Raw genomic sequence first — 228,407 nt, 5'->3', positions numbered from 1 at the left:
ATAGGCTTCGTCGATGAACAGCACGCCGCCCATCGCCTTCTTCAAGATCTCCTTCGTCTTCGGCGCGGTGTGCCCGATATACTGGCCGACGAGGTCGTCTCGCGTCACCGAGATCACCTGACCGCGCCGCACGAAACCGAGTCCGTGCAGGATCTTCGCCATGCGCAGCGCCACGGTGGTCTTGCCGGTGCCGGGATTGCCGGTGAACGACATGTGCAGCGTCGGCGGTGCGGAGGCGAGGCCCGCACGCTGCCGGATGCGCTCGATCAGCAGAAGCGAAGCGATCTGGCGCACACGGTTCTTGACCGGCCGGAGGCCGACCAGCTCCTGCTCGAGCTGCTGCAGCGTATCCGTGATCCCGGCCGCTTCGGCTTCCTTGCGGAGATCGAAATTGGTCTCGCCGCCTTCGGCGGCCGTCGCATGGGGCACGTCAAGCATCGGCACCTCGAAGAAAAGAGCTTCGCCGCGGGGAGGCGGCGAAGCAGTGGTCCGCCAAGGAAACGGAGCAGGGAGAGCTCCGCGCGGAAACGGATGATCAGGACAAGTGTGCGGGCGCCTTTCGCACGGTGGTGTAGCGGATCGCGCGTCCCCCCACTTCCTGGCGCACCAGCTCGAATTCGGCTTCCTGCGGCGGCCGGTTGACGAGGAAGGAGATTCGCACCGACTCCCAGCCAGGGCTGGAATCGAAGCCGCTGATGCGGATGTAGCGGTCGCCATACACCCTGCGGCACTCCGCGAGCTCCATCATCACGCCGGCGGCGTCCTGGAGGTCGAACATCGGCAGGCCCCACATCTCCCAATAGGTGTTGCGGGGATGCGGATCGTCAGTGAACTCGATGTTCACCGCCCAGCCCTTGGCGAGGCAATACTGCACCTGCTTATAGATCTGGTCGTCGGTCAGATCGGGCAGGAACGAGAAGCAGCCCTGGGTCAGTTTCATTTCTCATCTCCTCAAACGGTTTCCAGCGCCGTCGGCACGAAGTCCGGCGTGTCGGTGGACTGGTAGTTGAAGGTCACGTCCTTCCAGACCTCGAGCGCGGACTTGAGCGGCGTGCAGGTCTGGGCTGCCCTGGCCAGGATCTCCGGGCCTTCGTGGACGTAGTCGCGCCCCTCGTTGCGGGCGAGGATCATCGCTTCCAGCGCCACGCGGTTGGCGATCGCGCCGGCCGCAATCCCCATGGGATGGCCGATCGTGCCACCGCCGAATTGCAGCACGACGTCTTCGCCCAACAGATCGAGCAGCTGGTGCATCTGGCCGGCATGGATGCCGCCGGAGGCCACCGGCATCATCTTGTTCAGGCTCGCCCAGGACTGGTCGAAGAACAGGCCGTGCTCGAGCTTGGTCGGGTTGAAATCCTCGCGGCAGACATCGTAGTAGCCACGCGTGGTGTTGGGATCGCCTTCGAGCTTGCCGACCACCGTGCCGGCATGGATGTGATCGACGCCGGCGAGCCGCATCCATTTGGCGATGACACGGAACGACACGCCATGGCTCTTCTGCCGCGTATAGGTCGAGTGGCCGGCGCGATGCAGATGCAGGATCATGTCGTTGCGCCGGGCCCACTTGGCCATCGACTGGATCGCGGTGTAGCCGATCACGAGGTCGATCATGACGATGCAGGAGCCGAGCTCCTTGGCGAACTCTGCGCGCTCGTACATGTCCTCCATCGTCCCTGCGGTGATGTTCAGGTAGGTGCCTTTCACCTCGCCGGAAGCGGCCTGCGCACGATTCACCGCCTCCATGCAATAGAGGAAGCGATCGCGCCAATGCATGAAGGGCTGCGAGTTGATGTTCTCGTCGTCCTTGGTGAAGTCGAGCCCGCCCTTCAGCGCCTCGTAGACCACGCGGCCATAGTTGCGCCCCGAAAGCCCGAGCTTCGGCTTCACGGTTGCGCCGAGCAGCGGCCGGCCGAACTTGTCGAGTCGCTCGCGCTCGACCACGATGCCGGTCGCCGGCCCCTGGAACGTCTTCACATAGGCGACGGGGAAACGCATGTCCTCGAGCCGCAGCGCCTTCAACGGCTTGAAGCCGAACACGTTGCCGATGATCGAGGCCGAGAGGTTGGCGATCGAGCCCGGCTCGAACAGGTCGAGGTCGTAGGCGATGTAGGCGAAATACGAGCCCGGCGTGCCCGGCACCGGATCGACGCGATAGCATTTCGCGCGATATTTCTCCGCGGCCGTCAGGCGATCCGTCCACACCACCGTCCAGGTCGCGGTCGAGGACTCGCCGGCAACCGCAGCGGACGCCTCGATCGGATCGACGCCCTCCTGCGGCGTGACGCGGAACAGCGCGATGACGTCGGTGTCCTTTGGCGTGTAGTCGGGCTCCCAATAGCCCATGCGCTTGTATTCCATGACGCCCGAGCGATAACGCTCCTTGCCGCGAACCGTGCCGGTATGTGCGTTCATGACTCTCTCCTGTTCTTCTCTCTCTGAATGACTAGGCGGCGACTGACTCTCGGGCATCGACGCGCGGATCGAGCTCGCCGGCGCGATAACGCCGCGCCATCTCGCTCAAGGGAACGACCTTGATCCTGCCGGCGTGGCCCGCGGTGCCGAACTGCTCGAAGCGCTCGCGACAGAGGTCGCGCATCGCGTCCATCGCGGGTTTGAGGAATTTTCGCGGATCGAACTCATTGCGACTTTGCGCCGCGACCTTGCGGAACACGGCAGTCATCGCCAGGCGGCAGTCGGTGTCGATATTGACCTTGCGCACACCGCTCTTGATGCCGCGCACGATCTCCTCGACCGGCACGCCCCAGGTCTGCGGCATCTCGCCGCCGAACTGGTTGAACATGTCCTGGAGCGGCTGCGGCACCGAGGACGAGCCGTGCATGACGAGATGCGTGTTCGGCAGCCGGCGGTGAATCTCCTCGACCACCCGCATCGCCAGGATATCGCCATCGGGCTTGCGGCTGAACTTGTAGGCGCCGTGCGAGGTACCCATCGCGATGGCGAGCGCGTCCACTTTGGTGGCGCGGACGAAATCGACGGCCTGGTCGGGATCGGTCAGCAACTGGTCGTGGCTGACCTTGCCCTCGACGCCGTGACCATCCTCCTGCTCGCCGCCGCCATGCTCGAGCGAGCCGAGCACGCCGAGCTCGCCTTCGACCGAGGCGCCGACCCAATGGGCCAGATCGACGACGCGGCGGGTGATCGCGACATTGTAGTCGTAGTCGGCCGCGGTCTTGGCGTCGGCTTTCAGCGAACCGTCCATCATCACCGAGGTGAAGCCGTGCGCGATGGCGGACGCGCAGGTCGCCTCGTCATTGCCGTGGTCCTGGTGCATGCAGAGCGGGATGTCCGGGTAGGTCCGCTCCAGCGCGTCGATCATGTGCGAAAGCATGAGATCGCCGGCATAGCTGCGCGCGCCGCGCGAGGCCTGGATGATCACGGGCGCATCGACCTCGGCGGCCGCCTGCATGATCGCGATGCCCTGCTCCATGTTGTTGATGTTGAACGCCGGCACCGCGTAGCCGTGGCTGGCGGCGTGATCGAGCAGTTGGCGAAGGGTGATACGGGCCAAGGGTCGTCCTCCTTATTGGCTCTTGCGGGCGATCGCCCGGCGGGCCGCTTCCGCAATGCTTTGCGGGGTGATGCCGAATTCGCGATACAGCACCGGCGCCGGCGCCGAAGCGCCGAAGCCGCGCATGCCGACGAATTCACCGTCGGCGCCGATCCAGCGCGGCCAGTCGCCGAGCACGGCCGCCTCGATCCCGACGCGCGGCGCGGTGCCGAGCACGGTGGCGCGATAATCCTCCGGCTGCTCCTCGAACAGCGCGAGGCAGGGCGCCGAGACGACGGCCGCGCGAATGTGCTCGGTCGCGAGCAGGCGGGCGGCTTCCAGCGCGATCGAGACTTCCGAGCCGGTCGCCATCAGCGTCACATCGCGGCCGCCGTCCGGCGAGACCACGAGATAGGCACCGCGCGCGACTCGGTTTCTGCCGCGCGCATCGCTGCGGAACGTCGGCAAGGCTTGCCGCGACAGGCAGAGCACGGAGGGACGATGCTCCGCCGCTAGGGCGCAGTCCCAGGCCTCGAGCGTCTCCACCGCGTCGGCCGGGCGGAACACCAGGAGGTTCGGGATCACGCGCAGCGCGGCGAGATGCTCGACCGGCTGGTGCGTCGGGCCGTCCTCTCCGAGACCGATGGAGTCGTGCGTCATCACGTGGATGACGCGCAGCCGCATCAAGGCGGCAAGGCGGATCGCCGGCCGGCTATAGTCGGAGAACGCCAGGAACGTGCCGCCATAGGGAATGAAGCCGCCGTGCAGCGCGAGGCCGTTCATCGCGGCCGCCATGCCGTGCTCGCGGATGCCATAGTGGATATAGTCGCCGGCGAAGGCGCCGCGCGTGACCGGAGTCTGCGGCTTGGCATGGGTCAGGTTCGAATGGGTCAGGTCCGCCGAGCCGCCGACGAGGCCCGGAATTGTCCCGGCGATGCCGTCGAGCACCTGTTGCGAGGCCTGCCGCGTCGCGAGCTTCGGCCGCTCGCTCGCAAAGCGTTCGCGTAACTTCGCCGCGGCCAGCGCATAGGCGGCCGGCAGAGCGACGACTTTGCCTTCGACGAACAAATCGCGCTGCTCGGGCGTCGCACTCTCGTAACGATCGAGCCAGGCGAGACGTTCGACCTGCCCGCGCTGTCCGATCATGCGCCACGCCTTGAGGATCGGGATCGGCACCACGAACGGCTGATAATCCCAGCCGAGCGTTCGGCGCGCCGCCGCCGTCTGCTCGGTGCCGAGCGGCGCGCCATGGGCCTTCTCGGTGCCCTGCCGGTCCGGGGCGCCATAACCGATGACGGTGCGGCAGGCGATCAGCGACGGTTTTGCGGTCTCGCGCTCTTCGGCGATCGCCTGCGCAACGGCTTCGGGATCGTGCCCATCGACGCGGCGCACCGACCAGCCGGAGGCGGCGAAGCGCGCGAGCTGGTCGTCCGATGTCGCAAGCGACGTCGGCCCGTCGATGGAGATGCCGTTGTCGTCGAACAGCACGATCAGGCGGCCAAGCTGGAGATGGCCGGCAAGCGAGATCGCCTCCTGGCTGATGCCTTCCATCAGGCAGCCGTCACCTGCGATGACATAGGTGAAGTGGTCAACGAGCCCATCGCCATACCGCGCATTGGCCATGCGCTCGGCGAGCGCCATGCCGACGGCAGTGGCAATGCCCTGCCCCAGCGGCCCCGTCGTGGTCTCGACGCCCGGCGTGTGGCCATACTCGGGATGGCCCGGCGTCTTCGAACCCCATTGCCGGAACGCTTTGATGTCATCGAGGCTGACAGCGCCGCCGGTGAGATGGAGCAGCGCATAAAGCAGCATCGAGCCGTGGCCCGCCGACAGCACGAAGCGATCGCGGTCCGGCCAGCTCGGGTGCGCCGAGTCGAACTTCAGGAAACGCGAGAACAACACGGTCGCGACATCGGCCATGCCCATTGGCAGGCCGGGATGGCCGGACTGCGATGTCTCGATGGCATCGATCGCGAGGAAGCGGACGGCGTTGGCGAGATCGTTATGCGCGACAGCCGTAACGTCGGCTTCGGCATGGACGGAGATGTTCATCGAATTCTCCCCTTGTTCACTTCAGGTTTCGCTTGCGCTCGATCAGCTGCATGATCAGCGGCGTCAGGATCAGCTGCATCGCGAGATCAAGCTTGGCGCCGGGACACACGATCGAATTCGCGCGCGACATCCAGCTGTGCGGCAGCATCGAGAGCAGATAGGGAAAGTCGATGCCGCGCGGGTTCTTGAAGCGGATCACGACCATCGATTCGTCCGGCGTCGGAATCCAGCGCGCGACGAACGGATTGGAGGTGTCCACGGTCGGCACGCGCTGGAAATTGATGTCGGTCTCGGTGAATTGCGGACAGATGTAGTGGATGTAATCCGGCATCCGCCGCAGGATGGTGTCGGTGACGGCCTCGGTCGAATAGCCCCGCGCGCTGCGATCGCGGTGCAGCTTCTGGATCCATTCGAGATTGATGACCGGCACGACGCCGATCTTGAGGTCGGCATAACGCGCGACGTTGACCTTGTCGGTGACGACGGCGCCGTGCAGGCCTTCGTAGAACAGCAGGTCCGAATTCTCCGGCAGCCGCTCCCATTCCGTGAAGGTGCCGGGAGGCGTGCCGTGCAGCGCAGATTCCTCGGCATCGTGCACATAGTGTCGCGTCACCGCCGTGCCGGTCTCGCCGTAGTCGCGGAAGGCACGCTCCAGCTCCTCGAACAGATTGGTCTCGGGGCTGAAATGGCTGAAATGCCTGTTGCCGCGCTCGGCCTCCTTCGCCATCTGCGTGCGCATCTCGGCGCGGTCGTAGCGATGGAAGGCGTCGCCCTCGATGTAGACGGCATTGACCTTCTCGCGGAAGAATATCTGCTCGAAGGTCTTCTTGACCGAGGTGGTGCCCGCGCCGGAGGAGCCGGTGATGGAGATGATCGGATGCTTCCTGGACATGGGACGCCTCGCTTACAGCCGGAAGAAGCCGCGCCGCGCGAACAGCGGCGCTGAGATGCTGGCAACCAGCAGCGGATCGCAATGCAGCTCCTCGACTCGCCGCACCTCGTTGCTCGAGCCCATAATCAGCGGCACGCGCTGGTGCAGGCTTTGCGCTGACAGGTCGAGGATGCGCTCGCGCCCGGTCGTGGCCGAGCCGCCGGCCTGCTCGATGATGTAGGCCATCGGATGCGCCTCGTAGGTGAGGCGCAGGCGGCCGTCGCCATAGCCGGGCCGCGCGTCCGAGGGATAGAGGAACACGCCGCCGCGGGTGAGGATGCGATAGGCCTCCGCGACCAGCGAACCGACCCAGCGCATGTTGAAATCGTGATTGGCGGGGCCTTCGACGCCGGCGAGGCATTCGTCGATGAAGGCACGCACCGGAGGATCCCAATGCCGGCGATTCGACGCGTTGATCGCGAACTCCTCGCCCGCCTCGGAGATCTGGATGGCGCTGCGCGCGAGGCGAAAGCAGCCGGCCTTGCGGTCGAGCGTGAAGATGTCGACGCCGTCGCCGAGCGTCAGCACCAGCGAGGTCTGCGGACCGTAGGTGACGAAGCCCGCCGCGAGCTGCGCCGAGCCGCGCTGATGGAAGGCGAGCGCGAGATCGTCGGGCGCGGGCAGGATCGAGAAGATCGTGCCCACGGTCATGTTGATGTCGATGTTGGAGGAGCCGTCGAGCGGATCGATCGCGACGCAGATCCTGGCCGCGCGGTCGCCGATCTGCGGCTCGCGCATCTCCTCCGACGCCAGCGCTGCGATCGGCAGCTTGCCGAGACAGCGGCGCAGGATCGCGTCCGCCTGCACGTCGAGATCGCGCTGGACGTCGCCGTCGCTGTTGCGGCCCGTGGTCAGGCCCGAGGCGTCCGCAAGATCGCCGGCGCCGATGAGGTCGGCGATCTCGATCGCCGCCGCCGCGATGGCATCGACCGCGGTCGCCACCGCCAGCGCGTGGAGTGCGGTCTCCGAGTACCGTTGAAGGTGGTCGTCCAGCCTGAGTTGCCCGGTCATCTGCGTCCATCCCCTGGCCGGCGCCGCATCCATTTCCCTCCCCGGTGGAGGTCGATGCGGTCGGTCCCGGCATGAGGAGATTGACAGGGGAGGCTTAATAAGGAAAATTTCTATTCATAATGAGCGCCAAAGAATTTTCTTATAATGGCCCCAGCCATGCGGCGGCCCAGCTCCGGCATCTGACGATCCGGCAGCTTCGCTCGCTCGCGGCGCTTTCGGCCAAGGGCAGCGTGACGGCGGCCTCCGGCCATCTCGGCCTGACGCAGCCGGCTGTGACCCAGCAGTTGCGCCAGCTTCAGGACCTCGCCGGCCTGCCTTTGGTGCAGCGGACCGGCGACGGCATGCTGCTGACGGAAGCCGGCAAGGAGGTTCTGGCGCTCGCCGAGCGCGTCGAGGCCGCGATCATGGACTGCCAGGGCGCGCTCGACCTGCTCGCGGGGCGAACCGGCGGCACCGTGCATCTCGGCGCGGTCTCGACCGCGAAGTATTTCGTCCCGCATGCGATCGCGGCTTTCACCAAGCGGTACCCGAAGATCGAGATCAGGCTCACCATCGGCAATCGCGAGGAGATCCGCGAGGCCATGCACGGCTACGACCTCGATTTCGCGGTGATGGGTCGGCCACCGGCCGACGTCAGCGTCGACGTCCGTCAGCTCGGACGCAATCCGCACATCATCGTCGCTCGCAAGGGGCACTGGCTGGAGAAGGATTCCGGCCTCAGCCTGACCGACCTCGTGCACGAGACCTTCCTGACCCGCGAGCCGGGTTCGGGCACGCGCACGCTCATGGAGGGCATGTTCCAGAAGTCGGATCTCGAGCCGGTCATCGGCATGGAGATGAGCAGCAACGAGACCATCAAGCAGGCGGTGATCGCCGGGCTCGGCATCGCCTTCATCTCGGCCCACACCGTGGCGCACGAGCTTGCCGAGGGCCGCTTGATCGTGCTCGACGTCGCCGGCCTGCCGATCGTGCGGCAATGGTACGTGATCCGCCGCAGCGACAAGGTGCTGCTGCCGCCGGCACAGGCGATGTTCGACTTTCTGGGCTCGGAAGGGTCGAACTATCTGCCCGACGTGCCCGAGTTCGGCGAGCGCTAGCTCGCCGATGCTCAGCCCATCAGCTTCATTGCGATCGTCGCCGCGAGGATGACGATGATCTGAAGCAGGCGCTCTGTCGTGAAGATACGGTTGAAGGTGGTCATCGCTCGCCCCCGGCCGACGTGAAGGAGATCCGGGCGACTGGCTATCATGTGCGGGCGCCGGGGTAACCCCGTAGTCGCCACGGGTTCCGCTGCCGAATGAAGCCAGCGATCGCCGATGTTCGTCGCCGGTCTGCTTGCGGCGATGGTTAACGATCAGGCCGCGCGCGGAGCGGCGTGATCCATGTGCGTGGCGAAATAGGCTTCCAGCTCCGACAGCGCCCGCGCTTCCCAATCCCTCGCCTGCTCCAGCAGCGACCAGCTCTGGCCCGGGCGGAATGCAGCAGTCTGGCGATAGAGCGATGCGATGCCGCGATAGCGGCGCACGTTCTCCAAGATGGCGTTCCCGTTGATCTGGCCGTTCATGTCCGAAAACTCCCTCGTCATTCCCGGGGGAGAAATTGCGGCCAAATCTTTTTCGAAAAGTTAGCGGCGCGCGGCAAGCTGGCGAATGGTTGCCGGACTGTTGCGCGCGCGCAACGTGGGCGCGAGCGCATCGCCGATTTATTGCGAATTCGTTGCCGCGCTCTCGCCCGAACGCTTCAGCCCGCCGCGGTTGACGATCGTCATCGTCTCCCGGCAGAGATCGGCAAGGCCGATCAGGAGCACGGCGAGGAGGCAGAACAGGTTGATGGAATCGGTGTTTGCGCTGGTCAGCGCATTGAACTCGAAGAAGGGCGGCATGAACGCCCACCACACCAGCGGAATGGTGAGCAACGCGGCGAACGCCGCCGCCGGCGCGCCCGCGACAAGTCCGAGCACGAACAGGCCAGGCAGGAACGCCGCGAAATAGAGTTTTGCGCCGAGCGCGACGCAGATGCCCTGAAACACCGCCGATAGTCCGACGACGACCAATCCCAGCAGAAACGCCTGCCACGACCATGGCCGTACCCACGGTACGCCAAACAGCCCCGCACGCCTCATCAGCCTCCCCCTGCCGCCCGTTAACCGGGCCCGCTTGCGACCAAAGTACTACAGCGGCAGGGAAATCGCGAGGCGGAAAACGCATGCCCGGGCGTTTGGTAAACGCCGCATCGCACCATCCCGCCGCTACTCCGTGGCCGCATAGAGCAGGCCCGCGACGGGCAGAGCGAGGCCGATTCCCGATGCGAGCGCCCAGCCGCCTTGCGCGAAGGCCCAGGCGCCGACCGCGGAGCCGGCCGCGCCGGCCGCGAAGAACGTCGCCATGTAGAGGCCGTTGAGGCGGCTGCGATGCTCGTGCCCGAGCGCGAAGATGGCGCGGAAGCCGAGCACCACGTTGCCCTGGACGCCGATATCGATGGCGATCGCGGCCACGACCAGGCAGGCGAGGTTCAGCATCGAGCCGGCCGCGCCGATATAGGTCACCAGGAAGCCCGCGGCCGCCAGCAACATCGCAATCAGCGTCGCGATGCGGCTATGGCCGCGATCGGCGAGCCTCCCCGCGATTGGCGCGGCGAACACGCCGGCGACACCGGCCAGCGCGAACAGCGCGATGCCGCGCTGGGAGAAGCCGAACTCGGAGGCGAGCTGGAGTGGCGCGACCGTCCAGAACAGGGTGAAGCAACCGAACAGGCTCGCCTGGTAGAGTGCGCGCCGCCGGAGCAGCGGCATGGTGCGCACCAGATGCGGCATCGACAGCAGCAGCGTGCCGTAATGCATGCGCGCCACCGGCTTGCGCGTCGGCAGCACCATCCAGAGCACGGCTGCGAGCACGATCATCAGCGCCGCGGAGGCGAAGAACACCGCATGCCATGACGAGGCCGCCGTGACGAAGCTCGACACCGGGCGCGCCAGCATGATGCCGAGCATCAGGCCGGTCGAGACGTTGCCGACGACGCGGCCGCGGATGGCCTCCGGCGCCAGATGCGCCGCATAAGGAATGATGATCTGCACCGCGACCGAGCCGAGCCCGATGAACAGCGCGGCGATCAGGAACGGCAGGGCGTGCGTCGCGAACGCGGCTGCGAGCAGCGCCACGGCGCCGAGCGTGATGACGGAGCAAATCAACGTACGGTTCTCGACGAGATCGCCGAGCGGCACGATGAAGAGCAGCCCGGTGCCGTAGCCGATCTGCGTCATGGTGACGATCAGCCCGGCGGCGGCGTGCGACAGGCCCAGCGCGGCGCTGATCGGGGCGATCAGCGGCTGGGCATAGTAGATGTTGGCGGCGACCATGCCACAGGCCGCGGCAAGCACGAAGGTCAGGCGCTGCGACACCGCATCCGGTTCGGGCGCGGTCTCGATGGTGGCATTCATCGTCATTTACACGGTCTCCAGAGATTGGGAACGATCATTCCCTAATATGACAAGAATTCAGGCGAGCAGCTTCATCGCGACGCCGACGAGGCGCGTCCCGTCGAGCGGCAGGCGCGCCTTGCCGACGACGCGCATTCCTTGCGTGATGCAGATCATCAGCCGCGCGGTGTCGTCGGCCGCTACATGGCGGGGAATCGAGCCGTCGGCCTGCCCCTCGCGAATGAGGCCGGCGATGAAGTTCTCGTTGGTCGCGAGCTGCGCATTGACGCGGGCGCGGACCGTAGGATCGACCGCGGAGAGCTCGACCGCGCTGCCGACCACGATGCAGCCGCGGCGCCCCTCGCTGCCCTGGGAGTGCTCGACATAGGACAGCAGCACATGGCGCAGCCGCTCGCGGCCGTTCGCACCGCGCGCGGCTGCGGTGCGGGTCTGCTCCCGGCGCACCGTGGCGTAGCGCTCGAAGGCGGCAAGGAACACGGCGTGCTTGTCGCGAAACGCCTTGTAGACGCTGCCGGTGGCAAGCCGCATGGCGGCAGTGAGGTCACCGATCGAGGTGGCATGATAGCCGCGCTCGCAAAACACCCGCACCGCCCCGTCCAGGGCGGTGTCCATGTCAAACTCCCGGGGACGACCGGGTGGTTGAGCAATGGCTTGCGATCGGCGGGCGGATTTTTGCATTGCGGGATAATAGGGAATGATTGTTTCCTAATCAAGACACCTGGTTGTGATTGCTGGGGTGAGGCGTGGGCTGGCCGGTTTGCAGGGACTGCGCTGCTGGTCCCGTCATCCCCGCGCAACGGCGAAGCCGTTGTCGCCGGAGGTGCGAGCGACGGGACGCGGCGCGTCCCATGGGGAGCCTCGAAGGATGAGCGGCCACAATGCAGCCGGGCCGTCGCCCTTCGAGGCTTGCTCTGCAGCGCTGCGCGCAGCAGCGCGCGCACCTCAGGGTGACGGTCATAAATTTGAGCCCGCATCATCGATTTTGAGATTCTCAAACAGAGGACACAGCTCCGCATCCTCGCGGCTTAATTCGCCCGAGCTTTGCTTGATCGCTCCACCCTCTCAATCGAGAGGGCGCAGGGAAGGCCGGGTGCCCGACGGCACCCGCGGTCTTCTGCGCGAAAGCACGCGCAGAGAAACCGCACAGTAGCATACAGGTGTAGCCAATCACTCGGCCTTCCCTGCGTAGTGGTTGGACGGCTTATGCCGTGCTCTCCCGGGAGCCGAGTTCGTTCTGGCCTCCCTCACCCCAGCGAAATTCACCGGCGCCGCGCCGGTTGACGCGACTGCCGCATCCGCCAAGGCTTGACCGTAGCAACGACGGCCAGGACCACACGGTTTTGCCGTACGCACGGCCCGCCATTTCGCCGCAGTTTTCCCAGCCCTGTCGACGGAGCCGGAAACTTACAGACGAGACGAACCTGACAGCGCCGCTCATCCAGCACGAAGTTCTGGGCTCACGGAGAGCAATCCGCCCTGCCCTTGGCCTCGCACCCGACGCTGCCGCGTCCACCGCAAGCCCGGCTCGCGAAACGTGACGACACAAGATCGCCCCTCAAGGATGAGCCGGGATGGGCGACACGTACGCCATTTCCGAATTTCGGTAAAGTGGAATATTTTAGCGAAGGCGGGTTGACAGCCCATGCAGGTGTTTTGCCCGTCGAACGACTGGGCTGTGGGCATATTGGGAATGGGCTTTCACGTCAGCCGTCGTCCTGGCGAAAGCCAGGACCCATACCGCGAGGTTTATCGATTTTAGGCAGTATTAGTCCCGCCCAACCAGTCTTCGCCAAACTTCTCCCTGTGGTAATGGGTCCTGGCTTTCGCCAGGACGACGCGGAAGAGACGGAAACGCAAGACAACGGGCGGGAGCATCACCCCTTCGTCGGCACTTGTGTCCCATCCGCCATTGTCGTCACGCCCCTGCGTTCGACGATCATCCCGTAGGCGCGGGGCTGGCGGTGGACGTCGAAATTGAAGGTGGTGCGCTTGTAGGAGTTGCAGAGATCGAGGTCGCAGCGCGCCAGCGCGATTTCGTCGCCCTTGGTCGTGCACGCCGCGACGATCTCACCCGAAGGTGCGATGATGCAGCTGCCGCCGATGTGGTCGACGCCCTCCTCGATGCCGGCCTTGGCGACGCCGACCACGAAGGTGCCGTTCTGGTAGGCGCCGGCCTGCATGACGAGGTGATTGTGGAACAGCGAGAGATCGTCGTGCTCGGGCGCAGGCGGATTGTGCACCGGCGTGTTGTAGCCGATCATCACCATCTCGACGCCCTGCAGGCCCATCACGCGATAGGTCTCGCTCCAGCGGCGGTCGTTGCAGATCGCCATTCCCATCACGCCGCCGAAGGCATTGGTCACGCCAAAGCCGCTGCCGGGCTCGAAGTAACGCTTTTCCAGATGCTGAAATTCACGCCATGGCTCGTGCTCGGCATGGCCGGGCAAATGAACCTTGCGGTATTTCGCGACGATCGCACCGCTCTTGTCCACCAGAATGGAGGTGTTGTAGCGCCTGGTGACGCCGGCCTCGACCGTCAGCTCGGCATAGCCGAGGCAAAACCCGATGCCGATCTCGCGGGCGAGGTCGAACAGCGCTCGCGTCTGCGCTCCCGGCATTTCGCGCTCGAAGAAGGCGTCGATCTCCGCCTGGTCCTCGAAATACCAGCGCGGAAAGAACGTGGTCAGGGCGAGCTCGGGATAGACGATCAGGTCGCAGCCGTTGGCCCGCGCCTGGCGCATCAACGCCATCAGCCGCGCCACGACCTCGGTCCTGGTCTCAGCTCGGGCAATCGGGCCAAGCTGGCCGGCCGCGATAGTCACAAATCTCGCCACGCGTCGTTCCTTTGTTCTCTTTCGGAATCACGTCGAGGCAGACCCTAACGCGCGATGCGTCACGCGCACAGCCTCGCTGTCCGGCACGATGCCCAACGACAAGGCAGGCCTTCGCCCTCGGCCGGCGCGCTGGCACTCTCCTTGCTGCTCTTCCGCCAATCCCTCAGACCCGCAGTGGGCCTGTTTCATAGTGAGGCGATCATATGCAGCCGACGTCCCGTTTCGAAGCGACTATCCCGACACAGCTCCACGCCCTGATCTCCGATCTGCGTTGGCGCGCGCAATTGCTCGACGCCGACATTCTGGAGGAAGAGCGGAAGGCCGGAATCTCCGATCCAAAGAATCTCGCCTACCCGATACTCGCGCAGAACCTGAGAGCCCGGCGCGACAACCTTCAGGTGAGCATCGCGATCCTGGAAAGCCGCATTGAAAAGCGATCAACCGACTGGCCGCACGCCGCCTGACGCGAACAGTGCCGGGCCCGACCAGGCACGCGACGGCATATGCAGGAGGGCGCGGGCTATGGGCGGTAGCACTGTCCGCGCCGGTCGACGAGCAGGAACGCGCGTTGCCCTTTTGCAACGGTTCCCCACGGTCTGAAGCTGGACAAAAGAAACTCCCATTCCAGCCACGAACCCCGCTCACAACGCCGTGAGACTACAGGGGAACTACGATGCGTGCACAACGCGTTTGGAAAGTGAACGGGGCCGCCAGCATCGGGCAGCTCCAATCCAGACTGGACGATCTGAACAAGCGTCTCAGTCAGCTCGAAAGCCAGCATCCTGAGAGCTGGAAGGTCGAAGAGCTGAGATCAAGCGCACTCAGCCTGTCGCGCGAGATCGACGACATCCGCTGCGCCGAGGCGACGGCGGCATTGAGCGAATTGCTGCGGAAGTAGGCGGGATGGCGGCGATTCGCGGCGGGGCGTTGGGAACCAACATCCGCCGCCGCCATTGCCATGCAGAGCATGGAGCAAAATCATGACCAGGCACCTGACGCGAGCCCATCTCGCGCGCGGCGTGGCCGGCGCGGTTTCCACGCTGGTCCTGTGCGCGACGATGGTATTCACCATCGCGCACCACTTCGCGCTGTGAGGGCTTTCGCATGACGTCCGAGCCCGAGGAGTCGGTGCGGTTGCAAGGTTTTGGCGAGATGACGTTGCGCACGGCGATCGCGACGCTGATGGCGCTCGCGCCGCGCGAGCGATCGGAGGCCGCCATCTTCCGCGTCCGCGACGGTTCGCGTCTGGCCGCGAGCGAGATCGCCGACCTCGCGTCGGATTGGGGCATGACGCCGATAGCCGAAGTCAGGTCTCCAAGGCTGGTCCCGGAGCAGCACTGGCCGGACATCGTCCGCAGCATGGTGCGCGAGGCGCCGCTGCCGTCGCTGATGGTGGCGTTCCTGGTGGGCGTGCTGGTGGCGCGGCGGTAGCGAGCATCATCGAGAAGTGCTGTGCGTCGACAGCCTGCTCCAGATCCCGATTGCCTCGAGCGTGTAGCTGTCCTTTATCTCGCGCGACAGGATTTTCGACCAGATCATATCGGCCGACATCAACAGAGTTCGGGTAATGACCTCGCGGATCTCGGGAGATCGCTCCCGGCGGCCGACGACCGAGGCGTGCACGATGTGGACCTCGTTGTCCATCAGGCCGGTATCCGTCAAGACGGTTCCGATCAGCCGCGGCTCGGCACCGAGATAGCCGGTCTCCTCCTCCAACTCCTTCAAGGCATTGGCCTCCAACCCGATCCCCGGCTCGGCAAATCCGCGCGGCAGCTCCAGCATGAGCCGTCCGAGTGCATGACGCTCCTGCTCGACCATCACGATGTCGCCGACATTCCCAAGCTTCGGGTCGGCAACCGTGGCCACCACCACGACATTGTGCCCACCCAGCAGTTGACCGCGCGAGACGATCCGAAAATAAGGATGGACGATCGTGGCCGGGCCTTCGCCCACCTCGACCAGATCGACAAGCACGAGCACGTAGTCGTTGGAGAAGGTAAGCCCGAGCGCGACACCATGCTCGCGCGCGTAGCTCTCCAGGCGGGCACGGTCGAGCACGAGCCGCCGATATCGGCGCGGCTCGAAGAGCCGGGGGTATTCGGCGAGCGCCTCGAAATAGGCCTCGATGCCGGCTGCTGGATCGAGCATCATTTCCCCTGGTCAGCGATAAAGATTGATACGGGCCTGCCGCTGCCACCAGCTGGCCAGTGAACCACATCACGGTCGAGCCGCTTCTTGTCGTTTTGGCGGCAATGCCTTGCCCGCCGCCCGCCTTCCCGCGCGTCGCGCCGCAATTCAATCGTCCCGATCCTTGACCTCAAGTCCGCCGCCCTGCTGGTCGGGACGCAATTGATCGCCCGTCGGCGCAATCTCGGTCCCCTCGAACGACAGCCGGCTACGAACCTCCCGAGCGATCTTTGCGGCGGTTTCCGCCCAGATTTTACCCTGAAAGACCGGCTGCTTGATTTCATACTTCAACCCGCCTCCCTCGAGATAGACGACCGCGTGAGCGACGAGAGGCACCATCCCTCGCGACAGCGAGTGTTCGCTGACCGGATCCTCGGGCAGATGAGGCAAGCCAAACGCGTGGCCGGCTTCCGAGGCGACCATTTCGAAAATGCCCAACGCACTCAGTCGAACCTCCCAACGCTCAGTGGCTTCGCGGAGGCGACTGTCGCGCTGGATCTGGCCTAAACGCTCGACGACGTTGCCCAGCGAGCCGGAGACGCGCCGAATGGACTCCAGGGGATCCTGAACAAACTTCTGCTCCGACATCGGCCGCTTGTTGTCCGGCAGATTCTCGACAGCGATCTGATGATGCAACGCCCATATCGGATCGTTCCGGACTGCCACGATGTCGTCCAGGCTCACCGAACCAATGTCGGTCAATTGAACGGCTTTACTGGCGATGTCCAGACCGACCCCGGCGACAGCCATCATGAGATCCTGCAACTCCTTCTCGTCCACCTCCTTGATACCCTCCGTGAGCTCCTTGATCTCCTGCAAACACTCACGGCTGGTCGACCCCTGGGACGTAACAACATAGCGGTTGAGAACATCCGGCAAATTGACGTTGTACTTGAGGTCCGCGAGCGCCTTGATCTGCATGGCCAGCGGCTTCTTGAGATCAAAAACCAGGTGGTCCTTGTGCAGGCCGCCGACGCAGACGAACTCGTGATAGATTTCCTTGCGTTTGACCGGGCGGCCGGTCTCGTCCTGCACCCGATTGGCAAAGTCGCGCATATTCTTGAGCATCTGCCTGATGCTCTCGTCATCGAATGTCGAAAGCGAGAAGTCGTTGCGAAGCAGATCAGGCCTGAGATCGTCGATCGTCTTGAAGAAACCTCCAAAGCGCTTGGAAATGTGATCGGTGATCAGGGTCCCGTTTCGCTTGTCGTCCCAACTCAATCGCAGCTTGTTGGTACCCTTCGCCTCGGCCTTGACCCAGTAGTCCTCGACATCGCGGGACAGGTCCGTGCCCTTGAAGTCCGAGAGCTGCCGCTCGTCGTAGAGGAATGGGATGATTGCGCGTTCCTGCACGAGTCTTTCGAACGACTCCGCCTCCGAATCTCCGCCGAGATAGAGCTCCTTGACCGCCTCATTGTGGAGAAGGTACGCGCGATTGACCACCACCGAACGCAGCGTGAGCAGCGCCTTGAAGAACTCCATCTTCATCGCCGGCTGTATCCGCTTGGCGTAGTCGGAAAGCGGCTTTTCACTTTCTGCAGCTTCCTGGGCGATATCCGGCGGGGCACACTGATCGTCAAGGCATTGGGCAATGCCGGAAAGCTGGTCCAAATTGTTGGGGGTCAATTCCATGGCGCAATGCCTTAAGAAGAAAAAAAACAATGCGTAATGTGTATTACAAAATGAATGCGAGCTTAAGTTGAACTTTTCGGCAGCCGAAGAAGCCGGAGCGAACCCTGCTCCAACGACACCATTCGCGTTCGTGAACCTTGCGACGCGCTTCACGCCATCAAGGCGCTGGCCGGCGGGACGAGCTTTGCGAGCCATGCCGCGCGCACAGACGGCCCTGCTTGGGCCAAATCGGCCGTGGACCCGCCCCGAAAATCGTTGCAAAAAGGCGCTCCCGAGGCGCCGGCAGCCGGTCCGCCAAGCCTCTGGAAAACGGTAACTTTTGAAAGAATGGTCGGAGTGGCAGGATTCGAACCTGCGACCCCTGCGTCCCGAACGCAGTGCTCTACCGGGCTGAGCCACACTCCGACAAGAGGCCGGCTTATAGCGTCGGGTTTGGCGCACCGCAAGCGGCCGAGTTGAGGAATTTTATCCCTGTGAAAACGGGTCTTGAAACGCTGATTTTACCGGCTGGCGATGCCGCCGCCAGGGCCGCCGCCCGGACGCTTGCCGCCGGGGGGCTGGTCGCGTTTCCGACCGAGACGGTCTACGGGCTCGGCGCGGACGCCGCCAATGCCACCGCGATCGCCCATCTCTATGCCGCCAAGGGGCGGCCGGCCTTCAATCCACTGATCGCCCATGTCGCCGACATTACCGCCGCGCAGTCCATTGGCCGGTTCGACGCGCGCGCCTTGAAGCTGGCGGAGGCGTTCTGGCCGGGGCCGCTGACGCTGGTGGTGCCGAAGACGGACGGCTGCCCGGTGGCGGATCTCGCCACCGCGGGCCTCGACACCGTCGCGATCCGGATTCCCGCCCACCCGGTGGCGCAGGCGATCCTGCGCGCTTTTGGCGGGGCCGTGGTGGCGCCGTCCGCCAACATCTCCGGCCACGTCTCGCCGACGCTGGCCGCCCATGTCGAGAGCGACCTTTCCGGGCGAATCGACCTGATCGTCGACGGCGGGCCGGTCGCGGTCGGCGTCGAATCCACCATTGTCGGCTGCCTCAATGCGCCGATGCTGCTCCGGCCCGGCGGACTGTCGCGCGAGCGGATCGAGGCCGTGCTCGGCGCGGCCCTGGCGCGGCCGCCGGCCGAGGCCGGGAGCGACGACAGCCAGCCGCTGGCGCCGGGCATGCTGGCCTCGCATTACGCGCCGCGCGCCAATGTGCGGCTCAATGCGCGCGAGGTGGCGCCGGGCGAGGCGCTGCTGGCGTTCGGGCCTTCACGCCTGCCCGGCCTTGACGCCGCAGCGGCCGTCATGAATTTGTCGCCCACCGCTGATCTCGATGAAGCCGCCGCCAATCTGTTCGGCTATCTTCGGGCGCTCGATGCGAAGGGGCCACGGGTGATCGCGGTGATGACGATCCCCGAAGACGATCTGGGCGAAGCGATCAATGACCGGCTGCGCCGGGCTGCGGTGGCGAGATAGCGCATGATCCGGAAAAGTGTGAAGCGGTTTTCCGATAAGATCATGTGCAAGAGATAAGAGCGAAGTAGAGACGAGACAATGAATATCAACAAGCCTGCCACTCCTCCGCTTGCGCCCGAGCTGATCGAACAATTCCGCAAGATCGTCGGCGAGCGCCACGCGATCACGGATGCGGCCGACATCGAGGCCTATGTCACCGAGGAGCGCAATCTGTTCCACGGCCGCTCGCCGCTGGTGCTGCGTCCGGGCTCGACCGCTGAAGTCTCCGAAATCTGCAAGCTCGCCTCCGTGCACAAAATCGCGCTGGTGCCGCAGGGCGGCAACACCGGGCTCGTCGGCGGCCAGACCCCGCACAATGGCGAGGTCGTGGTGTCGCTGCGTCGGCTGGACAAGATCCGCGAGGTCGATACCGCCTCCAACACCATGACTTGCGAGGCCGGCGTGGTGCTGCAGATCGCGCAGCAGAAGGCATCCGACGTGGACCGACTGTTTCCGCTCTCGCTCGGCGCGGAAGGAAGCTGCACCATCGGCGGCAATCTCTCGACCAATGCCGGCGGCACCGCCGCGCTCGCCTATGGCGTCGCGCGCGAGATGGCGCTGGGGCTGGAGGTCGTGCTCGCGGACGGGCGCGTGCTCAACGTGCTGTCGAAGCTGAAGAAGGACAACACCGGCTACAATCTGCACAACCTCTTCATCGGTGCGGAAGGCACGCTCGGCATCATCACGGCGGCGACGCTGAAGCTGTTTCCGAAGCCGCGGGCGGTCGAGACCGCCTTCGTCGGGCTGAAGTCGCCGGCCGCGGCGCTCAAGCTGCTGACGATCGCGCAGGGCGAAGCCGCCAATGCGCTGACGAGCTTCGAGCTGCTGTCGGAGATGGCGGTCGACTTCTCGGTCCGCCACGGCATCGACGTGCGCGATCCGCTTGCAGAGAAGCATCCCTGGTACGTGCTGATGGAATTGTCTTCGCCGGGCGACGATGCCCGCACGCCGCTGGAAACGATCCTGACCCGCGCGATGGAGGAGGAGATCGTCGACGACGCCGTGATCGCGGCCAACCTCAGCCAGCGCAACGGCTTCTGGAAGCTGCGGGAGGAGATGTCGTCGGCGCAGAAGCCGGAGGGCGGCTCGATCAAGCACGACATCTCGGTGCCCGTCGCCGCAGTGCCCGCCTTCATCGACGAAGCCAATGCCGCGGTGGTGAAGCTGATCCCCGGCGCGCGGCCGGTGCCGTTCGGCCATCTCGGCGACGGCAACCTGCACTACAATATCAGCCAGCCGATCGGCGCCGACACCGCGGACTACCTGGCGCGCTGGCACGAGATGAACGCGGTGGTGTTCGAGATCGTGCTGCGCATGGGCGGCTCGATCTCGGCCGAGCACGGCATCGGCGTGCTCAAGCGCGACGAGCTGCCCGAGGTGAAGGACAAGACCGCGATCGAGCTGATGCGCGCCATCAAGGCGATGCTCGACCCGCTCGGCATCATGAATCCGGGGAAGGTGCTGTGAGCGTGTCCCTCACGATCGATGCGATCAGCGACGCCGACGTCGAGCCGGTCGTCGCGCTGTGGCAGCGCTGCGGCCTGACGCGGCCCTGGAACGACCCGCATGCCGACATCGCGCTGGCGCGGCGGCGCGACAACTCGACCGTGCTGATCGGCCGTGAGTCCGGCGCGATCGTCGCCACCGTGATGGTCGGCCATGACGGCCACCGCGGCTGGGTCTATTACGTCGCCGTCGACCCCGATGGCCGCAAGCGCGGTTTTGGCCGGGTGATCATGGCGGCGGCCGAGGACTGGCTGCGCCAGGCCGGCATCGCCAAGCTCCAGCTCCTGGTCCGCCGCGAGAACGCGCAGGCCAACGCGTTCTACCAGTCGCTGGGCTTCGAGGAATCCACCTCGTTGATGTTCCAGAAGTGGCTCGACGACCGCGCTTCGACTCCCTAGCTCCCGGAAAACAGCCATGACCATTTCCGACCGCGTCCGCATCAAGGACGTTCGTGTGCTCTCGGACAACTGGACTCCCCTGAAGAGCACGACGTTCGAGTATCGGCGCGCCAACGGCGAATGGCAGACGCAGCACCGGGAAACCTATGAGCGCGACAACGCCGCCGCCGTGCTGCCCTACAATCGCGCGCGGCGCACCGTGATCCTGGTGCGCCAGTTCCGCCTGCCGGTGTTCATCCGCGGCTACGACGATCTCCTGATCGAGACCGCAGCCGGCGTGCTGGACGATGCCTCTCCCGAGGTACGCATCCGCGCCGAGGCCGAGGAGGAAACCGGCTATCGCCTGCACCACGTCCACAAGGTGTTCGAGGCTTTCATGAGCCCGGGCGCGGTGACTGAGAAGCTGCACTTCTTCGTCGCCGAATACGAACCGGAGATGCGCGTCAGCGACGGCGGGGGCCTCGAGCACGAGGGCGAGGACATCGAGGTGCTGGAGCTCGGCATCGACGAGGCGCTGGCGATGATCGCCGACGGACGCATCATCGACGCCAAGGCGATCATGCTGCTGCAATATGCGGCGCTGCATGTCTTTAGATAATTCGCGAGCCGTCTTCTTCCCTTCTCCCCTTGTGGGAGAAGGTGGCGCGAAGCGCCGGATGAGGGGTTTGCCTCCGCAAATTCGAATGAGAGTTGGACTCGCGGAGAGAACCCCTCACCCGTCTCGCCGCTATCGCGGCGAGCCACCCTCTCCCACAAGGGGAGAGGGGAGACGGCGCAAGCGGCTCTCCTATGCAAGCAATTCTGGCCTGCGCCGCCCCTCCCCCTGTTGAGCTCACAGCCGACTATCTCTAGTCTGGCTCTCAACAAGAACCAGGAGACGCGCCCATGTCCGCTTCGCGCGACGACGAATTCGGCTTTGCGCCCGACTACGACTCCCCCGTCCCCTACATGCAGGGCACCCGCGACTATTACGCGGCGATCGGCTACACCACGCCGTACCGCTGGGCACATCATGTCGAGGCGCCGTTCCAGCCGCTGAAGAAACCGCTTTCACAATCGCGCGTCACCATCATCACCACGGCTGCGCCGTACGATCCCACCAAGGGCGACCAGGGGCCGGGCGCAGCGTACAATGGCAGCGCGAAATTCTACCAGGTCTATGACGGCGACACGTCGAAAGCGCACGATTTGCGCATCTCGCACATCGGCTACGACCGCAAGCACACCTCGGCGACCGACAGCGGCACCTGGTTTCCGCTGCCGCAGCTGTTGAAGGCATCCGCCGCGGGCCGGATCGGTGAAGTGGCCCCGCGCTTCTTCGGCGCACCGACCAACCGCAGCCATCGCGTCACGCTCGACACCGACGCGCCGGAGATTCTGGCGCGCTGCCTTGCCGACAAGGTCGATGTCGCGGTGCTGGTGCCGAACTGCCCGGTCTGCCACCAGACCACCGCGCTGGTGGCGCGGCATCTGGAGCGGAACGGCATTCCGACCGTGATCATGGGCTGCGCCAAGGACATCATCGAGCACGCCGCCGTGCCGCGCTTCCTGTTCTCCGACTTCCCGCTCGGCAATTCCGCCGGCAAGCCGCACGACATCACCTCGCAGGCGCAAACGCTCGAGCTCGCACTCAGGCTGCTCGAGACCGCGAGCGGTCCGCAGACGACGATGCAGTCGCCGCTGCGCTGGAGCGAGGACGCCTCCTGGAAGCTCGACTACAACAATGTCGCGCAGCTCTCGCCTGAAGAGCTTGCGCGCCGCCGCGCCGAATTCGACAAGCAGAAGGAGATCGCGCGCGGCAACCGCGCCGCCTGACGTCCTCCGACAACCAAAACAAAAAGGGAGAGCGACGTGACGCGACCGTTCGAGGGCGTAAAGATCCTGGATTTCACGCAAGTGCTGGCCGGCCCCTATGCGAGCTACCAGCTCGCGCTGCTGGGGGCCGACGTCATCAAGGTCGAGCGGCGCGAGGGTGAGGACATGCGCCGCACGCCGCTCAGCCGCGAATGGGCCGAGCGCGGGCTGGCGCCGGCGTTCCAGGCCATCAACGGCAACAAGCGCAGCCTGACGCTCGATTTGCAGAAGCCAGATGCGATCGCCATCGTGAAGAAGCTTGCCGCCCAGGTCGACGTCGTCATGGAAAACTTTCGCCCGGGCGTGATGGACAAGCTCGGCATCGGCTATGAGGCGCTGTCCGCGATCAATCCAAAGCTGATCTATTGCGCCGTCTCAGGCTTCGGCCAGACCGGCCCGGACCGCCTGCGGCCCGGCTATGACGGCAAGATGCAGGCGCTGTCAGGCATCATGGCGATCACCGGCCACCCTGAAACGGGGCCGACGCGCGCGGGCTTTGCGGTCTGCGACGTGCTCTCGGGCGCCACGGCCGCGTTCGGCGTATCGAGCGCGCTGTACCAGCGCGACCGCACCGGCAAGGGGCAGCTCATCGACGTCTCCATGCTGGAAGCGACGCTGGCGTTTCTCTCGGGGCAGATCGCGGACTGGTCGGTCGCCGGCCATCGCCAGCAGCTCTCGGGCAACCAGGCGGTGAGCCGCCGGACCACCGCGAACCTGTTCAAATGCGGCGACGGCCACATCCTGCTCGCCGTCAACAACGAGAAACAGTACCGCGCGCTGATGAGCACGCTCGGCCGCGAGGATACGCTGTCCGATCCGCGCTTCGCCGACTGGTTCGCACGCAACGAGAACGAGCCGGCCCTGCGCGCCATCATCGAAGAGGCGCTCGCGAAAAAGCCGGCGCGCGAGTGGGAGACAATTCTCGAAGACGCCGGCGCGCCCTGCGCCAGCATCTGGAAGGTCGAGGAAGTGATCGATCATCCGCAAGTGAAGGCACGCGCTGCGATCCAGGAGCTGGATACGCCCTATGGCCGCCTGCGTTTTGCCGGCAGCGGATTCAAGCTCGCGCATGGCGGCGGCAAGCTGGACCGGATGGCGCCGGAGCTGGGCGCGGATACCGACGCGGTGCTCGGCGAGCTGGGCTTCGATGCGGCGGAGATCGCGACGCTGCGGGCGCGGGAGATTGTGTGACTCTCCAGCAAAAAACTCCGCTGTCGTCCCGGACAAGCGTCAGCGCAGATCCGGGACGACAACGGAGTGAATGGCGCCAGCTTGGCTAAAACAACGACCCCTGCCCGTCATCGGATGACGCGGCCGCCGCCTTCCGCGCGACCCTCTTCGGCTTCGACGCCTCCAGCTCCGCCTCCATCTCCTCCGCGCTGATCGGCAAGAGCAGTTGCTCGTCGTCATTGGCGACGCGATTGACGCGGGTGGAGACCGGGTGCCAGGCGAATTCGCCGATGCGCGGGGCGATCATCAGCGGCAGGATCGCGTCAACCTCGTCGCCGCGAACGTCGAGCCAGCGCTCGAAATCGCGCGGGCTGATGGTGACGGGCACGCGGTCATGCAGCGCGGCGAGATCCTTGCTGGCCGCCGCGGTGACGATCGCGACCGTGTCGAGCTCCTCGCCGTTCGGCCCGGCCCAGGTCTCGAACACCGCGGCAAAGCCGAGCGGCGCGCCGTCGGCCCGATGGATGAAGAACGGCTGCTTGCGGCCATCCACCGCCTTCCATTCGTAGTACCCGTCGGCCGGGATCAGGCCGCGCCGCCGGCGAATCGCGCGTTTGAAGGCGGGCTTTTCCAGCACCGTCTCCGAGCGGGCGTTGATCAGGAGCGTAAAGCCTTTGGGATCCTTGACCCAGCCCGGCAGCAGCCCCCAGCGCATCAGGCGGAAATGGCGCGCGCCGTTCTCGACCAGCACGACCGGAATCGGTTGCGTCGGGGCGACATTGTACCGGGGCGGGAAATTCGGCTGCTCGACATAGCCGAACAGTTGCCGCAAAGCCGCGGGGGCCGAAGTTATGACGAAGCGTCCACACATCCTTGGGCGTCTATATAGGGTCCGTTCAGGTCCTTTTAACCCCGAACGTTAACACTGCGGCGAATGAGCTCAATGGCCTCCCAACCCGCGCGGACGCATGTACAGACGGGCCCCGAGGCAGCGGCCTGGGCCGAACGGCTGCGCGTGGCCAACATCAACCCGCGGACCGGGCTTGCCACCGACTATCTCAACCATTTCAATGAAGCGGTGATGCTGCTCGAAATGGTCCCGGATATGCCGGAATGCGCCGAAGACTTTCTGACCTGGTCGCCGCTGTCCTATGCCGAGCATTTCACGGCGTCGAACTTCAAGGCACGCGACCTCGCCGTCGAAGCCTATGAGAAGGCCGATCCCAACGTGCGCGCCCAGTTCGACCACCTCACCGACACGATGACCTCGATTCTCACCGCGGTCGGCTCGGCCATGCGCGAGGTCGAGAAGGACACCACCCGCGTCCGCCTGGCCGAGCAGGCCACCCTCTGGGTCAAGCCGCTGATCGCTGCCTGCGGCGGCATCATCAATGGCGGGGCGGAAGCCGACGTCGACACCATCATGGCAAACTGAGCCGTGTCTGCGGTCGTCCAGCCCACCCATCCCCAGATTGCGGTCAGCGCCGCGATTTTTCGTGATGGCAAGGTGCTTCTCACCCGCCGCGCCCGCTCGCCCGCCAAGGGGTTCTATTCGCTGCCCGGCGGCCGGGTCGAGTTCGGCGAATCGCTGCACCAGGCCCTGGTGCGCGAGGTGAACGAGGAGACCGGGCTCGCCATCGAGATCATTGGCCTTGCCGGCTGGCGCGAGGTGCTGCCGGCCACGGCCGGCGCCGGCCACTACCTGATCATGTCCTTTGCCGCCCGCTGGGCGGCCCGGGAGCCGGTTTTGAACGACGAGCTCGACGACTACCGCTGGATCGCCCCCGATGCCCTGGCGAGCCTCGGCGACCTCAAGCTGACCGGGGGGCTGGAGGAGGTCATTCAGTCCGCCCACCGGTTGATCGGGACATAGTCGGCGCGGCAAACGCCGCTGCACCTCTCCCGCTTGCGGGAGAGGTCGGAGCGAAGCGACGGGTGAGGGATCTTTCCTCTTGGGGATTATCGCCCGCGGAGACACCCCCTCCCCACCCCTCCCCCGCAAGCGGGAGAGGGAGCGCACGTTCGCTGCGCCCCTAACGTTGCCTTGCGCCCGCCGCCCTGAGGGGGCATACACCCCGCCGATGTCCACGCGATTTCTGGCCATTTTTGCCCTGATCCTCGCCTGCGCCTCGGTGCCCACGAGGGCCCAGGACGTGGCGGCGCCGTTTGACGCCGATTTGCAGCGGCTGGCGGAGATCCTCGGCGGCCTGCACTATCTGCGCGGCATTTGCGGGTCCAACGAGGGCAACAAATGGCGCAGCGAGATGCAGGCGCTGATCGATGCCGAAACCCCCTCCGGAGAGCGCCGCACCCGCATGATCGCCGCCTTCAACCGCGGCTATAACGGCTTCCAGCAGACCTACCGGAGCTGCACGCCGGCCGCCACCGTCGCGATCCGCCGCTACATCGAGGAAGGCTCGAAGATCTCGCGCGATCTCACGGCGCGCTACGCGAACTGATCTCGCCGTCATTCCGGGGCGCGCGTAGCGCGAGCCCGGAATGACGGCGACGGGAACCCTGTCATCGTCTTTGTTCACAGCCATTAACCGTTCTTAAAGATGTGGCCTAGCGGGCGTTAATGCGCGTGCTACACCACTCGCACAGCGCATCGCCGTGGATCGCGCCCCAGCCCTGATCGAGTTTCATGAGCCAGCCGATTTCCTACGCCCCCGCCCGCGCGCCGCTGCCCGACCACGAGCAGAAACAGGCCGCACTGAGCTATCTCAACGAGGCCTGGGCCGAGGCGCGCCATGACGGCGTCGACGGCGACTGCCTGGCGCAGGCGAGCCTGTTTGCGGCCTTTGCCGAGCTCGTCGGCACCTATGGCGAGGACGCGGTAGCGAAGTTCGTCGAGGGCTTTCCCGGCCGGATCCGCAACGGCGAATTCTCCGTCGACATCTCCCGGCAGTAAGCGCCTTTTCGAAAATGACCCCGCCACGCGGGCGGGGCCAGTTGACGGATGAATGACTTGGCGAACGGGATCTGGTGAACAGGTTCGCGAAGTCTGCTGCGTTTATCGCACGGAAGCCCGCTCCCCCGGACAAGCATTAGTCTCGCGATGACCGGGAGATATTCCCGCCACGATTGGGAATGCACTCCCGCCTCCCTCACGGCTCGACCTTGAGCGTCGCTTTCATGTTGGGATGATAGCGGCAGTAATAGTCGACCGCTCCCACCTTCTTCAGAACGAACGTCGCCGATTTCTCGGGCTGCAACGTCACGTCGAAATCGCCGTTCTTCGCGGTGGCGGTGTGGGCGAAGACGTCCTTGTTGACCCACCTGATGGTGTCCCCGACCTTCGCCGACACCTCAGTCGGTGAGATCACGAGATTCTCCATCGTGATCTCGATGGTCGCCGCGTGCGCCGGGACGGCCATCGGCAGGAAGATGATCGCAAGCGCGATCGAAGCGAGGCGTCCCGGCTTCATCCCACGCTCCCTATTTCAGCTCGGCCGCGACGTGCTCGGCGTGCTGCTGATGGCCCTGGAAAATCTTCAGGCCGGTCTGCAACAGGCTCTTCAGCTCCGCATTGTTCGCCGACGGAATCAGCTGGGTCTCCAGCGCACCATTGACCGCCTTGTGGTAGGCGACCTCGTTGACGACATAGGCCTTGTCGAAGGCCGCGCCGCTCAGCTTGTCGAGCTCAGCCAGCTTGTCACTCGCCTGCTTCGACAGCGCCTTGCTGGTGTCGTTGTCCTCGGGCGTGACGTTCAGCTTCTTGACCAGCGCGAGCGCCTGCTTGTTGACGGCCTCGTGGTCGCGCAGCATGTCCTCGGCAAACGCCTTGACGTCCTTGTTCTGCGCCTTTTTCTGCGCCTGCTTGGCGGCGTTGATGTCGATCACGCCCGCGGTATAGGCGATATGGGCGATCTGCGGATCGGTCGGCTTGTCGGCTGCGCCGGCGCCTTGCAGCAGCGCGGGGCTCGACAACAAGATTGCTGCGGCGAAAGCCGCGCTCCGTCGAATGAACATGGTTTGACACTCCTGTGCTGCCGGACGGGGTCCGCCGGCGCGTTGCTTCACAGGTGTTGGATGGGAATTTCGCGCAAGCGTTCCCGAAAAACTTCAGCCGCCGACGCCGAGCCGCTTCAGCACCGACACGGTCAGGCGCTCGCAGCGCCAGCCCGCGAACGGGAACGCATCCATCATCACCGGACCGATCTCCTTCTCGACGTTCTCACGCAGCATGGTGCGGGCGCGGTGCAACCGCGTCTTCACGGTTTCGGGCTTCACGCCGAGCAGATCGGCGGTCTCCTCGATGTTCATGCCCTCCATGACGCGTGCGACGAAGACCATGCGGAAGACATCCGGCAACTCGTCGATTGCGCGTTCGACGACGCGCTGGATTTCACGTTGGGCCATGGTCCTTTCCGGATCGCCTGCGGGTGAGACGGGAAATTTGATGATCTGCGCCTCGAGCGCGGCTTCGGGCACCGAGCCGAGCTCGACATGGGGCCTGGCACTTCGCGCCCGGCCGAGCGCTTCGTTGATGGCGATGCGCGACAGCCAGGTCGACAACCCGGATTCCCCGCGAAAGCCATCGAGATGGGTAAAGGCGCGGACATAGGTTTCCTGCACCACATCTTCGGCTTCGCTGTCGCTGCGCAGAATGCCGCGCGCGAGGCGGTAGAGCCTGCGGTTGTTGGCCTGCATGATCTCGCGGAGCGCGGACTCGTCGCGGCCTCGCGCACGATCGACCAGTTCCGCCTCCGAGGCCCTGAATTCTGAAGTCTTGGCGCCGGCGGACAGGCCGGCTGCGGTCCGTTGCATTGCGGTCACCTGCTTGTCTCCATTGGTTCCAGACATTGGATGCTGGCCCAAGGGAAAGGTTCCCAACTTTCTTACCTTCCCCTAGTCGGTCTCGATCGGCAGCGACGGATCCCTCGCCCATTCGCCCATCGAGGCGTCGTAAAGCGTCAGCTTGTCGAAGCCGAGCTGCGTCAGCAGCAACAGGTCGATCGTCGCCGAGATGCCACCGCCGCAATAACAGATCACGCTCTTGTCACGCGTAACGCCCTGGGCGGCGAATTTCGCTTCGGCATCCGCAAGGCTCGTCAGCGTCTTGTCCGCATTAGTGAGCGTTGCGGCTGATACGTTGACGCTGCCGGGAACTCGGCCGGGCCGGCCGTAGCGGCTCGGCTCGAGGCCGCGATGAAACTGCGGCCCGAGCGCATTGACGATCACGGTCGCGGGATCGCCGATCCGCGCCTTCACGACATTCTTGTCGACGAAGAAGCCCGCGCGCGGTGTGGCCTTGAAGGTCGTGGCGGGGTAGCCCTGCGGTGTGCCGGTCTCGACCGGTCGCCCCTCTTCCTTCCATTTGTCGAAACCGCCGTCGAGCACAAGCGCGTCGACGCCGAGCGAGCGCAGCATCCACCAGAACCGCGTCGCCCACATCATCGTGCCGATGCTGTAGAGCACGATGGTCTTGGACGCATCGAGGCCGTGGCGGCCGAAGGCGGCTTCGAGTTGGGCCACACCGGGCATCATGAAGAACTGCTGCGCGGAGGCGTCGGAGAACTCGCCCTGAAGATCGAGGAAATCGGCGCCGGGGATGTGGCCCGCCGCGAAGGTCTTGTCGCCGGGCACCGCGCGATACGGCACGTCGCTGCCTGGCGGCACCGGTTCGTTGTAGGTCGTGCAGTCGTAGAGGTGTAAGGCGGGATCGCCGAGGATGGCGGCGAGTTGTTCGGTGGAGATGAGGGGTGCCGGTTGGGGCATGCGATGACCTCTCCAACGTCGTCCTGGCGAAAGCCAGGACCCATTACCACAGCACTATATGGCTGCGGGCAGATCTGGCCACCAGTCTTCGCAACAATATCCGGTCGGGGTTATGGGTCCTGGCTTTCGCCAGGACGACACCGAGTCTGAGGCACGCACCGTGCCGCGGCGCGCCAAGGCCTACGCCTTCAGCGTCTCCAGAAACCGCACCGGCTCGCCTTGCGATGGCGTCACCAGCTCGCCCTGCCACATCACGCGGCGGCCGCGGATGAAGGTGCCGACGGGCCAACCCGTGACGCGAACGCCGTCGTAAGGGGTCCAGCCGGCCTTGGATGCCACCCATTTGTTGGTGATGGTTTCGCTGCGCTTCAAGTCGACGACGGTGAAATCGGCGTCGTAACCGGCCGCGATGCGGCCCTTGCAGGCCATGTTGTAGAGGCGCGCGGGGCCGGCGCTGGTGAGATCGACAAACCGCGCCAGCGACAGGCGGCCGGCGTTGACGTGATCGAGCATGAGCGGCACCAGCGTCTGCACGCCGGTCATGCCCGAGGGCGAAGCGGGATAGGTCTTCTGCTTTTCTTCCAGCGTATGCGGGGCGTGATCGGAGCCGAGCACGTCGATGATGCCCTGCTCGATGCCGCGCCAGATGCCGGCGCGGTGATCGGCCCCGCGCACCGGCGGGTTCATCTGCGCCAGCGTGCCGAGCCGCTCGTAGCATTCGGGCGCGACCAGCGTGAGATGATGCGGCGTCGCCTCGCAGGATGCGACGTCCTTGTGGTCGCGCAAGAACTCGATCTCTTCCTTGGTCGAGATGTGCAGCACGTGGATGCGCTTGCCCGTCTCATGCGCGAGCTTGACCAGGCGCTGCGTCGCCATCAGCGCCGCGGTCTCGTCGCGCCAGACCGGATGCGAGCGCGGATCGCCCTCGATGCGCAGCGGCTTGCGCTCGTTGAGGCGGTATTCGTCCTCGGCGTGGAACGCGGCGCGGCGGCGGATCACCTGGAAGATGCGGCGCAGGCTCTCGTCGTCCTCCACCAGCAGCGCGCCGGTCGAGGAGCCGATGAACACTTTGACGCCCGCGCAGCCGGGCGCGCGCTCCAGCACCGGCAGGTCCTGCACGTTCTCGCGGGTGCCGCCGATGAAGAAGGCGAAGTCGCAGTGCATACGATGATGGGCGCGCTTCACCTTGTCGGTGAAGCTGGCCTCGGTCACGGTCAAGGGCGACGTGTTCGGCATCTCGAACACGGCGGTGACGCCGCCCATCACGGCGCTGCGCGAGCCGGTCTCGAGGTCTTCCTTCTGCTCCAGCCCGGGCTCGCGAAAATGCACCTGCGTGTCCATCACGCCGGGCAGGATGTGCAGGCCCTTGCAGTCGATCACCTCGGCGGCGGAGGCTTGCGACAGCGCGCCGATCTCGGCGATGCGGCCGCCCGCAATGCCGATGTCGCGCAGGCCTTCGCCGTCCTGGTTGACGACAGTGCCGCCCCTGAGGATCACATCGAAACGCTGGGTCATGGCTGAAGGCCCCTCTCATCCCCAAGCGCAGGGCTCGAGGTCTTGTCGTTTATGCGCTGCGGGCTTACGTTCCGGAGCAACATGTCGCAAGAGATTTTCTCATGAAATCAGCGTTTCTTCCCGACCGGGGCGTGGTCAAGGTCGCGGGCGAGGATGCGCGCAACTTCCTCAACGGCCTCGTCACGACCGACCTCGACAGGCTGAAGCCGGGCCTGGGGCGATTCGGCGCGCTGCTGACGCCGCAGGGCAAGATCATCGTCGATTTCCTGATCACGGAGGTGCCGGCCGGCCATGGCGGCGGGTTCCTGATCGACTGCCCCAAAGCGCTGGCCGAGGGCCTCGCGACCAAGCTGAAATTCTACAAGCTGCGCGCCAAGGTCACCGTGGAAAACCTCTCCGACGATCTCGGCGTGCTCGCCGCCTGGGACGGCGCGCTCGCGGCCCAGCCGGACCTTGCCTTCGCCGATCCGCGCCATGACGGGCTCGGCTACCGCATCCTGATCCCCGAGGATCTCAAGCAGAAGCTGTCCGACCTCATCGGCGCCGAGCTGGTCGACGCGGCCGCCTATGAGGCACATCGCATCGCGCTTGGCGTGCCGCGCGGCGGGCTCGACTTCATGTACAGCGATGCGTTCCCGCACGAGACCAATATGGACCGCCTCGCCGGCGTCGATTTCGACAAGGGTTGCTATGTCGGCCAGGAGGTCGTCTCGCGCATGCAGCATCGCGGCACCGCGCGCACCCGCAGCGTCAAGGTGCTGCTCGATGGACCCTCGCCCGAGATTGGTGCTGCCATTCTCGCCGGCGACAAGCCGGTCGGCACCATTGGCTCTTCTGCCGACGGCAAGGGCATCGCGCTGGTGCGCATCGACCGCGTCGCCGACGCGCTCGATGCCGGCCAGCCGCTCACGGCCGGCGGACTTGCCTTGACGCTCGCCGAACCTGAAGTCGTACGCATTCCAGCCAAGCAGCCCACCGCATGAGCCGCGCCCCTCGCCTGCATCCCGACGGCCTGACCCGCTGCCCCTGGCCCGGCGAAGATCCGCTCTATGTCGCCTATCACGACACCGAGTGGGGCGTGCCTGAATATGACGACCGCGCACTGTACGAGAAGCTGATCCTCGATGGCTTCCAGGCCGGCCTGTCCTGGATCACGATTTTGCGCAAGCGCGACAATTTCCGCAAGGCCTTCGACGATTTCCAGCCGGAGAAGATCGCGCGCTACAATGCCAAGAAGGTGCACGCGCTGATGAACGATGCCGGCATCGTGCGCAACCGCGCCAAGATCGACGGCGCGATCCTGAGTGCGAAGTCCTATCTGGACATCATGGAGAAGGGGCCGGGCTTCTCGAAGCTGCTGTGGGACTTCATGGACGGAAGGCCCAAGGTCAACAACTTCAAGACCACGGCGAGCGTGCCGGCCTCCACGCCGCTGTCGGTGCAGATCTCCAAGGAGCTGTCCTCGCGCGGCTTCAAGTTCGTCGGCCCGACCATCGTCTACGCCTTCATGCAGGCGACCGGCATGGTCAACGACCATCTCGTCGACTGCCATTGTCACGCAAGCTGCGGCAAGACGCAGCGCAAGCCGCGCCTCAAGGTCAAATGAGCGCGAAGAAGTCGGCACGCGGCGCGGAGTCCCGCGCCTGGCAGCGCATGCTGTCGGGCCGGCGGCTCGATCTGCTCGATCCCTCTCCGCTCGACATCGAGATCGCCGACATCGCGCATGGGCTGGCGCGCGTGGCGCGCTGGAACGGGCAGACGACAGGCGCGCACATCTTCTCGGTCGCGCAGCACACGCTGCTGGTGGAGACCGTGATGCGGCACGAAACGCCGCGCGTGGACCAGCGCGTGCGGCTCGCAGCCCTGCTGCACGACGCGCCCGAATACGTGATCGGCGACATGATCTCGCCGTTCAAGGCCGTGCTCGACGGCCACTACAAGGCGGTCGAGAAGCGCCTGCTCGGCGCCATCCACATCCGCTTCGGCCTGCCGCCGGTGCTGCCCGACGAGATCACGCTGGCCATCAAGGCCGCCGATCGCGGCGCGGCTTATCTGGAAGCGACCGAGCTTGCCGGCTTCAGCGATGCCGAGGCGAGGCGCCTGTTCGGCAAGGATCCCGGCCTGCCCGACAGCGTCCGGCGCGACTATCTCACGCCCTGGACGGCGGCGCGGGCCGAGAAGCAGTTCCTGGAGCGGTTTGGCGCGGTGTTTGCGTAGCATCATCCCTTCGTAGGGTGGGCAAAGCGAAACGTGCCCACCAAACAAGGCGAGATGAGCGCAGTTGCGAAATGGAGGGCACAGCGCGATGCGCCTTTGCCCACCCTACAGCCGCGGCTATAATCAACGAAAAGGTCCGCCATGATCCACGTCTGTTCCCTCGCCGCGCTTCCCGAAACCGTCCGCCTCACCGGGGCCAGCCACGTGCTGACCGTGATGGCCAATGTCGAGCAGGTGGCGCGGCCGGTGTCGGTGCTGCCGGCCAACCATCTCAAGGTGTCGATGGACGACATCACCGAGGAGATGGACGGCTTTGTCGCGCCGTCGGAGGCCCATATCGACCAGGTGCTGAACTTCGTGCGCCGCTGGGAACGCAGCGCGCCGCTGGTGGTGCATTGCTACGCCGGCATCAGCCGCTCCACCGCGAGCGCCTTCGCCGCGGCCTGCGCCCTCAATCCGCATCGCGACGAGATCGAGATCGCGAAGAAGATCCGCGCGGCCTCGCCGATCGCATCGCCGAACCGGCGCATCGTCGGCCTCGCCGACCGCGCGCTGGGACGCGAGGGCCGCATGCTGCGCGCGCTCGACGAGATGGGCCCGGGCGCGATGATGGTCGAAGGTCGCCCCTTCGTGATCGAGCTCGAATGACAGCAGCGAAGTCAGCCGCATGAGCGAGACGCTGCTGACGCCGATCGAGATCGGCCTGACCGCCGCGATCGTCGCGATCGAAGACCATGAACCACTGATCCTCACCGCGCGCGGCAGCGACGGCCTGGCGGGCCTGCCGTTCGGCCCGTTCGATGCGCTGAGCCATCGGACCTTCGAGATCGGCCTGCGCGCCTGGGTCGAGGAGCAGGCGGGCTTGCGGCTCGGCTATGTCGAGCAGCTCTATACGTTCGGCGATCGCGGCCGTCATGCGGAGGCCGGCGACACCGGCGCGCATATGGTGTCGATCGGATATCTCGCACTCACCCGCGCCGTCGACGGCGAACTCGCAGCAACCGGGGCGAGCTTCGAGCCGTGGTATCGCTTTCTCCCCTGGGAGGACTGGCGCGAGGAGCCGCCGGCGATCATCGCCCGCGACATCATCCCGGCGCTGACGACATGGGCGGAACAGGAGACGCCGGAGACGACGCGCGCATTGCCGCGCAGGGACCGCGTGCGGTTCTATTTCGGCCTCGATGGCGCGCCCTGGGACGAGGAGCGCGTGCTCGACCGCTACGAGCTGCTCTATGAGGCCGGGCTGATCGAGGAGGCGCGGCGCGACGGCCGACCTGCGGCATTAGCACGCAAGGCGCTTCCCGCACTCGGCACCTCCATGCGGTTCGATCATCGCCGGATCCTCGCCACCGCGATCGCGCGGCTGCGCGCAAAACTGAAGTATCGTCCTGTGGTCTTTGAACTTTTGCCCGCCGAGTTCACACTCACCGAATTGCAGCATACGGTGGAGGCGATCTCCGGCCGGCACCTGCACAAGCAGAATTTCCGCCGCCTGGTCGAAACGGAAGCCCTGGTCGAACCGACCGGCGTGATGTCGACACAGACTGGCGGACGGCCGGCGGCGCTCTACCGCTTCCGCCGCGACGTGCTCCAGGAGCGGCCCGCGCCGGGCTTGCGCATGCGCTCCCGGCGCTAGATACGACATTTGCGCGATCGGCCCCTGCCCGCCGGTTGCCTGGAGGCTTCATGTTCGACGGCCCGTTTGACGTCTTTGCGCTGATCATTGCGATCATCGCCTTCCTGATCGCGATCAAGGCCTCCAACCAGGCGGCCGAGCTGCGCCGCCGGCTGAGCTCGCTCGAAGAGATGGTTTACGCGCAACGGCGGGTGCAGCCGCCGCCGCTGATGCCCGCACCGGTGCAGGCTGAAGCGCCCGCGACAACTCCGGCCGAGCCACCGCCGCTCGCGCCCGAGGCCGAGGCGCCGCCGCCGCTCGTCACCGAAGTGGCTGCGCCGCCACCGCTCGAAGCGGGCACCGGAGCCGATGCACCGCCTCCGCTGCCGGCGCCGGCGCTTGATATTAGAGAGCCTGGCTTCGAGGAGCGTCTCGGCACGCGCTGGGTGGTGTGGATCGGCGGCCTTGCGCTCGCGCTCGGCGGCTTCTTCATGGTGCGCTATTCGATCGAGGCCGGCCTCGTCGGCCCCGGCGTGCGCGTGTTCCTCGGCGGCCTGTTCGCAGCCGCGCTGCTCGGCGCCGGCGAATGGTCGCGGCGCAAGGAGAGCATCTCCAACATCGCGGCGCTGCCGATCGCCAATATTCCCGCGATCCTCACCGCGGCCGGCACGGCCGTGGCGTTCGCGACCATCTATGCCGCCTACGCGCTCTATGGCTTCCTCGTGCCTGCGACCGCCTTCGTGCTGCTCGGCCTCGTCGCACTCGGCACGCTTGCCGCCGCCCTGCTGCACGGGCCCGCGCTCGCCGGCCTCGGCGTGGTCGGCGCGTTCGTGACCCCGCTCCTCGTCTCCAGCGGCAAGCCGGACTATTGGGCGCTCTACATCTATCTTGCGATCGTCACCGCCGCGAGCTTCGGCCTTGCCCGCATCCGGCTGTGGCGCTGGCTTGCGGTGACCACGATCGCCTTCGCTGTGCTCTGGATCTTCCCGGGTCTGGACACCAGTGACGTGCAGGTCGCGCCGCACGCCTTCCATGCGATCGCGGGATTCGTGCTGGCTGCGCTGCTCGTCGTCTGCGGCTTCATGTTCGGGCCCAGCATCGAGGACGGCGAAATCGAGCCGGTGTCGTCGAGCTCGCTCGGCGCCTATCTGTTCGGCGCGATGCTGATCGTGCTGTCGAGCGCGCATGCGGATCTGGCGCTGATCGCCTTCACGCTTCTCGTCGGTGCGACGCTGTTCGTCGCCTGGCGCGCGCCGGCAGCGACCGGCGCGCTGGGCGCGGCCGCGGCGACCGTCTTCATCGTGTTCGCCGAGTGGGCGGTGCGCGCCAATCCCGACATGCTGGTGCTGCCCGGCGGCCCCTTGCCCGGCATCGGACCGGTCGCGACCGACAGCTCTGTGACGCTGCATCTGGTGATGGCTGCGATCTTCGCCGCCGGCTTCGGCATGGCCGGCTTTTTCGCGCAGGGCCGCTCGAACTCGGCGATCATTCCGGTGGTGTGGTCGGCGGCGGGTGTCGCCACGCCAATTGCGATCCTCGTTGCGCTTTATGCGCGCATTGCCCATCTGGATCGCTCGATCCCGTTCGCGATCCTCGCGGTGCTGCTTGCCGCCGCCTTTGGCGCCGCCACCGAAGCGCTTGCGCGCCGCGAAGATCGGCCGGGGGCTGCGACCTCCGTCGCGCTGTTCGCGACCGGCACGCTCGGCGCGCTGGCGCTGGCGCTGACCTTCGCGCTCGAGAAGGGCTGGCTCACGATTGCACTGGCGCTGATGTCGCTCGGCACCGCCTGGATCTCGCTGCAGCGCCCGATCCCGGTCCTGCGCCGGCTCGCGGCCATTTTCGCCGCGATCGTCACCGCGCGCATCGTCTATGATCCGCGCATCGTCGGCGATGCCGTCGGCACGACGCCGATCTTCAATTGGCTGCTATGGGGCTACGGCCTGCCGGCGGCCTCGTTCTGGGGCGCGAGCATCTTCCTGCGCCGCCGCGCTGACGACGCGCCGCTGCGCGTGGTGGAAGCCGCCGCGATCCTGTTCACCGCGCTGCTCGCCTTCATGGAGATCCGGCACTTTGCGACTGGAGGCCAGATGACGTCTGCGCCGTCGCTGCTCGAATGCGCGCTGCAAGTCTGCGTCGCGTTCGCCATGGCGATCGGGCTGGAACGGCTGAGGCTGCGCAGCCGCAGTATCGTGCACAATGTCGGCGCGGTGGTGCTCACGGCCATCGGCGGGCTCATCAGCGTGTTCGGCCTACTGATCCTGGAGAACCCGCTGCTGTGGCATATCGACGTCGGCGGCGCCGTGTTCAACCTGCTGCTGCTCGGCTACGCGCTGCCGGCGGTGCTGATGCTGCTGCTGTCCTATGCGGTGGTCGGCGAGCGTGGCAAGGCCTATGCCAACACCATCGCTGGCGGCGCGCTCGTGTTCGCGCTCGCCTATGTCACGCTGGAGATCCGCCGCTTCTATCACGGCCCGATCCTGTCCAGCGGCGAGACGACGGGGGCAGAGCAATACACCTACTCGATCGGCTGGCTCGCCTTCGGCGTGGTGCTGCTCGGCGTCGGCATCCTCGTCAACTCGGAGCGCGCGCGGCTTGCATCCGCCGCCGTCATCGCGCTGACGATCCTGAAGGCCTTCGTGATCGACATGTCGACGCTGACAGGCGTTTACCGCGCGCTGTCGTTCATGTGCCTCGGCGTCGTGCTGGTCGCGATCGGATGGCTCTACCAGCGCATCCTGTTCCGGCGGCAGGCTCCGCCGCCGGCTCCACAGACGGGAAGTTGAAGATCAGGCCGCGCGGACCGAATCCAGGAACTGCGCGACCTCGACCTTGAGGCGCGTGCTGTCGGTCGCCAGCGATTTCGCCGCCGACAGCACTTCGGTCGAGGCCTCGCCGGTCTCGATCGCACCGCGCTGCACGTCGGTGATGTTCGCCGAGACCTCCTGCGTGCCGACCGAGGCCTGCTGGACGTTGCGCGAGATCTCCTGCGTGGCGGCGCCCTGCTCCTCGACCGCCGCGGCGATCGCCGCGGACACTTCGGACAGCCGCTCGATGGTGCCGCCGATCTCCTGGATGGCGCTGACGGATTCCTGCGTTGCCGCCTGGATCCCCGAAACCTGGGCCCCGATCTCGCCGGTCGCCTTCGCGGTCTGCTCGGCCAATGCCTTGACCTCGGAGGCGACGACCGCAAAGCCGCGGCCGGCCTCGCCGGCGCGCGCCGCCTCGATGGTCGCGTTCAGCGCCAGCAAATTGGTCTGGCCTGCGATCGTGTTGATGAGCTCGACGACGTCGCCGATGCGGGAGGCGGCCTGCGACAGCGCGTTGACGCGCTCGTTGGTCCGCGCCGCCTGCTCGACGGCTTCCGCCGCCATCCGCGCCGAATCCTGCACGCGGCGGCTGATCTCGGTGATCGAGGACGACAGCTCCTCCGATGCGGAGGCCACGGCCTGGACGTTGGTGGAGGCTTCCTCGGAGGCTGCCGCCACGACGGTCGCGAGCTCCTGCCCACGCCGCGCGGTGCTGGTCAACGTCGACGCCGACGCCTCGAGCTCGGTCGAGGCCGAGGAGACGGTGCCGACGACTTCGCCGATCATGGCTTCGAACTTGCGGGTAATGGCATCGACACGGCGGCCGCGCTCGATCTTGGCTTCGGCGTCGGCGGCGGCGGCCTCGTCGGCAGCCTTCTTGGCGATCAGCGCTTCCTTGAATATCTGGAGCGCATCCGCCATCGAGCCGATCTCGGTCTTCTCGCCGCGATGCGGCACCTCGGCCGAAAGGTCGCCCTCGCCGAGCGACTGCATCGGACGGATGATCGAGGCAATGCCACGCGAAACGTCGCGCACGAGATAATAGGCGGCGGCGATCGCAATCACGACCGAGAACACGATGATGCCGACCAGCACGCGGAAGATCATGGCGTAGCTGTCGGCCGCCTGCTTGGTCTCCAGCTCTGCACCCCGGTTGTTGAGCTCGATGCCCTTCTGGAGCAACGGATCGGCCGCCTGGGCCATCTTGGCGACCTTGGTCTGCAACAGCTCGTTGGCCTCGGTCGGGAAACGACCGACGCTCTTGCGCGACAGCGCCATCACGTCCTGCACGCCGTTCAGATACTCGGCCCACGCCTTGGTCCATTGCCCGTAGAGCGAGCGCTCCTCGGCGGTCGTGATCAGCGGCTCGTAGACCTTGCGCGTCTGGTCGATGCGCCCCTGCAGCGAGGCGAGGCGCTTCTCGGCCGCATCCTTGCCTTCCGCGCTGTCCTGCATCAGATGCAGACGGAGCGCGACGCGCAGCTCATTGATGTCGGCGCGAAGCGAACCGAGCGCGCGCACGCTCGGCAGCCAGCTCTCCGCGATCTCGACCGTATGCGCATTGATGTTCTGCATGGTGCCGATCGCGGTCACGCCGACGCCGGCGAGTGACAGCACGAGGACCGACAACACGGCCAGAAGCTTGAAGACGATCGACAACTTCGACATCACGACAAATCCCGATGATACCCGGCAACGCGTGAATCACCTGCGCCGCAATCGTCGCGACGGACGACAGGGCGGAAGTCAATTCATCGATGCTGGCTGGTTCTTATCCCATGAGATTGCGCCTAATAGTCGCAAACAGGCGTTAACAGGAACCTACGTAAAATTACGGGACCGCCCGCGTCGTCGTTATTTTCCCTGCAACTATCTGTTGCGGCAGCACTGATATCTCGTGTTGCGATGCGGTCGACGCAGCACAACATCGAACGGAGCGCCGTCACGCCGCCCGCACCGACTCCAGGAAGCGCGCGACCTCGCTCTTCAGCCGGTTGCTCTCCTGAGACAGCGAATGCGCGGCCGAATGCACCTGCGCCGAGGCGGCTCCGGTCTCGCCGGCACCGCGCTGGACGTCGGCGATATTCGCCGAGACTTCGGAGGTGCCGTGCGCGGCATGCTGGATGTTGCGGGAGATCTCCTGCGTCGCGGCGCCCTGCTCCTCCACCGCGGCCGCGATGGTCGACGAGATCTCCGACATCCGCGCGATGGTGTCGCCGATCTCCTTGATCGCGCCGACGGAGTCGTCCGTCGCGGCCTGGATCGCACCGATGTGCTGGCCGATCTCGCCCGTGGCCTTCGCGGTCTGCTCGGCGAGCGCCTTCACTTCGGTTGCGACCACCGCAAAGCCCTTGCCGGCCTCGCCCGCCCGCGCCGCCTCGATCGTCGCGTTGAGCGCCAGCAGGTTGGTCTGGGCGGCGATGGTGTTGATCAGCTCCACCACGTCGCCGATCCGGGAGGCCGCCTTGGTCAATTCGGCGACGCGCGCATTGGTGCGCTGGGCCTGCCCGACCGCGACGTCGGCGACGCGCGCCGATTCCTGCACCTGGCGGCTGATCTCGGAGATCGAGGAGGTCATCTCCTCGCTCGCGGATGACACCGACTGCACGTTGGCGGACGCCTCCTCCGAGGCCGCCGCCACGGCGGTGGCAAGCCCGTTGCCGCGCTCGGCGGCCTGCGTCAGCGTGTTGGAAGACGCCTCGAGCTCGGTTGCCGCCGACGACACGATCTCGATGATCTCGCCGACCGCGCCTTCGAACCTGTCGGCGAGCCGCTGCATGTCGGCCTTGCGCTGTTCGCGCCCGCGCGCGTCCGCTTCCGCCTGTTCGGCGCGCAGCCGCTCGGCTTCCGCCATGTTGGTCCTGAACACCTCGACCGCACCGGCCATCTCGCCGATCTCGTCCCTGCGGCCGACGCCGGGAACGGAAATCGAGAGCTCGCCGCGCGCAAGCCGGGTCATCGCACCGATCATCGCACCGAGTGCCTTCGAGATCGAGCGTCCCAGCAGGAAGCCGACGGCGGCAAGCACGATGACGGTGACGCCGAAGGCGACGACCATCCAAAGACGCACGGCCTCGCGCGTGGCAGCTTCGGCGGCGTCCGCCCGCCTGGACATCGCATCGACCGCGGTCCGCACCTCCGCCATGACAGGCTCGACCTCGCGGAAGGTCTTCATCATGCTGGCGTCAAGGGCCGCGCTCTGCTGCGCGGTCTCGGCCCAGGCCGTGAACTCGGACTGGTATTTCTGGAGCTTGGCCATGATGTCGTTCATCGCCGCCGTCGGGATTGCGACGACCTCTATCGCCTTGGAGAATTCAACCGCGGCCTTCTTCACCTCGGCGATGTACTTGGGGTCGCGCCGTAGCATGAAGTCCTTCTCGTGCCGGCGCATCATCAGCATCCAGGTCGTCGTCCTGGGATCGTCGATCTCCTTCAGCTTGGCCTCGATGTCGTGCACCGCGGCGCGGAGCGAACCGGACAGGCCGACCGTCTCGTTCAGACCGAGCCTGGTCTCGGCGGCCACCAATGCGCCGAAGTCCGACGCGTATCGCTTGAAGCCGTCCTGGGCCTGCTTCATCTTGTCGGACAGCACGCTCATGCCGCCCGCCGCCATCAGCCGCTGCACCTCATCGAAATCGCGGTTGATCGGCCCGATCAGCTCGGCATGCGCCTTGGCGTAGCTCTCGGCCCGGCGCTGCAAGAAGTTCTTCTCGTTGCGGCGTGCCTCCAGCATCTCGATCGAGAGCTGCTTGTCGAGATCGGCGATCGCGCGGGCACGATTGGCAATGTCGCGCGATGCGTCCTGGGAAAGGCTGCCGATCTCGTAGATCGCGCCGAAGGCGACGAGACCCAACAGTCCGAACAGTCCGATCGCCATGACCTTGTGGGTGAGGCGAATGGAAAAGCCACTCATGCAATGTGCTCCAAGACGATTGATACGCAATGCAGGGAGGGCGGCTGGGCGCGCGGAATATTGCGGAGATGATGCCTGCATCGCTTTTCCGGAAGGTTAACCGTGCAGCTCTTCTGATCGCGCATCCAGCCGCGAACGCATGCGAACACCGTGCACCTTCGCGCGACGGTTGCAGCCGTCGGGTGACCAGTGAGGACGGCCGCCCTCAGGCGGCGCGCACCGTCTCCAGGAATCTGCCGACCTCGAGCTTAAGGCGATTGCTGTCGCCGGACAGCATCTGCGCGGCGGACAGCACCTGCGAGGAGGCCGATCCGGTCTCGCTCGCGCCACGCTGCACGTCCGTAATATTGGACGAGACCTGATGTGTGCCTTGCGCGGCCTGCTGCACATTGCGGGAGATCTCCTGCGTCGCCGCGCCCTGCTCCTCCACGGCCGCTGCGATGGTCGAGGAAATCTCCGACAGCTTCTCGATGGTGTCGCTGATGTCCCTGATCGCGCCGACCGAATGCTCGGTCGCGGTCTGGATACTGGCGATCTGCTGGCCAATCTCGCCCGTCGCCTTCGCGGTCTGCTCGGCGAGCGCCTTGACCTCGGAGGCAACGACAGCGAAGCCGCGGCCGGCTTCACCGGCGCGCGCCGCCTCGATCGTGGCATTGAGTGCCAGGAGGTTGGTCTGGCCCGCGATGGTGTTGATCAGCTCGACGACGTCACCGATCCGCGTCGCCGCCTTGGACAGCTCGCTGACGCGCTCGGTCGTGGTGCGGGCCTGGCCGACGGCCTCGCTCGCCACGCGCGCGGATTCCTGCACCTGCCGGCTGATCTCGGTGATCGAGGACGACAGTTCCTCCGTCGCGGACGCCACCGACTGCACGTTGGTGGAAGCTTCCTCCGAGGCTGCTGCAACCACGGTGGTGAGCTGCTGCGTGCGTTCGGCGGTCGAGGTCAGCGTCGTCGCGGATGCCTCGAGCTCGGTCGAGGCCGACGACACCGTGCCGACGATCTCACCGACGGCGCCTTCAAAGCTGTCGGCGAGCCTGCGCATCTCGGCCTTGCGCTGCTCGGCCGCGATCTGATCCTGCCGCATCTTGGCCTCCGCTTCCTCGCGCGCCTTCTGCTCGGATACGATCTTGAATTTCTCGACGGCACCGGCGACCTCGCCAACCTCGTCCTTGCGGCCGAGGCCTGGCAGCACCACGGAAAAGTCGCCGCCGGCGAGCTTCTCCATCGCGGCCGTGAGTGCGCGCATCGGCCGCGCAATGCTGAAGACGGAGAAGATGCAGGCACCGATCAGAACCAGCGCGACCAGCACGCCGGTGACGAGCGACGTCCGCGCAACCGACGCGGCTTCGGCCTCTGCCTCGGTGCGCGTCTCGACGCTCCTCTGCTTGGCGAAGTCGGTGATCTGATTGGCCAGCTCGGAGATCTCTTCGTTGATCGGCGCCAGCGTCCCCTTGCGGATGCGATCGACCTCGGCAACGAGCTTTGCGAGTTGCGCCGCCGCTTCGCCGTCCTTCTTCCCATCGAGCGCAAGCTCCTGCTTGCGGATGGCTTCGATCTGCAGCTCACCCTTGCCGAATTCGCCGATCAGCACGGTCAGGCGATCGATCCGCTTGCGATTTTCCGCCGAGCGCGAGAGCTTGGCCATTTCGCCGGAGTATTTCAGGGCCGCCGTCTGCCGGTCGTTGAAATAGGTGACCGCCTTCTGCATCTCGGCGGGCGAGGACGAGGTCAGGATGTCGCGAATGCCGATTTGCATCCCTCGCACCGAGGCCTTCGCTTCCGCGGCGTTTTGCGCGATCGTCTGCTGTCCCGATACTCCGTTGCCGAGCCTCTGAACCTCGGTGCTGCCGCTCATCTGGAGGAAGATCATCAGCGCGACGAGCCCGATTGTCAGCGCGGAGGTGATGGCGAGCTTGGTGCCGATTCGCAGATTCTGAATGACCATCATCGAACTTTTCCCCGGGATACGCATTGCAGCGACGAAGCGCGTGAACATCCCGGGAAGGCTAACCGGCAGGTTACTCATTAACGTTAAGCGGGGCCCTCGCGTCTTAGGTAGAAGTACGGAAAACGCAGCTTAAATCTGTGGACTTCCACACGTTTCACGCGCAGCGAAATGAAGCTTCTCGGATTTGCATGCTTCGCGTTCGTTAACGCCCGCGCCGTCATTCGCGGCGGTGTCAGTTCACCGTCTCCCCGACGAGGCTGATGCGAAACACCGGTTTCTTGTTCTCGTCGAGCAGCTCCATGCACCACTCGGCGTTCGGTTTCAGGGTGCGCGAGATGCCGCCGAGCAGATTGGCGCAGACCTCGGTCATCTCGGTCCACGCGGCCGCGCGATCCTCGAACTCATACGGCTGATCGGCGGCGCCGGAATAGCGACCGGTACTGATGCGGAAGAAGTACAGCGACATCGTTGAACCCTTTTATCGGGCCGCGCCCCCCGGCCGTACGCAAACTGGGACGCGAACAGCTACCAACGCATGAAAGCCGCCGTCCGTATGACTACGGCGCGGCGGCTTCGTGTTCGATGGACGTCTTCAACGAGAAAGTGCGCGGACGGTCCCGCGCAGCCGCTCACTGGGTCGAGCGGCGCAGCTCCAGCGGGCCTTCGTTCTTCGCGGGCTCCGGTTTGCTTTCCGATTTCACCGGCTCGAGCCGGCTGCTCTCGACACGCGGGGTCTCGACGCGCGCGGCGACCTCGGTGTTCGGCGTAGCGACCGACCCCGTGTGCTCCGAAGAGCGCAGCGAGCGCGGCCGCGCGACGGCGCGCGCCATCAGCATCTGGTTGCCGCCCTGGTGGTGGAAGTCGCAATAGGCGAAGCCCATGCCCGACACCGAGCCGCGGAAGCTGCGATCGTCGGTCTTTTCCAGGTTGAAACAGGGCTCGAACGGAATGCCCTTGATCGAGGCGCAGACGTTCTGGCCACGGATCTGGAGCGTGTTGCCGGGCAGGCGGAGATGGCGGACCGGGCCCGCGCCCGAGAACTGCACGGCGCCGGCGGCGCCGAGGTCATCCAGGATTCGGCCCGCGCCGCGGGTGCCGTCGAAACAGGTGAAGGCGAACACCTTGCCGGCGACGAAGCGACGTGCCTCGTCGGCGTTCATGCCTCCAGCAATGGCCGGCGCAATCGTCGCCGCAGCCGTGACAGCCCCCAACACAATACGCGCAAGCATGCTCAACTCCGAACCGACCCCCGCAGCGGGCGATGCCTTATCTCTTTACCCGCTGCTTACCATACTAACCATGGCGACATTGAAGCAGCTTGGTTGGTAAAGTCTGAACGCCGTTAGACAATTTTTACCACGATCCGGCCGCGGACCTGGCCGGACAGGATTTTCGCGCCCCATTCGGAAACCTCGGCGAGCGGAATTTCGTGAGTAATTTCAGATAGTTTAGACCGGTCCAGATCGGACGCCAGACGCTGCCATGCGGCCTTCCTGGGCTCGATCGGGCACATCACGGAATCGATGCCGAGAAGGCACACTCCGCGCAAAATGAAAGGTGCGACAGAAGACGGCAGGTCCATGCCGGCGGCAAGGCCGCACGCCGCGATCGCGCCGCCGTACTTCGTCATCGACAGGAGGTTGGCCAGCGTGGTCGAGCCGACGCTGTCGACACCACCCGCCCAGCGTTCCTTGGCGAGGGGCTTGGCCGGCGCCGACAATTCGTTGCGGTCGATGATCTCGGCGGCGCCGAGGTGCTTCAGGTAATCCGCTTCCGAGGTGCGGCCGGTCGAGGCGATGACGTGATAGCCGAGCTTGGACAGCACGGCGGTCGCGACCGAGCCGACGCCGCCGGCCGCGCCCGTCACCACCACGGGGCCGCTCTTCGGCGACAGGCCGTGCTTCTCCAGCGCCAGCACTGAGAGCATTGCGGTGAAGCCGGCAGTGCCGATCGCCATGGCGTCGCGCGCCGACAGGCCCTGCGGCAGGGCGACCAGCCAGTCGCCCTTCACCCGCGCTTTCTCGGCATAGGCGCCGAGATGGGTCTCACCCATGCCCCAGCCGGTGCAGACGACCTTGTCGCCGGCCTTCCACTGCGGATGCGAGGACTGCTCGACCGTGCCGGCGAAGTCGATGCCGGCGATCATCGGGAAGCGGCGCACCACCGGCGCCTTGCCGGTGAGCGCAAGGCCATCCTTGTAGTTCAGCGTCGACCATTCCACGCGGACGGTGACGTCGCCCTCCATCAACTCGGCTTCGTCGAACTGCGCAAGCTGCGCGGTGGTACCCTTGTCAGCCTTGTCGATCCGGATCGCCTTGAACGTTGCCACAGCTGAACTCCCTGACTTGTTTGACCGGGATGTTTAGCCGATCAGGCAGGCTGCGCAACCGCTCTCGCGACGGGTTTCTCCACGATCGGAAGATTGATCAGCGCCGAGAGCACGCCGAACAGGATCGAGAGCCACCAGATCGGCGTGTAGGAACCGAACCGCTCGAACACGATGCCGCCGAGCCAGACGCCGAGGAAGCCCCCGACCTGATGGCTGACGAAGGCGAAGCCATAGAGCGTCGCGAGCCAGCGCGTGCCGAACATCAGCGCGACCAGCGCCGAGGTCGGCGGCACCGTCGACAGCCAGGTCAGGCCGGAGATCGCACCGAACGCGATCGCCGAGAACGGCGTGATCGGGAACGAGATGAAGGCCAGCGTCGCAAGCGCGCGGGTGAAATAGATGGTCGAGAGGATGTAGCGCTTGGGCAGCGAGTTCTGGAGATAACCGACGCTGAGCGATCCCATGATGTTGAACAGGCCGATCGCCGCGATCACCCAGCCGCCGGTTTGTGTCGAGATGCCGCGATCGACCAGGAACGCCGGCAGATGCACCGTGATGAAAGCAAGCTGGAAGCCGCAGGTGAAGAAGCCGAGCACCAACAGCACATAGGAGCGGTGGCCAAAGGCTTCCGCGAGCGCCTTCATGAAGGTCTGCTCATCCGCAGGCGCCGCGCTTGCCGTGCTTGCGACCGGCGGCGTCGAGAGCGCCAGCGACAGCGGAATGATCAGCAGCATCAGGAAGCCGAACACAGTGAGCGCCTGCTGCCAGCCGAAATTGTCGATCAGCGCGACGCCGATCGGCGCGAACAGGAACTGACCGAACGAGCCCGCCGCAGTACCGGCGCCGAGCGCCAGGCCGCGCTTCTCGGGCGGCAACAGCTTGCTGAACGCCGACAGCACCAGGTTGAACGAGCAGCCGGCAAGACCAAAGCCGACCATCACGCCCGCCCCTAAGTTCAGCGACAGCGGCGTCGAGGAGTAGCGCATCAGGAGCAGGCCGCCGGCATAGAGCAGCGCGCCGACGCACATCACCCGGAACAGGCCGAATCGATCGGCGACCGCGCCGGCGACCGGCTGGCCCAATCCCCACAACAGGTTCTGCACGGCGATGGCGAGGCCGAACACGTCACGCCCCCAGGCGAACTCATGGCTCATCGGCTGCACGAAGAAGCCGAGCGCCGAGCGCGGGCCGAAGCCGAGCATGCCGATGGCGCAGCCGCAGAGGATGATGATTGCCGGCGTGCGCCAGGTGGAGGAACGCGAGACCGGACCGAGTTCGCCCACTTGTGTCGACATGGTGTTCCTCATCTTGTCGTTGGCGGATCCGAAATAGGCAGCCACAGGTCAGTCGTTTAATGCAAATGCATGAACATCCCAAGTCAAAAATGATTGCGTTCTCCGAAGGGCTGCCGCGCGAGCATTGCGTTTCAACCAGACCTGGTCCGGCGCCGCGGAGCGCGACTTGACGGGAATGTGTGCGAGCAGACCTAGCAACTCCCGGCCATGCGTGATATCTTTGATTTACTCAGATTGAGCATATTAGGGCGATGACGACGTGCGACCCGGCCTCTCGGCCGGATTTCTCGGGCACCGAATATACTCACATTGAGCATAATAACACGAGCGGGAGGCTTTGATGCCGATCACTGGACTTTACGGCCCCGACGACTTTGCCAACCGGCCGCAGGGCCAAGCCACGAACCAGATCACGCCCTTCCCACGCGCCGCGCCGGCGCGAACGGGATCGATACTGCCGATGCCCTCGCTGGAATGGACTGACGAGGTCGAGCGCGCCACCGCGCCGCTCTATGAGCGCGTGAAGCACGTGATCCCGCCGATCGAGTGGCCGCTGATGGCGCCGACCATCAAGGCGATCAACGAGCTGAAGCAGGCGCGCGGCGCAGTGATCCTTGCGCACAATTACCAGGCCCCGGAGATCTTCCACTGCGTTGCCGACATCGGCGGCGACTCGCTCCAGCTCGCCGTCCAAGCCACCAAGGTGAAGGCCGGCATCATCGTCCAGTGCGGCGTGCACTTCATGGCGGAGACCTCGAAACTGCTCAACCCGGACAAGACGGTGCTGATTCCGGATTCGCGTGCCGGCTGCTCGCTTGCCGCCAGCGTCACCGGCGCCGACGTTCGTCTGCTCCGCGAGAAATTTCCCGGCGTTCCTGTCGTCGCCTATGTCAACACCTCGGCGGAGGTGAAAGCCGAGGTGGACATCTGCTGCACCTCGTCGAACGCGGTGCAGGTGGTCGAGAGCCTGAATGCGCCAAGCGTGATCTTCCTTCCCGACCGCTATCTCGCGACCTACGTGGCCTCGAAGACCGACGTGAAGATCATCGCCTGGAAGGGCGCCTGCGAGGTGCACGAGCGCTTCACCGGCGGGGAGCTCCGCGAGCTGCGCGAGGCCGATCCCTCCGTGCAGATCATCGCCCATCCCGAATGCCCGCCTGACGTGCTGGCGGAGGCCGACTTCACCGGCTCGACCGCGCACATGATCAACTGGGTCCGCGCAAAGCGGCCGCGGCGGCTCGTGATGATCACCGAGTGCTCGATGGCCGACAATGTGCGCGCCGAACTGCCTGACGTGGAGATGCTCCGCCCCTGCAATCTCTGCCCGCACATGAAGCGCATCACGCTCGCCAACATCCTGGAGAGCCTGCTGACGCTGCGCGAGGAGGTGACGATCGATCCCGCGCTTGCAGAGCGCGCGCGACGCTCGGTCGAGCGGATGATCAATCTGAAGAATTGAGCATCAAACAGCAGCAACACCCACAGTGTCGTCCCGGCGAAGGCCGGGACCCATAACCACAGGAAGGTGTGGTTGCAGAGAACGACGTCAAGCAGCTTAGCCAAACAACTACTGCTGCGGAGTATGGGTCCCGGCCTTCGCCGGGACGACGGTTGAGAGCTTGGAGAAAGCCATGACAACAAACAACATCCGCAACCTCACTCGCAGCACCGACGATGTCGTCATCGTCGGCGGCGGGCTCGCCGGTCTCTTTTGTGCGCTGAAGCTCGCGCCGCGGCCGGTGACGCTGATCTCGGCGGCACCGCTCGGACAGGGCGCCTCATCGGCATGGGCGCAAGGCGGCATCGCCGCGGCGGTGGCCGAGGGCGATACTCCGGAAGCACATGCCGCAGATACGGTTGCCGTCGGCGGCGGCCTCGTCGACGAGGCGGTCGCGCTCGGGATCGCCCGCGAGGCCGCACCGCGCATCCATGACCTGCTCGCCTATGGCGTGCCGTTCGATCGCGACCTCGAAGGCAGGCTCGCGGTGGGGCGGGAAGCTGCGCATTCGGCGCGCCGCATCGTGCATGTGCGCGGCGACGGTGCGGGCGCAGCGATCATCGCGGCGCTGGGCGAGGCCGCGCGCCGGACGCCGTCGATCCGGCTGATCGAGGGTTTCGTCGCCGAAGCGCTGTTGACGGAAGACGGCGCCGTCTCCGGCCTTCAGCTGCGCGAGGCCGGCAATCCTGCCGCCCCGCCGGTCCTGCTCGCCTCACGCGCGGTGGTGCTCGCGACCGGCGGCCTCGGCCATCTCTATGCAGTCACCACCAATCCGATTGAAGCAAGCGGATCGGGCCTTGCGATCGCCGCGCGCGCCGGCGCCCTGATCGCCGATCCTGAATTCGTGCAGTTCCACCCCACCGCCATCATGGTCGGCCGCGATCCGGCACCGCTGGCGACGGAGGCGCTGCGCGGCGAAGGGGCGACGCTGATCAACGCCGATGGCGAGCGTTTCATGCTGACGCGTCATCCGCTCGCCGAGCTCGCGCCGCGCGACATCGTGGCCCGCGGCGTGTTCACCGAGATCGCGGCCGGGCGCGGCGCGTTCCTCGACGCACGGCAGGCGCTGGGCGCACGCTTCGCCGACAAATTCCCGACCGTGCATGCGAGCTGCATCGCCGCCGGCATCGATCCCGCCACGCAGGCCATCCCGATCGCGCCCGCCGCGCACTACCACATGGGCGGCATCGCGGTGGATGGGCGCGGCCGCAGCTCGATCGACGGGCTATGGGCCGGCGGCGAAGTGTCCTCCACCGGTGCGCATGGCGCGAACCGCCTCGCCTCGAATTCGCTGCTGGAGGCCGTGGTCTACGCCGCACGCATCGCCGACGACATCGCCGGCCGCGCCATCCCCTCGGCTGCCCGCCTTCCCGACGCATTGGTGGCGCCGCGCGGCGGCGCACCGGATGCCGCGGTCGTGAAGCGGCTGCGCGCGACGATGAGCGCGCATGTCGGCGTGATCCGTCACGGTGACGGTCTTGCGGAGGCCGTGCACAGCTTCGCTGCGCTCGAACGTGACGCAGCGAGCATCGCTGTCCGCAACATGGCGACAACAGCCCTGCTCGTCGCCGCTGCGGCCTGGACGCGGTGCGAGAGCCGCGGCGCGCATTTCCGCTCCGATCATCCGGCTGATCTCCCCGCGCAGGCGAAGAGAACGATGACCACCCTCGCAGCAGCGCGCGAGGTCGCAGAAAACCTCACCGAACGCCCAATGCCGCGCACCGCGCAACCCATGATCGCCTGACGGAGTCCTTTATGATCACCCCGACATCCCTGCTCTATCCCGACGCCTTCCTCTCGCCGCTCGCGATCGACGAGGCCGTGCACCGCGCGCTCGACGAGGATCTCGGCCGCGCCGGCGACATCACCTCGCTCGCGACGATCCCGGAGGCGACAACAGCAAAGGCGATCCTGGTCGCGCGCCAGTCCGGCGTGATCGCCGGCCTGCCGCTGGCGCTGGCGACGCTGCAAAAGCTGTCGCCGGACATCGAGGTGCGCGCGCATGTCCGCGACGCCGCGCGCGTGGCGCGCGGGCAGCTCGTGCTGACGATCTCCGGTCCCGCGCGCGCCATTCTCACCGCGGAGCGGACCGCGCTGAACTTCGTCGGTCGGCTGTCGGGCGTCGCGACGCTGACGGCGGACTATGTCGCGCGCACCGAAGGCACCAGGATGCGGATCTGCTGCACGCGAAAAACCACGCCGGGCTTGCGCGCACTGGAGAAATACGCGGTGCGCTGCGGCGGCGGCTTCAACCACCGCTTCGGCCTCGACGACGCGATCCTGATCAAGGACAACCACATCGCGGTCGCCGGCGGCATCCGCCCCGTGCTGGAGCGCGCACGCGCCCACGCCGGCCATCTCGTCAAGATCGAGATCGAGGTCGATACGCTGGCGCAGCTGCGCGAGGTGCTGGACACGGGGATGGCTGACGCCGTGCTGCTCGACAACATGGACCTTGCGACGCTGCGTGAGGCGGTGCGGATGAGCGAGGGACGGCTCAAGCTGGAAGCATCCGGCGGCGTCACGCTGGACTCGATCGCCGCAATCGCAGCGACCGGCGTCGACTACGCCTCGTCCGGCGCGCTGACGCATTCGGCGCCGAATTTCGATTGTGCACTGGATATCGAGGCGTGATTTCTTTGCCTCTCCCCGCTTGCGGGGAGAGGCCGGAATTCGCGCTGAAAGCGCGGATTCCGGGTGAGGGGGAGTCTCCGCGAGTCTAACTCTCACCGTCCCCGTGGAGAGTCCCCCTCACCCCAACCCTCTCCCCGCAAGCGGGGCGAGGGAGCACGGCTGCGCTTGCGGCGACAGCCGTAAGCTATCTCAGCGCCGCTCGCTCACACCCATCTCGGCGGAGCTCTTGGCTTCCTGCGTGAGTTCGGCGGAGAGTGCGGCGGTCTGGGCCGGAGAGCCCCAGCTCGGTTCCTCGCTGCCGTCGCCCCAGGCGCGCGGGCGATAGAAGGTGTGCACGCCGGTCTTGTACATCTTCTTCATCTCGGCGACCCAGGACGGGCGCACCCAATAGGCGTGGTAATGCGTGGACTTGCCGACCTCGGGCAGCCAGATCTGGCCGTCGAGCATCGCTTTCGCGATCTTCTTGGCGCGCTCCCACATCTCGGGCTCGCGGATCACGTCGGGATTGTTGTCGCAGGCAAAGGTGAACTGGCAGGCGAAATGGCGGTGCTTGTTCTGATAGACTGCTCCGCACACCGTGTCGGGATATTTGCCGGAGAACACGCGGTTCATCACGACCTGCGCGACCGCCATCTGGCCGCGCACGGCCTCGCCGCGGGACTCGAAGTAGACCGCTTCCGCGAGGCACTTCTCGGATTTCGCGCGCGACTTGTCGTCGAGTGCGAGCCGCTCCGCCGGCGACCTGACGCGCTGGTTGTCGGCGTTGACCTCGCCCTTCGGCGCGACGCTCTCGCCGCTCTCGATGTCCTTGGCGATCTCTTCCGACGGCGGCGTCAGCGAGGCCGTCACCTTCATGTCGGGGTCGGGCATCACGATCAGCGGCTCGGCGCCGGGCTGCCAGCTCTCGATGCTCTCGAGATTGCCGCCGAGCGAGGAACTGCCGAAGAACAGGTTCGCGGTCTTGATGCTGAAGGGATCGCGCGCAGGCGCGGCGGGCGCTGTGGCCCGCTTCAGCGCCTCCAGCGGCTGAACCGCGAACGAGCGCGCAAGGTCGCTGGCCTTCGGCGGATTGGCATATTGCGGCAACGGCGGCGCGCGAAGCGCTTCCTGGAGCTCGGGGTCGAGCGCGGCTGCGGACTCCGGCGACATCGCTTGCGGCAACGCGGCGGTCTTGGCGCCGAACACCGAGCTGTTCGACGTCGCGGGATCTTCCTGCGCGGGGGCTGCGGTCGGTGCGGCAGCGTCGGGAGACGTCGTCGGTGGTACGATAGCGAGGCGATCACCCTTCATGGAGCGATCGACCTTGGGAAAGTCGGCGGCCTGGTAGCGCGGCGGCGCCCGAAGCGCCGGATTGCGGCTGATCGCGCCGGTGACGTCACGGCCATCGAGGCTGGCGAGGCGAACCATCGCGCTCTGCGGAACCGAGGTGCCGATGGGGCGGGAAAAACTGTAGGTGGCGAGCTGGATCGAGGACGCCGCGGAATACACCTGCTTCTGCCAACGCTCGGCGACGCCGGGCTGACGCGCCAGCAGCGAGGCAATATCCTGATAGCCGGTCTCTCTCGGCATCAATGCGAAGATGCAGAGACCGATGCCGAAGGACGCGAACCGCGCGCCCTTCGGATGGTTACGCAACACTGACATCGATACGCTCACGCTACGCTAACGCCAAACAAATCGAACCGCAGTACATCCGTGCAATTCGATCTTTTTCTTAAGTATCCAATTTAGGTTGCCGGGGCGTTAATCGGCGTTGCGCGCGCGGCACACTCAAGCGATTGCAGGTGTTTTCACGGGGCAATGATGCGCCTTGGTAAATGCCGCCTCACGTGAAGCGGTAAACATCTGGTCAACGCAAATGGTGAAGGAACTCTTGCGCGCACGTATCATTACGGGACGCGCGACGAGTTCCCGGTGTTGGCGTTTGCACACAGCGCTTCCACACCACAGCAGTCATGCCCCGCGGGCGATGACACCGAGAGTGTGGCGGCATGCGCGTTCAACAGTCTCGTCATTGCGAGCGGAGCGAAGCAATCCAGACTGCCGCCGCGGAGGGATTCTGGATTGCTTCGCTGCGCTCGCAATGACGGCGTGGCAAGAGTGCCGCTCAAAATGAAAGAGGCGGGGTTGGGCCCCGCCTCTTCGCATTCAACATTTCAAATCGCCTTACGCCTGGCTCGCGACCGCCTTGCCGAGTGCGGCTTGCGCCGCGGCGAGGCGGGCGATCGGCACGCGGTAGGGCGAGCAGGAGACGTAGTCGAGGCCGATATTGTGGCAGAAGGCGACGGAAGCGGGATCGCCGCCATGCTCGCCGCAGATGCCGACCTTGAGCTTCGGGCGGGTCTTGCGGCCGCGCGCGACGCCGATCTTGACCAGTTCGCCGACGCCCTCCTGATCGAGCGCGACGAAGGGATCGATCGGAAGGATGCCCTTGGACACGTAGGTGCCGAGGAAGCTCGCGGCATCGTCGCGGCTGATGCCGTAGGTGGTCTGCGTCAGATCGTTGGTGCCGAACGAGAAGAACTCGGCGCTCTCCGCGATCTCGGCCGCGAGCAGACAGGCGCGCGGCAGCTCGATCATGGTGCCGACCTGATAGGCGAGCTTGGTGTTGGTGTCGCGCATCACGGCCTGTGCGGTGGCGTCGATGCGCGCCTTGACGAGGTCGAGCTCCATCTTGGTGGCGATCAGCGGCACCATCACCTCGAGGCCCACGGCCTTGCCGGTGCGCTTCTCGGCCTCGACCGCGGCCTCGAAGATCGCGCGCGCCTGCATCTCGGCGATCTCGGGGTAAGCGATCGCGATACGGCAGCCGCGGAAGCCGAGCATCGGGTTGAACTCCGAGAGCTCGCGCGCGCGGTCGGCCAGGCGCCGCGGGTCGGTGTTCATGGCACGCGCCACTTCCTCGACCTCGGCATGGGTATGCGGCAGGAACTCATGGAGGGGAGGATCCAAAAGCCGGATCGTGACGGGCAGGCCCTTCATGATCTCGAACAGCTCGACGAAGTCGGCACGCTGCATCGGCAGCAGCTTGGCGAGCGCTGCGCGGCGTGACTGCTCGTCCTCCGAGAGGATCATCTCGCGCACCGTGCGGATGCGGGTCTCCTCGAAGAACATGTGCTCGGTGCGGCACAGGCCGATGCCTTCCGCGCCGAACTTGATCGCGGTGCGGGCGTCGTCCGGCGTATCTCCGTTGACGCGAACGCCGATCTTGCGGACCTGGTCGGCCCACTTCATCAGCGTGCCGAACTCGCCGGACAGCTCCGGCTCGATCATCGGCATGCGGCCGGCGAGCACCTGGCCGAGCGAGCCGTCGATGGTGATGACGTCGCCGGTCTTGAAGGTGCGCGAGCCGATGCTCATGGTGCCGCGGCCGTAGTCGACGCGGATGGTGCCGCAGCCGGAGACGCAGGGCTTGCCCATGCCGCGCGCGACCACGGCCGCATGCGAGGTCATGCCGCCGCGGGTGGTGAGGATGCCTTCGGCGGCGTGCATGCCGTGGATGTCCTCGGGGCTGGTCTCGATGCGGACCAGAATCACTTTGCGCCCGTCGGCCTGGAGCTTGGCCGCTTCGTCCGAGGAGAACACGATCTCGCCGGAAGCCGCGCCGGGCGACGCCGGCAGGCCGGTCGCGATCACGTCGCGCTTGGCGTTGGGATCGATGGTCGGATGCAGCAGCTGGTCGAGCGAAGCCGGATCGATCCGCGTCACCGCTTCCTTCTTGGTGATCAGGCCCTCATTGGCGAGCTCGACCGCGATGCGCAGCGCCGCCTTGGCGGTGCGCTTGCCGCCGCGGGTCTGCAGCATCCACAGCTTGCCCTGCTCGACCGTGAACTCCATGTCCTGCATGTCGCGGTAGTGCTTCTCGAGCAGCGTGTAGATCCGCGTCAGCTCCTTGAAGGCCTCGGGCATCGCCGCTTCCATCGACGCCTTGTCCGAGCCGGATTCCTTCCGCGCCTCTTCGGTGATGTCCTGCGGCGTGCGGATGCCCGCCACCACGTCCTCGCCCTGCGCGTTGATCAGGAACTCGCCGTAGAGCTTGCTCTCGCCGGTCGAGGGGTTGCGCGTGAAGGCGACGCCGGTCGCCGACGTCTCGCCCATGTTGCCGAACACCATGGCCTGCACGTTGACCGCGGTGCCCCAGGATTCCGGAATGTCGTGCAGCTTGCGATAGGTCACCGCGCGTGCGTTCATCCAGGATGAAAACACCGCTCCAATCGCGCCCCAGAGCTGGTCGTGCGGATCCTGCGGGAAATTCTTCCCGGTCTCGCGCGCGACCGCGTCCTTGTACTTGCCGACCAGCTCGACCCAGTCCTCAGCCGACAGGTCGGTGTCGAGCGTGTAGCCTTGGCTGTCCTTGAAGGTGTCGAGGATTTCCTCGAAATGATGATGTTCGAAACCGAGCACCACGTCGGAATACATGGTGATGAAGCGGCGGTAGCTGTCATAGGCGAAGCGGCGGTCGCCGGACAGTTCCGAGAGCGCTTCCACGGTCTCGTCGTTGAGGCCGAGATTGAGCACGGTGTCCATCATGCCCGGCATCGAAGCGCGCGCGCCGGAGCGCACGGAGACGAGCAGCGGGTTCTTGGTGTCGCCGAACACCTTGCCGGTCAACTTGCCGACATGGTCGAGCGCCTTCTCAACCTGCGACTGCAACTCCTTCGGATAGGTCTTGCCGTGTGCGTAGAAGTAGGTGCAGACCGAGGTCGGGATGGTGAAGCCGGGAGGCACCGGCAGGCCGAGATTGGCCATCTCGGCGAGGTTGGCGCCCTTGCCGCCGAGCAGGTCGCGCATCTCCGTCCGGCCCTCGGCCTTGCCGTCGCCGAACGTGAACACCCATTTGCCGGCCTTGGCCGCAGCTGGCGCGACTTTGCTCGGTGCCGGCTTCAGAGCGATCTTGGCGGCGGCCTTCGGCGCAACCGGCTTGGTCGCAGCCTTTGAAACCGCCTTGGCGGCGGGCTTCGCAGCCGGCTTGGCCGCGGGCTTGGCAATCGGCTTCGGGGCGCTCTTGGAAAGCGCCTTGCGAGCCGCCGGCGCGGCTTTCGCCTTGACGGAGGACTTTGATTTCGCTGGTATTTTCTTAGGCTTCGAGGCGGCTTTGGCCATAGCTTGCACACAACCTGCGAGAGGAAAGGGAAATCGCGCGCCTTACACCACTTTGGGCAGGCCCGCGCAAGTCGAAGAGTTCCGGAAAATGAAGGCCTAGAGATGGAGCCACTTCAACAATCCGAGCCCTATCGCACCATTTATGATGAGAAAGATCGCGACGATGAGGTTGAGAAGCCGCGGCATGATCAGGATGAGCACGCCCGCAATCAACGACAGGATCGGCGAAATGTGGGCGACAGTGATGTGCATGAATTATCTTTCCGTGGTGGTGGGGCGAATCGCGGGCGGATCATAGCGGACCCGGTTCCGCGGGTAGAGACGCACTAGGGGTCGCACGAGTTCCCGCCTTCGCGAAAACTGCCCAAAAATGCCGCGAATGCGGCAAGGCATTTTCCGGAACATCGCGCGCGTCGCAGCATTGGCAACCGGTCGCGCCACTGGCGCCGGCTGAAATCATGTCGAAGGAGTTGCCCATGCGGAACAGGATTCTCGCTCTCGCAGCGCTTGGCGTCGCGCTCGGTGCGCCGATTGCGGCACAGGCGCAAACAGGCATTACGGTTGGACGCGCGCCCGTCGTGGTCGACGGCGGCCCGACGATTGCGGTCGAGCAGCGGCCAGCCTTCCGCGACTATGTCATCGAACAACGCGTTCCGGCCTTTCGCATCCCGGATCGCGTAGTGGTCGGCGCCACCTTACCCGAGAGCGGCGTCACCTATTATGACGTGCCGCAACGTTTCGGCGCCACCACCTATCGCTACACCGTCGTGAACGGCGAGACCGTGCTGGTCGAGCCGCGCTCGCGGCGCATCGTCGAGGTGCTGGACTAGATCCTCGACGGACACGTTCCTTTCGAGCGAACCGGTATCCACTTCGCTCGAAAACGCATCGTTCAACTCGATGTCCGGCGCGTCAAATCAGGCTGACGCGTGCAGTGTTAGAATCGGACATCAGGCCCCGCCCGGTTTCCCCCGCCGGGTGGGGCTTTTTTGCGCTTCGTCATTCCGGGGCGCGCCATTTGGTGCGAGCCCGGAATCCATTTCTCTGCATCACGCGCGGCACGATGGATTCCGGGTTCGCGCTTCGCGCGCCCCGGAATGACAGTAGTGTTTGCCGCTCGGCCGCGCCTCAATCCTGGATCTTCGAGAAGTCCGCGACCGCACGCGTGGCGCTGCGGATCTCGTTCAGCAGCTTCAGGCGGTTCTCGCGCACCTTTGGATCATCGTCATTGACGCGGACCTTGTCGAAGAACGCGTCGACCGGCGGGCGCAGCTTCGCCATCGCGCTCATCGCGGCGGCAAAGTCCTCCTTCGCGACGGCGGTGCTGGCTTCCGCCTGCACCTCGCCGATCGCCCTGGCCAGCGCCTTCTCCTCGCCGAGGCTGTAGAGCGCAGCATCGGGCGCACCGTCGAACGTGCGCTTGTCCTTCTTCTCCTCGATCGAGAGGATGTTGCTGGCGCGCTTGGTGCCGGCCAGCAGGTTCTTGCCGTCGTCGGATTCGAGGAATTTGCCGAGCGCATCGACGCGGCGAACGATCATCAGCAGGTCGTCCTGGCCACCGAGGGCGAACACGGCGTCAACGAGATCGTGCCGCGCGCCCTGCTCGCGGAGCTGGACTTTCAGACGGTCGGCGAAGAAGGTAAGCAGGTCACCCGGAAGCTTCTGCGCATCGGCTGGCTTCACCGACAAGCCGGCGAGTGCGGACGCAGCCACCTTCATGAGCGACAGCCGCAACGTGTTCTCGGCAATCAACCGGATCACACCCAACGCCGCGCGACGCAGCGCATACGGGTCCTTGCTGCCCGTCGGCTTCTCGTCGATGGCCCAGAATCCGACGAGGGTGTCGAGCTTGTCGGCGAGTGCCACCGCGACGCTGACCGGGTCGGTCGGCACGCGATCGGCGGGGCCCTGCGGCTTGTAGTGCTCCTCGCACGCCGCCGCGACGGAGGCATCCTCGCCCTGGGCCAGCGCGTAGTACTTGCCCATCAGGCCCTGCACCTCCGGGAATTCGCCGACGACTTCGGTCAGCAAATCCGCCTTCGCCAGATGCGCGGCACGCGCCGTCTTGGCAACATCGGCGCCGACAAGCGGCGCGATCTCGGCGGCGAGCCGCTCGATGCGCGTGATGCGCGCGGCTTGCGTCCCGAGTTTCTCGTGGAACACGATCTGCTCGAACTTCGGCAGGCGGTCCTCGAGCTTGGTTTTGAGGTCCGTCTCGTAGAAGAACTTCGCATCGGAAAGCCGCGCGCGGATGACGCGCTCGTTGCCGGCGATGATGGTCTTGCCGCCATCCGTCGCCTCAATGTTGGCGACCAGGATGAACTTGTTGGCGAGCTTGCCCGTCTTGGCATCGCTCACGACAAAGCACTTCTGGTTGTTGCGAATGGTGGCGCGGATCACTTCCGCGGGGGTCGCCAGAAATTCCTGTTCGAACGAACCCATCAGCACGACCGGCCATTCGACGAGGCCGGCGACCTCGTCCAGCAGGTTCTGGTCCTCGACAAGCTCGAAACCTTGCGCAAATGCAAGCTGCTTGGCGTCGGTGAGGATCGCGTCCTTGCGGCGCTCCGGATCGAGCACGACCTTCGCATCCAGCAGCTTCGCCTCGTAATCCTCGAAGCGGCGCACATTGATCGCGGCGGGTGCCAGGAAGCGATGACCGTAGGTGGTCTGGCCGGCTTCGATGCCGTCCACCGCGAATTTCACGACATCGGGCTCTTCGGTCTCGAGCCCAAACGTCGCGGTGATCGCGTGCAGCGGACGCACCCAGTTGAGTGAGCCCGGCTTGCCCGAACGCGCGCCCCAGCGCATCGATTTCGGCCAGGGGAAGGTACGGATGATGACGGGCAGGATCTCCGCAAGCACGTCGATCGCGTCGCGGCCGGGTTTTTCGATCAGCGCGATGTAGAAGTCGCCCTTCGGATCGCGCTGGATCTTGGCCTCGTCCAGCGACTTCAAACCAGTCGCTTTCAGAAAGCCCTGCACGGCCGCATCGGGCGCGCCCATTTTCGGTCCGCGGCGTTCGGTCTTCAGGTCGGGCTGGCGCGCAGGGACTCCGTGCACGGTGAGCGCAAGGCGGCGCGGCGTCGCGAAGGCTTTCGCACCCTCGTAGACGAGGCCTTCGGCGACCAGCTTGTCGGTGACCATGCGGCGCAGATCGTCGGCCGCCTTCGCCTGCATGCGCGCGGGGATTTCTTCCGAGAACAGTTCAAGCAAAAGATCGGGCATCAGGCCGCTCCGCCCGCTTCAGTATGGATCCAGGCCTCGCCGCAGGCCTTTGCCAGCTCGCGGACGCGAAGAATGTAGCTCTGCCGCTCCGTCACGGAGATCACGCCGCGCGCGTCGAGCAGGTTGAAGACATGGCTCGCCTTGATGCACTGGTCATAGGCCGGCAGCGCCATCAGGTGCTCTTTCCGGTTGCCCTCGCGCCAGCCCGCGTCGAGATATTTCCGGCAGGCCGCTTCCGCCATCTTGAACTGCTCGAACAGCATCGCGGTGTCGGCAACTTCGAAGTTGTGCTTCGAATATTCCCGCTCGGCCTGGAGGAAGACGTCGCCATAGGTGACCTTGGCGTCGCCGTCGCGGCCGTTGAAATTGAGGTCGTAGACGCGGTCGACGCCCTGCACATACATCGCGAGGCGCTCGAGCCCGTAGGTGAGCTCACCCGCGACCGGCGCGCATTCGAAGCCCGCGACCTGCTGGAAGTAGGTGAACTGGGAGACTTCCATGCCGTCGCACCAGCATTCCCAGCCAAGGCCCCAGGCGCCCAGCGTCGGGCTCTCCCAATCATCCTCGACGAAGCGGATGTCGTGCACGGCGGAATCGATGCCGATCGCGGCGAGCGATTTCAGGTACAGCTCCTGAAGGTTCGGCGGCGACGGCTTCATGATCACCTGGAATTGGTAATAGTGCTGCATCCGGTTCGGGTTCTCGCCGTAGCGGCCGTCCTTGGGCCGGCGCGAGGGCTGCACATAGGCGGCGTTCCAGGGTTTTGGCCCGAGCGCGCGCAGGGTGGTCGCCGGATGGAAGGTACCCGCGCCCATCTCCATGTCGTAGGGCTGCAGGATCACGCAGCCCTGCTCGGCCCAGAACCGCTGGAGCGCGAGGATGAAGCCCTGGAACGAGCGTTCCGGGCGCATATGGGCGGGCAAGGAGGCGTCCATCGTCAGATCAGGCTCTCGCGGGGGGTTTTGAATCGCGCGGGACCGTATCGACGGCAGGGATGGGAATCAAGGCAAAGGGGGTGGAAATGGCCGTCATTCCGGGGCGCCCGAAGGGCGAACCCGGAAGCTCGAGATTCCGGGTTCGGTCCTGCGGACCGCCCCGGAATGACGCCGTGTGGAAGGTGCAGCTAACCCGGGCGATACGCCCCGGTCACGGGGTCACGCTTCAGCGTCTGGATGTCCCCCATATGGGCGGCCTCGGCGACGCGCGCGAGGCGCATCTCCTCCAGCTCCTGGTTGATCCGAACAGCGGTCTTGTAGGCCCAGCGGACCACGGCAAGCCCGCCCAAGACGCCCGCGAAAGCGACGAACGGCGGCATCGGTCGATCCTTGTCTAGTGCTCAGCCCCCACGCACATTCTTGCGCAGACCGGGCCGCGCCGCAATTGGCCCGGCTTCAAGTCTCCTTGGGACCAAATGGCGCGGAAGACCGCGCCCTAGAACCCGAATTTCGCCCAAATCGCCCGCGTTTCGACCGCCGAGATCAGCTCGTCCGGCAGCCCGGCCATTGATTCCAGGGCCGAAAGCTGGCCTGCGCCGGGCGATTTGCGCCCCAGAAGGCCGGACAGCAGCCCGGTCGGCTGCGCGATCACGGGGGTGAGAACCTTCTCGCCATAGCGGGCACGAAGAGTTGAGCGGAGATCGCCGATGCCGTCGGCCAGCCCCAGCGCGATCGAACTCGCGCCGGCCCAGTATTCGCCGGTGAACAAGGTGTCGTCCTCGCCCTTGAGCCGCGCGCCGCGGCTCTCCTTCACCAGCGCAATGAAGATCTGGTGGATCTCGCGCTGGAGCGCCTTGAGCTTGGCGACGTCGTCGGGGTTTTCGGGCAGGAACGGATCGAGCATCGCCTTGTGCGCGCCGGCGGTATAGAGCCTCCGCTCGATGCCGAGCCGCTTGATCGCGTCCTGGAAACCGAAGCTGCCGCCGACCACGCCGATCGAGCCGAGGATCGAGGACGGATCGCAGAAGATCTCGTCGCCCGCACAGGCGATCATGTAGCCGCCCGAGGCCGCGACGTCCTCGACGAACACCAGCACCGGCAGCTTCTTCTCCGCCGCGAGCTGCTTGATGCGCAGATAGATCTGGCGCGACTGCACCGGCGAGCCGCCGGGCGAATTGATCACCAGCGCCACCGCCTTGGCGTTCCGCATCGAGAAGGCCCGCTCCAGCACCCGCGCGACGCCTGCGAGCGTCATGCCCGGGCGCAGCGGCGTCACCGCACCGATCACGCCTGACAGCCGCACCACCGGCACCACCGCCGTGCCCGGGCGGAAGCGCGCCGGCAGATATTGCATGAGCTTGTCGGCCAGGCCGGAACTCTCACGATCGTTCAATTGTTCGGCCATGCCGTTACCTCTGTTTAACCAATTTTTATCACGCGACTGTCATTGAAAGTGCCTGGAACGTGTTTTGCAGAATTCCCGTCGGGAAGCTGCAATGAAGCAGCGGAGGAAACGCCATGAAGATCTATCTGCTGTTGATGCTGATCGGTGCGCTTTTCACGGCGATTCGCTTTACGTCCCCGCAAGAACAGCAGTCGGAATCGCTGCCGCAGTAGGCCGTCACAGCTCCGCCAGCGGCAAGACTGCCCTTCCCTCCAGAATATCCGTCACCTCTTTTTTAGGCACGTGTGACTCTTCGTTAAGCATGAGGCCCGGCAGCAGGCGCGTCGGCGCCCTGCCGCCTTTGATCGCGCGCACCAGCACGCGGATCGCGGGCCGTCCCGCTTCGCCATGAACCGGCAGGATCGCAAGGCTGCCGAAGCCGCGTGACAGCGCTGCCAAAATCTCGGCGATTCCATCCGCGCGCCAGATCAACGTCAGCACACCGTTCGACCGGAGGATACGCCGCGCTGCATGCACCCACGCATGCAGCGTCTCCTCCGTCGCCACATGCGCGGTATGGCGCGCCTGGTCCGGCGAGCCGCGATGGCGCACCGGATCGTTGAAGGGCGGGTTCATCAGCACACTATCGACGCTGTCGGGCACGAGCCCATGTGCCACGAAAGCCTGCGCATCGGCCGTGACGTCGAGCACGATCGTCTCGGCGGCAATCGCGTTCGCCGCCGCATTGGCGCGCGCGAGCTCCGCCAGTTCCGGATCGATCTCGACCAGGCTGAGCCTGATCCCCGCCACGCGCCGGCCAAGCGCCAGCCCGGCCGTGCCGATGCCGGCGCCGAGATCGACCACGCGGTCGCCCGCTCTCGCCTCCGTCGCCGCCGCGAGCAGGATGGCGTCATGCCCGGCGCGATGCCCGGACCGCTTCTGCTTCAGCCGCAACTGGCCGCCGAGAAAGGCGTCCTCGGTGATGTCGGCCTCAATCATCGCCGCGCAGTTCGTGGCTGAGCCCCGCCTCGGTCAGGAGCTGCCGGGCCTCCTGGGCGTCGTCCTCATGGACCAGGATCCGCCGCGGCAAAATGCCGAGCGAGCCCTCGATGATGCTCATGTTCTGGTCCAGCACCAGATGATGGATATTGGCGCCGTCGAGCAGCGCGCCGATCGCCGACACCAGCACCATATCGTTGGTCCGAACCAGTTCACGCAAAACGCAGGTCTCCTGCCTGAAAGGGGTTAAGCGGCAAATGTCAATGGTTCCGCGGCACTTGCCGCGTCCGCCTCCAGTTTCTATTGTATTTCCATCAGAATAGCCCTTCCGGGGCAAATATTGGAGACCGGCGTGGCCGTCATCGTACCTTTCGAAACTCCCGGCGCGTCGATCGAAGAGCTGGTTGCCCTTGTCGCCGGTGACATGGAGCGCGTCAACGCCACGATCCTGTCGCGGACCGGTTCCGACGTAACCATGATCCCGGAGGTCGCCAACCATCTGATCTCCTCCGGGGGCAAACGCCTGCGACCGATGCTGACGCTCGCCATGGCGAACCTTGCCGGCTACACCGGCGACGGCCACATCAAGCTGGCGGCCTCCGTCGAGTTCATGCACACCGCCACCCTGCTCCATGACGACGTCGTGGACGAGAGCGAGATGCGCCGCGGCAAGCTGTCGGCGCGCATGCTCTGGGGCAACGAGGCGAGCGTGCTGGTCGGCGACTTCCTGCTCGGCCAGGCGTTCCGCATGATGGTCGAGGTCGGCTCGCTCCGCGCGCTTGACATTCTTTCCGCGGCGGCCGCCACCATCGCCGAGGGCGAGGTGATGCAGCTTGCGGCCGCCAAGAACACCGCGACCACCGAGGACGAATATCTCGCCGTGATCCGCGGCAAGACCGCCGAGCTGTTCGCCGCCGCCTGCGAGGTCGGCCCCGTGATCGCGAACCGCCCGAAGGCGGAACAGACCGCCTGCCGCTCGGTCGGCATGAATCTCGGCATCGCCTTCCAGCTCGTCGATGACGTGCTCGACTATGGCGGCAAGAGCGCCAAGCTCGGCAAGAACACCGGCGACGATTTCCGCGAGGGCAAGATCACGCTGCCGGTCGTGCTCGCCTTCCGCCGCGGCAACGACACCGAGCGCGCCTTCTGGATCAAGGCGCTGGAGCGCGGCGAGATCGGCGATTCCGACCTCGACCACGCCATCGGCCTGATGAACAAGCACCGCGCGCTCGAGGACACGCTGAGCCGCGCCCAGCACTACGGCGCAATGGCGGTGGACGCCCTGGCGCTGTTCCCGTCGTCGCCGATGAAGAGCGCGCTGGAGCAGGTCGTGGCGTTCTGCCTGGCACGGTCGCATTGAGCGCTGCGGCTTAGCGTACTCTCCGATTCTGCTAACACCGTCATCCCCGCGCAACGGCAAGGCCGTTGTCGCTGGAGGTGCGAGTGATGGGGCGCGAGAAGCGCGCCATCGGGAGCCTCGAAGGATGAACGGCCGAGATGCAGCCGGGCCGGCGCCCTTCGAGGCTCGCCCAGCGACGCTGCTGCGTCGCTCGCCTCGCACCTCAGCGTGACGGTCATAAGTATGGGCCCACTGCATCAACACCGTCATTGCGAGCGCGGTGAGGCAATCCAGAATCCCTCCGCGGAAACAGATTGGATTGCTTCGCTGCGCTCGCAATGACGGAGCAAGGCGCGCGGGCGTTTCTCTTCAACTGGCATTTTACTCAGAGACATAAGTTCGCTTTCTCACAACGTTTTAGCAACGCCCTTGCCATGCCTAGTTACTTGCATTTTGCAAGTTACTATCCTATCCTCCCGCCATGCAGCCCAAATCCCCCTCCATCCTGGAATGCCCGGTGGGCCGCGCCGTGGAGACGGTCGGCGAATGGTGGAGCATTTTGATCCTGCGGGATGCGTTCCAGGGCGCGACGAAGTTCGACGAGTTCTCGCAAAATCTCGGGATCGCGCCGAACATCCTGTCGCGGCGTCTCGCCCATCTCACCGCGTCAGGCATGTTCGTCCGCCGCCGTTACAGCGAGCGGCCACCGCGTTACGAATATGTGCTGACGGACAAGGCGCGGGATTTCTTCCCCGTGGTCGCCGCGCTGCTCGCCTGGGGCAACAGGCATCTCGCACCGAAGGGCGAAGCCATTCTGCTGGCGAGCCGGGCCGATCGTCGACCGTTCGACCCGGTCGTGGTCGATGCCGCCGACATGCAGCCGATCACGCTCGACAATGCGGTCATCATCGCTGGGCCGGGCGCCAGCCGCGGGATGCGCAAACGGCTCGCTTCGCTCAAGGCCATGAACCCGGCCATTGCGCCGGCTGGAGATTGACATGCGTCGTATCGTCGTGACGGGAATGGGCGCGGTGTCGCCGCTCGCCTGCGGTGTCGAGCTGTCCTGGCGCCGGCTGCTCGCCGGCCAAAGCGGGCTGCGTCCCCTGCCCGAATGGGCGCAGGCGCTCCCCGCACGCATCGCGGGCCTCGTGCCCGACAAGGCCGGCGATGCGGACGGCGGCTTCGATCCCGCGCAGGCCGCCGCGCCGAAAGACCAGCGCAAGATGGACCGCTTCATCCTGTTTGCGCTGCTCGCCACCGCCGAGGCGGTCGCGCAGGCCAAATGGACGCCGCAGGATGCGAGCGCGCTGGAACGGACCGCGACGGTCATCGGCTCCGGCGTCGGCGGCTTTCCGGCGATGGCGGAGGCGGTGCGCATCACCGAGCAGCGCGGCGTGCGCCGGCTCTCGCCATTCACGATCCCCTCGTTCCTCGCCAATCTCGCCGCCGGCCACGTCTCGATCAAATACGGCTACAAGGGACCGCTGGGAACGCCGGTCACGGCCTGCGCCGCCGGCGTCCAGGCGATCGGCGATGCCGCACGCATGATCCGCGCCGGCGAGGCCGACGTTGCGATCTGCGGCGGCGCGGAGGCCTGCATCGACATCGTCAGCCTCGGCGGCTTCGCCGCGGCGCGCGCGCTGTCGAGCTCCTTCAACGAGGAGCCGAGGCGCGCCTCGCGCCCGTTCGATCGCGACCGCGACGGCTTCGTCATGGGCGAAGGCGCCGGCATCCTGGTGATCGAGACGCTCGAGCATGCGCTGGCGCGCGGCGCGACACCGATCGCGGAGATCGTCGGATACGGCACGACGGCGGACGCCTACCACATGACGTCGGGGCCGCCCGATGGCGACGGCGCGCGCCGCGCCATGGAGATCGCACTGCGGCAGGCGCGGCTTGAGCCCGGCGAATTGCAGCATTTGAACGCGCATGCGACGTCGACGCCCGCCGGTGACGAAAGCGAGCTTGGCGCGATCGGCGCGCTGTTCGGCCGTAGCCGCAGCATCGCGGTGAGCGCGACCAAATCGGCCACCGGCCATCTGCTCGGCGCCGCCGGCGGGCTGGAGGCGATCTTCACCGTGCTCGCCTTGCGCGACCAGGTCGCGCCGCCGACGCTCAATTTCGAGAACCCCGACGCGAGCGCTGATGGCATCGACATCGTCTCAGGTAGCGCGCGGCCGATGCCGATGCGGCACGCCATCTCCAACGGATTTGGCTTCGGCGGGGTGAATGCCAGCGTGATCTTCCGCCGGATGGACTAAACGACGGGCCTTGCAATCGTCCCAAGCATCGCTACGACAGCAGGATGACCGACACGAATTTCTGGCTGTTCCTTGCCGCGGCGTCTCTCATTGCCGCCATTCCCGGCCCCGGCATTTTCTACGTCGCGGCGCGGACCTTGTCCGAGGGGCGCGGCAGCGGCTTTGCCTCGACCGCAGGCACGGCGCTGGGCGGGCTGGTTCATGTCGTCGCCGGCAGTCTCGGCATCTCCGCCATCATTCTCGCCAGCGCCGAGCTGTTTGGCGCCGTCAAATTCGTCGGCGCGCTCTATCTGGTCTGGCTCGGCATCAAGACGTTTCGTAGCGCCGGCCGCGCACTGTCACTGGAGAGCGAGCCCGTCGGCGACAGGCGCGCGTTCCGCGACGGCGTGCTGGTCGAGGCGCTGAACCCGAAGACCGCGGCGTTCTTCCTCGCCTTCATTCCGCAATTCCTCGATCCCATGGGATCGAACCCCACGCTGCAATTCATCGTGCTCGGCGCGATCTCGGTGACGCTGAACACGCTCGCCGATGTCGTCGTGGTGCTGATGGCGTCCGCGACGCGCACGCAACTGATCGGACGGCCGCACCTGATGCGGCGCCTCACCCAGGGCTCCGGCGTCTTCATCGCGGGCCTCGGACTCTCGCTCGCGCTGGCGCGGCGGCCGGCAAATGGCTAGCGCCCCGCAAAGCCGCTTCTATGAATCGCACGGCCTGCGGCTGCATTATGCCGATTGGGGCAACGCGGGCGCGCCGCCCCTCATCCTGGTCCACGGCGGCCGCGATCATTGCCGCAGCTGGGACGTCATCGCCAGATCGCTGCAACCGCATTATCACGTGCTGGCGCCCGACCTGCGCGGCCACGGCGATTCCGACTGGACCAAGGGCGGCAGCTACGCGCTGACGGAATATGTGTACGATCTCGCCCAGCTCGTCCGCGGCGTCGCAGCGCCTCAAGTGACTCTCGTCGGCCATTCGATGGGCGGCATGGTGAGCCTGATCTTTACAGGATCGTTCCCCGAGCAGGTCGCGAAGCTGGTCGTGCTCGACGGCGTGACCATGTTGCCGGACGCGCCGAAGCCGCCGGCGCACGAGCGCATCGGCAAATGGGTCGGCCAACTCGACAAGCTGCACGACCGCACGCCGCGCCGCTATTCGACCCTCGCGGATGCCGCAGCGCAGATGGTGCTTCACAACAGACGGCTCTCCCGCGACCTCGCGCTGCATCTTGCAACGCACGGCGCGCGGCAGAACGAGGACGGCACCTATAGCTGGAAGTTCGATCCCTACCAGCGCGCCTCTGCGCCGCACCGGCTCTGGCCGGACGATCACGTCGAACTCTGGTCGCGCATCGCCTGCCCGACGCTGCTGCTGAATGCCGGCGAAAGCTTTCTGGCCGGCGCGAAGGCAGCAGGCCTGGAGCGCTACTTCCCGCAGGCGCGTGTCGAGACCATCGCCGGCGCGGGGCACTGGCTGCAGCATGACAAGCCGCAGGAGGTGTTGGGTGAGATCCGGCGGTTTCTCGGGCTGGCCGAGGACGGCGCAGGTTAGCTCCACTGCCGCAGGGTGGGCAAAGCGAAGCGTGCCCACCACTTCGATCGCGTCACCTGGATGCATGGTGGGCACGGCGCTATCGCGCCTTTGCCCACCCTACGGCAGTCCTTTGTGTGGCACGCTACATCCACGTCATTTCGAGCGCAGCGAAGCAATCCAGACTGTCACCACCGCGGGATTCTGGATTGCGCCGCTGCGCTCGCAATGACGGACAAACAAATCTAGCTCAACGTCCCCGCGTGCACCCACCAGCCGGGGTGATCGCGCCGGATCTTTTCCGCGGCAGCATGGGCCTCGGCCGGCGCGCCATAGATCGCAAAGCAGGTCGCGCCCGAGCCGGACATGCGGGCGAGCTTGACGCCGGCGGAGTCGCGTAGCGCCTCCAGCACCTCGCCGATGACAGGTTCGATACGCATCGCGGGGGCCTCGAGGTCGTTGGCGACGGTTTCGAGAACCTCGACCCAGTCGGCAATCGAGGCGCCCTCCTCCGGCCAGGCCGGGGCTCCGAGGACGGAGGTGGCGCCGACCAGCAGCTCGCCGTTGCGCAGGCCCAGCGCCTGGAACACGTCCTTGGTCGCGACCGGCACGCGCGGATTGACCATCACGCAGGGCATGCTCGGCAGCGCCAGCGGCAACAACTGCTCGCCGACGCCGGTCATGTCGCAGGCGCGCGAATACAGGCACACCGGCACGTCGGCGCCGGTCGCGAGCGCGACCTTCTGGAGGCGGGGATCATCGAGCGACAGGTTGTTGAGACGCGCCAGCAGCCGCAGCGCTGCCGCTGCATCCGCCGAGCCGCCGCCGATGCCGGCCGCGACGGGCAGCACCTTGTCGAGCGCAAAGGCGCCCAGCTTCAGGTTCGGCACGGCCTCGGCCAGAAGTTTTGCGGCCTTGAACACGAGATTGTCGGACGTCTCGCCGCAAGCCGCGGCCAGCGGTCCCGTGGTGGCTAGCTTCAGCTCGCCGCCTGGCTCCAGCGTGAGCCGGTCGGCGCAATCGGCAAACGCCACCACGCTTTCGAGATCATGATAGCCGTCGGCACGACGGCCGACCACGCGAAGGCTCAGATTGACCTTCGCGCGCCCCTCTTCAATCAACGCCGGCATCGGCGACACGCCCCCAACTTCACTCAGCTTAGCCGCCCTTGCCGTCGTCCTTCTTCTTCTCCGCCTGCGCGGCCGAAGAGTTCGAATTGTCCTCGGTGAGGCCGTTGGCGATCTTGGCCTCGATCTTCGGAAGCTCATCCGGCTCGGGCTTGAGATCGCGGGCGTGCGACCACTGGAATTTGGCTTCCAGCGTGCGGCCGACGCGCCAATAGGCATCGCCAAGGTGATCGTTGATGGTGGGATCCTCGGGCTTGAGATCGATCGCGCGCTCGAGGTTCTTCACCGCCTCTTCGTAGTTGCCGATGCGGTAGTAAGCCCAGCCGAGCGAGTCGACGATGTAGCCGTCGTCGGGACGCTGCTCGACGGCGCGCTTGATCATCTTCATGCCTTCGTCGAGGTTCACGCCCTGGTCGATCCAGGAATAGCCGAGATAGTTGAGGACATGCGGCTGGTCGGGCTGCAGCTCGAGCGCCTTCTTCATGTCGGCTTCGGCCTTGGCCCACTGCTTGGAGCGCTCCTCGCAGATGCCGCGATAATAGTACCAGACGCTGTTGGCCTTGTCGTTGCCGGCCGGCAGCACGTCGACGCCCTGCGAATAGGTCGCGCCGCAGTCGCCGAACTTCTTGCGGCCGCGCTCGATGTTGCCGAGCGCCATGATGGCTTCGAGATCCTTGGAATCCTCTGACGTGACGCCCTTGAGGATCTTGATCGCCTCATCGGTGCGGTCGGCGGAATCCAGATCGATGGCGAGCTGGATCTGCGCGTTGCGCTTCAGCGGCGAGGTCGACGGCACGCGCTCATAGACCTTGATCGCCATCTGCGGCCGCTTCACCGATTCATAGAGATCGGCGAGCGAGAGCAGCGCCAGCGGATGGGTCGGCTGGAGGTAGAGCGAGAGCTGGAGATAGACCAGTGCCAGATCCTCGCCGCCGCGGCGGGTCAGCGTGGCGCCGATGCCGTAGAGGGCCTCGGCAGCGCCGGCCTGCGCGGAATCGACCAGCGGCGGCAGCTTCTTGCCGGCCTTGGTGTCGCGCAGCCCTTCCACGATCAGCGGATGGCGGGCGAGCTTCTTGTCGAAGGCCTGGTAGACGGTGGTCGCGGCGGCCGCATCCTTGTTGCGCGACAGCCAGCGCGCATAGGCCTCGGTGACGCGCAGCATGGAATCGTCGAGCTTGTAGGCGCGCTCGAAGCGCGTGCCGGCGTCCTTCTCCTTGCCGGCGAGTTCGAGGATCATGCCGGCGTGGAGATCCTTGAACAGCGGATACCATTCCGGACCGGCGAGCTTGTCGATGGTGGCGACAGCACCCTTGGAATCGCCGGCGCCATAGGCCGCCCAGCCCGACAGCAGCGTGGCGACGAGATCGGTGATGGGGCCGCGGATCGACTGGTTGATGTTGGTCTGCGCAGTCGCGTATTTCTTCATCTTGAGATCGTGCACACCGACGACGAGGCGCGCGACGCGGTTGGTCTTGTCGATGGTGAGGACACGCTCGGCGAGCTTGACCGCTTCGTCGATGTCGCCGTCGGCGACCGAGGAGATGAAGGCACGGTCGAGCAGCTCGTTGTTCTTCGGATCGGTGCGGAGCGCCGAGCGGTAGAATGCGGCGGCCGAGGTTGCGTCGCGCTCGACGCTGGCGTGGCGGGCGGCGAGATAGCTGCCGGAGGTCGTGAGCGACTTCAGATCGTTCCGGGTCGGAAACTGCGCCGCCGTATCGGACGGATGATCCGGCGTCTGCGCCAGGACCCTGCCGGGGACCGTCGCGATCGCTGTGCCCATGAGGGCGATGGCGGCGACAGTCCAGCGGTTGAAACGATTTGAAAGCATCAGGGCTCGCCTTGAGTTGGTAGTGCCTGGGTTTGCAGCAGAAAGCCGTCTCGCATGCGAACGCGGCCGGTGGCATCGGGACCCGGAACCGTCAGGTCGGACAATGCCGCTTTTGGCGGTTTACCGCAAGGATTCGGACCGGGCGATCGCCTCCGAACGCCCCAAATCGGACAAGAGCGCCCCAAGACGCCGCCACTATGGCCTTATCGTGGCCGCGACAGGTGGCCGCGGCCCGGTTCTCACGCGAACGTGCGGCAGATCACCCTTTGTGACCAGATCCGCGCTGATTGGCCCGCCCTACATCGCCTCGTAGTTCGGACCGCCGCCGCCCTCCGGCGGAACCCAGGTGATGTTGCCGTTGGGGTCCTTCACGTCGCAGGTTTTGCAGTGAACGCAGTTCTGGGCGTTGATCTGGTAGCGCGGGCTCGCCCCCTCCTCCACCCACTCGTAGACGCCGGCCGGGCAATAGCGATTCGAGGGACCGGCGAACACGTCGTGCTCGGAGGTCTTCTGGAGGTTCATGTCGGCAACCCGGAGATGGACCGGCTGGTCCTCCTCGTGATTGGTGTTGGACAGGAATACCGACGACAGCTTGTCGAACGAGATCTTGCCGTCCGGCTTCGGGTAGTTCCTCGGCGCGTGGCTCTTGGCCGGATCGAGCGTCGCGCGATCGGGCTTGGAATGCGACTGGGTACCGAACAGCGAGGCGCCGAACAGCGTGTTGCACCACATGTCGAGTCCGCCGAGCGCGACGCCGAGCACGGTGCCAAACTTCGACCACAGCGGTTTGACGTTGCGGACCAGAAAGAGGTCCTTGCCCACGGAGGAGGAACGCCACGCGTTCTCGTACTCGACGATCTCGTCATTGGCGCGATCGGCCGCAAGCGCTGCTGCGACATGCTCGGCGGCCAGCATGCCGGTGCCCATCGCATTGTGCACGCCCTTGATGCGCGGGACGTTGACGAAGCCGGCCGCGCAGCCGATCAGCGCGCCGCCGGGGAAGCTCAGTTTCGGCACTGACTGATAGCCGCCCTCGGTGATGGCGCGCGCGCCATAGGCGAGCCGCTTGCCGCCTTCGAAGGTGCCGCGGATCGACGGATGGGTCTTGAAGCGCTGGAACTCGTCGAACGGCGACAAATAGGGATCGTCGTAGTTCAGATGCACGACGAAGCCGACGGCGACGAGATTGTCGTCGTAGTGATAGAGGAACGAACCACCGCCGGTCTTCAGGTCGAGCGGCCAGCCGAATGAATGCTGGATCATACCCTTCTGGTGCTTGGCGGGATCGATCTGCCAGACTTCCTTCAACCCGATACCGAACTTCGCCGGCTCGCTCTTGGCGTCGAGCGCGAACTTCGCAATCAGCTGCTTGGTCAGGCTGCCTCGGGCGCCTTCGGCGAACAGCGTGTATTTGCCGAGCAATTCCATGCCGCGGGTAAAGGAGTCCTTCGGCTTGCCGTCGCGGCCGATGCCCATGTCGCCGGTGGCGATACCCCTGACCTTGCCCTCCTCGTCATAGAGCACCTCGGCCGCGGCGAAGCCCGGATAGATCTCGACGCCGAGCGCCTCGGCCTTGCGCGCCAGCCAGCGGCAGACATTGCCGAGCGAACCGATGTAGCAGTGATGGTTGTCCATCAGGGGCGGCATCATGAAGTTCGGCAGCTTGATCGCGCCGCCGCCCGTCATCCAGTAGAAGCGGTCGTCCTTCACCTGCGTCTTCAGCGGACAGTCGGAATCCTCGCGCCAGTCGGGAACAAGCTTGTCGAGCCCGGCCGGATCGATCACGGCGCCGGAGAGAATATGCGCGCCGACCTCGGAGCCCTTCTCCACCACGACGACGTTGAGATCGGCGTTGAGCTGCTTCAGCCGGATCGCGGCCGACAGGCCCGAGGGGCCGGCGCCGACGATGACGACGTCGAATTCCATGGATTCGCGCGGGGGAAGTTCTTCGGTGCTCATCTGATCTCAGCCCTTGAGACGGTCCTCGGTCGTTTGCGCCCTCTTGTTTCCGATTTTTCCGGATAGGACAACCACGGAAATGCGTTCCGGTGGGATGCATGGCGCCCCAAACTGATATAAAAGTCTGACTTTCGCATGATCCCCGAACCCGCCCCCACCGTCCGAGAGCTTCTCGCCTTCTATCTGGAGGCCGGTGTCGACTGCGCGCTCGCGGAGGAGCCGATAGACCGCCTGGCGGAAATGGACGCCCCGCCGCCGGTCCCGCGCGCAGCAGCGCCGGTCGAGGCGCCGCGGCCGGTCGCCGCGCCCGCGGTGATCCGCGGCGAGGCCGCACCCGCGCCCGACGTCGCGATCGCCTCGGCACGCGAGGCTGCGCGCACCGCGCCGACGCTCGAGGCACTACGCGAGCTGATGCAGGGCTTCGAGGGCTGCGCGCTGAAGCACACCGCAACAAGGCTGGTGTTCGCCGACGGCAATCCGCAGGCGCGCATCATGTTCGTCGGCGAGGCGCCGGGCCGCGACGAGGACATCGAGGGACTGCCGTTCGTCGGGCGCAGCGGCAAGCTGCTCGATCTGATGATAGGGGCCATAGGCCTCAACCGCACCACGGCCTACATCGCCAACGTGATTCCGTGGCGGCCGCCCGGCAACCGCACGCCGACGCCGCAGGAAACGCAAGTGTGCCTGCCCTTCATCCAGCGCCAGATCGAGCTGGTGAACCCCGACGTGCTGGTGACGCTCGGCAATCCCTCGACGCAGACGCTGCTCGGAACGCGCGAAGGCATCATGCGCACCCGCGGCCGCTGGTTCGACTACGAGACCGCTGGGCGCACCATCCGCGCGCTGCCGACCTTCCACCCGGCCTATCTGCTCCGCTCGCCGTCCTACAAGCGGCTGGCCTGGCAGGATCTGCGGGCGATCGCGAAGGTGCTGGGGCAAGGCACGGTGTAACCACACACACCGTCATTCCGGGGCTCGCGAAGCGAGAGCCCGGAATCCATCGAGCGGCAGAGTTGGTGGATGAATGGATTCCGGGTTCGCGGCTTTGCCGCGCCCCGGAATGACGGGTTAGGCCCCCTTCGGCCGCACGATGGCCCAGCCGATGCGCAGCAGCTGCTGGCGGCCGGTCACCAGCCATTCGAAGGCGCGCGGCACTTCCGGCACTATGCCGGGAAAGCGCTTGAGGATGTCCGGCGGCGGCGTGCCCGCGGTGTCGGCGGCGCGCCAGACCACGACGCCGCCGGTCTCGCTGAACTTGGCCTGATTGATCCACGGCGTGCGCGCGGGCTCGGCATCGATGAACAGATGTGGGCGGCCGGAATGCAGCGCGATCAGGCTCGCAAGCTGGGTCTCGCCGGCCACCGCACGCAGGCGATGGTTGGTGCGGCGGGCAAAGCTGTCATCGAAAAAATCCGAGATCGCACGCGCCGGCATCGAGGTCGCGATCTCATTGGCGCCGGTCCAGGGTAGGAACAGGACGGCGAGCACGACGCCGGCGGCGGGCGCCACGACGGCGGCGGCCCACACCGTCCGCAGCATCCGCGCGCGGCGCATCGCGATGAGATCGCCGGCACCCACCACCACGGCCAGCCCCGACATCACCAGTACCACGCCGGCACCGCCGACGACGGACTCGAGCCCGAACAGGCCGGAGATCAGCACCGCACCGAGCGCCGGCGCCAGCGCGAAGAAATAGACGAAGTTGCGCGCCAGCGGCTCGACCGGCGGGCGGTAGATGATCGGCGCCTCCTCGCCCTTGGCGAGGAACAGGCCGGTGTTGAGGAAAGTCAGCGCCGGGATCGCCGCCGCGCCAAGCACGAGCCCGCCGAGCAGCCAGGCCGCGTGGATCGCGCGGGTGCTCAGCTCGGCGACCGCAGGCAGGGCCGGCAGGACCAGCGTCTCGGCGCGCATCAGCCAGACGGCATAGGGCAGCGCGAGCACGGCGACGACGATCAGCGCGAACAGCGGATCGAGCGCGCGCAGCGTGCGGCGGCCGCCGGCGGTCGCAAACGCGAAGACGACGAGCAGCAGGAGCAGGAAGACCGCCGCGGGCGTCGTCAGCAGCAAAAGCCCGGCCTCGATCGACCAGGCGAACCAGGCGTTGCCGCGGCGCTGGCCGATGATCTGCCAGGAATGCAGCAGCAGCAGCGCCCACAGCGGTCGCGCCAGCACCAGCGGGCCGAAGTCGAGCGCGGGCGAGGAGAAGGCCAGCACCGTCATCGTCAGCAGCACGGCCAGCACCGCCTGCTGCGAGCCGACCACGGCGCGGGAGAGATGGTAGAGCGCGATGAAGGTCGCGATCTCGCAGACCTCGGCCAGCACATAGACGCCGAACATGTGGCCGCCCGCGGCGCGATAGGCGATGTCGGCGAGCCAGACCGGCAGCGGCGGGCCGAGATCGGTGCCGACCTGGTATTCCCTGCCGAAGGCCAGGAGGGTCGCAAGGGTGCCGGGCGGGCTGCGATAGAACGCCAGCGCCACGAACAGCCACATCGCGGCCTGGAGCAGCACGACGATCCACACGATCAGCCGCGGCCGGGCGCGAATGAGCTCGATGACCAGGGAGGTAAACCGCATGCAACGCCCGAAAGATGCAGCCAACCCGTCCAGCCGGCCCTATTCGCTCACGAGTGTTTTGATAAAGGGCGCTACGCGTTGTGGCAACGACCGTCTGCTCGTCATGCCCGGGCTTGTCCCGGGCATCCACGTTCTTCGTACCTCGGCAAAGACGTGGATGGCCGAGACATAGGCGAGCGGAAGCGACGCCATTCTTCGGACGGCTAGGCCCGGCCATGACGATGTGGAGGTTGCGGGACTAAACCCTAGAGATTCGCCGACGCGTCGATCTCAACGCTTGCTTCCACCCGCACCTCGACCTCGGTCGCCGCGAACAAGTCGCGCACCGGCTCGACTGTCCAGGGCATGTGCTTGGCGCGGGCGGCGGCGACGGGGGCGAAGAAGCTGCGGTGGTGGACGGTCGGGCCGAGGCGGTTCAGCGCGTCGAGATGCTCGGGGACGCCGTAGCCCTTGTGCTGCTCGAAGCCATAGCCCGGGCAGTCCTGCGCCAGCGCGCACATCAGCCGGTCGCGCGTCACCTTGGCGACAATGGACGCCGCCGCGATCGACAGGACGATACCGTCGCCGCCGATCACGGCCTCGCAGTCGCATTCCGTATCGAGCCGGTCGCGGCCGTCGACGAAGACGTGGCGGGGCGCCTCGGGCAGCGCCACCACGGCGCGCTTCAGCGCCCACAGCGAGGCGCGCAGGATGTTGTCGCGGTCGATCCGCGCGGGCGAGGCGACCGCGACCGAGACCTGCGCGGTGGCGCAGATCTTGTCGAACAGCTTTTCGCGCTGCTCCGCCGTCAGGCGCTTGGAATCGTCGATACCGCGTGGAATGCGGTCGGGGTCGAGAATCACTGCGGCCGCCACCACGGGACCGGCGAGCGGCCCGCGGCCGGCCTCGTCGCAGCCCGCAACCGGCCAGATGCCGCGCTTGATCAGCGCGCGCTCGCGGCGGAAGCTCGGCGGCGCGACGGCAATGACGCCTTTCGGGCCCGCGCTCTTGCCGGTCGAAGGCTTGGCCGCCGAGGCCTTTCCAGCCTTTGCAGGTGCAGCCTTCCTCGCAGCGTCCTTGCTGGGCGCAGCTTTGGCCGACGTCTTGGCGGATTTATCCCGAATCATGGCGGGGATCGTGCGCAAGCGGCCCTGCTTGCGCAACCGGGAACCCCTCGCAATTCCCGTTATTCAGGCGAGCCGCCTACTCGGCCAGATGCACCCGCCGGTCCTCACCGACCTCGATGCCCGGCGCGACCACGACCTCCCAGGGATGGCCGTCGGGGTCGGCGAAATAGCCGGAATAACCGCCATAGTCGGTCTCGTGCGCCGCTTTCAGCAGCGCGGCGCCCTTGTCGACAGCGAAGGCCAGCACCGCATCGACCTCCTCGCGCGTGGCGCAGTTCCAGGCGAGCGTGATGCCGCGGAAGGTCGTCGGCCTGGGCTTATCCGGCAAGGCCGCGTCGGCCGCGAGCTGGTCCCAGTGAAACAGGGCAAGCACCGGACCGCCGGTATCGTAGAAGGCGACGGCCTCGCCGGTCGCCTTCAGCCGGCGCGAAAAGCCCAGCGCATCATAGAACGCGATGCTGGCGCGAATGTCGCTCACACCCAGCGTGATGACCGTGAGCCGCGGCACCGGGGGCGGCAGTTCCTTACTCATGACACACCTCGTTCGCCTCGGCTCCTAGAACAGGCTGAGCTGATCGCCGTTCCGCTTCGGCCGCGCGAAGTGATCCATCGTCAGTTTTGCGCGACGCTTGTTGAGCCCCAGCCTGTCGCAGGCGATCTCGAAGCGGCGGCCGATGGTCCAGGCCATCGGGCCGGTGCCCTTCATGCGCTCGCCCCATTTCGCGTCGTAGTCGCGGCCGCCGCGCATGTCGCGGATCAGCGTGAAGACGTGGCGATAGCGGTCCGGATAGTTCGCCATCAGCCATTCGCGGAAGAGGTCGCGCACCTCCAGCGGCAGCCGCAGCAGCACGTAGGAGGCTTCCTTGACGCCGGCATGGGCGGCCGCATCGAGAATTCGCTCGATCTCGGAATCGTTCAGCGCGGGAATCACTGGCGCGACCATCACGGTGGTGGGAATGCCGGCATCGGAGAGCTGCTTCAGCGCCTCCAGCCGCTTCGGCGGCGTCGAGGCCCGCGGCTCCATGGTGCGCGCCAGCTTTGGATCGAGCGAAGTCACCGAGATCGCGACCTTGGCGAGGTTGCGCTTGGCCATGCGCGAGAGAATGTCGATGTCACGCACCACCAGCGCCGATTTGGTGACGATGCCGACGGGATGACCAGCGCGCTCCAGCGCCTCCAGGATGCCGCGCATGATTTTTCGCTCGCGCTCGATCGGCTGATAGGGATCGGTGTTGGTGCCGATCGCGATCATCCGCGGCTCATAGCCTGCTGCTGCGAGCTCCTTCTCGAGCAGCGCCGGGGCCTCCGGCTTGACGAACAGTTTGGACTCGAAGTCGAGCCCGGGCGACAGGCCGAGATAGGCATGGGTCGGCCGCGCGAAACAGTAGACGCAGCCGTGCTCGCAGCCGCGATAGGGGTTGATCGAGCGGTCGAAGCCGATATCGGGGGAATCGTTGCGGGTGATCACCTTGCGCGAGGTGTCGACCGCGACCGTGGTCTTGAATGGCGGCAGCTCTTCCAGGCTCTGCCAGCCGTCGTCGAAGGCGACGCGCGCCTCGGCCTCATAGCGGCCGCTGGCGTTGGACTGCGCGCCCCGCCCCCGCCTGCGCTGCTTGTCGATGGCGACAGCGAGCTCGGGGAAATCAGAAGGCGCACCCGCCGGCTCGGAGGGCGCCGTGACCGGCGGGTGCTTGAGAGCATGAGAGGATGCTGGACTCATGAAGCCAAGATAGCACGCCAAAGGAACAAATCAAGAACAAGAACAAAAAACGTGAAAACAACCCCATGCACAGTAGAGGCGCCCAAACTTCGGGCGCCTGCCTTTGACCTCACGCAACATCGCCGTCACCACGATCTCGTTTGATGCCGCGAAGGATCGATCGCGCCGGAACTCGGTTGGTGACGATCCCGGGTGAAGGTCGGCAGGAACATGACAAATCAACAACAATCGGCCGCCGCGAGCAGCGACCTCGATCTCCTCGATCGCTACTGGCGCGCCGCCAACTACCTCTCTGTCGGGCAGATCTACCTGCTCGACAACCCCCTGCTGCGCGAACCGCTGCGGGCCGAGCACATCAAGCCGCGTTTGCTCGGCCATTGGGGCACGACGCCCGGCTTGAACTTCATCTACGCCCATCTCAACCGCGTCATCCGCGCGCTGGACCTCAACGTGCTCTATGTCTGCGGTCCCGGCCATGGTGGCCCGGGCATGGTCGCCAACACTTATCTCGAAGGCAGCTACAGCGAGATCTATCCTAACATCGCGCGCGATGCGGACGGATTGCGCAAGCTATTCCGGCAGTTCTCCTTCCCCGGCGGCATCCCGAGCCACGCCGCGCCGGAGACGCCCGGCTCGATCCACGAAGGCGGCGAGCTCGGCTACGCGCTGGTGCACGCCTATGGCGCGGCGCTCGACAATCCCGACCTGGTCGTCGCCTGCGTCGTCGGCGACGGCGAGGCCGAAACCGGCCCGCTCGCGGCGTCCTGGCACTCCAACAAGTTCCTGAATCCGGCGCATGACGGCGCGGTGCTGCCGATCCTGCACCTCAACGGTTACAAGATTGCCAACCCGACCGTGCTCGGACGAATGTCTGACAGCGAGATCCGCGATCTGTTCCGCGGGTTCGGCCACGAGACCCTGTTCGTCGAGGGCGACGATCCCAAATTGATGCACCGGATCATGGCGGATGCGCTCGACGTCGCATTCGCCAGCATCCGCTCGATCCAGCAGCACGCCCGCGACGGGCGCAAAAACGTCGAGCGGCCACGCTGGCCGATGATCGTGCTGCGCAGCCCGAAGGGCTGGACCGGTCCGAAGGAAGTCGACGGCAAGAAGGTCGAAGGTTTTTGGCGCGCGCATCAGGTGCCGGTCGCAAGCTGCCGCGAGAACCCTGCGCATCTGAAGGTGCTCGAAGACTGGATGCGCAGCTACGAGCCGGAGAAACTGTTCGACGCGAGCGGCGCGCTCGTCCCCGAGCTCCAGGCGCTGGCACCCGAGGGCAATCGCCGCATGGGCGCCAATCCGCATGCCAATGGCGGATTGCTGAAGAAGGAGCTGAAGCTGCCGGACTTCCGCAGCTTTGCCGTCGAAGTGCCGCAGCCCGGCGCCGTCACGGGGGAAGCGACGCGCGAGCTCGGCAAATTTTTGCGCGACGTCATCCGCCTCAACGCGCAAGAGCGCAACTTTCGCATCATGGGTCCGGACGAGACGGCGTCAAACCGGCTCGATGCGGTGTTCGAGACGACCGAACGTGTCTGGATGGAGCCGATCGAGCCTTACGACGTGCATCTTGCGCGGGACGGCCGCGTGATGGAGGTGTTGAGCGAGCATCTCTGCCAGGGCTGGTTGGAGGGCTATCTGCTCACCGGACGCCACGGCTTCTTCTCCTGCTACGAGGCCTTCATCCACATCGTGGATTCCATGTTCAACCAGCACGCCAAATGGCTGAAGGTGACGCGGCACCTGCCGTGGCGGCGGCCGATCGCCTCGCTCAATTATCTGTTGACCTCGCATGTCTGGCGCCAGGACCATAACGGCTTCAGCCATCAGGACCCCGGCTTCGTCGACCTCGTCGCCAACAAGAAGGCCGACATCGTTCGCATCTACTTCCCGCCCGATGCCAACACGCTGCTGTGGATCGCCGATCATTGCCTGCGGACGTACAACCGCATCAACGTGATCGTCGCCGGCAAGCAGCCGGCGCCGCAATGGCTGTCGATGCAGGACGCCGCCACGCATTGCGATGTCGGCATCGGCATCTGGACCTGGGCGGGCACGGAAGACGCGGGTGGCGAGCCCGATGTGGTGATGGCCTGTGCCGGCGACGTGCCGACATTGGAGACGCTTGCCGCCGTCGACCTGCTGCGCAAGGCGCTGCCGGATCTGAAGATCCGCGTCGTCAACGTCGTCGACCTGATGACGCTGCAGCCGCAGGACCAGCATCCGCACGGCCTGTCCGACCGCGACTTCGACAGCCTGTTCACGCGCGACAAGCCGGTGATCTTCGCCTATCACGGCTATCCCCATCTGATCCACCGGCTGACCTATAACCGCACCAACCATGCCGGCCTGCATGTGCGCGGCTTCGCCGAGGAAGGCACCACGACGACGCCGTTCGACATGGTCGTGCTCAACGAGCTCGACCGCTACCACCTTGCGATCGAGGCGATCGAACGCGTGCCGGGTCTTGCGACCAGGGCCGCGCAGGTGAAGCAGCAGCTCCGCGACAAGCTGATCGAGCACTCACGTTACGTGCGCGAGCACGGCGAGGACATGCCCGAGATCCGCGACTGGGTCTGGCCGGGCAAGCCGGGCTGACGCCATGCCGGCGCCAGAGGCGGTTCTCGTCCTCAACTCGGGCTCGTCGAGCATCAAGTTCGGCCTGTTCGAGATCTCGACAGCAGAGCCCGCGCTGCTCTGCAAGGGCCTGCTCGACGAGCACGAGGCCAGGCCCCGGCTCGTCGTGAAAGGCGCTGCGGGCGAAGACCTGTTCGAGAAGCGGCGGGACGAGGCCGATGCCGACGGCGGCCACCTGTTCGCCGACGCGCTCGCCTTCATCGACGACCGGTTCGGCCAAGACAGCTTGCGCGCAGTCGGCCACCGTATCGTCCACGGCGGGCCGGATCATTCAGGCCCGGTCGAATTGACGGACGATATCACCGCGAAGCTGGAGGCCCTGACGCCGCTGGCGCCGCTGCACCAGCCGCGCTGCCTCGCGCCGGTCCGCACCCTCTCCGCGATCCGTCCCGCGCTGACCCAGATCGCCTGCTTCGACACCGCCTTCCATCACGGACTTGCACCGCCTGCGAGCCGCTTTGCGATTCCGAGGCGCTTCGAGCAGCGCGGCGTCAGGCGCTACGGCTTTCACGGGCTGTCGTTCGAATATGTCGCGGGCCGCCTCGCCGGAATCGCGCCGCAGCTCGTTGCGAAGCGCACCGTCATCGCGCATCTCGGCAATGGCGCAAGTCTCTGCGCACTCCGCAACGGCCGCAGCGTCGACACCACGATGGGACTGACGCCGCTCGACGGCCTCGTGATGGGCACGCGAAGCGGCACGATCGACCCCGGCGTGCTGCTCTATCTGCAGCAGCACGAGGGGATGTCGGTCGAAGACGTCCAGCACCTGCTCTATCACGAGTCGGGCCTGCTCGGCGTCTCCGGCATGTCCGCGGACATGCGCACGCTGCTTGCGAGCCGCGAGGCTGCGGCACGGGACGCGATCGATCTCTTCACCTTCCGTGCGGCGCAGGAGATCGCGATGATGGCGACCACGCTTCAGGGGCTGGACTGTCTGGTCTTCACCGGCGGCATCGGCGAGCATGCCAGCGAGATCCGCAGCGCGATCGGCGAGCGTCTCGCCTGGCTCGGCGTCCGCATCGATGCAGCGGCGAATGACGAGGGACGCGAGCGGATCGGCGCCGGCGACAGTGCGGTGGACATTTTCATCATTCCCACCAACGAAGAGATCGCGATCGCGCGCCATTGCGCCGCGCTGCTGCGCGAACGACACGCTGCGTGACGGTTTTATGAATGATCTGACGCAATGAGGCCGTCGCAACTTCGCGGCATAAGGACGGCATCAACCGTTGCGCGGACAGACCATGAAAACCCAGATCATCGAAGAACTCGGACAGGGCGACATCCTGTTGCCCGCGCTGGTGGCGGAAGGGCTTGCCGCCAATGACCGCATCAAAGTGCGGATGAGTGCGCTCCAGGCGGCGGCTCGGCATGCGCAAGATCCCGATCGTCCCGCCAGCGAGCTTGCGGTCGAGAGTCACGCCGCCGGCATTGCACCAGCCGCGATCGCAACGCTGATCGGCGGCGCCCATCTGGTCGGACCGTCCCGGCTCGCGGCGCCGAACCTCGCCAAGCTGATGAAGGAGATCCAGGACGACGCTGCGGCCATGATCCGCGCCGTCAGCGCCGGCGCGCCGTCGGACGGCGACAAGGCGAACGCGCGGCTGACGGCCGTCCGAAGCGCGGGTCTGCTCGATGCCACCAATGAAATCGATCTTTCCCGCATTGCGCGCCTGACCGGCGTTGCCGAGACGGCCGGCGACAGCCTCCATCGGCTGGTGATGGATCTGCACAAGGCGCTGAACAAGCTTGCGGCGAACTGTTCGGAGGAAACGCTCGACGGTGCCCATGTGTTCGGACTGCACGGCGAAGATCGCGGCGCGGTGGAGGCCTTCATGAAGGGTCTGAACCAGACGCGAAGGCTGAAGTTCAACCACCCCGGTCTCGACACCATGGCGACCCGCTCGGGCGGCCGGCTGCTGATCCAGAACGACATCGGCACCACGGACGCCCATGTGGTGGTGATCGCGGTCAAGAAGAACGCGGTCACTGTCACCTACACCGACGTACATCTGGCGCGGGCAAAATTCTTCATCTCGCTGTTCGACAAGTTCGAGGCGAGTTGGAGCGGGCTCGACCGCCACACCGCCGCAGGCCTCGGCGAAGACCATTCATTCTATCTCGTCACCGGCCAGTATCAGCCGGCTCACGCCGCGGATCGCAACGAATTCCTCGCGGCCGTGGGCGCCGCGCTGGTGTTCCTGATCGACTGGAACAAGGCGCGCAAGCTGCTGCGGACCTGGGTTGCCAAGGACGACGCCACACGAATCCTGGAATGGGCGGCGCGACAGCGGATCGGCCATCGCGGCTTTCTCGAGCTCGGCGGCAACGAGCTGTTGGGGTCGGCGGTGCGCAACGCCGCCCCCGCGCGCATCGGCTTCGGCGAGCGGCTCGACCAGGCGCTCGGCCGCGCCGCGGCGATCGATTTTCTGAAGGCGGCACTGCGCGCCTCCACCGAGGCGCTGCTCGCAGGTCGCTCCGTCAGGACGGTCCGCGACCAGATCGAAGCCGACCTGGTGCGGCATCTGGAGCGCGTTGACGGCACCCTGCTCGCCGCGGTGCTGCGCCAGATCGGGCTTGCCCATGATCTCGTTGCGGCGATCTCCCGCCATATTGCGACGCTTCGGGCCGGCCAGCCGGCCGATCGCAAGCTGCTGGCGGTACGCTGCGGCGCGATCGAACAGAAGGCCGATCGCATTGCGCTCGAAACGCGCAAGGAAGTCGACCGGCTCAACGCCCGGCCAACGATCGCCCAGTTGATCGATCGCGCCGAAGAGGCCGTCGACGAACTGGAGCAGGCGGCCTTCATCGCCTCGCTGATGCCTGAGCGAACTGATCCGTCGCTGCTGGCCGCACTCGCCGAACTCTGTGTGGTGGCGATGACCGCGACAGAGGTCGCGGCCAGCGGCGTCGCCGCGGCCACCGACGTGCCGGAAGGGCGGCGCGCCGATTCCGAGGATGCGCTGTCCGCCGTGACCCGTCTGATCGATGCCGAACATGCCGCGGACGGCCACGAGCGTGCGACGACCGCGCTGGTCTTCGGCGGCGGCTTCGACGTCGCGACCTCGCTCTCGGTGCTCGAGCTTGCCCGCGCCATCGAGCGCGCCACCGACCGTTTCGCCGGCTTCGGGCATCTGTTGCGCCGGCACATCATGATCGATCTCGCAGCCTAGGGGGAAGCACCATGCATATCGTGCGTATCGGCGCCGAGGCGACCGAACTGCGTCCCGCCGAGGAGATCGGCGCCAAGGCCGCCAACCTCGCCCGGATGGCGGCACTGGGCCTGCCGGTGCCGCCGGCTTTCGTGCTGCCGGTCAAGCTCTGCGCCGACATCATCGCGGGGCACGCGCATGCGGAGCGTCATCTGAGCGACGGGCTCAAGGAAGGAATTGCCTTCCTGGAGAGCGCGACCGGAAGGCGGTTCGGCGACCGGCGGCTGCCGCTGCTGGTCTCGGTGCGCTCGGGCGCCGCCCGATCGATGCCGGGCATGCTCGACACCGTGCTCAATGTCGGCTGCACGTCGGATGCCGTGCACGGCCTGATCCGTGCGACCGGCCGGCCGCGGCTCGCCTGGGACTGCCGGCGGCGCTTCCTGGAGAGTTTTGGCGAGACCGTGCTCGGGCTGGACGCCGCCGCATTCGCGGCCCGCATCTCGGAACTGGTCGAGGCCGAAGGTGCCGAGAACGATCGCGCGCTCGACAGCGAAGCGCTGGAGCGGCTTGCCGGCGACGAACAGGCGCTGGTCGAGGATCACGCCGATGGCTGGCTCGAGGATGCGGTCGCGCAGCTCGAAGCCGCGGCGCAAGCCGTCTACCGGTCCTGGACGAGCGAGCGGGCGAAGACCTATCGGAAACTCCAGCAACTCGAAGGGCTCCAGGGCACCGCCGTCACGGTGCAGGCGATGGTGTTCGGCAATGGCGGGCTGGCATCGGGTGCCGGCGTGGCCTTCTCGCGCGATCCTTCGACCGGCGCACCGCGCCCGATGATCGATCTCGTGCTCGATGCGCAGGGCGAGGACGTCGTGTCCGGGCGCCGCTCCCCCGACGCCGAGGATGCGATCGTGCGCGCACTGCCGCGGACCGAAGCCGAGCTTGTCGATATCCTGAAGCGGCTCGAGCGTGAATTTTGCGACGTGCAGGACGTCGAGTTCACCGTCGAGGATGGCAGGCTGTGGATCCTCCAGACGCGCGCGGCCAAGCGAACGCCGCGTGCGGCGGTCAGGATCGCGATCGACCTCGTGCATGAGGGGCTGATCACGCAGGACGAGGCGCTGGAGCGGATCGCCGGGATCGACCTCGCCTCGCTCGCCGCGACCGCACTGGTCTGCGCGGGCGAGCCGGCGGCGATCGGCATCGGCGCGTCCGGGGGCATCGGCGTCGGCCGCGCGGTCTTCGACGCCGAAAGCGCCCAGCGCCTGTCGGCCACAGGCGATCCGGTCATCCTGCTGCGTCCCGATACCAGCACCGCGGACGTCGCAGGCTTCGCGGTGGCGGCCGGCATCGTCACGGCGGTCGGCGCGCGGACCTCGCATGCGGCGCTGGTGGCGCGGCAGATGGGCAAGCCCTGCGTGGTCGGCTGTCACGCGCTGAAGATCGATCCTGTCTCGCGGCAGGCCCAGCTTGCCGACGCGACATTGTCGGAGGGCGACTGGATCACGATCGAGGGCGATGCGGGACAACTCTATCTCGGACGCTGCCGCACGGTGGAGACGCGCCCCGACGCCGAACTCGCCGAGATCGCGAAATGGCAATCGCAGGCCGGCGACCTCGATCCGCCGGCACGCGCCGCCGCGGCTCAGTGAATGCCGGCGAAGATCTGGATACACCCGATCGCGACCTCGATCAGGATCAGCACCACCACGGCGATCTCGAGACGCAACGAGCGCTCGGTGTCGATGATGTCGGTCAGCGCATTGGCGGTCTCGGACACGGCGGTGAGCTTGCGCTCGAGCGTGTCGAGGCGCTCCTTCAATTCGTACTCGTCTTCGAGACGGGCATAGAGCCGGTCGAGCTCGGGCTTCTCCCAGAGCACGTCGGGCTTCTCGGCGACGGCGACGCGGCCGGCGACGCGCTGCTGCACCAGCAGCGCGTTGCCGATCAGTTGCAGAATGGCCCTGCGCCGGCGCGGCGTGCGGCCGCGCTCGGCGAGCTCGCGCGCGAACGGCTCGATGACGTCGAACACGGCCGCGACACGCCGTTCGTCGCGCGCCAGCGACGTGCTCTTGGCGAGCGCGTCGGCAACCAGAAGCAACCGGTCGTCGGAGAATTTGGCGAGGCAGATCGGCCCGCCCGGCTGGATCACCTCGGCGTTCTCGTCGTTGCAGAGCTGCGCCTGCGCGGTCTCTTCCTCATAGGGGCTGAGCTCGCCGATCACGCGCGGCTTCAGGCTGTCGATCAGCACCTTCTCCTCCGAAGGCAACAGGCCGATCAGCACCACGACGCCGTAGCGGAAGATCACGGCAAGGCCGGCATGGACGCGGAAGGCGGCCGGCGTCGACGACACCAGCGCGCCGAGCTCGAGGCCCGAAGCATTGATGCGGTCGCCCAGCATCAGCGCCCGGATCCGCAAGGTCGGCGCGGCGGCCGGCCTGGGAGATGTCGACGGCGCGCTAACAGCAAGTTGATCGGCAGTCATACGAAGCCCTCTTCAGCACAATGGATTGCCTGCTTTTCCCGTTCCCGGGCGTCGTTCCACTCGCATCCTCCTCTCGTAGGATTGCGATCCGCCTGCGTGGCGCGCAATATCGGAACGAAACTCCGGGTTAATACGGTCAAGACAAAGCTGCGCCGAAATATTCAGCAACATTGCCGTCCCGCGCGGGACATCTTTGGATGCGATGGCTCTGGCAGTTTACCATCGAACGGCGGAGCCCCGCCGAAAAGTTGCACTCGGCATTGCCGCGTGTTTATGACAACATCATAACAAGTTACGCTTCTCCCGAAGTGCGGACATCGAAGCCTCAACCATGCTGAGCGTCATCATTCCGACCGAGGGCGTCGAGCAGACGGCGGTCGCAACTCTGGCCGCGCTGGTCCCCGGCGCCGCCGCGGGCATCGTCCGGGAAGTGCTCCTGGTCGACGGCACCCGCAACGGCGTCATCGAGCGCGTGGCCGACGTCGCCGGCTGCCGTTTCATCGGCTTCGAGGGATCCTCGCAGGGCGCGGCGCTGGCCGCCGGTGCGCTCCAGGCCCGGTCGGCCTGGCTGATGTTCCTGCCCGCAGGCGCGGTGCTGGAAACCGGCTGGATCGAGGAGACCACCCAATTCATCCAGGCCGTCGCGAGCAGCGGCCGGGACCGCGCGGCGGTGTTCCGCTACGCCCGCTCGCCCTACGCCGACACCGGATTCCGCGACATGCTCCGCGCCGTGGCCCGCAAGCTGGTCGGCCCGCTCGGCGATCAGGGACTTTTGATCGCGCGTGACCATTACGACCGGATCGGCGGCTACCCGCCCCAGGCCCGCCGCTCCGAGGCGCGGCTGCTGCGCCGGCTCGGCCGCTCGTCCCGGACCATGCTGCGCAGCCGGATCGTCATGGTCGGCTAAAGCCACCTTTTATACTCACTCTTGATGCTTGCCAACGTCAAATAATTGTTTGACAATGGCAAATATTGAGGTGACCCATGCCATCAAGCCCTCTGCCATCAAGCTCGTCGTCATCAAGCGCTGCGGCCGGACAGGTCGCCGACGACCAGGTTCAGGCGGTCCGCGCCTTCAACCGCTTCTACACCCACAAGCTCGGCGTTCTCGACCAGCAGCTCCTGAAGAGCCCGTTCTCGCTGAGCGAGGCCCGCGTGCTCTACGAGCTCGCCCATGGAGGCGTGCAATCGGCCAAGGAGATCGGCATCGCGCTCGGGCTCGACGCCGGCTATCTCAGCCGCATCGTGCAGAATTTCGACGAGAGCGGCCTGATCGCCCGCAAGCCACTTGCCAGCGACCGCCGGCAGGTTCAGCTCAGCCTGACCGCAAAGGGCCGCCAGGCCTTCGCCAAGCTGGAGCGCTCGTCCCAGGAGGACGTCGCCGCGATGCTGCGGCCGCTGCCGGACGAGGAGCGCAGGCGGCTCACCGGAGCGATGGAGACGATCGAGCGGCTGCTCGCTTTGCCGCGCGCGCCGGCGCCGCGCGCGATCCTGCGCGATCCCCGCCCCGGCGACATGGGCTGGGTGGTGCAGAGCCACGGCGCGCTCTATGCTGGCGAATACGGCTTCGATTCCGGCTTCGAGGCGCTGGTGGCCGAGATTGTCGCCAAATACATGACCTCCTACGATGCCTCGCGCGAGCGCTGCTGGATCGCCGACATCGAGGGCCGCCCGGTCGGCTCGGTGTTCCTGGTGAAGGCCAGCGACGACGTCGCCAAGCTGCGGCTGCTGCTGCTCGACCCCGCCGCACGCGGACAGGGTCTCGGCCAGCGGCTGGTCGCCGAATGCGTCTCGTTCGCACGGGCCTGCGGCTATCGGCGGATGACACTGTGGACGCAGAGCAATCTCACAGCCGCGCGAAAGATCTATCAGGATGCCGGCTTCAAGCTGGTCGCCACCGAGCCGCACCGCAGCTTCGGCCAGAACCTCGTCGGCGAAACCTGGGAGCGCGATCTCTGATGCACCAGCGGCACCAATCCGCGCACCGCATCACCGGAGAGCTCGTCGATCTCTACAAGCGCCGGGCGCGACGCCTGCACGCGGAGGCGTGCCGGCAGATGTGGCTGATGGTGTGGAGTTCGCTGACCAGCAAATTCTAGTCGAGAACGAGTGTCGCAAAGAGCGAGATGCGCATCGCTATGCCCTCGCCCCTTGTGGGAGAGGGCAGCGACGCCGGTAGACGCGGGCTCAGATGGGTGAGGGGTATGTCTCCACGAGCACAGGTCTCCGCGGAGGGAACCCCTCATCCGGCGCTTCGCGCCACCTTCTCCCACAAGGGGGAGAAGGGAAGAAAGCGTCAACGCCGGCAACTACGCCGTCGCGCCTTGCGCCTTCGGCCGGCGCAGATGCTCGTCGAGGCGCGGCATGATCTCGACGAAATTGCAGGGGCGCGTGCGGTAGTCGAGCTGAGCGGCGAGAATGCCGTCCCAGCCGTCGCGGCAGGCGCCGGGAGAGCCGGGCAGGCAGAAGATGTATGTTGCCCCGGCAACGCCCGCGGTGGCGCGGCTCTGGATCGTCGAGGTGCCGATCTTGGCGTGGCTCAGCATGTGGAATGCGATCGAGAAACCGTCCATGCGTTTCTCGAACAAGGGCTCGATCGCCTCCGGCGTGACGTCGCGCCCGGTGAAGCCGGTGCCGCCGGTGGTGATGACGACGTCGACGCCGCTATCTGCAATCCAGCGGCGGATGACGGCGCGGATCGCCTCGACGTCGTCGGTGACGATCTCGCGCGCGGCAAGATGATGGCCCGCGTCGGTGAGGCGGTCGGCCAGCGTCTGGCCGGACTTGTCGTCGGCGAGCGCGCGCGTGTCGGAGACGGTCAGCACCGCGATGTTGAGCGGGATGAACTGTTTTGCTTCGTCGATCGAGGCCACGACTTCACTCCTGTTTCCCCGGCCACCGCCGTCATCCCCGGACGAACGCATTTGCGTTCGCTCTGGAGGTGCGCGCTTTTGCGGCGCAAGCGCACCGCAAGGGCGCACCTCGAAGGATAGGCCGGGAGCTCGCCATCCTTCGAGGCTCGCCGAAGAGGCGAGCACCTCAGGATGACGCCACTACTCCTGCATTCCCGGATGCGCAATTGGGCATCATAGTTCGTGCTGCGCTACGTCCGGGGCACGAAGTCCAGTGTACTACGACCCGCCGCCGAACGTGTTGCAGGCCTGGACCGTGCCCTGCTGGTAGCCGGTCATGAACCATTGCTTGCGCTGCGCGGCCGAGCCATGGGTGAAGGAATCGGGCACGACGCGTCCGGTGGCCTGACGCTGGAGCGTGTCGTCGCCGATCGCACTGGCCGTGGTCAGCGCGGCGTCGATATCGCCGGCTTCCAGGAAGTTCGGACGCTTCTTCGCCTCGCGGTTGACCCAGACGCCGGACAGACAGTCCGCCTGCAACTCCACCTTGACCTGGAGCGCGTTGGCCTCAGCCTTGCTGCCGGCCTGCTGCTGAAGCCGCGTCACGCGCGGAATGATGCCGAGCAGGTTCTGGATGTGGTGGCCGGCCTCATGCGCGATGATGTAGGCGGTGGTGAAATTGCAAGCCGACTTGCCGGAGCAGCCGCGGAAGCGCGTCTCGACCTCGCGGAAGAAGCCGGTGTCGAGGAAGATGGTGCGATCCGGCGGACAGTAGAACGGACCCATCGCCGACTGCGCCATGCCGCAGCGGCCGCCATTGGTGGCGTTGCGGAACAGCACGATCTTCGGACCGGTGTAGGACTGGCCGCTGGCCTGGAAGATCTCGCTCCAGCGGTCGTCGATCTCGCCGAGGATGCCGGAGATCATGCTGCCCATCTCGTCGGTCGGCGCGCCGCGCTTGGCCGACGTCGACTGGCGATCGGTCTGGTAGCTCGGCGCCTGGCCGCCGCCGGTGAGGATCTCGGCGCCGCCGATCAGGATGCGCGGATCGATGCCGAAGGCGTAGCCGATCAGGCCGAGCACGATGATGGTGCCGATGCCGAGCCCGCCGCCGCCCATGGGCAGGCCGAACCCGCCGCCTCCGCCGCCGCCAAACCCGCCGCCGCCTTCGTCGCGACGATCCTCGATGTCGTCGCTGCGGCGGAAATCATCGTAGCGCATGGCGGGCTTCCCTTAAGTCCTTGATGGCGTCAATTGGGCGCAAATGCGACAAAGCTCAACGCGCCACATACGTAAAATTTCCGTTGCCTTTATCAATATCCCGCTCGGCAATTATTGCCTAGTGCGACAGCATGCCGATGCCAGCAATTTTTTCCGAGGGTTGAGCAATTTTTTCCGAGAGAAATTTGGAGTCGTTTCGCAGCTCCAGCGGCTCCCGCAGCGCGAAGAAACGAGAAATACACTGTAAAACTCGGCGAATGCGAACAGCGAACCACGCACGACGCGCGATGCGAGGCCTGCACACGAAAGCGGCGGATTAAGTCGATTTTTACTTTGCCCCTTCAATGTAACGGTCAGTCGGTTGTTTGGTCCCGCGTCGCCGACAGCGTCGCCTGAGTCAGAGTTCTTGAGTCATGGTAGAGTCGCGTCGCGGGGCGTCTGCAAGGGCGCCCCGCACAAATTTTGAGTCTTCGTCGCATCGCATCATCCTCGGTGATTGCGTCGCCGAGATGTCGAAGCTTCAGGCTGGTTCGGTCGATCTGGTGTTCGCAGATCCGCCGTACAATCTCCAGCTCAAGGGCGATCTGAAGCGCCCCGACGAATCCCATGTCGATGCCGTCAACGACGACTGGGACAAGTTCGATTCATTCTCCGCCTATGACGATTTCACCCGCGCCTGGCTGCTTGCCGCCCGCCGCGCGATGAAGCCGTCGGCGACGATCTGGGTGATCGGCTCCTATCACAACATCTTCCGCGTCGGCGCGATCATGCAGGACCTCGGCTTCTGGCTCCTGAACGACATCGTCTGGCGCAAGACCAACCCGATGCCGAACTTCCGCGGCCGCCGCTTCACCAACGCGCACGAGACCATGATCTGGGCCGCGCGCGACGAGAAGGCCAAGGGCTACACCTTCAACTACGAAGCGCTGAAGGCCGCCAACGAGGACGTGCAGGCACGTTCCGACTGGCTGATCCCGCTCTGCACCGGCGAGGAGCGCCTCAAGGGCGCCGACGGCAAGAAAGTGCATCCGACGCAGAAGCCGGAAGGCCTGCTCGCGCGCGTGCTGCTGTCGTCATCGAAGCCCGGCGATCTCGTGATCGACCCCTTCAACGGCACCGGCACCACCGGCGCCGTCGCCAAACGTCTCGGCCGCTCCTATATCGGCTTCGAGCGCGACAAGACCTACGCCAAGGCCGCCGAGGCCCGCATCGCCGCGGTCGAGCCGCTGCCGGAGGCAAGCCTTGCCCCGTTCATGACCGCGCGCGAGGCGCCGCGGGTCGCGTTCTCCGAGCTGATCGAGCGCGGCATGATCATGCCCGGCACGAAGCTGTTCGACGCCAAGAAGAAGCTCGGCGCCCTGGTCCGCGCCGACGGCGCCATCATGTTCGGCGACAAGGTCGGCTCGATCCACCGCATCGGCGCGGTGGCGCAGGGCGCGCAGGCCTGCAACGGCTGGACCTTCTGGCATGTCGAGACCAAGAAGGGTCTCAAGCTGATCGACGAGCTCCGCGCCGAGATCCGCTCCGGCATGGCGGCGGAGTAGTCCTCCCTCTCCTCCGTCATTCCGGGGCCCGCGAAGCGAGAACCCGGAATCCATCGAACCCAAGCACACGCCGCCCAATGGACTCTCAGATGCGCAATTGCGCATCATAGCTCGCGCCAAGAGGCGCGCCCCGGAGTGGCAGCGGTGGTTGAAAGCCAGCGGAACCAGGACTAGATTCGACCGATCAGCCCCGTCCTGACCGGTTGGCTCTCATGCGACGACAGTCCGAGACCTTGCTGCTGGTGCCGCTGCTGCCGATCTTCCTGCTCGGCATGTTTCCGATGTTCCTGATCGCGCTGCTGGGATTTTTCGGCCTCGCTCTGTTCGGCGTGCTCGTGGTCTGCGTCGGGCTCGCCAGCAGCAACGAGGCGCACGACGACTTCAATCACGACGTCATCGTGCACGGCTACTCGCGCGGATCGGAGCGATCGGCACGGGCCTCCGACATGCATCTTGCCGCGCGGCTCGGGCTGCGGCTGGAAGCCGTCGGCGCCGGGATGATTATTACGGCGGCGATCGGCCTTTGTTACGCCGGCTGATCTGCGCGGCGCGCAGGTACCGCCCGGCAAACTCGCCGGTTGCCCTCCCCGACGAGCTTCAGGCAAGACAGGCCGGCCCCGCGGCAATGACGCTGCGTTCACTCTCGGCAAGAAACACTGGGGAGATGTGTGATGCTCAAATTCTACTTCAACGGTTCGCCGAACCCGACCAAGGTCGCGCTTTATCTCGAAGAGTCCGGCCTTCCTTTTGAGCCGGTGAAGATCGACACCCGCAAGGGCGAGCAGTTCACGCCGGATTTCCTCAAGATCAATCCGAACGGCAAGGTGCCGGCGATCGACGACGGCGGCACGATCGTGTTCGATTCGAACGCCATCCTGCTCTATCTCGCCGAGAAGACCGGAAAATTCCTGCCCACCGCCTCGTTGCGCGGCGAGACGCTGTCATGGCTGATGTTCATCGCCACCGGCGTCGGCCCGTATTCGGGCCAGGCCGTGCACTTCAAGCATTTCGCGCCGAAGGACCAGAACCACGACTACGCCCATAACCGCTATCAGTACGAGACCGATCGCCACTACAAGATTCTCGACGGCCACCTCAAAGACCACCGCTACATGGTCGGCGACAGCTATTCGATCGTCGACATGGCGCTGTGGGGCTGGGCGCGGATGGTGCCATTCAAGCTCGGCGACGACGCCTTTGCACGATATCCGAACGTAAAGCGCCTGGTCGACGAGATCTCGGCGCGCCCTGCGGCTGTGCGCGCGATCGGGCTGAAGGACAAGTTCACCTTCAAGGCCGAGATGGACGACGAAGCGCGCGCCAACATGTTCAAGCACATGATGACCAAGGTCGCCTGATCGCGCCACGCCTTCAACCCGGGTCCACGCGCCTGCGCGTGGACCTTTGCTTTTGAAATGCCCGCGCCGATCAGGCGGCGTGGACCGAGTTCAAGAATCTCGCGACCTCCTGCTTCAGCCGGTTGCTGTCGGCCGACAGCGAGCGCGCCGCCGAGAGCACCTGCGAGGAGGCCGAACCGGTCTCGGAGGCGCCGCGCTGCACGTCGCCGATATTGGTCGAGACGCGCTGGGTGCCGTGAGCCGCCTGCTGGACGTTGCGGGAGATTTCCTGCGTCGCCGCGCCCTGCTGTTCGACGGCCGCGGCAACCGTCGAGGAGATTTCCGACAGCCGCTCGATGGTGCCGCTGATCTCCCTGATGGCGCCGACGGATTGCTCGGTAGCGGCCTGGATGTTGGAAATCTGCTGGCCGATCTCACCGGTGGCCTTCGCGGTCTGCTCGGCCAGCGCCTTGACCTCGGAGGCAACCACGGCAAAGCCGCGGCCGGCCTCGCCCGCGCGCGCCGCCTCGATGGTGGCGTTCAGCGCCAGCAGATTGGTCTGGCCCGCGATGGTGCTGATCAGCTCGACCACGTCGCCGATGCGGGCGGCGGCCTTGGAGAGCTCGCCGACCCGGTCGTTGGTCCTGCTCGCCTGCCCCACCGCCTCGCTGGCGATGCGGGCGGATTCCTGCACCTGGCGGGCGATCTCGCCGACAGAGGAGGAGAGCTCTTCGGTCGCGGAGGCAACCGCCTGTACGTTGGCCGAGGCCTCTTGAGAGGCGCTGGCGACCTCCGTGGACAGGTCCTGGGCCCGCGAGGCGGTCGTGGTCAACGTGCCGGCTGAGGCCTCCAACTCGTTCGATGCCGACGACACGGTGTCGACGATCTCGCCGACCGCACGTTCGAACTGATTGGCCAGGTTTCTCATGTCGGCCTTGCGGCCCTCGGCCTGCCGCGCCTCGACCTCGACCTGCTCGTGACGCAGGCGCTCGGTCTCGACCATGCTCTCCTTGAACACCTGGATCGCCTTGGCCATGTCTCCGATCTCGTCGCGATTGCCACGGCCCGGAATCTCGACCTTGAGATCGCCACCGGCGAGGGCTCCCATCGCCCGGGTCATCGTGGTCAGCGGTCCGACGATGCTGCGCGCGATCAGGAAGGCGACGAGGCTGCCGAACAGGATCGCAAGGCCGCCGGCGACTTCCTGGATCCAGGTCGTATTGGCAATGACGCCATCGGCGGCCGCGCGCGACTTCTGGTAGTCGGCCTTCAATCCGGTCTCCGCCACCTTGAGCTTGTCGACGCTTTCGCCGATCAGGGGAGCGATACTGTTGCGGTAGATTTCATCGGCCTGGAGGATGGCGGCGGAGGTCGTCTCGAACGCCGCCTTGTAGGCCGAAAGCGAGCTCTTGATCGGTCCGAACGCGACCTTGACCTCGTTCGGCAGACCGGCCCCCTCCAGTGACTTGAGCGCTTGCTGCGCCCGATCGACATTGGTCCTGAAGGTCGCCGGCCCCTTTGCGTCCCGGACGGCGAGGAAGCGCCAGTTTGCAACACGAACCAGCAGGATCTTGGATTCGAGATCGGCGACGGGGGCGGTCACGCTGGTATCGCCGGTTTCACGCGCGGCGTCGACGAGCTTGCCGGTGTTGGCGGTCAGCTCATCGCCGCCGGCGAGCAGAACAGCCTTGCCTTTCGCCGTCTCGTTGACCGCAGCGCCCATGCGCTCGCGCAGGGACTTCATCTTTTCGACGTCACCGATCAGGCCATTGTAGATCTTGAGCCGCTCCTCGGAGACCGTCGACTTGGCCGCGTCCTTCAGCAGCTCCACCGTCGCCCCCTCCCGCTCCGCAGCCTCCTTGAAGGCCGGCTCGTTGGCGTCATAGATGTAGCGGAGATTGGCGCGCCGCAGCGCCTGGAGGTTGATCGAGATTTCCTGGACGCGGGCCGTGTTGTCCGAGAGTGCGGATAGCCGCGCCATCTGGCCCTGGACCGCCCACAAATTCCAGATCGCGACCGCGGCCATGATCAAGCCCACGACAACGAGAACCGAAAATCCGGCGTAGAGACGCCCCCGGATTCTGAAATGCAAGCTCGGCATCTTCACCGTCCATCCATAGCAAGAGAGATGGAGCAACCGAACGACTCCCCGACGTCGCAGCGGCCCCCCGCCCAGCCGCAATCACCTTTCGGAGATTCGCGCTGCACCGCGACACCATGAAGAATACTTCTTAATTCAATGCTGCATTTGCCACGCGTCGACTACGGAGGATCGCACGAAAGATGCCGTGGTGATGGCAGGCGCCGCCAGTTCTGCGATCATCTGAACAGGAAAGTGGCAATCGAATTTGTCCGGCGCGGCTTGCGCCAGGATGCGGCGCGAGTCACACGCCCGATTGTATCGACGAATTTATCCGGGCCTCGAGCAACTTCCGGCACGCCACCATCGCAGGTCCACGCGCCTGCGCGTGGACCTTTGCTTTTGAAACGCCCGCGCCGATCAGGCGGCGTGGACCGAGTTCAGGAACCTGGCGACCTCCTGCTTCAGCCGGTTGCTGTCGGCTGACAGCGAGCGCGCCGCCGAGAGCACCTGCGAGGAGGCCGAACCGGTCTCGGAGGCACCGCGCTGCACGTCGCCGATATTGGTGGAAACGCGCTGGGTGCCGTGGGCCGCCTGCTGGACGTTGCGGGAGATCTCCTGCGTCGCCGCGCCCTGCTGCTCCACGGCGGCCGCGACCGTCGAGGAAATCTCCGACAGCCGCTCGATGGTGCCGCTGATCTCCCTGATGGCGCCGACGGATTGCTCGGTAGCGGCCTGGATGTTGGAAATCTGCTGGCCGATCTCACCGGTGGCCTTCGCGGTCTGCTCGGCCAGCGCCTTGACCTCGGAGGCAACCACGGCAAAGCCGCGGCCGGCCTCGCCCGCGCGCGCCGCCTCGATGGTGGCGTTCAGCGCCAGCAGATTGGTCTGGCCCGCGATGGTGCTGATCAGCTCGACCACGTCGCCGATGCGGGCGGCGGCCTTGGAGAGCTCGCCGACCCGGTCGTTGGTCCTGCTCGCCTGCCCCACCGCCTCGCTGGCGATGCGGGCGGATTCCTGCACCTGGCGGGCGATCTCCGAAACCGAGGAGGACAGCTCCTCGGTCGCGGAGGCAACCGCCTGTACGTTGGCCGAGGCCTCTTGTGAGGCGCTGGCGACTTCCGTGGACAGGTCCTGGGCCCGCGAGGCGGTCGTGGTCAACGTGCCGGCCGAGGCCTCCAACTCGTTCGATGCCGACGACACGGTGTCGACGATCTCGCCGACCGCCTGCTCGAACTGGTCGGCGAGCCGGACCATGTCTTTCTTGCGGCCCTCGGCCTGCCGCGCCTCGACCTCCACCTGCTCCGCGCGCATGCGCTCGGTGTCGACCATGTTGTTCTTGAACACCTCGATCGCCTTGGCCATGTCGCCGATCTCGTCGGTCTTGCCGCGGCCGGGAATCTCGACCTCGAGATTGCCACCGGCGAGCAGCCCCATCGCGCGCGTCATCGAGGTCAGGGGACCGACGATGCTGCGGGCGATCAGGAAGGCGACGATCAACCCGAACAGAACGGCGAGGCCGCCCGCGATCGCCTGCACGGACGTCGTGCCCTCGATCACGGCTTCGGCGGTGGTACGCGAATCCTTGTAGTCCTTCTTCAGGGTGGTTTCGGCGACCTTGAGCTTGCCGATGCTCTCGACGATGAGCGGGGCGAGGTTCTTGTGATAGATCTCGTCGGCCTGGAGCATCGCGGCCGACGTCGTCTCGAACGCGGATTTGTAGATTCCGAGCGAGGTCTTCACCGGCGCGAGCGTGGCGCGCAATTCCGTCGCCTGCGGGCTCTTTTCGAGCGCCGTGAGCCGCTGCATGGCCCTGTCGACATTCGTCCTGAAGTTGGCCGGCCCCTTGGTGTCGCGCAAGGCCAAGAAACGCCAGTTCGCGATCTGGACGAGAAGGAGCCTGGATTCGAGGTCCGCAACGAGGGCCGCGGTGTCTTCGTCAACGGCTGCGCGCGCCGTATCGACCAGCTTGCCCATCTTGACGGTCAGTTCGTCGCCGCTCGGCAACAGCGTCGCCTTGCCGGTTCGCGCCTCGTTGACGGCGTCGCCGAGATTGTCACGCAGGCTCCGCATCCTGGCGATGTCGGTGATGAGATCTTCGTAGAGCTTGCGCCGCTCCTCGGAGGCCGTCCCCTGCGCTCCGACCTTCAACAGCTCGGTCGCCGCGGCTTCCCGTTCAGAAGCTTCCTTCATCGCAGGTTCGCTGGCGTCGTAGATGTAGCGCAGATTGGCCCGCTGGATCGCCTGGAGATGGGTCGAGATCTCCAGAACCCGCGCCGTGCTGTCCGAGAACGCCGAGAGTTTTGCGACCTGATCCTGCACGGCCCGCAAGTTCCAGATGGCGACCACCGCCATCACGAGACCGACCGCCACCAAGGCCATGAAGCCTGCGTACAGGCGTCCCCTGATCCGCAAACGAAATTTCGGCATTCCCACTGTCCACCCAGATGCATGTGAATTCGAGCGGCCGAACGTCCGGCGATCGTCACCGGCCACCCTGGCAGCCGTGGGTCGTTGCTCGGCGACCCACGCTGCACCGCGACACAATGGGGGACACTCGTTAATTGAACCTTCTAATCCTTCGCGCGTGCGCGCGAAGGATCGCAGCAGAACTGCTGATTTTATCGGCAGTTGCGCAAGGTTTTGGCGCAAGGCCCGCAGGCGCATGCAGATCGCTGCATGGAGCGTCCCGATGGACGTTCGTCAGGCCGCCCCTGCGTCATTTTGCCAAGCGCGTTCTCGACCGCTTCCAGCGGGGGCGAGGCAACGCCTTCCGATCTTAACTTCGCCGGCGGGGCTTATGCAGCTCGTACGCAATCTCCGACCGGGTCATCCCGCAGTCCTGCAGCTCCCGCTCGGTCATGGCAGCGAGCTGGCACCGGGCCCGGGACCGCTCCCGCCGGACCCGCATGATCTCCACCAGCGTCCGCCAGGCCCGCACGACCATTGACGGCCGTAACGGACCGGGTCGGTCGGTCGGCGCGACGTCGTTCAATCCGGTCAGCTCGCGGCCCTCGCGGGTGTTTGCGGAAACGGGCCGAGCGCCTTCTCGGTCAGGACCGAGTCGCAATATTCCCGGATCTCCTTGATCCTGCCGCCCTCCAGGCGAAACACCAGGCAGTAATCGTTGTCGTAGCGCACGCCTTCCGGCGTGACGTTGTCGCCCTTGGCTTCGACCACGACGATGTCGCCATCGGCGATAAAGCGGTGGGCAACGGTGCGCGTCCGGTCGCGCAGGCGGGTGCGCACATAGCCGTGCAGATCGTTGAGGATCGCTTCCTTGCCGGTGAAGGTGCGCGACCAGGAATACTGGCCGGTCACGACCCATCTGGCATCGTCGGCGAGGCTTGCGGCGAACAGGGCGCGGTCGCGCGCGCCCGGATCGGGGTTGGCGGCGGCGGCGAAAATATCCTGCATCAGTTTCTTGTTGGCGGCAGCGCTCATGGCGGCATCTCCGTGTGGTGGCGTCGTGGAGATCATCGTCCGCCGATCAGCATTCTTCAAATCGATAGCCAATATGATATCTATTCGCCTCATGAATTTGAATTCGCTTGACCTGAACCTCTTGACCGCACTCGACGCGCTGCTGCGCGAAGCCAATGTCAGCCGCGCGGCCATGAGGATCGGCCTGTCACAGCCGGCGACGAGCCACGCGTTGCAACGCCTGCGCGACATCTTCGGCGACCCGCTGCTGGTGCGCACCGGCGCGCGCATGGAGCTGACGCCGCGGGCACAGGCCCTGCGCGCGCCGCTGGCACAGGCGCTCGATCAGGTGCGCGGGCTGTTCGTGCCGGATGAATTCGACGCCGCGCGCAGCGAACGGCAATTCCGCCTGATGATGCCGGACCTCGCGGTCGAGCTGTTGATGCCGCCCTTGATGGAGAAAGTGACGCGGGCCGCTCCCAACGTTCGCGTCGATGTCGTGCCGTGGCGGGGGCCTGCGATCTTCCACGCCGAGTTCGCCCGCACCATCGACCTCGTGATCTCGATCGGCAACGCCTTCAAGGGATTTCACCGCCAGCTGCTCTACACCGACAGCGACGCGCTGGCGGTGCGGCGCGGCCATCCCATGGGAACCAAGCTGAAGCGGCGCGAAACGTTCCTCGCCGCGCGCCATGTCGGCGTGATCATCCGGGGCAATAGTGAGGATCTGATCGACACCTGGCTGCGAGCCAAGGGCATCGAGCGGCACATTGCACTCGTCGTGTCAGGCTATCTCGAAGCGCTGCACGTCGCCGCCCGCACCGACCTTGTCGCCTTCGTGCCGCGCCGGCTGATCGCGGCGCTGTCGAGGCAGCTCGGCCTCGTCACCGTGACCCCACCGCTCGACCCCGGCATCGACGAGCAGTTCATGTTCTATCCGACCCGCGCGCAGATGGATTCCGGCTCGATCTGGCTGCGGCGGCTGATGCTGGAGACGGGACGGGAGTTGGAGAAGCGGAGGGCTTCGTCGTAGGGTGGGCAAAGCGAAGCGTGCCCACCAATTCTTTCATGACGTGGAAATGGTGGGCACGGCGCTTCGCGCCGTTGCCCACCCTACAAGAACCTTACGCCTTCTGCGCGTCCATCACCTTGCGCACGGCAGGCCGTTCCGACATCCGCTTGAAATGATCGGCGATCTTCGGCGTGGCGTTGATGTCGACGCTGTCGCCTTCGAGCCAGGTCGACAGGGTGTAAAGATAGGGATCGCAGATCGTGAACTGATCGCCCATCACCCACGGCCCCCTAAACATCTTCTGCTCGATCAGGGCGAAGCAGGCGCCCATGGTCTTCGGCACCATCGCCTTCATGTCGGCGAACGAGCTCTCCTGTGTCGCCCAGCGCGCGCCGCGCATCTTGTGCGCATGGTTGATGTGCACGGTCGAGCAGAGATAGGAATTGAACGACTGCACTTGGGCGAAGTCGAAGGGATCGTCGAGCGGCGCGAGCTTCGCCTTGGGAAAGGTCTGCGCGATATAGGCCAGCATCGCCGGCGTCTCGGTCAGGACGCCGCGGTCGGTCACCAGCGCGGGCACGCGGCCCTTCGGGTTGATGGCGAGATAGTCCGGGCTGTTCTGCTGATTGTCCTTGAAGCTCAGCCGTTCAGCCGTGTAGTCGGCGCCGGCCTCCTCCAGGGTGATGTAGGTGGCGAGCGCGCAGGTGCCGGTGGCGTAGTAGAGCTTGAGCATGTCGGACCTCATGGGAAAATTGGAAATTAACGACTGTCGGCCCCGAGGTCCATAGCACGACATCCTCTTCGCAGTTGCCCACATCCGCCCGCCTGTGCCAAGACGCCCGCAATCGGAGGGGCTTTGTCATGACGGTACTCATCGCCGGCGGCGGCATCGGCGGGCTGACGCTTGCGCTCAGCCTGCACGGAATCGGCGTTCCCGTAAAAGTGTTCGAGAGCGTCGCGGAGCTGAAACCACTCGGCGTCGGCATCAACGTGCTGCCGCATGCCGTGCGCGAGCTGACCGAGCTCGGGCTGATCGACAAGCTCGATGCCAGCGGCGTGCGCACAAGCGAGCTCGCCTACTTCTCCAAGCACGGCAAGCCGATCTGGAGTGAGCCGCGCGGGCTGGAGGCCGGCTACAAATGGCCGCAATTCTCGATCCATCGCGGCACGCTGCAGCAGCTCCTGCTCGACACCGCAATCGAGCGGCTCGGCCGCGACAGCATCCTCACCAGCCATCATCTGACCGGCTGGACCGAGACAGCGGACGGCGTCCGCGCCGATTTTATCGACAAGGCGACCGGCAAGGCCGCAGGCACCTACGAAGGCGCGATCATGATCGCCGCCGACGGCATCCATTCCGCCGCACGAGAAAAGCTCTATCCCGATGAAGGCCCGCCGATCTGGAACGGCCGCATCCTCTGGCGCGGCGTGACGCCGGCAAAGGCATTCCTCACCGGCCGCACCATGATCATGGCCGGGCACGAGATCCTGAAATTCGTCTGCTATCCGATCAGCAAGGTGCCGGATGCGGCGGGCAACCATCTGATCAACTGGGTCGCTGAGCGCCACATGCCGCCGACCTACCAGTGGCGACGCGAGGACTATAACCGCACCGCGCGGCTGGAGGAGTTCTTGCCGTGGTTCGAGAGCTGGCAGTTCGACTGGCTCGACGTGCCCGGCCTGATCCGGAACTGCCCGCACGCCTACGAATATCCGCTGGTGGACCGCGATCCGGTGTCACAGTGGACGTTCGGCCGCGTCACGCTGATGGGGGATGCCGCGCATCCGATGTACCCGATCGGATCGAACGGCGCCTCGCAGGCGATCCTCGATGCCCGCGTCATCACCCGCGAGATCCTGGCGCATGGCCCGACGCAGGCAGCGCTGCTCGCCTACGAGGCCGAGCGGAGGCCGGCGACCACCGACCTCGTCCTGCTCAACCGCAAGAACGGACCCGAGCAGGTGATGCAACTGGTCGAAGAGCGCGCGCCCGACGGCTTTGAGGTCGTCACCGACGTGCTGTCGCAGCACGAGCTGGAAGACATCGCCGCCAACTACAAGCGCGTCGCGGGGTTCCAGGTCGAGGCGCTGAATGCCAAGCCGCCGATCGTGCCGCGGCGCGCCGATGCGAGAGGCGCGAGCACCTAGGTCGTTGCTTCACACTCCGCAATGCCGTTGACGGCGCGAGTTAGGTGGAGCGACGACCGCCCAAGGTTGACGACATGCGCTTAAGCTTATTGATGGCACGGATAGCGTAACCGAGCCCGACGGGATTGGTCTGGCGCAGGAAGGCGACCTTTTTCACATAGTCTTCGATGTGCCATTTGGCGTGCGCGCCCTCGCGGAAGAAGACAACGTCGCCGACACCGTAGCGCTTCGGTGGCATGCCATCGCTCTCGATCACCGTTGATCCTTCAAGGATCATGATCGTCTCGTCGAGATCGTAGTACCAGTTGAACTTGCCCATGGTGCAGGACCAGATCAGGGTCGTGGCGGTGCCGCACGCGCTGGTTGACAGCAGGTGCGAGCGCGCTTCCGGGTTTCCTTCAATGATCCAGGATGGCTCAATCGGGGACGGTTTCAGATCGACGTTGCAATGACCGGTCTCAATAAGCGCAAGCGGCATAACTCACCTCAATGCCTCAAATAGAGCGCGCCTTGACAATCATCCCGTTCAGGTTTGTGAAATTTTTATCGGGGGCACTAACATTCAAAGTTTCCACGAAAAATATGAATTGGTCAATTTGCCGCAAGTCACGTCGATGACGCCTCGACCGTCGCGATTCGCCTGCGGATTGCACGTATCCACCTGTTTTCTCTGCGGGCTGCGACAATATGCGCGAGTCAAATGCTCGCGTTGCTAGAGCCGACAACGAGCCGCACGCTCATTGCGTGCGCAAGGAATTCGCGAGCAAATTCTGCGATTGCACGCGCGGGTAGATCTCTGTCCGCTTCCGCGCTGCGCGAGGCATCCCCTCCTATTCGAGCAGAATGGGCCCGCCGCACCTGGTCAGCGAACCACTCTCGCCGCTTCCAGCAGCCGCTCGCTCGCGGTCGCGGTGGCAAGCACGGTGCCGTCCTCGGTCATCAGCCTGGCCTCGACGAAGGCAATGGTCTTGCCGAGTTGCGTCACCGTCGCCTCGCCGATGATCGGGCCGGGCTTTGCGGGGCTCAGGAAGTTCACGGTCATGCTGATGGTGGTGGTGTAGAGCCGGCCCTCGCTCATCACCAGCACGGCCGGGCCCATGGTGTCGTCGAGCATGGCCGAGAGCATGCCGCCCTGGATGAAGCCCGCCGGATTGCAGAATTCGGGCTTGCCCTCGAAGCCGAGCTTGATCCAGCCCTCCTCCGGACGGGCATCGAGCAGGCGCCATCCCAGCAGCTCGGCACAGGGCGGCCTGGGAAAGTTGTCGAGCGCGGTCTTGACCATTGGGGAGCCTCCGTGTCGCCCCCTGTTAACGCGGCCCTGCTGCCAGCGTGGTGTCAGGAGGATGGGGCCGGCGGGAGGCGCAATCCGTGCGCGATCACCTTGCGCATGACGTTGGGCAGCGCTTCGCCGGCCAGCGTCGCGATCGGCACCCAGCGCATGCCCGCGGGTGCCCGCGTGCGAGCTTCTGCCTTGGCGGTATAGACCACCAGTTCCAGCGGAAAATGCGTGAAGACGTGGGTGACGACGCCCACCCTGCGCTGCCAGCGCGACAGGCCCTTCAGCGCGGGCGCCTGCTGCTTCGCCGTCGCGTCCTCCTGACCGGCGAGCCAGTCCGAGCCCGGCACCTCCGTCATGCCCCCGAGCAGGCCCTTTTCGGGCCGGCTGCGGACCAGCAGTTCGTCGCCGCGCGTCACGACGAAGGCAGCGCCGCGCCGCAGCGTCCCGCTCTTCTTCGGCGCCTTGCGCGGAAAACTCTCCTGCGTGCCTTGCACGCGAGCGATGCAATCATCGTTCAGCGGACACAGCGAGCAGGCCGGCTTCTTCGGCGTGCAAATCGAAGAGCCGAGATCCATCAATGCCTGTGCGCTATCACCGGCGCGGGAGTCGGCAAGGAGCGTCGCCGCCAGTTGCTGGATCAGCGGTTTTGATTGCGGCAGCTCCTCCTCGACCGCGAACAGGCGCGACACCACCCGCTCGATATTGCCGTCGACCGGCATGGTGCGGCGATCGAAGGCGATCGCGGCGATCGCAGCCGCGGTGTAAGGCCCGATGCCCGGCAACGCGCGCAGCCCCTCCTCCGTGTCGGGAAAGACGCCGCCATGCTCGCGCGTCACCGCGACCGCGCAGGCATGGAGATTGCGCGCACGGGAGTAATAGCCGAGCCCCGCCCACATCCGCAGCACGTCGTCCTGCGAAGCCCGCCCCAGCGCGGTGACATCAGGCCAGCGCGCGACGAATTTTTCGAAGTAAGGGCCGACCGCCTTTACCGTGGTCTGCTGGAGCATGATCTCGGACAACCACACGCGGTAAGGGTCCGATGCCTCACCCGACGCCGCCCGCCACGGCAGGCGGCGGCGGTGGCGGTCGTACCAGGCGAGCAGCGCCAAGGGGCGCGATGCGGTCTCCGGCTGACTGGGTTCCGATTTCGCCTTCAGGGCGGATTTGGGGCTCATGCTCCCACTGTAACGACAACGCACCGACCTCTCCACGCCATGCCCGCGCTTGTCGCGGGCATCCACGTCTTTCTTCGCAAGAGAACGTGGATGGCCGGGACGAACCCGCCATGACGGCGAAGAGCCTGTGGCTCTCACGCCGCAGTGCTATAAGGGTCCATGTCCAAATTCCCACCCAAGCCGGGCCCCATCAGCGCCAAGCCGCTCTCGCTGCTGCTCAACGACGTCTTTGCCGAGGCGTACGCCAAACAGGGCTTTGCCGCGCGCGAGTTGGTGACGCGGTGGGCGCAGATTGCCGGGGCGGAGATCGCGGCGCATGCCGAGCCCCTCAAGATGCAATGGCCGCGACCGGTCGAGGGCCAGCCGCAGGAGCCGGCCACGCTGGTGCTGCGGGTCGAGGGGCCGATGGCGCTGGAGATCCAGCATTCCGCGGATGTGATCCTGGAACGGGTCAACCGCTTCTTCGGCTGGAGCGCGGTCGGCAAGCTCGCCTTCCGCCAGGCCCCCCTGTCGCGCGCCAAGCGGCCGGTCCGGCCGGGCCCGCCGGACCCCAAGAGTGTCGCCAAGGTGGAGGAGACCCTCGGGGACATCGAAGATGAACAGCTCAAGTCTGCGCTGGCGCGGCTCGGGGCGGCCATCAAGCGAAATTGAGCCTCATTTCGCGGTCAATCTGGACCCGTTCCCGCGGCCCGCCATTGCCTCAAACGACGTTTCAAGCTAGCGACAGGCCGCCCAAATGGGAACTTCGGGCAAGACCACGCCAATCCGGGAGCCGACCTTGATCATCACCCGCCGCGCCTTCACCACGATGCTGTCGCTGACCGGGCTTGCCGCGGTCGCCGGGTTCTCCCCATTGCGGTTCATCTCCGACGCCATGGCGCAGGCCGCCGGTGACGTGGCCAAGCCCGTGTCGCTGCCCGACATGGCGCTCGGCCCGAAGGACGCCGCCGTCACCATCACCGAATTCGCCTCGATGACCTGCCCGCATTGCGCGGCCTTCAACGAGCAGGTGTTCCCCAAGATCAAGGCGGAATACATCGACACCGGCAAGGTGCGTTACGTCTTCCGCGAGTTCCCGCTCGACATCAAAGCCGCCGCCGGCTCGATGCTGTCGCGCTGCATCGCCAATGGCGATGCGCCGAAATACTTCGCTGTCACCGACATGCTGTTCCGGCAGCAGAACGACTGGGTGATGAAGAACACCACCGAGACCCTGACGCGGATCGGCAAGCAGGCCGGCCTCACCCAGCAGCAGGTCGAAGCCTGCCTGAAGGACCAGGCGCTGCTCGACAAGATCGCCGCCGACCAGAAATACGCCAGCGACGTTTTGAAGGTGGATTCGACGCCGACCTTCTTTATCAACGGCGAGAAGATCAAGGGCGAGGCCTCGTTCGAGGAATTCGCCAAGAAGATCAATCCGCTGCTGAAGAGCTGATTCTTCGCCCTCAACGCCTGATTCGCATCTCGAAAGCCGTATCATTCCCGGGATAAATCCCTTGGGAAAAGCGGCTTTCGCCGGTTGCCCTCGCGGCGCACCGCGGCCATTGTCCAGCCGCATGAGGCGCCTCGCGCGACTCGCCCGGATAGCGACATTGCCTTCCATGGTATTGTCCCGGCAGGGGGATTCGCGCCTGCCAACAGAGATGCGTGCTTATGAAAATCACCCGCCTGCGCCTTCACGGCTTCAAGTCCTTCGTTGAGCCCACGGACTTCGTCATCGAGCCCGGCCTGACCGGCGTGGTCGGACCCAACGGTTGCGGCAAGTCGAATCTCGTCGAAGCGCTGCGCTGGGCGATGGGTGAGACCTCGTACAAATCGCTGCGCGCCGCCGACATGGACGCGGTGATCTTCGCCGGATCCGGCAACCGTCCGGCGCGCAACCACGCCGAAGTGACGATGACGATCGACAACGCCGATCGCACCGCGCCGGCGGCGATGAACGACAGCCAGCTTCTGGAGATCTCCCGCCGCATCGAGCGCGAGGCCGGCTCGGTCTATCGCATCAACGGCCGCGACGTGCGCGCCCGCGACGTGCAGATCCTGTTCGCCGACGCCGCCACCGGCGCGCGCTCGCCCGCCCTCGTCCACCAGGGCAAGATCGGCGAGATCATCCAGGCCAAGCCGGAGCAGCGCCGCCGCGTGCTGGAAGACGCCGCCGGTGTCGCGGGTCTCCATGCCCGCCGCCACGAAGCCGAGCTGCGGCTGAAGGCCGCCGAAACCAACCTCACCCGCGTCGAGGACGTGATCGGCCAGCTCTCCGGCCAGATGGAAGGCCTGAAGAAGCAGGCCCGCCAGGCCGTGCGCTATCGCGAGGTCGCCGCCAAGGTCCGCAAGGCCGAAGCCACCCTGTTCCATCTGCGCTGGATCGGCGCCCATGCCGACGTCAACGAATCCGGCCAGACCCACGATCTTGCCGTGCGCGAGATGGCCGAGCGCACCCAGCACCAGGCCGAAGCCGCCCGCATCCAGGCGATCCGCGCCGCCGAGATGCCGGCGCTGCGCGATGCCGAGGCGCGCGCCGCGGCCGGGCTCCAGCGCCTGACCAATGCCCGCGAACTGCTCGACCGCGAGGAAGAGCGCGCCAAGGAGCGCGTCGCCGAGCTCGAACGCCGCCTCGCCCAGTTCGAAGGCGACATCTCCCGTGCTCAGCAACAAACCATGGACGCCGACGTCGCGCTCCAGCGCCTCGACAGCGAAGACGCCGAGCTGAAGGAAGAGATCAAGTCGCGCGTCGAGAAGCGCTCCGGCGTCGACGAGCGCGTCGGCGAAGCCGAGGCGGTGCTGACCGAAACCGAGCAGCAGTTCGCCGAGCTCACCACGGCGCTCGCCGACCTCACCGCCAAGCGCAACCAGCTCGAAGCCAATGTCCGCACCCACCGCGACAAGCTCGCCCGGCTCGACCAGGAGATCGCGAATGTCACCGCCGAGGAGCAGAAGCTTGCCGATGAAACGGGCGGCTTCGGCGACCTCGACGAGCTGACCGCGACGGTCGAGACCGCCGAGCAGACGCTGGCGGCCTCGGAGGCCGCGGCGCAGGCGAGCGAAGCCGCGCACGTCGCCGCGCGGCAGACGCTGGAATCCTCGCGCTCGCCGCTGAACGAAGCCGACAAGCGCGTGCAGCGGCTCGAGACCGAGGCGCGCACGATCTCCAAGATCGTCAACGGCGAAACCAAGAACCTGTGGCCGCCGATCATCGACGGCATCACCGTCGACAAGGGGTTTGAAAAGGCCATCGGCGCCGCGCTCGGCGACGATCTCGATGCGCCGATCGACCCGTCGGCGCCGATGCGCTGGACCAATGTCGGCGAGACCGACGGCGATCCGGAGCTGCCCGAAGGCGTGGTGCCGCTCGCGAACCATGTGCAGGCCCCGGCCGAGCTGGCCCGCCGCCTGGCGCAGATCGGCGTGGTGCCGCGCGAGCGCGGCGCCGAGCTGGTCTCGCAGCTCAAGACCGGCCAGCGGCTGGTCTCGCCCGAGGGCGACGTCTGGCGCTGGGACGGCTTCGTCGCGGCGGCCCATGCCCCGACCGGCGCCGCACGCCGCCTTGCCGAGCGCGCCCGCCTCGTCGACATCGAGAACGAGCTGGAGCAGGCCCGCATCGACGCGCAGATCAAGCGCCAGGCGCTGGAGAATGCCGAGTCCGAACTGCAGATTGCGGCCAGCACCGAAGGCGCGAGCCGCGAAGCCTGGCGCGCCGCGCAGCGCGAGCTGAACGTCGCGCGCGAGCGCCATGCCACGGCCGAGCGCGAGATCAGCCGCCACGCCGCGCGCAAGGCGACGCTGTCGGAAGCGCACAGCCGTCTCGCCGCCGACCGCGCCGAGGCCGAAGCCGCCTACGAATACGCCGAGGCCGGCATCAGCGAGCTGCCGTCGAGCGAAGACACCGAGACTCGTCTCGCCGCCGTCCGCAGCGACATCGAAGCCCATCGCCGCATGGCCGCCCAGGTCCGCGCCGAGGCGCAGGCGCTGGCGCGCGAGGCCGAGCTGGCCGACCGCCGCGTGCAGGCAATCCTCGCCGAGCGCACCGAGTGGCAGAACCGCAAGGAGAGCGCGGCCTCCCACATCGACACCATCCAGGCCCGCATCGCCGAACTCACGATCGAGCGCAGCGAGCTCGAAAACGCCCCCGCCGTGTTCGCAGAGAAGCGCAGCGCGCTGATCACCGAGATCGAATACGCGGAAAACGACCGCCGCATGGCCGCCGACGCGCTCGCCACCGCGGAAAGCGCGATGGCGGAGACCGACCGCGTCGCGAAGCTGACGCTCGAGGCGCTCTCCAGCTCCCGCGAGGCCACCGCCCGCGCCGAGGAGCGCATGGAAGGCGCGCGGCGCCGGCTCGAGGACATCGAGCGCGAGATCCGCGACATGCTGGAGGTCGAGCCGCAGGCCGTCGCCGGCCTTGCCGAGATCGAGCCCGGCGCGGAGCTGCCGCCGCTGCACGACATCGAGGAAGACCTCGAAAAGATGCGCCGCGACCGCGAGCGCCTCGGCGCAGTCAACCTGCGCGCCGAGGAAGAGCTGCGCGAGGTCGAGACCCAGCACACCGGCCTCGTCACCGAGCGCGACGACCTCGTCGAAGCCATCAAGCGGCTGCGCCAGGGCATCCAGAGCCTCAACAAGGAAGCGCGCGAGCGCCTCCTGACCTCGTTCGAGGTCGTCAACAACCACTTCAAGCGCCTGTTCGTCGAGCTGTTCGGCGGCGGCGAGGCCGCACTGCACCTGATCGAGAGCGACGACCCGCTGGAGGCCGGCCTCGAAATCATCGCCAAGCCCCCGGGCAAGAAGCCGCAGACACTGTCGCTGCTCTCGGGCGGCGAGCAGGCACTGACCGCGATGGCGCTGATCTTCGCCGTGTTCCTCACCAATCCTTCGCCGATCTGCGTGCTGGACGAAGTCGACGCACCGCTCGACGACCACAACGTCGAACGGTACTGCAACCTGCTGCACGAGATGACCGGCTCGACCGACACGCGCTTCATCATCATCACGCACAACCCGATCACGATGGCGCGGATGAACCGCCTGTTCGGCGTCACCATGGCCGAGCGCGGCGTCTCGCAACTCGTGTCGGTGAGCCTCTCAGAGGCGGTGGACATTCTCGACCAGAACGTGGCGTGACGTTTTTGGCCGTCATTCCGGGGCGCTGCGCAGCATCGAACCCGGAATCTCGCGCCACCATCTCTAGATTCCGGGTTCGCGCTACGCGCGCCCCGGAATGACGGCGAATGAAAATGGTCTCGCCCACGCTTCCCGCTGAGCTAAAGGCCGCCCTCGACGGCAAGCTCCAGGGCTTTTCGCGCAGCGACGCCGCGCAGCGATCCCAGAAAATCTCGAACACCTATCGCGCCGGCGGCGGCTCCGGCACGATCAAGTCGGAGGCCGATGCGCTCGCCTACGCGCTCGCGCGCATGCCGGCCACCTACGCGGCGGTGGCGGCGAGCCTGAATGCGCTGACCGAGATCGCGCCGGACTTCGCCCCGGAGACGCTGCTCGACGTCGGCGCAGGTCCAGGCACCGCAAGCTGGGCCGCCGCAGAGGCGTTTCCCTCGCTGCAGGACTTCACCCTGCTCGACGCCAACGCCACCCTGAGCCGGCTTGCCCTCGAACTCGCGCATGACAGCACGCGTCTGGCGGACTGCCGCTATTTGCCCGGCGATGCCGGCGGCAACCTTGCCGAGGTCTCGCCAGCCGATCTCGTCGTCGCGAGCTACATCATCGGCGAGCTCGGTGAGGCCGATCAACGCAAACTCGCGGAAACGATGTGGGCGAAAGCGCGCCATGCGCTGGTCGTGATCGAGCCCGGCACGCCGGCCGGCTACGCGCGCATCCTCGCGCTGCGCCAGCAGGTGATCGCAGCCGGCGCTTACGTCGCCGCGCCCTGCCCGCACGAAAGGCCCTGCCCGCTGATTGCGCCCGACTGGTGCCATTTCTCCCAGCGCCTGCCGCGCTCCCAGGCCCACCGCCAGATCAAGGGCGCCGACGTGCCGTTCGAGGACGAGCGCTTCATCTACGTCGCCCTGACCCGCACGCCGCCCGCGACGCGCGCCGCCCGCGTGCTGGCGCCGCCGGATGTCGGCAAGGCCGAAATCACGGCGAAGCTTTGCACCGAGCAAAGCGTTGAACTCGCCAAGATCCCCCGCCGCGACAAGGCCGCCTATGCAAGTGCCCGGCGCTGGCGCTGGGGCGACACCGTCATTGCCGAAAGTTAACCTCGATCGGCGGTTTTGCCTTGAACTCGGATGGTTCCTGATCCGACCAAGTCTTACCTCCCCTCCGCGCCGGGGCTCTCGCCCTGCGCCATTTTGGTCTAGGCTGCGCCCGCCTTAAATCCCCTTCAGGAGTTCTCCATGTCGACCGGCTGGATCGTTCTCGGCGTCATCGTCGTCCTCGTGTTCTTGGCCTTCAGCGCCTACAACCGCCTGGTGGCGCTGGGCCAGCGCGTCGGCCAGGCCTTTGCCGATATCGACGTGCAGCTCAAGCAGCGCCACGACCTGGTCCCGAACCTGGTCGAGACGGTGAAGGGCTACGCCTCGCATGAGCGCGGCACGCTCGACGACGTCATCAAGGCGCGCAATTCGGCGATGTCGGCGCAAGGCCCGGCGCAGGTGTCCGCCGCCGAGAACCAGCTCTCCGGCGCGCTCGGCCGGCTGATCGCGCTGTCGGAGGCCTATCCCGACCTCAAGGCCAACGCCAACTTCCAGCAGCTCGCCAGCGAGCTCTCCGACCTCGAGAACAAGATCGCGGCGAGCCGCCGCTTCTTCAACAGCGCGGTCCAGGAATACAACACCGGCATCCAGCAGATGCCCGCAGCGTTGTTCGCCGGCATGTTCGGCTTCACCAAGAAGGACTTCTTCGATCTCGGCGCCAGCCGCACCGAGGTCGAGGCCGCGCCGCAGGTGAAGTTCTGATTGTCGCGTGACCGGTTTCTCATCTTTGTCGTTCCGGGGCGCGTCGAAGACGCGAACCCGGAACCTCGCCTGAGACACTAAGCTCTGGATTCCGGGTTCAGGCCTGCGGCCTGCCCCGGAATGACGGGAGCTAACGGAAGCAGCCATGGCCGCGTATGGTCTCTACACGCACATCGCCTCGAACAAGTTACGTTCGATGCTGCTGCTCGCCGGCCTGTTCGCGCTGGTCTATGTGCTGGTCTATGCCGGCGCGCTGGTCGCCGAAGTCGTCATCAACGGCAATGAGACCGTCGCCTTCTACCTGAGCCACGCCTTCCTAGACCTGAAAGTCGCCGCGCCGGTTGCGACGGTCGTGACGGCGGTCTGGGTCGTGATCGCCTATTTCTTCCACCAGTCGATGATCGATGCCGTGACCGGCGGACACGACGTCACCCGGAAGGAGGAGCCGCGGCTCTACAATCTGCTCGAAAACCTCTGCATCTCGCGCGGCATCACCATGCCGAAGCTGAAGATCATGGAAAGCCCGGCGCTGAACGCGTTCGCGACCGGCCTCAACCCGCGGCAATATTCGATCACCGTCACCACCGGCCTCCTCAACGCCCTGAACGACAAGGAGATCGAGGCGGTACTGGGCCACGAGCTGACCCACATCAAGAACGGCGACGTGCAGCTCATGGTGGTCGCCGTCATCATCGCCGGCGTGGTCGGCTTCTTCGGCGAATTGTTCTTCCGCCTGTTCACGAATTTGAGCTGGAACTCCGGCGGCTCTTGGTCCTCGGGTTCGTCGTCGTCGCGGTCGTCCTCGTCGTCGAGCGACAGCAAGAACTCGGGGGGCGGCGCCGTGATCGTCATCATCATCGCGGTCGTGCTGATCGTGGTGGCCTGGCTGATGTCGCAGGTGGTGAAGCTGGCGCTGTCGCGCTCGCGCGAATATCTCGCCGACGCCGGCTCCGTCGAGCTGACGAAAGACCCTGACGCCATGATCTCGGCGCTACGCAAGATCGAGAACCGCGGCGAGCTGCCGGGCGCGACCTCGGCGGTGATGGAGCTCTGCGTCGACAATCCGCGCGAGGGTTTTGCCGATCTGTTTGCGACCCACCCGTCGGTGCAGTCCCGGGTCGACGCGCTGGTCAAGTTCGCTGGCGGCCATGATCCAGGTCCGCTGCCGGACCCGACCGACGAGACGGAACAGCCCGAGGCGCAGGGAGCCCCGCAGGACGCCCCGCCGCCGCTGTCGCAGCGACCATGGGGCGACGCAGCCGGCCCGGCCAATCCGCCGCCCGTACCAGCGCCCAGCCCCTCCGGAACCACGGCCGGCAACCCGATCGGGAATCCCATGGGGCCCTGGGGCCGCCATTAAGCGCGCGCCCATGGCCAGTTTCACGGCAATCTGGAAAAACCTCGGGAATTGCCGCAACCGGGGCCTGCGGAATTGAATTCTCCCTTGTTTCTGCCATGTTCGCGCCCAACAGCAGACTCGGGACATCGATTTGGGGCCCGGCCGATTGCGACCTCGCGATCGGGGGCGCGCGTTAGGGGACAGCAATGGCAAAGCCGGCAGTGGTTGTGGTGGGCGCGGACAAGGGCGGGGTCGGCAAGACCACGGTATCGCGCACCCTGCTCGATTATTTTTCCGCCAACAACGTGCCGACCCGCGCCTTCGACACGGAATCCCCGCGCGGAACGCTGAAGCGCTTCCATCCTGGCATCACCGAGATCGTCGACATGACGACGACGGCCGATCAGATGAAGATCTTCGATACGCTCAACGCGACCAGCCCGTCGGTCACAGTGATCGACGTCCGCGCCGGCCTGCTCTCCCCGGCGCTCGCCTCGCTGCGCGACATCGGTTTCCTCGACGCCGCCAAGGCCGGGCAGATCACCTTCGCGGTGTTCCACATCCTCGGCCCCTCGATCGCCTCGCTGGACGAAATCGCCGAGACCGCGAATTTCATGACCGGCGCAAAATATTTCCTGGTCAAGAACTTCATCAACGACACCCAGTTCTTCCAGTGGGACCAGGCGACCTATAATTCCTACTTCCACCGCATCAAGGACGCCACCGAGCTGACCATCCCCAAGCTCAACGAAATGGCCTATGAGCAGGTCGAGGTCTCCTCCGTCCCGTTCCTGAAATTCGTCGCCAACAAGGGCATCAACGACGAGGCCGCCAACTACTCCTTCGTGCTGCGCGGCTATGTCCGGCACTGGCTGGCCAATGTCTGGAGCGAGTTCGACCGCATCCGCCTGACCGACATCGTCGGTTCAAAGCCCGGCGCCCGCAGCAGCGAAAAATAGTTGCGGAGTCCGGGCTGATACGGCTGGATTGGGCGGCGAGTTCGCTCAGATAATAGTTCGTGATGCCCGCGACACCCGTCTACATCATCTGCTCGCCCCGCCCGCAGGTCGGCAAGACGCTGCTGGCGCGGCTGTTGAGCGAGTTCCTGCTGCTCAAGAACGGCAACGTCGCGGCCTTCGACGTCAACCTGAAGGAGCCGTCGCTGCTCGACTATCTGCCGAAGATCACGGAGACCGCCGACGTGATCGACACCTACGGCAAGATGCAGCTGATGGACCGCGTCATCGTCGATGACGGGATTGCCAAGGTGATCGACCTCGGCTTCCACGCCTTCGACGAGTTCTTCAAGATGGCCGACGAGATCGGCCTCTTGAAGGAGGCGGCCCGCCGCCACGTCGCACCACAGATCCTGTTCGTGGCCGACACCGACCGCGTCTCGGCCCGCGCCCATGAGATGCTGCGCGAGCAGATCCCGCGGATGAACCTGATCACGGTGGACAACGAATACGTCGTCCGCGGCGAGCTGCCCGCCGCGATGGCAGGCGGCCGGCTGTTCCGCCTCCCCGCCCTGCCCGGCTTCCTCAAGACCTATATCGACCGGCTCAACTTCTCCTTCACCGGCTACCTGCGCCAGGAGAAGGACGCCTCGACCGAGCTGCACCAGTGGACCCGGCGCAACTACCTCGCCTTTCGCGAGCTCGAGCTCAGCCTGATCCTGCAGCGGTCGTAGAGCACTCGGCCGGCGAACTCGGTGTTCACCTCTCCCCAGCGGGGAGAGGTCGGATTGCTATGGCGCGCAATTGCGCGCCTGAGCAAGCCGGGTGAGGGGCCGCGGCGATCAGTGAGACCCAGACCCCTCACCCGGATCGCATCTTCGATGCGATCCGACCTCTCCCGTAGGCGAGAGGTGAAGCCCGTCCTCGGCCTGCACCGACCAGAATTTACCCGGGCGATATCCTGCGCCCGCCGTCGCTCAATGCCCCTCGAACGTCATCAGCGTGCGCACCGGCACGTCCATGGCGCGCAGCTTGGCGGCGCCGCCGAGCTCGGGCAGGTCGATGATGAAGCAGGCGGCGACGACATTGGCGCCGATCTGGCGCAGCAGCTTCACCGCGCCTTCCGCGGTGCCGCCGGTGGCGATGAGGTCGTCGACCAGGATGACGCGCTCGCCGGGCTGGATGGCGTCGACATGCATCTCCATCTCGTCGATGCCGTATTCGAGCGAATAGGCGATGCGCACGGTGGTGTGCGGCAGCTTGCCTTTCTTGCGGATCGGCACGAAGCCGGCGGAGAGCTGGTGCGCCACCGCGCCGCCGATGATGAAGCCCCGCGCCTCCATGCCGGCGACCTTGTCGATCTTGTTGCCGGCCCAGGGGTTCACGAGCTCGTCCACGGCGCGGCGGAATGCGCGCGCATCCGCGAGCAGGGTCGTGATGTCGCGGAACATAATCCCCGGCTTGGGATAGTCGGGGATGGTGCGAACGCTCGCCTTCAGATCGTGGTCAAAGGTCATTTGTATCCCATGTTAGCTGTCATTCCGGGGCGGCTCGAAGAGCCGAACCTCAGGTGCGCAATTGCGCACCGGGGAATCTCGAGATTCCGGGTCTGGTGCTTACGCGCCATCCCGGAATGACGAGCATGAAACATGCACTCAATTCGCCCCAGCATCCAGCCGGAACGCATTCTCGACAATACGTAGTCCCACCTCGCCGCCGAGCGACATCAGCGACTCCGGGTGGAATTGCACGCCCGCGACCGGCAGGGTCTTGTGCTCCAGCGCCATGGCGACGCCGTCCTCGGTGCTGGCGGTGACGGACAAAACCTCCGGCATGCTGTCGCGCTCGACATAGAGCGAGTGATAGCGGCCGATCACGATCTCGTTCGGCAGATTGCGCATCAGGCGGCCGCCCCGCACCTGCACCCGCGAGGGCCGACCGTGGGCGGGATGCGTGAGCTGGCCGAGCTCGCCGCCAAAATATTCGCCGATCGCCTGCACGCCGAGGCAGACGCCGAACACCGGCAGCTTGTTCTCCAGCGCCGCATCGATCGTCTTCTTGATCCCGAAATCTTCGGGCCTGCCCGGGCCGGGCGACAGCACCAGCAAATCCCACCTCTTCTGCTTGAGCATGTCGAGCGCATGCACATAGCGGACCACGGTGACGCTGGCGCCGACCTGGCGGAAATAGTCGGCGAGCATGTGCACGAAGCTGTCGTCGTGGTCGATCAGCAGCACCCGCTTGCCGCTTCCGGTCGCATCGGGCGCGAAGGTCGAGAGCGGCTTTGGCGGATCGCCGCGCAGCGCCTGGAACAGCGCCGCAGCCTTGACCTGGCATTCGCGGTCCTCGGCAGCGGGATCGGAATCGAACAGGCAGGTGGCGCCGACGCGCACCTCGGCGAGACCATCCTTCATGCGGATGGTGCGGATGGTGAGGCCGGTATTGATGCTGCCGTCAAAATTCACCGCGCCGATCGCACCCGCATACCAGCGCCGCGGCGACCGCTCGTGATCCTCGACGAACTGCATCGCCCAGAGCTTCGGCGCACCTGTCACGGTGACGGCCCAGGCGTGGGTGAGGAAGGCATCGAGCGCGTCGAAGCCGGGACGCAGCATGCCCTCGACGTGGTCGACGGTGTGGAACAGTTTTGAGTAGGTCTCGATCTGCCGGCGCGCCAGCACCTTGATGGTGCCGGGGACGCAGACGCGCGCCTTGTCGTTGCGATCGACGTCGGTGCACATGTTGAGCTCGAACTCGTCCTTCTCCGAATTCAGGAGCTGGCGGATCTGCTCGGCATCGCCGATCGCATCGGTGCCGCGCGCGATGGTGCCCGAGATCGGGCAGGTCTCGACGCGGCGGCCGTCCGAACGCACGAACATCTCGGGCGAGGCGGAGACGAGAAACTCGCCGTCGCCGAGATTCATCAGCGCGCCGTAGGGCGACGGGTTGATGACGCAGAGGCGCTGGAAGACTTCCGCCGGCGAACGATCGCAGGGCTCGGCGAACAGCTGGCCCGGCACGGCCTCGAACAGATCGCCGCGGGCAAAGGCCGCGCGCGCGGTCTCGACGGTGGCCTGGTATTCGCCGGGCGCATGATCGGCAAAGCCCTGGCGCGGTGTCTTCATGTACGGGCTGTCGGCGGTCTCGCGCGGCAGGCCCTCGGTGGATCTGCCCTTCCACGTGAAGTCGTAGCTGAGCACGACGCCGCGGCCGGTGGCGCGGTCATAGGCCAGCAGGCGATCGGGAACGTAGAGCACGATGTCGCGCTGGTCGCTCTCGCGCGCGCGCTTCTGCACGAGATCCTCGATCTGGAACACGAGATCGTAGGCGAAGGCGCCGAACAGGCCGAGCAGCCCGTCGTCATTGGCGGAGAAGGCGGCGACGAGGTCGCGCACCAGCGACACCACGCTGGCGCGCCGGGTGCGTTGGTCTTCCTCGACCGGGGCATCGCCGCGGATGATGTGGCCGGCGAGGCGCGAAGCGGTCTTCTCCGAGATCACCACGCAGGGCTCGCGCAGGACGTCGGCAAGGAAGGCGATCAGGACCTGGCCGCGCTCGTTCAGCGCTTCCAGCTTGAAATCGACGCCCGTGGTCTCGAGCTTGAGCGGCGGATCGGAGAAGCCGAGGTCAAAACTCTCGTAGCGGCCCGGCACGGTCGTGCCCGACGACAGCACCACGCCGCGGCGTCGGTCGAGCAGGTTGACGAGATCGTCGAGCCGGCTCGCGCCGCCGGTAAACTGCTCCGCCACGCGCGTGATCGCGAGACCCGCGCGGGTCACGTAATCGCTTCTGGCCGGGAGGGCAAAGACTGTCCTGTTCATGTCGTCCTCTTACGAAACTTGCCGAGGGAACGCCACACAGGACAAACGATCAGGCCGCCGCACTGCGTGGGCGACCTTCGACGATTTTGGGAAAAGAAATCGCACCGGCCACCTCTTAGGAGGTGCGCCACCAAAGACGGGCTGGGCGGACGGCGGTGCTCATGGGCGGATACTCACCATGGCGCGGGGACGGCGTCAAGGGCGGCCGGGCGGCCTCGATCACCAAAATGGCGCGGATCGCGTTGCGGCTTATGCCTGGATCTCCAGGCTGTCGCGCCCCACAGCCGCCTCCGCGGCATGTCGTTCGATTTCCGCCCGCGTGACCGTGAGCGCGGGCTTGCCGCCAGGTCCGATCACGTTGGCACGGTCGCCCAAGGTTTCAATCAAAACGCAGGTCTTTCCTGTGACCGCATACCATGCCGCCCGGTCGTCGCTCACGTCCAACGCCGTGATCATCGCGGTCGGATCCAGACCCGACTTCCGCAACAGCAGGTCGATGGCTTCGGCTGCAAGGTTTTGCTCGGCGATCCTCGAGAAATTCCGGATCGCGTCAGCCCCCACAACAGATAGCCGCCCGCCCACCAGTGATGGCGGAAAGCTCTTCAAAATTTCATGCATTTCCGCAGGCTTCGGGCTCTGGCTGCCCGGGCCGTACTCATAAAGTTGTCCACCCGCATCCTCATAAACGCAGAGTCGCGCGCCCTTATCTGTCTTAACGCCGAAGGCCATGCATTGCTGCCCTTCCACCTCCATACTGCTTCCTGCAAGAACCATGAGCTTGAGCTCTGGCTCGGGCGCCACCGCCCCGCATGCGGCGGCGACCGTGATTTGCAAGCGGTCAGTCATCTGGAAGCGGATCTGGCGAACGCCTCGCCAGATCCGTCGCTGCGACAGATGCGGATTAAGTTGCGCAAGCCGCTGGATTTCGGATGCGTATTGCTGCTTGGCTACGGCGCGCAATTCGGGCCAGCTCGCGATCCACCGGGCTGCCAGCTGCGTCATTGGTTGCTGTCGTTCGGCCTCATAGAAGCGACGGTCAAGCGCATCGAGCGGCGCGGCGCGCTCCCCGAAGCCGTTTTGCAGTGCAGCCTCGCCGGGATTGGCTTTCACCCAGTCCATCATTTCCTGCAGGATCTGGTGTTGCGCGGCCGCTCCCATAGCCTTCAGTCCAGCGAGCGCATCGCCAGATGTCGTCGGCAGCATCGCAACGCCCGTGTTACCGATGAACTGACTGTGACCGCCGTTGTTGACCTGAGCGAGATAGTAGTCGGCGTGATAGGCCTGCATGGCCACAGCCGGCAGTTCACGTCCCTTGTAGACGCCGACGCGTTGAATTTCATTGACGTAGTAGACCACCGCCTCGGTCAGGTAGTCAGCCTTCTCAGGTGCTTGAGCCGCCTCCAGCGCATCGAGAGACACGACAACTGTTGTTAACCGGCTTCCTTCGATCATTACGCCTCCCACGTTCACCATGGCGAAACGCCATGCAACTACGGCTTATAGTTGCAAAAGGCAATTGCAGTCGTGGTCCAGCAAGAGACGTTAGTTGGCTCGCGCCGCAGGCCGCCCCCGTTACCCCAGATGCTTCCGGAAGAACTCCGTCGCCCTGCCCCAGGCGAGCTCGGCGGCTTCGCGGTCGTGCACGGCCTGGCGCTGCTCGTTGACGAAGGCGTGCTCGGCGTCATAGCGGAACAGCTCCAGCGACTTGCCGGCGGCCTTCATGGCCTTTTCGAAGCCGTTGACCAGCTCCGGCGTGCACCAATCGTCCTTGTTGGCGAAATGGGCCTGGAGCGGAATCTTGACGTCGGCGGGCTTGGCCGCCTGCTCCGGCGGAATGCCGTAGAACACGACGCCGGCCGCGAGCTCCGGGATCTTGGTCGCGCCGATGATGGTGACGGCGCCGCCGAGGCAGAAGCCTGTCAGCCCGACCTTGGCGCCGTTGCGCGACAGATATTGCGTGGCGCCGCGCACGGTCTGCGTGGTGGCGTCCATGAAGTCGAGCGAGTTCATTTCCTTGTTGGCGCTCTCCATGTCGTGATACGGCACCACCTTGCCCTTGTAGAGGTCGGGCGCGAGCGCGTCGAAGCCGGCCAGCGCAAAGCGGTCGCACAGGCCCTTGATCTGGTCCGACAGCCCCCACCATTCCTGGATCACGACCACGCCCGGCGCGTTGCCGCGCGCGGCATTGGCGAGATAGCCCGATGCGTCCTTGCCGTCCGGGCGCTTGAAGGTGATGGCGGTTCCCATGGTGTCCTCCGGTGAGTTTCTGAGGGAGCGGTTGGCGGCATTTTGGCCGCTGGGGGCGCGCGGCGCAATCCACAGTCCCGTCATTCCGGGGCGCACGAAGTGCGAACCCGGAATCTCGAGATTCCGGGCTCGGTGCTTACGCATCGCCCCGGAATGACGGCAACAAAAAAGCCCCCTAGCGGGGGCCTTTTCATTCTCGTCTCACGCCGCTCAGTGCGAGTCGGCCCAGACCTTCTTCTTGGTGAAGTACATCAGGCCGGCGAAGATGATCAGGAACACGAACACCTGGAAGCCCAGGCGCTTGCGCGCTTCCATGTGCGGCTCGGCGGTCCACATCAGGAACGTGGTGACGTCCTTGGAATATTGCGCGACCGTGGCCGGCGAGCCGTCGTCATAGGTCACCTGGCCGTCGCTGAGCGGCTTCGGCATCTTGATGGCATGGCCCGGGAAGTACTTGTTGTAGTAGGAGCCCTCCGGAATGGTCACACCCTCCGGCACCTTCTCCTCAAAACCCTGGAGCACCGCCGAGACGTAGTCCGGGCCCTGCTCCTGGTACTGGGTGAAGAAGTCGAAGATGAACCAGGGGAAGCCGCGGCCGTAGGAGCGCGCCTTGGTGATCAGCGACAGGTCGGGCGGCGCCGCACCGCCGTTCGCCGCACGGGCTGCCTGCTCGTTCGGAAATGGCGAGGGGAAGTAGTCGGCCGGCCGGCCCGGGCGCTCGAACATGTCGCCGGCATCGTTCGGACCGTCCTTGATCTTGTAATCCGACGCGAACGCCGCCACCTGCGCCACCGAATAGCTGGGGCCGCCGGCTTCCGCGAGGTTGCGGAAGGCGATGTAGGACAGGCCGTGGCAGCTGGCGCAGACTTCCTTGTAGACCTTCAGGCCGCGCTGGAGCGCGCCGCGGTCGAACTTGCCGAAGGGACCGGCGAACGACCATTTGTTGCCCGGCGGCTTGTCGCTGCCTTCGTTGGCGCGCGCGTCCTGCAAGCTGCCGAGGAACAGCGCGCCGGCGGCGACGAGCGCGATGGCGACGGAGGCCACCGCCTTGCCGCCCTTGGCCAGGATCGCCTCCGAGATCGAGTTCGGCACCGGCCGCGGCGTCTCGATGCGCGAGAGCAGCGGCAGCACGATCAGGAAATAGGCGAAGTAGCAGACCGTCAGGACCCGGCCGGCGATCACGTAGATGCCTTCCGGCGGCTGCGCACCGAGATAGCCGAGCAGGATGCAGACCGCGACGAAGATCCAGAAGAACTGCTTGGCCAGCGGACGGTACTTCGACGACCTGGTCTTGGCGGCATCGAGCCAGGGCAGGAAGCACAGGATGATGATCGCCGAGAACATCCCGATCACGCCCGCGAGCTTGTTCGGGATCGAGCGCAGGATCGCGTAGAACGGCAGGTAATACCATTCCGGCACGATGTGCGGCGGCGTCACGCCCGGGTTCGCCGGAATGTAGTTGTCGGCGTCGCCGAGATAGTTCGGCATGTAGAAGATGAACCAGGCGTAGAGCAGCAGGAAGCAGGCGACACCGAACATGTCCTTGATGGTGGCATGCGGCGTGAACGGCACCGTGTCCTTTTCCGATTTCGGCTCGACGCCCTCAGGATTGTTCTGGCCGGCGACATGCAGCGCCCAGACGTGGAGCACGACGACGCCCGCGATCAGGAACGGCAGCAGATAATGCAGCGAGAAGAAGCGGTTCAGCGTCGGATTGCCGACCGAATAGCCGCCCCACAGCAGCGTCACGATGCTCTCGCCGAAATAGGGAATGGCGGAGAACAGGTTGGTGATGACGGTGGCCCCCCAGAAGCTCATCTGGCCCCAGGGGAGCACGTAGCCCATGAAGCCGGTCGCCATCATCAGGAGGTAGATGATGACGCCGAGGATCCACAGCACCTCACGCGGCTCCTTGTAGGAACCGTAATAGAGGCCGCGTAGCATGTGGACGTAGACCGCGAAGAAGAACATCGACGCGCCACAGGCATGCATGTTGCGCAGCAGCCAGCCGTAGTTGACGTCGCGGACGATCAGCTCGACCGACTTGAAGGCGAGATCGGCATGCGGCGTGTAGTGCATCGCCAGGATCACGCCGGTCAGGATCTGCATCCCCAGCATGAAGGAGAGGATGGCGCCGAACGTCCACCAGTAGTTCAGATTGCGCGGAGTGGGGTAGGCGACGAAGGAGGAGTGCATGAGGCCGAGGATCGGCAGGCGCCGCTCGATCCATTGCAGGGCCGGATTGCTCGGCTGGTAGTCGGATGGTCCGCTCATGATGCGATCCTGAGGAAATAATACGACGAGACGGCGCGAAGCTTCGGACGAGGGTCCGAAGCTCAGCCGATCTGGATTTTGGTGTCGGAAACGAACTGGTACGGCGGCACCGGCAGGTTCGCGGGCGCGGGCCCCTGACGGATGCGGCCGGACGAATCGTACTGCGAACCATGGCAGGGGCAGAAGAACCCGTCGTAGTTGCCCTCATGAGCGATCGGGATGCAGCCGAGATGGGTGCAGATACCGATCACGACCAGCCACTGCTCATGGCCGGACTTGACCCGGGCCTCGTCGCTCTGCGGATCGGGCAGGCTCGCCACGTTGACGGCGCGCGCCTCGTCGATCTGCTTCTTGGTGCGGTGGCTGATGTAGATCGGCTTGCCGCGCCAGAATACCTTGATGTCCTGGCCCTCGGCGATCGGGCTGAGATCGACCTCGATCGGCGCACCGGCCGCGATGGTCGAGGCATCAGGATTCATTTGGGAGATGAAGGGCCAGAGCGCAGCTGCGCCCCCTACTGCTGCAGCTGCCCCCGTTGCAACGAATAAGAAATCACGGCGTGTCGGATGGTCCGCCGAAGACGCTGTCGTCACGATTCCAACCCTTTCTTCTTATGCTACCGGTGGAACCGCTCCGGGGGCCCCCAAGGTCCCCAGAACTGGCTGCCGGCGCCCGCGACCCCCCGCGGCGGCAGAACTTCGCTTGTCCCCGCCAAAACAAGCGAAAACAGCAGTCCAGAATCGTTCTATTGGCACCCTTGCCGGGCGAGCGCAAGCCCGCTAACGGCGGGGAAGCGTGCAATGCACGAATTCCGCGGCCAGCGATGTTTTATTGAGACATTTCCGGCCCACAACCAACCCGCCGCCGCCCATGCAGATAGCGCTCTTCCAGCCCGACATCCCCCAGAACACCGGCACGATTCTCAGGCTCTGCGCCTGCCTGGGGCTGGCCGCCCACATCATCGAACCGGCAGGGTTCCCCGTCTCCGACCGGCATTTCCGCCGGGCGGGAATGGATTACCTCGACCAAGTCAGCATCACCCGCCATGTCTCCTGGCCGCAATTCGAGGAGTGGCGCGCGGCACAGGGCTGCCGGCTGCTGCTGTTCACCACGAAGGCCGCCACCGACTACCGCGATTTCCGTTACCAGACGTCGGACATCCTGCTATTCGGGCGCGAGAGCGCCGGCGTCACCGACGCGGTGGTCGAGGCCGCGGATGCGCGGCTGGTGATCCCGATCGCCCCGGGACTGCGGTCGCTCAATGTCGCCATGACCGCGGCGATGGCCGCAGGCGAGGCGCTGCGGCAGATCCGGAACCCGCAAGGTTGACATGTTGAGGAGAGACCATTGAGTTACGCGGTCAAGGAAATCTTCCTGACCCTGCAAGGCGAAGGCGCCCATGCCGGGCGCGCGTCCGTGTTCTGCCGCTTTGCCGGCTGCAATCTGTGGAGCGGACGCGAGGCCGACCGTCAGGACGCGACCTGCAAATTCTGCGACACCGATTTCGTCGGCACCGACGGCACGCTCGGCGGCCGCTACGCGTCGGCCGCGGAGCTCGCCGACACCATCGCGGCACAATGGACCGCCTCCAATGCCAACCGCTACGTGGTGCTCACCGGCGGCGAACCGCTGCTCCAGGTCGACGATGCGCTGATCGATGCGCTGCATGCGCGAGGCTTCGAGATCGGCGTCGAGACCAACGGCACGATTGCCGCACCGGATGGCCTCGACTGGATCTGCGTCAGCCCCAAGGGCGGCAGCGAGCTGGTGCTGCGCCGTGGCCACGAGTTGAAGCTGGTCTATCCGCAGGCCCTCGCCGCGCCGGAGACCTTCGAAGGCCTCGCCTTCGAGCGCTTCTCGCTGCAGCCGATGGACGGGCCCGAGGTTGCCGAGAACACCGCGCGCGCGATCGACTACTGCCTGCGCCATCCGCAATGGCGGCTCAGCGTGCAGACGCACAAATCGCTCGGCATCAGATAGGATTGGTTTTCGAACAGATGTGGGAATTGACGAAATCGTTCCGCTTCGAGGCGGCGCATTCACTGTCGGGAACGACGTTCGGCGCGGCCAGCGAAGAGATCCACGGCCACTCCTTCCGCGCCGAGGTGACTGTGCGCGGCACCCCGGACCCTGCGACCGGCATGGTGGTCGATCTCGGCCTCCTCCAGCGCGCCATCGAGGACGTGCGCTTGATGCTGGACCACAAGTTCCTCAACAAGATCGAGGCGCTGGGCAAGCCTACGCTGGAAAACCTCTCGCGCTTCGTCTGGGAGCGGCTGGCGCATATCGGCAAGCTCACCCGCGTCAGCATCCATCGCGACAGTTGCAACGAGAGCTGCACCTATTACGGTCCGCAAGGTTAGATTTCGTAGGGTGGGCAAAGCGTAGCGTGCCCACCAATCAAGACAAATGGTGATAGATGGTGGGCACGGCGCAAGGGCGCCTTTGCCCACCCTACGGCAGGTCCGTTCGGGAATTGAATATGGACGTTTCGACGATCGAAGACCGCAAGACGCGCGCCCGCGCCTGGTTCGAAGCTTTGCGCGACGACATCTGCGCGAGCTTCGAGCGGCTGGAGGACGACGCCCCGCAAGGCCTCTATCCGGGCGAGGCTGGCCGCTTCACGCGGACGCCCTGGCAGCGCACCGATCATAGCGGTGCGGCCGGCGGCGGCGGCGTGATGTCGATGATGTCGGGCCGGCTGTTCGAGAAGGTCGGCGTGCATTGCTCGACCGTGCACGGCGAGTTCGCGCCCGAGTTTCGAGCGCAGATTCCCGGCGCGGCGGACGATCCGCGGTTCTGGGCCTCCGGCATCTCGCTGATCGCGCATCTGCGCAACCCGCACGTGCCCGCCGTGCACATGAACACGCGCTTCGTCGTCACCACCAAGGCCTGGTTCGGCGGCGGCGCCGATCTGACGCCGGTGCTGGATCGCCGGCGCACGCAGGACGACGCCGACAGCATCGCCTTTCACGCTGCGATGAAAGAGGCCTGCGCGCAGCCGAACGGCGTTGCCGATTACGACAAGTACAAGAAATGGTGCGACGAGTATTTCTACCTGCCGCACCGGAAAGAGGCGCGCGGCATCGGCGGCATCTTCTATGACTGGCACGATAGCGGCGACTGGGACGCCGACCTCGCCTTCACCCAGGACGTCGGCCGCGCCTTCCTGAAGATCTATCCCGACATCGTGCGGCGCAATTTCGCGAGCGCCTGGACCGCTGCCGACCGCGAGGAGCAACTGATCCGGCGCGGCCGCTATGTCGAGTTCAACCTGCTCTACGACCGGGGCACCATCTTCGGGCTCAAGACCGGCGGCAATGTGGATTCGATCCTGTCGTCGCTGCCGCCGGAGGTGAAATGGCCATGACCATCGTGAGGCCCCTCCCCCGCGCCATGCTGATCGACATGGACGACACCATCCTGTCGGCTTATGGCCGGCCCGAGATCGCCTGGAACACGATCGCGAACGAGTTCGCCGAGGAGCTTGCGCCGCTGCCGCCGCGAGAAGTCGCGACCGCGGTCCTGGCTTTCGCGCGAAACTTCTGGGCCAATGCGGAAGCCGCCTGGCGGATGAAGCTCGCCGAGGCCCGGCACCTCACGGTCAAGGGCGGCTTCGCCGCGCTCGCGGCCGCCGGCCACCGCGCCCTGCCAGATGATCTCGCCGTCCGCCTCGCCGACCGCTTCACCGCCTATCGCGAGGAGGAGATGTTCGTCTTCCCCGGCGCGCACGAGGCGATCGACAAGTTGAAGGCGCTCGGCATCAAGCTCGCACTGGTGACCAACGGCGCCGCCGACACCCAGCGCGCCAAGGTCGAGCGCTTCGAGCTCGCGCACCGCTTCCACCACATCCAGATCGAGGGCGAGCACGGCTTCGGCAAGCCGGAGGAGCGCGCCTATCTGCACGCGATGGACGCGCTTGGCGTCGCCGCTGATGACACCTGGATGATCGGCGACAACCTCGAATGGGAAGTCGTGACGCCGCAGCGCCTCGGCATCTATTCGATCTGGATCGACGTGCATGGCGACGGCCTGCCCGAAGGCTCGGCCGTGAAGCCCGATCGCATCATCCGCTCGCTGACCGAGCTGGTGCCGGACCGGTCGTAACCAGGGCGCGAAACAAAAACGCGAAAAACAACCCCATGCACAGTAGCCGGCTGCAGCAAAATCAACGACTTACGGATTTTACGAAACCGTTTGACCCGTCGGGCGAAACAGGCGCATGATGCCATCATCGCGGCGCATGGGACAGACAAGCCCCTGCGCAACCCATCGCGCAGGCGCCCTTGCCTCCGTCATGGTCCCGCTCCCGGCCTGAAGCTCCGTCGTCGGCGTTTCAGCAGCCTTGGCAGCGGATGCGCGCTGCCGCAGCACATCCACTGATCCCGCAGTCCGTGATCGGCGTGTCATGCCGGCTTGCTAGCCTCTCAAGTCAATCAACCCGAAAGGACCATCCATGGAACTGAAAGCCGGCGATATCGTCATGCTCAAATCCGGCGGCCAGCCGCTGACCGTCGCAGAAGTCAAAGGCGACGACGTGATCTGCCTCTGGATGGGCGTGGAAGGCGACCTGTTTCGCGAGACGCTGCCGCTCGCCGTGCTCGAACACCTGGAAGAGGTGGACGAGGATGAAGAAGAGGACGAGGACGACGAAGACGAGGAATAGGCGCGGCTAAGGCCGCGTCCTAGTTAGATCGGAGCGCTCGGCTCCGGAGCGTCTGATGTCCGCTTTTGCGCCAATCGCGGCGCAGGAGCGGACATCGCCACATGGTGCAGAAGGGCCACGACCAGACTTACGGACAGGTGCCATCTGATGCGTCGGGACTTATTGTTCTCATTGTTCTCACTAGTTGCGGGCGTAACTTCATCATCGGCACGCTTACACGAGGGCAACTGCTGCGCTAAGCGCGCAGCCGGCATCGCTGCGGCGAGCCCGCCGTCCGCGGATGCCTATAGAAAAAATGTCAGGAGCAAACGGGCTCCAGCGAATGATCGATGATGAGAAATCATGTCCGTCGCGTAGAGGAAAATACTCTAAGGTGTGCGGCGGATCTTGTAGAGAACGAAGCGCTCGGACCTGTCCAATTCCTTCAGCATGTCTGGCAGCGGGTTCGCCACGCCGGTGCCGAGCAGATAAAGATAGTTGTAATCTCGATACCAGGTGCGGATGAAGGCGGCGTCGTCGGACGCCGTCATCTGGCCTGCGGCGATTGCACTCAGCAGGCGTATCGGCACAGGCCCACCGTAGGGAATGGCGAGACGGCGGACCTCGGTCCGCGCCTGAACCGGCTGCTTGCCGGCCTCGGCGAATACGTTCGGCACGAAAGCATTGGCGTAATGCACCGCCAGGGTCGGCGCATAATACATTGGATACTGAGTGAGGTCCTTGAACGGTGGATCATCGCCCTCTCCGCTGGTCCCGATCAGTATCTTCGAACCACGATCAATCTTCTGAAAAGACCGAATGAAAGCTGAATAGTCTCCACGGTACGACAGCCAGACCACGAGCACGACGGCCAGATTGGCCAGCGTGATGCCGCCGACAATGGCGAGCGCGGCCATCGTCCATCGTCGGCTCGGCAGTGACAGCGAACAGAAGGCGGGAAGGATCAAAGCGGCCGCAGGAAGAACCCGAATATCCGCGAACGCCGTGCCGAATAGCCTTGGCGGGATCGCAAGGTAGAGGAGCGCGAAGCCAGTTGCGACCCAGATCCCGGCAGGCTGCAGCTTTAGCATGCCGCACCTTGCGGCGACGTATAACGCAGCCATTAGCACGAGCGCGCTCGCCCCCGAGACAGCCATGCTGTAGCCGTTCATGATAAAAAATGGCCAGAGCAGCTTGTAGTCAAAATACCAAGACGTGCCCTCGCTTCCGACAGAGCCCGCGGTCAGTCGCATGACGACCAACAGCGCCACGGCCGGTATTGCGAGCGTGACGAGCCGGAGCGCGGCGTCGCGGTAAGGCAGTTTCCGGTCGAAGGCGCGCCACAGCTCATAGAACCCGAGCGTCGCGCCATAGATCCCCAAGGAAAAGAAATGCGCCGCAAACAGCACCACCACGAAAGCTGTGTTGACGGCGAAACGTACCGGAGTTGGTTGCTCGGCGGCGAACAGATAAGCGGCGATGCCCCAAAGCGCGATGCCGAGAGCGCATTCGAAGTTGACGAATCCCCACGTGAACGGCAGGCAGTAGAGGAACAAGAGCGCCGCGAAGCCGGCGAGGTGAACGCGCCGCTTCACAACCCATTCGAGCGCAAGCGCGCCGCCGATGATCAACAACTGGCCGAAAAGAAGAAACAGCCGAGTCGCGTTCTCGGCGCCGATCAGCCGCGCCATTGGCGGGACCACCAAGTCCATCGCCAGATTGGGATAGAAGGCCCAGGCCGCCTGGTAATATGGATTGGCATTGGCGGTGCCCATTTGGCTCAGAAGATACATGCGGGCGAGGTGGTTGAGGTAATCGACCATCGCCGGAATGGGCGTGAGCAGCGTGGGGAGAAGCGACGCGATGGCGAGCAGGGCGAACACAGTGGTCGCGACCGATCGATCTGAGCGAGCACCGCGATCGATGAGATCTTCTGGGATCAGGAGAGCGGGTACATTCACGCGATTACTCCGGGTATTGAAACCCGGCAGGGTTGTTGTTTTCTTCTAGAACTAGTTGCGGTAGAGCCTCCTAATAATTCGTTAAACGGTTGAGCTATCGAGAAACAGCTACCAGCGGAAGAGTTTCCAATTTTGTTGGGTGAGTTCCGCTTCGGTCCAAGCCCGGACCTCCCATTCGTGACGCGCTATTGGCAAAATAAGCGACATAGAACAGGCGGATGGCGCACCATGCCTCCGGAGCTTGATCTAGCGCAAAGCGCTGAGGCGACTTGGGGCTAAGCTTTCAAGAGCTTCTCAATCGGTCACCTTGTGGATCGCACCAATGATCATTGAGCGCTTAAGCCAAGAGCACCGCAACATTGAGAAACTGCTCGCCATCCTCGAGCGGGAACTTGAGGTTTTCGACCGCGGCGACCGCCCCGACTATGAGGTTATTGGCGCGGTTATCAGCTACTTCGAACTTTACCCGGAGGTTTACCACCACCCTCAGGAAGACCTGGTCTTCGCCAAGTTGCAAATTCGCGATCCGGCTGCGGCTTCGAAGGTCGGTGATCTCGCCCGCGAACACCAGAAAGGGGCCGAACTCTTGCGCCGCGTCGCTCATGCGGTCGACAACGTTCTTGCCGACCGCGAACTGCTTCGGCAGGACGTGGATGCCATCGTTCGCGATTTCATCGAGCACGAGCGGCGCCACATCATGAAGGAAGATCGCGATTTCTTTCCCGCCGCCCTGAAGGCTCTCGAGCCTGAGGATTGGACGGAGATCGCCTCGGCCATGACCAATCCTGAGGATCCGCTGTTCAGCGAGGCCGCCGAAGAGACGTTCGACGCGTTACGGGCGCGCATCCTGCAGTTGGAACAGGAAGCCGAAGCCGAACGGCACTAGTCAAGCTCATCCGCATGCGCTGATTGGACTCAATGTCCCATCGCTGCCAGTCACTTCCGGCGTACCAGACGGGCCGGCCCGTCCACGAGTGTGGGGTTGGGCTTGGGGCCGTCCAATCGCGTACCGCCCTATTTTGTGCTACCTAGTCGAACAAAAGGTAGCAGGAGGAAGCCAACGATGACTGACGATCAAGTCAATCGCGTCGTTCAGCACCTTTGCGAGCAATTGCACCTGGCGCTCCGATTGAAGGACAGCGAGGCACATCCACCAAACGCCAAGGATATTGGATTTGATCCCGCCTCGGTAAGAACTGTCTTGCTGACCGGGTTACGTTCGGCGGGCGTCACGATCAACCACGAGGCAGCCGCGGCGGGCGAAGAGCCGCCGTGGTCCTGAACGCAAAACGCGAGACGGAAGCTGGCGCCGATATCTGAGTTGGGTCAAAAGCCGCCGATGGCGGTTATGCTTGGCGATTTCCGGTTTGGGCGCGAAACCTGACGTTCCTGGGCACACGCCCTGGCCCGTCTCGTCATTCCGGGGCGCGCGCCGCGCGAGCCCGGAATCCATCGGGCTGCAGCGTCGATGGATGAATGGATTCCGGGCTCGCGCCAAGAGGCGCGCCCCGGAATGACGACGGGGCCAATATCCGCGATCCAGACGCAAATGCCGCGAGGATCACCTACGCGACGAGCTGCCGCGCCGCCGCCGAGATCATCACCAGCCCGCCGGTGATCACCGCCGCATCTAGGATCGCGGTGTGGATGTGCACCGGCATCCGCTCGACGAACGCCTTGGCGAGGAATGCGCCGGGGATCGCGATCGCCCCGATCAGCAGTGCGAAGGCGAGCACCTGCGCATTCACGGCGCCGGCGAGGCCGAACACCGAGATCTTGATCAGGCCGGTGCCGAGCGAGATCATCGCATCGGTCGCGATCACGGCGGCGCCTTCGAGGCCCGCGGCCATCAAGAGCGAGAGCAGGATCACGCCGGAGCCCGAGGTGCCGCCGACCAGCACGCCGTAGCCGACCGAGCCTGCGGCAAGGCCGGTGTCGCCGATCCTGACCTGGCGGCGGCGGAGCACGCGGCGCAGCGGCACGCTCAGGATCAGCATGGAGCCGATCACGAGCGCGGCGCCCGCATTGGTGAGGCGCGTATAGCCGTAGGCGCCGAGCGCGGTCGTCAGCGCCGCGCAGGCCAGCACGATCAGCGCGCGGCGGCGGTCGGCATAGCGGACATAGGCGAGCGCACGGCTCGAATTGGTGAAGATCGCGGAGATCGCGATGATCGGCACCACGGGCTCGGCGCCGACGAGGGGCACCAGCACCAGCGGCATCAGCGCGCCGGTGCCGTAGCCGGCGAGACCACCGATGATCGAAGCAAACAACGCCATCAACGCGACCAGCAGAAGCTGAAGGATCGAGATGTCGGCGAAGCCCGATACGATGGTCACGTTTTCCGTTCGCGGCTGACGCGTGCCGCAGCTTGATCTGCGATGGAAGCGAGCGCGGCTTCCTCTAGTGGAAAATCCGCCGCAAGCCAAGCGTCCTCGGCGAGCGTCAACACATGTCCGAGCGCGGGCCCTTCCGCCATCCCGCGCGCGATGAAGTCGGCGGCGCGGAGCGGAAATTTCGGCGCAGTCCAGCGCTGCGGCAGCTCGGCGAGTTCGCGCCAGCGCGACGAATGCACGTCGCCCGCCGCCCGCGCCCAGCCGAGCAACACGCGATCGTGATAGCGCTCCGCACCGAGCCGGTAGAGCAGCCGCCGTGCATTGGCCTCGTCCTTGGCGGCAAACCGCCACCAGCGGTGCCCCATCGAATCCAGCGCCTTGGCCTCGGCATTGGAGAGCCGCAGGCGCGTGGCGACGCGCTTGGCGTCTTCCGTCACGGCCACCGTCAGCGCGGCCAGGCGCCGGGTGACGCTCGCCGGCAGGCCAAGCTCGCGCTCGATCGCGACCATGCTCGCCAGCGGCCCGGTATAGGCGACGCCGCCGATCAGCGCCTGCAGCAATCCGCCCTCGGCCATGGCCAGCACGGCGGCGGACGCACCGCCGGCCACCAGCAGCTTCAGCATCTCCATGCGCACCCGCTCGGCCGACAGGCTGGCAAGGCCCCCACGTCCCCGGATGCAGGCGAGATAGCCGTCGCGGTCGGGCTCGCCGGCGCCGAAGGCGGCGTGGATGCGGAAGAAGCGCAGGATGCGCAGATAATCCTCGGCGATGCGCTGGTCGGGGTCGCCGATGAAGCGCACGCGGCGCGCTCTGGCGTCCGCGATCCCGCCGACATGGTCGTACACGACACCGGTCGCATCGACCGACAGGCCGTTCATGGTGAAGTCGCGCCGCTCGGCATCCTTCACCCAGTCGCGGCCGAACGCGACCTTGGCCTTGCGGCCGAAGGTTTCGGTATCCTCGCGCAGGGTCGTGACTTCGTAGGGATGCCCGTCGATGACCAGCGTGACGGTGCCGTGGTCGATGCCGGTCGGCACGCTCTTGATGCCGGCGGCTTTGGCGCGCCGCACCACCTCCTCCGGCCGCGCCGTGGTCGCGATGTCGATGTCGCCGGGCACAAGACCGAGCAGCGCGTTGCGCACCGCGCCGCCGACCACCCGCGCCTCCTCGCCATCCGCATCGAGCAATTGCAGGACGCGCGCGGTGCCGCCGGAGATCAGCCATGGCGCATCGGCGAGGATCGGCTCCGCGCTCATCGGCAGGCCCCTATTTTTCCGTGCCCGGCACGAACTTGCCGTTCTCGATATGGGCGGGAACGTAGGTCGACTCCGGGCCGGCGCCGGAGAACTGCGCCAGGCCGATCAGACCCGCGATCACAAGCACGATCGCCATGAGGGCAAGGCGAGCGACGATGGTGACCGGCCAGGACGATTGCACGAACAGGCCGGACCGGCTGGCGGCCAGGAACAACGCATAGACGGCAAAGGGAACGAGGAAAATTCCGATCTCGGTCAGAACCGTCCGGATCATGATGAGTAGATCCGCTCATACAGCACACGCAGCATTCCGGCGGTTGCACCCCAGATGTAACGTTCCGCGAACGGCATCGCATAGTAGAAGCGCTCCATGCCGCGGAATTCCTTGCTGTGCATCTGGTGGTTCGCCGGATTCATCAGGAAGGATAGCGGCACCTCGAACGCATCATCAACCTCGGAATGGTTGATCGTGAGCGCAAAGCCGGGCCGGACCCTCGCGACCGTCGGCAGGATGCGGAAGCCGAAGGCGGTGCCGTAGAGATCGAGATAGCCGATCGGCTCGACGAAGTCTCTGGACAGCCCGACCTCCTCCTCGGCCTCGCGCAGTGCCGCATCGAGCGGCGAGGTGTCGGTCGCGTCGATCTTGCCGCCGGGAAAGGCGATCTGGCCGGCGTGGTCGTTGAGATGCGCCGAGCGCTGCGTCAGCAGGACGGTCGGCTCGGGATGGTCCACCACCGCGATCAGGACCGCCGCCGGCCGCACCGGCTGCTCGCGCGCGACGATTTCCAGCATCTTGTCGGTCCCGGGATCGCCCGAGGCCGGAATGATGTTCGGATCGTAGAGGCCGGGCGGCACGTCGAAGCCGAGCCTCGCCCTGGAACGGGTAAAGAAATCCGCAGCGCCAAGCGCGACGGGATCACTTTTCAGGATAGGCTTGTTCAAAGCGCGGCCCTCACCTCGTCCGCATCGGCCATGGCGAAGAATTCGCCGGCCGATTCGACGCCGAACATCGGCTGGCCATCGACCATCCGCTCCTCGCCCATGTCAACCAGATCGTAATAGAGCGCGCGGGTCACCTTGGCCCAGAGATCGGCGCGGACGTGCAGATAGGGCGTCAGCCCGCCGTCCACTGCCTGCTCGAAGCGCAGCCGGTGCGCGGCATCGCAGGTGACCCAGTCGTCGACATTGGTGCGGAAGCGCAGCACGCGATGGTTGTCCTCGCCGTCCTCTTGCATTTCGACCGCCATGAACGGCGCGTCGTCAACGCGGATGCCGACCTTCTCCACCGGCGTCACGAGGAAATGCTTGTCGCCCTCGCGCTTCAGGATGGTCGAGAACAGGCGGACCAGCGCGTGACGCCCGATTGGCGTCCCCATGTAGAACCAAGTACCATCGGACGCGATTCGGATATCGAGATCGCCGCAAAACGGCGGATTCCATAGATGCACCGGAGGCAGGCCCTTTTTGGCGCCTTCGGCACTGGCAGCACTCTTGGCGGCGGCAGTCAGCCCCTCAAGACCACGATCGGCGCTCTGCCCTTGGTTCGCCATGGTTTGCCCTGACTTTGTCCTTTGGCACGATTGGTGCAGGTCTACGCTGTCCATCGGCGAACGGTTCCACCCCGGATTAGTCCGGTGTGGAGGTCGCCACTTCGTGATGCCCTACATACCCTTAAGCCGATAAGGTGGGGATAGGTTAATTCAACGAATACATGGCCTTCCTGCAAGTCTAGCATAGGGGCCATGACTTGGTTTGACGTCTTCGCTTGAAGTGAAGATTTGATGCATCTGACCTGATGCGATGACATGACGACGCGAGCGAGCCGCGCGGCAGGCTGAAGGAGCTAACGGATGGCGGAGAGTGTCGAGAAACTCGAGGATGGAATCGTCCGCTCGGCCGAGCAGGTCTCGAGCCAGATTCGGGCGGCAAAGGACGCGATCGCGTCCGTCATCTTCGGCCAGGACCGCGTGATCGAGAACACGCTGGTCACCATCCTCTCCGGCGGCCATGCGCTGCTGATCGGCGTGCCGGGCCTTGCCAAGACCAAGCTGGTCGAGACGCTCGGCGTCACGCTCGGTCTCGACGCCAAGCGCATCCAGTTCACGCCCGATTTGATGCCGTCGGACATCCTCGGCGCCGAGGTGCTTGACGAGAGCACCGCGGGCAAGCGTTCCTTCCGCTTCATCGCAGGTCCGGTGTTCGCGCAGCTCCTGATGGCCGACGAGATCAACCGCGCCAGCCCGCGCACGCAGTCGGCGCTGCTCCAGGCGATGCAGGAGCAGCACATCACCGTTGCCGGCGCGCGGCACGATTTGCCGAAGCCGTTCCACGTGCTCGCGACCCAGAACCCGCTGGAGCAGGAAGGCACCTATCCGCTGCCCGAAGCGCAGCTCGACCGCTTCCTGATGGAAATCGACGTCGACTATCCCGATCGCGACGCCGAGCGCCGCATCCTGTTCGAGACCACCGGCGCCGAGGAGACGCTGGCGAAGGGATCGATGACCGCGGATGCGCTGATCACCGCGCAGCGGCTGATCCGGCGCCTGCCGGTCGGCGATTCCGTGGTCGAGGCGATCCTGTCGCTGGTGCGCTCGGCCCGTCCGGGTCCGGACAGCGGCGAGACCGGCAAGTTCATCGCCTGGGGCCCCGGCCCGCGCGCCAGCCAATCCCTGATGCTGGCGGTGCGCGCCCGTGCGCTGATCGATGGACGGCTCGCGCCCTCGGTCGACGACGTGCTCGACCTCGCCGAACCTATTCTGAAGCACCGCATGGCGCTGACCTTCCAGGCGCGCGCCGAGGGGCGCACGATTCCGGACGTGATCCGGCAGTTGAAAACACGGATCGGTTGATGGCCGCCGAGAACGGGCACACAGCGAAGGAGATCATCGCGATCCGACGTGCCGATGGCGAAAGCCGCACGCTCGCAGCTTCCTTGCCGCGCCTGGTGCTCGAAGCCCGCCGCGTCGCCGCCAACGTCATCCACGGCCTGCACGGAAGGCGCCGCGCCGGCTCCGGCGAAAATTTCTGGCAATACCGCCGCTTCGTCTCCGGCGAGCCGTCGCAGAACGTGGACTGGCGGCGCTCGGCGCGCGACGACCATCTCTATGTCCGCGAGCTCGAATGGGAAGCCTCGCACACGGTCTGGATCTGGCCCGACCGCTCGCCGTCGATGGCGTTTGCCTCCAAGACCGCGCGCGAGTCCAAGCTCGAACGCACGCTGATCGTCGCCTTTGCGCTGGCCGAACTGCTGGTCTCCGGCGGCGAGCGCGTCGGCATTCCCGGGCTGATGGCGCCGACCGCGAGCCGCAGCGTCATCGACAAGATGGCGCAGGCGATGCTGCATGACGATGCCGACCGGCTGAGCCTGCCGCCCTCCTTCGTTCCTTCCGCGCTCGCCGAGATCATCGTGCTGTCGGATTTCTGGTCGCCGATCGCCGAGATCAGGACGACGCTCGCAGGGCTCTCGGGCTCCGGCGCGCATGGCACGATGGTGCAGGTCGTCGATCCCGCCGAGGAGTCCTTCCCCTATTCCGGCCGCGTCGAGTTCGTCGAGCCGGAAGGTTTTGGCGTGATCACCGCCGGCCGCGCCGAAAGCTGGGCGCAGGACTACACCGCGCGGCTCGCGCTGCACCGCGACCAGATCCGCGCCGAGACCTCGAAGCTCGACTGGCTGTTCACGACCCACGCGACCGACCGCTCCGCCGCCGAGCTGCTGCTGTTCCTGCATGCCGGCATGCAGGTGAGCAAGTCGGGCGCGCGCACCACCTCCATCAAAGCGGGGCCGGCCGCATGATGGGATTGCCGCTCGCCTTCACCGAACCGCTGCTCCTGATCGGCCTCGTCAGCCTGCCGGTGCTGTGGTGGCTCTTGCGCGTGATGCCGCCGCGGCCGCGCCGGATCGAGTTTCCGCCGACGCGCCTGCTGTTCGACATCGCGCCAAGGGAAGAGACGCCTTCGCGGACGCCGTGGTGGCTGACTGCGCTGCGGCTTTTGGCTGCGGCCCTCGTAATATTCGCCGCCGCCGGCCCGATCTGGAATCCGCAGACCGGGCTTGCCGGCAGCAAGGCGCCGCTGATGATCATGTTCGACGACGGCTGGAGCGCGGCCTCGAACTGGGACGTCAGGATCAGGGCCGCCGACGAACTGATCGCCAACGCCGACAACGACCGCCGCGCCATCGCGCTGGTGCCGCTGTCCGAGCCGAACCGCGACATCACCCTGATGCCGGCGGGCGCGGCGCGCGTCGCGCTGCGCCAGCTGGTACCAAAGCCCTATTCGATCGAGCGCGTCGAAACCCTCGCAGCGGTCGATCGCTTCCTCAAGGCCACCGGCGACTGCGAGATCGCCTGGCTGTCGGATGGCGTCGATACCGGGCGCGGCGAGGAATTCGTGCAGGCCCTCGGCAAGACCATCGGCGATCGCAGCCTGACCATCTTCGAAGGCGGCACCTCCTCGCCGCTGGCGCTGGTCGCGGCCGAGAACGCCGCCGCCAGGATGACGGTGAAGGTGCTGCGCACCGACGGCGGCATCGCCGTCGGCACCGTGCGCGCTCTGGACCAGAAGGCATCGCCGATCGGCGAAGCCCGTTATTCGTTCGGCCCGCAGGACAAGGAAACCGAGGCCTCGTTCGACCTGCCGGTCGAGCTGCGCAACGACATCACGCGGCTCGAGATATCGGGCGAGCGCTCCGCCGGCGCGGTGCAGCTGCTCGACAAGCGCTGGCGCCGCCGCGCCATCGGCATCGTCTCGGGCTCGACCAGCGAAACCGCGCAGCCGCTGCTGGCGCCGACCTTCTACCTCACCCGCGCGCTGGCGCCGTTCGCCGACGTGCGGCTCGCCGACAAGGGCTCGCCGCAGCAGGGCATCACCCAGTTCCTCGACCAGAAGCTGCCGATGATCATCCTCGCCGATGTCGGCACCATCGCGCCTGAAATCCGCGAGCGTCTCAATGCCTGGATCGACCAGGGCGGCGTACTGGTGCGGTTCGCCGGGCCCCGCCTGGCGCAGGCCGAAGACGATCTCGTGCCGGTCAAGCTGCGCAAGGGCGGCCGCACGCTCGGCGGCAGCCTGACCTGGGAGAAGCCGCAGCACCTCGCCGCCTTTGCGGCCGACGGTCCGTTTGCCGGCGTCGTGGTCCCCAAGGACGTCACCGTGAGCCGCCAGGTCCTGGCCGAGCCCGATGCCGTGCTCGCCACCAAGAGCTGGGCGTCGCTGGAAGACGGCACGCCGCTGGTGACCGGCGAGCATCGCGGCAAGGGCGTCGTCAGCCTGTTCCACGTCAGCGCCGACATGCGCTGGTCGGATCTGCCGATGTCGGGCATCTTCGTCGAAATGCTGCGGCGGGTCGTCGACATGTCGGGCTACACCACCAAGCCCGGCGCCGGCGTTGCCAGCGAGGCGACCACCGAGACGGTGGCGCCGCTGCACATGCTCGACGGCTTCGGCGCCTTCGGTCCGCCGCCGGCCACGGCAAAGCCGCTTCCGGCCGATTATCGCGACCGCGCCACACCCGATCATCCGCCGGGCTTCTATGGTCCTGCAGAAGGACCGCTCGCCGTGAACACGCTTGCTAGCGCCGACCGCATCGCAGCCCTGAACACCGCGAGCCTGCGCGCCCGGCACGCCACCTACACCAATGCCGAGCCGCGCGACTTGCGCGGCTGGCTGCTGTCGACGGCGCTCGCTCTGTTCCTGGTCGACGCCATCATCGTCGCGGTGCTCGGCGGCGGCCTCGCCGCGCTGCTGCGCCGCCGCGCCGCGCCCGCAATGATCCTGCTCGGCCTCGCGCTTGCGGGCCTCTCCGCACTGCCGCCGACGCCCGCGCGCGCCGACAGCGTCGCGGACGAGTTCGCGATGAAGGCGGTGTCGCAGACCCGCCTCGCCTATGTCGTGACCGGAAATGCCGACGTCGATTCCATCGTCAAGGCCGGCCTGACCGGGCTGACGCTGTTCCTGGCGCAACGCACCGCGCTCGAGGCCGGCGATCCCGTCGGCATCGATCCCGCGCGTGACGAACTCGCCTTCTTCCCGCTGATCTACTGGCCGATCGTGCCCGGCGCGCCCAAGCCGCCGCAGGACGCCATCAACAAGATCGACGCCTACATGAAGCAGGGCGGCACCGTGCTGTTCGACACCCGCGACGCGATCGAGGCGCCGCCCGGCGACAACGGCGCCTCGCAGACGCCGGGCATGCGGGCGCTGCGCGAGATCCTGTCCTCGCTCGACGTGCCCGAGCTCGAGCCGGTGCCGCGCGAGCACGTGCTGACCAAGACCTTCTATTTGCTGCGCGACTTCCCAGGCCGCTTCAACTCCGGCCAGACCTGGGTCGAGACCCTGCCGCGCGAGGACGACGACGAGAGCGCGCAGCGTCCGGCGCGCGGCGGCGACGGCGTCTCGCCGATCATCATCACCTCGAACGACCTTGCCGGCGCCTGGGCCGTGCGCCCCGACGGCCAGTACATGCTGCCGGTGACCGGCGGCGACACCCGCCAGCGCGAATTCGCCTATCGTGCCGGCGCCAACATCGTGATGTACACGCTGACCGGCAACTACAAGGCCGACCAGGTGCACGCACCGGCCCTGATCGAACGGCTGGGGCAATAGAGATGCGCGTGACGAGCTTGAGCCACACGCCTCGTCATTCCGGGATGGTCCGAAGGACCAGACCGCAGGTGCGCACGGCGCACCGGGGAATCTCGAGATTCCGGATTCGATGCTTCGCATCGCTCCGGAATGACGTTGATAGGTCTGTCTGATGAATTACGGCATCGCGTTCACGCCGCTTGTTCCCACGATCGTCCTCTGGCTCGCGCTGGCCGCGATCGTCGTCATCGCGCTCGTGCTGGTGCTGGCGCGTGCACGCGGCGCCGCGGTGCGCGTGGCCGCCTTGGTGCTGTTCCTGCTGGCGCTCGCCAATCCCTCCTTCACCCGCGAGGACCGCGATCCCCTCACCTCGGTCGCCGCCGTCGTCGTCGACAAGAGCCCGAGCCAGAATTTCGGCAATCGCAATCGCGAGGCGGCCCAGGCGCAGGAAGCGCTGGTCGACGGCCTGAAGAAGATCAAGGGCCTCGAGGTCCGCGTCGTCGATGCCGGACAGGCCGACGGCGAGACCGACGGCACGCGGCTGTTCGGCGCCCTCGCCTCGGCCTTGTCTGACGTGCCGGTCGATCGCGTTGCCGGTGCGTTCCTGATCACCGACGGCCGCGTCCACGACATTCCAGCGAACGCCGCCGCGCTCGGCTTCCAGGCGCCGGTGCACGCGCTGATCACCGGGCAGAAGGACGAGCGCGACCGCCGCATCGCGATCACGGCGGCGCCGCGCTTCGGCATCGTCGGGCAAAACCAGACCATCACCTACCGGCTCGACGACCAGGGCGTTTCCGGCGAGCGCGCCAAGGTCACGGTTCGCCGCGACGGCGAGGTCATCAACGAGCGCACGCTCTCGAGCGGCCAGACCGCGAGCGTGGACGTCGACATCAAGCATGCCGGCCCGAACATCGTCGAGATCGAGGCCTCGCCGCTCGAGCGGGAGCTGACGCCGGTGAACAATCGCGCCGTGGTCGCCATCGACGGCGTGCGCGACAAGCTGCGCGTGCTGCTGGTCTCCGGCGAGCCGCATTCCGGCGAGCGCACCTGGCGCAATCTGCTCAAGTCCGACGCCAGCGTCGATCTCGTGCACTTCACCATTCTCCGCCCGCCGGAGAAGCAGGACGGCACGCCGATCAACGAATTGTCGCTGATCGCGTTTCCGACCCGCGAGCTGTTCCAGCAGAAGATCAACGAATTCCAGTTGATCATCTTCGACCGCTACGCCCGCCAGGGCGTACTGCCGATCGCCTATTTCGACAACATCGCGCGCTATGTGCGCGCGGGCGGCGCGGTGCTGGTCTCGGCCGGTCCCGACTATGCCTCCAACACCAGCATCTGGCGCACGCCGCTGGATTCGGTGCTGCCGGCCGAGCCGGTCGGCGTGACCGAGAAGCCGTTCTATGCGCACCTGTCCGACATCGGCAAACGCCATCCCGTCACGCGCGGGCTGGAGGGCTCGGCGAGCGAGCCGCCGCGCTGGAGCCGGTTCTTCCGCACCGTCGACACCCGCAATTCCGTCAACCCGCCGGTCATGACGGGCGTCGACGGCAAGCCGCTCTTGTTCCTGTCGCGCTTCGGCGAGGGACGCGTCGCGCTGCTGCTCTCCGACCACATCTGGCTGTGGGCGCGCGGCTATGAGGGCGGCGGCCCGCATCTCGACCTCTTGCGACGGATGTCGCACTGGCTGATGAAGCAGCCGGATCTTGATGAAGAAGCGCTGCGCCTCCAGGTCCAGGGCAAGGATCTCGTGGTGGTGCGCCAGACCATGTCGGACAGCGTCCAGCCGGTGAGCGTGACCTCGCCGTCGGGCGTGTCGCGCGACCTGACGCTGAGCGCCGGCGATCCCGGCGAGTGGCGCGCCAGCCTGCCGGCCAACGAGCTCGGCCTGTGGCAGGCGACCGACGGCACGCTGAAGGCGCTGATCAATGTCGGCCCGACCAATCCGAAGGAGTTTTCGGAAGTCACCTCCACCACCGAGACCCTGAAGCCGCTGACGCAGGCGACCGGCGGCAATGCCGTGCGCGTGGTTGATGGCGCCAGCGTCGAGCTGCCGCGCATCGTGCCGGTGCGCTCGGTGAGCGTCTTCCATGGCGACGGCTGGATGGGCGTGCGGATGCGCGACGCCAGCGTCGTCAAGGGCGTCGGCGTGCTGCCGATCTTCGCCGGCCTGATCGGCCTGCTGCTGCTGCTCGGCGCCTTCGCCGCGACCTGGGTCCGCGAAGGGCGGTGAAGCCCGATAGCTTGAAGTCGAATCGAATTCGGCCAACAGCGACGCTCTCTCCGTTCCCTCCCCCCTTGTGGGGGAGGGGCAGGGAGGGGGGTGCCACACGGGGACTCTTTCCGTCGCGCACTCACACGCGATGCGTCAATAATCGCCACCTTTTCCAGGGCTACCCCCTCCCTAGCCCTCCCCCACAAGGGGGGAGGGAACGCACCTCCATCGGGGCGCTAGGCCAGGCTTTTCCACCAGGCGTTAGTTGCCCGAACGACACATCGGGTCGGCTGCCTGCAGGCGCGGGGCCGACCGCCGTTGACATCCGTTCCTCGTTCCTGCGATGTTACATTATAACATCGCGGTATCAGGGGATGATCCTCGCGATGTGGGGTGGCGTTTCCAGATGAAGTGGTTCCGGTCGAATATCAGGCACGGCGCCCGGCTCGCGTTGTTCGCGATGCTGGTGCAATTCGCGCTGACATTCGGCCACAGCCACTGGTTCGTCCAGGCGGCCTCCCTCTCCCAAGCCTCGCTCCAGCAGACCGACACCGCCAAGGCGATAGCTTCGACCGACCGCGCTGCGGTCCAGAAGCAATCTCCTTCAGGATCCGACCGGGAGCAGCCGGGCGACGACAATTGCGCGATCTGCGCCGTGGTCGCGATGGCGGGCACCGTGGTGTCCGCGACGCCGCCTCTCCTTGCGCTGCCGCAGGCGATCGAGCTGCTCCACCGCACCCTGGATGCCGAGTTCATCCATCTGAAATCGGCCGGCACGGCGTTCCAGCCCCGCGCCCCACCAGCGTCCTGACTCTCGACATCGCTTGATCACGCCCGGGCTCGCCGCGCCACACGCGCGGACGATCGCCCGGGAGCCGTTGAAGTCGAATTCCGTCGCGCCGCGACGGCAGGCTGCCTCCGATCATCAGACAAGCATGCGGACGGCGCCTGACTGGAATCAGGACCATGTCATTTGAATTGCGACGCGTGCAGCGTCTCGCAGGAGCAAGCCTGCTCCTGCTCGGCGCCGCCGCCACATCCGCGCTCGCCCAAGAACCGGTACAACAGCCGGTACAACAGCCTGCGCAGGACAAGTCGTCGGCCGAGCTCCCCGCCATCACCGTGACGGCGCCGAGCCCGATCGTGCGCAGGGTGGTACCGACCCGCAGCCCGGTCCATGTCGCGCGCACCGGACGGTCGCGCAGCCAGCAACACGCGGCCGAAGCCACGCCACCGGCAGCAGTCGCCGCCGCCGCACCTCAGCAAGGCGTGCTGCCAATCGTGACCAACCAGTTCGCCACCGTCACGGTGGTGCCGAACGAGGAGATCCGCCGCGAGGGCGGCGGTCAACTCGGCGATCTCTTGTTCTCCAAGCCGGGCATCACCGGCTCGAGCTTCGCGCCCGGCGCCTCCAGCCGGCCGATCATCCGCGGGCTCGACGTCAACCGCGTCGGCATCGTCGAGAACGGCACCAATTCCGGCGGCGCCTCCGACCTCGGCGAGGATCACTTCGTCCCGATCGATCCGCTCGCGACCAACCAGGTCGAGGTGGTGCGCGGGCCGGCTGCGCTCCGCTACGGCTCGACCTCGATCGGCGGCGTCATCAGCGCGACCAACAACCGGATTCCGGATGCGCTGCCGAGTTGCGCTCCGTCGTTCCAGACCTACGGCCTCCCGACCAAGGCGCCGCTGGCAACCGCCGAGACCTCGCCTTGCGTCACGGCCGAGACGCGCTCCGCATTCAGCTCGGTCGATCGCGGCGTCGAAAGCGGCGTGCTGCTCGACACCGGCGGCGGCAATTTTGCCTTCCACGCCGACGTCTATGGCCGCACCACCACGGACTACGGCATCCCGAGCTATCCCTATCTGAACGACCAGACGCGATCCGTCGCCAACGGCCGCCAGCCGAACTCGGCGACGCGCTCGGACGGCGCCTCGATCGGCGGCTCCTACTTCTTCCAGGGCGGCTATATCGGGGCTGCGATCACGCAGAACGACTCGCTCTACCACATCCCCGGCATCGACGGCGCCGACCACAACACGCGCATCGACGGTCACCAGACCAAGATCAACGTCAAGGGCGAGTACCGTCCCGATGCGGCCGCGATCGACACGATCCGGTTCTGGGCCGGCGCGACCGACTACCGGCACAACGAGATCGGGCTTGCCGATCCCGCCGACCCCAACAGCGACGGCGTGCGGCAGACCTTCACCAACAAGGAGCAGGAGATTCGCACCGAGGTGCAGCTGATGCCGTTCAACGCGCGCTTCGCCGAGGTGACGACGGCGCTGGGCTTCCAGGTCGGGCATCAGGAGCTGAGCGCGCCGAGCCCGGACAATCCCGGCACGCTGTTCAACGGCCTGTGGGACCCCAACAACAGCACGCGCGTTGCCGGTTACGCCTTCAACGAGTTCAAGTTCACCGACGCGACGCGGGCGCAGATCGCCGGCCGCATCGAGCATGTCGAGCTGCACGGCACCACGCCGAATTTCCCGGCCGACTTCCTGCCCGACGGCACGCCGCAGGTGGCGATCGCGCGCAATCCGTCCTACACGCCGAAGAGCGGCAGCATCGGCCTGTTGCAGGACCTGCCGGGCGGCATGGTCGGCAGCATCACCGCGCAATATGTCGAGCGCGCGCCGAAGGCGGCGGAACTGTTCTCGCGCGGCGCGCATGATGCGACCGCGACCTTCGACATCGGCAATCCGAACCTGACGATCGAGACCGCAAAGTCCGTCGAGCTCGGCGTGCGCAAGGCGACGGGGCCGTTCCGGTTCGAGGCGACCATCTACTACACGCATTTCGACAATTTCATCTTCCGCCGCCTCACCGGCGTGATGTGCGGCGACGACTTCGCCTCGTGCGGCACGCCCGGGGCCGAGCTGAACCAGGCGGTCTACTCGCAACGCAATGCCAACTTCCGCGGCGGCGAATTCCAGTCGCAGCTCGACGTCGGCGCGTTCCAGGGCGGCATCTGGGGCATCGAGAACCAGCTCGACGTGGTTCGCGCCACCTTCACCGACGGCACCAACGTGCCGCGGATTCCGCCGCTCAGAATGGGCGGCGGTGTGTTCTGGCGCGACGACAACTGGCTGATGCGCGTCAACCTGTTGCACGCCTTCGCGCAGAACAACGTCGCCGTGATCGCGGAGACGCCGACGGCAGGCTACAACCTCCTGAAGGCCGAGGTGAGCTACAAGACCAAGCTTGACCGCAACTGGTTCGGTGCGCGCGAGATGATTGCCGGCGTCGTCGGCAACAATCTCCTCAACGAGAGCATCCGCAACTCGGTGTCCTACACCAAGGACGAGGTGCTGATGCCCGGCATCGGCGTGCGGGCGTTCGCGAACTTCAAGTTCTGATCGCCTCCAGCCGGGGCCTGCGGGCCCCGGTACACCCGCGTCGAGCGAGCGGGCTGTCGCGGCATCACACGCCGCTACCCCCGCGCCTTGCTCCAGTCGGGCACGACCGCTCCCGACACGCCCTCGAAGGCGCCGTCGACGAGCTCGAACACCAGGATGCGGGCGGCGTCGACCGGGCCCGGCATGGTGACGCGCCCCTTGGGGACCGGCTTGAAGCCGACGCGGCTGTAATAGGGCTCGTCGCCGACCAGCAGCACCAGGCGGTGACCTCGCTCCTTGGCGTCCTTCAGCGCGCGCTCCATCAACAGACGGCCGATGCCGCGGTCGCGGAACGGCGGCTCGACGGTGAGCGGCCCGAGCAGCAGCGCCGGCGTCTCGCCGACCAGCACAGGCAATTGCCTGACCGAGCCGACCAGCAGCGTGCCGATGCGAGCGGTGAAGGACAGTTCGAGCAGATGGTCGACGTGCTCGCGGATGCGGTAGGCGCTGAGCACGAAGCGGCCGGGGCCGAAGGTGCGCTCGTGCAGCCGCTCGATCGCCTGGGCGTCGCCGGCAGCTTCGGGAAGGATGGTGAGCGAGAGATCGTTCATGTCGGCATGCGTCTTCGAGCGAAGTGGACCCGGGTTCGCGTCATGAAAACGCGTCAATGAGGGGAGCGGGATAACATCTCGGAGGGCTGCGGTCCATCGGGCTCATACCGGGCCGAACTGCCGGCCGGGCTGCGGCTGAGGATGGTCGCGAAGCTCCAGTCCGGATAACCGATACTGTGCAGCTTGTCCGCGAGATAGCCATCGGTTGCACGGGCGAGACTGGTGTCGAGCCCCTGCCAACGGCCAACGCGGCGGTTGATCTCACCGCCATGTCGCAATCAACGGCGTGCCATCCAGCACTTCCACGATTCTTTGCCGCGTGCCCGGCGTGGTGCCCTCGGGCAGCGCATTGATCGCGAAGAACCCGCATTCGACGATCTCGTGGTTGGGCTCGGGCAGGCGATCCTGCCTGAACTGCCTGACGACGTAGACCGCGACGTGGTCGCGGCGGGAGACGTGACTGTTGAGGAAGATGCCGTGCAGCGCGGCGTCTGCGGTGAGGTCGATGTCGCCCTCCTCCTTGAGCTCACGCCGCATCGCCTGCTCCATGGTCTCGCCGAGATCGACGCCGCCGCCGGGCAGATACCAGCCGGAGATGTAGCTGTGCCTGACCAGGAACACCCTGTTGTCGGAATCCAGCACCACGGCGCGAACGCCGAGGGTCATGCCGCGAACGAGCAGGAAATAGGCGTGGAAGATTCGCCGCAGCAGCGGCTCGAACTTCCGTCGGATGCGGTTCAGACGATCTCCCATCAGGTTCTCTTTGGTCCCCTCTTCAGGCTGCGCTTGCGCAGTCCTCGCGACCTTGCCATTACAGCGGAGCAATAGCGAGGCAATCGCGCGCCATGGCTTCCTTCACGCTCGCCCATCTGTCCGACCCGCATCTGCCGCCTTTGCCGAAGCCGCGGCTGATCGAGCTCGCCGGCAAGCGCGTATTCGGCTACGTCAACTGGACGCGCAACCGCCACAAGTACCAGCGCCGAGAGGTGCTCGACGCACTCGTTGCCGACGTCAAGGCGCAGGCGCCCGACCACATCGCGGTGACGGGCGATCTCGTCAATCTGGCGCTGGACGCGGAGTTCGCGCCGGCGCGCACCTGGCTCGACGGCGTCGGCCCGCCCGACCGCGTCACCACGATTCCCGGCAACCACGACGCCTATGTCCGCGCCACCTATCATCGCTTCGGCGAGACCTTTGCGCCCTATCTTGCAAGCGACAACGGAAGCGCCGGCTTTCCGGCCCTGCGCCGGCGCGGGCCGCTCGCGCTCATCAGCCTGTCCACGGCAGTGCCGACCCTGCCGCTGATGGCGACGGGCACGCTGGGGCACGATCAGCTCGCAGCGCTCGAACAAGTTCTCGAGCGGCTCGCGACCGAAGACGTCTTCCGCGTGCTGCTGGTGCATCATCCGCTAAAGTCCGATGCGCGCCACAAGCGAATGACGGACGCGGCCGATCTGCTGGCGCTCTTGAAGCGCCACGGTGTCGAGCTGGTCCTGCACGGCCACGACCACATTCATTCGACGATGTGGTTCGAGGGCCCCAACGGCAACATTCCCGCGATCGGCGTGCCGTCGGCGTCCGCGCTCGCACACGGGCGCTACCCGGCGGCGGCGTATAATCTGTTCACGATCGAGAAGGACAATGCCGGCTGGCGCTGCGAGCAGACGGTGCGCGGGCTCGGGTCCGGATTTCAGATCCGAGAGATCAAGCATGCAAGGTTGGTTTGAGGCCACTGTCATTCCGGGGCGCACCGAAAGGCGCGAGCCCGGAATGACGGCGGAGGGAAATTCACCAGCTCCGCAAGGCCGCCAAAACGGCGAAGCCGAACAAGGCGGCGGCGCCGAGGATGAAGCCGAACACGAACGGCCAGACGCGCGAGCGGGCCGGCCGCTCCGCGGCCTCCGGCTTCGGCTCGGGCAGGACCACCATCGCATGCTCGCGCTCGATCATGCGGCGGGCGACATAGTCGGTGACGGCCTCGACGATCACGGACGTGTCGTGCGATTCGGCGAGCACGATGCGGCCGAAGCGGGTGTCCTGGACGAAGCGATACATCCGCTTGTCGCGCCCCATCATGATGTGCGCGACGACGTCGATCCAGAGTCTGGGCGTATCGCCCTGGCTGATGCCGCGGTCGAACAGGTCGATCTGCTCGGGCACCTGTGCAAACAGGGGATCGAGCGCGTCGTTGAGGATCTCGAGCCGCGCCACCTCGGCATCGCGCAAATCGACGACGACGCCGGTCCGGTCGGCGGCCTCGATCCGCGCGCGCAGCAGCGCGTCGCGCAGCCGCACCGGGCGCGGCTGGCTGGGATGGGTCCCGCTGGTCTCGGGCTCTGACATTGTCGGCCTCGTCCTCACTTGCCTCCATTAACCTATCAGCAACCACACCCTCCGCAAAGGGTCCATAATTCCAGATACTTACGGCGCCCACAGCTGTCTCACCTGTGCCAAAAACAGACGATCCCACCCGGCTTGCGCCGGATGGGACCCTCCGTCCTTGGACGTCTTCTTAGATTTTCAGGCAGCCGTCAGGCCGAGACGCGCGACGGCTCTTCAACGATGGAGAAGCGGACGCCGGCCTTGTGGCGGTTCTCTTCCGAGACCGTACGCCAGGCATCTTCGGCTTCCTTGCGGGTCTTGAACGGCCCCTGCACCTGGGCCGAGCCTTCCACGAGCTTGTGGAAGTTCATCGAGCCGAACTCGCCGCCGATCACCCAGAAATTGCTGCCCTTGGTCATTGTCAGTCTCCTGTTGAGGTGCGTGACCAGTCCGGGCTCCGAGGGGACCCCGGACTGATCAATTCCGCCGTTAGCCGAACTGGTTCATCGTGTTGTGCGCGCCGCCCGCCTTCAGGGCGGCCTCGCCGGCGAAGTACTCCTTGTGGTCGTCGCCGATGTCGGAGCCGGCCATGTTCTGATGCTTCACGCAGGCGATGCCCTGACGGATCTCGGCGCGCTGGACGTTCTTCACGTAGCCGAGCATGCCCTGCTCGCCGAAGTACTCCCTGGCCAGATTGTCGGTCGAGAGCGCCGCGGTGTGGTAGGTCGGCAGCGTGATCAGGTGGTGGAAGATGCCGGCACGCTTGGCCGAATCCGCCTGGAAGGTGCGGATGCGCTCGTCGGCTTCCTTCGCCAGCGGCGTGTCGTCATATTCCGCCTTCATCAGCTCGGCGCGGTTGTACTTGCTGACGTCTTGGCCTGCTTCCTTCATCGCGTCGTAGACCTGCCAACGGAAGTTGAGGGTCCAGTTGAACGACGGCGAGTTGTTGTAGGCCAGCTTGGCGTTCGGAACCACCTTGCGGATGCGATCGACCATCTTGGCGATCTGCTCGATATGCGGCTTCTCGGTCTCGATCCAGAGCAGGTCGGCGCCGTTCTGGAGCGAGGTGATGCAGTCCAGCACGCAGCGGTCCTCACCGGTGCCCGGGCGGAACTGGTAGAGGTTGGAGGGCAGCCGCTTCGGACGCATCATCTTGCCGTTGCGGTTGATGATGACGTCGCCGTTGCGGGCGTTCTCCGCGGTGATTTCCTCGCAATCGAGGAAGCTGTTGTACTGGTCGCCGATGTCGCCGGGCTTGTGGCTGACGGCGATCTGCTGCGTCAGGCCAGCGCCGAGCGAGTCGGTGCGGGTCACGACGATGCCGTCTTCGACGCCGAGCTCGAGGAAGGCGTGGCGGCAGGCGCGGATCTTCGCCAGGAAGACGTCATGCGGCACGGTGACCTTGCCGTCCTGGTGGCCGCACTGCTTCTCGTCCGACACCTGGTTCTCGATCTGGAGCGCGCAGGCGCCCGCTTCGATCATCTTCTTGGCGAGCAGGTAGGTCGCTTCCGCGTTGCCGAAGCCGGCGTCGATGTCGGCGATGACGGGCACGACATGGGTCTGGAAGCCGTCGATCTTCTCGATCAACTCCTTCTCGCGGGTCTTGTCGCCTTCCTTGCGCGCCTTGTCGAGGTTGCGGAAGATGTCGTTGAGCTCGCGCGAGTCGGCCTGGCGCAGGAAGGTGTAGAGCTCTTCGATCAGCGCCGGCACCGAGGTCTTCTCGTGCATCGACTGGTCGGGCAGCGGTCCGAACTCGGAGCGCAGCGCCGCGATCATCCAGCCGGAGAGATACAGGTAGGTGCGATCGGTCCTGCCACCGAAGTGCTTCTTGACCGAGATCAGCTTCTGCTGGGCGATGAAGCCGTGCCAGCAGCCGAGCGACTGGGTGTACTTGGTGGGGTCGTTGTCATAGGCCGCCATGTCGGCCCGCATCAGCGCCGCGGTGTAGCGGGCGACGTCGAGGCCGGTCCTGAAGCGGTTCTGAAGGCGCATGCGCGCGACGGCCTCGGCCGACACCCCGTTCCAGGTCGGCTGGGTCTCGAGGAGCGCCTTCGCTGCATCGATCTCGCTCTGATACGAGGCCGGCGCCTGGAAAGTGCTGATGCCACGGGGCTGGTAGTTCATGTGCCTGATCCTTTCGCTGACGATGGCGATGGCTGGCCATCGACATTCTTGACAGTGCATTGCGAAATGCGTGTCACGACGTAAACGCGAAAACGGAAACTTCGTATAGATGGCTTGTTTTTTATTGGTGATGTCATGTAACATCAGAACATGTAATAGATGTTATTTTGTAAAGTTTGTAAATTATAGGTCAGCGAGACTGTCCTTAATGACCCTGGAGATCTGAAGAATGCCCGCCGAATCCGGGAAGAAACTGTTCGTCGGCCCGCGCTTCCGGCGGATCCGGCAGCAATTGGGCCTGTCGCAGACCCAGATCGCCGAGGGGCTCGGGATCTCGCCGAGCTACGTCAACCTGATCGAGCGCAACCAGCGCCCGGTGACCGCCCAAATCCTGCTGCGGCTGGCCGAAACCTACGACCTCGACCTGCGCGACCTCGCCACCGCCGACGAGGACCGATTCTTTGCCGAGCTCAACGAGATCTTCTCCGATCCCCTGTTCCGCCAGATTGACGTACCCAAGCAGGAGCTGCGCGACCTCGCCGAACTCTGTCCCGGCGTCACCCACGCGCTGCAGCGGCTCTACGCGGCCTATACCGAGGCCCGTCAGGGCGAGACGCTGGCAGCCGCGCAAATGGCCGACCGCGACGTCGGCACGCGCTATGAGGCCAATCCGGTCGAACGCGTGCGCGAGCTGATCGAGGCGAACCGCAACTATTTTCCAGAACTCGAGCAGGCCGCGGAGACGCTTCGCGACGAGCTGAACGTGCCGGCCGAAGGGCTCTACGCGGCCCTTGCCGCGCGCTTGCGCGAAAAGCATTCGATCCAGACCCGCATCATGCCCGTCGACGTGATGCGCGAGACGCTGAGGCGCTTCGACCGCCACCGCCGCCAGCTCCTGATCTCGGAACTGGTCGACCCGCCCGGCCGCGCGTTCCAGCTCGCCTTCCAGCTCGGCCTTGGCGAATGCGCGCAGCAGCTGGAGACCATCATCAACCGCGCCGGCCCGCTCGACGACGCGCCGCGGCGGCTGTTCCGCATCACGCTCGGCAATTACTTCGCAGCGGCCGTGATGATGCCCTACCCGGCCTTCCTCGCCGCGGCGGAAGCGCTCAACTACGACATCCACGTGCTGGCGCAGCGCTTCAATTCCGGCTTCGAGCAGGTCTGCCACCGCCTCACCACCTTGCAGCGGCCGAACGCGCGCGGCATTCCGTTCTTCCTGCTGCGCGTCGACAATGCCGGCAACGTCTCGAAGCGTTTCTCCTCCGGCACCTTCCCGTTCTCGAAATTCGGCGGCACGTGCCCGCTGTGGAATGTGCACTCGACCTTCGACACGCCGGATCGCCTGCTGAAACAGGTGATCGAGCTCTCCGACGGCACGCGCTATTTCTCGATCGCGCAGATGGTGCGCCGCCCGGTCGCGCCGCACCCGCTGCCGCAGCCGCGCTTCGCCATCGGCCTCGGCTGCGAGATCCGCCACGCCGCGCGCCTCGTCTACGCCGCCGGCATGGACCTGGAGAAGACGGAAGGCACGCCCATCGGCGTCAACTGCCGCCTCTGCGAGCGCGAAAACTGCGCCCAGCGCGCCGAGCCGCCGATCACGCGCACGCTGATCCTGGACGAGACGACGCGGCGGGTGTCGAGTTTCGCGTTCTCGAACGCACGGGAGTTGTGAGGGCGAAGGCTCGCGCTTGGCTTTAGATGCAGCCACAAACTCGCTGTCGTCCTGGCGAAGGCCAGCACCCATAACCACCGAACTATCATGCAAGCGCAGGTGGCGGCCACGCGCCGCAAAACTCCTCCCTGGGGTAATGGGTCCTGGCTTTCGCCAGGACGACATTGGGAGGCAGCGATCCGTCCAACTACGCCAGCGTATGCACGATCACCGGCCCCGCGGCGGCGCGGGCGTCGCCGGCGAGCAGCGGGCCGAGATCCTTCTCGATCCAGGCGATCGCGCGCCGGTTCGCCTCCTCCGCTTGCTCGAACTTGTCGAAGATCGAGATCGCGGTGACCGTGTCGTCGCCGGCATAGACGACGTAATAGGCGCGGAAACCGTCGACGTCGCTGATGATCGGAACGGCGCCGTCCTTGATGCGGCGCGCCAGCTCCTCCGCGCTCCCGCTTTTCGCCTTGGCCTGACGGATGGCGGCATACATGGCTTCCTCCTCCCGGCTATTGATGTGGGGCTTTGTGCCCGGCCTGGATGTTACGCCGAAGCACGGGGCCCGGATACCCTCCTTGGTTAACCCGGCACTAATCCGTCTGCGCGATCTGCAACCAATGGTTAAGCACGCCTCAACATCGCTGCCCTAGTCTCGCCCCACTCACGTTTCGCAAACAACGGTGGCTTATTCTGCCGGGCGAAGTGACATCAGGGGGTTCATCATGCGCATTGCGTTGCTGCTGACCGCAACCATTGTCGGCGCGCTTTTCGCCAGTCCATCCAATGCCGGATCGCTCGATGCATCCGCCGAGGCAGCGCAGGCGCTGCCGCCGGGCTTCCAGAGTTACCGCGGCTACATGTTCGACCTGTCGGAGAATTCCGATCGCAAGGACGTCGACAAGCTCACCGACAATCTGAAGCGCCAGATCGACGTCGTCGAAGGCGCCGGCCTCTCCCCGCGCGTGCTGCGCTTCTTCCATACCGTTCCGATCGTCGCGAGCGAGCTGGCCTGCCTCGACGAAGGCGCCGCGACCGCATGCTACGGCAGGGTCACGCCGGACATCCAGCGCACCGCTCCCCGGACGCTGACGGTCTGGGACCCCAACAAGCAGCGCTGGACCAATCCGAATGCCATCGACCTCGCCGTCGATTCGGGGCTCGGCGTGATCATGCTGCGGCCGGACATGATGCGGTACGAGAAGGAGGCGGTGCTGCTGCACGAACTGCTGCACGCCTATCACGCGCGCCTGTTGCCGGACGGCTACGCCAACAAGGGCGTGATCGGCTATTATGCCCTGGCCAAGTCCAAGGACCTCCTGCCCAAGGAATCCTATGCGCTGAAGAATCCCATGGAGTTCTTTGCCGTGACCGCCAGCATCTTCCTGGCCGGAAAGAGCGAATTCCACGACCCCAAGTCGCGCGAGACGCTCAAGGAGAAGATGCCGGACTATTACAAATACCTGGTCGGCGTGTTCGGCTTCGACCCCGACCCGACTGCGTCAAGCGGCCCGGTGGCCTCGCTGAAGTGAGGCGGACCTAGCCCATCTGCACCAACCAGGCAAAAAGCCGCGCAAAATGCGCGGCTTTTTTTGTTTTGGGTCCCGGAAGCTGCGGATGACGCCCGGCCGGGAATTGCCAAGGCGGGGCCCGATCTGCATAGTCCCGCCCGCATCGATACTGTTTTCAAGGGGATAGAAGAACATGGCGGACGCCGACCTGGATGTCGTGATCCGGCAACTGGCCAGACAGCTGCATACGGGCCTGATGACCCGCGCCAAGGAGCGGCGGGATCGCTTCAACGGCCTTGCGGCCAAGGCCAAGGGCAAGGAGACCGGCGACCGCTTCAAGATGATGGCCAAGGCCACCATGGAGCAGGCCACCGCCGCCGCCAAGCGCCTCCAGATGTCCGCCGACAACGTCGCCGACAGCTACGCACGATCGATGCGAATCGCGGCCAGCACGCCGATCGCGGCGAAGGTGGAGAAGAAGGCGAAGGAAGAGAAGCCGGCGAAGAAGGCGGCCAAGGCGAAGAAGGCGAAAGCCAAGAAGGCGAAGTAGGCGCGCCCGCGCCCTTCACCTCTCCCCGCTTGCGGGGAGAGGTCGGATCGCCTCGGCGATGCGAAGCATCGTCCGGTGCGATCCGGGTGAGGGGGTACAGGTCTCTCGACAGCCTCATGCGTGGAGAGAGCCCCTCTCCCCGTAAGAACGGAGAGGGAGACAACTCCCCTCACCGCCGCGGTGCTGAAACCCGGGTCGGCTCGGCGCTGGCGAGTTCGGCGAGCTTGGCGCGCGCCGCCTCGCGCGTGCGGGCATCCTTGCCGGCGGGCAGCGCGAGAGCGGCTTCGAAATCGGCGCGCGCATCGTCGGCCTGGCCGCGGGCGAGGAACGCCAGGCCACGGTCGAGCCGGGCCTGCGCATCGGAGGGGGCGAGACGGACCGCCGTGTTGTAGCTCAGGATGGCGCGATCGAGATCGCCGGTGGCGGCGAGCGCAAGACCGCGCTGGTGATAGGGCGCGGCGAGCTTGGGATCATGCGCGATCGCCTCGTCGTAATCCGCAATGGCGAGCTCGAGGTCGCCGTTCTGCCGGCGCGCCTCCGCGCGGTCGCGATAGAGCGAGGCGCGATTGGGATTGAGGTGAATGGCCTCGTCGAAATCCGCGATCGCCCGCCGCCAGTCGCCGTGGCGCAGCGCGATCCGCCCGCGCCCTTCATAGGCAAAGGCGATCAGCGAGCCGCGGAGCGGCGAGAAGCCGATCACGGCCGCGCAGATGTCGGGCTCGTCCTCGTCCCCGCAATTGACGACCATATGCGTGGACAGGCCGATCAGCACGCCCAGGACGATCAGCAATGGTACGGCAGCTCTGGTCATCTTCGACGGTGACCGGCGACGGGCCGGCCACGCATCCCCTTTCGAAGGAAGTGTCACGGCGAGGTGTTAACACTGGCCGGGACGATCCTGTGTGCGCCAGGTCACAAAGCCACGCGCAAATCCTTGCCGGTTCCGGATTAGCCCCAAGGCCCACGAGAAGGACCTTGCGAAGGACCACGCCAAGGACCGCGCGAAGATGAGCGGCCCCACGGGCTCGCCGGCGGATAGTTCTCGTTGGCGCCGACCGACGGCGCCGCCTGCGCGCCGAGCTCGGCCGCGAGCTGCTGGAGCGCCGCGATACGGTTCTGCGTCGAGGGATGGGTGGCGAAGAGATTGTCCACGCCGTGGCCCGACAGCGGATTGATAATGAACATGTGCGCGGTCGCGGGATTTCGTTCGGCCTCGAAGTTCGGGACCTGATGTGCGGCGCCCTCGATCTTCACCAGCGCCGAGGCCAGCCACATCGGCTGGCCGACGATGCGCGCACCGAGATTGTCCGCGGCATATTCGCGGGTCCGGCTGATCGCCATCTGCACCAGCATGGCGCCGAGCGGAGCGAGGATCATCATCAGGATCGAGCCGACGATGCCCGGGCCGTTGTTGTTGTCGCGGTGGCCGCCGAAGAACATGCCGAACTGCGCCAGCATCGAGATCGCGCCCGCGATGGTCGCGGTGATCGTCATCAGCAGCGTGTCGTGGTGCTTGATATGCGCAAGCTCATGCGCGATCACGCCGGCGAGCTCCTCGCGGCTGAGCTGGTGCATCAGGCCGGTGGTGACGGCAACGGCGGCGTTCTCGGGATTGCGGCCGGTCGCGAACGCGTTGGGCTGCGCTTCGTCCATCAGGAACACGCGCGGCATCGGCAAGCCCGCGCGGCCCGCAAGCTCGGCGACGAGACCGACCAGTTCCGGCGCGGTCGAACGGTCGACCTGATGGGCGCCGTACATCGAGAGCACCATGCGGTCGGAGTTCCAATAGGTGAAGAGATTGGTCGCCGCGGCAATGACGAGCGCGATCATGGCGCCGGAGGCACCGCCGATCAGATAGCCCACGCCCATGAACAGGGCGGTGAGGCCTGCGAGCAGCATTGCGGTACGAAGATAGTTCATGGCCGTCTCCTGAACCGGCCGCGGGCGAGCCTCCAGCCGGCGTCTTCGAAGTATGAATGCCGCCGGGCAACGCAAGGGTTCATGCGGCGCGGAGCCGCAGCTACAGGGCCGCGCGGCCAGCCTTTCACCCGTCGCTAAAGCTTGACCGGGATTTGCGCAAAAACGCGCGCGGACGCTTAGCAACCTGGAAAGCTCAGCGTCGGCTTAATCCGCGGTAACCGGGCACGCTGCGCGGCCCTCGCGCATTGACCGGTTCCGTTGGCCTCCCGTCAACCAGGTGACCGTCATGGTAGACCGCTTACGCGCCGCTTCCATCGACCCCGCATCCACTCCTTCCCCTCACGAGACCAAGAGCGAGACCAAGACCGACGCGAAGGGATTACAGGAGGCGCTGCACGAGCAGCTGTTCGCCGATGACGAAACCGGCCACGCATGCGAGGCGCAGACGGCGCCAGAACCAGGGCCGCGCTGGCCGCATCTGCGACGCGGCGCCAAGATCGCCATTGGACTTGCCATCATCGCCGTGTTCGGCTGGCTGCCGCTGCGTGCGATCTGGGAGTATTCGAGCGTCGAGGCGGTGCTGAATTCTCGTCTCGTCACCCTGCGCACGCCGATCGGCGGCCGCGTGGTCGCCGCCCAGCCCATTACCGATCAGGCCAAACTTGACGCCGGAACCGTGCTCCTGCGCGTCGTGAACTCGCGCGGGGATCGCACCCGGCTCGACGATCTGCGACGGCAGAAATCGCGCCTGGAGATCGAGCGGCCGAGCGTTGCCGCCAAGCTTGCCGCGGCCCAGGCAGCCCAAAAGGATTTGGCGCGGCAGGCCACGCAATTCCGCGAGGGACGCGTGCTTCAGCTCGAGGCCCGCATCGCCGAGATCCAGACCTCGATCGAGGCGGCGGCAGCGCGGCGGGACGAAGCCAGCGCCGCCGTCGAGCGCGCATCCTCGCTCGCGAAGTCCGGCAATGTCTCGACGGTCGAGCTGGCGCGGCTGACGCGCGAGCTTTCCGTGGCACAGCAAACCGAGCTCGGTGCGCACAAGCGGCTGGATGCCGCGAAGGTCGAGCTCACGGCGGCACAGAACGGCTCGTTCCTCGGCGACAGTTATAACGACCGCCCGAGCTCGGTGCAGCGCGAGGAGGAGATGCGTCAGCGCGCCGGCGATCTCGAGGCTGATCTCGCGCGCACCGACACCGAGATCGCCTGGCTCGCCAACGAGATCATCATCGAGGAGGCCCGCTTCGCCGATCTGTCCGAAGCCAACATCACGACACCCGTTGCGGGCCGCGTCTGGGAGATGATGACCTCGCCGGGCGAGGACGTGCAGGCCGGCCAACCCCTGCTCAAGATCCTCGATTGCAGCGGCGCCGTCATCACGGCCAATGTCACCGAGAACGTCTACAATCGCCTGCAGCTCGGCGACCGCGCCAGCTTCGAGCCGAATGACGGCGGCGAGCCGATCTCCGGCACCGTGGTCAATCTGACCGGCGCCGCCGGCGCGCCCGCCAATCTCGCCATCAATCCGGATGCGCTCAGCAAGGAGCCCTATCGCGTGACCGTGGCGCCTGGCGATGCCGCTGCCCACGCCTGCACCGTGGGGCGCACCGGCCGCGTTGTGTTTGCCCGGCGCGAGACCGCACCGTGATGACGGCGCTGACGCCAGGCCTGATCACGCTCGGAGCCTTCATGGCGGTCGTGCCGCTGCTCCGGCGCGACAGCACGATGGCGCGCTCGTTCCTGGCCGTCGTGTCGCTGGTCTTCCTGCTCCGCTATCTCTATTGGCGTGTCACCGCGACACTCCCACCACCGCATCTGACGGCGGACGCCGTGATCGGTTATCCCTTCATGCTGCTGGAGGCGGCCTCGCTCGTTGCGGTCGCATTGTCCCTGCTGTTTCTGAGCCGGACCCTCGACCGCACAGGTGCGGCAAGAATAGACGGCCGAGCCATCGATCCACACGCGCCGCTGATCGACGTCTTGATCTGCACTTACAACGAGGAACGATCCATCCTCGAGCGCACGATCATCGGCGCGACCGGTATGGAGTACGGCAATTATCGCGTCTGGGTGCTCGACGACGGAAGGCGCCCCTGGCTGCGGCGCCTCGCGAGCGAACTCGGCTGCCATTATCTCGCGCGGCCCGACAACCACCACGCCAAGGCCGGCAACATCAACCATGCGCTCAAGCACGTCGGCGCCCTGCCGGAACGACCGGATTTCGTGGCCATTCTCGACGCGGACTTCGTGCCGCGGCCCGACTTCCTCGCGCGCACCATCTCCCTCATGGACGACGCTTCGGTCGGCGTGGTGCAGACGCCGCAGCACTTCATCAATCCCGACCCGATCCAGACCAACCTCGCTGCGACGGATGTATGGCCGGACGAGCAGCGCTTCTTCTTCGACATCCTGATGCCGGCCAAGGACGCCTGGGGCGTCGCCTTCTGCTGCGGCACCTCATCGCTCATTCGCTACGCCGGGCTGGTGCAGATCGGCGGCTTTCCAACCGACTCCGTCACGGAAGACTACCTCGTCACCCTTCGCCTGAAGGAGCGCGGCTTCAACACCATCTATCTCAACGAACGATTGACGATCGGCCTCGCGCCCGAGGGGCTGAAGGAATACATCACCCAGCGTGCGCGCTGGTGCCTCGGCCTGATGCAAATCGTGCGCGGCCGCAGCGGACCGTTCTCGCAGGACTCGAAGCTGTCCTTTATCGACCGGCTCTCGCTGGTCGATGCCTTCATGAGCTGGTCTGCGGTCTACACGTCGAAGGTCGCGGGACTGATGGTGCCCTGGCTGTTCCTGCTGTTCGGCATCAAGGCGGTGCAGGCCGATCTCACCGAGCTGTTGCGCTTCTTCCTGCCGTTCTACGTCTGGCACGGGCTCAGCATGGCCTGGCTGTCACACGGCCGTTCGCTCGCCATGATGAGCGACGTCTCGCAACTCATCGCCGCGCCCGCGGTGCTCAAGGCGGTGGCAGCCGGCCTGTTGAAGCCGAAGGGACACAAATTCAAGGTCACGGCGAAGGGCGGCGACCGCGACAGGAGATTTGTCGAATGGCCGCTGCTGCGGATCTATGGCTGCGCGCTTCTCATCACGCTGGCGGCCATTGCCTATGCCTTCATCCTGCACCTGCGCGGCGAGAACATCGCCTATGGCGGACTGGCCCTGGCCTGGAGCCTCTACAACGCGCTCATCCTCACCGTGGTCTGCTTCGTCTGCATCGAGCAGCCACGCAAGCGCAAGGCGGAGCGCTTCGATCGCAATGAGCCGATCCTGTTGCGTCAGGACGGCAAGTGGCATCTGGCGCGGCTCGCCGATATCTCCATTACCGGCGCCCGGCTGATCGATCCCGATCCGCCGGCACCCGGCAGCACGATCGACTGCCGCATCTATGGCCGCTCGATCGCGGCCGTCGTTGTGCGACGAACCACGGACGGATTCGCGGTGCGGTTCGAGGAAGGCATGGATACGCGCGTGCATGCGATCCGGGCGTTCTATGCCGGCGAGTATGTCCGCGCCTATCAGGGCGTCAGGGCGCTTCCGGTCGGAAAAGCGCTGCTGATGCGTCTGTTCGGCTAGGCTGGCGCGGCATCCGCTCCCTCGCATTCCGCTTATTGGCATGGCACGGAAAGGATGGCCTGAGGCCGTCACTTCACCTAGACTTCAAGCGAATCCACGCCTTCCCTCCCCGCCGGAACCCCTATGCTCCAGACCCGATTTCTGATCGCGGCCGTCGCGCTCCTCGCATGCTCCGCCACTGCCTCGGCCCAGTTCGCACCGCCGCCCGCAAGGCCGGCGGCGCCCAAGGCCACCGCGCCCTCGCCGCGCGCAGCCTCGTGCCACAATGGGGCGAGCTTCGATCGCTTCCTGGCCGACGTGAAACAGCAGGCGGTGGCCGCCGGCGTGTCGCAGCGGACGATCGCGGAGGCTTCGCCCTACCTCGTCTACGACCAGGGGATCGTCAACCGCGACCGCGGCCAGCGCGTGTTCGGCCAGCTCTTCACCGAGTTCGCCGGCCGCATGGCCGCGCCCTATCGCATGCAGAACGGCCAGCAGCACATCAAGGCCCACGCAGCTGCCTTCGCGCGCGCCGAAAAGGAATATGGCGTGCCGCCGGCGGTCATCGCTGCGTTCTGGGGCCTGGAGAGCGACTTCGGCGCCAACATGGGCAACCTGCCGACGCTGAAATCGCTGGTGTCGCTCGCCTATGACTGCCGCCGCTCGGAGATGTTCGTGAACGAGACCATCGCCGCGCTGAAGATCATCGACCGCGGCGATCTCACACCCGACGAGATGATCGGCTCCTGGGCCGGCGAGCTCGGACAGACACAGTTCCTGCCCGTGCATTACGTCAACTACGCCGTCGACTATGACGGCGACGGACGGCGCGATCTCCTGCGCAGCGAGCCCGACGTGATCGGCTCGACCGCGAACTACATCGCCAACGGCTTGAAGTGGCGGCGCGGCGAGCCATGGCTGGAGGAGATCAAGGTGCCGCAGAACCTGCCGTGGGAGCAGACCGATCTCACCGTGCAGCAGCCGCGCTCGAAATGGGCGCAGTTAGGCGTGACCTATCCCGACGGCCGGCCGCTGCCGAACGACAATCTCGCGGCGTCCGTGCTGCTGCCGATGGGACGCTTCGGGCCGGCTTTCATGGCGTATGCGAATTTCGCCGCCTACACCGAGTGGAATAACTCGCTGATCTACTCGACCACCGCGGGCTATCTCGCCACCCGCATCGCGGGCGCCGCGCCGATGCGCAAGCCGGCGGCGCCGGTCGCGCAGCTGCCATTCAATGAGCTCAAGCAATTGCAGCAGCTACTGGTCCAGGCCGGCTTCAATGTCGGCAAGGTCGACGGCGTGCTCGGCCAGCAGAGCCGCGCCGCCGTGAAGGCGATGCAGATCAAATACGGCCTGCCGGCCGATTCCTGGCCGACCGCGGAGCTGCTCGCGCGCATGCGCGGCAGCACGGCGCAGGCGCAGCCAGTGGGGGTGGTGCGGTAGCCCCTGCGCGCCCTCATGCCCTTGAGAGCAAAATCATCGCATATGGCAGCGAGAGTTCGCCGGAAGAGCTCGGCCTGCATGGTTCGAGACGCCCGCTTTGGCGGGCTCCTCACCATGAGGGTCTAATCTTTCGCCGCAGAACGTGACCTCATCCTGAGAGCCAGCCATAGGCGGGCGTCTCGAAGGATGGGCCGCGGGCACTAGAATTTTCGCACCGCAAAAGCGGCTCCTGCGATTGTATTTTTCCATGACGTTCCCATGTGAGTGGATCAGGTTTTCTCCTGAGATTCCTCACCATTGAAGCGAGCATCACATGTCCTTCTACGACGCCGTCGTCCCCGCCTATTTGCAGATGCTGAACAGCCTCACCGGCCTGCTCACGAAAGCCGAGGCGCATTGCGCGGCCAAGAAGGTCGACCCGAGCGTCCTGCTCGGCTCCCGCCTGTTTCCGGACATGCTGCCGCTGTCGAAGCAGATCCAGCTCGTCAGCGACTTCGCCGCCAAGGGCTGCGCGCGGCTGACCCATAGCGAGGTGCCCTCGACGCCCGACACGGAAAAGACGTTTGAGGAGCTGAAGCAGCGGCTGGCCAAGACGATCGACTACGTCAAGTCGTTCAAGCCCGCGCAGTTCGAGGGCGCCGACACCAAGGACGTCACCTTCCCGGCCGGCCCCGACAAATCCATCACCATGAAGGGCCAGCAATTCCTCAGCGCGTTCTCGCTGCCGAACTTCTATTTCCACGCCACGACCGCGCACGGCATCCTGCGCCACAACGGCGTCGAGATCGGCAAGCGCGATTTCCTCGGCGCGAGCTGATTTGCGAAATCGCACGGCCGCGATAGCCGAAATCCGCTGTCTCGGCCAAGATTGCACATGAATTATGCTACGCGGGCGTTGCCGCGTAGCTCGCCTGCACTTTCCGTATGGCTCCTCCCTTGCGCTGATTGCCGCGATGCACAAGTGTTCCGGACCTCTCACCGCCTGGAAGCACTCCCATGAGCCGTTCGACCAAATTGTTTGAGACCTACAAGCTCGGCCCGATCACGCTGGCCAACCGCCTCGTCATGGCGCCGCTGACGCGCAACCGCGCCGTTCCCGGCACGTTCGTCCCCGGCGCGCTCGCCGCCGACTATTACAGCCAGCGCGCGTCCGCAGGCCTCCTGATCACCGAAGCGAGCCAGGTTTCGCAGCAGGGCCAGGGCTACCAGGACACCCCCGGCATCTACTCCAAGGACCAGGTCGCCGGCTGGCGCAAGGTCACCGACAAGGTCCATGAGCGCGGCGGCAAGATCTTCATCCAGCTCTGGCATGTCGGCCGCATCTCGCATGTCGCGCTGCAGGCGAATGGCGCAGCGCCGGTGGCGCCGAGCGCGATCCGCGCCAAGGGCAAGACCTTCGTCAACGGCACCTTTGCCGACGTCTCCGAGCCGCGCGCGCTCGAGCTCTCCGAAATTCCGGGGATCATCGACGACTTCAAGCGCGCCACGAAGAATGCGCTGGAGGCCGGCTTCGACGGCGTCGAGATTCACGGCGCCAACGGCTACCTGCTCGACCAGTTCGCCAAGGACGGCGCCAACAAGCGCACCGACGCTTACGGCGGCTCGATCGAGAACCGCGCGCGGCTGATGCTCGAGGTCTCCAGGGCGGTTGCCGCCGAGGCCGGCACTGAGCGCACCGGCATCCGCATCTCGCCGGTGACGCCCGCCAACGACGTCTCCGACAGCAATCCGCAAGCCTTGTTCGATCACATCGTCGACGGCCTCAGCGCGCTGAAGCTGGTCTATCTCCACGTCGTCGAGGGCGCCACCGGCGGGCCGCGCGACTTCGCACCGTTCGACTATGCGTCCTTGCGCAAGCGCTTCTCCGGCGCCTACGTCGCCAACAACGGCTACGACTTCGATCTGGCGACCAAGGTGCTTGACGCGAACGCGGCCGATCTCATCGCCTTCGGCAAGCCGTTCATCTCCAACCCCGACCTCGTCGAGCGGCTGAAGCAGGGCGCGGCGCTGAACGACTGGGACAAGAACACGTTCTACGGCGGCAGCGCGAAGGGGTACACGGATTACCCGACGCTCGAAGCGGCGGAAGCGGCGCAGTAGAGGCTGCGCGCCTTCCACGCCATCATAGTGCGCGAAGCGACGACACGATCCAGACCGGCTCGGTGGAGATCGATCTGGATCTACGTCGCTTCCGCCGCGGGCCGCGGAAACGGCGTCACCGACCCTCGCGGTGGATACGCGCGATGAGAGTCGCCCGATTGGGCGTCTCCAGCTTCTCGAAAACATGGTCGAGGTGAGAGCGGACGGTCCAGTAGCTGATCCCCAGCTTCCGGGCGATGATGCCGTCCGTCAGGCCGTCGGCGACCAGACCGACGATCTGGTTCTCCCGATCCGTTAGTTGCGGCAGGCGGTGGCCTGCTGCCGTGCTGGTGCTGTGCACGTCCTTGGTCGCGCGCAGGAGGATCGGCTGCAGCAAGGTCAGCAGCGCCACTTCGCGAGATCCGACGGGGGCCCGGCCGGGAGCACGCCAGAAGCGAAAGTCGCCGACACTCGTGTCACCGTCGTAGAGGTGGAGATCGATACCATCCGTCGTCTGGTGGACGCGCAGGAATTCGTTGAAGTAGCGCGTGCGCTCGAGCTCGGTTCGATTGATGACCGAATAGATCGGGGTCGGCCCGCGACGGGAACGCAGCCGTGGCGAAATCGGATCGCAACGCTGAAACTCCTCGACATAGGCGCGCGCCATCTCCACTCCGCGTCCGGAGCATGCCGGATTCTCGTAGCGGCCGGTTCGCTGATTCCACCGCGTCGTTCCAATGAAATCCATCGCCAGCAGGCGCTTTAAATCCGCAGCGAGATCCGGCATGGCCAAAAGCCAATCGGGTCGCAGGGGCTGCAGAAGCCCTTCGCCGACGCGTTTCAGCAGCGTCACTTCGCGCGCAGAAAGTGAAATCGCCATCACCACCCCATGCCATCATCGTGAAGCCGGGCATCCCAGAAAACAGGGATAGGCGACCGATACCTTGGAACATAGGGTTCAACCCGTCAAGCACAGGCAATTTCGCGAACATCCGCGTGCCTGACGGGTGCGCCTTGCACGTGGGGTCGCATGCAGAGCGTACGCCTCTGCTGCGCAGGCCCCCGATGAGACGCGCGCTCTTCAAGAGCGAAGCGCCGGAGATGTGAACGGCGAAGTCTGTTGCAGCCGGGTCGAAGGGAAAATCTCATGACGAGTTCTAGGCAGTTTGCTTTCGGCCGGTCCGGCCATTTGAACGACGATGACGTACGATGGGACGACGATGGCGCCGGATGGGGAGGCGAAAGTCACCGGTTCGATTTCCGTGGCCACGAAGACCACCATGCCATTCACAAGGACCTGGTTCTGTCGGTCGCTCCGACGGCGACGTCCGGCGATTTCAACATGCACGCAGTGCTGGATTCGCCCGGGTCGACCGAGGGCCGGCCCCTGATGATCCTGCTGCCCGGCTTCTCGTATGACCACACCTATTGGGATCCCCCGGTCGGCAACGGAAAATATTCGTTCGTCGATGCGGCCAATGACGCCGGGTACGCGACCTTGAATCTCGATCGGCTGGGGACGGGAACGAGCGACAAACCGCCGGCCGATTTGACAACGATCCAGGATCAGGCCGACGAGCTGCATCAGATCATTCAGTCCATCAAGAGTGGCGCCCTGAGCAGCTACGGGTTCTCCAAGATTGTCCTGGTCGGTCACTCCCTGGGTTCAGGCATCGCGCAAACCGAGGCCGGCACATACCACGATGCCGACGCGCTCGTGCTCACGGGCTTTCGGCACGAGGTCAACCCGGCAGGCGCCGGCGAGTTTGCCAACGCCATTCACCCGGCCGCCGGCCAGCCCGACGGGTACCTGACCTTCGACGATCGAAGCTTCCTGTTTGACAGCAACAACACCTCGCCCAAGATCCTTGCCTGGGATGCCTCGCATATCGGCACGGGCACGGCCGCCGAACTGAACTTCGCATTTGCGCTCGATCCGGCGCGCTCGGTGGGAATCACAGCGCCCGTGCTCGAAGTCGTCGGCGATCACGACCTGCTGTTTCAGACCGATCCCTCAACCTTTGCGGCAGAACGCGCCTTCTATCCCAACTCGTCCGACTTCGAACAACTCGTGGTCAAGAATGCCGGGCACGACGTCACGCTGTCGCAGAATGCGCACCAGACCTTCGCGCAGATCATCGACTTCGTGGAGAAGGTGGCGCCGGTCAATCACCATCACGATTTCCTGGTGTGATCGCCGGTCCGACGGCGCCAATCCTGACACGTAGGCAGGCTCTTTCGTCCAGCGCGTCGGTGCGCGCGCAAAGAAAAAGGCCGGGATTGCTCCCGGCCTTTGGTCGTCGTGATGAGGCGTACCTTACTGCAGCGAGGCGCGCTTGGGCGGGGTGGCCGGCCACGACTTGATCAGCGTGTCGTAGTCGACCGTCTCGCCCTTCGGCTTCTCGTTGGCGAGCTTGCGCTGCGGAGCGATGGTGCCGTCCTTCTGGGCCTTGGCGAACCAGTATTCGGCCGACTCCTTCTTGTGCAGCTTCGGACCGCAGGCGCCCTGCACGCCGGACTTCTCCAGGCGCTCCATGACGGAGTCCTGGGCAGCGGCCAGCGCGTCCATTGCGGCTTGCGGCGTCTTGGCACCGGACGACGCATCGCCGATGTTCTGCCACCACAGCTGCGCCAGCTTCGGATAGTCGGGCACGTTGTTGCCGGTCGGGGTCCACTGCACGCGCGCCGGCGAGCGGTAGAACTCGATCAGGCCGCCGAGCTTCGGCGCACGCTCGGTGAACGACTTGTCCCAGATGTCGGATTCACGGATGAAGGTGAGACCGACATGGCTCTTCTTCAGCGACACCGTCTTGGAGACGATGAACTGGAGATACAGCCAGGCCGCCTTGCGGCGATCCGCCGGGGTCGACTTCAGAAGCGTGAGCGAGCCCGCGTCCTGATAGCCGAGCTTCATGCCTTCCTTCCAGTACGAACCGTGCGGCGACGGAGCCATGCGCCACTTCGGCGTACCGTCCGCGTTCATCACGGCGATGCCCGGCTTCACCATGTCGGCGGTGAAGGCGGTGTACCAGAACATCTGCTGGGCGATGTTGCCCTGCGCCGGCACCGGACCCGATTCGGAGAAGGTCATGCCCTGGGCCTGCGGCGGCGCGTACTTCTTCATCCACTCGAGGTACTTCGTGATCGAGTAGACCGCGGCCGGACCGTTGGTGTCGCCACCGCGCTCGACCGAGGAGCCGACCGGACGGCAACCTTCCATGCGGATGCCCCACTCGTCCACCGGCAGGCCGTTCGGAATGCCCTTGTCGCCGTTACCGGCCATCGACAGCCAGGCGTCGGTGAAACGCCAGCCGAGCGACGGGTCCTTCTTGCCATAGTCCATATGGCCGTAGACCTTGACGCCGTTGATCTCCTTGATGTCGTTGGTGAAGAACTCGGCGATGTCCTCATAGGCGGACCAGTTCACGGGCACGCCGAGCTCGTAGCCGTACTTGGCCTTGAACTTGGCCTTGTAGTCGGGGTTGGTGAACCAGTCGTAGCGGAACCAGTAGAGGTTCGCGAACTGCTGGTCGGGCAGCTGGTAGAGCTTGCCGTCCGGCGCCGTGCCGAACGACTTGCCGATGAAGTCGTTGACGTCGAGCATGGGGTCGGTGACGTCCTTGCCTTCGCCGGTCATGTAGTCCGACAGCGCGATGGTCTGGCCGTAGCGGAAGTGCGTGCCGATCAGGTCGGAATCGTTGATCCAGCCGTCATAGACGTTCTTGCCGGACTGCATCTGGGTCTGCAGCTTCTCGACGACGTCACCTTCCTGGATGATGTCGTGCTTGAGCTTGATACCCGTCAGCTCGGAGAACGCCTTGGCGAGCGTCTGCGACTCGTATTCGTGGGTCGCAATGGTTTCGGAGACGACGTTGATCTCCATGCCCTTGAAGGGCTCGGCGGCCTTGGCGAACCACTCCAGCTCCTTCTTCTGGTCGTCCTTCGACAGCGTCGAGGGCTGGAATTCCGCAATCCACTTCTGGATCGCGGCGTCGTCGGCAGCACGAACCGGCGTCGAGACGGTGAACGACACCGCCAGAAGCGCAGCAGTGCTGGACATGGTCAGAAAACTGCTCTTGGTCAATGGACCTTTCCTTCTCCTAAACTGTCGCATGTTGTTCCTCCGTTGCAGCGACAAAATTTTATACAGGCCCGGGTTGCCCCCGGATCTGGCCGTCCCTTCGCGAGCTTCAGACCGTGCGGAAAATGAGCACGGCCGTGGCCAGCGAAATTCCACTTGCGAGCCACAGGCTCGAAATCTCAAAACCATCCTCGCCGATCGGCAACGTCGCGAGCGCGTCGGTGCCGACGAGGCCGATCCACACGAGATGGATGACGGCGGCCGCAATCAGCGAGATGAACAGGCGGTCGCCGCGCGTGGTCGGAATACTGAGCACGCCGACGCGCTCGGCCTCGGGATAGACCGCGGCGAGGTACGTCATGACCGCGAGGGTGCAGGCGAGCGCCGCGAAGAAGATCGCGGTCGGCAGCGTCCAGGCCATCCATGCAATAGATTCCATCGATGCCTCCCTACACCCGGCCGAGCGCGAAGCCGCGCGCGATGTAATTGCGGACGAACCAGATCACCAGCGCGCCCGGAATGATGGTGAGCACACCGGCCGCGGCCAGCAGGCCCCAGTCCATGCCCGCGGCCGACACCGTGCGCGTCATGATCGCCGCGATCGGCTTGGTCTGCACCGAGGTCAGCGTGCGCGCGAGCAAGAGCTCGACCCAGGAGAACATGAAGCAGAAGAAGGCGGCGACACCGATGCCGCTGGCGATCAGGGGCACCAGGATCTTGATGAAGAAGCGCGGGAAGGAATAGCCGTCGAGGAACGCGGTCTCGTCGATCTCGCGCGGCACGCCGGAGACGAAACCTTCCAGGATCCAGACCGCCAGCGGAACGTTGAAGATGCAGTGCGCCAGCGCAACGGCCCAGGGCGTATCGAACAGCCCGATCGCCGAATAGAGGTTGAAGAACGGCAGCGCATAGACCGCGGCCGGCGCCATCCGGTTCGACAGCAGCCAGAAGAACAGGTGCTTGTCGCCGAGGAAACGGTAGCGGGAGAAGGCGTAGGCCGCCGGCAGCGCCACCGAGATCGAGATGATGGTGTTGAGGACGACGTATTCCAGCGAATTGATGTAGCCGGAGTACCAGCTCTCGTCGGTGAAGATGCGCCTGTAGTGCTGGAGCGTCGGGGCGTGCGGCCATAGCGTCATCGTCGAGACGATCTCGCTGTTGGTCTTGAAGCTCATGTTGACGAGCCAGTAGATCGGCAGCAGCAGGAAGACCAGGAACAGCCCCATGATGAGGCGGCGGCCGGGAATCGAATGCATCAGGCCACTCCTTCCTTCGGCTTGAGCGCGGGCGCAGGCTGGAGCACACCTGCGGGTTTCGGCTCCGCCGCCGGCTCCTTCTCCGCCTGTGCCTTACGCTCGACGCCTGCATTGGTCATGACGGTGTAGAAGATCCAGCAGACGATCAGGATGATCAGATTGTAGACCAGCGACAGCGCGGCGGCCTTGCCGAGGTCGAACTGGCCGAGCGCGATCTTGACCAGCTCGATCGAGACGAAGGTGGTCGAGTTGCCGGGTCCGCCGCCGGTGACGACGAACGGCTCGGTGTAGATCATGAAGCTGTCCATGAAGCGCAGCAGCACCGCGATCAAGAGCACGCGGTTCATCTTCGGCAGCTGGATCGCCTTGAACACGGCCCAGCGCGAGGCGCCGTCGATTTGCGCCGCCTGGTAATAGGCGTCCGGGATCGACTTCAGGCCGGCGTAGCAGAGCAGCGCGACCAGGCTGGTCCAGTGCCAGACGTCCATCACGATGACCGTGACCCAGGCGTCGACTGCGTTGGACACGTAGTTGTAGTCGAGGCCCATCGCATTGAGCGTATAGCCGAGCAGGCCGATGTCGGGCCGACCGAAGATCTGCCAGATGGTGCCGACGACGTTCCAGGGAATCAGCAGCGGCAGCGCGAGGATGACGAGGCAGGCCGCGACGGTCCAGCCGTCGCGCGGCATCGACAGCGCAACGACGATGCCGAGCGGCACCTCGATAGCGAGGATCACCAGCGAGAAGAACAGATTGCGGCCGAGCGACGCGAGGAAGCGGCCGCCGAGATCGGTCGAGGGATCGAGCAGCTCCTTGAACCAGCCGACGCCGTTCCAGAAGAACTGGTTGTTGCCGAACGTGTCCTGCATCGAATAGTTCACCACCGTCATCAGCGGCAGCACCGCCGAGAAGGCGACGACCAGGAACACCGGCAGCACCAGGAACCAGGCTTTTTGGTTGATGGTCTTGTCCATCAGGCGGCTCCCTCCACCAGAAGGCTGTCGGCATAGACGTGGACATGCGACGGATCGAACTTCAGCCCGGCGGTGCCGTCCGCGCTGGTGAAGCCCGCCGGCGCGCGCGCCGCGATCTTGGCCTCGCCGATGCGGACGCGCGCGAAGCGGATGCGGCCGAGGTCGTCGATGCGTTCGACCTTTGCGGTGAGCAGGCCAGGTGCCGGCGCGACGGCGTCGACGAACTCCGGACGCACGCCGATCTCGATCTTCGCGCCCGCGGGCAGATTGTTGTAGCTGCGGCCCAGCGCGATGACATTCCCGCCGATGCGCGCCTCGCGGCCCCTCACCTCGGCCGGCAGGATGTTCATGCCGGGCGAACCGATGAAATAGCCGACGAAGGTGTGCGCTGGCTTGTCGAACAGCTCGGCGGGCGTGCCGCTCTGCACCACGCGGCCGTCATGCATGACGACGACGGTGTCGGCGAAGGTCAGCGCCTCGGTCTGGTCGTGGGTGACGTAGATCATCGTCAGGTCGAGCTCGCGATGCAGCGCCTTCAATTTCGAGCGCAGCTGCCATTTCAGCTCGGGATCGATCACGGTCAGCGGCTCGTCGAACAGCACCGCGGCGACGTCGTTGCGCACGAGGCCGCGGCCGAGCGAGATCTTCTGCTTGGCGTCGGCGGTCAGGCGCGTGGCCTTGCGGTTCAAATAGGGCTCGAGGTCGAGCAGGCGGCCGATCTCGGCGACGCGCCTGTCGATCTCGGCTTTCGGCACGCCGCGGTTCTTCAGCGGAAACGCCAGGTTCTCCCCCACCGTCATGGTGTCGTAGATCACCGGAAACTGGAACACCTGGGCGATGTTGCGCTTCTGGGTTGACAGCGGTGTGATGTCCACCCCGTCGAACAGGATTTTCCCCCGCGACGGCGTGATGATGCCGGAGATGACGTTGAGCAGCGTGGTCTTGCCGCAGCCGGACGGCCCAAGCAGCGCATAGGCGCCGCCCTGCCGCCAGGTCATGGTCACCGGCTTCAGCGCAAAGCTTTCCTGCGGCGCAGCGTTGCCGCCGTAGGAGTGGGCGAGATCGACGAGGTCAATGCGGGCCATGGCGCATCCCCCTCACGAGTTTGGAGCTGCGACGAGGCGATCAGCCGCGTCGAATACGAAGACATCATTGGGATCGAGCACGGCATCGATGGTCTGGCCGGGCTCGAACTCGTGCACGCCGTGCAGCACCGCCACCCAGTTCGATCCGTCGCGGGTCAGATGCACGAAACTCTCCGAACCGGTGATCTCGGTCACCGTGACAGTGGCATGGAAGGCATGGCGGTCGGTCTCACCATTGGCGAGCGCAAGCTGATGCGCGCGAAAACCGACGCGATAGGCGCCGTCGGCGAGAGCGGAATAGAGGCCGGACGCCGGCGCGGCGATACCTCCCGCATATTGCACCGAACCGTTCTTCTTCTCGATGCCGACGAGGTTGAGCGGCGGGTCGGAGAATACCTGGGCAACCCGCAGCGTCTGCGGACGGCGATAGACGCTGGGCGTCTCGCCGATCTGAAGCGCCTGGCCCTCCCACATGCACACCGTATTGCCGCCGAGCAGCAGCGCCTCGGTCGGCTCGGTGGTGGCATAGACGAAGATCGCGCCCGAGGCCTCGAAGATGCGCGGCAGCTCGGCGCGCAGTTCCTCGCGCAGCTTGTAATCGAGATTGGCGAGCGGCTCGTCGAGCAGCACGAGATCGGCGCCCTTGACCAGCGCACGCGCCATCGCAGTGCGCTGCTGCTGGCCGCCGGAGAGCTGGAGCGGCGTGCGCTTCAGGAACGGCTCGAGCCTGAGCAGCTTTGCGGCTTCCGCCACGCGCGCCTCGATCTCCTCGCGCGGCTTGCCCTGCACGCGCAAGGGCGAAGCGATGTTCTCATAGACCGTGAACGAGGGGTAATTGATGAATTGCTGATAGACCATGGCAACCGATCGCTGGCGCACATCGACGCCGGTGACGTCCTTGCCGTTGACCAGCACCTTGCCCGTGGTCGGCTTGTCGAGGCCGGCGAGCAACCGCATGATCGAGGTCTTGCCCGACAGCGTCGGCCCGAGCAGCACGTTGAGCGTGCCGCTCTCGAGCGTCAGCGAGACGTCGCGGATGTGCGCGACACCATCGACGGTCCGGGTCACGTGATCGAGCGTGACGGTCATGAGCGTCCTCCCGCTTCCAGCAGGGGACTTTGCAGCACGGCGTTGGTCCTGATCCAGTCGTCAAGCGCAGCGACCTCGTCGGCAGATAGTCGCAGGCCGAGCTTGGAACGGCGCCAGACGATATCCTCGGCGGTAACCGCCCATTCGTTGGCCATGAGATAGCGGACCTCGCGCTCGGTGAGCGTCGCGCCGAAGGCCTGGCCGAGGTCGGCGGCCGATTTCGCATCGCCAAGCAGCTTGATGGCACGGGTGCCATAGGCGCGCGCGAGGCGGCGCGCATGCGCATGGCCGAGGAAGGGATAGCCGCGCTGGAGCTCGGCGATCAGCCCGTCGATGTCGGACACATCCATGTCGCCACCGGGCAGCGGCCATTTCCCGGTCCAGCCCTCGCGCGCTTTCGCGCTGCGAAGATAGGGCGAAAGCCGCTCCAGCGCCTCCTCGGCGAGGCGGCGGTAGGTCGTGATCTTGCCGCCATAGATCGAGAGCAGCGGCGAGCCGCCGGGCGTGTCGAGCTCGAACACGTAGTCGCGCGTTGCGGCCTTGGCTTCGCTGGCGCCATCGTCATAGAGCGGCCGCACGCCGGAATAGGTCCAGACCACGTCCTCTGAAGTCACCGGCTTCGCCAGATATTCGCTCGCGGCGGCGCAGAGATACTGGATCTCCTCCGGCGTCGCCTTCACCTTGGCGGGATCGCCGTCATAGTCGCGGTCGGTGGTTCCGATCAGCGTGAAATCGTCCTGGTACGGGATCACGAAGATGATGCGGCCGTCCGCATTCTGGAACATGTAGGCACGGTCGTGGTCGTAGAGCTTCTTGACCACGATATGCGAGCCCTGCACCAGGCGCACCTTGGCTTTCGCGTTGACGCCGGCACCGCGGCCGAGCACGTCCTCGACCCAGGGGCCGCCGGCATTGACCAGCGCCCGGGCCTGGACCTGCGAGCGCGCACCGGTCAGCGTGTTGACCATGCTGACCGTCCAGACGCCGTCGGCCTGGCGGATCTCGGTGGCACGGGTGCGGGTGCGAATCTCGGCGCCCTTGTCGGCGGCATCGCGCGCGTTGAGCACGACGAGGCGGGCGTCATCGACGAAGCAGTCGGAATATTCGAAGGCGCGGCTGTAGCGATTCGGGATCAGCGGGCGGCCGACCTCGTCACGCCCAAGATCGACCGAGCGGGTCGCCGGCAGCAGATGGCGGCCGCCGATGTGGTCATAGAGGAAGAGGCCGAGCCGCAGCAGCCAGGCCGGGCGCAGCCCTGCGTGATGCGGCAAAACGAAACGCAAGGGGCGGATGATGTGGGGCGCGATGCCCCAGAGGATCTCGCGTTCGATCAGCGCCTCGCGGACCAGGCGAAACTCGTAATATTCGAGATAGCGCAGGCCACCATGCACCAGCTTGGTCGACCAGGACGACGTCCCGCTCGCCAGATCGTTCATTTCGCACAGGAAAACCGTGTTGCCGCGGCCCACCGCGTCGCGCGCGATGCCACAGCCGTTAACACCGCCTCCAATAATGGCGAGGTCGAAAATACGCTCCAACAGACGCATCCCCCGGGCGACTCGCTCGTTCCTTCGAGCGACTACTTTCGTTTTTGATTAGATCACACCGAAAAGCGAAAGCAAGATGAAAGAGAGGCGAAGGGAAGTGAAAGCGGAACTTTTTGGTGGGCAATCGGACGAGGAAATGAGCAACTTAGACGGCAATTCGAGAAGCAATAGCGCACTTGAAGGTCAGCCACGATAGATTATAGTCATAATAGTCATATTGGTTCTTGCTCACATGGCCGACCACAACACTGCACCCGACACGCTTCCGACTGATGACACGTGGACGCTTGCCAACGCCAAGGCACGACTGTCCGAGGTGATCGAGCGTGCCCAGACCGGCCCCCAGATCATCACCCGTCACGGCAAGCCGAACGCCGTGGTCGTTTCCGCCGAGGAATGGGCCCGCAAGACCGCACGCAAAGGCACGCTGGCCGAATTCCTGCTGGCCTCTCCGCTGCGCGGCGCCGACCTCGCACTTGATCGCACGCACGATGCGCCGCGCGACGAGATGCCGTGAACCTGCTGCTCGACACCAACATACTGTCGGAAGTTCAGCGGCCAACCCCCTCGCCGAATGTCTTGGCTTGGCTTGACACGATCGATGAAGATCGTGCGTTCATCAGCGTCGCATCGATCGCCGAGCTTCGCCGCGGCATCGCATTGCTGGAGGATGGCCGCCGGCGCTCGGCACTGGCCGCCTGGCTCGCCCACGATCTACCGGCGCGGTTTGGCGAACGTGTCCTGCCGATCGACCAGGCGGTGGTCGAGCGCTGGGGCGACCTGATGGCTCAGAGCCGCCGCAGCGGCGTTGCTCTGTCCGTCATGGATGGCTTCTTTGCCGCGACCGCGCTTGCAAACGATCTCACGCTCGCCACGCGCAATGTGAAGGATTTTGCTGCATTCGGCGTCCCCCTGCTCAATCCGTGGGACGACCGATAGTCCTATCTTAACCGCACCACCGGCGCCGCTTCGGGTGCAGCTTCCTGAGCATCGGCCTGCACATCATCAATATCCGCCCCCTTCGGCATCGCCTCCACCACTTCGATGCCCTTGCTGTGGCAGATGGTGGCGAGGCGTTCGGGAAGCTCCTGGTCGGTGACGAAGGTCTGGATCTGGGTCATGTGGGCGATGCGCACCGGCGCGCTGCGGCGGAGTTTTGTGGAATCGGCGACCAGCATGACACTGCGGGCATTGGCGATGATGGCCTGCGCGACCTGCACCTCGCGATAGTCGAAATCCAGCAGCGCGCCCTCCTCGTCGATCGCGGAGGCGCCGATGATGGCGTAGTCGACCTTGAACTGGCCGATCAGCTGCGTCGCGGTCGAGCCGACCACCGCGCCGTCGGCGCGCCGCACCGTGCCGCCGGCAACCACCACCTCGATGCGGGGATGGCGGTAGAGCAGCATCGCGACGTTGAGGTTGTTGGTGATGACGAGGAGATCCTCATGCGAGGTCAGCGCGCTCGCGACCTCCTCCGTCGTGGTGCCGATGTTGATGAAGAGCGAGCATCCGTTCGGGATGAGCGATGCGGCCGCAGCCCCGATCGCCTTCTTCTCCTCGGCGGCAACGAAGCGGCGCGCCTCATAGGCGAGGTTTTCCACGCCCGAGGCGATGATGGCGCCGCCATGGATGCGGGTCAGCGAACGCCGTTCGCAGAGGTCGTTGAGATCCTTGCGGATGGTCTGCGCCGAGACCTCGAACCGGCGCGCGAGCTCGTCGACCATGACGCGGCCGGAGGCGCGCGCGATGTTGAGGATTTCGGCTTGGCGATGGGTCAATCCGGTCACGGCAATGGCCTCAAATCAGGAAGGTGCATGGTGCGGCGGTTCGCGCCATCGGTCAATGCGCCCGCCGATCACGGTTAACGGATGAGGCCTCTCACCACGCCATCGCGGCAGCCAGAGGCGCGAGCAGGGCCGGATCGTCGAAGGCGCCGGCGGAGGCGACCGCGCCGGCGGCAACCAGGTCGGCATGGCTGAGGCTGGTCCGGATGCCGATGGTCGGAATGCCGGCCGCGGTGGCCGATTGCACGCCGGTGCGGGAGTCCTCGAATGCGACCGAGGTTTCCGGCCTCGCGCCGACGAAGCGCAAGCCTTCCTGATAGGGCAGCGGATGCGGCTTGCCGTGCGGCAGCTCGTCGCCGATCACGAGCGCCTTGAAACGGTCCGTGATGCCGAGGCCGGAGAGCAGCAGCTCGGCGTTGAGACGCGGCGCGTTGGTCACGGCAACCATGGGAACGCCGGCCGCGTCCGCCCGGTCGAGCAGCGCCATCAGACCCGGCAGCGGCTCGATCTGCCCGGCGACGAGCGCGCGGAAGACTTCCTCCTTTTCATCGAGGATCGAGGCGCGCCGTTCCGGCGCCTCGTCGGGCAGAAAGCGCTCACCGATCGATACATTGGCGAACCCTTGCAGCTCCCTCGAGAACCGCGCGTGATCGAAGACATGGCCGCGAGGGCCGAGCACCTCGTTGAAAGCCTTCAAGTGCAGCGGGTCGGTATTGGCAAGCGTACCGTCGATGTCGAACAGCAATGCCCTGCCCGTCGCATTGTCCTTGGCCTCGATCATTTCCGTACTTTCCCAAATGCACGACGCATCGATGCGCGACACGTATCAATATGGCTGCGATCACGCAATGACGCATGCGCATGACGACGACGTGACCACTCGACAAAGCCGCGCGCGGCTGTAACACTCTCATCAAGAGCAAAAAGGAGGAAACGATGACGATCAACCGACGCGATCTGGCTCTCTCGACCCTTGCCGTTCCAGCTCTTGCCATCTCTGCGCTCGCCCTTACGACACCGGCGCTGGCCGCGGCGGCGGACGAAGAAGCCGTGGCGAAGAAGGTCGAGGCCTTCCGCCTCGCCCAGATCGCGGCCGATCCGAAGGCGCTCGGCGCGCTGTGCTGGGACGATCTGAGCTACAGCCATTCCAGCGGCAAGGTGGAGGACAAGGCGACCTTCATCACCAACGCCACCGACGGCAAATCGAAATTCCTGTCGATCGAATACAAGGACCCGACCATCAAGGTCGTCGGCCCGGCCGCGATCGTGCGCTTCCACTGGGTCGCGGAACAGGAGATGGCGGCCGATGGGAAAAAAGTGCCGACCAACCTTCACATCCTGATGAACTGGCAGAAGCAGGGCGACGACTGGAAGCTGCTGTCACGCGCGGCGACGAAATTGTGATGGCGCTTCTTACCCTCTCCCCTTCTTGCGGGAGAGGGCAAGGCGAAGTGCGCGGCAAAATATTCCGGGTTCGCGCTACGCGCGCCCCGGAATGACAGGGGGCTACGCCGCTTCCTTCACATCGCCGTTAACCAGCTTGCGCGCAGCGCGCTCGGCTTCGCGGGCGTTGCGGAAGAGCTGGCCTTCGAGGCGGTAGAAGCGGTCGGATGAGGCGAAGAAGCAATAGCCTCCTTGAGAGCGAACGACGATACCTGCGGTCTGTGAATTAACTTCGATGATGTAGCTGTCCGGCATGGCCCGTGGATTCCTCAAGTGCGGGCAAATAACGACACTTCTGCCCAAAGGTTCCTGGGCATTTGAGGCCGTTTCCACCCCGAATCGACACGCAATTGAGTACGCCGGGACCTCATCCGTTTTATGACTTGTTCTTGGCGAAGACGCGACGACCACGGACGCAACGTCGCGCGGTGATGCGCCGCGGCGGCTACGTCGCGATCGGCGTATCGGTGGGGGTTATCGACTGCGGACGGCCGTGATCGTCGATCGAGACATAGGTGAAGTTGCCGTCGGTGACGAGGAACGGGTGCGCCTCCCTGCGGCGAAGCGCCCAGGCTTCGAGATGCACGGTGAGTGAGGTGCGCCCGACCCGCACGAGATTGGCGTAGACAGAGACGAGATCGCCGACATACACCGCTTTGCGAAAATTCATCGCCTCGATCGCAACCGTCACGGTGCGCGACTTCGCGATCTTCGAGGCGAACACGCCGCCGCCGACGTCCATCTGGCTGAGCAACCAGCCGCCGAAAATGTCGCCGTTGGCGTTGGTGTCGGCGGGCATCGCCAGCGTGCGAATGCAGAGATCGCCGCTCGGCTCGGTATCGGAGCTGAAAGGGGTTTTGACGTGCGTGTCGGTCATATGGTTGATCTCCGCGGCTCTCGGCTCTGGATACAAAGCCGCGGCGCCTTGCGCAACATCGGCACGCGACAAGCTTGCGCTATCCAGCCGGCCGCGGCGTCCCGACGAAGATTCCGGTATCGTTGAGCTTGCGTTGCCACTCCGCATCGTCGGCCCGCGGCGTGCGCCCTGTCGTTGCCGTCACGAGCCGTTCCAGCCTGCTCCAAAGCCGGAGACTGTCGCACGGATAGTTGGCCCATCCATTGATGACACAATAGCGGACAGTGTGGTCGCGGTGGTGGCGCAAATGATGCTCGGGTGAGCAGACCAGATGCAGCCTTTGCGCCATGCGCAGGAGCGGCGGGCGGACCCGCCAATGCGCAAGATTATGAAAGCTCATGCCAAACAGCATGCAAGTCGCGATCACGAACCAGACGATCATCAGCGCGTAAGTGAGTGCGGAAACCGAGAACAACGCCGTGATCGCGGCCGAAATGCCGACCACCACGGCGCTCGGTGCCGCACCGAGGGAAGCCTGGTCGAGGAATTCGTAGAGCAGGACGTGGCTCGGATGGGTGTGATGCTCTCGCGTCATCGCGATGCCGCGGCCGAGCCCCCCCTCGTCGAGCCACGTGTCGACCGCCCAATGCACCAGCCCCGAAAAAAAATCAGCGAGGAAATAACCGATCAGGAGTGCCACGATCAGCCACGGCCAGCGCAATCCTGCCGCGCGGTAACATCCGACGAGATAAATTGCGCAGCACAGGATCACGACGGCATCAGCCGCACAGCACAGCCGCGTGATGATGATCTCGCGCAAGGTCGCATGCTTGAAGAACGGGATCGTCGGCATCGGCGATGCTCCTCCACGGGCTCCACCACCCATGATAGCACCTTTTGCCGACATCATCCCTATTTCAAATTATCCCAGCCCGGATCGGGCGCGAAACGACCGCCGAACCGATCGGCAAGCTCGCGCAAGGTGGACACGACATTATCCACGCCGCGCGTGCGCGCATAGTTCAGCGGGCCGCCGCGGAACGGTGCATACCCCGTGCCGAAGATCATGGCGCCGTCGACCGCATCGGGATCCTCGACAATGCCCTCGCGCAGCGCCGCGACGCAGACGTTGGACATCGGCAGCACCAGGCGGTCGATCATCTGGTCGGTCACGCGCGGGCCGGTCTCGGGGAGCGGCACCTTCTCGGCCTTGCCGTCCTTCCAGGTGTAGAAGCCCCTGCCGGTCTTGCGGCCGAGCTCGCCTTTGGCGACCTTCTCGCGCAGCCATGCCGGCGTCGGCGGCAACAGATCGCCGAACTTGGTGCGCAGCATGTCGCCGACATCGAGGCAGATGTCGAGCCCGACCTGGTCGGCAAGCTCGATCGGTCCCATCGGCATGCCGAACTGCTCGGCCGCGGCGTCGATCAGGCGCTGGTCGGTCTTCTCGTCCAGCATCACCATTGCCTCCAGCATGTAGAGCGTCAGCGCGCGGTTGACGAGGAAGCCGGGCGAGCTCTTCACGGCGAGCGGCAGGCGGTCGATCGCACCGACAAAGGCGAGCGCATCCTTCAGCACCTCCAGCTCGTTGCCGTCATGGCTGACGACCTCGACCAATTGCAGCCGCGACACCGGATTGAAGAAGTGCAGCCCGACCAGCCGCTCGGGCCGCGCCAGCGTGGTGCGCAGATCCTGAAGCGGAATGCTCGAGGTGTTGGTCGCAAGAATCGCGCCCGGCTTCATCCGCGGCTCGAGACCGGCATAGACTTTATGCTTGAGCTCCAGCTTTTCCGGCACCGCCTCGATGACGAGATCGGCGTTGCGGACGCCCTCGCCGTCCATGTCCGGAATCAGGCGATCGAGCGCGTCGCGCACCTCGGTGGGTTTTCGGATGATCTTGCCGTAAAGCTCGGCCGCGCGCTTCACCGCTCCTGCGATCGGCTCCGCCTTCATGTCGGCGAGCGAGACCAGCAGCCCCTGCCCCGCACACCATGCTGCGATGTCGCCGCCCATGGCGCCGGCGCCGATGACATGGACATGCTTCACCGCGTTGCCGGCGCCTGCCGCCTTCTTCATCTGCTCGCGCAGGAAGAAGACGCGGATCAAATTCTGCGCGGTCGGCGTCACCATCAGCTTGGCGAACGACGCCTGCTCGGCCGCCAGCATCGCGGCCTTGCTGCCGCCATGCGTTTCCCAGAGATCGATCAGCGCGTAAGGCGCCGGATAGTGCTCGCGCGGTGCGGCCTTCGCCGCCTCCGAGCGCATGCGCTTGGCCAGCAGTCCACGCACCGGCCCGAGATTGGCCGCCCGCGTCAGCAGGCCAGGCTTGGCCCGCTTCAGCCGGCCGAACAGCACGTCTTTCACGGCGCCACGGACGTGGCGCTCCTGCGTCACGGTGTCGACGAGGCCGAGCGATTTGGCGCGGCGTGCATCGATGGTGCGGCCGGTCAGCATCAAGGCCATCGACTGGGTCGGATTGACCAGCGCCGTGAAACGGGCAGTGCCGCCGAGACCGGGATGCAGGCCGAGCATCACCTCCGGGAAGCCGAAGCGCGCACCCTCGATGGCAATGCGCGACTGGCAGGCGAGCGCGACCTCGAGCCCGCCGCCGAGGCAGAAGCCGTGGATGACCGCGACCGTCGGCAGCCTCAAGGCCTCCAGATGGTCGACGACGGCATGCGCGGCGCGGATGCGCGTCTCCACCATCTCGGGATCGCTGGCACCGCGGAATTCGTTGACGTCGGCGCCGGCGATGAAGCCGGACGGTTTGGCCGAGCGGATCACGAGACCTGCGGGGCGTTCGGTCTCGATCGCGGCGAGCACCGCGTCGAACTCTTCCATCACGTCGGAGGAGAGCGTATTGGCGCTCGCATCGGCGCGATCGAACAGCAGCCAGGCGACACCGTCGGCATCGCGCGTGAGCTTGAAGTGCTTGTATGGACTGTCTGCCGCGGGCTGAGGCCCGAGCGTCAGCACGCGGTCGCCGAGCGCGGTCATGATCCTGGAATCCATGGTCACACCGCCTCGATCAGCATGGCGCCGCCGAGCCCGCCGCCGATGCATTCGGTGGCAACGCCGCGCCGGGTGCCGAGCCGCTTCATCGCGTTGACCAGATGCAGCACGATGCGGTTGCCGGAGGTGCCGACGGGATGGCCGAGCGAGATCGCGCCGCCGTCGACATTGAGCTTGTCACGGTCGATCTCACCGGCCGCGCCGTCGAGCCCCAAAATCTCGCGGCAGAACTTGTCGTCGTTCCAGGCGGCGAGGCAGCCGAGCACCTGAGTTGCGAAAGCTTCGTTCAGCTCCCAGGTCTCGACGTCCTTGATGGTGAGGTTGTTGCGCGCAAGCAGCGGCGTCGCCGACATCACGGGACCAAGCCCCATGATGCTGGGATCGAGCGCGGCCCAGTTGCTGTCGACGATGACGGCCTTCGGCGTCAGCTTGTGCTTTGCGACTGCCGCGTCGGATGCGAGGATCACCCAGGAGGCGCCATCGGTGATTTGCGAGGAATTGCCGGCGGTGACCTGGCCCCAGGGGCGCTCGAACACCGGCCTCAGCTTTGCGAGCGTCTCGGCCGTGGAGTCCGGACGCACGCCGTCGTCATGGTCGAAGAACTTGCCGTCGCGGGAAAAGGCGGTCTCGACCTCGCCCTTCAGAAAACCCGCGCCCTGCGCGTGCGCGAGCCGGCGATGGCTCTCGGCTGCGTAGGCGTCGGACTGTGCGCGCGTAATGCCGAAGAGATGGCCGACGACCTCGGCGGTCTGGCCCATGTTCAAGTCTGTGATGGGGTCGGTCAGGCCGCGCTCGAGGCCGATGATCGGCTTGAGATAGCGCGGCCGCAATTTGAAGGCGGCGGCGAGCTTCGCGGCCACGCCCTTCGCTGTGGCAAGACCGGCAAACCAGCGCACGCCGGAATTCGGCCACACCAGCGGCGCGTGGCTCAGCGCCTCGGTGCCGCCGGCCAGGATCATGTCGGCGTGGCCCTCGCGGATGTAGCGGTAGGCGGTGTCGATCGACTGCATGCCGGAGCCGCAATTGATCTGCACCGTGAAGGCGACCATGTCCTCGCCCATGCCGAGCCGAAGCGCCGCGACGCGAGCCGGGTTCATCTCGTCCGCGATCACGTTGACGCAGCCGAGGATGACCTGGTCGAAGCTTGTGGGCGAAAACGGCTGGCGCGCCAGGAGCGGCCGGCCGCATTGCACGGCGAGATCGACCGGCGTGAACGGCCCCGGCCCCGAGCGCGCCTTCAGGAACGGCGTCCGGCTGCCGTCGACGATGAATACCGGTCGTGCCATCAGCTCGCCGCCCTCTGTTCACCGAGTTCCTGGAAGAACTGATGCACATCTCCGGTTTTCTTGTAAATCGGCGACAGCGCCTCCGGCGCAAAATCGTCGACCTCGATCACCTTCGTGACTGCCTCGCGGGTTGCGGCGAGCTGCTCGCCCTCGGCCTGCGTAATCACACCCTTGGCGACCGCCTCCTTCCAGTCGCTGATGTGCGCGGCGCGCATGCGCTTGGCGATCGCATCGGTGCCCACGACCAGCTTGAAGGCGCGCTCCAGCCGGGCAAAGCCGCCGTCATCGTCGACATGAGCGAGGTCGGCCGTCAGGCGGTCACGTGCCGCCGACGGCTCCAGCACGAGGCTCGCGCATTGATGCACGACCCGGTCGGACGGGCCGAGCACACGGGCGCCAAAAGGCTGAACCACGAGCTTGAGGAATCCGGCGACGAAGCGGTTCGGCAGATTGGCGAGAATTTCGGCGAACCGGTTCTCGATCGTCTTGAAGCCGGTCGCCATGCACCATTCCAGCGCGGCAAAGTCGTCCGTCTGCCGGCCCTCGTCCTGCCAGCGTTTCAGCGCGGCCGAGAGCAGATACAGCTCGGACAGAATGTCGCCGAAGCGCGCCGACAGCATCTCCTTGCGCTTGAGCGCACCACCGAGCGTGAGCAGCGCCATGTCGGCGCAGAGCGCAAACGCCGCCGAATAGCGCGAGAGCTGGCGATAGAATGGCGTGGCGTCGCCCGCATCCGGCGCCGGCGCGAACGCGCCGAAGGTCCAGCTCCGGCCGAAGGCACGAAAGAGTGTCTGAAAGCTGTGGCCGACATGCTTCCAGAACGCGGTGTCGAATGCCGTCAAACCGCGTTCTCGGTCGGTGTCGGCGAGCGCGTTCATCTCGTCGAGCAGATAGGGATGGGCGCGGATCGCGCCCTGCCCGAACACGATGAGATTGCGGGTGAGGATATTGGCGCCCTCGACCGTGATGCCGACCGGAACGGCGCGGTGGAGATTGCCGAGATAGTTTTGCGGACCGTCGATCACGGCCTTGCCGCCGTGGATATCCATGGCGTCGTCGACGGCGGTGCGCATCCGCTCGGTCGCGTGCAGCTTCATGATGCCGGAGATGACGGCGGGATGGACGCCGGCATTGAGCGCCGCGCAGGTCAGCCGCCGTGCCGCGTCGAGCTGATAGGCGGTGGCGACGATACGCGCGAGCGGCTCCTCGACACCTTCGAACTTGGAGATGGAGATGCCGAACTGCTCGCGGATGCGGGCGTAGGCGCCGGTGGTGCGCGCGGCATACGCAGCGCCCGCGGCCGACAGCGACGGCAGCGAGATGCCGCGGCCGGCGGCAAGCGCCGTCATCAGCATCTTCCAGCCCTGCCCGAGGCGCTCCTTGCCGCCGATGACGTAATCGAGCGGAATGAAGACGTCGCGGCCCCGGTTCGGGCCGTTCTGGAAGACCTGCATCGACGGCAGGTGGCGGTGGCCGATCTCGACGCCGGGCAGATTGCTCGGGATCAGCGCCACGGTAATGCCGAGCTCTTCCTGCTGGCCCACGAGGTGGTCGGGGTCATAGGCCTTGAAGGCGAGTCCGAGCAGCGTCGCGACGGGGCCGAGCGTGATGTAGCGCTTGTGCCAGTTGAGCCTGAGGCCCACGACCTCGCGGCCTTCGAAGGTGCCCTTGCAGATGACGCCGCTGTCCACCATCGAGGCGGCGTCGGAGCCGGCTTCGGGGCTGGTGAGGCCGAAGCAGGGAATGTCGCGGCCGTTGGCCAGCCGCGGCAGCCAGCGCGCCTGCTGCTCCTTGGTGCCGAAGCGCATCAGGAGCTCGCCGGGGCCGAGCGAGTTCGGCACCATCACCGTGACGGCGGCAGCGATCGAGCGGGTCGAGATCTTGCGCACGACTTCCGAATGGGCATAGGGCGAGAAGCCGAGGCCGCCGAACTCCTTCGGAATGATCATGCCGAAGAACTTTTCGCGCTTGACGAAATGCCAGACGTCCGGCGGCAAATCGCGCCATTCCCAAAAGATCTTCCACTCGTCGAGCATGGCGCAGAGCTCATCGACCGGGCCGTTGAGGAAGGCCTGCTCCTCGTCGGTCAGGGTCGCCTGCGGGACCTTCAGCAGCTTCGCCCAATCAGGATTGCCGGTGAACAGATCGGCGTCCCACCAGACGTCGCCGGCCTCCAGCGCCTCGCGCTCGGTTTCGGACATCGCCGGCAGCACGCCGCGCGCCCAGGAGCAGATCGGTTTTGTGATGGTGTCGCGGCGGAAGCTCATGGCGGACCTCATGGATCAGCGCGGGTGACCGACATTTTAGCGGAAAGTGGCTGGCGGAGGTGAACACTTCCCCTGCGAAATTGACGCGGCCGGGCGGCCGCCCCAGGGGCCATAACGGCCAGGCGTGGGGGCAGTTCCGGGAGGGATGGAGAGCCGCTTTTGCCACCGTCATTCCGGGGCACGCGTAGCGTGAACCCGGAATCCATAACCACGATCGGGAGTATGGATTCCGGGCTCGACGCTACGCGTCGCCCCGGAATGACGTGTGGAGAGAGCGGTGGCCGGACCTAATCCGGCCGGACCATCTCGAACATGTTTTCCGGCTTGATCTCGAAATAGTCGCCACGGCGGCCGGCGCGGACGATTGGGCGGGCGGCGGCGGTCTGGTAGACGCCGTCCTTGATCATGGCCTTGTCGATATGGACGGCGACGACCTCGCCCAGCGTCAGCCAGGCATCGGCCTCCCTGCCGTCGGCGCCCTTGAGGCGGACGATGTCGGACACCTTGCACTCGAAGGCGACCGGGCTCTCAGCCACGCGCGGCACGTTGACGAGCTTGCCGGGCACGGCGGTGAGGCCGGCGACCTCGAACTCGTCGACCTCGGGGGCGACATGCGCGGCAGTCGCGTTCATGTGCCTGGCAAGATCCATGGTGGCGAGATTCCAGACGAACTCGCCGGTCTGCTTGATGTTTTCGACCGTGTCCTTCCAGTTGGTGGAGGAGAAGCCGATGATCGGCGGCACGTAAGCGAACGCGTTGAAGAAGCTGTAGGGCGCGAGGTTGACGTGGCCCCTGGTGTCGCGGGAGGAGATCCAGCCGATCGGCCGCGGCGCAATGATGGCGTTGAACGGATCGTGCTTGAGGCCGTGGCCCTTGGAGGGTTCGTAGAAGTAGAGGTCTTTGTCGGTCACGCGCTTGCTTCTCCGTTTTCCGTCATTCCGGGGCGGTCCGCAGGACCGAGCCCGGAATCTCGAGATTCCGGGTTTGATGCTTCGCATCGCCCCGGAATGACGGTCAACTCAAAACATTGATCAGTGACGCGGCGACAGACCCGCGATGACGAAATCGATCATCTGGTCGATGGTCGGGCCCGGCTTGGTGGCGCACTGGGCGATCATCTGGGGGTGGAAGAAGCGCATCATCGCCGTGGAGGCGCAGAGCGCGGCCAATTGCAGGTCCGGGGCCTCGAACTCGCCGGAGGCCGCGCCTTGCGCGATCATCTGGCCGATCACCCCGGCAATGCACTCCATATGGGCGACGCAGACGTCCCAGTCCTCCTGCATCGCGATCTCGACCATCTCATGCAGCTTGTTGTCGCCGACATAGCGCTCGGTGTTCATGCGATGGATGGTGGTGAGCAGCTCGCGGAAGCGCGGGAGCACCGGACCGGGCCTCGCCACGATCCGCTGCGCTTCGATCTCAACCTCGCCCATCAGCGAACGGGCCACCGCCTGGTGAATCGCCTTCTTCGATTCGAAGAAGCGATAGACATTGGCGGGGCTCATCCTGAGCTCCTTGGCGATGTCCCCGACCGTGGTCTTCTGGTAGCCGATCTGGCGGAACAGCCGCTCGGCCACCTCGAGGATACGATCCCGGGTGTCGCCTTCGATATGTTCCGCAATCAGTGTCATCTGTCAGGACTCGTCAATCAGCACTTCTTCTCACTTATTCAGCCGCTTCAGCAAGCGGAATTGCGTGCGGGTCATCGCTCCCATGCTGCGGCGCGGCAGGCTGCTCGGGGGTGCCGGCCTCGTCCAGGCTCTTCCTGAACCACAGGGCGTAGAGGCCCGGCAGGTACAGGAGTGTGAGGAAGGTCGCCACGAACAGGCCACCCATGATGGTGATCGCCATCGGGCCCCAGAACGCCGAGCGCGACAGCGGGATCATGGCGAGGATGGCGGCCAGCGCCGTCAGCACCACCGGACGGGCCCGGCGGACGGTCGCCTCCACGATCGCCTCCCGGCGCGTCAAGCCATGAGAAACGTCGGTCTCGATCTGGTCGACCAGGATGACCGCGTTGCGCATGATCATGCCGGCGAGCGCGATCAGGCCGAGCAGCGCCACGAAGCCGAACGGGGCGTTGGCGACGTTGAGGCCGAGGGACGCGCCGACGATGCCGAGCGGCGCGGTCAGGAACACCAGGATCAGGCGCGAGAAGCTCTGAAGCTGGATCATCAAGAGCGTCAACATCACCATGACCATCACCGGGAAGAGGATGAAGATCGAGGCGTTGCCCTTGGCGGATTCCTCGAACGCGCCGCCCGGCTCGATGCGGTAGGCCGGCTCGAGATGATCCTTGATCGCCTTCAGCTTCGGCGTGATCTGGTTGGTGACGTCGGGCGCCTGCACGCCGTCGACGACATCGGAGCGCACGGTGATCGCCATGTCGCGGTTGCGCCGCCACATGATCGGCTCCTCGTGGGAGTACTCGATCTTGGCAATCTGCTGGAGCGGCACGGCAACGCCATTGCGCGAGGTGATGGTGAGGTCGCCGACGCCGCCGAGGTCGAGGCGCTCGGACGGGACCGCACGGGCGACCACGCCGACCTTCTCGATGCCGTCGCGCACGGTCGTGACCTGCGAGCCCGAGATCAGCATTGCGAGCGCCTGCGACACGTCCTGCGGGGTCAGGCCCATGGCGCGGGCGCGGTCCTGGTCGACGACGAGCTTGAGGTAGGGCGACTGCTCGTTCCAGTCGAGCTGGACATCCTTGACGCTCTTGTTCTCGCGCATGACGTCGCGGACCTGGTAGGCGATCTCGCGCACCTTGTTGGCATCGGGACCGATCACGCGGAACTGCACGGGGAAGCCGACCGGCGGACCGAAGTTGAAGCGGTCGACGCGGACGCGCGCCTCGGACAGAAAACCTTCGGCAGCCGCATTTTCGATCTTGGCCTTGATGCGCTCGCGCGCCTCGACGCCCTTGGCGACGATGACGATCTCGGCGAAGGCCTCGTTCGGCAGCTGCGGGTTGAGGCCGAGCCAGAATCGGGGCGAGCCCTGGCCGACATAGGCGGTATAGGTCTCGATGTCCTGGTCGTCCTTGAGCAGCGTCTCGGCCTTCTTCACCGCCTTCTCGGTGACGTTGAAGGCCGTGCCTTCCGGCAGGCGCAGCTGGAGGAACAGCTCGGGCCGCTCCGACAGCGGGAAGAACTGCTGCTGGACATGGCCGAAGCCGACGATCGAGGCGACGAAGACGCCGACGGTCGCGACCACCACCGTGATGCGGTGATTGACGCACCACTGCACGACGGCGCGCAGGCCGCGATACATGCGGGTCTCATAGACCGCGTGCGGATCGTGGTTGTGGTGCACCTTAATGTTGGGCAGCAGCTTGACGCCGATATAGGGCGTGAAGATCACCGCGACGAACCAGGAGGCGACCAGCGAGATCGCCACGATCCAGAAGATGCTGCCGGCATATTCGCCGACCGCGGAATTGGCAAAGCCGATGGGGAGGAAGCCAGCGGCCGTGACCAGCGTTCCCGTGAGCATCGGAAACGCAGTGGATTCCCAGGCAAAGGATGCCGCCCGCATACGGTCCCAGCCCTGCTCCATCTTCACCACCATCATCTCGACCGCGATGATGGCGTCGTCGACGAGCAGGCCGAGCGCGATGATCAGAGCGCCCAGTGTGATGCGGTGCAGGTCGAGCGACATCGTGTTCATGACGATGAAGACGATGCCGAGCACCAGCGGCACGGACAGCGCGACCACGATGCCGGTACGCCAGCCGAGCGCCAGGAACGAGACGAACAACACGATGACGAGCGCTTCCATGAAGGAGTGCACGAACTCGCCGACGGCGTGCTCGACCACCTTGGGCTGGTCTGCGATGAGCTTGACATCGATGCCCTGCGGCACCGCCTTCATGAACTCGGCCGTGGCCTTCTCGACCTCCTTGCCGAGATCGAGGATGTTGGCGCCCTTGGCGGTGACGACGCCGATGCCGATCGCGGCCTTGCCTTCCTGGCGCACGACGAAGCTCGGCGGATCGACATAGCCGTGCGTGACGGTGGCGATATCCCCCAGGCGGAAGACGCGGCCGTTGCTCTCGACCGGGGTCTCGGCCACGGCCTTGGCGCCGTCGAGCGCGCCGGTGACGCGCAGCGGCACGCGCTGCGAGGAGGTCTCAACCGTGCCGGCCGGGGTCACGTTGTTCTGCTTGGCAAGCGAGTCGAACAGCGCCTGCGGCGTGATGCCGAGGGTGGCGAGCTTGGCGTGGCTGAACTCGACGAAGATGCGCTCGTCCTGATTGCCGTAGACGTCGACCTTGGTCACGCCCGGCACCTTCAGGAGGCGCTGACGGAAGCCTTCGGACACCTTCTTGAGCTGGGCATAGTCGGCACCGTCGCCGGTCATCATGTAGAGGATCGAATCGACGTCGGAGAACTCGTCGTTGACGACGGGTCCGAGGATGCCGGCGGGCAGCTGGCCCTGCACGTCAACAAGCTTCTTGCGCAGCAGATAGAAGAGGTACGGCACGTCCTTCGGCGGCGTCGAGTCGCGGAAGGTGACCTGGAGCGCGGTGAAGGCCGGCTTGGAATAGGTCTGCACCTTCTCGAAATAGGGCAGCTCCTGGATCTTCTTCTCGATGGGATCGGCGACCTGGGTCTGCATCTCCTGCGCGGTCGCGCCCGGCCAGATCACGGAGACGTTGACCACCTTCACCGTGAAGAACGGATCCTCGGCGCGGCCGAGCTTCTGATAGGAGAAGAAGCCGGCGACACCGAGCACGAGCATCAGGAACAGGACCAGCGTCGGATGGCTGACGGCCCAGGCCGAAAGGTTGAAGCGCTTCATCGCTCTCTCCGAAAAGACGATCCAGTTGCAAAAAACGACAGCCACTCAGTTCAACCCGTCGTCGCGAGGCAGCGAAGCAATCCAGGGGGCTGGGCAGGTTCTGGATCGCTTCGCCGCTTCAGCCCCAGCATTTGCGCTTGGGCCGAAACTCACCTCACACGACGAAACTCGACTTCTCTTGTCATTCCGGGATGGTCCGAAGGACCAGACCCGGAATCTCGAGATTCTCAGGTGCGCAATTGCGCACCATAGAGTTCGCCCTTCGGGGCGCCCCTAGAAAGACAGTGACGAGACGACCCGCACCCTCTGGCCCGGATCGAGCTTCTGCACGCCGAGAGCGACGATCCTGGCGCCCTCTTCGACACCGCTGGTGATGATGACGTCGTTGCTCTCGTAGGACTTCACCACCACCGGCTTCAGCGTCACCGCGCCGTTGTCGTCGACGACGTAGAAGGAGGGCTTGCCGCCTTCGTTGAACAGCGCCGACAGCGGCAGCCGCGCGACGCGCTCGGTGGCGGCGTCCGACAGCGTCAGCGTCGCGGTCATGCCGAGCGAAACCTTGTCGTCGGCCTCGGGCAGCGAGAACTTTGCGAGATAGGTGCGCGTGGCGGTGTCCGCGGTGGGCGCGATCTCGCGCAGCTTGGCCGTATATTTCTTGCCCGGCTCCGACCAAAGAGTGACGCTGGCGGCGCCCGACTTGGCACGTCCGACCAGCGTCTCAGGGATCGCGACGACCGCTTCCTTCTCGGCAAAGCGGGCGACACGGATCGAAGCCTGGCCTGCGGCAACCACCTGGCCGGGCTCGATCAGCGTTGCGGTGACGACGCCACGGGCGTCGGCGTTGAGCGTCGCGTAGGAAAGGGAATTCTTGGTCAGCTCGACCGAGCGCTCGGCCCGGTTCAACCGTGCGCGGGCCTCATCGGCGGCGGCGCGGCTCGAATCCATCTGCGCGTCCGTGGTCCAGCCCTTGGCCTTCAGATCCTTGGCGCGCTGCTCGGCGGCGGCGGCCTGGGCCAGCACGCCGGTCGCAGCGGTCTGCTCGGCCACGGACTGCTCGGCCTGGAGCTTCAGGTCGACCTCGTCGAGGGTGGCGAGCGGCTGGCCGATCTCGACGGTCTGGCCGACCTCCACGAGGCGCTTGGCGACCTTGCCGGCGACGCGGAAGCCGAGGTCACTCTCGATCCGGGGCCTGACGGTGCCGACGAAGCTGCGCTCCGGGGTCTCTGCATCATAATGCGCAGTCGCGACCAGGACCGGCCGCGGAGGCTCGGCCTTCTCGGCGACGGTGTCATTGCACCCGGCCAGCGCCGCGGCCATCAGGGCCAGCGACACACCCGCCAAGAGCTTGGAATAGCTGGATAAAACCGACCTGACGAACATCGGAGGACACTCCTGCGACTGCAATGAGAGGAATGTCGACTAATCACTGATAAAAGTCAATAATCGTCAGTCATCAGGAAAGCGTGATCGTTAAGGGGTAGTGATCCCTGTCGCCCTGGCGAAAGCCAGGGCCCATTACCCCTGAACTCGGTTGCTGGAAGAGGCCGTCTCCCCGCGTGCCCCAAGAGGAGCCGCGGAGTATGGGCCCTGGCTTTCGCCAGGGCCACGTTGGAGGAGACAGCTCGCAGCCCGGATGGGCGCAGCGCAATCCGGGGCCTTTTGGAGCATCGTGCGCGTGGTCCCGGATTTCGCTTTGCTCCATCCAGGCTACGCAGTCGTGAGTGGTGCTTTACCGCCCCTGCCCGGCGAACTCGTGCTTGCTGTCGTGGCCGCCGACAAACACCAGGATGCCGGCGAGCAGGGGCAGCACCGCGAGCACCAGCAGTCCGGTCGAGGTCTGGCCGGTGGCTTCCTTGACCCAGCCGATCAAATACGGCCCGCCGAAGCCGGCGAGGTTGCCGATCGAGTTGATCAGGGCGATGCCGCCGGCCGCGGCCGTGCCGGACAGCCAGGCGGTCGGTAGCGTCCAGAACACGCCGAAGCAGCAGAACACGCCGATCGCGGCCACCGTCAGCACCACCATCGTCAGGGTGGGGTCGGTGAGGTAGGAGGAGACGCCGAGCGCGACCGCGGTGAGCAGCAGCGGCGCGCCGACATGCATCACGCGCTCGCGCGTCGCATCGGAATGCCGCGCCCACAGGATCATCGCGATGGTGCCGAACAGATACGGGATCGCGGTGACGAAGCCGGTCTGGGCATTGGTGAGACCGAACGCTTTCACGATCTGCGGCAGCCAGAACTGCATGCCATAGAGCGCGCCGACGAAGCCGAAATAGATCAGGCTGAGCGCGATCACCTTCGGCGAGGACAGCGCTTCGCCGAGCGACAGATGCTTCACCGCCTGCTTGGCGGCAATTTCGGAATCGAGCTTCGCCTTGAGCCAGGCCTTCTGCTCGGCCGAGAGCCAATCCGCCTTCTCCGGCCTGTCGGTGAGGTAGAACCAGGTGACGATGCCGAGCAGCACCGAGGGGATGCCTTCGATGATGAAGAGCCACTGCCAGCCCTTCAGCCCCATCACGCCGTCGAGCCCGAGCAAGAGGCCCGAGACCGGCGCACCGATCACGGTCGAGACCGGGACGGCGATGGCGAAGGCCGCGAGGAAGCGGGCACGATACTCGGCCGGATACCAATAGGTGAGATAGAGGATGATGCCGGGGAAGAACCCGGCTTCGGCGACGCCGAGCAGGAAGCGCAGGACGTAGAAGCTCGTCACGCCGCTGACCATCGCCATCAGCGCCGAGATGATGCCCCAGGTCACCATGATGCGGGCGATCCAGCGGCTGGCCCCGAACTTCTCCAGCGCCAGATTGCTCGGCACCTCGAAGATGAAATAGCCGATGAAGAAGATGCCGGCGCCCCAGGAGAAGATCAGCGGCGTGAATTTCAGCTCCGCGTTCATGGTCAGCGCGGCGAAGCCGAGATTGACGCGGTCGAGATAGGAGAAGAAGTAGGCCAGCACCAGGAACGGGATCAGGCGCCAGGAGATGGCGCGGATGGTCGAGGTCTCGATTTCCGTCTTGGCTGTGCCGGCGGAACCGGCATAGGTCGTGGTCTGGCTCATGGCTTCCCCCCGGGGTTGTTGCTTTTATGGGCTGATCCGGGGTTTTGAGCATCGCCGCGAAAGAGTCAATGGAGCAAGCAATGCATGGGGCGCAGCCGGTCAAACCCATAGCGCCGCTTCGGACATCCCTGGTCCGGGCCGGGCTGGCGCTGGTCGTGATCGCCTGCGGACTGTCCCTGCGCTGGTACGGCTTCCCGCTCGGCCTTCCCGCCTTCGTCGTGAAGTATGGCGGCTCGCTGTTGTGGGCCACGATGGTGTTCGTGCTGGTCGGGGTTTTGCTGCCAAGGCTGTCGCGGATGCAGCTTGCAGCCATCGCGGCGGCGATCGCGGTGGTCGTCGAATTTTCCCGGCTGGTGCACACGCCGTGGCTCGATGCGTTCCGGCTCACCACGGCCGGCGCACTGCTGCTCGGGCGCATCTTCTCGCTGTGGAATCTGGTCGCCTACGCAGCTGGGATTGCGTTCGGCGTCTGGATCGATCGGCTCGTTGAGAGGCGCAGCCTCGCTCAATCCGCCAGCTGAAACCGCTCGAAGCGATCGAGCTCTTCCTCGATCACACGCTTGAGCTCCTTGCGCCCCGCGGTCTTCCTCCCCTCCCCGACCCAGGTCCATTTCTGCATCAGGAGCTTCTTCGCCTGCCGGTCGGTCTTGAGATCGAGCGCGGCGACGATCTCGTCGCCGACCAGCACCGGAAGCGCGAAATAGCCGAGCTTGCGCTTGGCCTTCGGCACATAGGCCTCGAACAGATGGTTGTAGCCGAAAATGAGACTGGTGCGTTTGCGCTGGATGATCAGGGGATCGAACGGCGAGAGGATGTGGACGAGATCGGGCGATGGCCCCTCACCGCCGGCCTCCAGCACCGCGGGCGCCGCCCAATGCTCCTGCTTGCCGGCGCCGTCGATCGCGACAGGGACGAGCTCGCCGCGACGGACGCACGCGGCAATCAGGCGCGCGACCGCCTTCTTGCTCGGCGCGTCGAGATGACAGACCGAATCGAGACTCACCACGCCCTGCGACCGCAGCGCACGATCGAGCAGATAGGCCGTGATGTCCTTTGCCGATGCCGGCTTCGGCAGCTTGTCCCAGCCGAAATGGCGCGTCATCAGCTCGTAGGTCTTGAGCATGCCCTGGCGCTCGCTGATGGTCACGGCGCCGGTGTAGAAGGCAAGCTGCAACGCGCGCTTCGAGGGCTTGCGGCTCTGCCACAGATGCTCCTTCTCGGTGAGCACGTCGTCCTCGATGTCGCGGATCGTCAGCGGCCCGGCACGCACCAGCCGCATCACCTTGCGCGTGTCGGCCGGCTTCACCGAGGCGAACCATTTGTGCCCTTCGCGCCGGTGCTCGCGCATCGCCGGCAGGAAGAAGCGGAAATCGTTCGAGGGGATGTAGGACAGCGCATGGGTCCAGTATTCGAACACGCTCCTGTCGACGCTCTGGGCCTGGCGCAGATCGGCGCGGCGGTAGGACGGAATGCGGCTGAACAGGATGTGGTGGTGGCAGCGCTCGATGACGTTGATGGTGTCGATCTGCACGTAGCCGAGATGAGCGGTCGCATCCGCAACGGCCTGCGCACCCTCGCCGAACGGGGTGCGCTCATCCAGCCGCTGGGCGTGCAGCCAGATCTGCCGGGCCTGTGTCGTGGTGAGTGGGATCGGTTTGGGCGCGCGTGACATTGCAGGAAGCAATGTAGCGGGATTCGCACCGGGAGAAAGCAGCGGACCAGGAGCAACAAAAGAAAATGCCGCGCTGCCATCTGCTGACAGCGCGGCCGTTCGGCATGAACGAGGCCTACTTCGCCATCATGGCCTTCTGCGACTTCATGTAATGCATGCAGCCGCTCTTCATCTTGCCGTTGCTCATGTCGGTGTTGGCCATGGCCATTTCCTTGTTGGCCACCATCTTGGCCGGCGTGTCGGCGGTGCCCATCATCATGGCCGTCGATTTCATCATGTTCTCGCCGGTGCACGCCATCATGGCGGCGGAGGCGGGGGACAACGAAAGAGTGAACGCGACAAAAGCTGCGGTCGTGAGCAACATCTTCATAGAAAAGTCTCCTCCGTAAAACGAAACCGGCGTCATGCCGGCCTTCGCAATTACGTATTCTCTCGCGCGGACGTTTCGCGGAGAAGACAATTTTCTTGCTGCGCTGCGAAGACGAAGGGCCTCAACGGCCGTCTTTCGGCGCTCTGGGCCGATCGCTGAGGCTACCGGTGGCGATATCGGGCTCGCACGAGGCCTTGCCGCGCCCCTCCGCCTGGCAGCGATAGACGCTGCCGGTGAGACGATCGACCAGCCACATGTTCTCGTCGTTCGGCCCGTCGAGGCCGACATAGCGGGAGGTCAGGCCCGTGATCAGGGTCGACAGCAGGATCGCCACCGCGATCATCGCCGCGCCGATATAGATGGGCATGGAGCTCAGGGACACAGACCGATCCGGCGGGCCGCTGCGATAGGACTGATAATCACTCGGCCTCGGCACTGGATGGAACTCGGCTCCCCTTCGTCTGCGGTTGATGGCGAAGAACTCTGCTAGGCTTGCATCTGGCCGATTTCTTGTTCGCGAGCGGGCCCTGCGGAGACGGCTTTGCGGCCATCGGTGTGCAAGGGTTTCCAAAGCGGAAGCGGCCCGGGATCGAGCTGCCTTCACGCATCGCCGTTCGCCGAACTACCGCCGGAACAGGCCGCCTATCATGTGGCCGAACAAGCCGCCCGGCCCGCCCATGCCACCGCCACCGCCGTGAGCACGGCGGCCGCCACCACCGGACGCGCGGCGACGGGCGAGTTCGTCCTCGGACTCGTCGGAGGCGGTAACGCGGGCAGAGACGATCTCGGACTGCATCGCCTTGTGCTGAAGCTTGTTGAGATAGCCGGTCGTGGGATAGCCGCGCGCCGCCTGCCAGCGCTTGATCACGGTGCGGGTCTCCTCGTCGAACTTGCCGGTCGCCCTGACGTCGAAGCCGAGGCCGGTGAGGCGGCGCTGCACGTCGCGGCGCTGGTTCTTGTCGAGACCGATCTGGTCTTCGGAGACCTGGTCGGCCGTATCCGTGAAGGTCGCGGGATCGACGCCGGCAGTGAGGTTGCGCGTCGTCGTCGAGGGGCCGTCCTGGAGCGCGGCAATGCGGGCGAGCGCCAGCGGCTTGAAGGTGCCGTTCGGATAGTTGGTGAGGTAGGCGTTGAGCTCCTCGACCTTGTTGGTGTCCTTGATCGAGCGCCAGAACTCGAGCTCGACCTCGCCGGCCTGCGCGACGACGGATGCCGACGCTGCGGCATCGGGCGCTGCCATGGCCGCCGGATTGAGATAGACCGTGCCGGTGAGATTGGTGTGGCCCCAAGGCAGCTGCGCCTTGTTGGTCTCGTCGTTGACCTGGGCCCGGACCCTGGTCATCGCTTGCTGGATCTCGATGCCGGGCTGGGCGATATTGGCGAGAAGCGCGCGGGTGAACGGGCTGTTGGTGCCGGCTTCGCCGTCGAGCGCGGTCTGGCCGGGGCCGGTTGCGAACGCGATCAGCGTGCCCTCGCCCGACTTCATCTCGGCAAGGCCGCTCGCGACATTGACCGACCGCGTCGCCCTGGCCGAGCGGATCTTTGCGGCGAAGGGATTGTCGCGGCAGGCATCGAGGAACACAAGCTTCACCTTGGCATCCGCCATGGTCTGCTCCAGCGTCAGATCGACGTTGATGGCAGCGCCCAGCTTGACGTCCATCTCGGATTTGAGGTCGGCGTCGACAGGCAGCAGGTAATTGGTGCCGTTCACAGCGATGCCGTGGCCGGCATAAAAGAAAAGCGCCACATCGGCGCCTTCGCTCTTCTTGCCGAACTCGAGCAGCTTCGCCGTCATGGCGTCGCGGCTGAGGTTACTACCCTCGACCACGTCGAAGCCGACATTGCGCAGCACCCGTGCCATCGACCTGGCGTCGATCGCGGGGTTTGGAAGCTGTGGGACATTCTTGTAGGCGGCGTTGCCGACCACGAAGGCAACGCGCTTGTCGGCGAACGCCGCGTTACCGCTGAAGACGAAGGCTGCGAAGGACACTGCCGCGATCAGGAAACGCATGGTCTTTCTCCAGAGATCAAGAACCACCGACGCCCCCAGTGTGATCTCTTCCACGGAAGAGAAATGTGATTTAGATCACGTTTGGGTCGTGAAGGATCGAACCGGCCTCAAAGAAGACGCGACGATAATTGCTGGCCTGCCGAGCCTGACCTTCCCTCCGGAAGCAAAGCAGCCCGGTCGCGCACTCCGAAACGGCGCAAAGTGCGCTAGGATGAGCCCGCAGGCTCCTGCAGCCACCGTGACCAGGATCACATCGGGGGCTTTGAACCTGCCCTATGCTCGCAACATCAAATCGTCATCAGGCGTAACAGCGAGGATACCACAATGACCCGTTTTGATAAGTTTTTTGCACTGAAGGCGATTACGCTCACGGCCGCGCTGTCAATGACGGCGGGCTTGGCACTGGCCGGCGACAACAACATCTCTTCCGACAAGATCCTGGATGCGTTGAAGCCGAAGCCGGTGACCCGCGGTCTGTCCGCCGGTCCGCAGGCCGATCCGGCGGTGCAGGCCAAGGAAGCGACGTTCCTGAACACCGTGCGCAACCGCTCGACCCGGTCGCTCTCGACCGGCGAACGCGAGCAGATCGCCGAGTTGGCTGCGACCAAGCCGAAGATCGATCTGGAGATCCAGTTCGACTACAACTCGGCCGACATCGCCAAGACGTCGGTGCCGTCAGTGCAGGCGCTCGGCAAGGCGCTCTCCGACCCGGCGCTGAAGGGCTCGACCTTCGTGGTCGCCGGACACACCGACGCGATCGGCGGCGAAGAGTACAACCAAGGGCTCTCCGAACGTCGGGCCGACACCATCAAGAAGTACCTGGTGCAGAACTACGGCCTCAACGGCACCGATCTCGTCACCGTCGGCTACGGCAAGACCAAGCTGAAGGATACCGCCAACGGCGCCGACCCGATCAACCGCCGCGTTCAGGTCGTCAACATGGACACCAAGACCGCGTCGAAATGATCTAGAGCATCATCCGGACCCGGAGGGCCGCGCTAGCGCAAAGTGCGCAGCGGCTTTCCGAAAAGACCATGCTCAGACAATGAACTACAGCGCGATGACGATTCATTTCAATCTCATCGCGCTGTAGTGCCGACCCACCGCCCGCCGCCCGCGCGGCAGGCGGACCCCGGCTCAGACCGGCACCGCTGCGGCGAGTGCCTCCCGCACCAAGCGCGCAAGCTCCGCCTTGCGGTAAGGCTTTTCAAGGATCGGGGCGCCCTGCTGGACGTGACCGTTCGCCGCCAGTGTTTCGAGGGCGTAACCCGACGTCAGCAGCACGCGCATCTCGGGCCTTGCCTTGCGCGCGAGCCCTGCAAGCTCCCAGCCGTTCACGCCTCCGGGCATCACGACATCGGTGAACAGCAGGTCGATGTGCGGCGCTGCGGCGAGCGTCTGGAGCGCCTCCTTGCCGTCGACCGCGGAGATCACCCTGTAGCCCAGGCTCTCCAGGCTCATCACCGCATAGGAGCGGACGAACGGATCGTCCTCGACCACCAGCACGGTTTCGGAGCCGCTCTGCACCACCTCCTTCTCGACCGCCAGCGGCGCGCTCTGCGTCTTCGCCAGCACGGCCGGAAGATAGATCCGCACGGTCGTCCCCAGGCCCGGCTCGCTGTAGATCGTGACATGGCCGTTGGATTGCTTGACGAAGCCGTAGACCATGCTGAGCCCGAGCCCACTGCCCTTGCCGACCTCCTTGGTGGTGAAGAAGGGCTCGAACGCCCGCTCCAGCACCCGCCTCGGCATGCCGGAACCGGTGTCGGTCACGGCGATCACGATATACTCGCCCGGCCCGACGTCGGGATGCGTGTTGTGATCGCCCACATCGAGCGATGCGTTCGCCGTCGAGATGGTCAGGCGCCCGCCTGATACCATCGCGTCCTGAGCGTTGAGCGCGAGGTTGAGGATCGCCGATTCGAGCTGCACCGGATCGGCGAAGGCCTGCCGCAGCGCGGGATCGAAATTCGTGGAGATCTCGATATCCTCGCGAAGGGTCCGTCGCAGCAGCTTGTGCATGGACTCGACGAGCTTGCTGCATTCGGTCTCCACTGGCCGCAGCAGCTGCTTGCGGCTGAAGGCGAGCAGGCGCTGCGTCAGCTCCGCGCCGCGCTCGCCGGCGCTACAGATGTCGTCGGCAAGCCGCTTCAAATCCCCGCGCGCCACCAACTGCTCGGCCAGATGTTCGGCGTTGCCGACGATCACCGTGAGGAGATTGTTGAAATCGTGAGCGATGCCGCCGGAGAGCTGCCCGACCGCCTCCATCTTCTGCGCCTGCATCAGCTGGGCCTCGGTACGCTTGCGGTCAGTCAGGTCATGGATCATGCCGACGAAGATGGACGAGCCGTCCTGCTTGGCCTCGCCGACCGAAAGATCCATCGGGAAGGTCGAGCCGTCCTTGCGCCGGCCCACCACCTCGCGGCCGATGCCGATGATCTTCTTCTCGCCGGTGGCGACGAAATTGCGAATATAACCATCATGCCCGGAGCGGTAGGGCTCCGGCATCAACATCCGAACGTTCTCTCCGAGGACCTCGTCGGCGTGATATTTGAAGAGGCTCTCGCAGGCCGGATTGAACTTCAGGATGATGCCGTCGGAATCGATCAGGATTACGCCATCGACGGCGGTATCGACGACCGCGCGCAGCCGTGCCGCGCTCTCGCGCAGCTCCCGCTCGACCCGCTCGCGCCCAGTGAGGTCGTGAATGATGCCGACGAAGATCGACTCTTCCCCGGCCCGCTTGGTCTCACCGACCGAGAGATGCATCAGGAAGGTCGAGCCGTCCTTGCGCTGACCCACCACCTCGCGGCCGATACCGATGATCTTGCGGTCGCCGGTCGTGTGATAATTGTGCAGGTATCCGTCATGAGCGTCGCGGTAGGACGGCGGCATCAAGACCTTGACGTTCCGGCCTATCACCTCGTCCGCGGGATAGCCGAACAGGCCTTCGCAGGCCGGATTGAACATCAGGATGGTTCCGCGGGCGTCGATCAGGATCACGCCGTCGACCGCGGTATCGACGACGGCGCGCAGCCAGTCGGCGTTGGATTGATCCGGTCTGGCGATGCGCTCCGCCGTTCCCACCTGCCGCCTCTCCGATTCCGAAGATCGCGGCCAGTCCACACGCGCTGATTGATTCAGGCAAGAGAATTCTACCGGGCCTATGCACGCGAGCGGGCACTAGATCCAGCTCTGGAACAGCATCAGCCGGTTGAAGCCCTGCATCGACGTTCCGATGAAGGCTGCGGAGATCGGCAGCATGATCGCAAATCCGATCGCGGCGAGGCCGACATAGGCCCACAGCAGCCAGCGCGGCAGGCCGTTCCGGCGCAGCACATAGATCAGCGCAAGCGACGCCGCGGTCGCGGCCGGCAGATAATAGTAGATGAAACCCAGCGTGCGCGGCAGCAGCGCCCAGGCGAGCCACGGGCCGAAATAGAACGCCGCGATCAGGAACGCGTCCCAGCGGCGCGCGACGACGACGTCGCGCAGCACGATCGCGAGCGCGGCCAGCGCCGGCCACAGCACCAGCGGGTTGCCGAGGAAGACGATAGCCGACACGCTGTCCTCCGCCGTCTTGTCGAACAGGAACCACACCGGGCGGGCGAGCAGCGGCCAGGATGGCCACGAGCTCATGTAGGTGTGTCCGGCGATCGCAGTGGTGGTGTTGTCGGCAAAGATCCGGCGCTGCCCCTCGATCAGATCGGGCAGCGACAATCCATAGAGCGGAATGAAAGCGGCAAGATATGTCATCGCCGGCAGCACCGCGAAGCAGAGCGCGACATGCGGCGCCCTGAAGTCGGGCCAGAGGTCGGGCCGATACCAATCGTCCGGCCTTGCGTCGGCGAACAGCGTGCGCCAGCCCTGCATCAGGCGGATCACCGCGACGATGACGATGCAGATGCCGAGCGGAAACAGGCCGCTCCATTTGCAGGCCGCAGCACAGCCGAACAGGCTGCCCGCGAGCGCGAACAGCGCATGCGGCCGTTCCCTGCGAAAGCCATGCATGAAGGCGGCGGTCGCGAGCAGTCCGAAGCCGAGCGCGAAGATGTCGAGCATCGCGATGCGCGCCTGCACGTAGAGCATCTGGTTGAAGGCCGCGATCAGCGCCGCGGCGATCGCGGGCCCTTGCGCGGCAAACAGCGCGAGGCCGCACAGATAGATCGCGACGATCGCAAGCGCGCCGAACAAGGTCGCCGGATAGCGCCAGCCGAGCGCGTTATCGCCGAACGTCGCAATCGACGCGGCGATCAGCTCCTTGGCCAGCGGCGGATGCATCGGATTGAGCATCGGCTGCGACATCACCGGCGCAAGCATCTGCCGCGCCGCCGGGACGTAATGCACCTCGTCGAAAACGAACTTCTCCGGCGGGGTAAGACCGATCAGCAGCGCCAGATGCGCCATCAGGAAAATTGCGACAGCAATCACTGCGCTCCGCGACATCTTCGGAACCGCAGGCAATTCAAGCGGCTTTTGTGGGGATGTTTTGCGTGGCAAATCTGCTTCACCGCGGAGAAAACTATGGATGACGCTTTTCATTGAACGCATTCTGCCGCAACTGTCACTAAGCATAGCGCATGTCCCGCGCCGCTTGTGATAATTTCGCCACATCGCAAGCGCGCGCGATCCGGTACGATCAGGGACACATCGATCGGTTGCGAAATGAATTTGCGTTTCTGGCTTTTCCTCTCTCTGTTGTCGGCCGTAGTGTGCGCGGCGCCTTGCGCGCAGGCGCAGACGCGCGTCGGCGAAGCCGTCGTGATCCAGAACGAGGTGGTGCGCGTCGCCGCGACCACGACGCCGATCAGCGTCGGAGACAGCATGCTGCGCGACGAGACCGTGCGCACCGGCGCCGACAGCGCGGCGCGCTTCGTCATGGCCGACAGCACCAATCTGTCGCTCGGTCCCAGCGCCACGCTGAAGCTCGACCGCACCGTCTTCAACGACGAGCACAGCTATCGCGACGTCGCGATCCGCATGACGACAGGCGCATTCCGCTTCGTCACCGGACATTCCGAGAAGACCGCCTACAAGATCACGACGCCGCTCGCGACCATCGGCGTGCGCGGCACCACGCTCGACATCCTGTCCCAGCGCGGCCGGTCCGTCGTCGTGCTTCAGGACGGCGCGGCCAGCGTCTGCACGACGAGCTTCCAGTGCGTGCAGCTCACCCAGCCCGGCGATACCGCGGTCATCACCTCGACGGGCGGCAAGGTCAGCATCACCAAGACCAACACGCCGCCCTGGACCTTTGCCGCGACCTGCACCGCGAATGCCGGGCTATGCTCGGTCAACCAATATGCCAACGCCTCGCCGACCATCACGCCCGCCGTCCATGACGACGGCATGCTGTGCGGACGGTGACGATGGCGGAACTCCACCTGAGGCGCTTCATTCTCGCCGGCGTGCTGACCGCAGTGGCTGCGTTTGCGCTCGTCGCGTTCGATGCCCGTCCAGCGGCTGCGCAGGCGGCCTGCGAGTCCGAGTGCGGCGAACCGACGCCCACCCCGTCACCGACATATTCGCCCTCGCCAGCGCCGTCCCCGAGCCCGTATCCGTCACCGAGCCCGTATCCGTCGCCGAGTCCGTATCCCGCGCCGAGCCCGACGCCGACCGGCGCTGACTCCAGCGGCAACTCGATCGGTGGTCTCGCCAACCAGCGCTTCAACCAGATGATCACCAACCGGGTGCTCGGCACGGTGCTGCTCGGCGTCAACGAGCAGGTCAATTGCAGCGACTGCATCAGCGCGTTCGGCTCGGCCGGCTCGTTCTCGGCCGGCATCCACGGCCGCAAGGAGCTGGCCAACAATCTGTCGCTGCTCGCCGGCATCGCCTACACGCAATACAGCGAGGGTGGCTACAACATCACCAGCGCACCGATCGGCGCCTTCGCGCTGCGCTATGATTTCACCGATTGGGGCTCGTCGCGCCCGTTCTTCGACATCGGCACGATCCTGACGCCGTGGGAGAAGGCGCGCTACACCCGCAGCTACAACACCAGCCTCGGCCCGGTGAGCGTCACGAGCTCCACCAACGCCTCCAACTACGCCGTCTACGGCCGCGCCGGCTGGATGAGCCGCGTCTCGCCGCGCGACGAGGTCGCCGCCTCGATCGAGGTCTGGCAGCTCTGGCAGCGCGTGTCCGGCTATTCGGACAGCGCCGTGGCGTTCAATCCGTTCGACGCCACGATCGCGACCGGCACCGACCGCACCAGCCTGGTCAAGATCGGCGGCCAGTGGACGCATCTCTACGGCAGCAACATCGAGGCCAACATCAACGGCGGCTGGGTGCAGTCGTTCGCCAGCCATAGCGGCATCGTCGCCACCGTGACCGGCGACGGCATGGTGGTGCCGACCATGGGCAACCAGGGCTGGTTCGAATATGGCGGCCGCCTCGGCTTCCGCGTGCAGAAGGGCTGGATCGTGGACCTCTTCGCCAATGGCACGCTGGGTCCGCAGCCGGTGGGGAACACCATCCACGGCGGCGTGGGGCTAAGGATTAATTATTAGCGGCGGCTTGGTACGCGCAGCCCCGGTCTCGTAGGGTGGGCAAAGCGCAAGCGTGCCCACCACTCCTCTCTCAACTGGGGACAGATGGTGGGCACGGCGCAATAGCGCCTTTGCCCACCCTACGGCACCTGTGCCGCCGTCACGCCGCCGACTTGCCCTCGAACGCCTGACGCAACACGGCGACGTCGAGCTTCACCATCTTCATCATGGCCTGCATCGCGCGCGCGGCCGCGGCCTTGTCGGGGCTCGTAAGGAATTCGAACATCACCTTCGGCACGACCTGCCAGGCCACGCCCCAGCGATCCCTGAGCCAGCCGCACTGCTCTTCCTTGCCGCCATGGGCGATGAAGGCGTTCCAGACGCTGTCGACCTGGGCCTGGTCGTCGCAATGGATCATCAGCGAGATCGCGTGGGTGTACTCCATCTTCATGCCGCCGTTGAGCGCGACCAGGGGCTGCCCGGCCACCGTGAACTCGACGACGAGCACGGAGCCTGTCTTGCCGGATGGGCCGTCCGAAACGTTGCGCTGGACGTGCGTGATCTCCGAATTCGGAACGAGCGAGACGTAGAACTTCGCGGCTTCCTCGGCATCGCCGTTGAACCACATGCAGGGCACGAGCTTGGACATGGAGAACGCTCCTCTTCAGGTTTTCAATGCTCTCGGATTTTCGATCAGGCGTTCGCCATCTCGGACTGCGCGGCGAATGCCGCGAGGTCCATCCAATTCACACCCCACATATGGCCATCCGGATCCTCGAAGCTGCGGCCGTACATGAAGCTGTACTCATCCTTCGGGCTGGGATCGGCCACCCCGCCCGCGACCTCGGCCTTGCCGACGATGGCGTCGACTTCGTCGCGGCTGTCGGCCGACAGGCAGAGCAGCACCTGGTTCGAGGTCTTCGCATCCGCAATCGGCTTGGGTGTGAACTGGCGGAATTTGTCGTGGGTCAGGAGCATGGCGAAAATGGTCTCGGAGAAGACCATGCAGCTCGCCGTATCGTCGCAGAACTGCGGGTTCCTGACCGCGCCGACCGCCTCATAAAAGGCCGTGGCGCGCTTGAGGTCGGTCACCGGCAGGTTGACGAAGATCATCTTGGGCATCGGAAGCTCCTTGGGCGGGGTTCTGCCCAAGGACGGACGGGCAGACGGCCATCCGACACGGCTTCCGGATATTTTTTTCAGGCCCGCCTGCCGTAGTTCTGTCGCACAGAACCGGCAGGCCCGGGCCGGCCTTACTTCTTCTCGTTCGGGTCCCGGTGCACCGGATCGATCCACAGCACGGTCTCCGGCTTCTCGACCGGCTCGATGTCGAGATTGATCGCCACCGCCTCGCCGTCGCTGCGCACCAGCACGCATTCCAGCACCTCGTCGGGGCTGGCGTTGATCTCCTGGTGCGGCACGTAGGGCGGAACGAAGATGAAATCGCCGGGGCCGGCCTCCGCGGTGAATTGCAGGCTCTCGCCCCAGCGCATCCTCGCCTTGCCCTTCACCACATAGATGACGCTTTCGAGATGGCCGTGGTGATGTGCACCGGTCTTGGCGTCGGGCTTGATGCTGACCGTGCCCGCCCACAATTTCTGCGCACCGACGCGTGCAAAGTTGATGGCGGCCGCGCGGTCCATGCCGGCCGTCGACGGCACGTTGGTATCGAGCTGGTTGCCGGGAATGACGCGCACGCCGTCATGTTTCCAGCGATCGTCATGATCGTGTGCATGGTGGGAATGCGTGTGGTCATGGCCCGTCATGATCTTGCTTTCTGTTGGTTCCGTGCGCGGCAAACTAACCAAAGCCGCGACATCAAGCCATACCAAAAAAGGAACGCTCGTAGTCGTCCCGTGTTGTCCCCGCGATAGAACTGGAAGGAGAGTTTCATGGGTAGCACGACCGACAAGATCAAAGGCAACGCCAACGAGGCGATCGGCAAGGCCAAGCAGGGCATCGGCGAGGCAACCGGTTCCGACCGCCTGAAGGGCGAAGGCGTGGTCCAGGAGGTGAAGGGCAAGGGCCAGCAGGCCATGGGCGATGCCAAGGACGCCGCGAAGGAAGCGATCGATCGCGCCGCGGCTGCAGCGAGGCGCGCGGCAGAGTGACGCGCGCAGAGCTGCAAACGAAAAGACCGGCCGCAAGGCCGGTCTTTTTTGTTTTGTCCATTCGCACCGTCATTCCGGGGCGCGAAGCGAACCCGGAATCTCGAGATTCCGGGCCTGGTCCTGCGGACCATCCCGGAATGACGCTGCGCCGTCACTTCACCGCGAGCAATTCCACGTCGAACATCAGCGTCGCGTTCGGCGGGATCACGCCGCCGGCGCCGCGCGCGCCATAGCCGAGCTGCGGCGGGATGATCAGCGTGCGCTTGCCACCGACCTTCATCGAGGCGACGCCCTCGTCCCAGCCGGCGATCACGCGGCCCTTGCCGATCGGAAACTCGAACGGCTCCTTGCGATCGACCGAGGAGTCGAATTTCTTGCCCTTCTGGCCGTTTTCATAAAGCCAGCCGGTATAGTGCATCACGCAGATCTGGCCGGGCTGCGGCGAGGCGCCGGTGCCGACGGCGGTGTCGATGATTTGCAAGCCTGAAGCTGTGGTCATGGTCTTTCCTGCGGTCTGGGCCGAGGCCGTGGTGGAAACGAAATCGGACACGCCGGCGATCACGGTGATCGCGAGTGCCGACATGATGGCGAGGAGCACGCGCTGGAAACGCTGCATAAGACACCTTCCGTTTGAGGCGGGAGGTGTCTAGCGCAACGAGGGTGCAGTTTCCAGCCGTAACGTTGCAGCTCTGGCCCTCGATCAATAACCCAGCGCGCAGCCGTCCTTGCGCGGATCGGAACCGCCGGTGAGCGTGCCCTTGTCCCAGTCGATCCAGATCGCCTGGGCGCCGCCAAGCGGGCCGACCACGCTGGTGGTCTTGTGGCCGAGCTTCTTCAGGCCCTCGACGATGTCGGCCGGCACGCTGTCCTCGAGCTGGTACTGGCCCTCGTAGTGCAGGCCGCGCGGCATGTCGATCGCCTCCTGCACGTCGCAGCCATAGTCGAGGATGTTGGTCAACAGATGGGTCTGGCCGGTCGGCTGGTACTGGCCGCCCATCACCGCAAACGGCATCGTGGAACGGCCGCCCTTGGTGAGCAGGCCCGGCATGATCGTGTGGAGCGGGCGCTTGCCGCCCTCGATGCAGTTCGGATGGCCCGGCTGGATGCGGAAGCCACCGGCGCGGTTCTGGAGCAGCACGCCGGTCTTGTTCGAGACGATCGCCGAGCCGAAGGAATGCGCGACCGAATTGATGAACGAGCAGACGTTGCGGTCCTTGTCCACGACCGTGATGTAGATGGTCGAGGGGTTCATCGGCGGCGCGACGTTCGGCAGGTCGAGCATGCCGTCCATGCGGATCTTGCTGATGTACTCGTCGGCAAAGCCCTTTTCGAGCATCTCTGCGACGTTGATCTTCATGTGGTCGGGCGAGGCGACATGCATCTCGCGGTTCATGTAGGCGATGCGCGCGGCTTCAGCCTCGAGATGGAAGCGCTCGACGCTGACGGGCGCATACTTGGTCAGGTCGAAGCGCGACAGGATGTTGAGCATCAGAAGCGCAGTGACGCCCGGGCCGTTCGGCGGGCACTGCCAGACGTCGTAGCCCTTGTACATGGTGCCGATCGGCGTCGTCACTTCGGTGGTATGCGCGGCGAAATCGTCGAGCGTGTGCAGGCCGCCGATGCCGCGCAGGGTCTCGACCATGTCTTCCGCGATCGCGCCCTTGTAGAAGGCGTCGCGGCCGTCCTTGGCGATCGCGCGCAGCGTCTTGCCGAGCTCGGCCTGGCGGATGATGTCGCCGGCCACCGGCGGCTTGCCGCCCGGCAACAGGTAACGCACGGTGTTGGTGCCGCCCTTCAGCTTCTCCAACTGGTTCTTCCAGTCGAACGCGATGCGGGGGGCGACGACGTAGCCTTCCTCGGCCGCCTTGATCGCGGGCTGGAGCAGGCGGTCGAAGCCGAACTTGCCGTGATCGCGCAGCACGGTCGCGAAGGCGTCGATCACGCCGGGGATCGAGACCGCGTGCGCCGAGGTCAGCGGCACGGACGTGATCTTGCGCTCGAGATACCAGTCGGCATTCGCCGCCTTCGGTGCCCGGCCGGAGCCGTTATAGGCGATGATCTTGCCTTCACCGCGCGGCTGGATCAGCGCGAAGCAGTCGCCGCCGATGCCGGTCGATTGCGGCTCGATCACGCCGAGCACGGCCGAGCCGGCCACAGCCGCGTCCACTGCCGTGCCGCCCTCGCGCAGCACCTCGATCGCGGCCAGCGAGGCCTGCGGATGCGAGGTCGCCACCATCGCGTTGGTGGCGTGAACCGTGGACCTGCCGGGGAAATGGAAGTTTCTCATGCGAATTCTTGCTCTCTTGGGCCGTGCACGCGCACGGCGCGCCCTCTCGGAAAAACCGGGCTTACATGACACATTCCCGCCCGCCGGGGCAATGCTGGCATGCCAGGGAAATGGCTGCCATCCGCTGGGCGTATAGACCTTTTGCAAGCTCCGGCCATGCGGGTTTTCTGGGCGCCGGCCGCCTGCTAAACGAGCCCCATGTCTGACAAGAATTCGGTCACCAAGGTCGCCGCCTTCTACCAGTTCGCCGCCCTGCCCGATTACCGCGAGCTGCGCGAGCCGCTGCGCGCGTTCTGCGCTGGCCTGGCGCTGAAGGGCAGCGTGCTGCTGGCGCAGGAGGGCATCAACGGCACGATCGCCGGCGCACCTGACGCCATCGACACCTTCGCTCATGAACTCGCCCATGGCGTCATGTTCGGCGGCCGGCTGGACAATCTCGAGCTGAAATTCTCGACCGCCGAGGCGATGCCGTTCGGCCGGCTCAAGGTGCGGCTGAAGAAGGAGATCGTCACGCTCGGGGACGCGGCTGCCGATCCGACCCGGCAGGTCGGCACCTATGTCGATGCCGCCGCCTGGAACGCGCTGATCGCGGCGCCGGACACGCTGGTGCTGGACACCCGCAACGCCTTCGAGGTGGCGATGGGCACGTTCGAGGGCGCGGTCGATCCCGGTATCAAGAGCTTTGGCCAGTTCAAGGACTTTGCCGCGGAACGGCTCGATCCGGCAAAACACCGCAGGATCGCGATGTTCTGCACCGGAGGCATCCGCTGCGAGAAGGCGAGCGCGCACCTGCTCGCGCGCGGCTTTGCCGAGGTCTATCACCTCAAGGGCGGCATCCTGAAATATCTGGAAGAAGTGCCGGAAGCGCAGAGCCGCTGGCGCGGCGAATGCTTCGTGTTCGACGAGCGCGTCGCGCTCGGCCACGGACTGCGGGAACGGGACAAGGACGCAACACGTGACCAATGAGATCAAGACGCTGAGCGAACGCATCGACACGCTGGAGACGCGCCTCGCCTACCAGGACGACACGATCGAGACGCTGAACCAGACCATCACCGCGCAGTGGAAGCAGATCGACGCGCTGACGCGGCAGATCGCGCAGTTCAGTGAGCGGCTGCAGGAGGCCGAGACGAATGCGCCGGGCCCCGCCAACGAGCGCCCGCCGCATTATTGAGCGATATTGCTGCCGGACGGCCTTTACTGACCGGACGCTTTGGGCAGCAGGTTCATGACCTCGCCCGACATCATCAGCCGGTCACGGCCCATATCCTTGGCGGCGTAGAGCGCGCGGTCGGCGGCCTCCACCAGCGAAGCGGACCCTGCGGTGCGCTCGAACGACGGCCGGCAGGTCGCGCCGCCAAGCGAGACGGTCACAGATGCCGAAATCGGGCTCGAGGCGTGGACGAGGCCTGCCTGGTGAATGGCCTCGCGGATCCGCTCGCCGATCCGGGCGCAGCCGGCCGCATCGGTATTGGGGAGCAGCATGGCGAATTCCTCGCCGCCGTAGCGCGCAGCCAGATCGCCGGCGCGGTGCATCTCGGCCGCGAGGATCTTTGCGACCACGCGCAGGCAGGCGTCGCCCGCGGGATGGCCATATTCGTCGTTGTAGGCCTTGAAATGATCCACGTCGATCATGAGCAGGGCGAGGCTGGAGCGGTCGCGATAGGCACGCGCCCATTCGTCGTTCAGCCGGTCGTCGAAGCAGCGGCGGTTGGCAAGCCCGGTGAGGCTGTCCTCGGTCGCGAGCGTCTCGAGCCTGGTTTCCAGCGTCTTCTGCTCGGTGATGTCGCGCGAGATCGCGACCACGCCGTCGACGCTGCCGTTGTCCTTGCGTGTCACCCGCATGGTCGATTCGAGCCAGACTTCGCCCTTCTGCCGGTGCGAGTTGCGATAGGTGACGCGCACCTCGTCCTTCTCGCCGCGCTTCATGGCATCGACGAGGGCCTGGACCTGCGGCAGGTCGTCCGCTTGAACGCCCGCGAGCGCGGGCGTTCCGATCAGCTGGCTGGCCCGCCAGCCGACGACGCGGACCGACGAGGGAGAGACATAGCGCAGCCGCTCGTCGAGCCCGATACGGGTCACCATGTCGCTGGAGCCTTCTGCGAGCAGGCGGAAATGTGCTTCCTTCTCGACCAGGGCCGCCGCCATGCGCTGGCCCCGCTGCAACTGCCGCACCAGCACCGCGCCGATGATCGCGATCAACATGACCAGCGCGAGCACATACAGCATGCGGGAAATCGCGGCGGCGCGCCAGGGCGCCAGCAGTTGGTCCTTGTCGACGGTCGCGAGCAGGAAGAACGGATAGCGGCCAGAGCGCTTGAAGAAGCTGACGCGTTCGGCGCCGTCCAGCGGCGACTTGAAGTGATAGGCGCCGCTCGGCCGTTGCAGGCTCGGGTTGCGGAACAGCGGCTTGTCGGCGACGCTGCGTCCGACGAATTTCTCGTTGCTCGGGTAGCGCGCGACGATCAGGCCGTCGCCATGCGTCAGCGCCACGGAGCTGTTGCGGCCGATCTCGAACTGCTCGTAGAAATGCGACAGATATCCGGAGCTGATGGTCGCGAGCACCACGCCGCCAAAGCTGCCGTCCGGCTTGTTAAAGCGGCGCGACAGGGTGAGGACCCATTCGCCATCGAGCAGGCTCTTCACGGGACGGCCGAGATGGGCCTCTCGTTTCGGGGAGAGCTGGTGATGGCGGAAGAACGCGTCGTCGCTGAGCGTCGAGCCGATCGTGCCGGGCGAGGTCAGCCAGTTGCCATGGTCGTCGATGATGGCGAAGCTGTGCACGCGCTCCGTCGCCTTCTTGCGCACCTCCATGAGGTTTCTGAGCTTGGCGACCGTGGCAGGGTCGGTGCCGTCCATCTCCAGCCGGCTGACGACGCCGACGACGCCGGAATCGAGCAGATCGAGGCTGTCCTCGGCATGCTGCGTCAGCGAGCGCGCAACGTTCGCCATCTCGGTCTCGGCGCCCTTGAGCACCGCGTCGCGAGCGGCCCATTCACGCCAGGCGCTGACGCCGAGGATGGTCGCGCAGGTCAGCACGACAAACGCCGCCGCGCGTAGCGGCAGGCGGCTCCATCCGGCTCGTTGGGTAGCAGCGCTCATGCGGCAGAATTCTCCGATCGTTCGGAAACTCTGCCGCTTCTGTTATTGAACTCTGAAATGACTGCCGAAATACACCGTGATACCTGCGCTTTCCCGTAGTCCTACGGACGCAAGGATCAGCGCATCGCTAACAGGGTATTAGCGAACCTATCGGAATCCGGCGCCCCTCCCGCTAGCTGAAGATGGCCTTAACCTTGTCCCAGAGCGAGGGATTGTCCGCGTCTGCATCGGCCTTCGAGGGTGTCGGCTGGGCGACACTCACGGGATCGGACGCCGGGAAGCTGTCCTTGAGCCCGGTATCGAGCTTCGCATGGCGATCGGCGACGAGTGCCTCATGCAGATCGTCGGCGTGCTTGTCGTGCGGCGCGGGATTGAATGACTCAACCATGATCTCCTCCATTGGTTGGTCAACGCGGCCCAATTGCGCTTGTTCCCCTGTTCCGCTGAAGGCCGCGGCGGTGTATCAGGAGCCGTAACCTTGCTCAGGATCCTTCGTGCCCCAGTCAGCGACAAAGCCCTTCATCGACGTGCTCTCCGGCCAGCGCCAAGCCATCCCGCCGATGTGGATGATGCGCCAGGCCGGCCGCTATTTGCCGGAATATCGCGAGGTGCGGGCGAAGGCCGGCGGTTTCCTCGATCTCTGCTTCAACCCGGAACTTGCGGCCGAGGTCACGCTGCAACCGATCCGGAGATTCGGCTTCGATGCGGCGATCATTTTCTCGGACATTCTGGTGATCCCCTACGCGCTCGGCCGCTCAGTGCGCTTCGAGGTCGGCGAAGGCCCGCGGCTCGAGCCGCTGGATGATCCTGCGAAGGTCGCCACGCTCGCCCCGCGCGCCGACTTCGGCAAGCTCGCGCCGGTGTTCGATGCGCTGAAGATCGTGCGCGGCGCACTCGATCCCAAGACCGCGCTGATCGGCTTCTGTGGCGCGCCGTGGACGGTGGCGACCTACATGGTCGCGGGCCACGGCACGCCCGACCAAGCCCCGGCGCGGATGATGGCGTACCGGCATCCGGACGCGTTTGCGAAAATCATCGACGTGCTGGTCGACAACTCGATCGAGTATCTGCTGGCGCAGCTCGCAGCCGGTGCCAATGCCTTGCAGATCTTCGACACCTGGGCCGGCGTGCTGCCGCCCGCCGAGTTCGCGCGCTGGTCGGTCGAGCCGACGCGGCGCATCGTCGAGGGCGTGCGCGCAAAAGTGCCGGACGCGAAGATCATCGGCTTTCCCCGCGGCGCCGGCGCGCAATTGCCTGGTTATGTCGAGGCGACCGGCGTCAACGGCGTCAGCATCGACTGGACCGCGGAGCCGGCCTTCATCCGCGAGCGCGTGCAATCACGCGTCGCCGTGCAGGGCAATCTCGATCCGCTGGTGCTGATCACGGGTGGGGCCGCGCTCGACCGCGCGGTCGACAACGTGCTGGCGAACTTTGCGCAAGGGCGCTTCATCTTCAATCTCGGCCACGGCATCCAGCCGGAAACGCCGATCGCCCATGTCGAGCAGATGCTGAAGCGCGTGCGGGGGTGACAAGTCCCGCCCCCGAAGGGGCGGAAACAAAAAACGCGAAAACAACCCCATGCACAGTAGATGCACAGTACAAATCATTGGAGAATTTCGGTCGGCATGGTTCTGAGCCCTGCCGCGATCACGTTTGACTCGTCGGGCAAGACAGGCGCAGAATTACATGATCGCACCGACGATCGTTTAGCAGCAGGCTAGCGCGGCCGACTGCGCTCGATGATCTCGGCAGCGCCCTTCCCCAGCAGTTCAAGTCCCACCGCACGGCCAAGCTCACGCGGCCGGTTGGCGGGGCCTGTGCGCGAGGCTTCGATGATGGTGTTGCCGGAGAGGTCGAGCACGGATGCGGTGAGCGACATCTGATCGCCGGCGATGGTCGAGAAGCCCGCCACCGGCGAATTGCAGTGACCGTTGAGCACCCACAGCACTTCGCGCTCGGCATCGGCAGAGGCGTGTGCAGAGGGATCGTCGATCGATGACAGGATTTTTCGCGTTTGCCAGTCCTGCGCGGCGCATTCGACGGCGACGATGCCCTGCCCCGCCGCCGGCAACATCTCCGCCGGCGTAAACTCGTAGGCAATGCGGCTCGCCAGACCAACGCGATCAAGGCCCGAGCGCGCCATGATTAGCGCATCCGCCGGCCCCACCGCGCCGCCATCCGGCAGGCGCTGCTTCTCGCCATTGTCGAGCTTTCGCACACGCGTGTCAGCAGCCCCACGGAAGTGGATCACTTCTACATCGGGGAACAACCGCCGCGCATAGGCGCCCCGGCGGACGGCATTGGTGCCAATTTTAAAACCCTTGCCGCGCGACTGGCGCAGCGCCTCCAGCGTCACGCCGTCGCGCAGCACCAGCGCATCGCTTGGCGGATCGCGTGACAGCGTGGCGCCGATGACGAGGCCGGGCGTGTCCTCGTTGCCCGGCATGTCCTTCAGCGAATGCATCGCCGCCTGGAGCTCACCCGACAGGACGGCGGCGCGGATCTGCGCCACGAAGGCGCCGCCCTTGCCGCCATGCGGCAACAGCTTGCTGGTCTGGTCGAGATCGCCCGTGGTGTCGAACTTGACGATCTCGACGTCGAGACCGGGCACGGCGGCGGTCAGGCGGCGCGCGATCTCTTCCGTCTGTGCCAGCGCCATCGCGCTCTTGCGTGTGCCGATCTTCAGTCGCGTAGCCAAACTGTCTGCTCCTTCTCGCGCGGGTTTTACCGCGCATCCTCCAATATCATGTCGGAGGCCTTTTCGGCGATCATGATGATCGGCGCGTTGGTGTTCCCCGATACGAGGTCCGGCATGACCGAGCCGTCGACGACGCGAAGGCCTTCGAGCCCCCTCACCTTCAGCCGCTGGTCCACCACCGCGAGCGCGTCGTTGCCCATACGACAGGTCGAGGTCGGATGGTAGATGGTGCTGCCACGCTCGCGGCAATAATCGAGCAGCTCTCCATCCGTGGATACCTTCGCCCCGGGATCGTATTCGCTGACCACGAACGGCTTCAGCGCCGGCGCATTCAATATCTTGCGCAGGATCTTCAGGGCCTCGACGTTGGTGGTGCGATCGGTCTCGGTAGACATGTAGTTGATGCGGATTTCCGGCGGCACGGTCGGGTCGGCGCTCCGGATCCGCAAGGTCCCCCGGCTTTCGGGGCGGAGCTGGCAGACCGAGGCGGTGAAGCCGGAGAAATCGTGCAGCTTCTCGCCCATCTTGTCGGTCGAGAACGGCAGGAAGTGGACCTGGATGTCGGGCGAGGCAAGCCGCGGGCTGGTCTTGAAGAACGCACCCGCCGTACCGGCCGCGATCGTCAGCCAGCCCTTCCGGAACAGCGCATAGCGCGCGCCGGCGAGCGTGCGGCGGAGCGGATGATTGACGGTGTCGTTGAGCGTGATCTTCTGCGAGCAGCGCATCACGATGCGGACCTGCATGTGGTCCTGGAGATCGTGGCCGACGCCTTGCGCATCCAGCACCACGTCAATGCCGTGCTTGCGCAGCAGATCGCCGGGGCCGACGCCGGAGAGTTGCAGCAGCTGCGGCGAATTGTAGGCGCCGCTCGATAGCACGATCTCCTTGCGCGCGCGGGCACGGCGCACAGTTGCGCCCTGCCGATACTCGACGCCGACGGCGCGGCGGCCCTCGAACAGCACGCGCTGGCCGAGCGCCTCGGTCTCGATCCTGAGGTTGCCGCGCGTCTTCGCCGGGCCGAGATAGGCGACCGACGTCGAGGCGCGGCGGCCGTTGCGCGTCGTGGTCTGGAACAGGCCGACGCCTTCCTGCGTGGCGCCGTTGAAATCGGGATTGTAGGGCAGACCGGTCTCGACCGCGGCGTCGATGAAGGCCTTCGACAGCGGATCGGTCACGGTCATGTTGGAGACCGGCAGCGGGCCGTCGCTGCCGTGATACTGGTCGGCGCCGCGCGACTGGCTCTCGGCCTTCTTGAAATAGGGCAGCACGTCGTCATAGCCCCAGCCGGTGTTGCCGCGCTGGCGCCAGCGGTCATAGTCCTCGTGCTGGCCGCGAACATAGAGCAGGCCGTTGATCGAGCTCGAGCCGCCCAGCGTCTTACCGCGCGGCTGGAACACCTGGCGCCCCTTCAGCTCGGGCTCCGGCTCGGTCTGGTACATCCAGTTGACGCTCTTCTCCTTGAACAGTTTGCCGTAGCCGAGCGGCACGTGGATCCAGATGTTGGAATCTTTCGGGCCGGCCTCGAGCAGCAGCACGCTGTGCTTGCCGTCCGCAGACAGGCGGTTGGCGAGCACGCAGCCGGCGGAGCCGGCGCCGACGATGATGTAGTCGAATTCGGGATCGATTGGTGCGAGAGAGGAGTTTGCGGTCATGTCTTACTAGTCTTCTTGTTGATGTGGGCGTTTCCAGATTCGTCACTTACCACGATCATGCGCGCAGACGCAGCGCCTCGACCAGCGACTTGAACGCACGGGCATATTCCGCGCCCGCCCTTGCGATATCGGCGCGTCCGGCGCAGGCGACCGCAGCCTCCGTGACCGCACCGAGCAGCAGCCGCGCCAGTGGCTCGACCGGCTGCCGCGCGATCAGGCCGGCCTCCATCGCGGCCGCGATCGCGCGCGGCAGCTTGCCGCCAAAATGCTGCGCGTCGATCTCTCGCCAACGCTCCCAGCCCAGCACGGCCGGGCCGTCGCGCAGGATGATCTGACCGGTCGGGCCCTTGGCGGTCGCTGCAAAGTAATGCTGGGTGCCGGCGACCATCGCGGCGAGCACGTCCTTCTCGGCCCGCGCGGTGCTGTCGATCTCCGCGACGAGGTCGCGCGAGACCAGGTCGAATACGGCCTCGAACACTGCCTCCTTGGTCTTGAAGTGATGGTAGACCGCGCCCTTGGCAACGGAGGCCGCTTGCGCAATCTCGTCCATCGTGGTGGCGGCAAAGCCCTGCGTCCCGAACAGGCGGCATGCCGCCGCCAGGATCGCCTCCGATGTCGCCGCCCTCCGCTCCGCCTGTTTCGCCATGTCGTCTCGTCTATAGCGCGGTGAGTTGAGATCGAAGCGAGTTCGGCCACGAGCGACGCTCTTTCCGTTCCCTCCCCCCTTGTGGGGGAGGGTCAGTTAGGGGGGTGCCACGCGGGGATTCCATCGATCGCGCATCCGTTCGGTGCATCATCAACCACTGGCACTCTTTGCTGAGCTACCCCTCTCCCTAGCCCTCCCCCACAAGGGGGGAGGGAACGCATCTTCGTTGAGGCACTAGCTGGGCTTCATCTCATCAATCTCGTGTAATCGAATTCGCTTCACGCAGCCAGTTGACTTTTCGACTACCGGTCGGTATTTACCGACCAACAGTCGGTTTTAATCGAAAGGTGCGCCATGCCGAGCCGTGAGATCGTCGAAGCCTTTGCGAAGCGGCTGGAGGATGGGGATTTCGTCGGCGCGATCGAACAATTCTATGCGCCCGACGCCGCCACCTATGAAAACAACGCCGCGCCGACTGTCGGCCGGGAAGCACTGGCAGCGAAAGAGCGCGGTGTGCTGGCAGCGACCAAGGAGGTCAAGGCCGCGCGCATCGGGCCGAGCCTGATCGAGGGCGACACTGTCGCGACACGCTGGCGGTTCAGCTTCACCAGCGCTGAAGGGGTCGTCCGAACGTTGGATGAGATCGCGTGGCAGACCTGGCGGGGTGACGAGTTGATCGAAGAACGGTTCTATTACGACCCGAAGCAGCTGGGGCGGTGATCGCGTCTCCCGGACACCGGTGTCATCGCCCGCGAAGGCGGGCGATCCAGTATTCCACCAGCGCCGGTGATTGATCCGATAGGCCGCGGCGTACTGGATGCCCCGCCTTCGCGGGGCATGACAGCAGAATTGGTGGCGAAATGTTCCTCGCGTTACAACCGTAACGCGGGGTGCCGCATTTGTATCGATTTGTTATCGATACTGTCGATTGGAACACGCAGAAGTGGTCGCGGCGACCGTGCCAAGCGGGGATAATTCATAGTTCGTCAAAGGTTTGCAGCGAATTCTCCCGATCGAGCCGGACGAACGGCCCATCCTGCTAGGCTCTGGAATGCGGACTCAACTGACCACCTATTTCGCGCGGCTGTTCGCCGGCGATCTGTCAGCGTTCGGCGGTCCCGCAACCGACGAGGCGCTGGCCGGTCACATCCGCGCAGAACAGATGTCGCTGGTGCTCGGCTATTCGGTCGGCATCATGCTCGCCAATGCCTGCAACGCCGCCGTGCTGGCGATCGCGCTGTGGCAGTCGCCGGACAGGGCGTTCGCCCTGATCTGGGCGGTCACCGTGGCCGGCGCCGCAATCGCGTTCGGTGTGCAATCCCATGCCTCGCGCCGCATCACCAAGCCGCAATTCGTCTCGCGGCGCGCCGTGCACCGGCTGGTGCGCAATGCCTTCGTGCTCGGGGCTGTCTGGGGCATCGTACCGGTCGCCTTCTTCGCCGACGCCGACACCGGCGGAAAACTCGTCATCACCTGCCTGTGCTCCGGGATGCTTGCCGGCGGCGCATTTGCCTTCGCCACGATTCCGATCGCGGCGATCGCATTCACGGCGCCCCTCTTCCTCGGGATCGCCATCTGCCTTGGACGCAGCAACGATGTGGCCTATTTGCTGATCGCCATCCTGGTGGCGGTCTACGGGACCGTGCTGCTCCGCGCCGTGTTCGTCAATTCGTTCTCGTTTGCGCGGCGCGTGATACGGCAGGTCGAGGCCGAGCGCACGGTGCGGCAGGATCCGTTGACGCATCTGCCCAACCGCTTCGCCTTCAACGAGACGCTCGATGCCGCCTTGAAGCGGCTGGCCCTGTCGGGCGAAGAGTTCGCGGTGCTGCTGCTCGACCTCGATCGCTTCAAGGAGGTCAACGACAAGTTCGGCCATCCCGCCGGCGACGAATTCCTGGTCCAGGTCGCAAGCCGCCTGCAACGCTGCACCCGCGCAGCCGAGCACGTCGCGCGCATCGGCGGCGACGAGTTCGCGCTGGTGATGGCCAATCTGGCACGGCCCGAAGATGCGCTCGAGATCGCCGAGCGCTTCGTCGCGTCGTTCGCCGAGCCGTTCCCGATCGAAGGCCGCCAGATCGTGGGCGCAACCAGCGTCGGCATCGTGCTGGCGCCACGGGACGGCAACGCGGCGCTCGACGTCATGAAGAATGCCGACGCCGCGCTCTACCGCGCCAAGAAGGCGGGACCCGGCACGGTCTGTTTCTTCGAGGACAGCGACGACAGGGTGTCGCGCGACCGCAAGGCGCTGCAATCGGACCTCGAGGGCGCGATCGCCAGGGACGAGCTGTTCCTGGCGTTCCAGCCGTTCCTCGACCTCGCCGAGAACCGGATCACGGGCTTCGAGGCGCTGTTGCGCTGGCAGCATCCCTCGCGCGGACTGGTGCCGCCGAGTGAATTCATCCCCATCGCCGAGGAGACAGGGCTGATCCACGAGATCGGCGAATGGGTGATCCGGCGTGCCTGCACCACGCTGGCGGATTGGCCCGAAGAGATCAGGGTCGCGGTGAATTTCTCCGCGGCGCAGTTTCACAACACCGGCATCCTCCAGACCATCGTGCAGGCGCTGGCCGACGCGAAGGTCTCGCCCAGCCGGCTCGAGGTCGAGATCACGGAATCGATGCTGCTGTCGAAATACGGCTCGGCCGCGTCGATCCTGAACGCGCTGCTGCAACTCGGCGTCACCGTGGCGCTGGATGATTTCGGCACCGGGTTCTCGTCACTGACTTACTTGCGCAAGCTGCCGTTCAGCCGCATCAAGATCGACCAGTCATTCATCAGCGACATGCTGGTGCAGCCCGACTGTGCCGCGATCGTGAAGTCGGTGATTTCGCTCGCACGCGACCTGCGCATCGCCGTGGTCGCCGAAGGCGTCGAGACTGCCGACCAGCTCGAATATCTGCGCCAGATCAGTTGCGACGAAGTCCAAGGCTATCTGATCAGCCGGCCGGTGTCGGCCGATGGCGTGCTCGCGCTGCTCGACACGAAAAAGTTGGTGGCGACCTACGCGGCGTAGAGCATACAGTCGGAAAGTCGCCGGTATCATGGGATTGGTCTGCTTCCATGACCTAAGGCTACCCGCTGTTCTGAGAGTGGTTTCCGAGTGTTTCGGCGCGCTACCTCTAAAGATGACTTGCTGTGTCGGCTCCACTAAGCAACACTTGCCCCCATTTCAGAGTAGTCATTTTTGAGGGGCATCATCATGCCTGAGATATTTGACGTCGTGCTGTGGTGTGCCGCGCTTGCGACATGGCTGATGCTTCTGTTCGCCTTCCTGAGCAAGGCCCTGAAACCGCTCTCAAAGAGCGTCCGCCGCGTGATCGCGGAAGCTTTCAAGCCCAACTTGAAGTGATGTCGGCTACGATGCCCGATCGAAACTGAACCGGCCTGCCCCGGTGACGAAGATCAACATCGCGCCTCCCATGATCGAGATGTTCTTCAGGAAATGGTTGTATTGACCAATCTGCTGCGCGCCCGCGGGATACTCCCAGTAGCGGTGCGCGATAGCCGTTGCCGCCACGACGAACACAAACGTCAGAATTGCACAGTAGCGCGTGCCGACGCCCAATATCAAACCAACGGATATCAATACTTCCAGTGCGATGTTCGTCATGGTGAACAGCTCAGGTGCTGGAAGGTGCAGGGACCTCAAATAACCCACGGAGCCGCTGAAGTCGGATATTGCTCCGTAGGCGCTTCCGACGAATACCCATGCGAGCAGAACGCGGCCGATCAAGATCAGCGAGTCGGCACTCCCTGTGGCGAACTCATCGACTGCCCGCGAGACCGAATTGGATTTCATGGCAGAACCTCCACCCTTGTTGTCCAAGACCGGCTGAACACTTTGACTGCCGAGAGCAATCCTATCATGATTGGTGGACCGTACGAAGCGCTCTTGCCGGCTCGTTGGCGCGGCAAACGAAGCCCGCTTCGTCACGCAGAGCGGATGCGCAAGCCTTCAGGCCGATCGCGTTTTCCGGGTACGCCTTCCAGCCCGGTCAGATCGCGTCCGCGCGCAGCAACGTGTCCACGGTGATGGTGCCGCGGGCACGGGAGACGCAGGCGCAGATCTTCTGGTTGCTCTGTTTTTGATGGTCGCTGAAGAAGACGTCGCGATGGTCGATCTCGCCGTCGACCTCGACCACGTCGATGGCACACAGCCCGCATTCGCCGCGCCTGCAGTCATACATCACGTCATGCCCGCTGGCATTGAGCACGTCCAGCATCGAGCGCTCGCGGGGAATTTCGAGCTCGATGTTCGTGTCCTTCAAGCGCACGCGAAACGTCTCGGTCGGCAGCGTGCCGCTGGAGCCGAAGGTCTCATAGCGGAGATCGGGAAGCGGATGGCCGGCGCCGATCCAGGCGTGGCGCGCGGCATCCAGCATCCGCATCGGGCCGCAGAACACCGCCAGCGCACCTTGCGGCAGTGACGCGAACAGCGCGTCGAGGTCGAGCCGGCGGCCTTCGTCGCTCGCATGGACCACCAGGCGGTCGCCGAGCATCCCGGCGAGATCGTCGAGATAGGCGGCCTCGCTACGCGAGCGCACGGCATAGTGCAGCGTGACGTTTGCCCCTCGCCGCGCCAGCGCCTGCGCCGCGCCGAGAATCGGGGTGATGCCGATGCCGCCGGCGATCAGGCAATAATTGTCGCGCGCCCAGTCGACCGCGAGCAGCGAGGCGGGCTGGGTGATGTCGAGCCGCGCGCCCGGCGCCAATTGCCACATATAGCGCGAGCCGCCGCGGGAATCCTCGGCGCGGCGCACCGCGATCCGCAAGCCACGCGAGGAGGCCTCGCCGACCAGCGAATAGGACCGCGTCTCCGGCAGGCCGTCGATGGTCACGCTGACATTGATGTGGCTGCCGACCGGATAGGCGGCGCCGTCGAACTGGTCGGGCAGGATCAGGAATTCGCGGATGCCGGGCGCAAGGTCACGCGTCGAGACGAGCGTCGCCGGGGTCCAGGTTTCGATGAAGCGCATGGTGACTAGCCCTGGTCGGTTGCGGTCTTGATCAGCGCGAGCGCCGGCAAGAGGTCGAGATGGGTCCGGTTGCGCAGCGCGAGCCGCAGGTTGCGCACGGCGAGCCGCGCGTGCTCGCGCATGATCGCTTCGGCGCGCGCGCCCTCGCGGTTTTCGATGGCGTCGATGACGACGCGGTGATGCTCCTGCCCGATGATCAGGATCTGTTGGGCTTCGGGCAATGCGGATTGCGCCATCACAAAACCGCTTGGCGAGGCGAATGGCAGCGCGGAGGCGCGGTCGATCTGCCGGATCAAGGGCGGGCTGCGCGACAATTCCGTCAGCAGCGCGTGGAAGCGCGCGTTCAGCGTGACATAGGACGAGAAGGCGTCGACCGAGATCGGCACCTGGCGCAGCAATTCGTCGATCGCGGCGAGACATTCCTTCAACGGCTCGAGCTCGCGCGCGGAGACGCCGCGCTCGGCGGCAAAGCGCGCGGCGAGTCCTTCTAAGGTGCCGCGCAGCTCGATGGAATCGGAGATGTCGCGCTCGGAGAACGCCTTCACCATGAAGCCGCCGGAGGGGATCGCCTCGAGCAGGCCCTCCTCCTCCAGCCGCACCAGCGCCATGCGCACCGGCGTGCGCGAGGCACCCGTCGTCTCCACCGCCTGAAGCTCGGAGATGCGCTCGCCGGGACGCAAGGACCCCGACAGGATCTGGTCGCGCAGTGCGAGCTGCGCCTTCACGGTCTGCGAGACGGAGCGGTCGACCTCGCGCTCGGCCATATCGCTACTCCGCGGCCCGAAGGTGCTGCGGCGCGTTTTCCTTCGCCACCATCTTGTCGATCAGCTTGCGCGTCCACATCGCACCGGCGTCGATGTTGAGGTTGTAGAAGACGCGATCCGGGTTCTCGTCCATCGCGCGCTGCTGCGCTTCGAGGATCAGCTCGTCCTCGTGGAAGATGCCGGAGACGCCCTCGCGGATTTCGGTGGTGATGCGCTGCTCGCCGATCTGATAGTTGCGGACGAAGGCCCAGAAATAGTGACAGGTCTTCTCCGTCTCCGGCGTGATGGTGTTGAGCACGAAGCCGTTGACGCCCTGCGAGCGGTCGCCTTCCGGCGCGCCGGTGCCTGTCGGCGCCACGCCGACGTCGATAGCGATGGTGCAGGGCGCCTCGAAGCGGATGATCTGCCAGCGGTCGACGAGGCCGGGCTTGCCGAGCTGCTTGGCCCAGAACGGCGGCGGCTCGATGTTCCGCATCCAGCGCGTCACCGTCACCGTCTTCTCGCCATGGGTGACGTCGAACGGGGCTTCGGCGACCGCGTCGTTGCCGATCGAGGAGCCGTGCACGAAGGTCTCGTGGGTGAGGTCCATGAGATTGTCGAGCACGAGACGGTAGTCGCAATTGACGCGGATGGTCTTGCCGTCGCCGGCCCAGGCCGGATCGTGATTCCAGTGCATGTCGGGCACGAGCGCGGGATCGGCCAGCGCGGGGTCGCCCATCCAGAGCCAGATGTAGCGATGCCGCTCGACCACGGGATAGGCGCGCACGCAGGCCGAGGGATTGATGGTCTCCTGCGAGGGCATGAAGGTGCAGCGCCCCTGCGCATTGTACTTCAGGCCGTGATAGCCGCAGACGACGGTGTCGCCCTCGAGCCGGCCCTTGGACAGCGGCACCAGGCGATGCCAGCAGGCATCCTCGAGAGTTGCCACCGCGCCGTCGGCCTTGCGGTACATCACGACGTGCTTGCCGCAGATCGTCCGCGGCAACAGCGCCGGCTTCACCTCAGCGTCCCAGGCGGCGGCGTACCAGGCGTTCATCGGGAAGGGTTTTGTCATCGGTCTCACTCCCACCGCTTATGAATACGTTATGTATACAATAGAGGAGGGAAAAGAGCCATTCAAGGCCGAAATAGCCCTACTAAATTACCATTATAGGCTATCCAGTATACATCCTCACCGCATATGGCCTGAGAGCTTAGTCACGAGCGCCTCAATAGCGTCATGGCCGGGCTTGTCCCGGCCATCCACGCGTTGCCACGCGGTGTGAAGAACGTGGATGCCCGGGACAAGCCCGGGCATGACGATCTATCGTGAGCGCGTGTGATTTTGCTCTGCTCTTAAGGGCAACTACACCCCGAACACCTTCGCCAGCCCGGCCTGGGCCTCTTCCTGAATCCGCTTCAGGTGCTCGGTGCTGCGAAAGCTCTCCGCGTAGATCTTGTAGACGTCCTCGGTCCCCGACGGCCTCGCTGCGAACCAGCCGAAATCGGTCTCGACCTTGATGCCGCCGAACGGCTGGCCGTTGCCGGGCGCCTTGCTCAGCGTGGCGCGGACGGGATCGCCGGCGAGATCCTTCAGGCCGAGCTGCTCGGGCGTGACGGACTTCAAGATGTTCTTCTGCGGTGTGGTCGCCGCGACGTCGATGCGCGCGTAATGCGGCACGCCGAACTCGGCCGTGAGGTCGCCAAACAGCTGACTCGGATCGCGGCCGGTCTTCGCCATGATCTCGGCGGCGAGCAGGCCGAGGATGATGCCGTCCTTGTCGGTGGTCCACACCGTGCCGTCGCGGCGCAGGAACGAGGCCCCCGCACTCTCCTCGCCGCCGAAGCCGAAGCCGCCCGTGAGGAGGCCGTCGACAAACCATTTGAAGCCGACCGGCGTCTCGACCAGCTTGCGGCCGAGTTTCTTGGCCACGCGGTCGATGATCGAGCTCGACACCACGGTCTTGCCGATCGCGGCGTCCCTGCCCCAGTTCGGGCGATGCGCGAACAGATGCGAGATCGCGGTCGCCAGATAATGGTTCGGATTCATCAGGCCGCCGGTGCGCGTCACGATGCCGTGGCGGTCGGCATCGGTGTCGTTGGCGAAGGCAACGTCGAAGCGGTCGCGCATCGCGATCAGGCTCGCCATCGCGTAAGGCGAGGAGCAGTCCATGCGGATCTTGCCGTCCCAGTCGACGGTCATGAAGCGGAAGGTCGGATCGATCGCCTCGTTCACCACGGTGGCCTTGAGGCCGTAGCGCTCGATGATCGGATGCCAGTAATGCACGGCGGCGCCGCCGAGCGGATCGATGCCGATATTGATGCCGGCGGATTTGACGAGATCGAGATCGACGACGTTGCCGAGATCGGCGACGTAGGGCGTGATGAAGTCGTAGGCGTGGACGGTCGCGGACTTTTTTGCCCTGGCATAGTCCATGCGCGCGACGCCCTTGAGCCCGTCGGCAAGATAGGCGTTGGCACGCTTCTCGACGACGGAAGTCGCATCGGTGTCGGCCGGGCCGCCATGCGGCGGATTGTATTTGTAGCCGCCGTCTTCCGGCGGATTGTGCGAGGGCGTGACGACGACGCCGTCCGCGAGGCCCGACGTGCGGCCCTTGTTGTAGGTGAGGATCGCGTGCGAGATGACAGGCGTCGGCGTGTAGCCGCCGTCCTTGTCGACCATGACGTCGACGCCGTTCGCCGCGAACACCTCGACGGCGCTGACCAGCGCCGGCTCGGCCAGCGCGTGGGTGTCGATGCCGATGAAGAGCGGGCCGGTCAGCCCCTTCTCCTTTCTGTAGTCACAAATTGCCTGCGTGGTCGCGAGGATATGGCCCTCGTTGAAGGTGTTCCTGAACGAGGTGCCGCGATGACCGGAGGTGCCGAACGCCACCCGTTGCGCCGGATCAGCCACGTCCGGCTTGCCGGCGAAATAGGCCGTCACCAGCCGCGGAATATTGGCGAGCGCGCTCGGCGCAACCGGCTTACCCGCCGCGGGATCGACTTCTGCCACTGCAACTCCCCTGTACCCTTCGAACGACGCACTAGAACACCATACCATCGGTCAGCCCGTCGCCAAACCGGCCCGATGCCGCGCTCCGGTCAACGATCAACCGACAACGCCAATCCGCACAGGATGATCCATGGCGATTACGCATGGCGCGCCCTCGTACTTTGGTCCCGGATATCGGTTGATGCAGGACAAAGACGCCGCCGCGCCGCGTGGGGCACGCTGCTTTCCGATTGATAAACGAAGGCGGGGGATTTGCGGGATTAGCCGCCTGATCCCTTGGCTGATTCCTTGGCTGATTCCGTGGGGGAGTAGACTAAGATGACCGGTCGTCTGATCTTCGTGCTCATGCTGGCCCTGACCACATCGTCTTTGGCCACGTCGTCCGCCTCCGCCGCGGAGGGCGATCCGGCGAGGGGCAAGGCCGTCTTCCAGCGAACCTGTGAGAACTGCCACGCGGCGGTGATCGGGGTGAACAAGGTCGGCCCAAGTCTCTGGAATGTCATCGACCGAAAGCCCGCAATCGTCCCGGACTTCGCCTATTCTGATGCAATGAAGGCCAACAAGCAGGCCTGGACGCCAACAACGCTGGACGCCTATCTCGCAGACCCCCGCGGCGACGTCCACGGCGTCAAGATGTTCTTCAAGGGGCTGCCGAACCCCGCAGACCGGGCCAATGTCATCGCCTATCTTCAGACGTTGAGATGAACGATCGGGGCGGACGCTAGATCGATCCGGACAACGCCCGTTCGCCGGGTCATGCGGTTCTGTTATGATCCGCGCGGCCACGGAGAATCATCCACGCATGGACCTCGCGCGCTGGCATCTGCCCGTGCTTATCTTGCTCGCCATCGCGGGGGCTGCGGCTCGCGCGAACGCCGCCGAGTTCTACACCGAGGATCTGCGCATCCCGATGACGGAGGCCGGGCCGCAGGGGCTGGAAGCTTTCCTGGTGCGCCCGGCGGGGACGAAGCGCTATCCGCTCGCGCTGCTCAGCCACGGCTCGCCGCGCAATTTCGACGACCGCGCGACCATGTCCGCGCACAAATATTACGGCATCGCGCTGGAATACGCCCGGCGCGGCTTTGCCGCGCTGATCGTGATGCGGCGCGGCTACGGCACCTCGCCCGGCGGACGCGTCGACAGCGTCGGCGGCTGCGCCAACGCGGCCTACCTGCCCGCGGCGGCGGTTGCGGTCGCGGATTTGCGCGCGGCGATCGATGCGATGGCACGTCGGGCCGACGTCACGACGTCGGGCATGATCGCGGCCGGCCATTCCGCCGGCGGGCTCGCCACCGTCGCGCTGACGGCGCAGGCGCCGGCCGGTCTCGTCGCCGCGATCAGCTTTGCCGGCGGCCGCGGCTCGCGCGACGACGACGACGTCTGCAACGAGGGTCGGCTGGTGCAGGCCTTCGCCACCTTCGGCAAGACGTCCCGCGTGCCGATGCTGTGGGTTTACGCGACCAACGACCTGTTCTTCGGGCCCGATCTCGCCCACCGGCTCTATGACGGGTTTCGCGGCGGCGGCGGCAACGTGAAATTCGTCGCGGCGGCGCCCTACGGCGACGACGGCCATTATCTCTATTCCGTGGCGGGCCGTCCGCAATGGACGCCGTATGTGGACGCCTTCCTGCGCGAGCGCGGGCTCGGCCACGACGTCCTCAGTCCGCCCGATCCGCTGCCGCCGCCGGGCCAGCTCAACGAGGCCGCGCGCGCCGAGTTCGCGCGCTATCTCGCCAGCACCGTGCCGCACAAAGCTTTTGCGGTGTCGCCCAACGGCGGTTACGGCTGGCGTTCGGGGCGCGCGACGGCCGACGATGCCCAGCGCGATTCGCTCGGCGCCTGCATGAAATGGTCGCCCACCTGCACGCTCTATGCGGTCGATGACCGTCTGGTCGGGGCCGCGCAAAGGACAATAACGGACCAGAGCGCCCGCGCGCGGTAGGCGCGAGGGCGATCAGGTCTTTCGACGGATGAGGCTAGAGCCGTTCGCTGAGCGCGAGCTTGTAGCCGACGCCGGTGACGGTCGCGATCACGGGCGTGCCGCTGCCGACGAGCTTGCGGCGCAGCCGCGCCACCAGCGCATCGACCGTGCGGATGTCGACCTCGGCCTGGCGGTTGCTGACGACCTCGATCAGATAGTCACGGCTGAGCGGCCTGCCGTCGGCGCCGACAAGCGCCGCCAGCAGGTCGAACTCGGCCCGCGTCAGCGACACCGGCTTGCCGTCGTTGCCGAGCAGCTCGCGCCGCGTCAGGTCGATGATCCAGTCGCCGAAGGCGATCGAATTGTGGTTGCGCGCCGCCTTGCGGTCGATCGAGCGCCGCCGCAGCACGCTGCGGGCGCGCGCAAGCAGGTCGCGCAGATTGATCGGCTTGGTGACGTAGTGGTCGCCCGCGATCTCGAGGCCGAGGATGCGATCGACGTCGGTGTCGCGGCGGGTCACGAAGATGATGCCCGCGTTGCTGGTCGCCTGGATTTCCTTGGCGAGCTCGAAGCCGTCGCCGTCGGGCAACTGCACGTCGAGGAAGATGAGGTCGGCGCGCCCACGCAGCGCCTGGCGGCATTCCGCGCAGGAGCCGGCGCCGACCACGTCGAAATTGTTCTCGCCGAAGTAACCGACCAGCATCGTCCGCGTCACCGGATCGTCTTCGACGACGATCAGCCGCTCGCGGCCTGCGGGACGCACGTCCTGACGTGCGGGATCAGCCACGATGGTGGATGTCCTGTGTGCTTGCGGGCCAGCCTGAAAATTCAAGTCGTCGCGCAACGCGCTGTCCTGTGAACGAACATTCACAACTGGTTCGAGCCCCCGAAATTGCCTGCTGGAATACTAGGCGTGTTGTGTTGCCTAAACAATATTGGTCACAGTCTCGACGTATAAAGTATGAATTGGCCCACAATTCTCATCCCGCGCATCATCGCGCAGGCACGGCTCGCGCGAGCGCCGGGAGCCGGCCCAAGACGGGCGACCGCGCACATCGGGACCCGGATTCAACCACCGGCTTATGCAAAGAAGCCCGTCACTTCGGAGAAACGGCAACGCCTCCGACCCCCGATGCGGCTTGCCCCGCCGCGGACTTCAAATCTAATGTGAGTCCCCGGGGGATCTGGACGCTGGAGTAGGCGCCATGGAAGTCATACTGCTCGGCACCGGCGGCCCGCGCCCGGACCCGCGCCGCATGGCGACGACCACGCTGATCAGGCTCGGCGAAGAGAACATCCTGTTCGACGCGGGCCGCGGCGTCATGGTGCAGCTCAGCAAGGCCGGCGTGCCGCTTGGCGCCATCAACACGGTCTTTCTCACCCATCATCACTTCGATCACATCGGCGACCTCTACGATGTGATGCTGAATTCATGGATGCACGGGCGCAAGGACGCGCTGCACATCTATGGGCCGCCGGATACCGAACGGCTGGTCAACACGCTGGTCACACAGGTCTACGACAAGGACATCACCTGGCGGGATCGGGGCGAGCCGACCTTCGGCGGCTGGAAGCCGGTCATCGCAACCGACATCATTCCGGGCCCGGTTCTCGACACCGGGCGCTGGAAGATCAGCGCCGAGCTCGTCTCGCATGGCGATGGCCTCGACATGCCGCCGGCCTTCCTCGCGCGCTGGATGTGTCTCGGCTACCGCTTCGAGGCAGAGGGCAAGGTCATCGCGATATCCGGCGACACGGTCCCCTGCCCCGGCCTGGAGCGACTGGCTGAGGGAGCCGACCTGCTGGTGCAGTGCTGCTTTCTCGCGACGCCGGAGATCAACAACGAGCACCTCCGCCGGCTTGCGAAATTCACGATCGCCTGCGGCGACACGGTCGGCAAGGTCGCGGCCAAGGCCGGCGTGAAGAAGCTCGCGCTGACCCATCACCGGCCGCGCACCGACGATTCCATGCTGAACGCGCTGCTCGCGGATGTCCGGCAGGACTATTCGGGTCCCGTCGTGCTCGGCGAGGACCTCACGCGGATCGAGGTCTGAAGGCCACCGATCTCAGGACGATGCGACCTCGATCCGGAACGACAAGCGCTCTTCGGCGCCGGCTGCGATATGCATCAGGCCGGGCTTGTCACTGAACGCGCCGTCGAAGCCGGCCGGGCTGGCATAGCCGCGCCATGGCTCGATGCAGAGGAACGGCGCGCCCGATGGTTTCGACCAGACGCCAAGCTCGCGAAAGCCGCGCCAGGACATCTTTAGCCAGGGCCCGCTGGATGCACTCGGCCCGGCCGCATAAAGCACCGAATTGCTGTCGATGCGATCGAAGATGATGGCGTCATCGACGAACAGGGATTCGGACAAGGGGAGCACGGTGCCGCTGACGGGACTTGGCTCCGTTGCCGCGCGCAGCAAGCCGCCGTCGAGACGGCGGACGGGCGACGACTCGGCGTTCGCGAAGGTCAGCGCATAGTCTTCCTTGGACACGCCGGGCTCAAGCGGCCAGTTGAATGCGGGATGGCCACCGAGCGAAGCCGGCAATGTTTCCTTGCCGGTGTTGGCGATCGTGAGCGAGAGATCGAGACCGGCGTCGTCGATCGCATAGGTGGCCGTCAGGCGGAACGCGAACGGGTAAAGCGCGCGCGTCGTCTCGCTGTCTTCGAGCACGAGCACACAGCGGCTCTCGCCGCGCTCCGCCCACGTGAAGCGGCTGTCGCGCGCAAAGCCGTGCTGGGTCATCCGGTATGTCTTGCCCCGGTGCCGCAGCTCGTCGTTGGCGAGACGCCCGACGATGGGAAACAACAGCGGCGCGTGGCGCGGCCAGGCCGGTGCGGCCTGCCAGACGAATTCGAGGCCGGCATCGCTCTTCAGCGAGCACATTTCGGCGCCGTGCGCCTTGATGGTCGCGGTCAGCCCGCCGCTGCGGATCGAGTGCGTGTCGTCGGTCATGACAATCTCCATAGCGGCAGCGAGGCCGACGGGCCGGGCGCGACCGCTTCGTGTGACCGATCATATCGCATCGAAGACGATTTCGCCCGCCTCGGGACGAGGCGGGCGAAAGGTCGCGAAGCTCAGTGCCCCGCGGCTCGTGTACTAGGCCTGAGACGACGGACGGCCGACGCTCTCGTAGGTGAAGCCGGCGGCGTGCATGTCTTCGGGGCTGTAGATGTTGCGGAGGTCGACGACGACGGGCTGCGCCATGACACTCTTCAGCCGGTCGAGATCGAGGCCGCGGAACTGCACCCATTCGGTGACGACAACCAGCGCATCGGCGCCTTGCGCACAGGAATAGGCGTCCTCGCAATAGGTGATGCTGGGCAGCTCACTCTTCGCCTGCTCCATGCCGACGGGATCGAAGGCCTTCACCTTGGCGCCCATGTCGATCAGGCCGGTCACCAGCGGGATCGACGGCGCATCGCGCATATCGTCGGTGTCGGGCTTGAAGGTGAGGCCGAGCACGGCGATGGTCTTGCCGCGCAGCGAGCCGCCAAGCGCCTGGCTGACCTTGCGCGCCATCGCGCGCTTGCGGTTCTCGTTGACGGCCAGCACGG

General features: G+C 65.6%; 211 protein-coding genes and 1 tRNA gene (1 of these 212 running past the window's edge). 92 read left to right on the top strand and 120 right to left on the bottom strand.

Going from position 1 to position 228,407, the window contains the following annotated elements:
- The 7 genes from cbbX to WN73_RS41830 form a co-directional block, all read right to left on the bottom strand.
- Positions 1-438, bottom strand: partial view of a CbbX protein gene (cbbX, locus tag WN73_RS41860; RefSeq protein WP_028175384.1) — the beginning only. 495 nt of this gene lie to the left of the window's left edge; 438 of the gene's 933 nt are visible here — the first part of the coding sequence; the start codon lies at positions 436-438; its stop codon lies beyond the left edge, outside the window.
- Positions 439-535: 97 nt separating this feature from the next.
- Positions 536-940 carry a ribulose bisphosphate carboxylase small subunit gene (locus tag WN73_RS41855; protein WP_028175385.1) on the bottom strand — a complete coding sequence of 135 codons (405 nt, stop codon included), beginning with the start codon at positions 938-940 and terminating at the stop codon, positions 536-538.
- An 11-nt stretch (positions 941-951) separates the two neighbouring features.
- Positions 952-2,412, bottom strand: coding sequence for a form I ribulose bisphosphate carboxylase large subunit (locus WN73_RS41850; RefSeq protein ID WP_028175386.1), 1,461 nt, complete (start codon positions 2,410-2,412; stop codon positions 952-954).
- Positions 2,413-2,443: 31 nt separating this feature from the next.
- Positions 2,444-3,529, bottom strand: coding sequence for a class II fructose-bisphosphate aldolase (gene fba / locus WN73_RS41845; RefSeq protein WP_028175387.1), 1,086 nt, complete (start codon positions 3,527-3,529; stop codon positions 2,444-2,446).
- Between the two features lie 12 nt (positions 3,530-3,541).
- Positions 3,542-5,560: a transketolase gene (tkt, locus tag WN73_RS41840; protein WP_028175388.1), complete on the bottom strand. Its 2,019-nt coding sequence runs from the start codon at positions 5,558-5,560 to the stop codon at positions 3,542-3,544.
- 16 nt (positions 5,561-5,576) lie between these two features.
- Positions 5,577-6,452, bottom strand: a complete 876-nt coding sequence (locus WN73_RS41835) for a phosphoribulokinase (RefSeq protein WP_011085368.1) — start codon at positions 6,450-6,452, stop codon at positions 5,577-5,579.
- Between the two features lie 12 nt (positions 6,453-6,464).
- The gene (locus WN73_RS41830) at positions 6,465-7,502 is read right to left on the bottom strand and encodes a class 1 fructose-bisphosphatase (RefSeq protein ID WP_028175389.1); all 1,038 of its coding nucleotides are present in this window, start codon (positions 7,500-7,502) and stop codon (positions 6,465-6,467) included.
- A 119-nt stretch (positions 7,503-7,621) separates the two neighbouring features.
- On the opposite strand from WN73_RS41830, the gene WN73_RS41825 reads away from it, so the two are divergent.
- Positions 7,622-8,599: a LysR family transcriptional regulator gene (locus WN73_RS41825; protein WP_011085366.1), complete on the top strand. Its 978-nt coding sequence runs from the start codon at positions 7,622-7,624 to the stop codon at positions 8,597-8,599.
- 257 nt (positions 8,600-8,856) lie between these two features.
- On the opposite strand, the gene WN73_RS41820 is transcribed toward WN73_RS41825, so the two are convergent.
- The 5 genes from WN73_RS41820 to WN73_RS41800 all read right to left on the bottom strand — a co-directional run bounded on the left by WN73_RS41820 (position 8,857) and on the right by WN73_RS41800 (position 13,772).
- On the bottom strand, positions 8,857-9,066 hold the full coding sequence (locus WN73_RS41820) for a hypothetical protein (protein WP_271558138.1): 210 nt from the start codon (positions 9,064-9,066) through the stop codon (positions 8,857-8,859).
- A 138-nt stretch (positions 9,067-9,204) separates the two neighbouring features.
- Complete coding sequence (locus WN73_RS41815) at positions 9,205-9,624, bottom strand: hypothetical protein (RefSeq protein WP_011085365.1); 420 nt, start codon at positions 9,622-9,624, stop codon at positions 9,205-9,207.
- A 126-nt stretch (positions 9,625-9,750) separates the two neighbouring features.
- Positions 9,751-10,944: an MFS transporter gene (locus WN73_RS41810; protein ID WP_011085364.1), complete on the bottom strand. Its 1,194-nt coding sequence runs from the start codon at positions 10,942-10,944 to the stop codon at positions 9,751-9,753.
- Between the two features lie 51 nt (positions 10,945-10,995).
- Entirely contained in the window at positions 10,996-11,550 is a 555-nt protein-coding gene (locus WN73_RS41805) for a TetR/AcrR family transcriptional regulator (protein ID WP_271558135.1), read from the bottom strand.
- A gap of 1,262 nt (positions 11,551-12,812) precedes the next feature.
- Positions 12,813-13,772 carry an N-carbamoyl-D-amino-acid hydrolase gene (locus WN73_RS41800; RefSeq protein ID WP_028175644.1) on the bottom strand — a complete coding sequence of 320 codons (960 nt, stop codon included), beginning with the start codon at positions 13,770-13,772 and terminating at the stop codon, positions 12,813-12,815.
- A 203-nt stretch (positions 13,773-13,975) separates the two neighbouring features.
- On the opposite strand from WN73_RS41800, the gene WN73_RS41795 reads away from it, so the two are divergent.
- From WN73_RS41795 to WN73_RS41785, 3 genes are all read left to right on the top strand, one after another.
- Positions 13,976-14,236, top strand: a complete 261-nt coding sequence (locus WN73_RS41795) for a hypothetical protein (RefSeq protein ID WP_011085361.1) — start codon at positions 13,976-13,978, stop codon at positions 14,234-14,236.
- 209 nt (positions 14,237-14,445) lie between these two features.
- Positions 14,446-14,670: a hypothetical protein gene (locus tag WN73_RS41790; protein ID WP_011085360.1), complete on the top strand. Its 225-nt coding sequence runs from the start codon at positions 14,446-14,448 to the stop codon at positions 14,668-14,670.
- Between the two features lie 206 nt (positions 14,671-14,876).
- Entirely contained in the window at positions 14,877-15,203 is a 327-nt protein-coding gene (locus WN73_RS41785; protein ID WP_028175643.1) for a hypothetical protein, read from the top strand.
- Positions 15,204-15,209: 6 nt separating this feature from the next.
- Here the strand turns inward: WN73_RS41785 and WN73_RS41780 are convergent, their stop codons facing one another.
- The 3 genes from WN73_RS41780 to WN73_RS41770 all read right to left on the bottom strand — a co-directional run bounded on the left by WN73_RS41780 (position 15,210) and on the right by WN73_RS41770 (position 17,996).
- A complete protein-coding gene (locus tag WN73_RS41780; RefSeq protein WP_028175642.1) occupies positions 15,210-15,923 on the bottom strand; it encodes an NUDIX hydrolase in 714 nt (237 codons plus the stop codon).
- A 144-nt stretch (positions 15,924-16,067) separates the two neighbouring features.
- Positions 16,068-17,786: a hypothetical protein gene (locus WN73_RS41775; protein WP_271558132.1), complete on the bottom strand. Its 1,719-nt coding sequence runs from the start codon at positions 17,784-17,786 to the stop codon at positions 16,068-16,070.
- A 133-nt stretch (positions 17,787-17,919) separates the two neighbouring features.
- Positions 17,920-17,996: transfer RNA gene (locus WN73_RS41770), tRNA-Pro, on the bottom strand.
- A gap of 68 nt (positions 17,997-18,064) precedes the next feature.
- Between WN73_RS41770 and WN73_RS41765 the strand changes: the two genes are divergently transcribed.
- The 6 genes from WN73_RS41765 (at position 18,065) to WN73_RS41740 (ending at position 24,042) form a co-directional block, all read left to right on the top strand.
- A complete protein-coding gene (locus WN73_RS41765; RefSeq protein WP_028175640.1) occupies positions 18,065-19,054 on the top strand; it encodes an L-threonylcarbamoyladenylate synthase in 990 nt (329 codons plus the stop codon).
- A gap of 78 nt (positions 19,055-19,132) precedes the next feature.
- Entirely contained in the window at positions 19,133-20,560 is a 1,428-nt protein-coding gene (locus WN73_RS41760) for an FAD-binding oxidoreductase (RefSeq protein WP_028175639.1), read from the top strand.
- Positions 20,557-20,997, top strand: coding sequence for a GNAT family acetyltransferase (locus WN73_RS41755; RefSeq protein ID WP_028175638.1), 441 nt, complete (start codon positions 20,557-20,559; stop codon positions 20,995-20,997). Before WN73_RS41760 ends, WN73_RS41755 begins: the two co-directional genes overlap by 4 nt.
- A gap of 16 nt (positions 20,998-21,013) precedes the next feature.
- Positions 21,014-21,595 carry an NUDIX domain-containing protein gene (locus WN73_RS41750; protein ID WP_028175637.1) on the top strand — a complete coding sequence of 194 codons (582 nt, stop codon included), beginning with the start codon at positions 21,014-21,016 and terminating at the stop codon, positions 21,593-21,595.
- A gap of 287 nt (positions 21,596-21,882) precedes the next feature.
- On the top strand, positions 21,883-22,812 hold the full coding sequence (locus WN73_RS41745) for a glycine reductase (RefSeq protein WP_271558129.1): 930 nt from the start codon (positions 21,883-21,885) through the stop codon (positions 22,810-22,812).
- A gap of 36 nt (positions 22,813-22,848) precedes the next feature.
- The gene (locus tag WN73_RS41740; protein WP_028175635.1) at positions 22,849-24,042 is read left to right on the top strand and encodes a CaiB/BaiF CoA transferase family protein; all 1,194 of its coding nucleotides are present in this window, start codon (positions 22,849-22,851) and stop codon (positions 24,040-24,042) included.
- Between the two features lie 85 nt (positions 24,043-24,127).
- Here WN73_RS41740 and WN73_RS41735 read toward each other — a convergent pair whose 3' ends face one another.
- On the bottom strand, positions 24,128-24,892 hold the full coding sequence (locus tag WN73_RS41735) for an SOS response-associated peptidase (protein WP_028175634.1): 765 nt from the start codon (positions 24,890-24,892) through the stop codon (positions 24,128-24,130).
- 63 nt (positions 24,893-24,955) lie between these two features.
- Here WN73_RS41735 and WN73_RS41730 point away from each other — a divergent pair, with 63 nt between their 5' ends.
- The 4 genes from WN73_RS41730 (at position 24,956) to WN73_RS41715 (ending at position 26,932) form a co-directional block, all read left to right on the top strand.
- Entirely contained in the window at positions 24,956-25,456 is a 501-nt protein-coding gene (locus WN73_RS41730; protein ID WP_028175633.1) for a hypothetical protein, read from the top strand.
- Positions 25,457-25,459: 3 nt separating this feature from the next.
- Positions 25,460-25,894 (top strand): NUDIX hydrolase, encoded by a 435-nt coding sequence (locus tag WN73_RS41725; protein WP_028175632.1) that lies wholly within the window; start codon positions 25,460-25,462, stop codon positions 25,892-25,894.
- Between the two features lie 208 nt (positions 25,895-26,102).
- Entirely contained in the window at positions 26,103-26,480 is a 378-nt protein-coding gene (locus WN73_RS41720; RefSeq protein ID WP_028175631.1) for a TIGR02301 family protein, read from the top strand.
- A 185-nt stretch (positions 26,481-26,665) separates the two neighbouring features.
- A complete protein-coding gene (locus tag WN73_RS41715; protein WP_008135624.1) occupies positions 26,666-26,932 on the top strand; it encodes a hypothetical protein in 267 nt (88 codons plus the stop codon).
- A gap of 196 nt (positions 26,933-27,128) precedes the next feature.
- Here WN73_RS41715 and WN73_RS41710 read toward each other — a convergent pair whose 3' ends face one another.
- From WN73_RS41710 to WN73_RS41690, 5 genes are all read right to left on the bottom strand, one after another.
- The gene (locus tag WN73_RS41710; protein WP_028175630.1) at positions 27,129-27,449 is read right to left on the bottom strand and encodes a cupredoxin domain-containing protein; all 321 of its coding nucleotides are present in this window, start codon (positions 27,447-27,449) and stop codon (positions 27,129-27,131) included.
- A gap of 10 nt (positions 27,450-27,459) precedes the next feature.
- Positions 27,460-27,993, bottom strand: a complete 534-nt coding sequence (locus tag WN73_RS41705; protein WP_028175629.1) for a DUF4142 domain-containing protein — start codon at positions 27,991-27,993, stop codon at positions 27,460-27,462.
- 93 nt (positions 27,994-28,086) lie between these two features.
- Positions 28,087-28,791 carry an RNA polymerase sigma factor gene (locus WN73_RS41700; protein WP_028175628.1) on the bottom strand — a complete coding sequence of 235 codons (705 nt, stop codon included), beginning with the start codon at positions 28,789-28,791 and terminating at the stop codon, positions 28,087-28,089.
- Positions 28,792-28,872: 81 nt separating this feature from the next.
- Complete coding sequence (locus WN73_RS41695; RefSeq protein WP_028175627.1) at positions 28,873-29,742, bottom strand: sulfurtransferase; 870 nt, start codon at positions 29,740-29,742, stop codon at positions 28,873-28,875.
- 180 nt (positions 29,743-29,922) lie between these two features.
- Positions 29,923-31,257: a dihydroorotase gene (locus tag WN73_RS41690; RefSeq protein WP_028175626.1), complete on the bottom strand. Its 1,335-nt coding sequence runs from the start codon at positions 31,255-31,257 to the stop codon at positions 29,923-29,925.
- A gap of 101 nt (positions 31,258-31,358) precedes the next feature.
- Here WN73_RS41690 and ygfZ point away from each other — a divergent pair, with 101 nt between their 5' ends.
- The 6 genes from ygfZ (at position 31,359) to WN73_RS41660 (ending at position 37,872) form a co-directional block, all read left to right on the top strand.
- A complete protein-coding gene (ygfZ, locus tag WN73_RS41685) occupies positions 31,359-32,240 on the top strand; it encodes a CAF17-like 4Fe-4S cluster assembly/insertion protein YgfZ (protein WP_028175625.1) in 882 nt (293 codons plus the stop codon).
- A complete protein-coding gene (locus tag WN73_RS41680; RefSeq protein ID WP_011085340.1) occupies positions 32,237-32,863 on the top strand; it encodes a DNA-3-methyladenine glycosylase I in 627 nt (208 codons plus the stop codon). The genes ygfZ and WN73_RS41680 overlap by 4 nt, the downstream gene beginning before the upstream one ends.
- On the top strand, positions 32,860-33,474 hold the full coding sequence (locus tag WN73_RS41675) for a YfbR-like 5'-deoxynucleotidase (RefSeq protein ID WP_011085339.1): 615 nt from the start codon (positions 32,860-32,862) through the stop codon (positions 33,472-33,474). Before WN73_RS41680 ends, WN73_RS41675 begins: the two co-directional genes overlap by 4 nt.
- Before the next feature lie 141 nt (positions 33,475-33,615).
- On the top strand, positions 33,616-34,122 hold the full coding sequence (locus WN73_RS41670; RefSeq protein ID WP_011085338.1) for a tyrosine phosphatase family protein: 507 nt from the start codon (positions 33,616-33,618) through the stop codon (positions 34,120-34,122).
- Between the two features lie 19 nt (positions 34,123-34,141).
- The gene (locus WN73_RS41665) at positions 34,142-35,110 is read left to right on the top strand and encodes an NUDIX hydrolase (RefSeq protein WP_028175624.1); all 969 of its coding nucleotides are present in this window, start codon (positions 34,142-34,144) and stop codon (positions 35,108-35,110) included.
- 50 nt (positions 35,111-35,160) lie between these two features.
- The gene (locus WN73_RS41660; RefSeq protein WP_271558115.1) at positions 35,161-37,872 is read left to right on the top strand and encodes a DUF2339 domain-containing protein; all 2,712 of its coding nucleotides are present in this window, start codon (positions 35,161-35,163) and stop codon (positions 37,870-37,872) included.
- 3 nt (positions 37,873-37,875) lie between these two features.
- Here the strand turns inward: WN73_RS41660 and WN73_RS41655 are convergent, their stop codons facing one another.
- Positions 37,876-39,564 carry a methyl-accepting chemotaxis protein gene (locus tag WN73_RS41655; RefSeq protein WP_161536060.1) on the bottom strand — a complete coding sequence of 563 codons (1,689 nt, stop codon included), beginning with the start codon at positions 39,562-39,564 and terminating at the stop codon, positions 37,876-37,878.
- Here WN73_RS41655 and WN73_RS41650 point away from each other — a divergent pair.
- Positions 39,539-39,787, top strand: a complete 249-nt coding sequence (locus WN73_RS41650; protein WP_271558114.1) for a hypothetical protein — start codon at positions 39,539-39,541, stop codon at positions 39,785-39,787. The two genes, WN73_RS41655 and WN73_RS41650, sit on opposite strands and share 26 nt — an antisense overlap.
- 51 nt (positions 39,788-39,838) lie before the next feature.
- On the opposite strand, the gene WN73_RS41645 is transcribed toward WN73_RS41650, so the two are convergent.
- The 6 genes from WN73_RS41645 to WN73_RS41620 form a co-directional block, all read right to left on the bottom strand.
- Positions 39,839-41,809 carry a methyl-accepting chemotaxis protein gene (locus WN73_RS41645; RefSeq protein ID WP_271558113.1) on the bottom strand — a complete coding sequence of 657 codons (1,971 nt, stop codon included), beginning with the start codon at positions 41,807-41,809 and terminating at the stop codon, positions 39,839-39,841.
- Between the two features lie 205 nt (positions 41,810-42,014).
- The gene (locus WN73_RS41640) at positions 42,015-43,757 is read right to left on the bottom strand and encodes a methyl-accepting chemotaxis protein (protein WP_028175620.1); all 1,743 of its coding nucleotides are present in this window, start codon (positions 43,755-43,757) and stop codon (positions 42,015-42,017) included.
- Positions 43,758-43,989: 232 nt separating this feature from the next.
- Entirely contained in the window at positions 43,990-44,223 is a 234-nt protein-coding gene (locus tag WN73_RS41635) for a DUF6894 family protein (RefSeq protein ID WP_028175619.1), read from the bottom strand.
- Between the two features lie 163 nt (positions 44,224-44,386).
- Positions 44,387-44,986, bottom strand: a complete 600-nt coding sequence (locus WN73_RS41630) for a hypothetical protein (protein ID WP_011085332.1) — start codon at positions 44,984-44,986, stop codon at positions 44,387-44,389.
- A gap of 113 nt (positions 44,987-45,099) precedes the next feature.
- A complete protein-coding gene (acuI, locus tag WN73_RS41625) occupies positions 45,100-46,086 on the bottom strand; it encodes an acrylyl-CoA reductase (NADPH) (RefSeq protein ID WP_028175618.1) in 987 nt (328 codons plus the stop codon).
- 41 nt (positions 46,087-46,127) lie between these two features.
- The gene (locus tag WN73_RS41620) at positions 46,128-47,381 is read right to left on the bottom strand and encodes an MFS transporter (RefSeq protein ID WP_038965920.1); all 1,254 of its coding nucleotides are present in this window, start codon (positions 47,379-47,381) and stop codon (positions 46,128-46,130) included.
- Positions 47,382-47,721: 340 nt separating this feature from the next.
- Here WN73_RS41620 and nadA point away from each other — a divergent pair, with 340 nt between their 5' ends.
- From nadA to nadC, 3 genes are all read left to right on the top strand, one after another.
- Positions 47,722-48,840: a quinolinate synthase NadA gene (gene nadA / locus WN73_RS41615; RefSeq protein ID WP_271558110.1), complete on the top strand. Its 1,119-nt coding sequence runs from the start codon at positions 47,722-47,724 to the stop codon at positions 48,838-48,840.
- Positions 48,841-49,012: 172 nt separating this feature from the next.
- On the top strand, positions 49,013-50,623 hold the full coding sequence (locus WN73_RS41610; protein ID WP_271558109.1) for an L-aspartate oxidase: 1,611 nt from the start codon (positions 49,013-49,015) through the stop codon (positions 50,621-50,623).
- Positions 50,624-50,634: 11 nt separating this feature from the next.
- The gene (gene nadC / locus WN73_RS41605) at positions 50,635-51,513 is read left to right on the top strand and encodes a carboxylating nicotinate-nucleotide diphosphorylase (RefSeq protein WP_060910870.1); all 879 of its coding nucleotides are present in this window, start codon (positions 50,635-50,637) and stop codon (positions 51,511-51,513) included.
- Between the two features lie 189 nt (positions 51,514-51,702).
- On the opposite strand, the gene WN73_RS41600 is transcribed toward nadC, so the two are convergent.
- The 3 genes from WN73_RS41600 to WN73_RS41590 all read right to left on the bottom strand — a co-directional run bounded on the left by WN73_RS41600 (position 51,703) and on the right by WN73_RS41590 (position 56,868).
- Entirely contained in the window at positions 51,703-53,157 is a 1,455-nt protein-coding gene (locus tag WN73_RS41600) for a cell wall hydrolase (protein WP_271558106.1), read from the bottom strand.
- Between the two features lie 522 nt (positions 53,158-53,679).
- The gene (ppdK, locus tag WN73_RS41595) at positions 53,680-56,616 is read right to left on the bottom strand and encodes a pyruvate, phosphate dikinase (protein WP_028175612.1); all 2,937 of its coding nucleotides are present in this window, start codon (positions 56,614-56,616) and stop codon (positions 53,680-53,682) included.
- A 96-nt stretch (positions 56,617-56,712) separates the two neighbouring features.
- Positions 56,713-56,868: a DUF3096 domain-containing protein gene (locus tag WN73_RS41590; protein WP_074077234.1), complete on the bottom strand. Its 156-nt coding sequence runs from the start codon at positions 56,866-56,868 to the stop codon at positions 56,713-56,715.
- A 224-nt stretch (positions 56,869-57,092) separates the two neighbouring features.
- Here WN73_RS41590 and WN73_RS41585 point away from each other — a divergent pair, with 224 nt between their 5' ends.
- Positions 57,093-57,446 carry a DUF1236 domain-containing protein gene (locus tag WN73_RS41585; protein ID WP_028175611.1) on the top strand — a complete coding sequence of 118 codons (354 nt, stop codon included), beginning with the start codon at positions 57,093-57,095 and terminating at the stop codon, positions 57,444-57,446.
- Positions 57,447-57,744: 298 nt separating this feature from the next.
- On the opposite strand, the gene glyS is transcribed toward WN73_RS41585, so the two are convergent.
- The 6 genes from glyS to WN73_RS41555 form a co-directional block, all read right to left on the bottom strand.
- Complete coding sequence (glyS, locus tag WN73_RS41580) at positions 57,745-59,844, bottom strand: glycine--tRNA ligase subunit beta (protein WP_028175610.1); 2,100 nt, start codon at positions 59,842-59,844, stop codon at positions 57,745-57,747.
- Positions 59,844-60,779 carry a glycine--tRNA ligase subunit alpha gene (locus WN73_RS41575; protein ID WP_011085322.1) on the bottom strand — a complete coding sequence of 312 codons (936 nt, stop codon included), beginning with the start codon at positions 60,777-60,779 and terminating at the stop codon, positions 59,844-59,846. The genes glyS and WN73_RS41575 overlap by 1 nt, the downstream gene beginning before the upstream one ends.
- A gap of 188 nt (positions 60,780-60,967) precedes the next feature.
- Positions 60,968-61,159, bottom strand: coding sequence for a hypothetical protein (locus WN73_RS41570; protein WP_028175609.1), 192 nt, complete (start codon positions 61,157-61,159; stop codon positions 60,968-60,970).
- Between the two features lie 116 nt (positions 61,160-61,275).
- Complete coding sequence (locus WN73_RS41565; RefSeq protein WP_028175608.1) at positions 61,276-62,184, bottom strand: S49 family peptidase; 909 nt, start codon at positions 62,182-62,184, stop codon at positions 61,276-61,278.
- A gap of 216 nt (positions 62,185-62,400) precedes the next feature.
- The gene (locus WN73_RS41560) at positions 62,401-63,162 is read right to left on the bottom strand and encodes a tRNA1(Val) (adenine(37)-N6)-methyltransferase (protein WP_028175607.1); all 762 of its coding nucleotides are present in this window, start codon (positions 63,160-63,162) and stop codon (positions 62,401-62,403) included.
- The gene (locus WN73_RS41555) at positions 63,155-63,382 is read right to left on the bottom strand and encodes a putative signal transducing protein (protein WP_011085319.1); all 228 of its coding nucleotides are present in this window, start codon (positions 63,380-63,382) and stop codon (positions 63,155-63,157) included. Before WN73_RS41555 ends, WN73_RS41560 begins: the two co-directional genes overlap by 8 nt.
- A 132-nt stretch (positions 63,383-63,514) precedes the next feature.
- Here WN73_RS41555 and WN73_RS41550 point away from each other — a divergent pair, with 132 nt between their 5' ends.
- The 5 genes from WN73_RS41550 to WN73_RS41530 all read left to right on the top strand — a co-directional run bounded on the left by WN73_RS41550 (position 63,515) and on the right by WN73_RS41530 (position 68,310).
- A complete protein-coding gene (locus tag WN73_RS41550; RefSeq protein WP_028175606.1) occupies positions 63,515-64,522 on the top strand; it encodes a polyprenyl synthetase family protein in 1,008 nt (335 codons plus the stop codon).
- A gap of 460 nt (positions 64,523-64,982) precedes the next feature.
- Complete coding sequence (locus tag WN73_RS41545; RefSeq protein ID WP_028175605.1) at positions 64,983-65,498, top strand: winged helix-turn-helix transcriptional regulator; 516 nt, start codon at positions 64,983-64,985, stop codon at positions 65,496-65,498.
- A 1-nt stretch (position 65,499) separates the two neighbouring features.
- Complete coding sequence (gene fabF / locus WN73_RS41540) at positions 65,500-66,762, top strand: beta-ketoacyl-ACP synthase II (RefSeq protein ID WP_028175604.1); 1,263 nt, start codon at positions 65,500-65,502, stop codon at positions 66,760-66,762.
- A 44-nt stretch (positions 66,763-66,806) separates the two neighbouring features.
- Positions 66,807-67,439: a LysE family translocator gene (locus WN73_RS41535; RefSeq protein WP_011085315.1), complete on the top strand. Its 633-nt coding sequence runs from the start codon at positions 66,807-66,809 to the stop codon at positions 67,437-67,439.
- Positions 67,432-68,310 (top strand): alpha/beta fold hydrolase, encoded by an 879-nt coding sequence (locus WN73_RS41530; RefSeq protein WP_028175603.1) that lies wholly within the window; start codon positions 67,432-67,434, stop codon positions 68,308-68,310. Before WN73_RS41535 ends, WN73_RS41530 begins: the two co-directional genes overlap by 8 nt.
- A gap of 224 nt (positions 68,311-68,534) precedes the next feature.
- Here the strand turns inward: WN73_RS41530 and WN73_RS41525 are convergent, their stop codons facing one another.
- The 3 genes from WN73_RS41525 to WN73_RS41515 all read right to left on the bottom strand — a co-directional run bounded on the left by WN73_RS41525 (position 68,535) and on the right by WN73_RS41515 (position 73,203).
- Positions 68,535-69,419, bottom strand: a complete 885-nt coding sequence (locus tag WN73_RS41525; RefSeq protein WP_028175602.1) for a 4-(cytidine 5'-diphospho)-2-C-methyl-D-erythritol kinase — start codon at positions 69,417-69,419, stop codon at positions 68,535-68,537.
- A 28-nt stretch (positions 69,420-69,447) separates the two neighbouring features.
- On the bottom strand, positions 69,448-71,244 hold the full coding sequence (locus tag WN73_RS41520; protein ID WP_011085312.1) for a tetratricopeptide repeat protein: 1,797 nt from the start codon (positions 71,242-71,244) through the stop codon (positions 69,448-69,450).
- A gap of 297 nt (positions 71,245-71,541) precedes the next feature.
- Complete coding sequence (locus tag WN73_RS41515) at positions 71,542-73,203, bottom strand: electron transfer flavoprotein-ubiquinone oxidoreductase (RefSeq protein WP_028175601.1); 1,662 nt, start codon at positions 73,201-73,203, stop codon at positions 71,542-71,544.
- A gap of 135 nt (positions 73,204-73,338) precedes the next feature.
- On the opposite strand from WN73_RS41515, the gene WN73_RS41510 reads away from it, so the two are divergent.
- The gene (locus WN73_RS41510; protein WP_028175600.1) at positions 73,339-74,154 is read left to right on the top strand and encodes a uracil-DNA glycosylase; all 816 of its coding nucleotides are present in this window, start codon (positions 73,339-73,341) and stop codon (positions 74,152-74,154) included.
- A gap of 117 nt (positions 74,155-74,271) precedes the next feature.
- On the opposite strand, the gene WN73_RS41505 is transcribed toward WN73_RS41510, so the two are convergent.
- The 4 genes from WN73_RS41505 to WN73_RS41490 all read right to left on the bottom strand — a co-directional run bounded on the left by WN73_RS41505 (position 74,272) and on the right by WN73_RS41490 (position 78,606).
- On the bottom strand, positions 74,272-75,780 hold the full coding sequence (locus WN73_RS41505; RefSeq protein WP_271558099.1) for a glycosyltransferase family 39 protein: 1,509 nt from the start codon (positions 75,778-75,780) through the stop codon (positions 74,272-74,274).
- A gap of 245 nt (positions 75,781-76,025) precedes the next feature.
- Positions 76,026-76,886, bottom strand: a complete 861-nt coding sequence (locus WN73_RS41500; protein WP_028175598.1) for a ribonuclease HII — start codon at positions 76,884-76,886, stop codon at positions 76,026-76,028.
- 76 nt (positions 76,887-76,962) lie between these two features.
- Complete coding sequence (locus WN73_RS41495) at positions 76,963-77,418, bottom strand: VOC family protein (protein ID WP_028175597.1); 456 nt, start codon at positions 77,416-77,418, stop codon at positions 76,963-76,965.
- Between the two features lie 24 nt (positions 77,419-77,442).
- Positions 77,443-78,606, bottom strand: coding sequence for a PA0069 family radical SAM protein (locus tag WN73_RS41490; protein ID WP_028175596.1), 1,164 nt, complete (start codon positions 78,604-78,606; stop codon positions 77,443-77,445).
- Positions 78,607-78,816: 210 nt separating this feature from the next.
- Between WN73_RS41490 and WN73_RS41485 the strand changes: the two genes are divergently transcribed.
- From WN73_RS41485 to WN73_RS41470, 4 genes are all read left to right on the top strand, one after another.
- A complete protein-coding gene (locus tag WN73_RS41485) occupies positions 78,817-81,204 on the top strand; it encodes a phosphoketolase family protein (protein WP_039184966.1) in 2,388 nt (795 codons plus the stop codon).
- Positions 81,205-81,208: 4 nt separating this feature from the next.
- Complete coding sequence (locus WN73_RS41480; protein WP_028175594.1) at positions 81,209-82,405, top strand: acetate/propionate family kinase; 1,197 nt, start codon at positions 81,209-81,211, stop codon at positions 82,403-82,405.
- A gap of 82 nt (positions 82,406-82,487) precedes the next feature.
- A complete protein-coding gene (locus WN73_RS41475; protein ID WP_028175593.1) occupies positions 82,488-84,416 on the top strand; it encodes a hypothetical protein in 1,929 nt (642 codons plus the stop codon).
- 11 nt (positions 84,417-84,427) lie between these two features.
- Positions 84,428-86,044, top strand: a complete 1,617-nt coding sequence (locus WN73_RS41470; RefSeq protein WP_028175592.1) for a PEP/pyruvate-binding domain-containing protein — start codon at positions 84,428-84,430, stop codon at positions 86,042-86,044.
- Here the strand turns inward: WN73_RS41470 and WN73_RS41465 are convergent.
- Complete coding sequence (locus WN73_RS41465) at positions 86,038-86,877, bottom strand: RMD1 family protein (RefSeq protein WP_028175591.1); 840 nt, start codon at positions 86,875-86,877, stop codon at positions 86,038-86,040. The two genes, WN73_RS41470 and WN73_RS41465, sit on opposite strands and share 7 nt — an antisense overlap.
- Positions 86,878-87,208: 331 nt before the next feature.
- On the opposite strand from WN73_RS41465, the gene WN73_RS41460 reads away from it, so the two are divergent.
- The 3 genes from WN73_RS41460 (at position 87,209) to WN73_RS41450 (ending at position 88,976) form a co-directional block, all read left to right on the top strand.
- The gene (locus WN73_RS41460; RefSeq protein ID WP_011085300.1) at positions 87,209-87,784 is read left to right on the top strand and encodes a glycosyl transferase; all 576 of its coding nucleotides are present in this window, start codon (positions 87,209-87,211) and stop codon (positions 87,782-87,784) included.
- Positions 87,785-87,861: 77 nt separating this feature from the next.
- Entirely contained in the window at positions 87,862-88,836 is a 975-nt protein-coding gene (locus tag WN73_RS41455; protein WP_028175590.1) for a bifunctional helix-turn-helix transcriptional regulator/GNAT family N-acetyltransferase, read from the top strand.
- Positions 88,836-88,976 carry a hypothetical protein gene (locus WN73_RS41450; protein ID WP_156149833.1) on the top strand — a complete coding sequence of 47 codons (141 nt, stop codon included), beginning with the start codon at positions 88,836-88,838 and terminating at the stop codon, positions 88,974-88,976. The genes WN73_RS41455 and WN73_RS41450 overlap by 1 nt, the downstream gene beginning before the upstream one ends.
- A 210-nt stretch (positions 88,977-89,186) precedes the next feature.
- On the opposite strand, the gene moaB is transcribed toward WN73_RS41450, so the two are convergent.
- Together moaB and ypfJ are read right to left on the bottom strand one after the other, a co-directional pair.
- On the bottom strand, positions 89,187-89,750 hold the full coding sequence (gene moaB, locus WN73_RS41445) for a molybdenum cofactor biosynthesis protein B (RefSeq protein WP_028175589.1): 564 nt from the start codon (positions 89,748-89,750) through the stop codon (positions 89,187-89,189).
- Positions 89,751-90,008: 258 nt separating this feature from the next.
- Positions 90,009-90,950 (bottom strand): KPN_02809 family neutral zinc metallopeptidase, encoded by a 942-nt coding sequence (gene ypfJ, locus WN73_RS41440; RefSeq protein ID WP_011085297.1) that lies wholly within the window; start codon positions 90,948-90,950, stop codon positions 90,009-90,011.
- A gap of 413 nt (positions 90,951-91,363) precedes the next feature.
- On the opposite strand from ypfJ, the gene WN73_RS41435 reads away from it, so the two are divergent.
- The 3 genes from WN73_RS41435 (at position 91,364) to WN73_RS41425 (ending at position 93,852) form a co-directional block, all read left to right on the top strand.
- Positions 91,364-92,494, top strand: coding sequence for a site-specific DNA-methyltransferase (locus tag WN73_RS41435; RefSeq protein ID WP_011085296.1), 1,131 nt, complete (start codon positions 91,364-91,366; stop codon positions 92,492-92,494).
- A gap of 212 nt (positions 92,495-92,706) precedes the next feature.
- On the top strand, positions 92,707-93,033 hold the full coding sequence (locus tag WN73_RS41430; protein WP_028175588.1) for a hypothetical protein: 327 nt from the start codon (positions 92,707-92,709) through the stop codon (positions 93,031-93,033).
- 132 nt (positions 93,034-93,165) lie between these two features.
- Positions 93,166-93,852, top strand: a complete 687-nt coding sequence (locus WN73_RS41425) for a glutathione S-transferase family protein (RefSeq protein WP_028175587.1) — start codon at positions 93,166-93,168, stop codon at positions 93,850-93,852.
- 70 nt (positions 93,853-93,922) lie between these two features.
- Here the strand turns inward: WN73_RS41425 and WN73_RS41420 are convergent, their stop codons facing one another.
- The 4 genes from WN73_RS41420 to WN73_RS41405 form a co-directional block, all read right to left on the bottom strand.
- Positions 93,923-95,932: a HAMP domain-containing methyl-accepting chemotaxis protein gene (locus WN73_RS41420; protein ID WP_039184963.1), complete on the bottom strand. Its 2,010-nt coding sequence runs from the start codon at positions 95,930-95,932 to the stop codon at positions 93,923-93,925.
- 399 nt (positions 95,933-96,331) lie between these two features.
- The gene (locus WN73_RS41415; protein ID WP_271558085.1) at positions 96,332-98,341 is read right to left on the bottom strand and encodes a HAMP domain-containing methyl-accepting chemotaxis protein; all 2,010 of its coding nucleotides are present in this window, start codon (positions 98,339-98,341) and stop codon (positions 96,332-96,334) included.
- 349 nt (positions 98,342-98,690) lie between these two features.
- On the bottom strand, positions 98,691-98,822 hold the full coding sequence (locus tag WN73_RS41410; protein WP_231166719.1) for a DUF1127 domain-containing protein: 132 nt from the start codon (positions 98,820-98,822) through the stop codon (positions 98,691-98,693).
- An 89-nt stretch (positions 98,823-98,911) separates the two neighbouring features.
- Positions 98,912-99,355, bottom strand: coding sequence for a nuclear transport factor 2 family protein (locus WN73_RS41405; protein WP_028175016.1), 444 nt, complete (start codon positions 99,353-99,355; stop codon positions 98,912-98,914).
- A 91-nt stretch (positions 99,356-99,446) separates the two neighbouring features.
- Between WN73_RS41405 and WN73_RS41400 the strand changes: the two genes are divergently transcribed.
- Positions 99,447-100,367 (top strand): LysR family transcriptional regulator, encoded by a 921-nt coding sequence (locus WN73_RS41400; RefSeq protein WP_028175017.1) that lies wholly within the window; start codon positions 99,447-99,449, stop codon positions 100,365-100,367.
- Positions 100,368-100,458: 91 nt separating this feature from the next.
- On the opposite strand, the gene WN73_RS41395 is transcribed toward WN73_RS41400, so the two are convergent.
- Positions 100,459-101,079, bottom strand: coding sequence for a glutathione S-transferase family protein (locus WN73_RS41395; RefSeq protein WP_011085290.1), 621 nt, complete (start codon positions 101,077-101,079; stop codon positions 100,459-100,461).
- Positions 101,080-101,207: 128 nt separating this feature from the next.
- Here WN73_RS41395 and WN73_RS41390 point away from each other — a divergent pair, with 128 nt between their 5' ends.
- Positions 101,208-102,494, top strand: a complete 1,287-nt coding sequence (locus WN73_RS41390; protein WP_271558082.1) for a flavin-dependent oxidoreductase — start codon at positions 101,208-101,210, stop codon at positions 102,492-102,494.
- Between the two features lie 40 nt (positions 102,495-102,534).
- Here the strand turns inward: WN73_RS41390 and WN73_RS41385 are convergent, their stop codons facing one another.
- The 3 genes from WN73_RS41385 to mutY form a co-directional block, all read right to left on the bottom strand.
- Positions 102,535-102,972 carry a cupin domain-containing protein gene (locus WN73_RS41385; RefSeq protein WP_028175019.1) on the bottom strand — a complete coding sequence of 146 codons (438 nt, stop codon included), beginning with the start codon at positions 102,970-102,972 and terminating at the stop codon, positions 102,535-102,537.
- A gap of 384 nt (positions 102,973-103,356) precedes the next feature.
- Complete coding sequence (locus tag WN73_RS41380; protein WP_028175020.1) at positions 103,357-103,776, bottom strand: PaaI family thioesterase; 420 nt, start codon at positions 103,774-103,776, stop codon at positions 103,357-103,359.
- A gap of 53 nt (positions 103,777-103,829) precedes the next feature.
- Entirely contained in the window at positions 103,830-104,948 is a 1,119-nt protein-coding gene (mutY, locus tag WN73_RS41375) for an A/G-specific adenine glycosylase (RefSeq protein WP_028175021.1), read from the bottom strand.
- 159 nt (positions 104,949-105,107) lie between these two features.
- Here mutY and WN73_RS41370 point away from each other — a divergent pair, with 159 nt between their 5' ends.
- The 8 genes from WN73_RS41370 to WN73_RS41335 all read left to right on the top strand — a co-directional run bounded on the left by WN73_RS41370 (position 105,108) and on the right by WN73_RS41335 (position 114,885).
- Positions 105,108-105,599 (top strand): DUF721 domain-containing protein, encoded by a 492-nt coding sequence (locus WN73_RS41370; RefSeq protein ID WP_011085285.1) that lies wholly within the window; start codon positions 105,108-105,110, stop codon positions 105,597-105,599.
- A 127-nt stretch (positions 105,600-105,726) separates the two neighbouring features.
- The gene (locus WN73_RS41365) at positions 105,727-106,383 is read left to right on the top strand and encodes a DsbA family protein (RefSeq protein ID WP_028175022.1); all 657 of its coding nucleotides are present in this window, start codon (positions 105,727-105,729) and stop codon (positions 106,381-106,383) included.
- A 218-nt stretch (positions 106,384-106,601) separates the two neighbouring features.
- Positions 106,602-110,066, top strand: a complete 3,465-nt coding sequence (smc, locus tag WN73_RS41360) for a chromosome segregation protein SMC (protein WP_011085283.1) — start codon at positions 106,602-106,604, stop codon at positions 110,064-110,066.
- Between the two features lie 113 nt (positions 110,067-110,179).
- Positions 110,180-111,157 (top strand): small ribosomal subunit Rsm22 family protein, encoded by a 978-nt coding sequence (locus WN73_RS41355; RefSeq protein ID WP_028175023.1) that lies wholly within the window; start codon positions 110,180-110,182, stop codon positions 111,155-111,157.
- Positions 111,158-111,295: 138 nt separating this feature from the next.
- Positions 111,296-111,856, top strand: a complete 561-nt coding sequence (locus tag WN73_RS41350) for a LemA family protein (protein ID WP_011085281.1) — start codon at positions 111,296-111,298, stop codon at positions 111,854-111,856.
- A gap of 145 nt (positions 111,857-112,001) precedes the next feature.
- Positions 112,002-113,216 (top strand): M48 family metallopeptidase, encoded by a 1,215-nt coding sequence (locus WN73_RS41345; protein ID WP_011085280.1) that lies wholly within the window; start codon positions 112,002-112,004, stop codon positions 113,214-113,216.
- Between the two features lie 185 nt (positions 113,217-113,401).
- Complete coding sequence (locus WN73_RS41340) at positions 113,402-114,154, top strand: hypothetical protein (RefSeq protein WP_011085279.1); 753 nt, start codon at positions 113,402-113,404, stop codon at positions 114,152-114,154.
- Between the two features lie 62 nt (positions 114,155-114,216).
- A complete protein-coding gene (locus WN73_RS41335) occupies positions 114,217-114,885 on the top strand; it encodes a hypothetical protein (protein WP_028175024.1) in 669 nt (222 codons plus the stop codon).
- 243 nt (positions 114,886-115,128) lie between these two features.
- On the opposite strand, the gene WN73_RS41330 is transcribed toward WN73_RS41335, so the two are convergent.
- From WN73_RS41330 to petA, 6 genes are all read right to left on the bottom strand, one after another.
- Entirely contained in the window at positions 115,129-115,668 is a 540-nt protein-coding gene (locus tag WN73_RS41330) for an adenine phosphoribosyltransferase (protein WP_011085277.1), read from the bottom strand.
- A 138-nt stretch (positions 115,669-115,806) separates the two neighbouring features.
- A complete protein-coding gene (locus WN73_RS41325) occupies positions 115,807-117,972 on the bottom strand; it encodes an anthranilate synthase component I (protein WP_028175025.1) in 2,166 nt (721 codons plus the stop codon).
- A gap of 249 nt (positions 117,973-118,221) precedes the next feature.
- Entirely contained in the window at positions 118,222-119,424 is a 1,203-nt protein-coding gene (locus WN73_RS41320; RefSeq protein WP_231166656.1) for a DMP19 family protein, read from the bottom strand.
- Between the two features lie 120 nt (positions 119,425-119,544).
- Positions 119,545-120,219, bottom strand: coding sequence for a dienelactone hydrolase family protein (locus WN73_RS41315; RefSeq protein ID WP_011085274.1), 675 nt, complete (start codon positions 120,217-120,219; stop codon positions 119,545-119,547).
- A gap of 210 nt (positions 120,220-120,429) precedes the next feature.
- Complete coding sequence (gene fbcH / locus WN73_RS41310) at positions 120,430-122,493, bottom strand: cytochrome b/c1 (protein ID WP_011085273.1); 2,064 nt, start codon at positions 122,491-122,493, stop codon at positions 120,430-120,432.
- 62 nt (positions 122,494-122,555) lie between these two features.
- Positions 122,556-123,086, bottom strand: a complete 531-nt coding sequence (petA, locus tag WN73_RS41305) for a ubiquinol-cytochrome c reductase iron-sulfur subunit (protein WP_011085272.1) — start codon at positions 123,084-123,086, stop codon at positions 122,556-122,558.
- A gap of 277 nt (positions 123,087-123,363) precedes the next feature.
- Between petA and WN73_RS41300 the strand changes: the two genes are divergently transcribed.
- The 6 genes from WN73_RS41300 to WN73_RS41275 all read left to right on the top strand — a co-directional run bounded on the left by WN73_RS41300 (position 123,364) and on the right by WN73_RS41275 (position 127,159).
- Positions 123,364-123,822 (top strand): tRNA (cytidine(34)-2'-O)-methyltransferase, encoded by a 459-nt coding sequence (locus WN73_RS41300; protein ID WP_011085271.1) that lies wholly within the window; start codon positions 123,364-123,366, stop codon positions 123,820-123,822.
- Between the two features lie 18 nt (positions 123,823-123,840).
- Positions 123,841-124,473, top strand: a complete 633-nt coding sequence (queE, locus tag WN73_RS41295; protein ID WP_271558064.1) for a 7-carboxy-7-deazaguanine synthase — start codon at positions 123,841-123,843, stop codon at positions 124,471-124,473.
- Positions 124,474-124,490: 17 nt separating this feature from the next.
- A complete protein-coding gene (locus WN73_RS41290) occupies positions 124,491-124,856 on the top strand; it encodes a 6-pyruvoyl trahydropterin synthase family protein (RefSeq protein WP_060912954.1) in 366 nt (121 codons plus the stop codon).
- A 119-nt stretch (positions 124,857-124,975) separates the two neighbouring features.
- Positions 124,976-125,863, top strand: coding sequence for an oxygen-dependent coproporphyrinogen oxidase (gene hemF, locus WN73_RS41285; RefSeq protein ID WP_060910837.1), 888 nt, complete (start codon positions 124,976-124,978; stop codon positions 125,861-125,863).
- Positions 125,854-126,600 carry an HAD family hydrolase gene (locus WN73_RS41280; protein WP_271558061.1) on the top strand — a complete coding sequence of 249 codons (747 nt, stop codon included), beginning with the start codon at positions 125,854-125,856 and terminating at the stop codon, positions 126,598-126,600. The genes hemF and WN73_RS41280 overlap by 10 nt, the downstream gene beginning before the upstream one ends.
- 349 nt (positions 126,601-126,949) lie before the next feature.
- Entirely contained in the window at positions 126,950-127,159 is a 210-nt protein-coding gene (locus tag WN73_RS41275; protein ID WP_011085266.1) for a YodC family protein, read from the top strand.
- 368 nt (positions 127,160-127,527) lie between these two features.
- Here WN73_RS41275 and WN73_RS41270 read toward each other — a convergent pair whose 3' ends face one another.
- Positions 127,528-129,099: a hypothetical protein gene (locus WN73_RS41270; RefSeq protein WP_271558059.1), complete on the bottom strand. Its 1,572-nt coding sequence runs from the start codon at positions 129,097-129,099 to the stop codon at positions 127,528-127,530.
- Between the two features lie 322 nt (positions 129,100-129,421).
- Between WN73_RS41270 and WN73_RS41265 the strand changes: the two genes are divergently transcribed.
- A complete protein-coding gene (locus WN73_RS41265; protein WP_271558058.1) occupies positions 129,422-129,985 on the top strand; it encodes a hemerythrin domain-containing protein in 564 nt (187 codons plus the stop codon).
- Positions 129,986-130,162: 177 nt separating this feature from the next.
- Positions 130,163-130,381: a hypothetical protein gene (locus WN73_RS41260; protein ID WP_039183971.1), complete on the top strand. Its 219-nt coding sequence runs from the start codon at positions 130,163-130,165 to the stop codon at positions 130,379-130,381.
- Positions 130,382-130,664: 283 nt separating this feature from the next.
- Here the strand turns inward: WN73_RS41260 and WN73_RS41255 are convergent, their stop codons facing one another.
- From WN73_RS41255 to WN73_RS41235, 5 genes are read right to left on the bottom strand one after another with little or no spacing between them, the layout of a single operon-like run.
- Positions 130,665-131,435 carry a sulfite exporter TauE/SafE family protein gene (locus WN73_RS41255; protein WP_271558056.1) on the bottom strand — a complete coding sequence of 257 codons (771 nt, stop codon included), beginning with the start codon at positions 131,433-131,435 and terminating at the stop codon, positions 130,665-130,667.
- The gene (locus WN73_RS41250; RefSeq protein ID WP_161536102.1) at positions 131,432-132,688 is read right to left on the bottom strand and encodes a CCA tRNA nucleotidyltransferase; all 1,257 of its coding nucleotides are present in this window, start codon (positions 132,686-132,688) and stop codon (positions 131,432-131,434) included. The genes WN73_RS41255 and WN73_RS41250 overlap by 4 nt, the downstream gene beginning before the upstream one ends.
- A 10-nt stretch (positions 132,689-132,698) precedes the next feature.
- Complete coding sequence (locus tag WN73_RS41245) at positions 132,699-132,962, bottom strand: DUF6111 family protein (protein WP_011085255.1); 264 nt, start codon at positions 132,960-132,962, stop codon at positions 132,699-132,701.
- Positions 132,959-133,630: a CoA pyrophosphatase gene (locus WN73_RS41240; RefSeq protein ID WP_028175033.1), complete on the bottom strand. Its 672-nt coding sequence runs from the start codon at positions 133,628-133,630 to the stop codon at positions 132,959-132,961. Before WN73_RS41240 ends, WN73_RS41245 begins: the two co-directional genes overlap by 4 nt.
- Positions 133,627-134,238 (bottom strand): DUF1285 domain-containing protein, encoded by a 612-nt coding sequence (locus tag WN73_RS41235; RefSeq protein WP_028175034.1) that lies wholly within the window; start codon positions 134,236-134,238, stop codon positions 133,627-133,629. Before WN73_RS41235 ends, WN73_RS41240 begins: the two co-directional genes overlap by 4 nt.
- Positions 134,239-134,538: 300 nt before the next feature.
- On the opposite strand from WN73_RS41235, the gene WN73_RS41230 reads away from it, so the two are divergent.
- From WN73_RS41230 to WN73_RS41205, 6 genes are all read left to right on the top strand, one after another.
- Positions 134,539-135,537: an AAA family ATPase gene (locus tag WN73_RS41230; protein ID WP_011085252.1), complete on the top strand. Its 999-nt coding sequence runs from the start codon at positions 134,539-134,541 to the stop codon at positions 135,535-135,537.
- Positions 135,537-136,481 carry a DUF58 domain-containing protein gene (locus tag WN73_RS41225; RefSeq protein WP_028175035.1) on the top strand — a complete coding sequence of 315 codons (945 nt, stop codon included), beginning with the start codon at positions 135,537-135,539 and terminating at the stop codon, positions 136,479-136,481. Before WN73_RS41230 ends, WN73_RS41225 begins: the two co-directional genes overlap by 1 nt.
- Complete coding sequence (locus WN73_RS41220; protein WP_271558053.1) at positions 136,478-139,291, top strand: DUF4159 domain-containing protein; 2,814 nt, start codon at positions 136,478-136,480, stop codon at positions 139,289-139,291. Before WN73_RS41225 ends, WN73_RS41220 begins: the two co-directional genes overlap by 4 nt.
- A 151-nt stretch (positions 139,292-139,442) precedes the next feature.
- Positions 139,443-141,506: a hypothetical protein gene (locus tag WN73_RS41215; protein WP_271558052.1), complete on the top strand. Its 2,064-nt coding sequence runs from the start codon at positions 139,443-139,445 to the stop codon at positions 141,504-141,506.
- A 388-nt stretch (positions 141,507-141,894) separates the two neighbouring features.
- The gene (locus tag WN73_RS41210) at positions 141,895-142,299 is read left to right on the top strand and encodes a DUF2946 family protein (RefSeq protein WP_028175038.1); all 405 of its coding nucleotides are present in this window, start codon (positions 141,895-141,897) and stop codon (positions 142,297-142,299) included.
- A gap of 155 nt (positions 142,300-142,454) precedes the next feature.
- Positions 142,455-144,851: a TonB-dependent receptor gene (locus WN73_RS41205; RefSeq protein ID WP_271558049.1), complete on the top strand. Its 2,397-nt coding sequence runs from the start codon at positions 142,455-142,457 to the stop codon at positions 144,849-144,851.
- A 74-nt stretch (positions 144,852-144,925) separates the two neighbouring features.
- Here WN73_RS41205 and WN73_RS41200 read toward each other — a convergent pair whose 3' ends face one another.
- Complete coding sequence (locus WN73_RS41200) at positions 144,926-145,441, bottom strand: GNAT family N-acetyltransferase (RefSeq protein WP_011085246.1); 516 nt, start codon at positions 145,439-145,441, stop codon at positions 144,926-144,928.
- A 261-nt stretch (positions 145,442-145,702) separates the two neighbouring features.
- A complete protein-coding gene (locus tag WN73_RS41195) occupies positions 145,703-146,194 on the bottom strand; it encodes an NUDIX domain-containing protein (RefSeq protein ID WP_011085245.1) in 492 nt (163 codons plus the stop codon).
- 92 nt (positions 146,195-146,286) lie between these two features.
- Between WN73_RS41195 and WN73_RS41190 the strand changes: the two genes are divergently transcribed.
- Entirely contained in the window at positions 146,287-147,168 is an 882-nt protein-coding gene (locus WN73_RS41190) for a metallophosphoesterase family protein (protein ID WP_271558046.1), read from the top strand.
- Between the two features lie 61 nt (positions 147,169-147,229).
- Here WN73_RS41190 and WN73_RS41185 read toward each other — a convergent pair whose 3' ends face one another.
- The 3 genes from WN73_RS41185 to WN73_RS41175 all read right to left on the bottom strand — a co-directional run bounded on the left by WN73_RS41185 (position 147,230) and on the right by WN73_RS41175 (position 149,887).
- A complete protein-coding gene (locus WN73_RS41185) occupies positions 147,230-147,784 on the bottom strand; it encodes a hypothetical protein (RefSeq protein WP_038967399.1) in 555 nt (184 codons plus the stop codon).
- Between the two features lie 188 nt (positions 147,785-147,972).
- Positions 147,973-148,182, bottom strand: coding sequence for a DUF4170 domain-containing protein (locus tag WN73_RS41180; protein WP_018323282.1), 210 nt, complete (start codon positions 148,180-148,182; stop codon positions 147,973-147,975).
- Between the two features lie 70 nt (positions 148,183-148,252).
- Positions 148,253-149,887: an isocitrate lyase gene (locus tag WN73_RS41175; protein WP_060910828.1), complete on the bottom strand. Its 1,635-nt coding sequence runs from the start codon at positions 149,885-149,887 to the stop codon at positions 148,253-148,255.
- Positions 149,888-150,116: 229 nt separating this feature from the next.
- Between WN73_RS41175 and WN73_RS41170 the strand changes: the two genes are divergently transcribed.
- Positions 150,117-151,562: a helix-turn-helix domain-containing protein gene (locus WN73_RS41170; RefSeq protein WP_011085241.1), complete on the top strand. Its 1,446-nt coding sequence runs from the start codon at positions 150,117-150,119 to the stop codon at positions 151,560-151,562.
- A 187-nt stretch (positions 151,563-151,749) separates the two neighbouring features.
- Here the strand turns inward: WN73_RS41170 and WN73_RS41165 are convergent, their stop codons facing one another.
- Positions 151,750-152,043 carry an antibiotic biosynthesis monooxygenase gene (locus WN73_RS41165; protein WP_027543691.1) on the bottom strand — a complete coding sequence of 98 codons (294 nt, stop codon included), beginning with the start codon at positions 152,041-152,043 and terminating at the stop codon, positions 151,750-151,752.
- A 229-nt stretch (positions 152,044-152,272) separates the two neighbouring features.
- Here WN73_RS41165 and WN73_RS41160 point away from each other — a divergent pair, with 229 nt between their 5' ends.
- On the top strand, positions 152,273-153,079 hold the full coding sequence (locus tag WN73_RS41160; protein ID WP_060910827.1) for a hypothetical protein: 807 nt from the start codon (positions 152,273-152,275) through the stop codon (positions 153,077-153,079).
- Between the two features lie 172 nt (positions 153,080-153,251).
- The gene (locus WN73_RS41155) at positions 153,252-153,608 is read left to right on the top strand and encodes a hypothetical protein (protein WP_028175045.1); all 357 of its coding nucleotides are present in this window, start codon (positions 153,252-153,254) and stop codon (positions 153,606-153,608) included.
- 169 nt (positions 153,609-153,777) lie between these two features.
- Here WN73_RS41155 and WN73_RS41150 read toward each other — a convergent pair whose 3' ends face one another.
- Both WN73_RS41150 and htpX read right to left on the bottom strand, forming a co-directional pair.
- Positions 153,778-154,419 carry a tetratricopeptide repeat protein gene (locus WN73_RS41150; RefSeq protein WP_028175046.1) on the bottom strand — a complete coding sequence of 214 codons (642 nt, stop codon included), beginning with the start codon at positions 154,417-154,419 and terminating at the stop codon, positions 153,778-153,780.
- A 137-nt stretch (positions 154,420-154,556) separates the two neighbouring features.
- Positions 154,557-155,528 carry a zinc metalloprotease HtpX gene (gene htpX / locus WN73_RS41145; protein ID WP_028175047.1) on the bottom strand — a complete coding sequence of 324 codons (972 nt, stop codon included), beginning with the start codon at positions 155,526-155,528 and terminating at the stop codon, positions 154,557-154,559.
- 286 nt (positions 155,529-155,814) lie between these two features.
- Between htpX and WN73_RS41140 the strand changes: the two genes are divergently transcribed.
- From WN73_RS41140 to WN73_RS41120, 5 genes are all read left to right on the top strand, one after another.
- On the top strand, positions 155,815-157,173 hold the full coding sequence (locus tag WN73_RS41140) for an HlyD family secretion protein (RefSeq protein WP_039184954.1): 1,359 nt from the start codon (positions 155,815-155,817) through the stop codon (positions 157,171-157,173).
- Complete coding sequence (locus WN73_RS41135; RefSeq protein ID WP_271558451.1) at positions 157,173-159,110, top strand: glycosyltransferase; 1,938 nt, start codon at positions 157,173-157,175, stop codon at positions 159,108-159,110. Before WN73_RS41140 ends, WN73_RS41135 begins: the two co-directional genes overlap by 1 nt.
- Before the next feature lie 123 nt (positions 159,111-159,233).
- Positions 159,234-160,535: a lytic murein transglycosylase gene (locus WN73_RS41130; protein WP_271558029.1), complete on the top strand. Its 1,302-nt coding sequence runs from the start codon at positions 159,234-159,236 to the stop codon at positions 160,533-160,535.
- Between the two features lie 313 nt (positions 160,536-160,848).
- Entirely contained in the window at positions 160,849-161,352 is a 504-nt protein-coding gene (locus tag WN73_RS41125) for a DUF1993 domain-containing protein (RefSeq protein WP_011085233.1), read from the top strand.
- A gap of 179 nt (positions 161,353-161,531) precedes the next feature.
- Positions 161,532-162,635, top strand: a complete 1,104-nt coding sequence (locus WN73_RS41120) for an alkene reductase (RefSeq protein ID WP_271558026.1) — start codon at positions 161,532-161,534, stop codon at positions 162,633-162,635.
- 115 nt (positions 162,636-162,750) lie between these two features.
- Here the strand turns inward: WN73_RS41120 and WN73_RS41115 are convergent, their stop codons facing one another.
- Positions 162,751-163,494 (bottom strand): helix-turn-helix transcriptional regulator, encoded by a 744-nt coding sequence (locus WN73_RS41115; protein WP_271558024.1) that lies wholly within the window; start codon positions 163,492-163,494, stop codon positions 162,751-162,753.
- Positions 163,495-163,761: 267 nt separating this feature from the next.
- Between WN73_RS41115 and WN73_RS41110 the strand changes: the two genes are divergently transcribed.
- A complete protein-coding gene (locus WN73_RS41110) occupies positions 163,762-164,808 on the top strand; it encodes an alpha/beta hydrolase (RefSeq protein ID WP_271558022.1) in 1,047 nt (348 codons plus the stop codon).
- Positions 164,809-164,931: 123 nt separating this feature from the next.
- Here WN73_RS41110 and WN73_RS41105 read toward each other — a convergent pair whose 3' ends face one another.
- The 7 genes from WN73_RS41105 to glpD form a co-directional block, all read right to left on the bottom strand.
- Positions 164,932-166,674, bottom strand: a complete 1,743-nt coding sequence (locus tag WN73_RS41105; protein WP_038967390.1) for an ABC transporter substrate-binding protein — start codon at positions 166,672-166,674, stop codon at positions 164,932-164,934.
- 130 nt (positions 166,675-166,804) lie between these two features.
- Positions 166,805-167,134: a DUF2160 domain-containing protein gene (locus WN73_RS41100; protein ID WP_028175055.1), complete on the bottom strand. Its 330-nt coding sequence runs from the start codon at positions 167,132-167,134 to the stop codon at positions 166,805-166,807.
- A 10-nt stretch (positions 167,135-167,144) separates the two neighbouring features.
- Positions 167,145-167,951 (bottom strand): carbohydrate ABC transporter permease, encoded by an 807-nt coding sequence (locus WN73_RS41095; RefSeq protein ID WP_011085227.1) that lies wholly within the window; start codon positions 167,949-167,951, stop codon positions 167,145-167,147.
- Positions 167,951-168,925 carry a carbohydrate ABC transporter permease gene (locus WN73_RS41090; RefSeq protein ID WP_011085226.1) on the bottom strand — a complete coding sequence of 325 codons (975 nt, stop codon included), beginning with the start codon at positions 168,923-168,925 and terminating at the stop codon, positions 167,951-167,953. Before WN73_RS41090 ends, WN73_RS41095 begins: the two co-directional genes overlap by 1 nt.
- Entirely contained in the window at positions 168,925-170,010 is a 1,086-nt protein-coding gene (locus WN73_RS41085) for an ABC transporter ATP-binding protein (protein WP_271558020.1), read from the bottom strand. The genes WN73_RS41090 and WN73_RS41085 overlap by 1 nt, the downstream gene beginning before the upstream one ends.
- A 12-nt stretch (positions 170,011-170,022) precedes the next feature.
- Complete coding sequence (locus WN73_RS41080; RefSeq protein WP_011085224.1) at positions 170,023-171,099, bottom strand: ABC transporter ATP-binding protein; 1,077 nt, start codon at positions 171,097-171,099, stop codon at positions 170,023-170,025.
- A complete protein-coding gene (glpD, locus tag WN73_RS41075; RefSeq protein WP_011085223.1) occupies positions 171,096-172,646 on the bottom strand; it encodes a glycerol-3-phosphate dehydrogenase in 1,551 nt (516 codons plus the stop codon). The genes WN73_RS41080 and glpD overlap by 4 nt, the downstream gene beginning before the upstream one ends.
- Before the next feature lie 232 nt (positions 172,647-172,878).
- Between glpD and WN73_RS41070 the strand changes: the two genes are divergently transcribed.
- Both WN73_RS41070 and WN73_RS41065 read left to right on the top strand, forming a co-directional pair.
- Complete coding sequence (locus WN73_RS41070) at positions 172,879-173,163, top strand: type II toxin-antitoxin system Phd/YefM family antitoxin (protein ID WP_271558018.1); 285 nt, start codon at positions 172,879-172,881, stop codon at positions 173,161-173,163.
- Positions 173,160-173,585, top strand: a complete 426-nt coding sequence (locus tag WN73_RS41065; RefSeq protein ID WP_271558016.1) for a type II toxin-antitoxin system VapC family toxin — start codon at positions 173,160-173,162, stop codon at positions 173,583-173,585. The genes WN73_RS41070 and WN73_RS41065 overlap by 4 nt, the downstream gene beginning before the upstream one ends.
- Before the next feature lie 2 nt (positions 173,586-173,587).
- Here the strand turns inward: WN73_RS41065 and WN73_RS41060 are convergent, their stop codons facing one another.
- On the bottom strand, positions 173,588-174,433 hold the full coding sequence (locus tag WN73_RS41060; protein ID WP_271558014.1) for a DeoR/GlpR family DNA-binding transcription regulator: 846 nt from the start codon (positions 174,431-174,433) through the stop codon (positions 173,588-173,590).
- Positions 174,434-174,524: 91 nt separating this feature from the next.
- Complete coding sequence (locus tag WN73_RS41055) at positions 174,525-175,211, bottom strand: HAD family hydrolase (protein ID WP_038967389.1); 687 nt, start codon at positions 175,209-175,211, stop codon at positions 174,525-174,527.
- 155 nt (positions 175,212-175,366) lie between these two features.
- On the opposite strand from WN73_RS41055, the gene WN73_RS41050 reads away from it, so the two are divergent.
- Positions 175,367-175,834 carry a nuclear transport factor 2 family protein gene (locus tag WN73_RS41050; protein ID WP_011085218.1) on the top strand — a complete coding sequence of 156 codons (468 nt, stop codon included), beginning with the start codon at positions 175,367-175,369 and terminating at the stop codon, positions 175,832-175,834.
- 102 nt (positions 175,835-175,936) lie between these two features.
- Here WN73_RS41050 and WN73_RS41045 read toward each other — a convergent pair whose 3' ends face one another.
- The 11 genes from WN73_RS41045 to WN73_RS40995 form a co-directional block, all read right to left on the bottom strand.
- Positions 175,937-176,128: a hypothetical protein gene (locus WN73_RS41045; protein WP_028175062.1), complete on the bottom strand. Its 192-nt coding sequence runs from the start codon at positions 176,126-176,128 to the stop codon at positions 175,937-175,939.
- Between the two features lie 190 nt (positions 176,129-176,318).
- Complete coding sequence (locus WN73_RS41040) at positions 176,319-176,750, bottom strand: acyl-CoA thioesterase (RefSeq protein WP_271558010.1); 432 nt, start codon at positions 176,748-176,750, stop codon at positions 176,319-176,321.
- Between the two features lie 79 nt (positions 176,751-176,829).
- A complete protein-coding gene (locus tag WN73_RS41035) occupies positions 176,830-177,582 on the bottom strand; it encodes a fatty acid desaturase CarF family protein (protein ID WP_271558008.1) in 753 nt (250 codons plus the stop codon).
- Between the two features lie 59 nt (positions 177,583-177,641).
- Positions 177,642-179,738 carry a 3-hydroxyacyl-CoA dehydrogenase NAD-binding domain-containing protein gene (locus WN73_RS41030; protein ID WP_271558006.1) on the bottom strand — a complete coding sequence of 699 codons (2,097 nt, stop codon included), beginning with the start codon at positions 179,736-179,738 and terminating at the stop codon, positions 177,642-177,644.
- A 2-nt stretch (positions 179,739-179,740) separates the two neighbouring features.
- On the bottom strand, positions 179,741-181,024 hold the full coding sequence (locus WN73_RS41025; RefSeq protein WP_011085214.1) for an acetyl-CoA C-acetyltransferase: 1,284 nt from the start codon (positions 181,022-181,024) through the stop codon (positions 179,741-179,743).
- Complete coding sequence (locus WN73_RS41020) at positions 181,024-183,291, bottom strand: acyl-CoA dehydrogenase (protein ID WP_271558004.1); 2,268 nt, start codon at positions 183,289-183,291, stop codon at positions 181,024-181,026. Before WN73_RS41020 ends, WN73_RS41025 begins: the two co-directional genes overlap by 1 nt.
- A gap of 287 nt (positions 183,292-183,578) precedes the next feature.
- Positions 183,579-184,202, bottom strand: coding sequence for a flavin reductase family protein (locus WN73_RS41015; RefSeq protein ID WP_028175067.1), 624 nt, complete (start codon positions 184,200-184,202; stop codon positions 183,579-183,581).
- Between the two features lie 120 nt (positions 184,203-184,322).
- Complete coding sequence (locus tag WN73_RS41010; RefSeq protein ID WP_028175068.1) at positions 184,323-184,922, bottom strand: TetR/AcrR family transcriptional regulator; 600 nt, start codon at positions 184,920-184,922, stop codon at positions 184,323-184,325.
- 34 nt (positions 184,923-184,956) lie between these two features.
- Positions 184,957-188,094: an efflux RND transporter permease subunit gene (locus WN73_RS41005; protein ID WP_011085210.1), complete on the bottom strand. Its 3,138-nt coding sequence runs from the start codon at positions 188,092-188,094 to the stop codon at positions 184,957-184,959.
- A gap of 273 nt (positions 188,095-188,367) precedes the next feature.
- On the bottom strand, positions 188,368-189,474 hold the full coding sequence (locus tag WN73_RS41000; protein WP_011085209.1) for an efflux RND transporter periplasmic adaptor subunit: 1,107 nt from the start codon (positions 189,472-189,474) through the stop codon (positions 188,368-188,370).
- 349 nt (positions 189,475-189,823) lie between these two features.
- Positions 189,824-191,155 (bottom strand): MFS transporter, encoded by a 1,332-nt coding sequence (locus WN73_RS40995; protein ID WP_060910809.1) that lies wholly within the window; start codon positions 191,153-191,155, stop codon positions 189,824-189,826.
- Positions 191,156-191,235: 80 nt separating this feature from the next.
- On the opposite strand from WN73_RS40995, the gene WN73_RS40990 reads away from it, so the two are divergent.
- Positions 191,236-191,676 carry a ribosomal maturation YjgA family protein gene (locus WN73_RS40990; RefSeq protein WP_060912950.1) on the top strand — a complete coding sequence of 147 codons (441 nt, stop codon included), beginning with the start codon at positions 191,236-191,238 and terminating at the stop codon, positions 191,674-191,676.
- Here the strand turns inward: WN73_RS40990 and WN73_RS40985 are convergent.
- The 4 genes from WN73_RS40985 to WN73_RS40970 all read right to left on the bottom strand — a co-directional run bounded on the left by WN73_RS40985 (position 191,661) and on the right by WN73_RS40970 (position 195,208).
- Positions 191,661-192,827, bottom strand: coding sequence for a winged helix-turn-helix domain-containing protein (locus WN73_RS40985; protein ID WP_271558003.1), 1,167 nt, complete (start codon positions 192,825-192,827; stop codon positions 191,661-191,663). The two genes, WN73_RS40990 and WN73_RS40985, sit on opposite strands and share 16 nt — an antisense overlap.
- Positions 192,828-192,942: 115 nt before the next feature.
- Positions 192,943-193,197, bottom strand: coding sequence for a hypothetical protein (locus WN73_RS40980; RefSeq protein ID WP_060910808.1), 255 nt, complete (start codon positions 193,195-193,197; stop codon positions 192,943-192,945).
- A gap of 121 nt (positions 193,198-193,318) precedes the next feature.
- The gene (locus WN73_RS40975) at positions 193,319-193,564 is read right to left on the bottom strand and encodes a hypothetical protein (RefSeq protein WP_060912949.1); all 246 of its coding nucleotides are present in this window, start codon (positions 193,562-193,564) and stop codon (positions 193,319-193,321) included.
- Positions 193,565-193,819: 255 nt separating this feature from the next.
- Complete coding sequence (locus WN73_RS40970) at positions 193,820-195,208, bottom strand: caspase family protein (protein WP_271558000.1); 1,389 nt, start codon at positions 195,206-195,208, stop codon at positions 193,820-193,822.
- Between the two features lie 324 nt (positions 195,209-195,532).
- Here WN73_RS40970 and WN73_RS40965 point away from each other — a divergent pair, with 324 nt between their 5' ends.
- Positions 195,533-196,174 (top strand): OmpA family protein, encoded by a 642-nt coding sequence (locus WN73_RS40965; protein ID WP_011085204.1) that lies wholly within the window; start codon positions 195,533-195,535, stop codon positions 196,172-196,174.
- 171 nt (positions 196,175-196,345) lie between these two features.
- On the opposite strand, the gene WN73_RS40960 is transcribed toward WN73_RS40965, so the two are convergent.
- Together WN73_RS40960 and WN73_RS40955 are read right to left on the bottom strand one after the other, a co-directional pair.
- Complete coding sequence (locus tag WN73_RS40960) at positions 196,346-198,295, bottom strand: hybrid sensor histidine kinase/response regulator (RefSeq protein WP_271557997.1); 1,950 nt, start codon at positions 198,293-198,295, stop codon at positions 196,346-196,348.
- Positions 198,296-198,391: 96 nt separating this feature from the next.
- Entirely contained in the window at positions 198,392-199,822 is a 1,431-nt protein-coding gene (locus tag WN73_RS40955) for a phospholipid carrier-dependent glycosyltransferase (RefSeq protein ID WP_271557995.1), read from the bottom strand.
- Positions 199,823-199,873: 51 nt separating this feature from the next.
- Between WN73_RS40955 and WN73_RS40950 the strand changes: the two genes are divergently transcribed.
- Positions 199,874-200,575, top strand: a complete 702-nt coding sequence (locus WN73_RS40950; RefSeq protein WP_028175076.1) for a FecR family protein — start codon at positions 199,874-199,876, stop codon at positions 200,573-200,575.
- Between the two features lie 2 nt (positions 200,576-200,577).
- Positions 200,578-201,720 carry a hypothetical protein gene (locus tag WN73_RS40945; protein WP_271557992.1) on the top strand — a complete coding sequence of 381 codons (1,143 nt, stop codon included), beginning with the start codon at positions 200,578-200,580 and terminating at the stop codon, positions 201,718-201,720.
- 139 nt (positions 201,721-201,859) lie between these two features.
- Here WN73_RS40945 and WN73_RS40940 read toward each other — a convergent pair whose 3' ends face one another.
- The 3 genes from WN73_RS40940 to WN73_RS40930 all read right to left on the bottom strand — a co-directional run bounded on the left by WN73_RS40940 (position 201,860) and on the right by WN73_RS40930 (position 203,465).
- Positions 201,860-202,348 carry a VOC family protein gene (locus WN73_RS40940; RefSeq protein WP_011085196.1) on the bottom strand — a complete coding sequence of 163 codons (489 nt, stop codon included), beginning with the start codon at positions 202,346-202,348 and terminating at the stop codon, positions 201,860-201,862.
- Between the two features lie 44 nt (positions 202,349-202,392).
- Entirely contained in the window at positions 202,393-202,821 is a 429-nt protein-coding gene (locus WN73_RS40935; protein WP_028175078.1) for a VOC family protein, read from the bottom strand.
- A 131-nt stretch (positions 202,822-202,952) separates the two neighbouring features.
- On the bottom strand, positions 202,953-203,465 hold the full coding sequence (locus tag WN73_RS40930) for a cupin domain-containing protein (protein WP_011085194.1): 513 nt from the start codon (positions 203,463-203,465) through the stop codon (positions 202,953-202,955).
- Positions 203,466-203,591: 126 nt separating this feature from the next.
- Between WN73_RS40930 and WN73_RS40925 the strand changes: the two genes are divergently transcribed.
- Positions 203,592-203,810, top strand: coding sequence for a CsbD family protein (locus WN73_RS40925; RefSeq protein ID WP_011085193.1), 219 nt, complete (start codon positions 203,592-203,594; stop codon positions 203,808-203,810).
- Positions 203,811-203,961: 151 nt separating this feature from the next.
- On the opposite strand, the gene WN73_RS40920 is transcribed toward WN73_RS40925, so the two are convergent.
- Together WN73_RS40920 and ggt are read right to left on the bottom strand one after the other, a co-directional pair.
- A complete protein-coding gene (locus WN73_RS40920; protein WP_011085192.1) occupies positions 203,962-204,426 on the bottom strand; it encodes an FKBP-type peptidyl-prolyl cis-trans isomerase in 465 nt (154 codons plus the stop codon).
- Between the two features lie 84 nt (positions 204,427-204,510).
- Positions 204,511-206,097 (bottom strand): gamma-glutamyltransferase, encoded by a 1,587-nt coding sequence (gene ggt, locus WN73_RS40915; protein ID WP_271557986.1) that lies wholly within the window; start codon positions 206,095-206,097, stop codon positions 204,511-204,513.
- Between the two features lie 198 nt (positions 206,098-206,295).
- Between ggt and trhO the strand changes: the two genes are divergently transcribed.
- On the top strand, positions 206,296-207,063 hold the full coding sequence (trhO, locus tag WN73_RS40910) for an oxygen-dependent tRNA uridine(34) hydroxylase TrhO (protein WP_028175081.1): 768 nt from the start codon (positions 206,296-206,298) through the stop codon (positions 207,061-207,063).
- Positions 207,053-207,271: a SlyX family protein gene (locus WN73_RS40905; RefSeq protein ID WP_271557983.1), complete on the top strand. Its 219-nt coding sequence runs from the start codon at positions 207,053-207,055 to the stop codon at positions 207,269-207,271. The genes trhO and WN73_RS40905 overlap by 11 nt, the downstream gene beginning before the upstream one ends.
- Positions 207,272-207,294: 23 nt before the next feature.
- Here the strand turns inward: WN73_RS40905 and WN73_RS40900 are convergent, their stop codons facing one another.
- Together WN73_RS40900 and WN73_RS40895 are read right to left on the bottom strand one after the other, a co-directional pair.
- The gene (locus WN73_RS40900; RefSeq protein ID WP_271557981.1) at positions 207,295-209,199 is read right to left on the bottom strand and encodes a sensor domain-containing diguanylate cyclase; all 1,905 of its coding nucleotides are present in this window, start codon (positions 209,197-209,199) and stop codon (positions 207,295-207,297) included.
- Positions 209,200-209,371: 172 nt separating this feature from the next.
- A complete protein-coding gene (locus tag WN73_RS40895) occupies positions 209,372-209,587 on the bottom strand; it encodes a hypothetical protein (RefSeq protein ID WP_060912948.1) in 216 nt (71 codons plus the stop codon).
- Between the two features lie 106 nt (positions 209,588-209,693).
- Here WN73_RS40895 and hemE point away from each other — a divergent pair, with 106 nt between their 5' ends.
- A complete protein-coding gene (hemE, locus tag WN73_RS40890; protein ID WP_011085186.1) occupies positions 209,694-210,728 on the top strand; it encodes a uroporphyrinogen decarboxylase in 1,035 nt (344 codons plus the stop codon).
- Positions 210,729-210,916: 188 nt separating this feature from the next.
- On the opposite strand, the gene hemC is transcribed toward hemE, so the two are convergent.
- The 3 genes from hemC to WN73_RS40875 are packed head-to-tail and all read right to left on the bottom strand — an operon-like array spanning position 210,917 to position 214,195.
- On the bottom strand, positions 210,917-211,897 hold the full coding sequence (gene hemC / locus WN73_RS40885; RefSeq protein ID WP_028175084.1) for a hydroxymethylbilane synthase: 981 nt from the start codon (positions 211,895-211,897) through the stop codon (positions 210,917-210,919).
- Between the two features lie 26 nt (positions 211,898-211,923).
- The gene (locus WN73_RS40880) at positions 211,924-213,549 is read right to left on the bottom strand and encodes a GMC family oxidoreductase (RefSeq protein ID WP_028175085.1); all 1,626 of its coding nucleotides are present in this window, start codon (positions 213,547-213,549) and stop codon (positions 211,924-211,926) included.
- Between the two features lie 55 nt (positions 213,550-213,604).
- Positions 213,605-214,195 carry a TetR/AcrR family transcriptional regulator gene (locus tag WN73_RS40875; protein WP_271557977.1) on the bottom strand — a complete coding sequence of 197 codons (591 nt, stop codon included), beginning with the start codon at positions 214,193-214,195 and terminating at the stop codon, positions 213,605-213,607.
- 354 nt (positions 214,196-214,549) lie between these two features.
- Between WN73_RS40875 and WN73_RS40870 the strand changes: the two genes are divergently transcribed.
- From WN73_RS40870 to WN73_RS40860, 3 genes are all read left to right on the top strand, one after another.
- Positions 214,550-214,915 (top strand): nuclear transport factor 2 family protein, encoded by a 366-nt coding sequence (locus WN73_RS40870; protein ID WP_011085182.1) that lies wholly within the window; start codon positions 214,550-214,552, stop codon positions 214,913-214,915.
- A gap of 331 nt (positions 214,916-215,246) precedes the next feature.
- The gene (locus tag WN73_RS40865) at positions 215,247-217,208 is read left to right on the top strand and encodes a putative bifunctional diguanylate cyclase/phosphodiesterase (RefSeq protein WP_271557974.1); all 1,962 of its coding nucleotides are present in this window, start codon (positions 215,247-215,249) and stop codon (positions 217,206-217,208) included.
- A 186-nt stretch (positions 217,209-217,394) separates the two neighbouring features.
- On the top strand, positions 217,395-217,544 hold the full coding sequence (locus WN73_RS40860; protein ID WP_166466020.1) for a hypothetical protein: 150 nt from the start codon (positions 217,395-217,397) through the stop codon (positions 217,542-217,544).
- 6 nt (positions 217,545-217,550) lie between these two features.
- On the opposite strand, the gene WN73_RS40855 is transcribed toward WN73_RS40860, so the two are convergent.
- The 5 genes from WN73_RS40855 to pgm form a co-directional block, all read right to left on the bottom strand.
- Positions 217,551-217,994, bottom strand: coding sequence for a DoxX family protein (locus WN73_RS40855; protein ID WP_271557972.1), 444 nt, complete (start codon positions 217,992-217,994; stop codon positions 217,551-217,553).
- A 196-nt stretch (positions 217,995-218,190) separates the two neighbouring features.
- Positions 218,191-219,171 carry a PDR/VanB family oxidoreductase gene (locus tag WN73_RS40850; protein ID WP_271557970.1) on the bottom strand — a complete coding sequence of 327 codons (981 nt, stop codon included), beginning with the start codon at positions 219,169-219,171 and terminating at the stop codon, positions 218,191-218,193.
- A 5-nt stretch (positions 219,172-219,176) separates the two neighbouring features.
- A complete protein-coding gene (locus tag WN73_RS40845) occupies positions 219,177-219,935 on the bottom strand; it encodes a GntR family transcriptional regulator (RefSeq protein ID WP_060910794.1) in 759 nt (252 codons plus the stop codon).
- A gap of 4 nt (positions 219,936-219,939) precedes the next feature.
- A complete protein-coding gene (locus WN73_RS40840; protein WP_271557968.1) occupies positions 219,940-220,989 on the bottom strand; it encodes an aromatic ring-hydroxylating dioxygenase subunit alpha in 1,050 nt (349 codons plus the stop codon).
- A 291-nt stretch (positions 220,990-221,280) separates the two neighbouring features.
- Entirely contained in the window at positions 221,281-222,927 is a 1,647-nt protein-coding gene (pgm, locus tag WN73_RS40835) for a phosphoglucomutase (alpha-D-glucose-1,6-bisphosphate-dependent) (RefSeq protein ID WP_271557966.1), read from the bottom strand.
- 318 nt (positions 222,928-223,245) lie between these two features.
- On the opposite strand from pgm, the gene WN73_RS40830 reads away from it, so the two are divergent.
- Together WN73_RS40830 and WN73_RS40825 are read left to right on the top strand one after the other, a co-directional pair.
- Positions 223,246-223,632, top strand: a complete 387-nt coding sequence (locus WN73_RS40830) for a c-type cytochrome (protein ID WP_028175093.1) — start codon at positions 223,246-223,248, stop codon at positions 223,630-223,632.
- 97 nt (positions 223,633-223,729) lie between these two features.
- Complete coding sequence (locus WN73_RS40825; RefSeq protein ID WP_271557963.1) at positions 223,730-224,869, top strand: alpha/beta hydrolase family protein; 1,140 nt, start codon at positions 223,730-223,732, stop codon at positions 224,867-224,869.
- Positions 224,870-224,903: 34 nt separating this feature from the next.
- On the opposite strand, the gene WN73_RS40820 is transcribed toward WN73_RS40825, so the two are convergent.
- Positions 224,904-225,719 (bottom strand): response regulator transcription factor, encoded by an 816-nt coding sequence (locus WN73_RS40820; protein ID WP_011085173.1) that lies wholly within the window; start codon positions 225,717-225,719, stop codon positions 224,904-224,906.
- Between the two features lie 334 nt (positions 225,720-226,053).
- Here WN73_RS40820 and WN73_RS40815 point away from each other — a divergent pair, with 334 nt between their 5' ends.
- On the top strand, positions 226,054-226,902 hold the full coding sequence (locus WN73_RS40815) for an MBL fold metallo-hydrolase (RefSeq protein WP_271557961.1): 849 nt from the start codon (positions 226,054-226,056) through the stop codon (positions 226,900-226,902).
- A gap of 12 nt (positions 226,903-226,914) precedes the next feature.
- On the opposite strand, the gene WN73_RS40810 is transcribed toward WN73_RS40815, so the two are convergent.
- Together WN73_RS40810 and WN73_RS40805 are read right to left on the bottom strand one after the other, a co-directional pair.
- Positions 226,915-227,805, bottom strand: a complete 891-nt coding sequence (locus tag WN73_RS40810) for an aldose 1-epimerase family protein (RefSeq protein WP_028175095.1) — start codon at positions 227,803-227,805, stop codon at positions 226,915-226,917.
- A 144-nt stretch (positions 227,806-227,949) separates the two neighbouring features.
- Positions 227,950-228,407: UDP binding domain-containing protein (locus WN73_RS40805; RefSeq protein WP_271557960.1), on the bottom strand; the 458-nt coding region annotated here is incomplete at its 5' end.

The sequence above is a fragment of the Bradyrhizobium sp. CCBAU 45394 genome (assembly GCF_028128655.1).
Taxonomy (GTDB): Bacteria; Pseudomonadota; Alphaproteobacteria; order Rhizobiales; family Xanthobacteraceae; genus Bradyrhizobium; species Bradyrhizobium diazoefficiens.
Note: the sequence above shows the minus strand (reverse complement) of the source record. Positions and strands in the feature narration are given on the sequence as shown.

Bases quoted from the DNA above. Each gene is read 5' to 3' on its own strand.
- WN73_RS41855 (WP_028175385.1), bottom strand. From the start codon at position 940: ATGAAACTGACCCAGGGCTGCTTCTCGTTCCTGCCCGATCTGACCGAC.
- WN73_RS41850 (WP_028175386.1), bottom strand. From the start codon at position 2,412: ATGAACGCACATACCGGCACGGTTCGCGGCAAGGAGCGTTATCGCTCG.
- tkt (WP_028175388.1), bottom strand. From the start codon at position 5,560: ATGAACATCTCCGTCCATGCCGAAGCCGACGTTACGGCTGTCGCGCAT.
- WN73_RS41835 (WP_011085368.1), bottom strand. From the start codon at position 6,452: ATGTCCAGGAAGCATCCGATCATCTCCATCACCGGCTCCTCCGGCGCG.
- WN73_RS41830 (WP_028175389.1), bottom strand. From the start codon at position 7,502: ATGACCGGGCAACTCAGGCTGGACGACCACCTTCAACGGTACTCGGAG.
- WN73_RS41825 (WP_011085366.1), top strand. From the start codon at position 7,622: ATGAGCGCCAAAGAATTTTCTTATAATGGCCCCAGCCATGCGGCGGCC.
- WN73_RS41820 (WP_271558138.1), bottom strand. From the start codon at position 9,066: ATGAACGGCCAGATCAACGGGAACGCCATCTTGGAGAACGTGCGCCGC.
- WN73_RS41815 (WP_011085365.1), bottom strand. From the start codon at position 9,624: ATGAGGCGTGCGGGGCTGTTTGGCGTACCGTGGGTACGGCCATGGTCG.
- WN73_RS41810 (WP_011085364.1), bottom strand. From the start codon at position 10,944: ATGACGATGAATGCCACCATCGAGACCGCGCCCGAACCGGATGCGGTG.
- WN73_RS41805 (WP_271558135.1), bottom strand. From the start codon at position 11,550: ATGGACACCGCCCTGGACGGGGCGGTGCGGGTGTTTTGCGAGCGCGGC.
- WN73_RS41795 (WP_011085361.1), top strand. From the start codon at position 13,976: ATGCAGCCGACGTCCCGTTTCGAAGCGACTATCCCGACACAGCTCCAC.
- WN73_RS41790 (WP_011085360.1), top strand. From the start codon at position 14,446: ATGCGTGCACAACGCGTTTGGAAAGTGAACGGGGCCGCCAGCATCGGG.
- WN73_RS41785 (WP_028175643.1), top strand. From the start codon at position 14,877: ATGACGTCCGAGCCCGAGGAGTCGGTGCGGTTGCAAGGTTTTGGCGAG.
- WN73_RS41780 (WP_028175642.1), bottom strand. From the start codon at position 15,923: ATGATGCTCGATCCAGCAGCCGGCATCGAGGCCTATTTCGAGGCGCTC.
- WN73_RS41775 (WP_271558132.1), bottom strand. From the start codon at position 17,786: ATGGCTCGCAAAGCTCGTCCCGCCGGCCAGCGCCTTGATGGCGTGAAG.
- WN73_RS41760 (WP_028175639.1), top strand. From the start codon at position 19,133: ATGAATATCAACAAGCCTGCCACTCCTCCGCTTGCGCCCGAGCTGATC.
- WN73_RS41750 (WP_028175637.1), top strand. From the start codon at position 21,014: ATGACCATTTCCGACCGCGTCCGCATCAAGGACGTTCGTGTGCTCTCG.
- WN73_RS41745 (WP_271558129.1), top strand. From the start codon at position 21,883: ATGTCCGCTTCGCGCGACGACGAATTCGGCTTTGCGCCCGACTACGAC.
- WN73_RS41735 (WP_028175634.1), bottom strand. From the start codon at position 24,892: ATGTGTGGACGCTTCGTCATAACTTCGGCCCCCGCGGCTTTGCGGCAA.
- WN73_RS41730 (WP_028175633.1), top strand. From the start codon at position 24,956: ATGAGCTCAATGGCCTCCCAACCCGCGCGGACGCATGTACAGACGGGC.
- WN73_RS41720 (WP_028175631.1), top strand. From the start codon at position 26,103: ATGTCCACGCGATTTCTGGCCATTTTTGCCCTGATCCTCGCCTGCGCC.
- WN73_RS41715 (WP_008135624.1), top strand. From the start codon at position 26,666: ATGAGCCAGCCGATTTCCTACGCCCCCGCCCGCGCGCCGCTGCCCGAC.
- WN73_RS41710 (WP_028175630.1), bottom strand. From the start codon at position 27,449: ATGAAGCCGGGACGCCTCGCTTCGATCGCGCTTGCGATCATCTTCCTG.
- WN73_RS41705 (WP_028175629.1), bottom strand. From the start codon at position 27,993: ATGTTCATTCGACGGAGCGCGGCTTTCGCCGCAGCAATCTTGTTGTCG.
- WN73_RS41700 (WP_028175628.1), bottom strand. From the start codon at position 28,791: ATGCAACGGACCGCAGCCGGCCTGTCCGCCGGCGCCAAGACTTCAGAA.
- WN73_RS41695 (WP_028175627.1), bottom strand. From the start codon at position 29,742: ATGCCCCAACCGGCACCCCTCATCTCCACCGAACAACTCGCCGCCATC.
- WN73_RS41690 (WP_028175626.1), bottom strand. From the start codon at position 31,257: ATGACCCAGCGTTTCGATGTGATCCTCAGGGGCGGCACTGTCGTCAAC.
- ygfZ (WP_028175625.1), top strand. From the start codon at position 31,359: ATGAAATCAGCGTTTCTTCCCGACCGGGGCGTGGTCAAGGTCGCGGGC.
- WN73_RS41680 (WP_011085340.1), top strand. From the start codon at position 32,237: ATGAGCCGCGCCCCTCGCCTGCATCCCGACGGCCTGACCCGCTGCCCC.
- WN73_RS41675 (WP_011085339.1), top strand. From the start codon at position 32,860: ATGAGCGCGAAGAAGTCGGCACGCGGCGCGGAGTCCCGCGCCTGGCAG.
- WN73_RS41670 (WP_011085338.1), top strand. From the start codon at position 33,616: ATGATCCACGTCTGTTCCCTCGCCGCGCTTCCCGAAACCGTCCGCCTC.
- WN73_RS41665 (WP_028175624.1), top strand. From the start codon at position 34,142: ATGAGCGAGACGCTGCTGACGCCGATCGAGATCGGCCTGACCGCCGCG.
- WN73_RS41660 (WP_271558115.1), top strand. From the start codon at position 35,161: ATGTTCGACGGCCCGTTTGACGTCTTTGCGCTGATCATTGCGATCATC.
- WN73_RS41655 (WP_161536060.1), bottom strand. From the start codon at position 39,564: ATGTCGAAGTTGTCGATCGTCTTCAAGCTTCTGGCCGTGTTGTCGGTC.
- WN73_RS41645 (WP_271558113.1), bottom strand. From the start codon at position 41,809: ATGAGTGGCTTTTCCATTCGCCTCACCCACAAGGTCATGGCGATCGGA.
- WN73_RS41640 (WP_028175620.1), bottom strand. From the start codon at position 43,757: ATGATGGTCATTCAGAATCTGCGAATCGGCACCAAGCTCGCCATCACC.
- WN73_RS41635 (WP_028175619.1), bottom strand. From the start codon at position 44,223: ATGTCGCTGTACTTCTTCCGCATCAGTACCGGTCGCTATTCCGGCGCC.
- WN73_RS41630 (WP_011085332.1), bottom strand. From the start codon at position 44,986: ATGCTTGCGCGTATTGTGTTGGGGGCTGTCACGGCTGCGGCGACGATT.
- WN73_RS41620 (WP_038965920.1), bottom strand. From the start codon at position 47,381: ATGTCGACACAAGTGGGCGAACTCGGTCCGGTCTCGCGTTCCTCCACC.
- nadA (WP_271558110.1), top strand. From the start codon at position 47,722: ATGCCGATCACTGGACTTTACGGCCCCGACGACTTTGCCAACCGGCCG.
- WN73_RS41610 (WP_271558109.1), top strand. From the start codon at position 49,013: ATGACAACAAACAACATCCGCAACCTCACTCGCAGCACCGACGATGTC.
- nadC (WP_060910870.1), top strand. From the start codon at position 50,635: ATGATCACCCCGACATCCCTGCTCTATCCCGACGCCTTCCTCTCGCCG.
- WN73_RS41600 (WP_271558106.1), bottom strand. From the start codon at position 53,157: ATGTCAGTGTTGCGTAACCATCCGAAGGGCGCGCGGTTCGCGTCCTTC.
- ppdK (WP_028175612.1), bottom strand. From the start codon at position 56,616: ATGGCCAAAGCCGCCTCGAAGCCTAAGAAAATACCAGCGAAATCAAAG.
- WN73_RS41590 (WP_074077234.1), bottom strand. From the start codon at position 56,868: ATGCACATCACTGTCGCCCACATTTCGCCGATCCTGTCGTTGATTGCG.
- WN73_RS41585 (WP_028175611.1), top strand. From the start codon at position 57,093: ATGCGGAACAGGATTCTCGCTCTCGCAGCGCTTGGCGTCGCGCTCGGT.
- glyS (WP_028175610.1), bottom strand. From the start codon at position 59,844: ATGCCCGATCTTTTGCTTGAACTGTTCTCGGAAGAAATCCCCGCGCGC.
- WN73_RS41575 (WP_011085322.1), bottom strand. From the start codon at position 60,779: ATGGACGCCTCCTTGCCCGCCCATATGCGCCCGGAACGCTCGTTCCAG.
- WN73_RS41570 (WP_028175609.1), bottom strand. From the start codon at position 61,159: ATGCCGCCGTTCGTCGCTTTCGCGGGCGTCTTGGGCGGGCTTGCCGTG.
- WN73_RS41565 (WP_028175608.1), bottom strand. From the start codon at position 62,184: ATGGCCGAACAATTGAACGATCGTGAGAGTTCCGGCCTGGCCGACAAG.
- WN73_RS41560 (WP_028175607.1), bottom strand. From the start codon at position 63,162: ATGATTGAGGCCGACATCACCGAGGACGCCTTTCTCGGCGGCCAGTTG.
- WN73_RS41545 (WP_028175605.1), top strand. From the start codon at position 64,983: ATGCAGCCCAAATCCCCCTCCATCCTGGAATGCCCGGTGGGCCGCGCC.
- fabF (WP_028175604.1), top strand. From the start codon at position 65,500: ATGCGTCGTATCGTCGTGACGGGAATGGGCGCGGTGTCGCCGCTCGCC.
- WN73_RS41535 (WP_011085315.1), top strand. From the start codon at position 66,807: ATGACCGACACGAATTTCTGGCTGTTCCTTGCCGCGGCGTCTCTCATT.
- WN73_RS41530 (WP_028175603.1), top strand. From the start codon at position 67,432: ATGGCTAGCGCCCCGCAAAGCCGCTTCTATGAATCGCACGGCCTGCGG.
- WN73_RS41525 (WP_028175602.1), bottom strand. From the start codon at position 69,419: ATGCCGGCGTTGATTGAAGAGGGGCGCGCGAAGGTCAATCTGAGCCTT.
- WN73_RS41520 (WP_011085312.1), bottom strand. From the start codon at position 71,244: ATGCTTTCAAATCGTTTCAACCGCTGGACTGTCGCCGCCATCGCCCTC.
- WN73_RS41515 (WP_028175601.1), bottom strand. From the start codon at position 73,203: ATGAGCACCGAAGAACTTCCCCCGCGCGAATCCATGGAATTCGACGTC.
- WN73_RS41510 (WP_028175600.1), top strand. From the start codon at position 73,339: ATGATCCCCGAACCCGCCCCCACCGTCCGAGAGCTTCTCGCCTTCTAT.
- WN73_RS41505 (WP_271558099.1), bottom strand. From the start codon at position 75,780: ATGCGGTTTACCTCCCTGGTCATCGAGCTCATTCGCGCCCGGCCGCGG.
- WN73_RS41500 (WP_028175598.1), bottom strand. From the start codon at position 76,886: ATGATTCGGGATAAATCCGCCAAGACGTCGGCCAAAGCTGCGCCCAGC.
- WN73_RS41495 (WP_028175597.1), bottom strand. From the start codon at position 77,418: ATGAGTAAGGAACTGCCGCCCCCGGTGCCGCGGCTCACGGTCATCACG.
- WN73_RS41490 (WP_028175596.1), bottom strand. From the start codon at position 78,606: ATGAGTCCAGCATCCTCTCATGCTCTCAAGCACCCGCCGGTCACGGCG.
- WN73_RS41485 (WP_039184966.1), top strand. From the start codon at position 78,817: ATGACAAATCAACAACAATCGGCCGCCGCGAGCAGCGACCTCGATCTC.
- WN73_RS41480 (WP_028175594.1), top strand. From the start codon at position 81,209: ATGCCGGCGCCAGAGGCGGTTCTCGTCCTCAACTCGGGCTCGTCGAGC.
- WN73_RS41475 (WP_028175593.1), top strand. From the start codon at position 82,488: ATGAAAACCCAGATCATCGAAGAACTCGGACAGGGCGACATCCTGTTG.
- WN73_RS41470 (WP_028175592.1), top strand. From the start codon at position 84,428: ATGCATATCGTGCGTATCGGCGCCGAGGCGACCGAACTGCGTCCCGCC.
- WN73_RS41465 (WP_028175591.1), bottom strand. From the start codon at position 86,877: ATGACTGCCGATCAACTTGCTGTTAGCGCGCCGTCGACATCTCCCAGG.
- WN73_RS41460 (WP_011085300.1), top strand. From the start codon at position 87,209: ATGCTGAGCGTCATCATTCCGACCGAGGGCGTCGAGCAGACGGCGGTC.
- WN73_RS41455 (WP_028175590.1), top strand. From the start codon at position 87,862: ATGCCATCAAGCCCTCTGCCATCAAGCTCGTCGTCATCAAGCGCTGCG.
- WN73_RS41450 (WP_156149833.1), top strand. From the start codon at position 88,836: ATGCACCAGCGGCACCAATCCGCGCACCGCATCACCGGAGAGCTCGTC.
- ypfJ (WP_011085297.1), bottom strand. From the start codon at position 90,950: ATGCGCTACGATGATTTCCGCCGCAGCGACGACATCGAGGATCGTCGC.
- WN73_RS41435 (WP_011085296.1), top strand. From the start codon at position 91,364: ATGGTAGAGTCGCGTCGCGGGGCGTCTGCAAGGGCGCCCCGCACAAAT.
- WN73_RS41430 (WP_028175588.1), top strand. From the start codon at position 92,707: ATGCGACGACAGTCCGAGACCTTGCTGCTGGTGCCGCTGCTGCCGATC.
- WN73_RS41425 (WP_028175587.1), top strand. From the start codon at position 93,166: ATGCTCAAATTCTACTTCAACGGTTCGCCGAACCCGACCAAGGTCGCG.
- WN73_RS41420 (WP_039184963.1), bottom strand. From the start codon at position 95,932: ATGCCGAGCTTGCATTTCAGAATCCGGGGGCGTCTCTACGCCGGATTT.
- WN73_RS41415 (WP_271558085.1), bottom strand. From the start codon at position 98,341: ATGCCGAAATTTCGTTTGCGGATCAGGGGACGCCTGTACGCAGGCTTC.
- WN73_RS41410 (WP_231166719.1), bottom strand. From the start codon at position 98,822: ATGCGGGTCCGGCGGGAGCGGTCCCGGGCCCGGTGCCAGCTCGCTGCC.
- WN73_RS41405 (WP_028175016.1), bottom strand. From the start codon at position 99,355: ATGAGCGCTGCCGCCAACAAGAAACTGATGCAGGATATTTTCGCCGCC.
- WN73_RS41400 (WP_028175017.1), top strand. From the start codon at position 99,447: ATGAATTTGAATTCGCTTGACCTGAACCTCTTGACCGCACTCGACGCG.
- WN73_RS41395 (WP_011085290.1), bottom strand. From the start codon at position 101,079: ATGCTCAAGCTCTACTACGCCACCGGCACCTGCGCGCTCGCCACCTAC.
- WN73_RS41390 (WP_271558082.1), top strand. From the start codon at position 101,208: ATGACGGTACTCATCGCCGGCGGCGGCATCGGCGGGCTGACGCTTGCG.
- WN73_RS41385 (WP_028175019.1), bottom strand. From the start codon at position 102,972: ATGCCGCTTGCGCTTATTGAGACCGGTCATTGCAACGTCGATCTGAAA.
- WN73_RS41380 (WP_028175020.1), bottom strand. From the start codon at position 103,776: ATGGTCAAGACCGCGCTCGACAACTTTCCCAGGCCGCCCTGTGCCGAG.
- mutY (WP_028175021.1), bottom strand. From the start codon at position 104,948: ATGAGCCCCAAATCCGCCCTGAAGGCGAAATCGGAACCCAGTCAGCCG.
- WN73_RS41370 (WP_011085285.1), top strand. From the start codon at position 105,108: ATGTCCAAATTCCCACCCAAGCCGGGCCCCATCAGCGCCAAGCCGCTC.
- smc (WP_011085283.1), top strand. From the start codon at position 106,602: ATGAAAATCACCCGCCTGCGCCTTCACGGCTTCAAGTCCTTCGTTGAG.
- WN73_RS41355 (WP_028175023.1), top strand. From the start codon at position 110,180: ATGGTCTCGCCCACGCTTCCCGCTGAGCTAAAGGCCGCCCTCGACGGC.
- WN73_RS41350 (WP_011085281.1), top strand. From the start codon at position 111,296: ATGTCGACCGGCTGGATCGTTCTCGGCGTCATCGTCGTCCTCGTGTTC.
- WN73_RS41345 (WP_011085280.1), top strand. From the start codon at position 112,002: ATGGCCGCGTATGGTCTCTACACGCACATCGCCTCGAACAAGTTACGT.
- WN73_RS41340 (WP_011085279.1), top strand. From the start codon at position 113,402: ATGGCAAAGCCGGCAGTGGTTGTGGTGGGCGCGGACAAGGGCGGGGTC.
- WN73_RS41335 (WP_028175024.1), top strand. From the start codon at position 114,217: ATGCCCGCGACACCCGTCTACATCATCTGCTCGCCCCGCCCGCAGGTC.
- WN73_RS41330 (WP_011085277.1), bottom strand. From the start codon at position 115,668: ATGACCTTTGACCACGATCTGAAGGCGAGCGTTCGCACCATCCCCGAC.
- WN73_RS41325 (WP_028175025.1), bottom strand. From the start codon at position 117,972: ATGAACAGGACAGTCTTTGCCCTCCCGGCCAGAAGCGATTACGTGACC.
- WN73_RS41320 (WP_231166656.1), bottom strand. From the start codon at position 119,424: ATGATCGAAGGAAGCCGGTTAACAACAGTTGTCGTGTCTCTCGATGCG.
- WN73_RS41315 (WP_011085274.1), bottom strand. From the start codon at position 120,219: ATGGGAACCGCCATCACCTTCAAGCGCCCGGACGGCAAGGACGCATCG.
- fbcH (WP_011085273.1), bottom strand. From the start codon at position 122,493: ATGAGCGGACCATCCGACTACCAGCCGAGCAATCCGGCCCTGCAATGG.
- WN73_RS41300 (WP_011085271.1), top strand. From the start codon at position 123,364: ATGCAGATAGCGCTCTTCCAGCCCGACATCCCCCAGAACACCGGCACG.
- WN73_RS41290 (WP_060912954.1), top strand. From the start codon at position 124,491: ATGTGGGAATTGACGAAATCGTTCCGCTTCGAGGCGGCGCATTCACTG.
- hemF (WP_060910837.1), top strand. From the start codon at position 124,976: ATGGACGTTTCGACGATCGAAGACCGCAAGACGCGCGCCCGCGCCTGG.
- WN73_RS41280 (WP_271558061.1), top strand. From the start codon at position 125,854: ATGGCCATGACCATCGTGAGGCCCCTCCCCCGCGCCATGCTGATCGAC.
- WN73_RS41275 (WP_011085266.1), top strand. From the start codon at position 126,950: ATGGAACTGAAAGCCGGCGATATCGTCATGCTCAAATCCGGCGGCCAG.
- WN73_RS41265 (WP_271558058.1), top strand. From the start codon at position 129,422: ATGATCATTGAGCGCTTAAGCCAAGAGCACCGCAACATTGAGAAACTG.
- WN73_RS41260 (WP_039183971.1), top strand. From the start codon at position 130,163: ATGACTGACGATCAAGTCAATCGCGTCGTTCAGCACCTTTGCGAGCAA.
- WN73_RS41250 (WP_161536102.1), bottom strand. From the start codon at position 132,688: ATGAGCGCGGAGCCGATCCTCGCCGATGCGCCATGGCTGATCTCCGGC.
- WN73_RS41245 (WP_011085255.1), bottom strand. From the start codon at position 132,962: ATGATCCGGACGGTTCTGACCGAGATCGGAATTTTCCTCGTTCCCTTT.
- WN73_RS41235 (WP_028175034.1), bottom strand. From the start codon at position 134,238: ATGGCGAACCAAGGGCAGAGCGCCGATCGTGGTCTTGAGGGGCTGACT.
- WN73_RS41230 (WP_011085252.1), top strand. From the start codon at position 134,539: ATGGCGGAGAGTGTCGAGAAACTCGAGGATGGAATCGTCCGCTCGGCC.
- WN73_RS41225 (WP_028175035.1), top strand. From the start codon at position 135,537: ATGGCCGCCGAGAACGGGCACACAGCGAAGGAGATCATCGCGATCCGA.
- WN73_RS41220 (WP_271558053.1), top strand. From the start codon at position 136,478: ATGATGGGATTGCCGCTCGCCTTCACCGAACCGCTGCTCCTGATCGGC.
- WN73_RS41215 (WP_271558052.1), top strand. From the start codon at position 139,443: ATGAATTACGGCATCGCGTTCACGCCGCTTGTTCCCACGATCGTCCTC.
- WN73_RS41210 (WP_028175038.1), top strand. From the start codon at position 141,895: ATGAAGTGGTTCCGGTCGAATATCAGGCACGGCGCCCGGCTCGCGTTG.
- WN73_RS41205 (WP_271558049.1), top strand. From the start codon at position 142,455: ATGTCATTTGAATTGCGACGCGTGCAGCGTCTCGCAGGAGCAAGCCTG.
- WN73_RS41200 (WP_011085246.1), bottom strand. From the start codon at position 145,441: ATGAACGATCTCTCGCTCACCATCCTTCCCGAAGCTGCCGGCGACGCC.
- WN73_RS41195 (WP_011085245.1), bottom strand. From the start codon at position 146,194: ATGGGAGATCGTCTGAACCGCATCCGACGGAAGTTCGAGCCGCTGCTG.
- WN73_RS41190 (WP_271558046.1), top strand. From the start codon at position 146,287: ATGGCTTCCTTCACGCTCGCCCATCTGTCCGACCCGCATCTGCCGCCT.
- WN73_RS41185 (WP_038967399.1), bottom strand. From the start codon at position 147,784: ATGTCAGAGCCCGAGACCAGCGGGACCCATCCCAGCCAGCCGCGCCCG.
- WN73_RS41180 (WP_018323282.1), bottom strand. From the start codon at position 148,182: ATGACCAAGGGCAGCAATTTCTGGGTGATCGGCGGCGAGTTCGGCTCG.
- WN73_RS41175 (WP_060910828.1), bottom strand. From the start codon at position 149,887: ATGAACTACCAGCCCCGTGGCATCAGCACTTTCCAGGCGCCGGCCTCG.
- WN73_RS41170 (WP_011085241.1), top strand. From the start codon at position 150,117: ATGCCCGCCGAATCCGGGAAGAAACTGTTCGTCGGCCCGCGCTTCCGG.
- WN73_RS41165 (WP_027543691.1), bottom strand. From the start codon at position 152,043: ATGTATGCCGCCATCCGTCAGGCCAAGGCGAAAAGCGGGAGCGCGGAG.
- WN73_RS41160 (WP_060910827.1), top strand. From the start codon at position 152,273: ATGCGCATTGCGTTGCTGCTGACCGCAACCATTGTCGGCGCGCTTTTC.
- WN73_RS41155 (WP_028175045.1), top strand. From the start codon at position 153,252: ATGGCGGACGCCGACCTGGATGTCGTGATCCGGCAACTGGCCAGACAG.
- WN73_RS41150 (WP_028175046.1), bottom strand. From the start codon at position 154,419: ATGACCAGAGCTGCCGTACCATTGCTGATCGTCCTGGGCGTGCTGATC.
- htpX (WP_028175047.1), bottom strand. From the start codon at position 155,528: ATGAACTATCTTCGTACCGCAATGCTGCTCGCAGGCCTCACCGCCCTG.
- WN73_RS41140 (WP_039184954.1), top strand. From the start codon at position 155,815: ATGGTAGACCGCTTACGCGCCGCTTCCATCGACCCCGCATCCACTCCT.
- WN73_RS41135 (WP_271558451.1), top strand. From the start codon at position 157,173: ATGACGGCGCTGACGCCAGGCCTGATCACGCTCGGAGCCTTCATGGCG.
- WN73_RS41130 (WP_271558029.1), top strand. From the start codon at position 159,234: ATGCTCCAGACCCGATTTCTGATCGCGGCCGTCGCGCTCCTCGCATGC.
- WN73_RS41125 (WP_011085233.1), top strand. From the start codon at position 160,849: ATGTCCTTCTACGACGCCGTCGTCCCCGCCTATTTGCAGATGCTGAAC.
- WN73_RS41120 (WP_271558026.1), top strand. From the start codon at position 161,532: ATGAGCCGTTCGACCAAATTGTTTGAGACCTACAAGCTCGGCCCGATC.
- WN73_RS41115 (WP_271558024.1), bottom strand. From the start codon at position 163,494: ATGGCGATTTCACTTTCTGCGCGCGAAGTGACGCTGCTGAAACGCGTC.
- WN73_RS41110 (WP_271558022.1), top strand. From the start codon at position 163,762: ATGACGAGTTCTAGGCAGTTTGCTTTCGGCCGGTCCGGCCATTTGAAC.
- WN73_RS41105 (WP_038967390.1), bottom strand. From the start codon at position 166,674: ATGTCCAGCACTGCTGCGCTTCTGGCGGTGTCGTTCACCGTCTCGACG.
- WN73_RS41100 (WP_028175055.1), bottom strand. From the start codon at position 167,134: ATGGAATCTATTGCATGGATGGCCTGGACGCTGCCGACCGCGATCTTC.
- WN73_RS41095 (WP_011085227.1), bottom strand. From the start codon at position 167,951: ATGCATTCGATTCCCGGCCGCCGCCTCATCATGGGGCTGTTCCTGGTC.
- WN73_RS41090 (WP_011085226.1), bottom strand. From the start codon at position 168,925: ATGGACAAGACCATCAACCAAAAAGCCTGGTTCCTGGTGCTGCCGGTG.
- WN73_RS41085 (WP_271558020.1), bottom strand. From the start codon at position 170,010: ATGGCCCGCATTGACCTCGTCGATCTCGCCCACTCCTACGGCGGCAAC.
- WN73_RS41080 (WP_011085224.1), bottom strand. From the start codon at position 171,099: ATGACCGTCACGCTCGATCACGTGACCCGGACCGTCGATGGTGTCGCG.
- glpD (WP_011085223.1), bottom strand. From the start codon at position 172,646: ATGCGTCTGTTGGAGCGTATTTTCGACCTCGCCATTATTGGAGGCGGT.
- WN73_RS41070 (WP_271558018.1), top strand. From the start codon at position 172,879: ATGGCCGACCACAACACTGCACCCGACACGCTTCCGACTGATGACACG.
- WN73_RS41055 (WP_038967389.1), bottom strand. From the start codon at position 175,211: ATGATCGAGGCCAAGGACAATGCGACGGGCAGGGCATTGCTGTTCGAC.
- WN73_RS41050 (WP_011085218.1), top strand. From the start codon at position 175,367: ATGACGATCAACCGACGCGATCTGGCTCTCTCGACCCTTGCCGTTCCA.
- WN73_RS41045 (WP_028175062.1), bottom strand. From the start codon at position 176,128: ATGCCGGACAGCTACATCATCGAAGTTAATTCACAGACCGCAGGTATC.
- WN73_RS41040 (WP_271558010.1), bottom strand. From the start codon at position 176,750: ATGACCGACACGCACGTCAAAACCCCTTTCAGCTCCGATACCGAGCCG.
- WN73_RS41035 (WP_271558008.1), bottom strand. From the start codon at position 177,582: ATGCCGACGATCCCGTTCTTCAAGCATGCGACCTTGCGCGAGATCATC.
- WN73_RS41030 (WP_271558006.1), bottom strand. From the start codon at position 179,738: ATGGATTCCAGGATCATGACCGCGCTCGGCGACCGCGTGCTGACGCTC.
- WN73_RS41025 (WP_011085214.1), bottom strand. From the start codon at position 181,024: ATGGCACGACCGGTATTCATCGTCGACGGCAGCCGGACGCCGTTCCTG.
- WN73_RS41020 (WP_271558004.1), bottom strand. From the start codon at position 183,291: ATGAGCTTCCGCCGCGACACCATCACAAAACCGATCTGCTCCTGGGCG.
- WN73_RS41010 (WP_028175068.1), bottom strand. From the start codon at position 184,922: ATGACACTGATTGCGGAACATATCGAAGGCGACACCCGGGATCGTATC.
- WN73_RS41005 (WP_011085210.1), bottom strand. From the start codon at position 188,094: ATGAAGCGCTTCAACCTTTCGGCCTGGGCCGTCAGCCATCCGACGCTG.
- WN73_RS41000 (WP_011085209.1), bottom strand. From the start codon at position 189,474: ATGTTCGTCAGGTCGGTTTTATCCAGCTATTCCAAGCTCTTGGCGGGT.
- WN73_RS40995 (WP_060910809.1), bottom strand. From the start codon at position 191,155: ATGAGCCAGACCACGACCTATGCCGGTTCCGCCGGCACAGCCAAGACG.
- WN73_RS40990 (WP_060912950.1), top strand. From the start codon at position 191,236: ATGCATGGGGCGCAGCCGGTCAAACCCATAGCGCCGCTTCGGACATCC.
- WN73_RS40985 (WP_271558003.1), bottom strand. From the start codon at position 192,827: ATGTCACGCGCGCCCAAACCGATCCCACTCACCACGACACAGGCCCGG.
- WN73_RS40980 (WP_060910808.1), bottom strand. From the start codon at position 193,197: ATGAAGATGTTGCTCACGACCGCAGCTTTTGTCGCGTTCACTCTTTCG.
- WN73_RS40975 (WP_060912949.1), bottom strand. From the start codon at position 193,564: ATGCCCATCTATATCGGCGCGGCGATGATCGCGGTGGCGATCCTGCTG.
- WN73_RS40970 (WP_271558000.1), bottom strand. From the start codon at position 195,208: ATGCGTTTCCTGATCGCGGCAGTGTCCTTCGCAGCCTTCGTCTTCAGC.
- WN73_RS40965 (WP_011085204.1), top strand. From the start codon at position 195,533: ATGACCCGTTTTGATAAGTTTTTTGCACTGAAGGCGATTACGCTCACG.
- WN73_RS40955 (WP_271557995.1), bottom strand. From the start codon at position 199,822: ATGTGGCGAAATTATCACAAGCGGCGCGGGACATGCGCTATGCTTAGT.
- WN73_RS40950 (WP_028175076.1), top strand. From the start codon at position 199,874: ATGAATTTGCGTTTCTGGCTTTTCCTCTCTCTGTTGTCGGCCGTAGTG.
- WN73_RS40945 (WP_271557992.1), top strand. From the start codon at position 200,578: ATGGCGGAACTCCACCTGAGGCGCTTCATTCTCGCCGGCGTGCTGACC.
- WN73_RS40940 (WP_011085196.1), bottom strand. From the start codon at position 202,348: ATGTCCAAGCTCGTGCCCTGCATGTGGTTCAACGGCGATGCCGAGGAA.
- WN73_RS40935 (WP_028175078.1), bottom strand. From the start codon at position 202,821: ATGCCCAAGATGATCTTCGTCAACCTGCCGGTGACCGACCTCAAGCGC.
- WN73_RS40930 (WP_011085194.1), bottom strand. From the start codon at position 203,465: ATGACGGGCCATGACCACACGCATTCCCACCATGCACACGATCATGAC.
- WN73_RS40925 (WP_011085193.1), top strand. From the start codon at position 203,592: ATGGGTAGCACGACCGACAAGATCAAAGGCAACGCCAACGAGGCGATC.
- WN73_RS40920 (WP_011085192.1), bottom strand. From the start codon at position 204,426: ATGCAGCGTTTCCAGCGCGTGCTCCTCGCCATCATGTCGGCACTCGCG.
- ggt (WP_271557986.1), bottom strand. From the start codon at position 206,097: ATGAGAAACTTCCATTTCCCCGGCAGGTCCACGGTTCACGCCACCAAC.
- trhO (WP_028175081.1), top strand. From the start codon at position 206,296: ATGTCTGACAAGAATTCGGTCACCAAGGTCGCCGCCTTCTACCAGTTC.
- WN73_RS40900 (WP_271557981.1), bottom strand. From the start codon at position 209,199: ATGAGCGCTGCTACCCAACGAGCCGGATGGAGCCGCCTGCCGCTACGC.
- WN73_RS40895 (WP_060912948.1), bottom strand. From the start codon at position 209,587: ATGGTTGAGTCATTCAATCCCGCGCCGCACGACAAGCACGCCGACGAT.
- WN73_RS40880 (WP_028175085.1), bottom strand. From the start codon at position 213,549: ATGACCGCAAACTCCTCTCTCGCACCAATCGATCCCGAATTCGACTAC.
- WN73_RS40875 (WP_271557977.1), bottom strand. From the start codon at position 214,195: ATGGCGAAACAGGCGGAGCGGAGGGCGGCGACATCGGAGGCGATCCTG.
- WN73_RS40870 (WP_011085182.1), top strand. From the start codon at position 214,550: ATGCCGAGCCGTGAGATCGTCGAAGCCTTTGCGAAGCGGCTGGAGGAT.
- WN73_RS40865 (WP_271557974.1), top strand. From the start codon at position 215,247: ATGCGGACTCAACTGACCACCTATTTCGCGCGGCTGTTCGCCGGCGAT.
- WN73_RS40860 (WP_166466020.1), top strand. From the start codon at position 217,395: ATGCCTGAGATATTTGACGTCGTGCTGTGGTGTGCCGCGCTTGCGACA.
- WN73_RS40855 (WP_271557972.1), bottom strand. From the start codon at position 217,994: ATGAAATCCAATTCGGTCTCGCGGGCAGTCGATGAGTTCGCCACAGGG.
- WN73_RS40850 (WP_271557970.1), bottom strand. From the start codon at position 219,171: ATGCGCTTCATCGAAACCTGGACCCCGGCGACGCTCGTCTCGACGCGT.
- WN73_RS40845 (WP_060910794.1), bottom strand. From the start codon at position 219,935: ATGGCCGAGCGCGAGGTCGACCGCTCCGTCTCGCAGACCGTGAAGGCG.
- WN73_RS40840 (WP_271557968.1), bottom strand. From the start codon at position 220,989: ATGACAAAACCCTTCCCGATGAACGCCTGGTACGCCGCCGCCTGGGAC.
- WN73_RS40830 (WP_028175093.1), top strand. From the start codon at position 223,246: ATGACCGGTCGTCTGATCTTCGTGCTCATGCTGGCCCTGACCACATCG.
- WN73_RS40825 (WP_271557963.1), top strand. From the start codon at position 223,730: ATGGACCTCGCGCGCTGGCATCTGCCCGTGCTTATCTTGCTCGCCATC.
- WN73_RS40815 (WP_271557961.1), top strand. From the start codon at position 226,054: ATGGAAGTCATACTGCTCGGCACCGGCGGCCCGCGCCCGGACCCGCGC.
- WN73_RS40810 (WP_028175095.1), bottom strand. From the start codon at position 227,805: ATGACCGACGACACGCACTCGATCCGCAGCGGCGGGCTGACCGCGACC.